This window comes from Rufibacter glacialis (assembly GCF_008271745.1).
In the GTDB taxonomy this organism is placed as follows: domain Bacteria; phylum Bacteroidota; class Bacteroidia; order Cytophagales; family Hymenobacteraceae; genus Nibribacter; species Nibribacter glacialis.
The window spans coordinates 1-230,686 of record NZ_VKKZ01000010.1 but is presented as its reverse complement, the minus strand read 5'-3'; the positions used below and the strand labels follow the sequence as shown (position 1 = coordinate 230,686).

Below are 230,686 nucleotides of genomic sequence, written 5' to 3'. Positions count from 1 at the left end.
TAGCCGAGGTTGAACGGTTCTAGAAGCGGCCTGGTCATCCCCCTACCCCCTTTGAAAGTAGGACCGTTAAGTTCTACTTTGAAGCCTTAAACTGGGGTGGAGTTCCATGCCATTCTTGCATAGTTTGAGGCTTTCGCCTCACTGAAGTTGAAACCTTCAGCTCCTTTTAGGTCCAAGTTAGAAACTTGAACCAGCTATATTTTTAGAACTTAACGGCCCTACCCCCTTCAAAGGGAGATGGAACGCGTGACTTCCAGCCGATTTTAAGAACTACAAGACAACATAGAGCAGCCGGCTTTCTGGCTGGCCCAGTCGGGGCGCTTGGCGAAGAACTCGTCATGGTTTCTAGAGTACGGGTCTTTCAGGGCGGCCTGAAGTTTCAGGAACAGCTGGTTCTCCCCTTTCTCCAGTTCCTCAATGGCCTGGTGTAACAGGTAGTTCCGGAGGATGAACCGGGGATTAGCTTTCCGCATCTTCTGGGCAGCTGCCTCGCGGGGCCCGGTGTTGGCAGACAGGCGCGCGGCATAGTCCGTGATCAGGCTCAACAGCATGGCACGTTCCCCTTTTTCCAGGTCCCGGTAAAAACTGGGTTGAAAATGGGCCACTACGTCCTCTTCGGTACCTACTTCCTGCGGCAGGTCTATGAGCAACTGGAAGAAGATGGTCATGTCCAGGTTAAGGGTGTAGAGGGTTTGGGTGAAACGAGTGATCAGTTCCTGATCGGTGGCCTGCACCTGGTCTAGCCCCAGCTTGTCGCCCATCATGGCGTAATACTTCCCATGGAAGAAATCCGGGTAGGTTTCCAGAATGGCTACCAACTCCTCGGTGCCCTCCAGTAAGGGCGCGATGGCGCTGGCCAGGCAGCCTAGGTTCCAGTAGGCAATGTTGGCCTGCTTCCCGAAGGCGTAGCGGCGCCCCGGCAAGTCGGTGGTGTTGGGCGTGAAGTCAGGATCGTAATCGTCTAGGAAGGAATAGGGGCCGTAGTCAATGGTAAGACCCAGGATAGACATGTTATCGGTGTTCATGACGCCGTGCACGAAACCTACGCGCATCCAGTCTACCATGAGCAGAGCCGTTTTCTCCATGATTTCCTTGAACCAGGCCAGAATCCGGCCTTCGCCCTGCAGGTGCGGGTAGTAGCGGTCAATAGTCCAGTCTACCAGTTTCCGCAGGTTCTCGTTCTCCCGGCGGGCCGCCGGCATCTCAAAGCTCCCGAACCGCAGGAAACTAGGCGCCACGCGCATCACAATGGCACCGGGTTCATACCCTGGGTTGCCGTTGTAGAACATATCGCGCAGCACCTGGTCACCGGTAGACACCAGGCTCAACGCTCTGGTGGTAGGTACGCCCAGATAGTGCATCGCCTCGCTCATGAGGTATTCCCGCACCGAGGACCGCAGCACGGCCCTTCCGTCGGCGCGGCGGCTGTACGGGGTCATGCCCGCCCCTTTGAGCTGCAGTTCCCAGGACTTCCCGTCTGGGGCTTCCCACTCGCCCAAAGTAATGGCGCGGCCATCGCCTAGCTGCCCGGCCCAGTTGCCGAACTGGTGCCCGGCGTAGCAGGCGGCGTAGGGGTACATAGACGGAGCCACGTGGTTTCCGCCCAGCACATCCACGTCTTTCTGGTCAGTGGGTTTCTCAATGCCCAATTCCTGCGCCAGTTCCTCAGACCAGGCCAACACCTCGGGCTTTTTGACCGGGGTGGGCACGGTTTTGCTGTACAGCACGCCGGGGGTTTGGCGCGGCTTCAGGTCTCCGCTGTCATCCCCGTCAAAGGCGCTGACGAACTCATTTTTATATTCTTTTTGGCTTAATGACTGCATGTTTTTCTGCTTAGTACAAACTGAATGGGACTGTCCGTGCCCGGAAAATAGGCTGGGGATTCCGCATCTTTTTCAACAAAGGCTACACCGAAAAAGTTGACATGACCCTACCTCTGGTTCTGTTTTTCGCCTTCTTTCTGCGGTTCAAATAGAAGAGAACCCCAGTGGATTGGCCAAAAGTAGCATATTCTTCTTCGCTTCGCAGGCAGGTTTACGTATCTTTAACCATACCAGCATACACTACTGGTTTGTTTTTTTTCACGCGCTTCGGCCTTCTGGCCTAAAACCTGTGTCTCCCATGGCTAAACACCTCTCCCCCACTTTTCTCCTTGGCTTTCTTCTTCTCCTTTTAGGCTGCAACAGCCCCGCGCCTCAGAAGGCTTCCCCCACGGTGGCCCTCCCGCAGAAAGAGAAGAAAGCGGATGACCGGTATGCCCCCAAACCCTACGTGGAACTGACGCACCCGGCCTGGAGCAAGAACGCCACCATCTATGAGGTAAATATCCGGCAGTATACTCCAGAAGGCACGTTCAAAGCCTTTGAGGCGCACCTGCCCCGGCTTAAGAAAATGGGGGTTGATATTCTGTGGCTCATGCCCATTCACCCCATCGGGGAAAAGAACCGGAAGGGCACGTTGGGCAGCTACTACTCGGTGAAGGATTACTACGGCGTTAACCCTGAATTTGGCACCAAGGAAGATTTCAAGGCCCTGGTACAGAAAATCCATACCCTTGGCATGTTCGTGATCCTGGACTGGGTAGCTAACCACTCGGCCTGGGACAACCCGCTCACCCAGCAGCACCCGGAATGGTACACCAAGACCGCTGAAGGCGACTTCCAGCCCACGCCCTGGTATGATTGGGAAGACATCATTGATTTTGACTATACCCAACCCGGCCTCCGGAAATACATGACCGAGGCGCTCACCTATTGGGTGCGGGAACTGGATGTGGACGGCTACCGCTGCGACGTGGCCGGTTTCATGCCCGTTGATTTCTGGGAGAACGCCCGCGCGGAGCTGGACGCCATAAAGCCCGTGTTCATGCTGGCCGAGTGGGAATCACGGGATCTGCACAAAAAAGCCTTTGACATGACCTACTCCTGGAGCCTGTGGGACCGGCTGCACGAGGTGACCACGGGCCAGAAGCCCATCCACGGCCTGGTGGAATACATGGCCCATGATGTGAGTTCGTTCCCCAGAGGCGGCTACCGCATGACCTTCACTGATAACCACGACAAGAATTCCTGGGCCGGAAACCAGTACGCCAACTTTGGTCCGGGCCTGGAAGCGGCCATGGTCATGACCTCGGTGGTGAACGGCATGCCTCTGGTCTACAGCGGGCAGGAAGCGGGCCTGAACCGTTCGCTCAGGTTTTTCGAAAAAGACACCATCACCTGGAAACCGCACCGGAACGCCGAAATCTACACCAAGCTGTTTGCCTTGAAGCACAAAAACCAGGCGCTCTGGAATGGGGAATGGGGCGGCGAGATGGTCAGGATCTACAACGACAAGCCAGACCAGGTGATTTCCTTCTACCGCGAGAAGAACGGCAACAAGGTCATTCCCATCATTAACTTCAGCAACCAGCGGGTAAAAGTGAAACTCAACTCAAAAAGCCAGGCTGGCCGTTACAAAGAACTGTTCACCAATGACAGCTACCAGCTGAAGGGCGATGACGAGATCACCCTGGGGCCCTGGAAATACCTGGTGCTGCACAGTGACCAGACAGCGCCCATCTAAACCGCTCCTGGTTTCTGCTCCCTTTCAGGAAAAACAGACGGAAAGAAGGTTTCATGGTAAGGCGTACGGGCAACAGTTTCAAGACAACCGCTTTACCAGGTAACACCAAAAACGGCTTTTTGTACCGATTAACTCCGCTCTTAGCGAGGGTTGTCGGTACAAAAAGCCGTTTTGCTTTCTTAGGTGAAGGTAAAAAGCGTTTCTGCGCCGTTTTATGAAGAATGCCCCGTTTTCTTTTTGCCCGAGGCCCAGGGCATCAACTTCCAGATTTCCATCAAGACCACAGCGCCCAAGGCTAAACCGGCGGCATATTGCCACTCAGCCCACCCAAACGTAGCCGGGATAGAGAAAATCTCCCTTACGCCCGGCAGTACCGTGAGACCATACAACCCGAAGCAAAGCAAGACCGCGCCCAGCACATATTTGTTCTCAAAGAAACCAGCCCCAAAGACGGTCTGCGTATTGGAACGGGCGGCAAACGTCTGCAACGTACGAGCCAGAATAAGGGTAGTAAAAGCCATGGCAATGCTCATCTCAGGGGAGTGCTGCAAGCCCAGGTACTGTGACACAATCACCGCTGCCCCAATAAGAATACCCCGCATGAGCACGGACTTTAACGTGCCGCCGGCAAAAATGCCTTCGTTGATGTCACGGGGTTTGCGCTGCATTACGTTGGGTTCCGCGTTTTCCATGCCCAGGGCAATGGCCGGCAGTGAGTCATTGAGCAGGTTGATGAAGAGCAATTGAATGGGTGTGAACGGATTGACCCAGTCCAGGGCCAGCGCAAACAGAATGGCAATGATAGCCCCCAGGTTCCCCGCAAACAGGTAGGCGATCGCTTTCTTGATGTTGTCCAGAACCGTGCGGCCCACCGACACGGCACTGATGATGGACACAAAATTATCGTCGGTGAGGATCATGGCCGAGGCGTCTTTGGCCACATCTGTCCCGCTGCCCATGGCTACGCCGATGTCGGCCTGCTTCAGGGCCGGGGCATCATTCACGCCGTCGCCGGTCATGGCGGTGATCTTGCCTTTGCGTTGCCAGGCCCGCACAATCCTGATCTTGTTTTCTGGCGAAACCCGTGCGTACACGGCAATGTCTTCCAGCTTCTGGTCCAGCTCTTCTTCTGAGAGCGCGTCCAGTTCCTGCCCGGTGACGGCAATGTCGTTTTCATCCATCAGGCCAATGTCACGGCCAATGGCCTGGGCAGTGGTTTTGTGGTCACCGGTGATCATCACGGTCCGGATGCCGGCTACCTTGGCTTCGGCAATGGAAGCGTAGACCTCTTCGCGCGGCGGGTCAATCATGGCGTAGAGGCCCACCAGCACCAGGTCATTCTCGGCCTCAAAGGTAATTTCTGCCCCGTCGGTCAAGGGTTTATAGGCGAACGCCAGCACGCGCAGCGCCCGGTCAGAGAACTCCTCGTTCTGGTTCTGGATGTTGTCCAGCAGGTCTGGCGTGAGGGGCAGTTCCTCGCCGTTGATCAGCACGTGGGTGCAGCGCGAGAACACCACGTCCGGACCGCCCTTGGTGAGCAGCAGGCGCTGGCCGTCCAGGGTATGGACCGTAGACATGAGTTTCCGGTCCGAGTCAAAAGGCAACTCGGCCTCGCGCCGGTACTTTTTTCTAATGTCACCGTACGGGAGCTGGTTCTGGTTGCTGAACGCGATGAGGGCGATCTCTGTGGGGTCACCTATCACGGTTCCGTCTTCATTGATGTGGGAGTCATTACAGAGTACGGCCACCTGCATCAGGCGCCGCGCCGAGGCATTCCACTGGCCCGGTTCCTGGGTTAACTCATCGCCGGTTTTACCGGGCACGAAGAAATCCACCACCGTCATCTTGTTCTGGGTAAGTGTGCCCGTCTTATCAGTACAGATGACACTGGTAGAGCCCAGGGTCTCCACGGCCGGCAATTTCCGGATGATGGCGTGGCGCTTGGCCATTTTATTCGTGCCCACGGCCAATACAATGGTTACAATGGAGGAAAGCGCCTCTGGGATAGCGGCCACCGCCACGGCCACGGCAAACATGAAGGCCTTGAGCAAGGCGCTGGTCATGTCCTGCCCTTCAGGATCAAACCAGACCCGACCCGCCTCCACCCCGAAGATCACAATACAAAGCGCCAGGATAACCCAGCCCAGTTTCTTGCTGAAATCTGCGAGCTTGCGTTGCAGGGGCGTTTGCTTGCTTTCGGCGCTGGCCAGTAAACCGGCTATTTTTCCTATTTCGGTTTTGGTGGCAGTACCGGTGACCACAAAGGCCCCTCGGCCATACACCACCAGCGCGCCGCTGTACACCATATTCTTACGGTCACCCAGGGCCACTTCTTCTGAAATGGTATCGGTGTGTTTCTCCACGGGCACTGACTCGCCGGTGAGCATTCCTTCGTCTATGCGCAAAGAGCTGCCCTGCACCAGTCGTCCGTCCGCTGAGACGTAGTCACCGGCCTCCAGCAGCACCACATCGCCGGGTACCAGTTCGCGGGCGGCCATGGTCTGGGTCACGCCATCGCGCAGGACCTTGGCTGAGGGCGCTGACATCTGCCGAAGCGCGTCTAAGGCTCCTTCGGCCTTTCTGGTCTGCACCACCCCCACCACGGCATTGAGCACCAGTACCGCAAAGATGATGACGGCCTCCATCACCTCGCCCAATACCAACTGCACCGCGGCGGCAATGAGTAGCACAATGACCATGGGATCTTTGAAGGATTCCAAAAAAAGCTTCCAGAGCGGGTCTTTGGTGGCTTCCTCTAATTCATTATACCCATGGGTCTGCAACCGCTCTTGTACTTCTGCTGTGGAGAGGCCTTTTGGGGAAGTTTGTAATTCCTCTAAGACGTGTTCTGCGGGACGTTGATAAAATTCCATGAACTATTAATTAACGAATCACCAGAAAGCCTTTGCCCTATGGCTGGCTCCAACGCCCTGCTTTTCAGGGCCATCATGTTACAGCTTCTACGAAGATTTTCCAGAAGCTTCTACCTTCTCAGGAAAAAATAAGCTGACCAGGCTTTTGGTCCTGCTCCTCAAAACGGTTGGCAGGAGCCCCAGCCGGAGTCTATCCGTTTCAGGTGTGTTTTCGCTTAAACTCCCTTTAAAGAAGGAATCAAGCTTCGGCCAGCCCGGCCATTTCGGGTATGGTTCTGGAGGTCACAAACTCCACTATTCGCACCTCTACCAGCGCCTGGTACACGAAGGGGTCAGCTTGCATGAGTTCCTCTACGGCTTGCCTGCTGCTTGCCCGGCAGAAGATGAAGCCGCCATCACGGGGCACTTTGCGGCCCGAGGCTAAGAAATGGCCGGCAGAGAAGCCTTGCTCCACAAAAGCCAGATGCTCGGCCATGAATGGTTCTATCTCTGCAAATGGTACGGCGTAGGTGAGTTCAATGAGGAACATAACGAAGGAGGTTGTGGGCAGCAGATGCGCGCAGTTGCTTTGTTTTAGGGTTATTTTCTAAAAAACGGGCTGAAACCGCTTTCATTGCCAAGTATAAACAGCCCGAACCTAATTATACACCAGAATCACCAGATGATGTTAAACTTCGGGCACCGCCGCCCGTTTTCTTTGTAGCACGAAAGGTTTAACTAACTCCTACCGTACGTAACCCTATGAAACTACTTTTCACCCTTGCCCTTGCCTTGACGTTTGGTCTCTTGGAGGCCCAGGCGCAGCATGAACATCATACCACGGCACCAGCTAAAAAGCAAACCAAGCCCGCTGTACCACCGGCACCCACCAAGCCGGCTTCGGCCCCTAAAAAGAAACCCGTGCCGGCCCCTGCCAAGAAAAAAGCGGCCGCTCCGGCAGCCCCTAAAAAATCCCCGGCCCCAGGTACAACCACCGGTGATCACTCAGGGCACCCTATGCCTGCCCCTGCCACCACCCAGCAGCACCAGGGCCATCCCATGCCGCAAGACACTGCGAAAAAGCATGAACATCACCCCGGCATGGTCATGGAGGAAGGCACTAAAACACAAGACACCACCCGCCACGGGGGCATGGACCACAGCATGGGCGGCATGAGCCACGCGTTCTCCCGCAACCTGCCCATGAACCGGAACGGCTCTGGCACGTCCTGGCACCCAGACGCCACGCCTATGTATGGGTACATGAAACACGCCGGCGACTGGATGCTCATGTTCCACGGCCAACTGTGGCTGCGCTACAACAAGCAGGATATCTTTGAGAAAGGCTCCCGGGGCGGCAGCCAACTGGACGCCCCCAACTGGTTCATGGGCATGGCGCAGCGCGAAGTGGGCAAACGCGGCCTCCTGCGCTTCAGCGTGATGATGAGCCTGGATGAACTTACCATGGGCGACCGCGGTTACCCCCTGCTGTTCCAGAGCGGCGAAACCTACGGCGGCGGGAAACGCCTGGTAGACCGCCAGCACCCGCATGACCTGTTCTCTGAGATCAGCGTAGGCTACACGCACATGCTGAACCAAGACATGGATCTGTACGGCTTCTTTGGCTACCCAGGGGAGCCGCCCGTGGGGCCACCCGTGTTCATGCACCGCATCTCAGCGTTCAACAACCCAGAATCACCGCTGGGCCACCATTGGCAAGACGCCACCCACATCACGTTTGGGGTAGCTACGGTAGGTTTCCGGTACAAGCAGTTCAAGATAGAAGGCTCCAACTTCACGGGCCGCGAACCCGATGAAAACCGCTATGACTTTGACAAACCCCGGTTTGACTCCTATGCCACGCGCCTTTCTTATAACCCCAACCAGAACTGGGCTCTGCAGGTATCGCGCGGCTGGATCACCAGCCCTGAGCCTCTGGAACCCGAGGAAGACGTAACCCGCACCACGGCCTCTGCCCTTTACAGCCGGCCTTTGGCGGGCGGGGGTGACCGGTTCTTCACCTCGGCTTTTATCTGGGGCTTTAACGGCGGCGGCCACCACCAGGAGCACTCGGCCATTGCCGAAGCCAACCTGCAGATGGACAAAACCGCGGTGTACGGCCGCTATGAGTACGTGCAGAAAACCCCGGGCGAGCTGGACCTGGCAGACCAATTTGACCACCATGATGTTTTTGACGTGCATGCCCTCACCTTGGGCACAAGCCAGCGGGTGGCGCATTTCGCCAATACGTATTTGACCCTGGGGGTACAAGCCAGCGTTTTCGCGCCAGATAAATTGCTGAAGCCGCTGTATGGTAAAACCCCGGTGTCTGGGGAGATTTACCTGAGGCTGAACCCGGGCCTGATGATGGGAGGAAGTAATGCTAAAAAACCTACGACCGGCAACAGCATGCAACACCAGCATTAAACCCTGTTATTGGCTCCGTTTCTGAAATTGAGCCTAAAAACAGATAATCGTAGACCTCACAGGTTTTAAAAACCTGTGAGGTCTTTTTATGTAGCAGGACTAGACCCTCGCAGTTCTTCCAGATGCAACTAGTTCTAGGGAAATGGCACGGTCTTTTACTTTACCCCCTGAGCCACAAACAAAAATCGGCTACCAGGTTCCACACCTGATAGCCGTTTTCTATAGTATGTACAGAAGGTTAAGACTTACTGTTGTCTTTCCCTTTCTTTTCACCGTCCTCTATACCATTGTAGCTGCTCCATTGGGCAACGCCTTTGGGCTCAGCAGAGGTGATTTCAGCGCTTTTGATTTTGCTGAGTTCCTTGTTCATCTTCTCGGTGAGCTTCATCTCCTTTTCAATGCCTTTCTCCCGGTCCTGAAGTCCTTGGGTTTCCTTCACGTGGGCCAGTGGATCTTCAATGTAGTTCCAAGGTTTGCCGGTGTTGGGCATCTCGCCTTCGTTCCAAGGGCCGCGGGCGCTTTCACCCTGTGACAGGTTGAAGTACTGATTCGTGAAACGTGGGTCGGCTTGCAAAACTCCCGGCGGGTAGTTGGGCTCAATGGTGGAAAGGGCTGCCTGGAACATCTCAAAGTGGGCCACCTCGCGGGTCATCAGGAAAGAGAGCGTCTCTTTTACATACGGGTCATCAGTGAACTGCATCAGGTACTCATAGACCAGTTTGGCCCGTGACTCAGAGGCGATGTTTGAGCGTAAATCCACGGTGAGGTCGCCGTTGGAGTGGATGTACGAGGCACACCAGGGAATGCCTTGGCTGTTGGTCAGGCGTGGACCGCCGGCGCTCAATACCCCAAACTGCGGGTTAGACAAGGCCTGGTGGATGATGTTCTCCTTGGCCGCTTTGCCGTTCATGACTTCCATGATCTCAGACTGGTCGGCAGCGTCTTTCAACTCCCCGTTCACGCCTTTCAGCAGCATCTGAATGGTAGCTCCTACAATCTCCAGGTGACTGAACTCCTCCGTGGCAATGTCCATGAGCATGTCATACTTCTCTGGATAGGGCTGTTTGGCGGCAAAGGCCTGGGTGAAATACTGCATGGCAGCGGCCAACTCTCCGTTTTCCCCACCAAACTGCTCTAAGAGCAAAGCGGCGAAACGAGGATCAGGTTTTGACACCCGGGCGTTAAATTGAAGGTCTTTTACGTGATGGAACATGTTATCTTAGGTTAGTAGGTGAGCCCATGCGTTCCTTTTTCCTTTATTAGAAAGGGCCGGTAGCAGCATGGGGTTGGTACTAGAAAGAAACGGGTTCCACAGGGGTTTGTTCAAAGAGATTGTGCGCTGTTTTCCCTAAAAAAGGACGAAACCAAAGCAAAAATCCACTACAACTGACTCACCTACAATATGGTATAAAATCCATAAGGCTCTAACGCAAAAAGACCTCTGTTTTCCACCTTAGAAGAATCCTATGTTAATCTTATAGAGTTGCAGTTGGCCTAGCTTCCTAAGAATGCCTCCTTTACAGGCTGTTTTCTATGCCTTTGCTGAACGCATTGATGAAGGCGTGCTTGATCACGTTGACGAAGGTTTCCCACCCGTCGGTTTTGGGGTTGTTGATGTTGCCGGTGATGGGGATGTGGGTGGCGATCTGGTCCCGCTTCTGGTTTTCAGCGGCTTCGGCAAAGACCCCGATCACGGCTTCTTTCACGGCACTGAGCACCCCGCCTTCCTTCTTGTCTTTCTTCCAGTTGAGCACCTTCACCTCCTCAAAGAACGGTTTGATATACCCTTTCAGCTGACCGTCCATGAGCTTTACCTCACTGTAGAGGTCCAGCTTGCCGCGCTCCACGTCAAACTTGGCGTACCTTTTAATGAAGCCGTTCAGGCTGGTGAGATTCACGCCTGTTATCTGGAAATCTGAGTCAAAGTCTGGAATGCGCTTGAGGGCATTCACCCGCATCTTGCCTTTCACTGTTCCGCCGCCAATAGACTTGCCGGTGACCTTCACCGAAGAGGGTAGCTTCCCCCCCGTGTTTTCCACGTTGGCCAGGTTCAGGGCCACCAGTTCCATGTTATGGATATCCAGTTTTGCGTCTGGCGAGGCGCTGAAATCAATAAAAGCCAGTTTACCGTTGTGCACCTCAAAGCGGTTAATCTTCATCGGCATCAGGTCTTTCACCACCTCGGTCCAGTGGTCAATAGTAGGGTCATCCTTGGCCGCTTTAGAGGACTGGGCGTTCCCGGTGACCAAGTTCATGACCGGATTTAGCATGGTGACCTCGCCTGCCAGCCGGCCTTTGAACAAGGCTTTCCACTCAATGGAAAGGTCCGTCTCCTGAATGGTCAGGAACGGATATTTCTCACTGCCTTTTTCTTCTTTCAGCACAAGCCCGTCTATCTGGTAGGCGCCCCTTAGCAAGGAGATGTCCACGTCCTCTACGTAGCCGGTATAGCCCGGCAGTTCTTCCAGCGTCTTGTTGACGTAGTTTTTCACCAGGTACGGAAGTGCGATCCTGAAGGCGAGCAGTAGCAGCACTACCACCAACCCAATTTTCAATGGTCTGGTAAGATGGATAGCCATGGTACTCAATTGTTTTCCTTATTTGTATACGAAAGCCAAAACGGGCAGTTCAGGGCGCACCCGTTAGTTCTCCGGCAGAAATTGCTGAACTCATCCACCTCCTTGGCTGTTTCTGTAGCACCCGCCTGGAGGCGTTTTCCCTGCCTTCTGCGGAAAACAGCCGGTAAACCGGCCTTTTAAACCCAGAACACCAGACTCAGCACTCGTTTCCGTACCTTTGCCCTAAATTTGATTCCTTGGCAACCGCTCCTAAAATTCTGCTCCTCACGCCGCCGCTCACTCAGCTCAACACGCCTTATCCGGCCACGGCCTATATCAAAGGTTTTCTGCGCGGCAGAGGGTTTGACGTCACGCAGGCAGATTTCGGGCTGGAGCTGGTGTTGCGCCTGTTCTCCCGGAAAGGCCTGCACCAGGTGTTCCAGGCCATTCTAGATGGCACCTATGACCTGTCTGACAATAGCCAGCGCATGGTGCGCCTGCGCAAGTCTTACCTGGACACCATTGAGCCGGTCATCCGCTTTCTGCAGGGCCGCGACAGCACCCTGGCCCACCCCATTGCCCTGGGCTCCTTTCTGCCGGAGGCCAGCAGGTTTCTGCAATTGGCTGATCTGGAGGAAGCTTTCGGCACCATGGGTATTTCAGACAAAGCCCGCCACCTGGCCACCCTGTACCTGGAGGATCTGGCAGATTTGATCAAGGAGACGGTTTGCCCGCACTTCGGCTTTAGCCGCTACGCGGATAAACTGGCTATGAGCGCCACCTCTTTTGACCCGCTGGAGGAAGAGCTGCAAACCACGCCCAACCTGGTAGACCAGATGCTGCTGGACATTCTGGACGAGCGCCTGCAGGAAGTACAGCCGGACGTGGTGGGGTTTACCGTGCCTTTCCCCGGCAACCTGTACGGTGCGTTGCGCCTAGCGCAGTTCATCAAGCAGAAGTACCCGCACCTCAAAACCCTCATGGGCGGTGGCTATCCCAATACTGAACTGCGAAGCCTGCGTGAGCCCCGCATTTTCCACTACCTTGACTTCATTACCTTAGATGACGGCGAAGGTCCGTGGCTCAAACTGCTGGAGCATTTCCAGGGCCAGCGTTCCATAGAGCAACTGCAACGCACGTTTATGTTGCTGAACGGCGAAGTCCAATACCTTAACGGCGCCCAGGATGCCGATATCCCACACCACGAGGTAGGTACGCCTGATTATAGTGACCTACGCCTGCATGAGTACCTGAGCGTGGTGGAAGTGCTCAACCCCATGCACCGCCTCTGGTCTGACGGGCGCTGGAACAAGCTCACCATCGCCCACGGTTGCTACTGGAAACGCTGCTCTTTCTGTGATATCACCTTAGATTACATCTCGCGCTACGAGACCGCGCCCGCCACCCTGCTGGTAGACCGCATTGAGCAGATCATTGCGCAGACCGGCCAAACTGGTTTCCACTTCGTGGATGAGGCCGCGCCGCCGCTGGCCCTGCGCGATTTAGCCATTGAGTTGCTGCGCCGGGGCGTGAAGATTACCTGGTGGGGCAACATCCGGTTTGAGAAAACGTTCTCCGCCGACCTTTGCCGCTTGCTGGCCGCCAGTGGCTGTATTGCCGTCTCGGGCGGCTTGGAAGTAGCGTCTGACCGCCTGTTGGCGAAGATGGAGAAGGGCGTGAGCATTGCGCAGGTAGCCCGCGTCACGCGGGATTTCACTGCGGCAGGCATCATGGTGCACGCTTACCTCATGTACGGTTTCCCCACGCAGACCGCCCAAGAGACCATTGACTCTTTGGAAGTAGTGCGGCAACTGTTTGCCCAGAACGTGATCCAGAGTGGCTACTGGCACCGGTTCTCCATGACGGCGCACAGCCCGGTGGGCAAGAACCCCGAGAAATACGGTGTGGTGAAAGTAGGTCCGGAACCCGGCCTCTTTGCAGATAATGACCTATGGCACGAAGACCCGCAAGGCGCCGACCACGAGCTTTTCGGGGCTGGTTTGGCGAAAGCGCTCTATAACTACATGCACGGCATAGGCCTGGAGGAGCCGCTTTCGTTCTGGTTTGACTTCAAGGTACCACGGGCCTCGCACCCCAAGACAATGATTGCCCAAGCCGTAGAGGCGATTGGCAAGCCGGATTCTGAGAAACAGAACCTGCGCGTGGTTTGGCTGGGAAATGCACCGGAGGTAGAAGTGGTCACCAAAACCAAAAAAGGCCGCACCTTCCATAATGCAGTGCTCACCTTCACGGAAAAAACCGAGGAATACGAAATCCGCACTTCGCCGGAAGTAGGCCACTGGCTGCATACCTGGCTCACCCGCCTTTCTGAGGATTACGGCACCAAGTATCTTTTAAAAGACCTAGCCACGGATTACCCCCAAGGCCAGATGTTCACCTTCCAGGAGTTCCTCATCACAGATACGTGGCTGGATCTGCGGGAGCGTGGGTTGTTGGTGGTGTAAGGTTGTTTTTGGTGCAGACGCTCGCAGGTCTTTCAGACGCTACGAGGTCTTTTGAATTGGCGGTATTACAATTCGTCTTCTTCTATGAAAGAAGTGATGACGCGAAAGTCTGCATTTTCTTGGTGGAACCTTTCCAAATGGGTCTTGCCTCCAAACCACTCAAGAACTGTGTGGCGCTCCAGGCTAGTTGGCTTTTTGGAAAGGAGGCTATGGTAAGAAGAGTGGGGCCAATCCTTGAAATCCTGAATTAAGCCGTGATGTTGTGGGTTGAAATGGATGTAGAAAATCAGGTTCGTAAAGTATGCCTCAGAGGTGACTTCTTTCCTTCTGAATCGCTTCTGAAACAGGCTGTCAACTCTCCCATAACGGGTGTTCATTGCTTTTGTAAAAGCATTTAGTAAATGCCCCCATTGCCTTTGGATGCGTATGGGTATCAGTTCTTGGTTTTGTTCGCTTCTTTTGAATAGATCTTCTTCCTCCCTTACCTGAATCAAGAAATGTATATGATTAGGCAACAGGCAGTAGCAGTAAGTATGCACAAACGGCGCTACATATTTGCGGTATAACTTCAGGAAGTAAAAGTAACTTTCCTGGTTCAGGAAAACCGTTTCAGTGTTATTGCCTCGTGTATAAATATGGTAGAACTTACAAGGCTCTAAATCCTTCGTCTTTTGCATTTAGCCATATACGAGATTCAAAAGCGTTTGTCAAAAGACCTCGTAGCGTCCGGAGGACCTGCGAGCGTCTCACCCTATACCTCCCGCTGCATATACAAATCCCGCTGCACGTCTGCGCCCAACACAAACGCCAACTCGCCTACTTCTTTGAACCCGTACTTTTGGTAAAACCGGATGGCGCGCTCGTTGCTTTCCCACACGGTGAGCCACACCACGTCATGGCCGTTTTGCTGCGCGCGTCCTAAGCTCGTTTTCATCAAAGTATCCCCTAAACCGCGGCCGGTCCAGGCTTTCAACAGATAGAGGCGGCTAATTTGGAAAGGTCTTTTCCCGGATATTTCAGCGGGGGCCGGGGCGGTGTTCCATTTCACATAGGCTACTGCCTCCCCTGCTGCTTCCACCAACAGGAATTCCGTGTGGGGATCGGCTAACTCGGCGGCCTGTATTTCTGGGGCATACATGGTGGGGCGAAAGACTTCCATGTCCTCGGGTTTGTTGTAGGCAGCAAAGGTCTCGTCAAAGGTGCGCCAGCCTAAATCGGCGAGCAAAGCCGCATCAGCGGAAGTTCCTGGACGGAAGGTGAAGGCATGGGAAAGGGGAGCGGACATACAACGATTTTCAGGCAAAGGTACGGAAGAAGGACTCGTGCAGACTGTGACAAAAGAAAAATCAGACCTCAGGCCCTCGTTTCAGGCCTTGTTTTCAGATTTTAGCCTGGAAACAACTATGCCCCGGAATTTCAGATGAACGGAAAAACGAGTGAATTTACCTGTTATTTATACACTTTCTAAGGGGTTGCCTGCGTATACTAGTAGTTGAATTCGTACCCCAACCTAGAGATATATGCCCCAAGATAAATTCCCCGACCAACATCTTCCGGAGGGCGAGGGTGGTCAAGCACAACATTCAGACGCGCGCCGAACCTTCCTGAAGCAATCATCCTTGCTCACGGCGCTGGCGTTGGCTCCCCCGGCGGCCCTCAAAGCCGCAGAACTGAAATTTGAAGAAAAGGTAGCCGCAGTATTTGAGCAGGTGAAAGTGACCCTGGGCATCAACGGCAAAAAGCAAAAACTTTCCATAGAACCGCGTACCACCCTGCTGGATTTGCTGCGCGAACAACTGCACCTCACCGGCACCAAGAAAGGCTGCGACTATGGGCAGTGCGGAGCCTGCACTGTGCACGTAGACGGGCAGCGCGTTTTGTCTTGCCTCACGTTGGCAGCCATGGCAGACGGCAAAGAAATCACCACCATTGAAGGCCTCGCCAACGGAGATAAGCTGCACCCCATGCAGGAGGCCTTCATCAAGCACGACGGGTTCCAGTGCGGGTACTGCACGCCGGGCCAGATCATGAGCGCGGTGGCGTGCATCAAAGAAGGCCACGCTGATTCTGATGACGAGATCAGGGAGTACATGAGCGGCAATATCTGCCGGTGCGGCGCCTACCCCAACATTGTGAACGCCATCAAAGAGGTTAAAAACGGAGGGCACAAAGTATGATTCCATTCCAATACGTGAAGCCCAGCAAACCCAAGGCGGCCATTGATACGGTAGCCAAAGACCAGACGGCCATGTTCATCGCCGGAGGCACCAACCTGGTAGACCTCATGAAACGCGACGTCCTGAACCCCGAAAAACTGGTAGACATCAATAAACTTCCCTTAAGAAAAATAGAGCGGGAAAACGGCACCGTCCGTATAGGGGCCTTGGCCTTGAACGGGGCCGTGGCCGAGGACAAATTGGTGCTGGAGAAGCATCCGTTGCTGTCTCAGGCCTTGAACGCAGGCGCCTCGGCGCAACTCCGGAACATGGCCACCGTGGGCGGCAACATGATGCAACGCGTGCGCTGCCCTTATTACTATGACACCGCCATGCCCTGCAACAAACGCGAACCCGGCACCGGGTGCAGCGCTATTGAAGGCTATAACCGCATGCACGCCATCTTCGGGCACAGTGACAAATGCATTGCCGTGAACCCCAGTGACATGAACGTGGCCTTGGTAGCGCTAGATGCCGTAGTGCTGGTGTCGGGCCCTAAAGGCGACAGGAAAATCCCGTTTGGGGAGTTCCATAGGCTGCCTGGTGATACACCCCACATCCACACAAACCTGCAGCAGGGCGAGTTGATCATGGCCGTGGATGTTCCGGAGAACCCGTACACCAAAAACGTCCATTACCTCAAAGTGCGCGACCGCAACTCCTATGCCTTTGCCTTGGTCTCGGTGGCAGCGGCACTGGATTTAGACGGCAGTAACATCAAATCAGCCAGGCTGGCCATGGGCGGCGTGGCGCACAAACCCTGGCGCTTGCAGGAAGCCGAGCAGTTCCTGGCCGGCAAACCCGCCAATGAGGCCACGTTCCGGCAGGCCGCCGAGGTGGCCATGCGCGGCGCGAAAGCGTTTGAGCACAACCAGTTCAAGTTGAAATTGGGTCCTAACACCATTGTGCAGGCCCTGAAAAACGCGGCAGGCGCCGTTTAACCCTCCTTCCTTATGAAAGATTATTTCTTCCAAGATACCGTTGGCAAGCCGATGGACCGGGTAGATGGCCGCCAGAAAGTGACGGGTGCCGCCAAATACTCCGCTGAATATGAGTTGCCCAACATGGCGCACGCCGTCTTGGTGGGCAGCACCATCGCCAGGGGCAGCATCAAAAGCATTGACACCAAAAGAGCTGAGAATGCGCCTGGGGTCCTGGCTGTGCTCCATTACCAGAACTCGATTAAAGTTCCCGGGTATGTCCAGGAGGCGCACCCCACCGAGCCTAAACCCGCGGGCAAGCCCCTACAGGTTTTCATTGATAACCAGATTCACTTCAACGACCAACCCATTGCGGTGGTAGTAGCAGACACCTTGGAGCGAGCCATGTACGCGGCCAAACTGGTAAAGGTGCAGTACAATGTAGAAAAACACGCCACTGATTTCCACCAAAACGTGTCCAAGGCGGTTTTGCCCACGGTGGCCAAACGCAACCCCAAGCATGGTCTCAATGACTACGTGCGGGGCAAGGAAGACGCCTACAAAACCGAGCCGCTGAAGATTGAGAGCGAATACGTGATTCCTACGGAATTCCACAACCCCATGGAGTTGCAGTCCATCATCGCGCACTGGGAGGCCGACAACAAACTCACCGTCTATGACAAAACCCAGGCGGTGATTGGCACCCAGAACGCTTTTGCCAAAGATTGGGGAATTCCGGTTCAAAACGTGAAAGTGATTGCCACCTATGTGGGCGGGGCTTTTGGGAACGGGCTACACACCTGGCCCCACGAAACCGCCGCTATCATTGCCGCCAAGAAAGTAAACCGCCCCGTAAAACTCATGCTCACCCGCGAGCAGATGTTCACCATGGTGGGTTACCGGCCGCATGCGTGGCAGAAAGTGGGCATGAGCGCCACCAAAGACGGAAAAATCACCGCCATCACGCACGAGGCCATTGGGCAGACGTCTTCTTACGAGGAGTTCACCGAGTCTACCTTGCAGCAGACGCGCATGATGTACACCAGCCCCAATGTGACCACCCGTTACCGCATCCTGCCCCTGAACGTAAGCACGCCCATCTGGATGCGTGGCCCCGGTGAGGCAACGGGCGCCTTCGCCCTGGAATGTGCGCTTGACGAGATGGCCTACGTGATTGGTATGGACCCGCTGGAATTCCGCTTGATCAACCACACCGACAAAGACCCCGAGAAGAACCTGCCCTGGTCTACCAAATACCTGAAGGAGGCCATGCAGATGGGGGCTGAGAAGATTGGCTGGAGAAAACGGCAGCTGCAACCCGGCATGGTGAAAAACGGCGAATGGCTGGTAGGCTACGGCATGGGCGTGGGCACCTTCGGGGCGAACCGCGGCCGCGCCAAAGTGAAAGCCACCTTACACAAAGACGGCACGCTGGTCATGCAAAGCGCCACCACGGATATTGGGCCGGGAACCGGAACGGCCATGGTCCAGATTGCGGCGCAAAACCTGGGCCTGCCGCCCGAGAAGATCGTGTTTGAGTTGGGTAGCTCCCTGTATCCGCCTTCGCCCAGCCAGGGTGGTTCTGCTACGGTGGCTACGGTGGGTTCTGCGGTGCATGCCGTGTGCCAGGTGCTGAAGAAGCGCTTAACCAGCATGGTAGCCGGCAATTCAGACACCAGCTTCAAAGGCGCCACCGTGGAAAACCTGACGTTCAAAGACGGCTACGTTTCCCTGACGGCCTCCCCTTCGGCCCGTCTTTCCTTTGGTGATATTCTGAAACAACAGAACCTACCGGAGCTGGAAGTGACGGAAGAATCAAGCCCAGACGCGAGTCTCCGGCAGAAATACTCCATGTACTCCTACTCCGTGCATTTTGCCGAGGTGCAGGTACACCCCCTGACGGGCCAGATTCGCGTGACCAACATGGTCTCCTGCGCTGATGCCGGCACCATCATCAACGCCAAGACCGCCGGCAACCAGATGATTGGCGGCGCGGTAGGCGGTATTGGTATGGCCTTGACCGAAGGCGCAATTATGGACCACCGGTTTGGGCGGTACGTGACCAAAGACCTGGCTGAGTACCACGTACCGGTGCACGCCGATGCGCCCAATATCTCCTCCCTGTTCGTGAACAAACCCGACCTGATCAATAACCCCAACGGCACCAAAGGCATCGGGGAAATCGCCATCATCGGCGTAGCCCCGGCTATTGCCAACGCCATCTTCAACGCCACGGGCAAGCGGATCAGAGAATTACCCATCACGCCGGACAAACTGATGATGGTATAAGTTGAAAAACAGCCTGAAAACGCCAGACCTCACAGGTTTTTGAAACCTGTGAGGTCTTTTTTTGTAAATATCAACGCTGTTGGCGGAGACACTCGTAGGAGCTGCGCACACTACGAGGTCTTTGGAGTAGGCGGTGTTGGCATTTTTTAATTGCTTCCTGAAACACTTTATATAGCCTAGCCTCAAAAGTTTTCCAGTACTTGGACATTCTTCTCTCCCTGTCATCCTGGAAGGATCTCGGTGGCAAACGGCAATGGCGATCATTTATAGCTTTCTTAGTTCGCTACCGAGATCCTTCCAGGATGACAAAATAAATATTTTAGTTTGTCCTGATTCTTAAGAAAAAAACCTCACAGGTTTTAAAAACCTGTGAGGTTTGAATCCGCAATAGCGGTAACTCACAAGACCTCGTAGTGTGCGCAGCTCCTACGAGTGTCTCCACCCTTTCCGTTTTTGGCTTCATTTCTGAAAATGAGCCCAAAATCAGAAACCACCTCGACTATTGAGAAATTAATCTTTCTTACTCTTGAGCAGTTTACGCAGCTCAGCCAGTTCGTCTCTGAACTTGGCGGCCTGCAGGAAGTCCAGCTCTTTGGCGGCGGCTTCCATCTGCTTCTCGGTTTTCTTGATCACTTTCTCCAGCTCGTCTTTCTTCATGTATTGCACCACTGGGTCAGCGGCAATAGACATGAGACTTTCATCTGGTCCGGCATACGCTTTTGGTTCCTTGGTGCGGTTAGAGTCGGCCACGGAGGTCTGTTCCATGATGGCTTCCTTGGACTTGAGAATGGTTTTGGGCGTAATGCCGTGCTCCAGGTTGTACTCTATCTGCGTGTTCCGGCGGCGGTTGGTCTCGTCAATGGCGCGTTGCATAGAACCCGTCATCCGGTCGGCGTACATGATTACTTTTCCGTTCTCGTTCCGGGCGGCACGGCCAATGGTCTGGATCAGGGAACGCTGGTCGCGCAGGAAGCCTTCTTTGTCGGTGTCCAGAATGGCCACCAAACTCACCTCGGGTAAGTCAAGACCCTCGCGCAGCAGGTTCACGCCAATGAGCACGTCAATGATACCCAGGCGCAGCTCGCGCAGAATCTCCACGCGGTCCAGGGTTTTCACCTCAGAGTGGATGTACTTCACCTTGATGTTGAGGCGCTCCATGTACTTGGTCAGTTCCTCGGCCATGCGCTTGGTGAGCGTGGTCACCAGAATCCGGTCACCGGACTTGATGCGGTTGTCCACCTCGTCCAGCAGGTCATCAATCTGGTTCTGGCTGGGCCTGATCTCAATCTCGGGGTCTAATAAGCCCGTCGGGCGGATGATTTGCTCTACCACCACGCCCTCCGATTTCTGGATCTCGTAGTCGCCGGGAGTGGCACTCACGAAGATAACCTGGTGCATGACGCTCTCAAACTCGTTGAACGTAAGCGGACGGTTGTCCATGGCAGCGGGTAACCGGAACCCATACTCTACAAGCGCCGTCTTGCGCGAGCGGTCACCGCCCCACATGGCGCGTACCTGCGGCAGGGTAGCGTGGCTCTCGTCAATCACCATCAGGAAATCATCTGGGAAATAGTCCAGCAGACAGAACGGACGGGCACCGGGCTCACGGCGGTCAAAGTAGCGGGAATAGTTCTCAATGCCTGAGCAGTAGCCCAGTTCCCGGATCATCTCCAGGTCAAACTCAGTCCGCTCCTTGATGCGTTTGGCTTCATTGTCGCGGCCTTCTTTGAGGAAGTACTCGTGCTGGGCCACCATGTCAAACTGGATCTCATTGATGGCCTGGTTCAGGGTGTCTTTGCCCGTCACGAAGAGATTGGCCGGGAACAGCGAGATTCCTTCCTCATCGGCAATCTTTCTTCCGGACTCAGGGTCTATGCGCTGGATGGACTCGATCTCATCGCCCCAGAAGTAGATGCGGTAGGCAAAATCGGCGTAAGCCGGATAAATGTCCACGGTATCGCCCTTCACCCGGAAGGTTCCACGTGTGAACTCCACCTCGGTGCGGCTATAGAGAATGGACACGAACTGGTAGAGCAGGTTGTTGCGGCTCACCTTCATGCCCGGGGCCAGCGGGATCACGTTCTTCCCGAATTCCTCTGGGTTGCCTATACCGTAGATGCAGGACACCGAGGCCACCACGATCACATCACGGCGGCCCGATAGCAGCGCCGAAGTAGCATGGAGCCGAAGCTTTTCAATCTCCTCGTTGATCTGCAGGTCTTTTTCTATGAAGACATCAGAGGAAGCGATGTAGGCCTCGGGCTGGTAGTAGTCATAGTAGGAGATGAAGTACTCCACCGCGTTGTTGGGGAAGAACTGCTTGAACTCGCCGTAGAGCTGTGCAGCCAGGGTTTTGTTGTGGCACAGCACCAGCGTAGGCTTCTTCACCTCCTGGATCACGTTGGCCACCGTAAAAGTTTTACCGGTACCGGTAGCTCCCAGCAACACCTGGGCATGCTCCCCTGTCTTGATGCCCTTCACCAGTTCCTTGATGGCTTTGGGCTGGTCTCCGGTTGGTTTGAATTCTGACGTTAATTGGAAATCCATAGAGGAAAAAATACGATCAAAGGTAACGTATTGTAACACCAAGCCGGCCAATAGAGTTTAGCTTGCTGCTAAATTTACTAGCGTTTGAGGCTTAGTTTACTAAAATAACGCAAAAAACGCCGCTTCTGCGAAACGGCGCCTTTGTAATGATGCTGCAAGAAAGAACTTCTACCCGTCAACCACAAGGTTCCTCGCTTACGGTGAGCACTTTCACGTGCGGGTACACCACCGGCACAAAACCTGGGCACGGCGGCGCCTCTTCTTTAGGGATAGGCCTGAGGGTGAGGTAGAGGTTTTTGCCCGGCACCTGGTAATAGGGGTGCAGGTCAAAGGTATTCACGTAAACGGAGTCGTTCTGGGGTTTGGTGCCTATGATACGGGCTGCGGCGGTATCCAAGATGGCCAGGACCGTACCACAGCCTTGGTCTACCACCACCGCCTGGAAACAGGGGCTAACCGGTTCCTCCTCCTCACAACCAGAGAGGGCCAACAGGCCGGCCATGACCCCTAAAGATCTGCAACTTTTCAGCATGGTCTCTTCCAGATGTTTACCGTGTAGGATTGTTTTGTGGCTATTTTCTTGAAATTAAGGTAAAAGTACGGTATTGCGCTTTTTGCCCTGGTCAACCAGGGCTTTCTGCATTTGCTTTTTCATGGCGGCCACCACATTCTTTTCTTTCTCGCCGACAACATTCTTTATTTCTTCTTTAAGCCAGAGCGCCGCCGTCACCATATACAAAGGAACAGAAAAAAGCAGTGCCCAGGTTCTTACTACCTTTAAGAGAGAGAAAGTCTTGTGCATTAGGGTAAAAAACTAGGTAAGTGTATGCTGAGTAAGGAAGACCTGCAAAAAAGGCCGAACCCCTACTCCTGTAAAAAAGATTAAACTACTTATTTGGCAAGGCGCCACCGGCCCCCTATGCTCACCCCCAGTTGGTACATGTTGCCCTGCCGTGGTTGATCCCGCACCATGGGGGTGAGGGAGTAGGTGAACTCCGGGGAAATCATGAAACTCATTTTCCTGGTCACGTCATATCCTAGGCCCACCGAGGTGGTGGTAGCCCACTGCACCGTTCTGAAGGGCGAGTTCTCATCACTGAGGCCAAACCGCACGGTCTCTACCTGATCTGTCTCTGGTACAATGGAATTCTGCACCAGAAAATTCATGTTCACTCCGCCGGAGATGAGTGCGTAGGCTTTTTTGTGCGAAATCCGGTAGGCTAGACGCACCGGTAGCCCTACCTTCTGGTACCGGTACCGGGTGGTGTATTGGTCTGTGCGGTTGATGGAAACCGGGTGCATGGCCGCTTCCGGCTGTAGGGCACTGGTGACCAGGGGCATCCCTTTCCCTGCTGTGGGACTGGCGGAAGTGTTGCCTGTAAACCCAAAGTCCATGGTTCCCCTGCTCCCGTACACCAGGTAGGATTGGGTGGTAGTGGCCTCATTCTGGGTATACAGCACCCCGCTTTCTACCTGCCACTTGTCATTGATCCTATAACTGGCCCCCACCAGGGCAGCGTAGGAGTAAGCAGGCGAATAGCTGTTGTTGTATTCCTCCACCGCTTCCTGGTACTGCCGGGACACTTGGGATTGCTGTATAGAAGATGCCTTACTACCCATAGAAGAACCATTTTCAAGTTTAACCGGACTATAGGCGTACTGCGGACTGTACGCCATGGTCAGGCTCCACTTGTAAACGCCCGTTGTTTCGGTTTCATTGCCTTTACCGCCGGCAGGCACAGTCTGCGCCACTACAGCTCCTTCCTCTTTCTTCTGCACCATGATGCTTTTCTGAGGCCCTGGCAGAAGCGAATCACCGGTAATGGAAAGTCCAGGGGTTAACGCTAGACTTTGGGTCATGGCCTTAGGGAAGCGTTCCAGGGCAGTTATTTCAGAAACAGCCGGTTCTGGGGAAGACGCTGCCGTTGACTCGGTCTTTTTATTTTCCAGGATAGGCAAACCTGCTGGGGCTTCTGGCTGCGCCTGGGACGTTGGCACAGTCTTATGCTGCGCCAATGCTTGTGGTCGGTTGTCAGCGGCTACGCCGAACCCGTCTTTCTTGACGGCCTCCGCAGTGGCCGCACGCCTGGTTCTGTTTAACGCCCGTTTTTCAGGAACAGCCCCAGAAACAGAGGCCAGCTGCTCAGGACGTTCCTTTGCCCCACCCTCCGATTGACCTGGCACTGCCAAAGGCTCGTTACCCTCAGCACCTTCTTTAGGACTGCCTTCGCTCCTGACTTCAGGAATGGAGCTACTTTGCTGGCTAGCCAATTTGCCTCCCTGGTTTAGCGTGGGGGCGGCTTCTTGCTGCCACAGGTAAAGGCCCACTGACACGAACAGCAAGAGGAACACCGCGGCTATGGACCGGTACCATTTCACCTGCTGCCTGTAGCCGTGCAGTTCATGGTTCTCCAGTTCCCGGTCAATATTTTCCCAGAGACGCGGGGACGGAGCGCTTTCTGCTCCAGCAAGACCATTCCGGAAGATGTCTTCCATAGACTGGCCTTGTTCTTTCTTAGCCGGTGACTCTTTCATGGTATTGCTTTTTTAACCGCAGCAACGCCTGCCGTAAGCTGGCGCGGGCGCGGGAGTATTGTGATTTAGAGGTACTTTCTGTGATGTCCAGCATCTCTCCTATTTCTTTGTGCGAAAAGCCTTCAATGGCGTACAGGTTGAACACTGCCTGGTAACGGGGCGGCAACTCACGCACCAGCTGCAATAGTTCTTCATAGGCAAACTGGTTGTCTATGTTGTCATGCTCAGAGACCTCCTCCCAATCCTCTTCCTGGTCTGTGACCATCAGGTGCCGGTTGGTGCGTTGGTGCTTGAGGGCAGTATTGATCACGATCCGCCTGATCCAGAATTCCAGCGGGCAGTCTCCTTTGAAGTTCTTCAGGTACAGGAACACTTTCACAAAGGAATCCTGTAAAATATCCTCGGCCTCAAAATCTGTGCGGGCATACCGTTTACTCACGGCCAGCATTCTGCCCGCGTACTGTTGGTACAGTGCCTGCTGGGCATCACGCTTGCCGCCCACAGCCCTTTTGATCAGGTCTGCCTCGGTAGGATCTTTGGGCTTGAAAATCTTCAACGGAGAGTCACTTAAATGATCTTCTACTGCTAAGAGCCTGCCGGCCCCTGAAAGGTTGCATCAGGCCTTGCCCGAAGAGGATAAATTTCTTACCCAACTTCGACGCACAAGAAAGATACATGGAAAATAGGCCAGATGCCAGATAGGAGGCGCCCCGTTTTAGGGAGAAATTTTAAAAAACAGGGGTAAACCAGAAACCCATCTTCCTATATGGAAAACACGCTCCTTGCCTTCAGACAAGTTTATCTTTTTAATTGGCAGCAGAAGAATCTTTTCTCCTGGTCTGCCGGGAGGCTAGCCATAAGAAAAGTGGGAACTATCCTTCTCCCGCCAAGTCTTAGTTTGGCGGCTGTTTTCAGAAAAATAGAGGAAAAACGGGGTTAGCTGTGCCAGATCTGCCAGGCTACCTCGGCCTGGAGGCAGAGCATTTCATAGCCGTTGATGGTTTTGGCGCCCATCTCTTTGCCGCGCTTCATGAAAAGCGTTTCTGCGGGGTTGTACACCAGATCATAGAGGTAGTGGTGGGCAGACAACAGCTCATAAGGAAGGTCGGGCGCCTGGTCGTGGTTAGGGAACGTTCCCATCGGCGAGGCATTGACAATAAGCGACACGGAGGAAAGGACGCTGGGCGTGAGGTCCTGGTAGGTGAGCATGCCTGGTCTTGGTTGCCGGGAGACCACCTTGTAGGCGATGTTCAGGTATTCCAAAGCTGCCATCACGGCCTTGGCCGCCCCTCCCGTTCCCAGCACCAACGCCTGCGAATGGGAGTAGCACGGATAGAAATTCTGCAGCGACTGCATGAAGCCCTGGTAATCTGAGTTGTGCCCAATGAGCTGTCCGTTCTCAAACTTCACCACGTTCACCGCTCCTATGCGCGCAGCGGCAGCCTCCATCCCGTCCAGGAAAGGGATGATGGTTTCTTTGTAGGGGATGGTCACGTTGAGCCCCTTCAGGTTCGGGTGCGCCCGCAGCAATTCTGGGAAGTCTGCGATCTGGTCTAACTCAAAGAGGTGGTAGACGCTGTCTTTGATTCCTTCGGCGCTGAACTTCTCAGTGAAATATTTCTGGGAGAAAGAGTGGGTTAGCTTGTATCCTACCAGCCCGTATTCATGTTCCATAAGGCTTTCTGGGAGTTAAGGTACTTCCTGGGCTACTGTTTTTTAGAACCCATCTTCTGCTTTACCAACTCAATGATGGGCGGCAGGATGGAGATAAGGATGATCCCAAAAATCACAAGCGTGAAGTTCTTCTTCACCACCGGGATGTTCCCGAAAACGAAGCCAGCCATCACAAAGCCCACTACCCAGATAAAGCCCCCAATGATGTTATAGGAAAGGAACTTGCTGTACTTCATGGTGCCTACGCCTGCCACAAACGGCGCAAACGTACGGATGATGGGAATGAAACGGGCGAAGATGATGGTCTTTCCGCCGTGTTTTTCATAAAACGCCTGCGTTTTGAGCAGGTATTCCCGCTTCAGGAACCTATAGTCCCGTTTGAACACCTTGGGTCCGAAATAGTCCCCTATGAGGTAATTGAGCGTGTCTCCCAGAAAAGCGGCTATAAACAGCAATGTCATCAAGATCCAGACATTCAATACTCCGGTGGCGGCAAAGGCCCCGGCGGCAAACAACAGGGAGTCGCCCGGCAGGAACGGCATGACCACCACGCCTGTCTCCACGAATATGATCATGAACAGAATAACATAGGTCCAGGTACCGTAGTCAGAGATGATCTGGCTCAGGTGCTGGTCCAGGTGCAGGAATAGATCGATGAACTGGCGGAGTAACTCCATGGCGGCGGACTAAATAAAGGGTGGGTTAGACGAGTTTGTCTAGAAAGCTTTTGTCAAGGAAATGGGTGAACGTATCGCCGCGCAGGCCTAACCGGATCGTTTCCAGCGGCACAATCTCGTTGGGTGCAATGTTGCCCAGGTTCACGTTGGCTCCCAGCAGCTTGATGAAGAACACCTGCTGGGCTTTCTGAGGCGCTTCCCAGATGATTCTCTCAGACGGGATCTTGGTCAGGATCTCTTCCACCAGACCGCTTCTCACTTCACCGGTAGACCGGAAAAGCCCCACGTTCCCAGCTTCCCTAGACTCGCCTATCACCTTCCAGGCCCCGGCATCCAGCTCGGCCTGCATGAGGCTGATCCATTTGTAAGGCGGAATGATCTTGGTGTCATCCTTTGACCCTACCTCTGACAGCACGGTGACCTGTTGAGCCAGGGTTCTGATGTATTCGCACTTCAGGTTGTGGTCCATCTCAATGGACCCGTCGGAGATCTCGGCAAAGGTTAACCCGTACTTGTCCAGCAAGCGGCGGTAATCCTCAAATTGGCCTCTCACAATAAAGGCTTCAAACAGGGTACCTCCCAGGTACACGGGTATTCCGGCCGCCTTATAAATCTCTAACTTCTTGTCTAAGTTGGGCGTCACGAAGGAGGTGGCCCAGCCCAATTTCACGATGTCTACGTACTCTCCGGCTACCTCTACAAAATTTTCAGTCTCTCTTAGGCTGAGGCCTTTGTCCATGGCCATGGTAAAACCGCTCTCTCTGGGTTTAGAGGTGCGTTGGGGTAAATGGGAAAGTTCGTAGTTCATGAAAAAGGTTATTTACGATACTGGTCTATCAGGCGGGCCAAGGCGCGCTGCGACTCCAGTTCAGGAAAGAAATCGAAAAGAAGCTTGTGCTTATCGAAATCCAAAATTAAGGCATTTTCTAAATAATTGTATGCCTGTTTATACTTTCCTGCCGCCAGGCTGTAGGCGCACAGCCGGTAATGCAGCTCTGCCTCATCTGGCTGCAACTCTAACGCGTTCAGGAGCAAGTCAATAGCCCCTTCAAAATTACCCTGCTCATACAGGATGATGGACCAATTCAGCCAGATATCTTTATTTTCCGGCGAAAGGGTGCTGGCTTGCTCATAGGCCTCCACACTGGAGATGATGTTACCCAGGTTGTACTCGGCCGCGGCCAGGGCCAGCCAGTAATCTGCGTTGTCTGCGTAGAAAGAGATGGCTTTGCGGTAATGGTGCACCGCTTCCATCCATTTGCCCTGCAAATCCAGGATCACGCCAATGCCAAACCAGGCTTCGTCCATCTCTGGAGAAAGGTCAATGGCCTTCTGGTAATACCTATGCGAAAGATCCCACTGCGACAGCTTTTCATAGCACTCGCCAATGTTACACAGGATGTCTGCGTTAGGCTCCGTGTGTTCCAGCGCCGCCTGAAAAGACTCTATGGCTTTTGTGAACTCTCCCAGATAGACGTAGTTATTGGCCAGATTCACATAAGCGGGCGCTAAATCAGGTTGAATAAGGGTGGCGTATTCATAGGCACCTACCGCCTTCTCATAGTTCCCTAAGCGGCTCTGCGCCAAGCCCAGGTTAAACCAGGCCATGGCAGAATACGGGTCTTCATCCACGAATTCCTGGAAGAAGGTGATGACACCTTCCCCTTCGCCGGTGATCTCTAAACAGTAGAGGAGTTCCTGCAGGGCCAACTCGTTCTCCATGTTCAACCGCAGGCTTTTCTTGTAATACTTCATGGCCGCCTTGAACTTACCCCAACTCTGGTAAGAAAGACCAATGTTGAAGTAGATGTCATCTTTCACCTCAGACTGCTCCACCGCCTGCTTGAAACAGTCAATGGCCAGGGCAAAATCGCCTTTCTGGTTAAAGATGATGCCTCTGGTCAGGGGAATGTCTTCGTTGCCGGGTTCAATCTGCGCCACTTCCTCTACCAGGTGGAGGGCTTCATCAAAAGCCCCCAACATTGCCAGAATCTGGGCTTTGTCAATCAGTAGTTCAGTAGAGTAAGGGTATTGGGTAATGCCTATGTCACAGGCCTTTAAGGCTTGGCTATAGTTAAAACTGTTGGCGTAATAATCTATGATACTCTCATAATCTGAGAGATCAAAGAAAACCGCGCTATTGGCATCCAGCATCGCTTCAAACCTTTTCACAAGGTCTAGGTCTTCGCTGGAAAAATCTTCAAAATTATCGTTCATCTACAAGTTAATCTCAACCAAGGACTGTTTTACCAGATCCCAATTCTATACAACACTCTCCCTTGCAGAAAGGGAGCTTCACGAGCTGCCTGCTTTCGCAAGTTGCCCGCAACTCCAGCGCAGGGTATCTTCCAACGAACGGAAGGTTAAACCAGTTGCCGCCTTTATTTTTTCATTGGAATAAAAGTGCTCCTCTTTGGCTATGCGGGCGGTCTCTTTGGTGATCAAAGGTTTAGTACCAGTGATTGCCCCTCTTACCCGCTCAACCCGCCAGAGCACCTCAGCGAGCCAATCCGGCACTTTCAGGAACGGAGCCTTCTTCCCCATCAAAGCAGCCACCTTCTGGAAGAACTGCAGATAAGACACCTGGTGCCCGTTGATGATAAAACGTTCTCCCCAATGGTTTCCGTTCATTAACCGCAGCATGGCTTCTGTCACATCGCGCACGTCTACGAAGTTAGCATACCCGTGGGTATAGAAAGCGCGCTCCTCAGAAATATATTTGAACAGTTGGGTGCTGCTGCGTTCCATGTCTCTGGGCCCCAGGATGACAGAAGGATTGACGATCACCGCCTTAAGTCCTTCTGAGATGCCGCGCCACACTTCCATCTCAGCGAAATGCTTAGAAGAAGCATACATAGACCTCTCCACCACTGGATCCCACTTTGCATCTTCCTGAATAGTTTTATCGCCCTTTTTCCGATTGATGGCGGCAATAGAACTTACGTGGCACAGCCGCACCCCGGTTTTCTCCAGGCAGGCATCCACGATATTGGTGGTGCCTTCTACATTGATTTGCCTTAACAAAGCGGCATCTTGGGGCGCATAAGACACAAACCCCGCACAATGGTACACCTCTTCTACCTGTTGAACAAGGGAGTTTATCAGCATTGGATCCAGAATGTCTCCTTGCACCCAATGCAGGTTAGGGTGGGTTAGTTCTGAACCTGTTTGCCTGTACAAAGCCGTGACCTTACAACCGGTTGCCAGCAAACGCTGCAACAGAAAGTGGCCTACCAGACCACTACCACCGGTAACCAGTACGTGTTTCAAAAGGAAGTAAGGTGTTAATTAAAGGCTAGAGTTTAGGAGCGGTAATTTTAGGGCTTCCTGGAGCAAAGGCTCGGTGAGTGCCCGCTCCAGCACATTGATATGTTTCATAGCATGCGTATCTGTACCTAAAAATTCAACCGCTTTCTTCTGGATAAGCTGCCGGGCAACCTCTTTGGCCTGTTTGGAATAATACCCAGTCAGGGAATTGATGTTTATTTGGAATAACACCCCAGTTTCTCTCAGAGAGAGAAGCGCCTCCATTCTATCAAAAAAATAAGTATACCGCTCTGGATGCGCCAGCACAGGTGTGTAGCCTGCCATCTGAACAGCAAAAATCACTTGCCGCAAATGGGAAGGCTCATTCATGTAAGAGGTTTCCATGAGCACATACTTGCGCTCGCCCCCAAAGGACAAAAGCTCCTCTCCATTTTGAACGGCAGCAAAAAACCATTCATCCACATAATATTCGGCAGCACAGGAAAGCTCCACCTGGATTCCCCGGGCAACTGCCGCTTCTTGCACCAACTGTAACTTAGCCCTTATAGAAGCTGGGGTATTCTTATAGAAATCTCCCATAATATGAGGAGTCATGCAAAGCTTCTTGAAGCCCATAGCCACTAGGCTTTCCAGCAGCTCCATTGAGTCTTCTAGGGTAGCAGCCCCATCATCCAGCCCAGGAAGCAGGTGCGAATGCATGTCTGCCCCCAATTCAGCAAAGGAAGAGGTTACGGGCTCCTTTGGCCCCCAAAGCTTCTTAAGGCTACCCCACATACCCTCTACTTAAACAAAGACTTCAGCTTACTGCCAACCGTTGGCTTTTCCTCCTCATCATAATAGCCTTGCCCGTACCCATAGCCGTAGCCATAGCCGTAGCCATAGCCATACATATTGGTGCTGCTCACATCATTCAAGATGGTGGCCATGTTGGACAAGTGGTTGTTGCGCACTAATTTATCTATCCCTTTCAGGAAGGTCTTCTTGGAATAGTTAGCCCGAATGATGTAAAGCGGAACATCTGCTTTCCGCATGATCAAGACGCCATCTGTCACCAGCCCTACCGGCGGACTATCCACTAAGATGATATCATAGATTTGGTGCAATTCCTCTAAAACATTATCAAAACGGCCGCCCATGATCAACTCAGAAGGGTTAGGGGGCGTAGGACCCGCCGAGATGAAGTCCAGATCTGGAACAGAAGTCTGCTGCAGGCATTCTTCCAGCGTGTGCTTGTCAATCAGGATGGTACTCATCCCCTTGCTGTTATCGCCATCTAAGGCAATATGCACCTTTGGTTTGCGCATGTCTAGATCAAGGATCACTACTTTCAAGCCAGACATGGCAATAATGCCCCCCAGGTTCACCGCTACAAAGGTCTTCCCTTCCCCACTGATAGTGGAGGTAATGGAGATAATCCGTTTTTTCTTGGTGGCACTCATGAATTCCAGGTTCGTTCTGATTGAACGGATGGATTCACTTAAAGCCGATTTTGGGTTCTGATTTACCACCAATTTAGAGAAGGGCATCTTCTGCTTATCATAGGAAGGCACCACCCCCAGCACAGGCACAGACGTATTGCGCTCCAATTCCCGCACGTTGGTAACGGTATCATGCATCAAGTACCGGGTCGCAATCAATCCAACCCCTAGAAACAAGCCGCCCGCGATGCCTATGGCATAAATGAGAAGAGGATTAGGCGAGATGGGATTTGATTCACTTGGTAGGTTGGCTGGAGATAAAATCTGAAAATCTGGGGTAGTCCCCGCCATAGCGATCCCATACTCCACCCTCTTGTTCAATATCTGGGTGAAAAAGCTTTCGTACAACCCAAAAATCCGCTCTAATCGGGCCCGCTCTGTTTCCTGCGCCGGCGCCTGAAGGATTTTCCCGGTTAGCTCTGACTGGTTCCTGTCAATGTTTTGGATTTTGGTCTGAACCAAGGCTCTGCTACTGCTAATGATACCAGCAATCCTGTTCTGGGCGAATCGCAGCTGCTCTTCCGCCAGCTTTTCAGCAGTAGTATTCCCTCTGCTGGTCATGCTCTGCGTTCTGATGCGAGCCTGCAAATCGCTGAGTTCCGTTAACTGCTCAGTCAGTTGAGGATCTTGGCCCTCCTGACCTTGTAGCCCACTTACCACCATACCAAGGTCTTCGTTTCGCTGAACTTTGGCTTGAATGGTGTTCAATAGTGACAACTGGAACCTGAGTTCTAGCTTCTCTTTCTCCAGTTCCTGCACCATACTCAAGGCTTCCTGGAGATTAGCCTTAATGTCATAAGACTTGTTCTGCCTAACAAACTGCTCTATATCGTTTTCGGCTTTCCTAAGGCTGTCTTCCGTTTCCTTTAATTGCTCATTCAAGAAGCTAAGCGTCTGCTTACTCGCTTGATTGCTACGCTCTAGTTTATGTTGTAGGTAAACGGCATCTATGTTATTGACAATGTCACGCGCCTTGAAACGATTGAAATCCTTGAACGAAATCTGAATTGTCTTTGACTCCGGGTTAAGAATGGCTGTGGTTAAATTGCCGTCTATGTACCCCTTCAGGCGTTGGTCACTGTTAATGACAAAATAATACTCCACCCCAACACTAGCAGAAGAAAATGATGGAGCTGTCTTGATGGTGACTCTGCTGCCAACTACGGAAACTGGCTCACCTACCGCGTGGGAAGATGGGGTACCGGTTTCCCCCACATATAAGTCAAACCGACTAGGTGACTGGAACTTGACATAAATCTTTTGGTCATATAAGTTGAAATCCACCGAGTCATAAAGAACTTCAAATGGACTATCTTTATACAACTCAGCATCCAAGACCCGCGCCTCCACAAAGTAACTCACCTGCAACGGCATGGTTTCTTTTAACCTTTCAAAGACGATGTTAGACTTGATAAGGTCTACCTCCCCCTGAAGCTTCCCAATCCCGGACTCCACCTTCAGGCCATTGTTCTCCAACCCAAGAACACCGGCCTCTGATTGCTCATCTAATTTAAGCGTGGAAGAGGACTCATATACCTTTTTCGTGTACCTCAAGTAAAGATAGGAACCTCCAGCACCTAAGAGTATTAGGAGAAGGACCCAAGGAATGCTTCGTTTAACTACATGTAAAAGAGTTACAAAATCAATGCTCGTTCCGCCATCATCTTCCTCATCTTCCCCACTACCCAAACGATGATCCAGTTCATCCAGATCATTGGCTGTTTTTACACTCATGAATTTATCTTGTACTGATGGTACTAATTGATTATATCTTTGATAACGATGTAGGAGGTGAGAACATTGGAAACAGCCCCAATCACCATCAACACGTCCCGAAGAGACTCATTGAAGACTCTTTTGACAGGCTCTACATAAATGACATCATTTGGTTGCACTTTAAGACTTGCTTTTTGCAACCCGGCAATAGTAGATAGGTCTATTACGTGCACAATTGGCTTATCTGAAGCTATATTTCTAACAAGTCTGATGTTCTGTGCTTTTCCGTTCTCAGGTATTCCACCGGCCAAAGCCAATATCTCTACTACATTTATGTTTTCCCTCTCCAACGGAATGACACTTCCGCCAGTAGCACCAAGTACAACTACCCTTCTACTTATTACCTCAGAATAAACATAGGTGTCTCTATAATAAGTTTCAAACCGGCTTTGGAACACACTATCGGCTTGGGCCAATGTAAATCCCTGCACAGGAACAAAACCTATCATAGGTACTTTTACTTCGCCATTTGGCAATACGGTATATTCCTGAGGTTTTTGCTGCTGGGGTCCAGATTGAACACCCATTGTATTTCGTCCCCCACTTTGGGCAAGCTCCTGACGCAGGAAGTTATTAGGGTCAACAAGAATCTCCCCTTTGTTGGTGTAAATCCGGATGTCTAATACATCATTAGGTTGAATTTTATAATTCCTCCCCGCCTCTATGATGGAAGCACGAAGAAGGTCTGTGTTCACGTCACCTTCTGTTCTGAACATTACGTTCTGCCTATAGACATTGCAGGAACTCAGTTGAAGTGTCCCTATCAAAAGAAAAAGAAAGAATACGTGCTTATATAAAGTGTTGGGCATATATAAAAAACATTCTCGTAAAAAAACATCTGTTCAGGCAGGAAACCTAAGTACAGACAAAGCCAATCACAAAGTAAGGCAAAAGTAACGGCTACGCCAAAACCTAATATCAGCCCTAAATATTACTTTTTCGCCTTTTTGCCTTATTCGAAAAACATGTTCTAGATGGTTCTTCTACAAAACAGCAGGAAAACGAATTTCAACAAGGCTAACATTACTTCACTGCTTGCAACCATTAAGATGTTGATTTAAGAAAAGATGATGTTCAAGCTTAATGCCGCCAACACAAAAGACTAACAAACGTTAGCAAGATTAAATTTCTTTAAGTACTTTTATAAGAATCTACCAGAATCAAACTGACTACCTACCTATATGCAACTTACCTATAATGAGAATCAGAAAATGATTGCGGAAATGATCCGTGATTTTGGCTCCAAATCCATTAAACCAGACATGATGAAATGGGATGAGTCTCAGGAATTCCCTATCCATGTCTTCAAACAACTGGGGGAATTGGGCTTGATGGGTGTGCTAGTTCCTCAGGAATATGGCGGTTCGGGCTTTGGCTACTTGGAATACGTCACAGCCATTGCTGAGCTTTCCAAAATTGATGGCTCCATTGGCCTCTCTATGGCGGCGCACAACTCCTTGTGCACCGGCCATATCCTGCAGTTCGGTAACGAAGAGCAGAAAAGGAAATGGCTACCAAAGCTGGCAACTGCAGAATGGATAGGCGCCTGGGGTCTTACAGAACCAAACACCGGGTCTGACGCCGGTAACATGCGCACAGTAGCTGTAAGAGATGGTGACCATTGGGTACTGAACGGCGCTAAGAACTTTATCACCCATGGCAAATCCAGCAATATAGCGGTGGTAATTGCCAGAACAGGCGAAGTAGGTGACTCGCATGGCATGACAGCGTTTGTGATTGAAAAGCCAACCGCAGGCTTCTCTGCCGGCAGAAAAGAAGACAAATTGGGCATGCGCGCCTCAGAGACTACCGAACTCATCTTTGAAGATTGCCGCGTACCGCATGAAAACATTCTGGGCGAAGTGGGTGCAGGATTTATCCAGTCCATGAAAGTATTGGACGGCGGCCGCATCTCTATTGCTGCCTTAAGCCTTGGCATTGCACAAGGAGCCTATGAAGCTGCCCTGGCCTATTCTAAGGAACGTCAGCAGTTCAACAAGCCTATTTCTCAGTTCCAGGGAATCGCGTTTAAGATAGCTGATATGGCCACGGAGATTGAGGCAGCGGCACTCCTTACCTATAGAGCCGCTGACATGAAAAACCGGGGAGAAAACGTAAACAAAGAGTCTGCCATGGCCAAACTGTATGCCTCTGAGGTGTGCGTGCGCGTAGCGAATGAAGGCGTTCAGATCTTTGGCGGTTATGGGTATACTAAAGATTATCCGGCAGAGAAATACTACCGTGATTCCAAGCTTTGCACCATAGGTGAAGGAACTTCAGAAATTCAGAAACTTGTTATTTCCAGAGCAGTATTAAAATAATTAGGAAAAAGGTATTGACAAGGAGCATATTTGTCAATACCTTTGCAATCCTTAAAACAACTGACTTTAAATCAAACTATAATATGATTATCATCAACGTAAAGGATAACGAGTCTGTAGACAAAGCCTTAAAGAGATTCAAAAAGAAATTTGAAAGAACAGGTGTGCTGAAGCAACTGCGTGCCAGAACGTTCTTCCAGAAGCCTTCTGTTACCAAAAGAAAGCAGAGAGAAAGAGCGGTCTACAAGCAACAATTGTTCGCTACAGACAACTACTAGTCTTTTATCCTTAGATTTTACGTGGTAATTCCATAAATTAGTGGGTACCGCTTATCAGCGGCTACTTTCTAATTTATGGAATTATTTTTTAAGTACCTCCAGTACGAGAAGCGCTTCAGTCCGCATACCATTACCTCGTACCAAACGGATCTTTGCCAGTTTCAGGAATACCTGAAGGAGGTATATGATCTGGAAGACATATCTCAGGCAGACCATGCCATTATCAGGTCTTGGGTAGTGACGCTGGTCCAAAAAGACTTGGATAGCCGTACCATCCACCGCAAGATTGCCTCGCTTCGCTCCTTCTTCCGCTTTCTGGTGCAGCAGGGAAAGCTAGAGCGTAACCCTACCTTACGCATAAAGGCTCCTAAACTAGCTAAAAAATTACCAGCCTTCATTGAAGAAGACGCCTTCACCCAACTGCTGGACCAGAGTGAATTCTCCGCAGATTATAAAGGTTTCAGGGAGCGACTTATTCTGGAATTACTGTATGGCACCGGCATGCGTCTGGCCGAGTTAACCAATCTCAAACTAGCGGATATCCACCTCGCCTCCAGTACGTTAAAGGTGCTGGGAAAGGGCAACAAGGAGCGGATACTGCCTCTGAACACCTCTTTGGCCACTTCTTTGTCCCAATACCTGGTAAAACGGCAGGAGGCTTTTCCTAATAACAATTCTCCTTTTCTCTTCGTTACGGATAAAGAGGCCCCCCTCTACCCAAAGTACGTTTACCGGGTGGTGAAGAAATACATGAGCTCTGTGTCAACGGCCGTAAAAAACAGTCCGCACGTGCTCAGGCACTCTTTTGCCACGCATTTACTTAACCGAGGGGCAGACCTAGGGGCTATCAAAGACCTGTTGGGGCACGCCAGCTTGGCCGCCACGCAGGTCTACACCCATAATTCCATTGAGAAGCTCAAAGCCGTCTTTGAGAAAGCTCATCCCAAAGCGTAATTCGTAACACCCTAAAGAAGTAAACTATGAAATTGCAAATCCAATCTGTACACTTCACCGCTGACCAAAGTCTCTTAGATTTCCTCCAGAGAAAACTTGACAAGCTAGATACTTTCTTTGACAGAATCGTGAGTGGTGAAGTGATCCTGCGTGTGCAAAAGCCAGAGTCCCATGACAATAAGTTGGTGGAAGTGAAACTCTTTGTGCCAGGTGCTACCTTGTTTTGCAAAGAAGAGGCGGGCACTTTTGAGACAGCCACTGACAAAGCCGTAGAGGACATGAAAAAGCAATTGATCAAATACAAGGAGAAGCTCATCTCTTATTAAGATAACTTCCCTTCGTCTACATAAAAAAAGAGCCCCAATTGGGGCTCTTTTCATAAAAAGAGGTTGGAAACAGGTTATCTAAAGCTGAAAAGCAGCCTTGATTTTTTCTACGTAATCTAATTTCTCCCAAGTGAAGGTCTCAAACTCTCTAGTTTCTTTCTGACCATTCACCTGATACTCTACTTTCTTGATGCCTGATTCCCGGCCCATATGTCCGTAGGCAGCCGTCTCAGAGAAGATAGGATTCTGCAACCCGAACCGCTGCACAATATCATACGGACGCATCTCAAACAGTTCGTTCACCTTGTTTGCAATCTCGCCATCGGTCATGGTTTCGCCATTGGCACCTTTCACTTTGGTGGTTCCGTAGGTGGTCACGTACAAGCCAACTGGCTCGGCTACCCCAATTGCATAGGCAACCTGCACCAGCACTTGGTCTGCTACCCCGGCAGCTACTAAGTTCTTGGCAATATGCCGGGCCGCATAGGCAGCGGAACGGTCTACTTTAGAAGAGTCTTTGCCTGAGAAAGCGCCTCCGCCGTGAGCGCCTTTGCCTCCGTAGGTATCTACAATGATTTTACGGCCTGTCAACCCGGTATCACCGTGTGGACCACCAATCACAAATTTACCGGTTGGGTTGATGTGATAGGTGATGTCATCAGCGAACAGGTCTGCGGTACGCTGGGGCAATTTGCTCTTTACGCGCGGTAACAGGATGTTCAGCACATCTTCCTTGATCTTAGCAACCATCTTCCCCTCCGCTTGCTTAGAGGCAGCACGGTCAGAAGAATCTGAGTTCTCGAACTCATCATGCTGGGTTGAGATCACTACGGTGTCAATCTTCTCAGGCACATGCGTATCAGAATACCGGATAGTAACCTGTGACTTCGCATCTGGCCGAAGATAAGTCATTTCCTTGCCTTCTTTCCGGATAGCCGCCAATTCCTTCAGCAACAGGTGGGAAATCTCCAGCGCCAAAGGCATGTAGCTGTCGGTTTCACTGGTAGCGTACCCAAACATCATTCCCTGGTCACCGGCCCCCTGGTCTTCTGGATTCTCGCGCTCTACACCTTGGTTGATATCATCTGACTGCTCATGGATGGTAGAGATAACCCCACATGCCTCGGCATCAAATTTATACTCAGACTTGGTATACCCAATGCGGCGGATTACCTCACGGGCTACTTTCTGAACATCAACATAGGCCTGTGACTTCACCTCGCCGCTCAAAACCACCAATCCGGTGGTCACCAAAGTCTCACATGCAACTTTTGATTGAGGATCCTGTTTCAGGAATTCATCTAACAAAGCGTCAGAAATTTGATCGGCTACTTTATCCGGATGTCCTTCAGACACCGACTCAGATGTAAAAAGATATGGCATTATCTAAATTGTTAATACAAACGCTAGGCGGCTCAGCAGTTGGACCGCAAGAGACAAAATTAGTCTAATTGCCGGAGATGCAAAAAATTATGGGGGAATTGATACCGGAATATTCCAGCCACCTATCAAAAGAGGATTTGCTGTCTCTCTGTTTTAGCTCTGATTTTTAAAAACATTGGCTAATACAACTGCCGCTGGCCCTTTTTGTCCTTACGCCAAACTCTAAGAGAGGTACAGAAACCTTTTATACCTCTGCCCGTTTCAAAAACATCTCAGAATCCATATTTAAAAATATTTTACGCACCTATGAAAAAATACCTTTATACCCTTGTCATTAGCTTTTTCACCTGCACCCAAACCTTTGCCCAATCAGAATCGCCTTATAAAACCTCCTTCAAGGTAGACGCCCCCATCACGGCCGCAGGGGTTGGATTGAGCGGGTTGGGGCTATATCTCATGCAGCAGAAAGAGCCTTTCACTCCGGAAGAGGCGCGGGCCTTGAAGAAGAGCGACGTAAACAGCTTTGACCGCTTCGCAGCTGGTAACCATAGTGAAAGCGCCAAGAAGGTGAGTGATGTCATGCTGTACAGCTCTTTGGCTGCCCCGGCTTTGCTGCTCTTTGACCCCGAGGTAAAAACGGGCCAGTTACTGGCGCTTTATGTAGAAACTATGTCTATTACGGGCACGCTTTTCACCATGGGGTCTGCCGCTTTCCCAAGAGCCCGCCCGCTTACCTATAGCCCTGACGTGGAAATTCGCGAAAAAACCAGGGCTAACTCTCAGAATTCCTTTTTTGCCGGGCATACCGCCGCCGTTTCCACGGTGTCATTCTTCACAGCCAAGGTTTTCCATGATTACAACCCAGATTCCCCGCTTCGTCCGTTTGTATGGGCTGGTGCCGCCATTGTTCCGGCTGCCGTAGGGTATCTGCGCCTGGAAGCAGGTAAACACTTCCTCAGCGACAACCTGATTGGTTACGGAGTAGGTGCCGCAGTAGGTATTCTGGTGCCCCAACTTCACAAGAAAGCCAACACCACCGGGTTTTCTCTTTCACCTAGTGTGATTCCGGTTTTGGGGCATAACCTGGACGGTGTCAGCCTTCAATATAAATTCTAATGAAAAGCCTGTCCAGACCATTCTGCAAGCTACTGGCCCTCATTGCGCTTTTCTACGGGGCCCTTACTCCCCTGCAGGCGCAAAGTCCTGCACCTTTGTACCATACAGATTTGCTGCGCGATGGCCTTATTACAGCGGGAGGAGTGTCTATGTCGGTGGCAGGCTCTTACCTCCTCACGAATAAAACCCGGCTTACCGAAGAAGATTTAAGGCACATCAGCAAGGACCAGGTCAATGGGTTTGACCGTTGGGCGGCCGGCAATTACAGCAAGAAGGCCAAAGATGCCAGTGATGTCTTCTTTTACTCTTCTTACGCGCTGCCTCTTCTGTTTCTAGCCGATAAAGACGCTATCCCCCATGCCAAAGACATTTTCTTCCTGTACGCCGAGACGGTCTCCCTCACCGGAGGCCTTTATGCCCTAACTGCCGGTTTAACCAACCGGAAAAGGCCCAATGTATACGCCACGCATGCTCCCTTGGAAGAGCGGCTTCACAAGTACGCCACCAATTCCTTCTTTGCGGGCCATACGGCGGCTACGGCAAGCGTCGCGTTCTTCACCGCTAAGGTCTTCCATGACCTACACCCAGATTCTCCCTGGCGGCCGGTGGTGTGGGGCGCCGCCGCCGCTGTTCCGGCCACAGTAGGTTATTTGCGGCTCAGGGCGGGCAAGCACTTTTTAAGCGATAATATTGTAGGCTACGCGGTAGGGGCTACTATTGGTATTTTAGTACCTGAACTGCACAAAAAGGAAAAGGAACTGGGCTGGAGGTTACTTCCGGCAACAGAACAGTTGCCGGCCGGCGAGCTTCTCCAAGGGGTAGCCTTACGCAAGCGTTTTTAAGCCGTTTTCCCAAAATTCCTACTAAAACAGAGAAGCCAGCTAAAGTAGCTGGCTTCTCTGTTTTAGTAGGAATAACTTGTTGTAGAGTGTTGGCCTCTGTAAGAGAGAAAGGGACGTTTACTTGCCGCCGCCCCTTTGAAGTAGGCTAACACTACATTCATGGGAAATAAGGGTGTGGCATGTTCCTATTTGTGAAACAGGGATAATTTCAACAGGTTATTTTGGGGCTGATTTATTCAAATTGGCCTCGAAAAGCTTCAAGATCCGCTTGTACTCATCGGTCCAGCTGCTAGGCTCTACAAACCCGTGGTCTTCTATGGGATAGACCGCCAGCTCCCAATTGTCTTTCCCCAATTCAATAAGCCGCTGAGACAACCGCACAATGTCCTGGAAATGCACGTTTGTGTCTACCATGCCATGGCACATCAGCAGGGCTCCCTTTAAGCCTTCGGCAAAATAAATGGGGGAGCTTCGCAAGTAAGCTAGGCTGTCGGCTTGTGGTTCATTTAAAATGTTAGACGTATAGCCGTGGTTATAATGGGACCAATCTGTGACGGAGCGAAGGGCTGCTCCCGCCGCGAAGACATCTGGCTGGGTGAACATGGCCATTAGGGTAATGAACCCACCGTATGATCCCCCGTAAATGCCGATGCTTTTAGGGTCTACTTTATATTTCTCAACGAGCAGCTTGGCACCATCTACGTGGTCGCTTAAGTCTTTGCCACCCATGTGCCGGTAAATGCCCGTTCGCCAGTCACGGCCATAGCCCGCACTGCCTCGGTAATCTATGTCCAACACCGTATAGCCTTTGTCTACCAAAAGGTTATGGAACATGTACTCTCTAAAATAAGTACTCCACCATTTATGGGCGTTCTGCAAATATCCTGCCCCATGCACGAAAATTACTGCCGGTCCGTTTCCAGCTGAACTTTCGGGCTTATATAGGCGAGCATGCACTTCGGCCCCATCAGCGGCCTTGTAGGTAATTACTTCCGGTTCGCGCCAAGGGTAGGCTTTGAATTCTGCCGTGGTGGATTGGGTGATCTGCACCGGCTTGGCCCCGACCTTGTTGTCCATCAGGTACAGCTCCCAAGGCTTATTGGAATAGGAGTAGCGTATGGCCAAGGTCTTCTCATCTGGTGACATGGTGACTTCGTGGGCACCCGTCATTTTGGTGATCTGCTCCATTTTCCCGCCGGCTAAGGGCATCCGGTAGAAATGCTGCTCCCCGGGGTGTACTTGATTGGTGGTGAGATACCAGTACTTTTTATCTTTAGACTGCTGAATGCTCTGCACCTCAAATTTACCGCTGGTGAGCGCTTTCTTCTGCCCAGAGGCCACCTGTACCGTGTAAAGGTGGGCATACCCGCTTTCCTCGGAGAGAAACCAAATGCTTTCGTTATCTGGCATCCAACCAACCTCCCCGGGGCCATATCCATTGATCCAGGCATCATCATGGAGCCGGTCTACAACTTTGGTGGTTCTGGTGGCAGGGTCAAAGCTCATAATCCAGCGGTCTTTGTTGTCATGGGAGCGCGCTACCAAAACTGCTTTCTTCCCATTTGGTGAATAGTAAGGCCCAAACATCATGATCTTCCTGGCTTCTGACGAAGTGCGTGAGGTATCAGCACCGGCAGATCTCTGGTTTCCTCTGAGGAAGGCTGGCTTCTCCTGTATGCCTGGCAAGCCTTTGAAAGAAACCATATAGGTAGTATCTGCCTGGAGGTCATACAAACCCAGCTCATAGGTTGGTTGCACGGCTCCTACCTTGGTTCTGGTAGGAATTTCTTCAGTGTACCCTGAGGAGGTAACGTAGTTAGGCACCTGGGCAAGCTTACTATTGGCTGGCCGTGATACTAACCTATAGGTGATGTAGCGTTCATCTGGACTCAGGATGATGTTATCTACCGTCTTGTCTTCCGTATAGATTTCTTTGGGACGGTTCTTTAGGATTTCTCTCTGCGCCTGGCGCTGCTGCTTTCTCTCCTCCTCCCTTTTCTGCACAATCTCCAGCAGTTCCATCTGCTGTTTCCTTAGAAATAGCTCCTGCCGATCTTTGGTCTGGTCCTGATCCGCGGGTTTGCGCCCCCTCCTGAAATCAGTCAGCTGCCGGGTCTGGCCACTGCCCATACTCCAGGCATAAAGATTCCCGTCCTTGAGATACGTTACCTCTTGCCCATCAAAGGTGAAGCTTGGTGAGGACTCCCGTTCCACCGTGTTGGTGACTTGCCGCCGCCTGCCCGATTTGGTCTCCACTAAAAACAGGTCCCCGTTCCGCTCATACACCCGCTGAGTTCTATCCTTGTTGTAGGTGCCACCGGGTGGGAGAAGGTTCTTCCGCGCAGCGGCCGAGACTTTCGTGATCTTTCTGCTGTTGGCGTTCACGGAATAGAGCGAGTCGCGTTTTGCCTTTTCGGGGTTCCACTGGAAAAAGACCTGCTTCCCATCCTCGGACCAGTAGAGGTTGGAGGGGGAAGTGCCGATCCATTGGGCTGGATCCTGCATTATTTTCTCTACCGTGAGGGTAGGCTTGGTTTGGGCGTGGCCCTGCCAGAAAGGAAACAATACGGTGCACCCTATCAGAAGGGCTTTTGTAATCACGTGCATTTTTAGCTTGTTTTCAGAAAAATAGACAAAAACAGAAAATGTGGGTTTAAACGGACGCCTATGAATAGGCGGTCTAAAATAGCTGTTTTTGCTGTCCTTTTTGAAAAACAGGTCAAAAACAACTGAGAGATTAATTAATATATAGTTATAAGATAGAATTTATCATGAACAAATTTTTCAAAAGCGACTTTGGCGGTTCTATGGGAAGCAAGCCTTCAATATACTTGGAAGAAAGCGGCTACTGATGTTAACCGTAAAAGCACTTTTCTTCTGCTCATGAAAAAAGGCTGCCTAAATCAGGCAGCCTTTTTTCATGAGCAGAAGAGGAAAATAATTATAGTGGATTTTGAACCAGTGCTTTATTGACATTCATCTCAGCCTGAGGAAACAGGAACTGCCACTCTTTAGCGCCGGGCTCTACTTTAAAATTACCGCCTGTAATTACCCATGACCATTGAGAGATGTGATTGGCACCTGTTCTGTCTAATGCACTGTTAGTGCGTTTTAAATCTAGGAAACGGAACCCTTCTCCCCATAGCTCAATTCTACGCTGGAATAGGATTTCGCTAATCAATGCTTGGCCTGTTTTGGTTGACTTTACAGCCTGAGGATCGCGCGCACTTACTAACCTATAGAGATGATCTGCGGCAGTAGCAAGCCCTTGTCTGGCCTCTGCTTCAGCTAAGATTAGATACATTTCAGCTAAACGCATGTGAGGCACATCTCCAATACTAAGATTGGTGTCTGCTACTAAAAACTTCTTATTCCCATAAGGTGCCTTTATTCCGCTTGGCGGCGCTGGAATACTTGCCCCAGTTGGATCCCACATTAGTTTACGCACATCAGTGGCAGGAATCTGATTGTAGATCACTGAATTGATTTTCTTCGGATTCTGTCTAATTACTGTGGAACTGTAGTTAGCAGACATATAAGCAAAGAACGAATAGAAGAAATTTGTTTGATCTGCTTGCATCTTGCTTCCCCACATCCACTCAGGATTATCTATATTATTGAACCCACTTGTATATTGGGTTCTGCTCATTAGAGTAGCTCCGCTTTCTTGGATTGCTTCCTGAGCCATTTTAGCGGCAACAGGCCAGTTTTGCATGGTTAATGCGACCCTTGCTTTTATACCTTTAGCTACTGCAGCATTGAAGTGGGACTTTGCCGGGCGGGTGGGCAGGCCTGTTAGCATTCCGATCGCCTTGTCCAGGTCTGTATTGATTTGCGCGTAGACCTCTTCTACCGTAGCCCTTGGCTTGCCTTCTGTGGTATTTTCAGTGATTAAAGGCACTCCAAGCTGGTTGTTGGTTTTGCCTGCATCATACCGCTCTCCAAATACCTGTACTAACTGAAAATGGCTCCAAGCTCTGTATACTAACGCTTCGCCAATCACCATCTTCTTCTCCGTCTCTGGCCCAGTGGCTTTTTCCAGTCCATTGATGAGCATGTTGGCATTGGCAATGATTCTGTAATAAAAGTAGTACCAGGCATGGTTGTAGGTGGTGGTGGAGGTTGCATTTCTGTGTGCTATCCAGTTGTGTTCCCCTGACCACCAGCTGGTTCCTATTGTTTGCACCCAGTCATCTCCCAAGGCATCCATCATGATTTTCATTGACCCCTCTCCCCCCTGGTTTTGTTGACCATTGTGCTGTGAGTACAGCATTCTGTGAATACCGTTTAAGGCTGCCATAGCATTCTTCGTACTGGAAACTACATCTGCCTCAGTAACGGCATTAGTTGGCGATGTTTCCAGGTAATCTTCTCCACAAGAAGAAAATACCAAAATGCACGCTAAAAATGCGCTATATATCTTCTTTTTCATTGCTACTTTTTTTTATAAAGAAAGATTGATTCCTAAAGACAAGTTCTTAGAAGGCACATACACCGCTGAAGTGGTACCATTGAAGTTTTGCGCTACGTTCATCCCCTTTCTTTTAGTGATGAACCCTAAGTTTTCACCAGTAGCAAATACATTCACATTGCGTAAGCGTAGCTTGCTCACAAAGCCTGCAGGAATATTATAATTTAAGCTTACAGATCTGAAATTCAGGTACGAGGCATCATTCAACCATCTGTCTGATGCGGCAGCCAGATTAGCGGTATTTCCTACTTCCAACCTTGGGACACGGGTGTTATCCCCTGGGTTCTGCCACCGCCCTAGCATATCTCTGTGCATGGCTGAACCATAAGTACCATGGTTCATGAGCCCTGCATATTCACTATCGTAGAATTTACCCCCAACAGAATAAGTGATCAGCGCAGACAAGGAAAATCCTTTGAAAGTGAAGGTATTAGTGATTCCACCCGAGAAATCAGGGATGGCAGAGCCTGCATAATGATATCTGGCGTTGTTGGCTAAGAAAGTAACGGTATCAGAACCTATGATCTTACTGTTGGTTTCATTGTAGTTGATGGCTCTGTATAAGGCATTTCCATTGTCTGGATCAACCCCATAAAATTCACGCAACCAAAAAGCCTGCATATCTTCCCCTACTTTGTATTTTTTAGTACCAGTCACTAATTCTACATATGGCAACTTGGTGAGTTCGTTTTTGAAGGTAGTCCAGTTTATATCTAAGTTCCAGGTGAAATCATTGGTTTTGATTACATCACCGGCTAATCTGAGTTCAATGCCCCGGTTATACATAGCCCCTATGTTTTCTATTCTGCTGTCTACCCCTGTTGAGAGCGGAAGCTTCACTTCAAACAATAAGTCTTCAGACTCTCTATTGAAGAACTCCACGGTGCCGTTCAATCTATTGCTAAATAGGGCAAATTCAACTCCTACATCAAAGCTGTTGTTCTTTTCCCACACCAAAGCTCTGTTTCCTAATGTAGCCTGCGAGAAGCCTGGCTCAGCTGCATTGTTTCTACCTAAGGTGTATAAGGCTTGCCATGCATAATAATCACCAATATTCTCATTGCCCACTTGGCCATAAGAGGCTCTCAACTTCACCATGTCAATCCAGGTTGGCATAGTGAAAAATGTTTCATTATCTAAACGCCAAGAAGCACCAACAGACCAGAAGCTTCCCCAACGAACATCTTTGTAAAACCTTGAGGAGCCATCTCTTCTATATGAGCCAGAAAGCGTATATTTTTCATCAAAAGTATAATTAGCCCTACCAAAATAAGACTCTATCTTATGTTCTTCTGAAAAGGTGTTGAAGCTATTGGTTGTTCCAAAATTCTGCAGTTCAGTATTATCAGGGACTATCTCCCCAGATTTCGACCCAGTTAGATTGTCGAACTTTCTACTAAAGTTCTCATGCCCTAATAGGGCATCAAATACGTGCACTCCTCCTACTGTTTTACTATAGTTCAGTAATTGGTTAGCAGTAAAACTGGTTAGGTTGTAAAGTTCTCGGCCTGCTCTACCAGCAGGAGCACCATCTCCCACTACTGTGTTCTCATAGGTCTGTTGCTCGTAGTTTGTTATGTCTACAGCAAAGTTCCCAGTTAATTTGAAATCCTTTAGGAAAGTAATCTCCCCATATGTTCTACCTCCAAGCACATTACGCCTATATAAAAAATCATTCCATTCTGTTTCAGCCACAATATGTCTACCCGGATACACTGGCCGGGTCATAGTTGGAGAAGAGCCACCTAAATCGTATACCCTCTGCCCATTTGCATCAAGCACATAGGCTCCCGTTACTGGGTCATGCTGATGAATGGGATAAATAGGACCAATACCACGGCTAAAGAAGAATGGATTGACGAAGCCTGTAGCACTTCCAGTACTTGCCTGGTTAGAATTGGAAAGGGTATAATTCATGTTCACACCAGCCTTGAACCAATTTGTCAAATTACTATTGACGTTCATACGGCCAGAAAAACGCTCAAAATCTGACCTTAGCAGGTACCCTTTATCATCAAGGTAGCCTAAAGAGACATAGTAGTCACTTTTTTCAGAACCACCATTAAAACTAACTGTGTAATCAGATCTAGAGGCGTCACGGGTTAAGGCTTTCTCCCAGTCCAAATCATCTGCCCATAGTAATTGCGCTGAAGGATTCAACGAGCCATCAGGAAGTACAATTTGACTATTAGGTACATTGAAAGGATTATAGCCCAGCAATCCTTTTATATCATTTGTGGCCTTTTGGCTAGCTTGTTCTTTGGTAGTAGTTCCTCTTATCAAACTGTTACGGTATGCTTCCCACATCAGAGGATAATACTCAAACGCACTTACACGGTCATATTCAGGAACTGCTCTGGAAGAAACCCCTTGAAGAGCCCTTACATTTACTTGAATACGATCCTTCTTTCCTCTTTTAGTGGTAATCATTACTACGCCGTTAGTGGCCCTGGATCCATAAAGAGCAGTGGAAGCTGCATCTTTCAAGATGGAAATACTCTCCACATCCTCCATATTGATATTTGACAGACCTGCAGTAAATGGGACGCCATCTACTACGTAAAGAGGATCATTGGAATAATTGACAGAACTAAACCCTCTGATGCGTATATCAGGCCCACTTCCGGGTTGTCCTGACCCTCCAGAGACCTGTACACCGGCAGCTTGCCCGGCAATGGCGTTCGTAATATTCGTAACTGGCCTTTGTGCGAGCTTTTCAGCACCTATCTGAGCAACAGATCCAGTAAAGGTGGCTGGATCTGCGGTACCATAGGCTACCACTACTACTTCATTCAAACTTTTTGCATCTCCTACTAACCGTACATTGACTGTTGACTCAGTTCCAATAACAACTTCTTTGTTGGTATAGCCAATAAAGGTAAAAATCAGTGTTCCGCCCGCATTGGGCACACCTATTGAGTAAGATCCATTTACATCAGTTGGAACAGCCGAAGTACTTTCTTTGAGTTGAACCGTCACGCCAGGCATTCCCTCTCCTGTTGCTGCGTCCGTCACTCGTCCTGTTACGGTCCGTGTCTGTGCCCATGCTTGGGTGAAAAGCACCAGCAACAACACGAAGCTAAATAGTAAAGCTTTCTTCATAAGATTGGTTGTTTGTGGTTTGGAAAGATTATCATTTGACACCCTAAAATATAAAATAAATTTAACTTTTTCTTAACATATTTATTTAAATTATCCGAAGCATATGCACCATCGCAATACTTTACGTAATTATAATTACTATCTATTATTATTTTATTTATATTTCTTTCTTCATAAATTTCTATTACTTGCATTAACTTTTACTTAAAGCATTTTCCTAACTTCTTTTGAAGAAGATGCTCTTTATTGTTGCATGAAATGAAAAAGGGAGGCGGCAATATTTAGAAGCTTCTCATTGATAGATACTTTGTCTAATATTTTTTATAATAAAATTCTAGTATCACCTTGAAATTCAATGTCTGGGTCTCCCCACTATTAGAGCTATTTTTTTCTGTTATTCATTAGGTATTGAAGAGGTCCGGCTAAAAGGAAATGAATTATCAGTCAAAATGTAAGAGGCCCCACTAGTTGCAGGGTTCTACATGAACTACTTCTAGGGCACTTTAGTAATACGAATTCTCCCAAACCTCCGTCCTTTCCTGAAAAGCGGCAGCCACGTCTACCCCAACGGTTGGGTTCAGGCAAAAGCAAGTCTTCCGTCACTACTTACGCCTCCAGCTAATCATTGAGGTGACCTGCCAAGATTTGTGTATCAGTATCAACCTAATTTAGTACACCAAATAGAACATAACAGGTAGCGGCCAGGCAGCTGTGGTCAAGCCATCTAGTTCATTATTCAAGTGTGGCCAAATTTTTATGCCTTTAAATAGTATAATGGTAGTTTTTTAAAATAGGGAAGAGCATGATGATGCTCTCCAGCGTCTTACTCTAGGCGTTAATTACTTTGGCCTGTTTTTAGGTTTCTTTATGCGCCAGGCGCTGCTGCCACTAGTTCCCCTCCTTTTATCTCCATTATCCTCTACAGCTCCACCTGTTGCTCAGTAAGAGAAGCTCCTGCCTGTCTTTAATTTAGTCTGGGACTTGCAACTTCTGCTGAAATTGGTCAGCTGCCCAGCCTAGCCGCTGCTGAAGCCTAAAGCATAAAATTTCTCTAAACACATACCTCCTGCTCAACGAAAGTGAAATCTGTAAGGACTCCCGCTCCACAGTATTGATGACTTGCAACTTCCTCTTAGTAACCCAACTCTAAAATCATTACAAACTTTCGAAACCAAGACATAGCTAATCTTTAACCAAGCTTATAATAAGAATATTGAGTTCTCTTAAACTCAAATATTCAAGTATTTTACTGTGTATTTAAAATATTTTATTGACCAAATCACACTTATTTTAAATATTTCTAATGAAATCTTAGCAGCATATTAAGTGCCTATAAAAACAAATGGCTGCTCATACGAGCAGCCATTTGTTTTTATAGGCACTTTTTAAAAGGCTTTGTCAAGAAACACAATAACCTTCTATAACGCTTTCTTGCAGATAATGCTTGTTACTATTGATTAAGCAGGGGATTATTCAACACTTCTGCTTGGGGGATTTCAAATGTAAGTTCATCAGAATTCCATGCGAAAGAGTTTCCTGCCTCAAACAAGTGATTACTACCTCTGGTGACGGTTCTCTTATTCCTCTTAAGAGATAAATAAGATTTTCCTTCACCCCAGAGTTCTATCCGGGTCTGAAGATGGATCTCATCTAGCAGGGCTTGTCCTCTTAAGGCATCAACATACAAATAATCCGCTGCTGAGGTCATTCTCCTAGCCAGTAAGGTCTTAAGCGCATCCTTGGCTGGACCCTCCTGACCTAATTTTGCTTTGGCTTCCGCATTCAGCAGCACGAATTCTTCCAAACGCATATAAACATAATCTGTCTCCACTTGACGCTGTTGACCAATTACCCTGTTTGGTGCAAAGAACTTATTTCTCGGTTGTAAATTTGAAGCAACAAACTGGCCTTTTCTTATATCATTAGGACGGATTGCGTCATACAAACTTTTATCAATAGCTTTTGGATCTCCTGCCCAAGCATAGCTATAGGTGAAAATATCTACCTGTCCCCACCAAGAAATAAGATTAAGTCCGTAGGCTGGTAAAAGGTCAACCCCCCAAATCCAGCTGGGAGACGCAATATTGTTAAACCCAGCTGTTGTACGGTTTGTAATTTGTCCTGCTGCATCAAATTGTGCGACCACTTCATTCGGATTCAATATCCGATAAGGCGTAGTAGCGACAATTTCATTGGTTAAAGTTACTACTCGTTGCAAATCTGCCGGTGTTCCACGTGCCGCAAGTGCGTAAGAAAGAAGGCCTTTCGCTACTGTCTGATCTACCTGTAGTTTAGCAGTCCTATTGAAGCCCTGCAAAGCAACAACAGCAGCATCCAAATCCTTTACTATAAACTCGTAAACCTCTGCTGTTGTACTCCTTGGCTGCGCTGGAACAGTAGTGGTATTATAGATAGGCAGTATTTTCTGTGACCCATCGCCATACCCAGTTGAGAAGAATTGAGTCAGGTAGAAATAAGCATAGGCCCTCAATGCCTTAGCTTGCCCCATTAGATGAGTTCTGCTAGCGTCTGTTTGCGTTGCGTCATTTCCGCCCAGAAGTTCTATAAGAGAATTGGCTCCAAAAATAATGCGATAGTAATACCGCCAAGGTTGATAAGTTGTATTTACTGTAAAGTCCTTTGTAGCTTGATACCTGGCGATGTCAGAATACCAACCATAAGTTGTACCTGCTAACACCATATCGGAAGCTAGCATATCAGCATAAATGTCATATCCTTTTTGCCCGAAATCTGTATGGTTAGTAGTACCACCTGTACCCGTTTGGTACATGGTTGAGTAAATTCCATCAGCGAACGCTGTTAGCAAAGAGGGATCTGTTTTAGCAGCCTCTCTAAGCTGCTCTAACGATAATTGTTGGTTAGGTTGTTCCTCCAGAAAGTCTTCCTGGCAACTGCTGGCAAAAACTGCAAGAACAGTTAATGCTATTGTATATAGACTCTTCTTCATAATAATTTAAATTTTGATTCTTAAACCAGCCGACACGGTTGACAAAGGACTATACAAATAGGTGTTAGATCCTCCTGTTTCTGCTGTGGAAGGGTTGAAACCCTTACGAGCACTATTCAACCATAGGTTATCACCAGATACCCAAACCGAAACGCCACCTACACCAATTCTACTAGTAAGGCTCACTGGAACAGTATAGGAAAGACGCACATTATTCAGAGCCAGATAATTTGCTTTTGTCAGGAATCGGGTTGAAGCGGAGGTCACGTTTGCGTCTCTAGCATTTGAAAGGCGTGGAACACTTCCATTACCAGGATTTTCTGCACTTTGCCATCTATTCAGAATGTCTACATGCCAGTTATTGCTGCCCACCACACCGCTGTGCATTAAGCTTGCATACGCAGCATCATAGGCATAACCACCAAAGCTATATAGCACCTGGGCCGTCAAATCAAAACCTTTGAAGCCTGCAGACAAGTTGAAGCCCCCTCTTACATCAGGTATAGGAGACTTGCCTACATATTTCTGGGTAGCTTCTGAATAAGTCTTAGTAGTTCCTACTAAAATATTACCTGCTTGGTCTGGGTTTTTAGCCAGGTAGTCTGTTAAGCTTGAAATTTGCTCACCTGTGTTGAAAGAACCATTTTTATTTGCATCAACATAATGAACAGTCCACATTCCTCTACCATCCAAAGGATCTACCCCTGCCCACTCACGCATATAGAAATCAAAGATGGAATGACCTTCTGACCAACCGTAGTTTCCTTGCACATCTATCACCTTAGGCTGACCTGTTGACGGATCAAGGGGCATTTCAGTGATTCCGTTTGTAAAGATCTCACCGTTCACACTCACATCTAATCGAAAATCCTTTGTCTGGAGGATATGGCCGGTTACATCAAATTCGAAACCTTTGTTTTGAAGTTTTCCTGCATTAGAAGTGAGGATCGCATAACCCAAAGACGGAGCAGTTCTTATATCAAAAATTAAGTTATCGGTATTTTTGACATAATAATCCAGGGAGGCAGACACATATTTACCAAGTTCGAACTCCACCCCTGTTTGGAACATCTTGGAAGTCTCCCAAGTCAAGTCAGGATTTCCTTTTGTCGCGAAAGAGAAACCTGGCTGGTTGTTCACGTTATCAACGTTATATAAGTCATAACCTGAATAGACACCAACACCTGCCTGATCTCCGATTAATCCATAGCTTGCCTTCAGTTTAAGGAAATCAATAAAACCTAAACTGCTCATGAAATCCTCACCAGAGACAAGCCATGCTGCTCCTACAGAGCCAAAGGTTCCCCACTTTTCATTGATGAATCTTGAAGAACCGTCTCTTCTGATGGTTGCGGACAAGAAGTACTTTTTAGAAAAGTCATAATTCAATTGCCCGAAATAACTTTCTAGGGTATATCTAGTAGTGTAAGAGTTCTGGGTTGGATTCTTCACAACGGCATTGCTTAACTCCAAAATATTTGGATCTACTAATCTATATCCAGAAGCTGAAAATACATTTTGATCATAATCGGTTGCTTCATGGGCAACCAACGCTTCTATACCATGCTGTCCAAAAGATTTTGTGTAGCGTAATAAATTCAGCAAGTTGTAAGAGAACCGTTCTGTTCTTGTTAAGCCCAAAGAACCTTGTTGCCCGGCTGCAGACCCGTAAAACTTGTTATTCAGGTAACCATATTTATTATGGGAATACTGTACTCCAATTCTATTCTCTAAGGTCAACCCTTCCATAATATTGAAATCCAGATTGGCATTACCATTAATCTCATCCCGGTTATGCCTTCTTGTATTATAGATTGCATCAGCAATTGAATTAGTTAATCCCCCGAAACCACGGGCAAAATTGCCTTCAGCACCATAATCATAGACATTAGCACCTTCAAAGAAAGGATCAGGGATCAAGCCGCCTGCAGCATCCCTTTTAAACAAAGGATAGATAGAAGGAATGTTATCTACAAACCAGAAAATACTCCCAGAGTCTGAGGTTTGTCCCCCTTCATTGGTTTCTGATTTAGCGTAATTAAAGTTAATGCCACCCGTGAGCCATTTTGTTACTTCTTGTCTTAAATTCAAACGGGCTGTTAAGCGCTCATAATCAGAAGCAATAGAATATCCTTTATCATCCAGATATCCAAAGGAAGTAAAATAGCTAGTCTTTCCAGAGGAACCACCTAATTTGATGTTGTACTCTCTCCGAGCAGCATCCTGAAAGGCATAGTCTTCCCAGTTCTCTGGGTCATATTTTCTGGTCACACCTTCTCTCACTGACCTAGTGGCAGGATCAATCAATGCCGCACCATTTGCGGCATTCCAAAGGTTGTAACCTGTTCTGACACCACTATTAGAAAACAGATTCGTGTTTGCATAGGCAATACGATCTGCAGCAGTACCTGTGTTAGGATAATTATAGAGCCCTTCCCAGCCTAATGCAATGTATTGCTCAGGAGACTTTATTGTCTCGTAACGAGGTAGCAACTGCATGTTAGTACCAAAATTAGCATCTGCTTCAATAAATGACTTTTTGCCTCGGCCAGATCTTGTTGTAATAACCACAACACCGTTGGCACCTCTTGAGCCATATATGGCGGTAGCTGCTGCGTCTTTTAGAACAGTAGTAGATTCAATATCAGATGGGTTTATTGAATTAATGCTTCCTAAAAAGGGAACACCATCAACTACGTAGAGAGGATCTCTGTTTCCGTTTACTGAACCTATCCCCCGAATTCGGATGGTAGCCACCGTACCTGGTTGTCCACTGGTGTTGATTACTCTTACACCTGCCACCTCACCTGCTAGTGCCTGTGAAACGTTTGCCACATTTTTCCTTTCCAAGGCCTCCCCACTCACCACTTTTGCAGAACCAGTGAAGGCTTGTTGTGTAGAAGTGGAGTATCCTGTCACCACTACCTCTTGCAGGGCTTCGGCATCAGTTGACAACCTTACATTCACAGTAGATTGGCTACCTACGGTAATTTCTTGGTTCGTAAATCCGATAAAGGTAAAAATCAGTGTTCCGCCCGCATTGGGCACGCCTATTGAGTAAGATCCGTTTACATCCGTTGGAACGGCTGTAGTACTTCCTTTGAGTTGAACCGTCACGCCAGGCATTCCCTCTCCTGTTGCTGCGTCCGTCACTCGTCCTGTTACAGTCCGTGTCTGAGCCCATGCTTGAGTAAAAAGCACAAGCAACAACACGAAGCTGAAAAGTAAAGCTCTCTTCATGAGGTTGGTTGGTTGTTTAAGAAAAGTTTGTTGTTTGATAATCTAAATTATAAAATAAATTTAACTTTTTCTTAACATTTTAACTATTTATTATTTTTAACTAAACTATTTACAGATTAATTTAAATTTATCTAATTCTTAAAAGTTAAAATATAATTGATTTTATCCAATAGCTTAATAGGTTTGTCTATATCATTGTAATAAATATAATTTTTTAAATATCTTATAAAGTTTTATAAAGCTCAATGTATTGTAAAAAATTTTATTCCATAAGCATATCAGAGCATATACTTTTTCTCAAGTGTGTTCCTGAGATTGAATGAGCAAGGCTGATTAAATAGTAATATTCAAATAGTTAATAAACTACAGAAAAGTGCTACAGGAGGATCTAAATTGTAACGTAAAGGAAAATGCTTCTATTTCTTATTATTATTTTTTAAAAGCTACCACTTCCTTATTCAATAAAAGACAACACAACTTAAAAACAGGTCTCAATGGTTATGAAGTACTTGGGTACCATGGTGACTTCATGCGATAAATTTGGCATAATGAAATTAAAATTCCCATATCGACAAAATCATTAGCTATGCATATAAGATTTACTTCCAGCAACTTGATGGCAAAACTGAAAGAAGGTAAGTAATTTAAGAAGTGAGGAAATTGCTCGACCACATATTCCAGTAGGCATAGCACTCTGTTTTTGCCTTCAAAAATGTTTATATAATCAAATAGATAATGTATAGGTTGTTGAAGTACTACCTTACTTTCCCATTCTTGGTGTGAATCTTTATGAATTGGTTCTTTAATGCTTCCATATGATCCAAGCGCTGCTGCCTGCGCCAGCTGCCGCCCCTCCTGAAATTATTCCGCTGACAGGTCAGTCCAATATTCCCGCATTCAACTAGGTAACCACCTGCCCATTAAAGATGAAGCTTGCTAAAGATTTTCGTTACAAGGACGCAGTAACCTGCCGCTGTCTACCCGTTTTGACTTCCACTGCAAAAGATACCAAACCCGCCCATACACCCTTCGGGTTCTTCTCCACGATGAGGGTGGGCTTATTCTAAGCATTGCCCAACCTATAGTTGGTAACAGAAAAACCACTAATGCTTTATGAAATAAGCTAATATCTAATTTAGATACAGTTAAAAAAGGATGGAGCGGATTCCCATGATATCTAAATAAACATCAGTGCTAATAAACATTGGTATGGGTAGACAAACGTACTGAGTTGTAATTGAACTCGCCGCAATCGATAACCACTTACAATAAGTTGAAAAGTGAAATTAATGGGACAAAAAAGAAAGGGCTATCCTGTGAGGATAGCCCTTTCTTTAATGAATTAAATGAATCAACTTATAATTGTTGCTCAGTGGTTGGTTGATAAATAGACAAATAGAAATTGTCATAGTTAGGTGAGGCGTGTAACTCCTGGTTACCCGTCAACTTAAGAATAATTCTTTTAGTTGTACCTGGGGCACTACCACCTGCAATTGGTCTGATTAAAATGTATCCTTGTGAGCTATTAGCCGGGATGGTTACAGTGTTGTTGGCATGTCTTGCATCAAACGTGTAGTCAGTTCCCTTAACAGCAGTACTAGTAGATACTACCTCAAAATTCACAACTGTTTCAGTACTTCTCTGCGGACCAACTAACTGCACCAGAACGCTGTCTACAGTTCTTGCACCAAGAGTAGTAGTGGCGTTAAGTCTATAAGCTCTAGGAGTTATAGTTCTAGATGAGTCTGTTTGTACAGTAGAAGCAGGAGATGTCAAAATACCTTTTGATTGAAGAACCGTGGATAATACACCAAGGTATTGGTTTTTGAATTCAACAACTTCTGGGCCTTTATATTTCAAAGCCTCTTCGCCTTCTTCTGGCAAGCAACCAGCCAAAAGAAAAGGTCCGGCTAAAAGCAAAAATGCGTAATTAAATAATTTTCTCATTGTTATCGTCTAATGGATTAATAACCTGGGTTCTGAGGAAAACTTGGATTTAGAGTTACTTCAGCTACTGGAATAGGAGCTAAGATTCTATAATCTGTGTGAGGAATTATACCAACCGCAGTAGCAGCAGGTTTGGTGATACCTTCTCCCCAACGTTTCAAATCAAACCATCTATGACCTTCAAAGAACAACTCTCTTCTTCTTTCATCTTTAATATATTGAAGTAAAGTTGCTTGAGCAGCAGGAATCAATGCCGCAGAATTTCTGCTTGTTTTCAGTGTGGTTAACAGAGCAACGGCATCACCTACTTCCCCCTGCATAACATGTGCTTCAGCAAGCATCAACAGCACATCAGCGTATCTGATGATCTTTACGTTGTCTGTATAAGCTCCATTGGCAGCGTTATATTTATTTGACCACGTATAAGTAACGTTACCGGAAGTAGAAGAAGCGCTTCTATAAAAGAAATTCTTTCTTACATCAAGAACTGTAGCTTGGTTGGTAAGGGTAGGAGTTAACCCAAATAACGCTAATAGTTCTTCAGAAGGAGTTTGTCCTCCATAGGTAGACACGTTGGCAGTTCCAGAAAGGGGTGCATTTTTCCCATTAGGCTGTGTATAGGTGAAAAGGCTTTCATTCACACCTGTTACACCAGCTACTTCTGTTGATTGAACAAAGTTAAGCTCAAACAGAGACTCAGGGTTTGGCACCGTGTTAAAGGCAGAAACAATATTAGGAGCGAGGGTAGCATTTGTGTTAGCCATTGCTAGTTTAAATTGCTCCTCTGCTTGTGCCCACTTCTCCCAGTATAAATATACTTTTCCTAATAGGGCATGAGCAGCTCCTTTGTTCATGACATATCTACCACCAGAGGTAGTAGCAGGATCCAATGCAGTAATGGCGGCTTTCAAATCCGTCTCTATCTGCGTGTATACCTCAGTTACAGTAGCCCGTGGAGTTAGAGCGGCATCTGCTGGTGTGTTGGTAGGCTGAAGCCGCAACACAACACTTTTGTTAAAATTGGCGCCTGTACCACTAGTTGGAATCTTATTTGGCTCATACCCATAGATCCTTGTCAAATCAAAATACACCATTGCTCTCAAGGCTTGTGCCTGGGCTTTTACTTGAGCCTTACCAGCTTGTTCAGAAGAACCAACCGTAAGGTTATCAATATTGGCAATGATGGTATTCAAATCGTTGATAGTACCATACGCAGTTCCCCAAATTCCAAAATGGTTGTTTCTGGTATTTCTATTTACCCCTGTATAACGACCACTTGCTTGAGAAACTTCAGTATAGATATTATCAGACAAAGCATCACCCAGAAGAGCCATGTCTCTTCCCCAATAAGTGAAAGTCTGGATTCTATCATAAGCCGAGGTTAAAACAGCTCTATAGCTCCCAAGGGTTGATAGAGCGGTAGAAGTAGCCAGCGAGGTTGCTGGCTCCACCTGTACAATGTCTTCACACGCTTGAAAAGACAAGCCTGCAAGGATAGAAAATGCTATTATTTTATTTTTCATTCTAAGTCAGAAATTAAAAGTCCAAGGTAATACCTCCCGTGATAGTTCTTGGGTTTGGATAAGCGTTCAGGTTATTACCAGCATTTTCTGGATCATCACCTCTGTAGTTTGTAAATGTAGCGAGGTTGACAGCCTGCACAAACACACTTGCTCCACTAAATTTAGCTCTTTGTACAAGAGTTGTAGGTAATTGGTAATTCAGAGTTATATTCTTTAACCGGATATAAGAGGCAGTTTCCACAAATCTTGAAGACAAGTTAGTCGGATCATATCCACCTGGCTCAGCACCATTACTGTAAGGACGAGGAACACTCGTTACCTGACCTGGAGTTGTCCATCTTTGAAACTGGCTTCTTACTTGGTTATCTGTTCCAGAACCTGAATATTCTAAAACCTGAGCAGCTTGCAAATAAGATTCATTTCCATATTGGTACTGGAAAAGAACATCTAAAGACAGGCCTTTGTAAGCGAAGTTATTGGAGAAACCACCAAACAAAGCAGCGTTTTGGTCACCAATCACTTTGCGGTCTGCCGTGGTAGGAGAATAGGTGATGTTCCCATTCTTATCATAGAACATTGGTCTGCCATCCGCTGGGTTTACTCCTGCCCATTGGTATGTATAGATCAAGTTTAGAGCCCTTCCTACTTCATATTGGTTTGTATTCAAAGTAGTTCTGCCAGCATTTAATTCAAGAAGCTCTGTTCTCTGCAAGCTAATATTGAAACCAGTCTTCCAAGTGAATCCTCCTTTATCAATATTTACTGAGGTCAACTGTACCTCAACGCCATCAGATTGAGCTGATCCTGCATTTTCAAGAATAGAACTAAATCCTGAGTTAGATGGAAGCTCTCTTGGCAAAATAAGGTTGGTGTTCTTTTTACGGAACACATCAAAAGCTCCGTAAAATCTGTTCCGGAAAATAGCAAAATCTAAACCCAGGTTAATTTGAGCAGACTCTTCCCATTTCAAATTCGGGTTCTCTAACTGAATTGGTCTAAGGCCAGGGTTATTGGCATACTGTCCGCCGTTTCCAAACAAGCCAAGTGCCCCAAAGTTGTCTGTAGGCTGTACCCCTACTACTCCGTAACTAGCTCTTAACTTCAAATCATCCAAGAAGGAGACACCTTGCATGAACTCCTCACCTGTTATTCTCCAACCACCAGATAAGCCATAGAATAGGCCATATTTGTTGTCTGCTCCAAATCTGGAAGAACCGTCATAACGCACAGTTACGCTAGCCAAGTACTTGGTTTTGTAGTCATACTTGAAATTACCAAAGTAACCAGCTTGTTTATAGCCAGCAAAGGAAGAAGAGGCAGTTGTTGGGGTAGCAGCACTTCCAACTAATTTAAGCAACGGGCTAGCAAATCCTTGGCCAGCAGCAGATATAGTAGTATTGTCTACTGAACGGTATTCAAAACCTAAAAGAGCACCAATATTATGCGACTCGGCGAAACGTTTATTATAGTTAACTGTTGCCTGACCTGTCCAGTTGATGTTTCTTCTGAATATTTCAGAGGCAGACCCACCCACACTGGCTCCAACCGGAATATCTCCCGGACGGTAGTTACGATCTTTCACATCAGAGAAATCAACCCCAGCTAAAACTCTAGCACGTAATCCAGGAAGGATATCATAATTGAAGGCCATATTACTTACCGTCTGAACAATATCACCCTGACGGTCTTCTCTCACAATATTCTGCACAATGTTTAAAGAAGTACCAGTCAATGATGTATTGAATGATCCATCTTCTTTATAAATAGGATTGATAGGAGCTGTAAATAATCCTCCAGTAAAGGCTCCGTTTGAAAAGAAACCAGCATTGGTGGATGGTCCTAAGGCTTGGGAAGCTGTCAAACCAATTGTCGACTCCAAAGAGAATTTATTATTCAATTTATGGTCAAGGTTAGCTCTAACTGTTCCTCTTTTGAAGGAAGAGTTCAACACCGTTCCTTCAGTACTATTAAATGAGCCCGACACAAAGAAACGAGTTCTTTCATCTCCGCCATTCAATGACAAGTCATACTGCTGCACCTTTCCTTTTTGCTGGATTGCTTTCACCCAGTTATAAGAAGGAAATTGTCCTGTAGCAGGAAGCTTTCCATTATAATATTCATTTATAGCGCTTTGGGCACCAGTAGCATAAGATCCACCTGTACGCTGAGCAGTATTCCCCAATGCCTCTGAACGAAGCATGAACCACTCTTCTGCATTAAGGATTTCATAAGGATTGTAAGCTTCTGAAATACCATGCTGTGCAGAAACTCTTACTTTAGTTGCACCAGATTTACCACGTTTGGTAGTTACAATCACTACCCCGTTACCCGCTTGTGAACCATAAATAGAAGCCGCAGCGGCATCTTTCAAGATCTCAATTGATTCAATATCCGCAGGGTTGATAGAAGACAGAACGTTAGCTGAGGTCTGGCCTGATAATCCACCTGGGCTTACTTGTACACCATCAATGATGTAAAGAGGCTGGGTGCTTCCGTTGATAGTAGCAGTACCGCGGATATTTACGGTAATACCACCACCAGGCTGACCTCCGGATGATACTACCTGCACACCAGCAGCGCGGCCTTGCAAGGCTTTATCAAAGGTTTGGGTAGGTAAGCTTGCAATCTCAGAGCCTTTAACGGTTGCAATTGCACCAGTCACCTCCCGCTTGTCTTGCACTGCACCATAGCCAGTCACTACTACTTCAGCAATTTGACGGGCATCTGTTGCTAATCGCACGTTAACCGTAGACTGATTTCCAATAGAGACTTCTTGGTTTGTATAACCGATAAAAGAGAACACCAATGTTCCGCCCGCATTGGGCACGCCTATTGAGTAAGAGCCGTTTACATCCGTTGGAGCGGCTGTAGTACTTCCTTTGAGTTGAACTGTCACACCAGGCATTCCCTCTCCTGTTGCTGCATCCGTCACTCGTCCTGTCACAGTTCGTGTCTGCGCCCATGCTTGATTAAAAAGCACCAGCAAAAACACGAAACTGAAAAGTAAAGCTTTCTTCATGTGTTTGTTGTTAGTAGTTAACTATTATTTGAATACCAAATTTAATCCCGAATAGCATATTAACAAACACTTAACATAAATTATATTTGTTTTATAAAACCCCTTCTTTAGCAAATCCGTCGCAGATGCTTTCTTAAGATTACTATTATATATAATTTTTAAAATATTTTTACAATTTGCAGGTATTTCACAACAATATTATCAATAAATAAGGGATAATATTTACAATTACATACTTCACACCTTATTTATAAAAGCTTTTATATGCGTATTTTTTTTACTAGCGCTCAATTATTTATTTACTTTAAATAAGTGTTAGAAAGCATATCAATAAAACATTCTCAATAAGCCAATTTAATCTTAATTTAATTACATATAATAACTTATTTGAGTTGTGACATTCAAGCCTTTAATAAAACCAAAAAGCCCCTGCCAATTAGATGGCAGAGGCTTTTTAAGAAAGAGGGCGAAAACTAATTAAATCCTATCCCAAGGCCAGCGGTAGCAGAAGGATATTTGGCCATGGTACCCTCCGCATACAAGGAGAAGATGAGGAGTTTCAGGCGCAGGCCACCTACCAGACCATATTGACTGTCTTCCACATTCACCATCACAGGGTCCACCACGTCTTCAATGTATCGGTTAGGAGGCGTAACCTGGAAAGAAGTAACGGGATAGCGTCCGTTTACATTCACATCGGTTGTCACGTGGCTATATTTAACCCCGCCATAGACGGTGAGCACCTTTAAGTTTTTGGAGGCTATCAAACTGGCGGTCCAGGCTTTGGTGGTAAAAACCAGTTGCTGGTTGTCATAGTAACCAGCTTGTTGCTGCTGGGCAGTTCTGGAAGCGGCCGGATCTGGGGCCAGATCCAAATCTGCAGTAGTTTCAAAATAGGTATATCCGCCCAGAGCAGCAATGTCAAACCCAGGAATGGCACTAATGCCCGGAAGGTATTGCTTCAGGCCATGCTTCAGGCCTACCCCCCAAAGGTTTGCCGAGTACTCTTCATAGGTAGTCTTTGGGAAAAACCGTACGGCTACCTCGGTATCCAGAACCAAACCAAAGCTGGCCTGTACCATAGGAACCGGCAAGTTCTTAAATCCAATGCCCCCAGGGGTATTGAATCTGGTTAGCTCTTCTTCCCGATTGGTCAGGGGGTTTCTTCCGTAGACGACCATCTCAGGGCCTTCCTCCTTTCCCCCGAAAACAGTGGGGGCAATAGAAGACTCTCCGCTGGCCAACCGGATTTTCTTCAGCTCCAGTTTGGAGATATCAAACGAAGTCTGCTCTTCAGGGGTAAAAACACCGGTAGCAAACACCCGTACGTCAAATTTACCCAATTCCATGGCCTTGCCTGAATTGAACCAATTCCCGTTGAGGCCGTGCCCCACCGCTTTTCCACCGGGTTCAATGTAAGCCCTGATCAGTTTGTTCGCATCTTCCTTGCCGGCCTTAATCACGTCGCCCACTGCTTGTTGCGCGTGTGCCGCAGGAGCAGCCAACAATATGCCCACCACGGGCAAAGCCACCAAGGAAAACTTACGGAGCGCGTGCTTCATCGTATTCTTAAATAAAACAGGTTCAGATTGGTCAAAAAGCCCGCTAACTTCTATATAAATCCGGGGATTTCAAAAAGGGAATTTCTTACTGTTACCAGGAGGGGCGTTTCCAGGCTGAATTGCCAGAAACAACCTAGAAACAGACCCTAGAAAAAAGTATCGTAAGCGAATTTGAGGATGATACCCGTCACCACCACCAGGAAAAGCTTCCGCACAAAGCCGGAGCCTTTCGCCAACGCGATACGGGTGCCTACCATAGAGCCCAGCACGCTACTGATGGCCATGGGAATTCCTATATGGTATAGAATATATCCCTTGTACCCAAAATACAGCAGCGCAGAAAGGTTGGTAGCCACGTTGACCACCTTCGCAGAGGCAGAGGCCGCCAGGAAGTTGAAGCCGAACACGCCTACAAAGATGAACATGAGGAAAGAACCCGTGCCCGGCCCAAAGAACCCGTCATAGAACCCGATCACCAGTCCCACGCCAATGCCATTCCAGATTTCCTTTGCTTGGGCCAGTTTAGGAGCATGGATGGCCCCAAAGTCTTTCCGAAAAAACGTGTACACCGCCACGGAGACCAGCAGCACCAGAATCAAGGGCCGCAGCAACGCGGCATCAAAATGACTCACGGCCCGGGCTCCTAGGAAAGAAAAGACAAAGGCGGCAAAAGCGGCCGGCAACAGGGCCCGCCAGTTAATCTCCACATTTCGGGCGTAGCGCCACATAGACACGGAGGTGCCCGCTATGCTGGAGAGTTTGCCGGTGCCAAAAATGGTAGGAATAGGAACCGTAGGCAGAAAAACAAACAAAGCCGGCAACTGTATAAGCCCTCCGCCGCCTACCACAGAATCAATCAAGCCCGCTAAGAACGCGAACAGGCACAGATATACAATTTCCAACGTTACAGGGTTTTGCCGCAGTTGCGGCGATTGAACCCGCAAATATTCTTAAAATGCTTGGGTTCACCAAAGGACCACCGAACCTGTTCCTATTTTTAGCCTCCTTTAGGAAAAACTGTTTAGAAACGCCCTCCTACCACGGCAGTCTCCTTCAGCACCTCCTTCTGTCCCTGCAGGTTAAAGAGCTCCACCAGCACCACGTAGTACCCAATGGCGGCCTTGGCGCCGGCATCGGTGAGGCCGTCCCACTGCAGCACACTCTCTGCGCCCAATAAGGTATTGGCCGACAGCTTGCGGACGTGGCGCCCCTGGGCATCATAAATGGTCACGGTGGCCACAAACCCCGCCTGCGGCAACTGGAACTGCAGCAGCAAGGCATCATCTGAACCATCGCCGTCCGGGGTAAAGGTTTTGGGCTGCAGGCTCAGTTTTCGAGTTGTGGCTAGCATCTCCTGGGCCTGCGAGTTCTCATAACCGGGCGTAGCGAAGACGTTGGTGGCCGCGGAGTGGAAATTAGCCGCCGTGGAGGGTCCGGCTAGGGTAATCCGCTCCAGCGACACCCCTTCGGCATCTGCTAATAGCTTGAAATGCTGTTCCTGATGGTAACTCAGCTCGTCCATGACCTCGCCGTTGGGTAAAAGCAGCACCGCGTTTCCGGCCTCATCTGGGAAAGAAGGCAACGAAACCAGTTCTACCAACTTCTCAGCCCTGGCCGCCGGATATTCCCGTTGCAGAATGCCGGCATCAGTGGTAAACACCAGATACCCGCCGGGCGGAAGCAGCAGGTTTTTGGTGCTCAGGCTCCGGGAGTTGGCCACCTTGCCCTGCTGCCGGTTCGCGATTTTCCAATCCTGGAGGTCCAGATACCGGGGCGACCGGTTCACAATCTCCACAAAATCAACGCCCCCTGGTCGGGGGTTGAACAGCAACTCATTAATCACTACATCTCCTGGCTGGGGCGGGGCGGGTAAAACCAGGGCAGCCGTCTGGGCCGAAGCAGAGGTGTTGCCTGCGCAGTCTTTGAGCCCCTGCGCGGTGATTACGTACCGTTCATTCTCCCGCAAGGGCGTTTCCAGCACCAGTTCCACTACCGTGAGGTCACGGGAGGTGATTTTCACCCGTTGCACCGCTCCCGCCGGAGAAACCAGGTACTTGGCCTCCTGCACTGCCGCCAGACTATCTAAAGGCTCATTGAAATACAGCATTACTCTGTTGGCAGAGATAGGTGCTGCCTGTTGTAAGACCGGAGCGGTCTGGTCTACCCGCTGCACGGAGTTGGGTTTGCCCGGGGTACCGCCCGCCGCACTCTCAGAGGCTTTCCACTGAGAGGCCCCGGCACACCTGCTGTTCACATCCAGAAGTTCCAGGCTCCACCCTCCTTCTTTCTTTGCGGCCTCCTGGTACCAGCTATTGGAGAAACGCACCAAGTCTATCAGGTGGCCCTGCGCATTGAAGAGTTCTACGTCATCGCCGCTGTCGTTCAAGGCGGGGAACGTGGCAAGGCCCAACACCGGGCCAAACGGACGGAACAGCGCCGTGTCTGCCGCCGCGCTGACAATGAGGTAGGCGCCGGGCCTCAGCAAGTAACCCGGGAAGACTCCTTCACTGGCCGTGGCATCTGAGTAGCGCCACCCTTGCAGGTCAAAGGTTTTCTGGCTTGAGTTGTAGAGCTCTATGAACTCAGCAGCCGGTAGCCCCTGCGACGGACTCACATCCGCAAAAATCTCCGTGACCCTCACCTCGCTCGGGGCTGCCACCGGGGAATAGGAGAATGTGCCTACCAGATTATGAGCCAGGTTGCCCTCTGCGTCTGCCACACGCATCACCTCCACCTGATGCGACCCGGTCTCCAACTCCTGCGGAAGCTGTAAATGCACCACGTGCGGGGTTGCGGCTTGCCATTGGGCGGCAATGGGTATCAGACTGCCGTTGATTCTATAATTAGAGGTGTTTTGGGCCTCTTTTTCCAGAACTGGCTCTGAAAACGTCAACGCTACTGTCTTCGGGCCAAGGGCTTTACTGCTGATAAGGCTGGGCACTCCGGTTTCTTGCACCGTGAAATCATCAAAATGGAACCGCTGAACATTGGTTTGGGTGTATCGGAACAGCACGCCGGTATAGGCTGAGGTAAGATAACGGGGATCCTGCACCGCTCCCTGCACCACGTACCTTTGCTTGGTAGCGTTCAGGTCCAGTTCCAACGTCCAGTCATGGGTGGCGGTACGCGTGACCCGCACCCAGAGCCTGTTGTCCGCGGCGGTCAGGGTTCGGTCTGGCCCATCTATGATCTTAGTCACCGTGGCGCCATCTTTCCTGAAAAGGCTTACCTCATCCTCCTGGCCACCTATCCGCACAAAGTACCCTTTCAAGGCGCCTTTCAGATCAGGTACGTCAGAGACAAGGTACACTTCGGCATAGTTACTGGAGGAGGTGGCAAAGTCCAGGCGAAGGAAAAATTCCCATTGGGCATTCACCGCCAAGGTGTTAGGCGTTGACAGATAGATAGTCCCTCCGGAAGAAGTGGCTGCTCCCTGGCTCTGCAACTGCCGGGTAACGTTCACGTGGAAAGAGACCGCATCTCCTGCCCAAGGCGGACGTTGGGTGAAGTCGCCGTCGGAGAAAGATTCCTGCACCTGCGCCTGAACGGTGAGCAAAGCCGCCCATCCTATAATTATTATAAGAAAGATTTTACCCATGTAAAGCCTGTACTTTATTTATCCTGAAAAGTTGGCTTTCTTTGCAGCAGCCCGGCGCGTTTTCTGCCTGATTCTCAGAAATAAAGGTTAAAATGCACCCGACTTTACCCTAGAAGCTATCTACCCGTTCTTCCTGGGTAATCATATTTAAATCATTTACATACCTTTACATGAAAGTAGCTGTAGTAGGCGCCACCGGCCTAGTGGGTGGCGAAATGCTGAAGGTCTTGGCGGAGCGTAACTTCCCGGTAGACGAATTATTGTTAGTAGCCTCTGAAAGATCAGTAGGCCAGAAGATGAATTTCCAGGGCAAGGAATACACCATCATTGGAATGGAGGAAGCCATTGCCCAGAAACCCCAGATCGCCATCTTCTCGGCGGGCGGCAGCATTAGCAAGGAAATGGCCCCCAAATTTGCCGAAGCGGGCACCACCGTAGTAGATAATTCCTCCGCCTGGCGCATGGACCCCTCCAAGAAATTGGTAGTCCCGGAGATCAACGCCTCTGAATTGACTCCCCAGGACAAGATCATTGCCAACCCCAACTGCTCCACTATTCAGATGGTGGTGGCCCTCAACAACCTGCACAAGGCCCTTAAAGTGAAACGGATTGTGGTGAGCACCTACCAGTCTGTGACAGGCACCGGCAAAAAAGCTGTGGACCAGCTCATGAACGAGCGCGCCGGCAAAGAAGGCGAGAAAGCCTACGCCTACCCTATTGACCTGAACGTGATTCCGCACATTGACGTGTTTGAGGCCAACGGATACACCAAAGAAGAGATGAAGATGGTGAACGAGACCAAGAAGATCATGGGCGATGACAGCATCAGGGTAACGGCCACTACGGTTCGTATTCCAGTGATGGGCGGCCACTCTGAGTCTCTGAACGTGGAGTTCGAGCAGGATTTCACCCTGGAGGAAGTGTACCGTCTGTTGCACGAAACCCCGGGCGTGGTAGTGGTAGACGACACCGCCAACCTGAAATACCCTATGCCCATGGATGCCCACGGCAAAGACGAGGTGCTGGTAGGCCGTATCAGAATAGATGAAACCCAAGACAGAACCCTGAACATGTGGGTAGTGGCTGATAACCTAAGAAAAGGAGCCGCCACCAACGCCGTTCAGATTGCAGAATACCTGGTAGCGCATAAGCTGGTTTAACTAGACTGCGCTTCTTCCCAGTAAAAAGAAAGGCCACCCATGCGGGCGGCCTTTCTTTTTTGTCCTTCTGGCTTTTAAATTCACCAAAGAAACGCTCTTGGTGCAGCGAGTTGTTTAGGGGCGGTTTCTTGAAAAACAGCCCCTAAACAACTGGTTTACTGCCTTACTGTCTTCTTAGGCTCTATCCGGTAGCTGGCCTTTTGGGTAAAGGTTCTGCCAAACATATCGGTGGCTTTCACCTCAATGGTATGCTGCCCAACAGGCAACTTGGTGGGGATACTGCCCCGCCATAGGTGGGTAGACGGAACTGCATTAGAGGGGCGTCTGCCCGGCACCAATTCCTCTGCATAATCCCACTCATGCAAGCTGTGCAAAAAGGTGGGGTCGTGCTCTTTCTGGTACTCCATCTTTTTCCACTCCCCGTTGTCTACCCGGTACATCACCGTATCCCGTCCACCGCCCATGAAGAAGTTGGCATAGATGCCAGCCGAGGTGTTTCTGCCGTGTTCTACCACTTTGGGGGCAAAAACCTCCACCTGGTACTCCTTGGGTTTGCCGGCTACCTTGTAGTCTGTCACATATTGGTTGCCTTTGAAGCGGAGGAAGGCATACCCCTTAGGCGTACCGTCGCGCATGGTGGATTCCGGCACCCCGTTCTTGTCCAGCTTGCCAGAGTACCAGTCCCCGGAGGTGGTGCCCACGTTGTAGTGGTGGTGCGGCTTGTCCTGGTGCCAGCCTTCTGCTTTGGAGAAGAAATCCTGCTTCTGCAAGTGCGTGTGCGCTGAGAGGGATAGCGTGTGCGGAAAATCCTTGAGCAGGTCAAAGAGGCGTTGGCGATCCTCGTCACGGAAAGCGTCGCCGTCTGGTTCACTGAGCGGGATGTGGAAGGCCAGCACCACCAGATGGTCTTTGGGCACGTGCTTCAGGTCATTCTCCACAAAGTCCAGCTGGTCTTTCCGGAACCCACCCCAATAGCTTTTCCCGTCCCGGGGGTCAGGATACAGCACATCGTCCAGCACAATGAAGTGCACCTTGCCGTAGTTGAAGGCATAGTTGGCCGGTCCGAAATGCGCCTCATACGTTTCGTCAGCCAGGGAATCGGCTTTCGCATCAAAGTTCATGTCATGGTTCCCCATCAGGTTGTACCACGGAATGCCCGCCTTCTGCACGGCTTTGATATAAGGGTTGAACAAGGTAAGGTTGTCGCCCACCAGATCACCCAGGCTTAACCCGAAGGGAACATTCTTGATGCTCTCCACCTCTGCCACAATGCCACGGGCGAAGAAATCCACCTCCTCTACGGTATAGGGCTGCGGGTCCCCGAAGAGCAGCGTCGTGAATTCATCGCTTTCCTTGGCCCGGGCCAGGGCAAAGTCTACGGACTTGGGCAGGGGCCCGGTAGGCGCCACGCCTTTAAACTTGAGCTCGGGGGAACCTTTGGGTTTGTGGATGTAATAGAACTGCGGCAGGTTGTTCTGGTTCAGGGGCATCTGGTAGCCGCTGGGTTTGATTACGGCAATAATGTTATCCTCCCCTACCGGCAGGGTGTACTTCCCTTTACCGTTAGTCAAGGCTACTTCCCGGCCATTGGTTACGGCTACCTTGCCAATGCCTTTTTCAGAGCGGTCCTTTTTGCCGTTGCCGTTCGCGTCTTCATACACATACCCGTTTACCATTGACTGGGCCTGTACCGCCCAAGCCATGAGCAGGCTTCCTGCTAATAAAACTGTTTTCTTCATATACTATTCTGCTAAGCTGTTTTTCTGGATAAGTGAATACGGGGTGTTGATGGGGTGATGTCAGTCCAGTGGTTGAAGAAGGCTGATGGTGCCATCGGCGCTGGTTACCACCACCTTTCCTTTGGGCAGCGGCCGCACGGTGTTCACCATGTCCTGGCTGAGTTGGTAGACCCACTTGGTCTTGCGCGTGTCCATGTCCACGGCGTACACCCGCCCAAAGGAAGTGCCAACGTACACATGGTGCCCCTCAAAGGCCGGCATGGAAGGGGAAAAATCCTTTCCGAAACCCGCGGCAAGGCGCATGACCACTTCTGGCACGGCGCCCTTGGTGCTCCAGGCCACCAGGGTATCCTGCATGGTTTTGGCCACCAGCCAATCGTGCTGCGGGCTGCCGCCCAGAGACTCCCTTACCCGGGAAGCACCCGTGACGAACGTCTGCCTGCCCGTGGCCAGGTCAAACTCCCGCAGCTTCTCATCAGGGGCTACCATGTACACCTTGCCGTTCTGCACCACCGGCACCGCCATGGCTGGCGAATAGTAATGGCTGCGCTCCTGGTTTTTCCATTCCCAGGCCAGCGTCCCATCAGCGCTATTGAGGGCATAGAGCGTTTTGCCCCACGTCCCGAACACCACCTTGCCCCCGGCCACGGTGGGTTGGCTGGGCGGGAACCCTGCCAGGCCGGCGTAGGTCCAGACGGACTTACCGGTAGCCAGGTCCAGCGCCCGGAAAGTAAGGTCGCTGCTCCCAATATAGACCCGGTTGCCTTGGATGGTAGGTGAAGCCACCACCGGCCCGCCGGTTTTCACCTTCCAGAGCAGTTTCCCGTTCCGGGCGTTCAGGCAGTAGATGCTGCTGTCTGCAGATGCGAAAACGACTCTGTCCCCAGCTACGGCCGGGGAGGAATAGATTGCCTGCCCGGCCTGGAACTGCCACTGCTCCTTGCCGCTCCTGAGGTCCAGAGAGGTAAACACCCCCAGCAGATTCCCGATCAGGACGCTGTTCTTCCAGACGGCCGGGGTAGACACCAGATTGCCCTGGTCCTGGCGGGTCCAAACCGCCCGCACACCTTTGTATTCCGGCGCAATGGGGGCACTGTCGCTTTTTGGAGGGGGAACTATTGCTTTCGCCTTCGTCTTGTTTAAAGGCAAAGCAGCCCATAGACTACTGCCCGGACGCCCGACTTCCACCATGCGCACAAAGAGGGAATCTTCGGTGAGGGAGACCACATTGTAGGCGAAAGTTCCTTCCCGCAACTGGGCGGTCCGGCTCATGATGCCGGTCATGCCCCCAAAGTTCAGGACCTTGTTGGCGTGGCCATGCCCGCAGAAGATGGCCAGAGTATTCAGCTTAGCCAGTTTGGCTAACACATCCTGGTGGTTGCTGAGGCCTTCCTCCAGAGGGTAGTGCGCCAGGAACAGCACGGGTTGCTGCGGAGGCGTCACTGCGACTAAACTGTCAAGCCAGCGCATCTGGTCCTTCGGCACGTACCCATTGGCCATGCGGCCGTAGGGCCCGGTGCTTACCCCTATCAGGCGCACCCCCTTTACGTCCGCTACAAACTTCTGCTCTTGCCACTGCTTGTCATAGGCCAGCCCGCCACTCCCGGACCAACCGGTATCATGGTTCCCGGGCACAATGTAGTAGGGCTTTTTCAGGCCTTCCATCAAGGCTTTTGCCTCCGCCAACTGTTCATCGTAGCCAAAGTCACTTACGTCACCGGCATGCAGCACAAAATCAAGGTCAGGATTCTTGTTGATGTCCTGGACAATGGCCGCCAGCCCCTGGCTATTGCCCGGCTTACCGATGTGCGTATCTGTGACTACCGCAAATTTAAGGGTATCCTGCCGCTGCGGCCCGGCTTGGGGATTTCCCAGGCACACGAGCGGAAGCAGCAGGCCCAGCAGCATTGTTTTCAGATAACCGTCCATCTTCCTCACTTCCGAATCTGGATTTGGGCTACCACGGGCAGATGGTCAGAAGCGTATGTCTCAGGGATAACCCTATGGCTGGCCACAGAAAACTTTCCGGCCGGGTGCCGGTACGCAATAAAATCAATGGCCTTGGTAGGCTTCAGAACCGGAATGGTAGGAGCACAGTTCTGACAGGTGCGGGTAAAGGCCTGGTCCAACAGATGAATGACCCCAGTCCCTGGAGTTGCGTTGAAGTCACCGGCCAGCAGAAACGGGAGCGGCTCGCCGGAGGCGATCCTCACAATCTCCCTTATTTGGAGTTCCCGGTTCACCGAGTCTCTTTGGGCATCTAAGTGGGTGCTGCCAAACCGAAGGGTAGTCCCGTCTGGGAGCGTTACCTTGGCGGTGGCCAATACCCTAGGCTCTCCCTTGGTCTCTGCCTTGGAAGGCAACCGGTGTACCACGGTTTCTGACAAAGGGTACTTGGAAAGGAGGGCCACTCCGTACTCGCCGCCCTGGTGATCAATTGCTTTGCCAAAGAAGTAGTGCATGTTCAGTCTCCTGGCGATCTCCTCCGCCTGGTTGAATGCCCCTGACCGCTCCGTGTGCACATCTACTTCCTGCAGCGCCACTAAATCCGGGGTCTGCTTTCTAATGGTGTTCACAATAGCCTCCAGGTCAATCAGCTCCGGCTTGGAAGGAGGGTTGCCATGGTGAATGTTGTAGGACATGACCCTGAGCGAGGAAGCGGCAGGCGCTACGCTGGGATTCACAGGTGATTTGCCGGTGTTAACACAGGAAGCCACCCAAAAGGTGGCTCCTGTCAATAAAAGAAGAAAGAAAGATTTCATAAATACTTACCAGCCAGGATTCTGACCAAGGTTAGGGTTTTGTTGCAACTGGTTGAAAGGCACAGGCCACAGGTAATTTCTACCAGCATCAAATCTCCTGCCGGTGTTAATGATCAGGTATCCTTTCTCATCCACCGGGAAACTGGCCACGAACTTCTGGGCAAAGCTGGGGATCAGGCTCTTTTTCATCCCTTTTACATCCTGGGCCAATAAATCGCCCTGCTTCCAGCGTAGGAGGTCAAAATACCGTTGTCCTTCCCGGGCCAGTTCCACCCTCCGCTCTCTCCGGATCTCTTCCCGCAGGTCCAGGCCTTTGGCAGCCAGGTCAGCTATGTTCATGTGCACCATGCCCACGCGGTCCCGCAGCTTATTGATAGTCATATCCAGGTCCTGCTGGGTTAGTTTACCTTGCTCCAAGCGGGCTTCGGCATAGGTGAGCAATACCTCGGCGTAACGCAGAAGGTGAATATCATTGTCATCTTTGTTGTAGGTATCCACGGCCGCCTGATCCACATATTTGGTAAAATAGTACCCAGTACCCGTTACGCTGCCTTTCTTGTCAGCATTGAACTTAGGCAGGTTGAAGATGGCGTTGGGCTTGTCATCCTGGTCTCCATCATCTTTCCCGGCCCACTCAGCACCTGGCGTCAGAATGGTCTGCGTCATGCGGGGATCACGGTTCTTGAAGATGTCTGAGTAGGTGGCTTCACTGTACAAAGGCGACTTCTCAATGGGCAGCCCGTCAATGACCAGGTAAGCATCCACCAATGATTTGGTAGGGCTAAAGCGGGAGGTCTGGTCTGGCACCAGTGTTTCCCGGCTCATGTTGTGCATGGAAACGTTCTCCAGGTATAGCCTAGCCAGGATCGTTTCCTTGTTCTTCCCGGCGGCCAGTTTACCGGCATCCGTGAACAGCTGGTGGTAGCTGGTGGCAGGGTTTCCGTTGGAGTACAGTTGGTATACCCCCAGATCCATCACTGCTTTTGCGGCAGCTTCCGCTACCTCATAACGGCCGTAGAACAACGCTACTCTTGCTTTCCAGCCCAGGGCAGCCCCTTTCGTGATTCTACCCAAGTTGGCTGCGTTGTAGGATACGGGCAGGCCTTGCGCCGCCTTATCCAACTCTGCCAGTATGAAATCTACCACCTGCGCACGCGGCGTTCTGGTGCCGTAAATCTCAGGATCTCCAATGTTCAGGGTTTTGGTAATCAGGGGCACATCGCCAAAGAAAAACGACAGGTAGCTATAAAGAAAAGCCCGCATGAAGCGTACCTCCCCCACATACTGGTTCAGGACTTCCGGGCTAACTGCCCCTTCGGCCTTTGTGTAATTCTCCAGGAAGTGGTTGCAGCGGCGGATGCCATCAAACTGAGCCGTCCACTCACTATTGAGGGTGCCAATGGTAAAATCAAAGTTTCCGCTGGAGATGGATTGGTAATCAGACCGGGGCGGATAAATGGTATTGTCGCCCAGGTTCTCCATGTCTGCGAAGTTCTTGCCTTTCAGAGACGCGTAAACCCCGTTTACTGCCTGCTCCAGTTGCTGCTGGGTTTTCCAGAAGGTCACATCTGTGATGGCATCCATGGGTTGCCGCTCCAGGAAGTCATCATCACAGCTGCTCAAAGAAAATCCAAAAACAATGGGTATAGCCAAGGATGCACATCCAAGGGAAGCCTGCCGCCACGTTGATTTCCGGAAGCTAAAAATGTTCATTTGTTTCATGATGAAATAGTATTCAGGTCTTTAAAGAAGATGCCCGGCATCTAAGGACACGATATCAAACTTGGTATTGGCTCTTAGGCACGCCTGAGGCATAAGGTATCAATGCTCAGGCGTGCCTAACAGATTCTGTTACTTAAACCTCAGGTTAAGGCCCACAATGAAGGTTTTCACCTGTGGGTACATACCGCCGTTGGTTGCGGCCCCGCCTAACCCTGCCGTCTCAGGATCATAGGCATAGAAGTAGTCTGTCTTGGTGAACAGGTTCTCCGCAGACATGTAAATCCGGAGATGATCCAGGCGGAATTTGCTGGTGAGGTGGTTAGGCAATGTATACCCCACCTGTACATTTTTCACGCGCAGGTAAGAGGCATCCTGCAACCAATAATCTGACAGGCGCATGGTAGAGTTGCGGGTATCAGCATACGTAAAGCGAGGATACCAGGCATCTGTGTTTTCAGGAGTCCAGCGGTCACGGTGCACCTCTTGCGGGAAGGCGCCGTTCACGTGGAAAGTATGAAGCCCGGAGCCGGTTAGGTAGCCGTTTGCTTTACCTACCCCCTGTAAAAAGATAGAGAAGTCAAACGCTTTGTAGGCGAAGTCTCCTCTGAGGGAGAAGGTATAGCGGGGGAACGCATGCCCAATGACCGTGCGGTCTTTGTCTGCCGTGATCTTACCGTCTCCATCTAAGTCCACAAACTTTATGTCGCCGGGAGCCACCCTGTTCTTATCCGCATCAAAAACGGGGAACAACGGAACCAAGACACCTTTCTCATTGACAGAGAAATCTTCTGCCTGGGCTAGACCCGCCGTTCTGTACCCATAGTAGGCATCAATGGGATATCCTACCTGCCGGATCGCGTTTCCTAGCGTAGGGGGTGCCCCACCCAGGTTCACTACTTCATTTTTCACGTCAGAAAGCTGGGCAGTAAACCCATACCGGAAATCTTTTTTCGCATCGCGCCATCCCAGGCTCACTTCCCAGCCTTTGTTAGACACTTCACCGGCATTCTGGTCCGGCACCTCCAGGCCCAGAATGTCTGGCTGGGGTACTTTAAGTTGGATGTTCTTGGTTCTCCGGTCAAACAGATCTCCGGTGAAGGTTAACCGGTTATTCAGGAAGCTCAGGTCAATCCCTAAGTTAGCCATACTGGCGGTCTCCCACTCCAGGTAAGGGTTGGCCAAAATCTGTTGCGCCAAGCTGGTGGTAAGCTGATTGCCAATAGGCATGGTAGCCAGGGCGTTAAGCACGCTAACGTAAGGATACCACTCTGAGTAACCGGGGCCGTTGGCGCCATATTGCCCTCCCAAATCACCATAAGAGGCTCTGATCTTTCCTTCGCTGAGCCAGGAAAGCGCATTGCTGTTCTGGATGAAGTTTTCCTGGGTGAACCTCCAACCCACAGAAGCGGAAGGGAAAAACCCATACCGTCTTGAAGAAAGGTACCGGGAAGAGCCGTCGTACCTGGCGTTTGCTTCTACCAGATACTTGTCTTTGTAGCTGTAATTGATTCGTCCAAAGTAAGACCTGAGTGCCCATTGGTACGCATCACCGGAGGCCCGTGGGTCATCGCTCCCCAGGTTGAGCACCGGCACTTCATCACTCACAAACCCCATTTTGGAGGCTGCCCAACTGTCATATCTGAATTCCTCTTGCTGATACCCCAACAGCACCTTGATCTTGTGGTCGCCAATGTTGGTGTCATAATTCAGCACGCCGGATAACAGTTCTTTGCGGTGCTTGTAGTCACGGTTTTCCAGCTGATTAGCAAGCATGTTGCTGTACCAGAATTTTCCGGACTCAGGATAGAAGTAATCTATCTTGCGGGAGAACGTGGAGCGTAACTGGTTGATGCTGTTCAGGCCATACTGCCCCCGCAGGCTCAGGTTCTTCAGCAGATGCACGGTACCGGCCAGGCTTCCGTAAAATTCCTGGGAAGTGAAGTTGTTGTAACCTCCGTCCGTAGCCACGGCAATGGGGTTGCTGGAACCTCCGCCGTACCCCCACTTCCCGTTGCTAAACCTAACCGGGTCAAGGGGAGACATGGTGAAGGTGGTGTAAATGGGTCCGGAATCATGGTCGGTGCCGCCGGCTGGTTGGTTTTGCTCCCTGTCTATGTAATTGACATTCACATCCAGGTCCAGTAGGCCTAAAAGCTTCTGGGAGTTCAAGCGGATTCTGGCATTGTTGCGGGCTCCCCAGTACTGGTCCCCTACCACTAGGCCTTTCTGATCCAAGCGGCCATAAGAAGCATAATAACTCAGGTCAGAGGTTCCACCGTTCAGGCTTACATTGTGGCTTTGCTGAAGGGCATAGTCTTTGAAGAGCTCCTCTGACCAGTTGGTGTTGGCAAAATAGTTGGGGTCTGTTCCTTCCCGTGCCACCCTGATCTGCTCCTCTGTATAGGTAGTAGGAAGTTTCACGTTTCGCTGAGATTCATTGAGCATTTCCATGTACTCAGCGGAGCCCAGCATTTTTGGCAAGGCGGTGGGGGTTTGTACCCCATAATAGCCACTGTAACCAAGCGTGGGCTTTTGGTTGGCCTTCCCGCTTTTGGTGGTGATCAGGATAACCCCATTGGCCGCACGCGATCCATAGATAGAGGCAGAGGCGGCATCTTTCAACACAGAGACACTCTCAATATCATCGGGGTTCAGGGAATTGATGTCTACGTCTGGAATACCGTCTACCACAATGAAAGGGTTGGCGTTGTTGAGTGTACCAATCCCCCGGATGCGGAGGGTAGTGCCAGAGGCACCGGGAAAGCCAGAGGAACTAACCGCCGTCAAACCCGGGGCCAGGCCCTGCAATGCCGAGGCGGCATTGGTCAAAGGCCGGTTTTCAAGTGCCTCGGCGTTGATCACTTCCACAGCGCCTGTTACGTTCACTTTCTCCTGGATGCCATACCCTACCACCACTACTTCATCAAGCGCCTGGGTATCTTCTGAGAGAGAAACAGACAAAAAGCTCTGGCTGCCCACCGCCACCTCTTTTTTGAGGTAGCCAATGTAAGAAATGACCAGTACGGGTTGCTCCACCCCGGCCGTGTTGAGCGAGAATCGGCCATCAGCATCAGTCAAGGTGCCGGTGGTGGTACCTTTCAGAGATACAGAAACACCAGGAAGCGGCTCCCTGGCCGAGTTCTTTACCTGCCCAGCAATAGCTCTGTTCTGTCTGGCACGATGCACGGCGTCAGAGAATTTAGAACTGGGCGCTGGAAACTCCGGACCTTTTGCGAAACCATTGAAAGGGGCTAAGCCAAGCATGGCCAGGAACAAGAGCGAATACCCTGTCCTGGAGCCTTCTTTGCTTTTAACTGGTAGTTTTGATTTCATCTCTAATCTTTGGTAATGGGTAAATGGTTTTGTTCATGAGACTGGCAAGGAGGCATCTTACTCCATGTGAAGGCTGGGGAGAGGAAGCTTTCTCAAGATGCTGGCGACCTGGAATAAATAGGGCCTGAGGACCGTGTTCTCTCAGAGGAGAGTGCCGCAGGGGCAGATACCTGCCTTTTTGGTGGGTATGGACAACTCCTGGGTTCCTTCTGATTCCGTTTCTCCAGCATTGGGGTCTTAGATTCTGGTGCAAAGCTAGGGTGCTGGGGTTACCCTAATGTTTAATCAACCTTATGAGAACATTAAGAAACGGAGAGACATCCTGAAAAAGCTTAACAAAAGATTAACCATCTCCGGGCAGTACCTAAAGCAAAACTTCTTAGAAGTTCTAAGGCATCTGAGGGCTGCTCTCTATCTCAGGTCTTTTTGCAAGGGCTAGGAAAATGAAATCAAACCATCGGAATGAGAACCTCCGCGTGGCGGAAATAAATAAAGAATACCCTTGGAAGAAAGGAAAAAGCATTAAAACCCGAACTGCGCTGGAATGCGATTTTGGAGTCCTTTTATAAAAGGAAGGCAAAAGATGATTGTCCATGCCCTAACAAGAAGCCTCATTTGCTGGCTATTCCTCTGCCGCTTGCTTGGGGTTGTTTCAGGATGTTCACGAGGGAAGGAGAAATAGAAACGGGGTTCGCCTCATCCAAAAATCAGGAAGGACGTTTGCTCAAATTCGGTCTCAACAGACCATGGACAGAATTGATATTGGCTACTGTTATAGATGGAATAGCGCGGCAAGGCTGGATAGGTAGAAATACACGGGCTTCTGCCACTAGCTTACTTTCCTCCTTCCATTTGCCCCTTCATTGGCATCACTTACTGGTCTTAAAATTTTGATTTGCTCCACTCCTTGAAAAGTAAGCACTGAAAGGTAAAGAGATCCACACCATTCCACACTGTTGAAATTCTTAATCCATATCTAAAGTGACAAGAGGGAATAACTTCGCCTTTTACCTTCCTATTCCTTCACAACTATTATTATTTTCATTTATCAAGTATAAGCTTAGCTCCAGCAAGTATAAGCTTAGCTCCAGTCAGTTAGGAGAATAATTCTTCTGGAACCAATAAATATTTTTTCAGGCCATATCTCCCCTTTTTTTAAAAATTCACTAGGAGTTTTCTCCAACGGTTGATTAAAATTTCAATTTCACTATCTAATCTCTATCAATTCCTAATAAAAGTAAGTTACATGTCTTGATGCCTTTATAAGGCGAAGAAAGTCAAACGCTTGTACGACATTTTTTTACATATATATTTAGGCATACAAATCTATCCACTAACCAACCAACAAACACATGATGAAATCTTTACTATTCAGCTTCGTGCTGATGCTGACGCTTGCCGGGCAAGCGTGGGCTCAAGGACGAACGGTAACAGGACGGGTGACAGACGCCGCCACAGGAGAGACAATGCCTGGGGTGACAGTTCAACTCAAAGGAACCAGTACTGCCACACCTACCGATGTGAACGGAAGTTACTCCCTTACGGTGCCTGCTTCTGGCGGAACTTTGGTTTTTACTTTTATTGGGTATTCAAACCAAGAAATCAACGTTGGGTCGCAGTCTACGATTAATGTAAGGTTGGCTACCGATGCTCGCCAACTAAATGAAGTAGTAGTAACTGCTATGGGTATCCAGCGGGAGAAAAAAGACTTGGGGTATTCCGTAGGAACCGTAAATGCGGAAGAACTGACTATTGGTAGACCAACCAACGTGGTAAACGCCTTGTCTGGTAAGGTAGCCGGGGTGAACGTTTCCAGCGCAAGTGGAATGGTGGGTGCTTCTTCTGGTATCTTTATTAGAGGTAACACCACTTTCACTGGTAGCAACCAGCCTCTCTTTGTCATTGATGGGGTTCCGGTTGACAATGGCGGTGGGGTGAACGCACTCCAAAATGGGGTTGCCAACTCTAACCGTGCTATTGACTTGAACCAGGATGATATTGAATCTATCAACATCCTGAAAGGCCCTGCAGCTGCGGCACTGTATGGTTCACGTGCCGCTTCCGGGGCTGTGATTATCACTACCAAAAAAGGAAAAACTGGGCAAAAGGCTGCTATTGAGTACAACACTTCTTACAACATGGTAGAAGTGAACCGCTTCCCGGACTGGCAAAATGAGTATGCTCAGGGTGCGGGAGACTATCGGGAGACTATAAATGGGGTTGCAAACCCCAACTATATGCGGTCAATTTTCACGCCCACTAGCAACGTATCTTGGGGCCCACGTATCACAGGCCAGACTGTCACCAACTTTAGAGGGGAGCAAGAGCAACTGGCAGCTTACCCTGACAATATCAAAGACATATTTAAAAGAGGAAGCAATTTCCAGAACACCATAGCCTTAAGCGGTGGTGGAGAATCCTCTAAATACCGTTTGTCTTATGGTAACACCAAAGAAACTGGAGTGTTAGACAACAATGAGCTGCAGAGACACAACTTCACGTTCAACGGCTCCGCTGACATTACGTCAAAGCTCACCTCAGGCGTAAGTGTGCAGTATATCAACTCCGAATCACAGCGCACACAGCAAGGAAACCAGTTATCTAACCCTTTCTTTAGAGGTTGGTTTATTCCTAGAAATATAAATCTGACCGGTTTTCCTACGGAGGATGCGGCCGGCAATCAGATTTACTTTGATGCGGTAGATAATCCATACTGGACGATTGCCAATAATACCTACAATGACGAAATAAACCGCGTGATTGGGAATGTGAACCTGAGTTACAAGCTTACCTCTTGGTTAGATGCCAATTATAGACTTGGGGTAGATACCTACAACCAGGTAGAACAAGGATATGACCAGATAGGTGCTCGTGGCGCCGCCAATACCAGTGCAAATGGCACAGGTGGTATCTATGACAGAAGCTATACCAATACCAACATCAACTCTAACTTTATCTTGGCGGGCCGGTATGATATCAACCCAGACTTTGACCTTAGCTTCAACCTAGGAAATGAAATAGTAATTGGCTCTTCTAATGATGTGAACACCATTGGTAAATCATTGGGCATCAGAAACTACAGAAACATTTCCAATGCATCTGTGCAGACTGGTTCTAATGCAAGGTTCCAAAACAGATTAGTGGGTGTTTTCGCTGATGTGACCTTTGGGTATAAAGGCTTTGTCACCTTGAACATGACCGGCAGAAACGACTTCTCTTCTACTTTCAGTGAGGCCGAGAACTCTTATTTCTATCCATCTGCAGCTTTGAGCTTTGTATTAACAGAGGCTTTCCCAGCCTTGAAAAATGACGTGGTAGAGTTTGCCAAAGTTAAAGGTAACTACGCCAAAGTAGGCAAGGAAGCTCCCGTGTATTCTCTAGACACCTATTTTGTGAATGCTGGCGCCTCAGATGGCTTTGGCCCTTCCATTGTTTTCCCCTATAGTAATTTGGGTGGCAGAACGCTCAGCAACGCAACTGTTGACCCTGCCCTACGCCCTGAGTTCACCACCTCAAAAGAGGTAGGTCTTGAGATGCAGTTCTTTAAAAACCGTTTAGGGTTTGAATTCAACTTATATGAGACCGAGTCTAAGGATCTAATCTTCGCTGTGCCGGTATCCTCTTCTTCTGGATTCACTACCCAAACCAGGAATGCAGGCTCACTTAGAAACAAAGGTATTGAGCTTCTATTGAATGTGACGCCCCTTAAAACCCCTAACTTCAGCTGGGACATGAGCTTCAACTTCAACAGAAACAGATCTGAAGTGTTAGAGCTAGCCCAGGGGGTGCCAAACATCATCTTAGCAGGTTTTACTACGCCAAACATTCGTCTTGAGGCTGGACAGCCGTATGGTGTCATGTATGGTTCTGTTTTCCTTAGAAATGACAAAGGTGAGTTGATTCTTAACCCAACTACTGGAGAGCCTTCCCTTGATCCATTGTCTAAGAAGATTGGTGACACCAACCCTGACTGGACGGGCGGTATCACCAACAACTTAAATTTCAAAGGCATCAACCTTAACTTCTTGATCTCTGTCAGGAAAGGTGGAGATGTGTATTCACGTAACCTTGGTGACTTGAGAAGAAGCGGCGTTCTGGCAGAATCAGCCAAATCTGACCGTTTCAATGCCGACGGGACTTTGGCCAAACCATACATGTACACCGGGGTGAAGTCTGATGGTGCTTCCGTTAACGTTCCCATCACCACAGAGCGTTACTTTACTTCTTTGCATACTGCAGGTGAAAGCTATGTCTACGATGCTACTGCTGTACGCTTAAGAGAAGCCTCATTGAGCTATGCCATTCCTTCTACATTGTTGGAGAAAACTCCATTTGGCAGATTAGAAGTAGGATTGAACGGAAGAAACCTGTTGCTGTGGGCTCCTAACTTCCCGCACTTAGATCCAGAGAACAATACGCTGGGGGCAAGTAACGCACAGGGTTTTGAGTTCAATGGTCTGCCTAACACCAGATCTTACGGAGCATTCTTAAGAATCACGCTTTAATTTAGACGAATATGAAGAGATTAAAACATATAACTGCGGGCATGATGGCGGCCGTTATGCTGTCACTTAGTTCATGTGAAGAATTTTTGGATGTCAACAAGAATCCAAATAGCCCAACAGAGGCTCCTATTGCTCAAGTATTGACCAATGCCACTGTGAACACTGGTTTTAGAAACGGCAGTGACTTACACCGCTTCACTTCTTTGATCATGCAACAGTTCTCTGGCCAGGCGGGCCCCACTATCCAGACCAGAGAGTATCAACGGTACCTGATCCAACCTTCTGACCTGAACAACCTGTACAATGCCTTTTATGCGGTAGCGTTACCGGATATCCAATATGTAATTGATAACAGCACAGGAAGCCCTCATTACTCAGGAGTAGCCAAAATCTTGAAAGCATACACGTTTGCCCAAGTGGTAGATGTCTGGGGAGATGTTCCTTTCACTGAAGCTTTGAAAGGCGTGAGTAATCTGACTCCTAAGGTTGATGATGATGCAGCCATCTACCCAGAGCTTTTCAAAATGATAAATGAAGGGATAGCAGAGATCAAGGCCCCAACCTCGGTATTCAAACCTAGCACAAATGAAACCATCTACCGTGGAGATTTGGCTAAGTGGGAGAAATTTGCCAACACTCTTAAGCTACGCTTGTACTTGAAGTACAGCGAGAAGGATCCTGCATTTGCGAAGGCTCAGATGGATGCGCTGATAGCAACTGGAGGGCCTTTCATGGCCTCAAACGCAGACAATTTTGAGATGGCATTTGGTATTGCAACAGCCGCTCAAAACCCGATCCATCAATTTGAGGTGAGCCGCCTTAACTATACCTTCCCAAACAAATACCTGGTAGATTTGATGAATAGCAACTCTGATCCACGCAGAGCTTCCTATTTTACTGAGTTTCCTTTGGGCTCTGGTAATTATAAAGGCGCTGCCGCGGGAGACCCAGAATCTATCAACTATTCACGTTTGCACACCTACTTACGTGGTAGTTTTACGGGAACCCCAACAGCCAATGCGGCAGGAGCAATTCCGGCTAACTCTGCTTATAACAACGGCTATTCTGGAAGTGCACCTATCAGAATGTTAACTTTTGCGGAGTACAACTTCATTAGAGCAGAACACGCTTTGCGCTTTGGAGCAGGAGTTGCCGCTGCACTTCCTTTCTACCAGGCCGGTATCAGAGCGTCTATGACGGCTGCCGGTGTGGCCACCGCTGCGCAAGAGGCTTATATTCTGGCTAATCCGTTGCCTGCTGTGAATCCCTTGCAGCAGATCATCAAGGAGAAATATATTGCCAACTACGGCGTAGCCCTGGAGCCATGGAATGACTGGAGAAGAACCGGATTCCCGGCAATTACCCCAGTTCCTACTACCGTTGCCGCTACAGATTATATTCCCAGATCATTGTACTACCCAGAAGCAGAGACCAACTCCAACCCTAGCTTCAAACAAAAGCCTGACATGAAGGTTCGTGTATTCTGGGATACCAGACAATAAGTCTTTTAACGCTACTATTTAGAAAAGAAGCCTTTCCTGCCTGGAGAGGCTTCTTTTTTTACCTATTCCCCAGGTTTTATCTTCAGGCGAACCGTTTGCTCCCAATCCTTACCTCAGGATAATCCTGCAATACTTTCACTGCTCCTCTTTTCCATATAGGGCTACTAAGGGTCTCCATACTTCGTTATCCGGTCCGGAGGCGTAAGGCCAAAGCACTTGCCTTGATCTTCAATAATTTACCACAAGAAGGAATTCTACTACTGAGCTTAAAACAAAAGGAGGCCCCAGCAGGTCCCCCTTTTGTTTTAGGCTTGATTATGCAAAAAAACGCTTAAAACGGAAATGTTTAAAGGTTCTACTCCTTCATAACCCGGTGAACGGTGCGGCCGTCTTTGGTAGTAACCACCACCAGATAAGTACCTGGCCGCTGCTGCGAGAGATCTAGTTCGGTTTTACCAGTAACATGCTCTTTCACCAGCAGAATCCTACCGAACATATCCATCACCTGGATAGAGGCGCCTTTCACCACAGAGGTTGGTAATTCTACATACACAATACCCGTGGTAGTGGGAACGGGGTACACCTTCACAGAAAGGGCATCTTTGTCGTTTTTGGGGCCTATTTCAGATTTGAACCGCAAAGGAACCAGGTAGTAGCCTGAGGTATACGGGGCAGACTCTTGGTACTGACGCACTACCGCTTCCAGTTTAAGCATACCGCTGGGGGCGGGCTGGTTATACAACGCTGACGTACTGGGAACGAACATCTTCACCACACCAGCGGTTGTCTCCAGCATAACCTCAAAGCCAAGATATCCTTGCCCGGTAGTCCACTGGCTTTTGTCTACCACAAAGGCCTGATGGATGGTTACCGGCTGAGACTCCAATTCCTCGCCTATGGAGGTCACCGTGGCCTGAAGCGGCAACGGACGGTTGGCCTGCAATAAGAACAGGGAATCTACCTCTACCCGAAGCAAACCGTTGTAGTCCCGCAGTACGCCAATGGCCGCAACGCTGTCCCCTAGTTGCGGGGCAAAAGTTCTGGTTCCTTTAAGAGTCCGGAACAACTGCACGGCCTTGCCCCCATCTACCAACGACACATCTAAGAAGGCCTTGGACAGCGCAGGGCTGGCTACCACTCCCCGGAGAAGCACAAATTCTCCCAAGTGAGCCTCTGTTCCATTGGAGTTCAGCTCTCTAGCCTGGGCGATGGTGTACTCCCGCAGTTCTCTTGGCTTCTCTTCGGTGCTTTTGCCAGAGGGCAACACATAGCGGTATACGTTCCCTACAGCAGAGGAAACAATGTAAGCCGTATCCAAACCGGGGCTTAGAGTGAGCCCGCGCAGGTCAGTGCCGTGGATCTCAGGCAACGGAAGCGTCCAGGAGAGCTTCTGAGCCGGGTTGCTGTCATCACGGAAGATAAGTTTGGCCGGTTGGTCTCCGCTGGCGTCTACCACGGCATACATGCGGTTATGGCTGGCGGCATAGATAGACTTGGAATTGGAAACAATCTTGATGCTTTCTTCCAGTTTCCAGGTAATGCCGTCGGTGCTGGTGTACTTGTCAATCTTGTTCCCCGAGATATACGGCACGTATATCTTGTCTCCTTCAGGGGAGATAGCCGACGCCCGGGCCACAGAACCGGAGGTACGGGCTGACAAGGCAGTCGCATTCACCAAAGTGGCCACGGTTTCAAAAGTGGCAGGATCCGTGGTGCTCTGCCGGAAGAGGTAGCTCTTGTTACCCGTCACGGAGGTCACAAAGATGTTCCCGTTGTCCGCCGCGGCAGGATTGGTAAGGGAAATATCGGTATCAATCCGAGCCAATGGCTCACCGGTGTTGGCGTCCAGTTTGTAGAGGATGGTGTTGAACGCAACCAGAATGTTGCCATCGTGCGCCAGGCCAAGGCCCGTCACCAACCGCACTTCGTCTCTGAACCCATTGAAGTTGATGAAGTGCAGATAGGATTTATCTCCCAGGTAGAATTCCAGTTTATTGCTGGTGAACTCCCACTTGGTGGCATCTGGGTTATGCACCCGCACACCCCGGCTATAACCAGCCGACCATACTTTACCTTTTCTGTCAACCGTAACACCATGAGCATTGGTGGTAGGGGCAGTGGCAAAAGCACCAATACAGTTCCCGTCTGGGTCTTTCACGCGGCAGTCATACACAAACCCAGGGGCCGGTATCTCAATTGGCCCGGTGATGGGGGCATCGCTTTTAGAAAGTTGCAAGGCTACCGGCGTGCTCATAGTCACGGTTTTGCCATCCGTGGAAATCACCCGATGGTAGAAGGTCATGGCCTGGCCCACCGGAGCGTTGCCCAGCAGGGCGAACCATTCTTCCTGCGGCACGCTGTATTCTGAATTGAGACCAACCGGCTTGTGCAGCAGCAACTGGGTGAACTGGGCATCTTTGGCTACCTGGTAGGTGTTGGTTACGGTGTTTCTTTCGGCATCTGCCTCTGCGTTCCATTTCACGGAGAAGAAGCCTTTGATGTCGCGCACTGGATACACCTTGCTGGCGTCATGTGACGTGATCAGGCCCGCCGCGGGGCCAGCGTTGGTAGGCTTGTAGAGTTGGGTGCGCACTTCGCCCCCTGGCAGAGAATCGGTTTTGATGAGCACATAGAAGGCTCCCATGCTCATAAGCTCTTTCACGGCGTAATTAGCGGGTAGGCTTCCGGTAAAGGTGCCGGAGCGGCCATCCGTAGACTCAACTTTCAAGGCGAGCTTCAGAGCACCTTCTTCCGGGTACAGCCCCTGGTACAAGGCTACGGCATTCCGCTCTGGCAGAACCGCGCCATTCAAGCCACTGAAAGAACCCACGATTCTGATGTCATTGCCTACTTCCACGGCCTCTACCGTACCAGTGGCCTGACCAACGGTAGTCTTTAGTTTGTTGTACGAAGAAAGGGTTCCTACCCCGGCTCCGCTGATGGGCACGTCACGTCTGATCAGGTGCCCGTTGGCGCCTACAATCACTTCCGGCAGGCTCTTCTCCTGGAACACCGGCATGGCATCCGCGTCTGGGTGCTTGATCTCAAAAGTGGTATACACAATGGTATCCTGCTCCAGGAACACGTCCATCAGGGTAACGGTATTGGGTGCCACGGCATCATACCCCAGGTATTTACGCGGACCGGAACCGGCAGCCCCGGCATTCATGAATTCCACGCCTCCGTGCTTGCCCGGGTAATAGGCGTGGTGGTGACCGCTGATGTAGGTATGCACCTTCAGCTCTTCCAGCATGGCCTGCAGGTTGGCGGCATTGTTCAGGATGTTTCCGGCGGAGTTATACTCCTGAGCCACGCCATACAAAGGCAAATGGCCTACCAGAAAACGGAACTTAGCGGCTTTGGCAGCCGGACTGCTGAACTGCGCCCGCACCCACTCCAGTTGGGAATTGCTGATAGTGGCGCTGCTGGCTTCCCATGACACAAAGAAGATGTCTGAGGTAGCCGTGGGTTTGTAAGAGAAGTAGAACGGATAGTTGGTCGTATCTACCGGATGCCAGTTAGGAAAATTACCGGGTTTCCGCCAGTAGTTGAGGGCTTCCTGGCGGTCTACGGGCATGCCCGCGGCAGCGTCATGGTTGCCCATGGTAAAGGCAAACGGAATACCCGCCTCCCGCAGGGGCTTGGCCACTTTGTTGTCAAACCCGTTCCACATGTTGGCTACCTGGGTGGCGTTCAAAGAGGCCGACTGCCCGGCAATCATGTCCCCTCCGGCTACCACCATGTCGGGTTGCCAGAGGCGCGGAATACGTTGCATGATGCTGTCTACCTGCCATTCATAGGTCACAGACCCGAAACCAGAGTTCAGATCACTGATCACCGCCAGACGGAAATCGCCGCGGGCGGGCATCACTTTCAGTTGGTAGGTGCGGCTGGCGCTGGTGTTGCGCTCATCGGTTACCTCAAACCGGAAATTCACCTTGCTATTGACCGCGTCTTCTAATTGGTGAGTGAAAGTATAATCTTGCTGCGGTTGGGCGTTCAGGGCCAGGGTGCTCCCTAATTGCTGTTCAGCACCGCCGTTTACCGCCTTGAATACTTTCAGCTCCTTTAGGTTGATGTTCGGTACGCGGGTTTCCAGGCTCAAATCCAGCGTAAACGGCTGCCCGATGGGGTGACGACCCGCTTCTTTGCCTTCTTTGAACACCACCTGGGTGGAAGACACCACCCGGTAGACAAAGTTCTTGGAGACAGTACGTCCGAAGCTGTCTTCCAGCTCAAACCGGAAATAAACGGGTCCTAAGGGATCAGACGCCAAATAGTTGAACTGATAGGTGTGGCTGTACCCACCGTTCAAGGCAATGTCTGCACCAACCTGCTGTTCCTGATTCTCGCCTATTTTCTTGAAAACACGCAGTTTTTGCACCGTGAACCCAGAGTTAGGGCTGGTAAGCAGCAAATCAAAGGAACTGCTGCGGTCTTGTACTACCTCCTCTCGTTCGGTTCCGGTGGAGATAGCTATGGCGGGCAGACTCTCCCCTACTTTTACCAATGAGAGGGCATCAGCGGTCACAAACTGCCCTGAGGCCTGGTTACTGATCACCACGGAGTCATTGGGGCCCAGGTCAAAAGTACCCAACAAGTTGAACTTACTGCCGTTCACGGTCTGATTCACCCGCACCGTGTCTGGCGTGCCACCGCCGGTTCTATATATAATATAAGGAGTGTTGGTGCTTCGGTTACTGGCGGCTACCCACCAGGCACTTACCTGGTACCGGCCCGCCGAGATTCCTTTCAATTTGTAAGACGCCATGGCGGAGCCATTCCCGGTGGCGATTATCCGGGCTTTGGAAGTCCCGTAGAAGCCGGTACTGGCAGACTCTGTCCAGGTACCGCCCCATTCCGCATACAAGGCAGAATTGTCGGTGTCATACAGGTGGGTGCGGCGCTTCAGGACTAAAGCCGTAGGCACGGGCCGCTGCAAGCCGGCATCAGAGGGCCTAATGGTCCATTTCCCGTTCACCGTCATGGCCGAAGAACCTCCCCCGTCCAGGTTCATGGCTTCCTGGGCCCCGATGCTGACCAGCACATCGGCCATCTGCGGCAAGGTGAGGCCGGCACTGATGCCATCATTGCGGCCTTCCACCACCATCAGAATCACTTTGTTGTCTGCGGTACGGCCAATGGCGGTGCGTGGCTCGCGGTTATCGCCGCTGGCCCACATGAGCTCCTCATCTTTGGTCATGCGTTTCACGCCGTTGTGCACCAGGACCGGTCCGGCCCCAATGGCGGTAGAGGCGGGCCACCGTTCGGCACCCGCGGGGTACGTAGCCGTGGGCCGGGTGGTAAGCTGGCTGACCGGGTTGGGGTTGGGGTATTGGTACATGGTATTCTCTGCCCCCACGTGGTAGATCCAGGCGATGTCTGCGATGTTACCGGGCAAAATCCCGAAGGCGCTGCGGGTTGGATAATTGCCGCCGCTGGATTTGGCGTTGATGGCCAGGATCTTTCCGTCCTGCACCGCTGCACCAAGCGCTTCATAGGTGGTGGTATTGAAGAACCCCCCATTGATGACTGCGTAAACCGGGTCTTTTTCTAAGGCCGCCCAGGCATCTGGGGTTTTGCCGGAACCGGCTCCGGTGCCGCCGCCATAGACAGACTTGAATTCCATGTTAGGGTCATTCAGGTCTACCAGGGCATAGTACATCTTGAGAGGCACCACCCCCGGGGCGGCAGGAGTCTCTGAGTAGAATACTTTTACGGAGGGGGGAAGCCCGGCATTGAGGTGGGCGGGCTGGGTCCAGGTGTATTGGGCATAGAGAGGCTGGGTCCATAGGAGGAGCAGCCCCGCCAAAAGCACCAACTGGACTTTCAGGGAAAGTACACGTTTTGTCATGGGCAATTTGGTTAAGTTATAGGGGGGTAAAGTTGAAACTCGTATATCACCTGTACTTCAACAGGTTCTTATCAAAGCATTAAACTTCTGTAACTAACCAGTCCCTTATCTTTCTGCGCGGCTTTCTCTCCTTTCTACTTCTCTTCTTTCTATCTTCTGTCTAAGAACTGATCCTGTAAAATAAAATATTTTTTAATATCAGGCAATAAAATTTAAATTATTTAATAACTAAGAAGCCGCCTGCAAAGTCAGGCCGCTCAAATCCAAGCCTTTGCTTTCCCCACCACCAAAGACGGGTTTTATATTTTTACTGTCCCCGGAAGCGGGGCTGAAGGCGTTAAGGAAAGTTGAAGACGGCATAAACCAGAAAAGAAGCCCGAAGGCTTCTTTTCAAAGGTAATTAGCACAAGGCTATATAGGCTTGTTGCTTATTGGTACTGAATATACAGGGGCTTGGGGCTTAACGCCAACACCCCTTCTGGGGTGTAGAGTTTAGAGCCTGGCTTCTTGGTGTCGTTGTGATAGAAAATCTTGAAACCGGTGTATTGCACAGGTTCGCGCTTGATATAGGCAAGGTACGTGCTCTTTTTCAAGACTCTGTCTCCCCAACCGTCCATGTGCATGACAAACTGCACGTTAGGGCGCAACTGGATGTCTTTGTAGTTGGTGACCATGCGTTGGGTGAAGCGGTGCACTACCAGAATCTTAGGCGGCAGGTCATACTTAACGGCAATGTCATTGAGGAAAGAGGTGGCGTAGTTGATTTCCTTCGCGTCCAGGGTGCCTATCTTGCGGCCGGGAATGGCGCCGTTTTTCATGGCAAACTCTGGGTCTATGCCCAGGTGCACCTGCGGAAGTTTAAGGTACTTCTCTAGTCTGGGTAATTCCTGCTCTACCGTGCTTTGCCCAATCTGAATATCTAGGAAGACAATGGCGTTGCGTTTGGCAGCCCAGGCAATGACCGTATCCGCCAGGTGGTCGCTCATGCGGAGGCGGTAGGTTCCGCCTTTGCCAGGCTTGCCTTGCGCGGTCACAAATACTAAATGAAGGGCAGGCTGTACAGGCGTACTGGGGTCAGCGGCGTTCCAGGCTTTCACCTCACTGTCTAGCTTGGCCAGCATTTTCTCCGGCGCAATCTCCCCCAGAATACCCATGCGTTTTGACAGCGGATTTCCGTAAAAGGCCACAATCCGTTTATGGGGCAGAATGGCACCGGGGTTGTCGGCGGCCTCATCTTTCACGGGCACCTCAGCCGGGGCCTTTGCCGCGGTGGAGTCGCCGGTAGCGGTAGAATCTTTGGGGGCGGTGGTAGCAACCGCATTTGTGGTGGTATCAGGGGCAGCGGCGGTAAGGCTGGTGGCGGCCACTGTGGCCGGAGTACTGGCGGCCTCTTTGCTTCCTCCTTCAGAAGTACATGCGGAAAATAGACCCAGGCCCAGGGCACACAGCATGGGTAGGCAGGCGCCTCCCCTCATCATTTTTAAATTCATGGAATTGTCAATAGTTAATCAAACGCGCGGTTTCCCGGTTTATCGTCTGGAAGATACTCCTTTTCGTTTGCTTCTCCACAGGGAAAATGCATTTATCGGGTTTTCTGTCCTTACACACGGCTAGGCGGCGCCTACGGTTACGTTTAGAGGCCAATTCCCTGAAAACCTGTTCAAAACATATTCGGGCTAGATCCAGATTTCAAACGGAAAGAGCCTGCACCGGGAAAATCTTCCCTAATGCTCACTATTTTGCGTATACTGTGATTTTACCGGAAACAACGTGCTTCGCCCATGGAAAAAATAAACCGTGTCTTGCTCATTGACGATGACGACATTACCAACTACATGAACAAACGCGTGCTCAACAAAGCCGAGATCACGCGCCAGATTGATGTGGTGACCGATGGACAGGCGGCTCTCACCTACCTGAGCAGCCCAGAACATCTGCAGGCAGATCTGCCCCTGGACCTGATTCTGGTAGACATCAAAATGTCTGTGATGGACGGCTTTGACTTTCTGGAGCGCTACCAGCACCTGGCGCCAGAGCGGAAGGCGAAGAAGTTGTTTGCCTTGTCGTCCTCGGCCAGTTTCTATGACCTGCACCGGCTCAAAGAATTCCCCGACGTGGACGGACACCTTTCCAAGCCCCTCACCCAGACAGATGCACTTCATTTGATCAAAGAGCATTTCCTGTCACCAGACGATTATCCAGCTTCTTCTGAAGAGTAGAACCGCTCCTGACGGCACCATACACGCCTTAAAGCAAAGACTCCCGTTCCAAGCCTGCTTTCTGAAAAACAGGCCTGAAACGGGAGTCTTGGTTCAAACTGGAAGAGGGTTATTCTCTCACCCGGCGTTCCGGGACCCGCAAGGTGAATTCCTGCGAGGTCTTGTTGCCGTTGGCCTCCACCTCAACCACGTATTTACCTGGGCGCAGGTACAACTGCTGGTTAGCGGCGGGGGTCACTTTCACGGGGTCACCGGCTTTGCGGCCCTCGTTCAAGGCCTGCTCATAGGCGCCGGTGTTCAGTGGATCTAAGGTAAGGTCATAGGCTACGTAGTTGAGGCCGCGTTCGCTCTGGTCTTTCAGCTCCTTCAGCACCTGCCCTTTGTCGGTTTTCACGCGTACGGTGGCCGTTCCTGCGGTATTCACGAAATAAGGAATGGTCAACGTTGGCGAGAAAGGCTCGTTCCAGGCGCCAAACCGCTGGCCCCAGCGCTCAGAATACTGAGGAGCGGAAATCTGGAAAGTGTGGAGGCTTTTCTTCTGCACCTCTGGCGTGAGTTGCTGCAAATGCGCCACGTTGCCAATGTAGATAGACCGGCCGTGGGTACCCACCACCAGGTCATTCTCCCGGGGATGGATGGCCAGGTCATGCACCGCCACCGACGGCAACACGTCACCACCCAACGCCTGGAAGGTCTGGCCTTTGTCTAACGACACATACAGCCCGTTATCTGAGCCTACATACAATATGCTCGTATTCTTGGGGTCTTCCCTCACCACGTTTAGCGGCTCTTTTGGCAAATCCTTGCCTATTTGCTTCCAGGTCTTGCCGTAGTCCTGCGACACATACAGGTAAGGCGTGAAATCATCCCAGCGGTAGCCGTTCAAGGTAGCGTAGACCGTGCCTTCGTTTTCCGCCGAGGCAGCCAGACCACTGATCCACATGTCCTGTGGCAGCTTGTCTGAGATCTTGGTCCAGGTGTAGCCTCCGTCACGGCTTACGTGGATGAGGCCATCGTCTGAACCGGTGTACAGCAGGCCAAACCTCTTAGGCGATTCCTCAATGGCGGTCAGCGTGCCGTAGCCCACGTCGCCTTTACGGCCCCCTTTGGTCAAATCTCCGGAAAGTGCCTCCATGTTCTCGCCTTTGTTCAGGGAACGGTGGAATTTGTTGGACCCGAAGTACAGCACGTCCTGGTTGTGGCGCGACAGCAGAATGGGGCTTTCCCAGTTGAACCGAAGCGGGTGCTCGCCCAACTGGTGCTTGGGTTGGATAGAGAGGCGCTGGCCGGTAGCTTTGTTCAGGCGGAAATACGCGCCGTACTGCGAGCCAGTGTACACGGTGTTGTTATCACGGTAGTCTACCTGCACCATCATGCCGTCTCCGCCGCCCAGGCGTTGGTACGGGTACCGTCCGTTGTCGGTCCAGGCGTAGCTGGCCTGGTAGGTGCTGGGTCCGCCCCACACGCCGTTGTCCTGCAGGCCACCATACACGTGGTAAGGCTGCGCCATGTCTACGGCCACGGAGTAGAACTGCCCCACCGCCGGGGTATTGGCTTTGAACCAGGTCTTGCCGTCGTCATAGGTGATGTTGATGCCCCCGTCGTTGCCGTTCACCAGGTGCCCGGGCTTGGAAGGACTCACCCACAGGTCTTGGTGGTCTGAGTGCACGTTATCGCCCCCGATCTCCTTCCAGGTCTTGCCGCCGTCCTCAGATTTAAGCAAAGGCACGCCCAACACGTACACGTGGTTCGGGTTCAGCGGTGACACCCGTATCACCCCGAAATAATAGCCATAGGTATAGTACAGGTCATCCAGGTAGCCTTCATGGGTTTTCTTCCAGGTCTTGCCGGCATCGTCTGAGCGGTAGACCTGCGCGCCCGTCACCGGGGTTTCGATCATCAGGGAATTGGCATCTACCAAAAAGTCTGACAACGCCACCGGCCTGATTTTCTCTGAGCTCACCATTTCCTTCACCGTCTTGGCCGTGTACTGGCGCGGGAAGTTGTTTTCCTCCAGAAACGTGTTGAGCGCGGCATCGTCCATCTTCAGTAGGTCTTCCTTGGTGAAATCCTTGAACTGTTCTTTGCGCAGCCTGTTGCCCGAAGCCACCGCCGGTTTCACGTCTTTGCGCAGGTCTTGGTTGTCAACGCTGGCATAGAGGATGTTGGGGTTCTGCGGGAAGATGCTCAGGCCAATCCGCCCGATGCCTTCACTGGCCGGAAACCCGCTGGTACCGCCCGTGACGCGCTGCCAGGTGTTGCCGCCATCGGTGCTTTTGAACACCCCAGAGGTGCTGCCGCCTTCCACAAAGTTCCAGGCCCTGCGCTCGCGGTGCCACATGCTGGCGTACAAGGTGTTGGGGTTAGAGGGGTCTACGACTAAGTCTACCGCCCCGGTATTGTCGTTGCCGCCTTTCAGGACATGCTTCCAGGTGGTGCCGCCATCAGTAGTTTTGTAGACGCCGCGTTCCGGGTTGGGCGAGTACAAATGCCCCAGCGCCGCCACCCAGGCGGTATTAGGGTCAGTGGGATGCTGGATGATCCGGCCGATGTGATGGCTTTCCGGCAGGCCTTTGTGCTGCCAGGTCTTACCACCATCAGTGCTTTTATAAATCCCTACCCCCGAGTAAGAAGAGCGGCTGGAGTTGGACTCCCCGGTGCCTACCCAGATGGTGTTCGTTTTCCAGTCTACGCTGATGTCCCCGATGGTGATAACGGTTTCGCGGTCAAAGAGAGGTTCAAAGGAGATGCCGTTGTTGGTGGTGCGCCACAATCCGCCGGAGGCGTAGGCCACGTAGAACTGGGTAGGGTCTGCCGGGTTCACGTCTACGTCTACCACGCGGCCGCTCATCACGGTGGGCCCCACATTACGGAAAGGCAGGTTGCTCACCAGTGAGTTCTTCTGCAACTGCAACCGCTGCTCATAGCCTTGCATGCGGGCTTTGGCCGAAGTAGCCGGGGGTTGTTTCTCTTTGTTTTTCTGGGCCACCGCCGGAAGGCTCAAAAGCCCCAGGAGCATGAGTGGGTACAAGGGTTTGCGTAGCATAAGGCGCACAGGAAGTAGTTTTGTTCTGGATTGGGTATGGTTTTGAACTCTGAAAATAGAGGAAAAACGGGAGTTAATGAAACAACCGTTCGGTTTTGTCTCACAGGTAAATGGAAATCTGTCTGCCTCTGAAACAGAAGCGCCGTTTAGGGGCTGTTTTGAGCAAAACAGCCCCTAAACGGCGCTTCCAAGTAGGATGGCAGTGGTGAATTAAAAGGAGCCGGCGTTCCGGTAGCGTTGGGTATTGGTCGGCACCAAAGTCTCCGCGAATTTAAGCAGAGCCTGGCGGGTGAGGGCGGGGTTCTCAAACATGCCCATGTGCCCCACGTGCCCCAGGAAATACGTCATGCTGTTCTCGGGTAGGTGGCACTGCTGCAGAATGGCCTCTAAGGGCACTGCCGGGTCTTCTTTGCCTGCCAGGAAGAAAACCGGAAGGACGGTAGTCTTCAACACTTCCGTTCTGTCTGGCCGGTCCCGCATGGCGCCCAGACAGCCCAGCACAGTTTCCACCGGGGTGGCTTTGCCGATTTCCTGCATTTTTTGGATGGCTTCCTTACTGGATTCCCGGTTGCTTTCGGCAAAGAGCGGGGAAACGAATGTCTCCATGAACTTATCTAGGCCGTGCTTCTGCACGAAGGCGGCGGTTTTGTCCCGGCTTTCCTGCTTCTCCTGGGTGTCTGGCAAAGCGCTGGAGTGGAACAGACACAGGCCATACAGCTGATCAGGAAACGACTCAGCCAGAGCCAAAGCCACGTATCCACCCATGGAGTGCCCCACCAAGAGGCATTTCTCTACCTTCAGGTCCTGCAAGGCTTCCTGCACCTGCCGGGCCTGGCTTTCCATGGAGAAGTCTGAAGGCAGGGGGCTTTCCCCGTGGCCTGGTAAGTCAAAGGCAATAATCCGGAACTGGTGCTCCAGCGGCTTGGTGAAATCAGTCCAGACGTCTTTGCTTTCGCAGAAACCATGGAGAAAGACAATCACGGGGCCGGAACCGGCCTCTGTATAGGCAAGGGCAGTAGAATTCATACGAGTAGGGTGATTTTTAGCTGTTTTACGGAAAAGAGCCCCAGAACAGCTAGGCCTGTTTCTCCGCTACCTGACTTGCCTCCTCCGGCCCCTGCCCTACTTGCTGACTTTCGGCTAGAGCCTTCGTCCGTTTTTTGATGGTGGTTCTGGCCATCAAGAAGGTGATCAAGGCAATGAAGGGAGCTTTCTTGTGCATTTGCACGTGGGCCAACAGTTCAGAAAACGACATGGCATTTCCGCTGAAAAACATTTTGGCGGGCACATACAGATCAATGATAAGGTAGATGGTGACCGTTAAAAGCAGGGAGCCGGCAAAAATCCTGAGTTTTTCCTGTAAGGGCAAAGTAGGTGTGATCATGAGAGGGAATGGGGTCTTAGGACTTGAAGATAGGCATTTATTCCCTAGGGGTTGGCTGCTTGGCTGGCAATGCGCTTGGAAGCAGGGGTACTAAGCTCTTCTGTTACGTCCCCCTTTGAAGGCTTAAACTGGGGTGAAGTTCATTACCATTCTTGTATAGGTTGAGGCTTTCGCCTCACTGATTAGCAAACTTCAGGTCATGGTAGGTCTAAGTTAGAAACTTGAACCACCTATATTTTTTAGAACTTAACGGCCTTGCCTTCAAAGGAGGACGGAATGCGTATTGCACATCTCCAACGACGGTCACTTTTCGTTTTCAGGCTACTTTCTTTGAAACGGGTTGAAAACGAAAAGACCTCACAGGTTTTAAAACCTGTGAGGTCTGCTCAATACTGGTTCCTGAAGAGGGCTTACACCCGCACGTGCACATCCATCAGCTCACGGACGGCTAGTTCAATGCCTGCTGTGTCAAAGCCGCAGAGGCGGTGCAGTTCTTTCTGCGAGCCGTGCTCTACAATGGTGTCTGGAATGCCAAGCCGTTTCACCTGGGCCTGGTAGCCGTGATCAGCCATGAACTCCAGCACCGCGCTCCCGAAACCGCCTTGCAGGCAGCCATCTTCTACGGTGAGCACCTTGTCATAGCGCTGGAAAATCTGGTGCAGCAATTGCTCGTCTAAGGGCTTAGCGAACCGCATGTCGTAGTGCCCGGGCCGCAGACCATCTAGTTTCAGGTTCTGGCATACCTCCACGGCATAGTTGCCAATGTGGCCAATAGTAAGGATTGCTACTTCTTCGCCCTCCTGCACGGTACGTCCTTTGCCTACTTCAATAAGCTCCAGGGGAGTGCGCCACTCCGGCATGACACCGGCACCCCGCGGATAGCGGATGGTGAAGGGCCCCATGCCGTCTTGGCTGGCCGTATACATGAGGTTGCGCAGTTCCTGCTCATTCATGGGGGCAGAGACCACCATGTTAGGCAGACAGCGCATGTAGGCCAGGTCATAAGATCCATGGTGGGTTTGTCCGTCTTCGCCCGCAAAACCAGCGCGGTCTAAGCAGAACACCACGTGCAGGTTCTGGAGGCACACATCATGCACTACCTGGTCATAGGCGCGCTGCATAAAACTGGAGTAGATGTTGCAGAACGGCACCAGCCCTTGCGTGGCCAAACCCGCCGAGAAGGTAACGGCGTGCTGTTCGGCGATTCCTACATCCAGCGCTCTGTCTGGCATGGCCGCCATCATGATGTTCATGGAAGAACCGCTCGGCATGGCCGGGGTCACGCCCATAATTTTCTCATTCTGCTGGGCCATTTCCAACAAGGTATGCCCAAAGACCTCCTGGTACTTAGGTGGCTGGGGAGTGGTATGGTGTACTTTGTAGATCTCACCGGTGACTTTGTCAAACAAGCCGGGAGCATGCCACTTGGTCTGTTCTTTCTCTGCCAACGCGAAGCCCTTGCCTTTCACCGTCACGCAGTGCAGAATTTTTGGGCCCGGGATCTTTTTAAGGTCTTTGAGCACCGAGGCCAGGTGGTTCACATCATGCCCGTCAATAGGCCCGAAATACCGGAAGTTCAGGCTCTCAAACAGGTTGCTCTGCTTCAGGAGCGTGGCTTTGATGCCGCTTTCCACCTTGGCCACGATCTGCTGGGCGTTGGGCCCAAACTTGCTGATCTTGCCCAGGATGTTCCAGATCTCATCACGCACTTTGTTATAGGTGCGGGAGGTGGTGATATCAGTTAAATATTCTTTGAGCGCACCCACGTTGGGGTCAATGCTCATGCAGTTGTCATTGAGTACCACCAGCAGGTCCGCATCGGTGGCGCCGCCGTGGTTCAAGGCCTCAAAGGCCATACCCGCGGTCATGGAACCATCCCCTATCACCGCTATATGGTGGCGGTCCAGCTCTTTTTTGTATTGCGAGGCCACGGCCATGCCCAGCGCCGCCGAGATAGACGTACTGGAATGCCCTACGCCAAAGGCATCATACTCGCTCTCTTTTCTTTTAGGGAAACCAGAGATGCCGTTGAGCTTGCGGTTGGTGTGAAACTGGTCGCGGCGGCCCGTCAGGATCTTATGGCCGTAGGCTTGGTGGCCTACGTCCCAGACCAATTGGTCATAGGGGGTGTTGAACACGTAATGCAGGGCCACGGTCATCTCCACTACCCCCAAACTCGCCCCAAAGTGCCCGCCGTATATAGAGACATTGTCAATGATGAATTGCCGCACTTCCTGGCATACCTGCAACAACTGATCTTCAGACAGTTGGCGCAAATCAGCTGGCGAGTTTATCTTGGCCAGCAGTTCTCCGGGTTCAATGATCATAGGGGTGCTCGTGGGTGGATACAGGTGCAACAGCGTTAAGCCATGAAAGTTTTCATCTTATACGCAGCCGCCTCTAGTCAAAAGGTAAAATTAAGGATTTTTTCTGAGTACTGGGTATTTGGTCACTTACCACCTCTGCAATCTTATACTTCATGTATTTAAAATGCAGAAAACGCTGTTTAGTAGGTCAACCATCCAAACAATCAGTATTTGTACTATCGGTTATCTTATAACCCTTCGTAAATACCTTTTATTTTATTCAAACCACGATTTAATGCCCGGTTATAGACCTGTTTTCTGGAAAAGACCTCAAAAACAGGTTCTTCCAGGCTAAACGTTGGCGGATGGCGTTACTTATGCGTAATTTTACCTTCCAAACCATTGCCGTACCGCCACCCGTGAGTTTCGAAATAAAGCTGTCGCTCTTTGAGGGTCCTTTTGACCTGTTGCTTTTCTTTATTGAGCGCGACGAGCTGGACATCCATGATATTCCCATCTTCAAGATCACCAATGATTTTGTAGGCTACATCCGGCAGTTGGAAACCATGAACATGGAGGTAGCCAGCGAGTTCATTCTCACGGCCGCCACCCTGATGCGGATTAAAGCCAAGATGCTGCTGCCCCGTTTTGAGAAAGATGAGGAAGGCAATGAGATTGACCCGCGGCAGGAACTGGTACAGCACCTGCTGGAGTACAAGCGGTACAAAGAAGTGCTGGGCGACCTCAGCCTGCTGGAAGACGTGCGCCTGCAACAGCAAAACCGCGGCAACATTGACACCGAACTAAGTAAGATCGCGGCCAAGCACCAGTTGGAGTACGAGCTCAAAGACCTGAACCTGTACCACCTCATGCAGTCTTTCCACAAGGCCATGCAGCGCTATGAAGACGAGCAGAACCGCCCCAGGCACACGGTCATTACCTATCCTTACACCATAGACCAGCAGCGCACCTACATCAAGAGCCGGGTAAGTGCCCAGGGAATACTGCAATTCTCTGACCTGGTAGAGGCTTTCCCTGACAAAATCGGGTTGATTTTTAACTTTTTGGCTATCTTAGACTTACTTCAGCTCAATGAGATTGGTTTGGAGATTGGCGACGGGTTTAATAATTTCCGCATTGTGCCCTATTCTGACACCCAGCACCTGACCCCCACTGCCCATGGATCTGAATCGTAAGAAACTGCTCTCCTACTTTACCCCGCAACGCATTCTCATTCCGGTAGTGATTGGATTGGGCGTGATTGGGTACATGTTCTACCGAGACAGTGCCGAGATGGATTTGACGCCGCTCTACAACGCCAAGCCGTTCTGGCTGGTGATGACGTTTCTGGTGCTGGTGATCCGAGACTTCGGGTATATCTACCGCATCAGGTACGTGACAGAGAAATTCCTGAGCTGGCGCAAAAGCCTGGACGTGATCATGCTGTGGGAATTCGCCTCCTGTGTGATGCCCAGCGTGGTGGGCGGCTCCACGGTGGCGGCCTTTATCCTGAACAAAGAAGGCATCAGCCTGGGAAAATCCTTGGCCTACGTAATGGTGACAGCCATGCTGGACAACCTGTACTTCATTATTGCGGTGCCGCTGGTGTTCCTGATCACGGCCGGCGACATCTTCCCGGAGGTATCTGCCATGGAGTTCTCGGTGACCCAAAGCCTGGAAATCGCTTTTATCATCAGTTATGTACTGATTGCCCTCTATGCCTTTATCATGGCGTACGGTCTCTTGATCAACCCCAACGCGGTGAAGCGCCTGTTCCTGCGGATTACGTCCTTTAAACTTACCCGCCGGTTCAGAGCCGGCGCCTATAAAAACGGAAACGAACTGGTGTGGGCCTCGCAGCAGCTGAAAGGCAGCACATTTTCCTATTGGGCCAATGCCGCGCTCAGCACCGCCTTTGTCTGGACCGCCCGCTACTTTGTGATCAACTGCCTTATTGCCGCTTTCACTGATATCAGCTTCCATGACCACGTGCTGATCTTCTCGCGCAACATGGTCTACAAGATTGTGCTGCTGGTAGCCGTGACGCCGGGCGGTGCCGGTATTGCCGAGGTGGCCTTCCCTACCTTCTTCGGGCAGTTCCTGGGCCGCTTTACCACGGTGATTGTGTTGCTTTACCGCGTGGTGACGTACTATCTGTATTTGATCCTGGGCTCGTTCTTCCTGCCCCGCTGGGTACTGCGCGTCTTTGGCGAGCATCCTGAGGAGGAAGAGGCTTTGGGTTTAGAGCCTGTTTCTGAGAAAAGAGATGGAAAACGGCAAGGGTAAGCCAACCTGCAGATAATCTCCCACCAAAAAGGGCCAGGCCACCTATGAAAGACGGCCTGGCCCTTTTCCGTTGAAGCTGGCTTCTTACCTGCCTCTCACCATGAAAGGCACTGTATACAGGATATTGACCGGTTTTCCGTTCTGGATACCGGGTTTCCAAAGGGGCATCTGCTTAGCGGCGTGTAGTACGGCCTCATCTACATCAGCCCGCAAAGACTGCACAATCTGAAAATCATCTGTAGTACCATCTGCCCTTACCACGAAGCTGAATTTCACGGTACCCGTCACGCCAGCTTTTTTGGCCAAGGCAGGCATGGCAAAGGCCTTGTTAAGAAACTGGAAGAGGGCCATGGTCCCGCCCGGAAACTCCGGCATGGACTCTTGAACGCCTACCCCACCCTGGGCTACTTTTCCGTGGGGTTTGACGTAGGTCTTCGCGCCCGCCTCTACCCTAATCGGCAATTTATTCTCTTTAGGCGGAATGGGGCAGGAATACCCTTCGCCATAGGCGCAAGATGGATTATAGGCTCTGTTGAAATCTACCCACACACTGTCTGTTCCCGCGGGAATAGCGAAGTCCAGGTAACGGCCGATTTCATACGTTTCCTGGCCGGTGGTGCCATCAGTGAAAGGAATGAACAGGTAGCTCATGTATTGGGGCTGCCTCATGAGCTCCTGGTTCTGGTACACGCTTAATGTAAGAGCCCGGCCCTGCAGCCTGAAATGGAGCTCGCCGTACTTCACGTATTCTGGGGTACGGGCACCAGTGGTGGGCATCCTGAAGATAACTTCCTGCGCGGTGCGCGTGAATTTGGCCTTTACCCGGTACGCGTCCTCCACCGGATAGTAGGCCAAGCCCTTGAAGCTTGCTTTATCTTTTGCTGAAAGTGGTGATTGCGCCCCAAACTTGAATAGGCTGTCTTCGTGAACTCGGTGGCGGGTTATTTCTTCTCTGTGTTGCGTTGGAGAAGGAGATTGAGCCACCATCAATAATGGGAAAATAAGCAGGAGCAAAGAGAGAAGCGTTTTCATAAGGGCAAGAATGTAAACCAAAGGTATGGATTTCTGAAGGTTCGGTTAAGGCCTTTTCTTTGTAGAGGGAAGCGGCCTCACCTCTTTTTAAACTCTAATAGAAAAAAGAGCAGACTTCTTTTTTGCATGAAACAAGGCCTTGACTGAAATCATGCATTCCTATTGTTAGCGCTTCCGGTTCTACTCTATCAATTCGGTTTACTTCTAGGTTGCATTCTTTCTCATGCCGGCAACTAATGCAACTTCCCTTCCCATTCTTGATTGCGGAAGAAGACGAATCATCCATACAAGCTAAACAATTGGGTTATAGTCCGGTTATGGCTGAAATGGCTTTCTCTGCACGGGATCTGCTTTTATATAGGGTCATACCCGAAACATAAAACTTCTCGTAATAAATAGAACTGTTTTACTAGTTGATACAGCAAGAAAGTGTATTTCAGGTAATGTGGTACAACTCAAATCTCAACCAATTATGGAAACCATGGCAACAACTTCTGTCCAAGGCATAGGTGTCCGGTACGGCATCCTCTCCGCGGTGGCAATGATCATCTACTTTTTGATTATCAACGCGCTTGGCTTCCAGAACAGCGAGATAATCCGTTTTGGGAGCAATATTTTCATCCTGATAGCCGTAGTGCTGGCCATTGGCACCCTCAAAAAAAGCCATGATGCCCTGCACAGGGAAACCCCTTACCTGCCGGGGCTCGCGATAGGCTTTCTGGTAGGCTTGTTGGGGTCAGGGCTATACGCCGGCTTTATTCTGTTTCACGCTATTTTCTTAGAACCTGGCTATGCCGGGGTCCTGCACAACCAGGACTACTTTGGCATTCGGTTGCCTCTCATGATGGTGCTGGGCTCTGTGGTGATTCTAGGCACCGCAGTGGGTGCCATGACAGGCTACATTCTCATGATGGCCTTTGACCATTCTGGGGGCCACCAGGGCAACGCCAACTACTAAGGCAAGGCCCCCCCCTTGAAAGCTGCATGTATTTTTTTTTGCGTTTAGGCCTCCTTTTCTGAAAAGGACCTGAAAAACCCGGCACAAAAAAAGCGTCTGGCCCTTTGGCCAGACGCTTTTGCTATTGTTTCTGTGAAAAGAGCTTAGAAACGCTCGTCAGCACCGAAGAAGAAGTCACCTTCAATCTGGGCGTTCTCATCTGAGTCAGAACCGTGCACGGCGTTGGCCTCTACAGACTTGGCGTAGATCTTCCGGATGGTTCCTTCCTCGGCTTGGGCTGGGTTGGTGGCGCCAATCAAAGTACGGAAATCAAGTACCGCGTTGTCTTTCTCCAGAATCATGGCCACAATAGGACCAGAGCTCATGTACTTTACCAGGTCACCGTAGAAAGGACGCTCTTTGTGCACCTCGTAGAACTGACCGGCACGCTCCTCAGAGAGACGGGTCTTCTTCATGGCCACTACTCTAAAGCCAGCCTCTTCCATCATTTTAGTGATACCGCCAATGTGGTTGTCCTGCACGGCATCTGGTTTGATCATGGTGAACGTTACGTTTCCAGCCATTTTTGTTATTTCGTTATCGGGTTAAATAGAAGTTGAGCCGGCAAAATTAGCATACTTTGGCCCAAAACCCATTTTGTACGGCAAAAATACCAACCCGTTGGGCAGTTCATTGATTTAATTTGGTTTGTACTTTAATTCTTCAGAATTTTGCAGCTTGTATCCGCTATTTTTTAAAGCGGACTGTGAGTATACAATGCAGCAAATCAACGCGCTAAAGGAGCTTTTAGAGTCTCCTAAGAAGATCATGATCACCACGCACCATAAACCGGATGCGGACGCTTTGGGATCTTCACTAGGATTGGCCGGCTACCTTAAGAAAAAAGGGCACCAGGTACAGGTCATTACCCCTTCAGACTACCCCTCTTTCCTGAACTGGATGAGTGGCAATGAAGAGGTATTGGTATACAGCCAGAAGACGGATGCCCAGGCCCAGCAGATCATCAGAGAAGCTGACGCCATCTTTTGCCTCGACTTCAGCGCCCTGAGCCGCATCAATGAGCTGGGGCAGTACATTGAGCAGGCCTCCGGTACTAAAGTACTGATTGACCACCACCTCCAGCCCGAAGACTTCGCTGACATCATGTTCTCAGACACCAACGCGGCCGCCACGGCGGAAATCGTGTACGAGGTGATCAGGGAACTAGGCGATGAGGCCTTGGTAGACGTGGCCATTGGCGAGTGCCTGTATGCCGGCATCATGACGGACACCGGCTCTTTCCGGCATTCCAGCACCACCCGCAACGTGCACATGATCATTGCAGACCTGCTCCACAACGGCATAGACATCTGCAAGGTACACCGCAACATCTATGACAGCTACTCAGAGTCGCGCCTGCGGTTCTTAGGGTACGTGCTCAAAGACAAGCTCACGGTGGTACGGGAATTCAACACCGCTTTCATTGCCGTGACCTCAGAGGAACTCAAGGCCTATGACTCCCAGACCGGCGACACCGAAGGTTTGGTGAACTTTGCCCTTTCCATTGAAGGGGTGCGGTTCGCGGCCTTGTTCATAGAGCGTCAGGAGGCCGTGAAGATCTCTTTCCGGTCAGTGGGAGACATCTCAGTGAATGAGTTTGCGCGGGCCCACTTCAACGGAGGTGGCCATAAAAACGCCGCCGGCGGAATCTCTTACATTCCGCTGAACGAAACGATAAATAAATTTGTGAGTCTATTACCGCAGTATGCGGAACAATTGGTAAACTAAACCCTTAATAAAGACGCTTTCATAACTAAAAAACAATGTTTAAAAGATCCCTTTACCTACTGCCAGCCTTGGCGGTTGCCTTCACTTCCTACTCTTGCAAGAACCTGGGCAAAGACGAATTTGTCAAAGCCCCTTCTGGGTTGGAGTACAAGCTGTATTCACAAAACAAAGAAGGTGAATATGAGATAAAAGAAGCGAAAGTTGATTCTGCCGCCTACAAAGCCAAACTTGACAAAGTGATGAGCTTTGAGATGGAGTACCGCAACAGCAAAGACTCTTTGTTGTTCAGCACCAAAGACAACGCCATGCCCATCCAGATCAAGATGGTGGCCTCTCCTAACAAAGGTAGCATTGAAGAAGCGTTCCTGATGCTGGACAAAGGCGACAGCGCCGTGTTCAGAATCAACGCAGACACCTTGTTTGCCAAAACGTTCAGAAGCCCGCTTCCTCCGTTCATTGAGAAAGGCAGCTTCCTGACCTTCTTCGTGAAAGCGATCAACCTGCAAACTGAGCAGGAAGCCATGGCCGACTACCCTAAGATGATGGAGCGCCAGCAGAAAGAGATGGAAGCCCGCGCCGCCAAACAAGGTCCGGTTGATGACAAGAAAATCCAGGAGTACGTGAAGAAAGAGAACCTGCAAATGCAGAAAACTCCTTCTGGCGTATACTACGCCATCACCCAGGCTGGTTCAGGCCCTAACGCCACTGACGGCAAAGTGGTGAGCGTGAAATACAAAGGCACCCTGTTGAACGGCAAAGAGTTTGACTCTTCAGACAAGTCTAACGGAGGCAACCCCATTGAATTCCCCTTGGGTCAGAACCAGGTGATCAAAGGCTGGGAAGACGGCATCAAGCAATTCAACAAAGGCAGCAAAGGCGTTTTGTTGATTCCTTCTCCGCTAGGCTACGGCTCAATGGCACGCGGCGCAGAGTTACCAGCTAACTCTATCCTGCGTTTTGACGTGGAATTAGTGGATATCAAAGATGCTCCAGCTGCTCCGGCTGGCCCAGCCGGTCCGGGTGCGCCTGGCATGTAAACCTTTCTTTTGTATGCAACAGTTTATGAAAAGAAGCGCATTGTGGCAAATGCTGTTAGCCGTATGTGTCCTTTTCGGGCTTCAAGCCTGCGGTGACCAAAAAGATCCTTATGATCCGTATGCGAACTATGACTATGAAGCCCAAGCCAAGTTTGATGATGAGATGATCCAGGCCTACATGAAGGCCCATAACATCAGAGACACGGTGAAGACCGCTACCGGCTTGTACTACAAGGTGCTTAAACCAGGAACTGGCCCTAAGCCCGTAGCAGGCAGCACGGTGAAAGTCCATTATATTGGAAAACTGGTGCAGAACGAATACATCTTTGATTCCTCCTGGAAGAGAAGCTACCCGTATGAATTCCAGGTGGGGGCTAACAAAGTCATCAAAGGCTGGGACCAAGGCCTGCCCATGATGCAAAAAGGGGAAAAGGCACTTTTGTTTATTCCCTCGCACCTAGGATATGGCCCTGTAGGAAGCTACCCTGCCATTCCCAGCGGTGCTCCGCTCCTGTTTGAGGTGGATTTGCTAGAGATTCTATAGCACCCGCTACTACCAAAAAAGAAAGGCTGCCCTGTTACAGGAGCAGCCTTTCTTTTTATATATAAACGTTCCTCCTCACAGTTCATTACTCACTTAACACCTCAGACAGCACGGGCAATGACCTGATTTCGCCTAACTGGTCTACGTGTAACTGGAAATAGCGCACCAATAGGTGCAGCAATTCCCGGCGCACCTTGCCATTGGGCAGGTTAGCATCCTCGGCATGCTGGATCACTTCTTTCAGGTACGGTTCCAGTTGCTGCAGTTGCATCAGGCTATTGCCCAAGGCCGTGGCACCCCCGGTTTCAAACGCCACCTGGGTAATTACCTCCTCCGCTGAGGAGACCCCAAACCCCAGGTACCCGGCCAATTGCAGCAGAAACGCTAAGTGGAAGTTCTCAAAGCCGGTTTCCAGTTCATCAAACAACACAATAGCGTTATAGAGGAACTCAAACAAAGGCCGGTTCTCCTCTTCTTCCCTCACGGTCCTTGACACCACTTCAGACAGGAACAACAGGATACTGCTCTTCCTGATATCATAGGCCGCCGAGGTGAACGGATGGCTGCATTTGTACTCTGAAATACGGGTCAGGCCACCTTTGCCCGAGGGGTACACCACCATGTCCAGCAAAGTGAACGGCTGGAACAAGGCAATCCGCGAAGCCGTCCCCTTCTTCCGGACGCTGTTCACGATATAGCTTTGCAGCCCCAGTTCTTCCGTGTAGATCCGGACAATGATGGAGGACTCTTTGAATTTGATGAAGCTCAGGACAATGCCCCGGGTTTTTACCAGCATGGCTTGGATGTAATGTAAAGTACCCTACGCAAGGGCACCCGTTCTTGGTTCTACAGAAAGAAGCGCCAATCTAACCGTCTCAGGGTAGGGCTTATTGAATGGCGACTTTAGTCATACAGGTCTGCGCGCCGTCTGCGGAGGAAGCCAGCACCAGGTACACCCCCGCCTTTGCTTTTTGGCCGTTGTAATCACGGCCGTGCCAGGCAAAGGTGCCTCCCGTGGCTTTCCCCTCAAAAACGAGAAAGCCGGCCGCATCTGTGATCTTCACCCACCCATTGTCAGGCAGCCCTGAAATCCCGATGCTCCCGGTAAAGCCTGCCCTTACCGGGTTAGGGAAGACCTGCAGGCAGTTCTTGGCCACTTTCTGGGTGCGGGTGGCGGTGCCCCGGTATACGGCTATGCCCCCCTCGGTCCCAATCAGCACTTCACCGGTGGAAGGGTCCACCGAGATATCCCTGATTTTATCGGAGGGCAAAGGGCTATTGCGGGTGGTGAAGTGCTGGATCATTTCCTCTCCCGTTTCATTGAAAAGCCACAGTCCGGTGTCGGTGCCTATCCATTTCTGGTTGGCGCCATCTACGGCAATGCTTCTAATCACTTGCCCCTGCAATAGCGGCCGCCGTTCAAAAATGGGGAGGTAAGCCCCTTGGTACCCTGAGGTGAAAATATCCGGCGTACTGGTGAATACCGCCACCCCGTTGTTCGTACCAGCCCAGACTTCGCCCTGCAGGTCTACCGCCAGGGTGAACACCTGCTTGCCCGGCAAGTTTCCCTGCCCGGGGCCACCCAAGTAGGAGAACCGCTGGTTCAGGTCATCATACACGATCAAGCCCGCATCTGCCCCATTGGTACTAATGGTCACCCATTTGAACCCGTTGTCGTCCACCACCACTTTGTCAAGGCCGCTGCTTAAGTTGTACCCTCTAAAAGGATGCGCCACCCAGGTGCCATCTAGTTTCAACTCAAACAGACCGGGGGCATTGGGCAATTGGTTCCGGTTGGTCACCCACACGCTACCGGCGGCATCAATGGCAATTCCCGGTACCCGGATGAAGTTCCGGTCGTTCGCGTCCAAGGCGCTGAGCAAGGGGCTGTTGGTGTTGTTATACAGTTTTATCTGATCTGGTCCGCCCCACTCCAGCAGTCCGGCGCCATAGCTGGCAATGTACAGTTTACCGTTCACGGGGTTTCGGCGGGCCATTACCAGGTCTCTGGCATTGCTTGGGAATTGCCCCCCGCTGGTATAGTTATAGTTGGTCCATTGGCCGTTCTGGTACTGGTAAAAGCCGGCTTCTGAAGAGCGTTGGAGATAACTCTGGCTGTATCCTCCGCCCAAAACCGTGAAGAGGCCAGGTTCCGCGTATACCCCAAATACATCCACAAAGGCGGGTCCGTTGGGTACAAAAGACTCGGCCCCCGTTCCCGAGGCACGCACCAACCCCTTGTCATAGCTTGCGGCCCAGACGCCGCTGCCGGCTGCCGGAAGCGCCATTCGCAGATTTTGCAGCAAGGGGTGCACCAGCCGGGAAACCTGCCCTTGGGCACTTACCTCCAGCACCTCTTCAAGACCCGTGACCGCCAACCGTTTCCCGTTTGTTTCCAGAGAACTGAACTGGTGGTTACGGGTGGAGAAAGAAGCTTTGCTCCAGGTGTTGCCGTTGAACCGGTAAATGCCGTGCTGGTCTATCCCAATATAGATGCCTCCTTCAAAAGCCGCAATGGTTTTGACCGCATCTGCCGGCAAGCCAAAGGGCAAGCCCTGCGCAGTTCCAAACCGGCGCCAGCTCCTGAAATCAAGTAGGTTGGCGTGGTTCAGGTGGGCGGCCATAACCCCACCGGAAGACGTCAGGTACAGACTGTCTTTCCACACGGCAGAGGCATAAACCTGCACGGCTTCCCCTTGTGCCCCCAGGTTGCTGTACGTGTCTTTGATCTCCCGCTTTACCAGGTCCACCACCACCAACCCGAAGGAAGTGGAGACGTAAGCCTTCTTGTTGTGCGTAAAAAGGTGGTGGATAGTTTTGGCCCCCGGCATTGACTTCCGAAGCAATTCGGTGAGGTTGTGCACCTTTCCGTCAGTCAACAGGTCAAGGTTGGTATTCTCATAGGCCACTACCAGCGTAGCCGAGGCAGAGTCATACCGGAGCGTGCTCACGTTCACGTCACTGAAGCCGTCTGTACGGGAAAGCGTTTGCAGGGTGTTTTCTGCTTTTATGTACCGAAAGAAGCCATCTTCTGTGGCGCAGTAGACTGAGGAAGGGGTTTCCGCTACGGCTTTGGCCCGGTGGTTGGGCACGTGCACCTGCCAGGTACCCAGCGGCAACCGCGAAGACTGCGCCGTTGCCGCTATAGACCAGCTCATGCTGTACAACAACAGTACGTACCTAAAAAGATGTGATGGCTTCATAGTCACTTTACGCAGCTCAATCTCGTTTTATGCCTCTTTTTCTTAAAACACGGGTAAAGCACTCGTGCTTCCCCGTAGTTCGTTCAATGCGGTCACTTAATGGAGTACCAGCATGGAACAAATTCCGGTCACCATGATGCCTTTGCAGATCCAGCTTAACTGGGCATAGTCTTTCTTGCGGTCGGCGCGCAGGATCTGCCGCACCAGCAGGCCTGTGGGCAAAACCACTCCCATGAACAGGTACAGCACAAACAAGGGTTCATGCAGGCGCTTGAGCATGACAAAGCCGGTGAAAATCAGGAACAGCCCAATGAGCAGGTACAGCACCCACTTGGTCTGCGGAAGCCCCAACACGATAGGCAAGGTTCGGCACCGGAACGAGGCATCGCCCTGCACATCTTCCATATCTTTGATGATCTCCCGCACCAGCGAGATGAAGAAAGCGAATACCCCATAGGCCCAGGCCGCCAAAGACGGTTGCCCGGCTTGCAGCGGCACCACCAGCACCATGACTGCGGCCAATAAGCCTATGGTCATATTGCCAATAAAAGGCCTTTTCTTGAACTGGGCCGAATACCCCCATAACAGCAAGGCGACTCCCAGCAATACCGCCCCAATGCGCCAGCCCAGCAGCAAGCCCAACAATACCCCGGTAGCCGACAGGTACAAGTGGATCATCATGGCTTTTCGGCGGGTCAGGAACTTGCCCACCACCACCCGGTTGGGTTTGTTGATCCGGTCTATCTTCACATCATAATAGTCATTGATGATGTACCCCGCCGCCGCAATGCATAAGGTGGCCATGACCAGAATGGCAAAAGGCCAGGACAACGCCCCCAGCAGGGAACGCTCCGGAAACACCAGGCACTTGCGCACCAACAGCTGTGCCAGCAGCATAATGACCAGATTGGGAAACCGTATAAGGGTAAGAAACTGCTTCACAGGAACAACAAAGGATAGGGGAAGTTACGGCTAAAATCTCACCAATGAAAAAAGCCCCTGGTGAAGGGGCTTTTTGAAGAATGTACAAAATGAGTATGATTCGTAGAAGTGTTAGATTTTCTTTACGTTAACCGCGTTGATGCCTTTTTTACCTTCTTTAGTGTCGAACTCTACTTTGTCGTGCTGTTGGATCTGGATACCATTGAGGCCTGTAATGTGTACAAAAAAATCCTCGTTGGTGGCTTCTTCTGTGATAAAGCCGTAGCCTTTGGATTCGTTGAAGAATTTAACAGTTCCTGTTTTCATAAAAATTTAAAAATTGAAATAATGAATGATTCTGTAAATATAGGATTATTATACAAAAACCAAACTTTCTTTATAAATATTTGAAAACAGGCGCGTTCGCCTACCAGCGTTTTTGCAATTTCATGACCATTTCAATCAATTCACGCACGGCGCCCTTGCCCCCTTCGGCCGTGGCCACGTACTGGGAGATGTCACAGATGTCAATGGCGGCATCTGCCGGGCAAGCCGAAATACCACAATGCTGCATCACCTCCAGGTCTGGGATGTCATCACCCATGAACACCACGGTCTCTGGGTCAATGCCGTAATAGTAGACATAGTTCTGGAAGGTGTCCAGCTTGTTTTCTGCCCCCAGGTAAATGTCTTTCACATCCAGCGACTCCAGCCGCTTGCGCACCCCAGGCTCGTTCCTTCCGGAGATGATGGCCACGCGGTAGCCTTTCTTGAGGGCGTGCCGGATAGCGTACCCGTCTTTGATGTTGAAGGCCCGCGCCTGCTCCCCGGTAGAGAAGCACAGCAGGCTGCCGTCGGTTAAAACGCCGTCCACATCAAAAATGAACGTGGTGATATTCTTGAAATCAGGAAGTGCTTGCATGGTGGTCAAAGGCTTAGCGGAAAGATTCAGAACTTCAAGAGAACCAGCGTCTATTGGTTGTCGCGCCACTCATACACCCACGCCGCCTGAATCTGCTCCAGGTGGCCTTCGGTGGCCTGTTCGCGGGTGCCCTCAAAATTAGGCAGGGTCAAGATCCACTCCAACAGGTCGGTGAACCGGATGCGGTAAATCTTGCTTTCGCCAAACTCGTCACCGAATTTCTCATATAGCGCCATGGCAATGTCTTCATGGTCGCTCCACTTTATAGGTGGTTCATATAGGTTGCTCATCTCTTTTTAGTATCTAGTATTTAGTTGTTAGTGATTAGTTTTTACTGGTTGCTGCTGGTGGTAAATCAGGAAAGGAGCCTAATGGAAAGGCTTCTTATTGGTTACTCCCACTGCTAACAACTAGTAACGAAATACGAACAACTAGTTTAAATTAATGGCCTAAGAAATCTTGCTTAGGAATGGTAATGACCAGGTCTTGCCCTCCTTGCACTACGCATTGGCAGGCAAGCCGGGAGTTGATACGGGGGTTCACCGCACGGTCAATATAATCTTCCTCTTTGTCGGTGATTTCAGGCAGGTCATCCATCCCGCTCTCTACATAGACGTGGCACGTACTGCACCCGCAAACGCCTCCGCAGTTGTGCTGCAGCTGGATTCCGTTGTTCAACGCAACGTCCAGCACAGACTCGCCCTCGGCGCCTAAATGCGTTTCGTCCGGTTTCCCGTCCATGAACTTGTATATAATATTAACGACTTTCATTCAGATACATCTTTAGAGGTGCAAAGGTAGGCATACAACTGCCCTAATCAAAACCGGAACCGAGGCAAGCGGTTCCCTCCAGTACACCCTTGTTTTACGCCTGTTTCCCAGAAACCGGCCCGTTTTCCGGTTGGCGTGCCTGAATGCTTTGGGTGAGCACCTGGTACAGGTGTTGGTATTGGGGCTCTGCTGCCAGCAATTGGAGGTGCGCCGCTATGGTGTTTTCATCCCGGCGCTGGGCTGGGCCCGTCTGCACCGTGAAAGGCGGAAACTGAAAGGCTTTCTGCACCGTCTCCTGTACCAGCGGCTCTAACAGGTTCACGGGCAACTGGGCTTTCTGCAGTACTTCCTGCGCAATGCCCCACAGGTGGTTCGTGAAATTGCAGGCGAATACCGCTGCCAGGTGTACGTGTCGCCTTGCTTCCCCGGGCATCAATACTACCTGGTCGCTCAGCTTTTCGCCCAGGTGCACCAGCGTTTCCTGGGCGTTTTGGGAAGAAGCCTCTATGCACACCGGAATCCGGCGCCAGTCTATCTCCTTTTCTTTGCTGAAGGTCTGCAAGGGGTAAAAGACGCCGGTTTCTACGCCCGGCAGAGAAGAGAGCAGTTCTAAAGCCTGCGTTCCTGAGGTATGCGCCACCACTGCCCTGGCGGGGAAAAGAGTGTGCGGGAGCAACTGGGGAAGCGCTTGGTCTGGAACAGCCAGAAGGTAGATGTCTGCGGGAGCCTGGGCCCTGAAATCTGGATGATCTGTTGTGATGGCTGCCGGGGCGTATGGGGCAAGCGCGGCGGCTGAAGCCTTGGTTCTGCTATAAATGACAGAGACCTCTATGCCTGCCTGGGTCAAGCCTTTCACCAGATGGGTGGCCACATGGCCAGCGCCCACTATTCCTACTTTCATTCCTTTTATGCTAGGTGATGGAGGGCCTAAGTTAGCAGCTTTCTCCTGATCTCTTCTCCCGGACGGCGGCTGGGTCTGGGAATGGGTGCTTTTACGGGCCGTTTCTAGAAAAACAGCGGTTAAACAGGACATAAAAAAAGCCGCGGAAGAAATCTCTTCCGCGGCTTTTTCAGATGTAATAGATTATGCCAGTTGCTTTTCGCGTTTTACGGCTACTTGCCCGGCTTGCCCTTTCACAGGAGGGGTCTTGCCGCCTTTGCCATCTTTGTAGTGCCTCACGATCGCCATCACAAAGCCAAGGCTCATGACCAGGGTACCAATCCAAAGCAGGCTGATGAAGGGTTTCTCCATGGCCTTCAGAATGATGTAATCTTTCTGGGTGGTGTTGATCCCGATGGTGAATTCGCCTTTCTCTGGGTCAATGTTGATGAGCATGATGCGGAGGCCCAGGTCTTCAATCTCTTCGGGCACGCGGCCTACCAGGCGGTCTCTGATGGCGTAGATGGGGTGGGCGTGGTAGGTGCGGCGCTCCCCTAACACCTGCATGTCTGCCTGCACCGCCAGGTCACCCGGTTTCAGATTCAGCAGCAGCGTGTCTTTGGCGGGCTCAATGCCCCGCAGCACAGCAATGTAATCGTTCAGGAAAAGGGTATCCCCTATTTTCACCTGGTATTCCTTCAGCTCACCCCACTCTTTCTCCTCATTAGGGTCAGGAATGGTAGACACGTGGGTGTACAGGTCTTTGGTACCGAACATCTTCACGTCAGGCGAGGCCAGCAAGCCCATATCGGGATTCACCTGGGCCCGTGGGTACAGCGTGAAAGCCTCTCCCGACTCGCGGTTCTTGAACTCTACCTCATAGTAGGTGTTCTCAGGCGAGATATCAACGGTGTCACCGGCCGTGTACAGCACTTTGTCTCCGTCTTTCAGCGGGCCCCGGGCAATGGCTTTGTATTCATCCGCGATCCGGAAAAGCTGCTGCTTGTTCACGTACTCCGGAATGTTGTCCACTTCCAGGAACTGGCCTTTGTAAGTCACTTTGTAAGGCCCCATGTCAGTGGCGGCGTTGCGCCATAACAGCACGTTGTCACGGTTAATGTCATCGCCAAACTCGCGGGCGTACACCATACCAGACATGTTTTTAGAGATGATATTGGAATAACCCGAAGAAAACAGAATCCCGATGAGCATCAACGCCACCCCAATGTGGGCCACGGCGCCGCCGGCGATAGATACGTTCCTGCGGAGCACACCCACCAAGATAGCCAGGTTACTGAACACCGCATACAGCGACGTGAACAGCAATATGATATAGACTGGGTTGTCAATGCGCTCAATGTAGTCCATTTTACTTACCAGCAGAATAAGGGCGGTGGTAAGGGCAGTCAGCATAAGCGGCACCATGAACAGCTCAGAGAACTTGTTGCCTTGGTTGCTCTTGCGCCACCACAGCAACTGACCGGTACCAGACAGCATGGCAATGGCAATCCCCATCCACATCTGGAACTTGGTGTAGTGGGCGATCTGGTCAGCAGGCAGGGCTACGTTGGTTTTGATGCCAATAAAGCCCATAAAAGCATTGTACACCGGAATGGAGGTGGTCACCAAAACCTGGAACGCGCCCAAACACAACACGGCGGCCCCAATGAAAACCCAGAACTCACCGGAATAGGTAGCTATCTCCTTGTCTGTGGCCGGGATCTTCTTCCAGCGGTACACCAGCAAACCAATGGCTAATACCACAAAGGCCGCCAGGTAGGTGAACAACTGGCCAGACAGGCCCAGGTCAGTGAAAGAGTGTACCGAGGCGTTGCCTAAAATACCACTTCTGGTCAGGAAGGTGGCATACAACACCAGCAGGAAAGAGACAATGAACAGGATAAAGGTAGCGCGCAGAGCGGTTCTGCTTTTGCGGTAGGCCAGCAAGGTATGGATACCCCCTACCAGCACCAGCCACGGAATGTAAACGGCGTTCTCTACCGGGTCCCAGTTCCAGTAACCGCCAAAGTTAAGGGTCTCATAGGCCCAGTAGGCACCCATCATGATCCCTATGCCCAACACCACGGCCGCGAAAAGCGCCCAAGGCAAGGCAGGCTTGGTCCAGGAAGAGAAATCTTTCTTCCAGAGACCGGCAATAGCAAAGGCAAACGGCACCAAGGTGGCGGCAAATCCTAAGAACAACACCGGCGGGTGAATCACCATCCAGTAGTTCTGCAGGAGCGGGTTCAGGCCTGTACCGTCTTTGGGCACAAAGTTAGGGTCCATCTGGAACACAGGCGCGTCGGTCATGAAGTCCCGCATCAGGATGAAGGGCGAAGAACCTATCTTCAGGTCACCGATCACCACCCCCAGGATCATGGAAGTCAGGAACAGCTGCACGAAAGAGAAAACCGCCATGACCGGGGTCTCCCATTTCTTACCGGCGTACTTGATCAGGACCAGACCCAGCAACGCGTGCCAGAAGATCCAAAGCAGGAACGACCCTTCCTGGCCTTCCCAGAAGCAGGAAATCATGTAATGCACCGCCAGGTGGTTAGAGGAGTGGCTCCATGCGTAATGGTACTCGTAGCGGTGTTCGTAAATGATATTGAAAAGGCAGAAGATAATGCTGAAAACCGCCAGCACGTGCACAAAGAAAGCACCCCTGGCTAGTTTGGTCCAAGACGCCTGCTCTGAGGTGAGTGCGTTGGCATTGGAGGCAATGGAAAAGGCAAAAGAAGAAACCAGCGCCGACACAAACGCGATGATGACACTGTAGTGCCCTAAGTCACCAATTAACGTATTAACCATTTCTGTTAGTTATGAGTCTTGAGTTCTGAGTCTTGAGTTTGTAACACCCAAAACCTACACCTGTACACTCTTAAAAGATATTTAAACCAAAGGAGAATTGGCTCTGCCCCAACCTTATTACTCAGGACTCAGAACTCAAGACTCAGAACTATGTTAAAGGCTTGCTGTTTTACCTTCTGCCTTCACTTCGTTCTCTGTGTATTTAGAAGGGCATTTCAGCAGAATCTTGTCGGCTACGAAGACGTTTTCTTTCATGTTGCCGGTAATCACCACCTGCTCAGAGCGGTCAAAGTCTTGGGGTTTGGGGCTGTAATACACCACGGTCTGCTCTACCCGGTTGGTATCTACCAGCACAAAAGAGAAGTAGTTGGGGTCCAGCACCGGGTCATACTTCATGCCTACTATGTGCCCTTTTTCGTCTTTCTTGAGCCGGCCTACCACGTGCACTTTGGTGTCATCACCATCTTTGGCCCGGGCCTGGGCTTCAGAGAACGGTACGTAAACGCTGGCGTCTGAAGCAGTTGACATGATGATCATGATAGCCATCGCAATGACCATAATCCCGATAATGTGTATTCTTTTCATAGGTTACTCAAGCATAGACGGGCTTGTCTGCCCCCTTTAACAACACTTATTTAAAATTAAATCCGGTGTCAGCTCTTTTTCTGCCAAGGGAAAAACCAGGTGCCGTTTCAGTCCTTTTTCCTCTAAAACAGCGCGTAAACGGTTTTATTGCCGAAGTTCGCGTTCTAACCGGCCAATTTTTTTATCCAGGCTGATGAGGTACAAAAGCACGCCCAGCAACACGCTTACCAAGACCGCCACCACAATGTAGATCTTACCGTCGCGGCGCATCATATCTGCCATCTCTATGGAGGAAGAGGCCGGAGCCTGCGAAGAATACTCCACCGTAGAGGTGGCTTCTGAGGTGGTTTGGGCCACCGCAGGGCCAGAGAATCCGGCTGCCCAGGTCAAGAGCAGCACCAAGAGCCATTTATGCATTTTCATAGAATCTTTGCTTTAAAACTTCTAAACGGGTGCGCAGGTGCACCATCCAAACCCCTAACAGGGTCCAGCCAAGCACGGCCGGGTAAAACACGGCCCGCAGCCGGCTATCCAGGTCATAGGCGTTGAAACCCGGGTTGCCGCCGTTGCCTGGGTGCAGGGAATCAGTGAGGCGGGGCAAGATGAACAAGAGCGGGATGAGCGCGGCGAAGGCGAAAATATTGTACACCGCACTGATGCGGGCCCGTTGCTGGTGGTCCTGGAAAGAACCCCGCAGAATGAGGTAGGCAAAGTAGATCAGGAGCCCAATGGCCGAGCCGTTCTGCTTGGGGTCATTGCTCCAGAATTCGCCCCACGTGAAACGTGCCCACTCCATGCCGGTGATAATGCCCAGCACCCCGAACAGAATGCCCACCTTGGCTGCCTCATGGGCAATGATGTCATGTCTGGAAAGCGGGTTACGCAGGTATTTAATGGAGTAGATAACAGAAACCAGCAGGATCAGGATCATCCCAAACCACATGGGCACGTGAAAGTACAGGTTCCGGATGGTCTCGTTTAGAATGGCCAGCCGGGGCACCTCCGTCAGCATGCCGCCCACCACTGTGTACAGCAGCAGGGCAATCGTCAGCCATTTCCACCAAGTAAGCTTCATTCGTTCTCGCTTATTTTAATCTATAGTTATTAACTGCGCCACAAGTACGGGAACAGGATATAAGACACCGTGACCACGATCATGTTGATGGCCAGCAGCACCAGGGCCTCGTCTACACTCACCGAGGGGTCTAACCCGTCAATGGCGTTCTTAGACATCTTCATGAGCATGAGCAGCATGGGCACCATCACGGGGAAACTCAGCACCGCCATGAGGGTACCGGTATTGGCCGCCTTGGCCGCAATGCCGGAGATCATGGTGAGCGAAGAGGCGAACCCTATGGCCCCCAGCACAATGGAGAGCAAGAACATACCCACGTCCTGCACCGGGTTGCCAATCACTACCGCATAAAACCCGAAGCACAACAAAGACAGCACCAGCATAAGCGCCGCGTTGTAGATCATCTTGGCCAGGATCACGCCCTGCGGACTCACAATGCTATAATAATAGAGCAACCGTCCACGGCTTTCCTGGGCAAAGCCCTTGGCAATGGCATTCACCGAGGTAAACAGCAGGATCACCCAAAACAGCGCGTTCCAGACCGGCACCTCCAACCCCCCAAAGCGAAGACTGAAGCTGAGGTAGCAGATGAAAACCGTGCTGCCTACGTACAGGAGCATGCCGTTAAAGGCATACTTCTGGCGCCATTCCAGCACAAAATCCTTTTGCATCAAGTAGATAACCTCTTTCAGCACTTCTTCTTTATTTTGCGCAAAGGTACAACACAAATGAATGCTGATGGATGATTTCAATCATTATTCCTGCCAAACCAGGCACGTTTTAGGGTTACTTTCAGGAAAGCACAGGAAAAACAAAAGAAAGTATCTGTTTTCTACTAAACCCCTGAAAACGCCCCAAGCCCACAGAGTCTGAAGGCTCCTCCCTTCGCCTTTCCTGCGTTTACCCATCGGCATTCAACCCTGGCAGCAAGGCCCACGGAAGCAGGTGCTAAATGCTAGCGGCAGACATCAAGCATATTGGCGATTGGATCTGTCGGCGGCGTTTGCTCATGTTCTTCCTTCCAGGTGATCTCTTCTTATTTCTAGATTCCCCTTCAGGCGATTGAGTTGCGCCCTGGGATGAAGGCTCCTGATACGTATCTCCCGGCCAAGGTAAGCTGCGCCCGGGGTGCTTGTCTTACCTTCTTTTTCGGCGGCGCCTCCTGTCTTCTCTTTTAAGCCTCTTTTTGAAAAAACACCCTAAAAAAGGCTTCCCCGCCATTATACATGGCCTTTTCTGTCAGGTGAAGCGCCAGGTAACCCAGGGGTAACACAGCCTTCCTCAACTTAACAATAGGATAATGACCGGTTAATCATGGGGTAAAGCCGTCCGCCTAGTTTTGCAGCGAGACTAATCATTACCCTATGAAAACGCTGTTACTCACCCTCTCTCTTCTTTGTACCACGCTGGCGGGCTTTGCGCAACAAGGCACCCTGGCCGGAAAAGTGAAAGACAAGAAAACCGGCGAGCCCATCATTGGCGCCGTGGTCTTCATCACCGGTTCGGGCACCGCGGCCTCCACTGACATGGACGGGGGCTATGATCTTAAAATACAGCCCGGCATTTATAAAATCACGGTGTCTTACGTGTCTTACAAGCCCGCTGTCTATGACAACATCAAGGTGGAGGCAGGGAAAACCACTACCATGGATTTCCTGATTGAAGAAACCGCCAGCACGGCACTGAATGCCGTTACCATTGTGGGTACCCGCCAAACCAACACAGATATTTCGCTCATCAAAGAATTAAAGCAGAGCGAAGTGGTGGTAAGCGGGGTTTCCGGGGAGCAGATCACCAAGTCATTGGACCGTGACGCCGCCGAGACCGTGAAACGGATTCCGGGGGTGACCATCATGAATGACAAATACATTGTGATCAGGGGCATGAACGAGCGCTACAACTCGGTGATGCTGAATGATGCCCTTACCCCCAGCACCGAGCCAGACAGCCGCGCTTTCTCCTTTGACATTCTGCCTACCAGCGTGATTGACCGCATTCTAATCTACAAGAACGGCTCCCCGGAACTGCCCGGTGACTTTGCCGGCGGGGTCATCAAAGTGTTCACCAAGAACTTCGCTGATGAGAACACCACTACCTTAGGGGCCTCTGTCTCTTACCGGGGCAACACCACCTTTGGCAACTTCTTAACCCCTCCTACCACCAAAACAGATTTTCTAGGTTTTGACAATGGCAAACGCAGCCTGCCTAGCTCCTTCCCCAGTGATATCCGGCAGATAGGAAGCGGCAGCGAGTTAACCTCCCTGGGCCGCCAGCTACCTAACACCTGGACTGGCAGCCGGGGCAACGCCCTGCCTGATATGCGCTTTTCCCTAGGCATGACCCGCCTGCTGGATGTGAAAGATGTTCAGATGAGCAACGTGACGGCCATCTCCTACAGCAACACCCGCTTGTTTACCCGCGGCAGCCGCATCAAGTACCAGGACTTTGACGCTTCCACTGGCAAAAGCCCCCAGGACTTCAATTACCAGGATGAAAACTCTACCCAGAGTTCCCGCCTAGGCGTTCTGCACAACTGGACCGCCCGCTTCAATAACCGCAACAAGATTGAGTTCAGCAACTTGTTCAATCAAATGGGGTCTAACTCCATTCTTTTCAGAAAAGGCACTGAAAACTTCAACGGCCTGGAGCAGCAGAACTACGCGTTACGGTATGAGAGCCGCACCATCTACACCGGTCAACTTCAGGGCACCCATGACTTCAATGACCTGCACACCACCGCCACCTGGACCGGCGGCTACTCGTACACCAACCGCAATGAACCTGACTACCGCCGGGTAAGAACACAACGGGCCATTGGCACCACAGATCCCTTTGAGGTAGCTTATAAGTTCACGCCATCGTTGAATGACGCCGGCCGGTTCTATTCAGATTTGAATGAGCACTTGTACACCGCCGCCGGGCAAGTAGAGCACCGTTTCAATATAGCTGACTCCCTTTCAGAGAATTCGCCTAAGATCAGGGCAGGCTTCTACGTGGAGCGCAAAAACCGTGACTTCAATGCCCGCTTCCTGTCTTACCGCCCGGCTGACCCAGGTTCTTTTGATGCCCGTCTGCCGTTCTTACCCTTAGATCAGGTGTTCGCGGAGCAGAACATCAACGCCACCACCGGCTGGGAGATAGTGGAAGGCACCAACCCTACTGACTCCTACACAGCCTTCAACACCTTGATAGCCGGGTACGTGGGCGGCGCCTTTCCCTTCACAGATAAACTCTCTATCTCCGGCGGCGCACGGTTTGAGTACAACCACCAGAACCTGGAAAGCCTGAACGCCCTGCGCGAGACCTACCAGTTTGACGACAAAGTAGCCCGGGTGCTTCCTTCCGCGAACCTTACCTATGAGTTCAGCAAACGGTCTATGCTACGGGCCGGCGCCAGCATTAGCCTGAACCGCCCGCAGTTCAGAGAAGTGGCCCCGTTCAGCTACTACAACTTCATGACTTTGTTTGAGGAAAAAGGCGCTCCCCTCAAAACGGCCACCATCTACAACGCTGACCTGCGTTACGAGTTTTACCCTTCCCCCACCGAATTGCTTTCTGTAGGAGTCTTTGGCAAGCACTTCAAAGACCCTATTGAGAAGTATTTTGAGATCACCAACATGGGGAACTCGCTTACCTATACCAATACCCCCACCGCCACCACCTACGGCGTGGAGGTGGAAGCCCGCAAATCACTGGCCGAGCTCACGCAGTCGCCCATCCTGCAGAAAGTATCTGTGCTGCTGAATGCCTCCCTGATCAAGAGCAAGGTAGACTTAACCGGTGATGCCGCCGCGGGACTTTCCTACACCTCGCGCCCTATGATGGGTCAGTCGCCTTACGTGGTGAACGCCGGCCTCTATTTCCAGGACGATGACCGCCAATTGCAAGTAAACATGCTGTACAACGTGGTAGGAAGCCGCATCTGGGCCGTGGGTTCTTATGCCAACCCCATGGTCTATGAAATGCCCCGCCACGTGCTGGACCTAGCCTTCACCAAGGGTTTCGGGCGTCATTTTGAAATAAAAGGCGGAATTCAGGACATCCTCAACCAGCAGGTTCGCCTGATCCAGGATTCTAATGATGATGCCAAGATCACCGGCATGGATGAGACCATCCAAGCGTACCAAAGAGGCTCCTACTCCACCCTGGGCCTTTCTTACAAATTTTAAGCACCCCTCCAAAGACAACCATTTTTAATAGAACAAGATGAAAAAATTACAAAAATTAGCCTTACTGTTTTCTGTGCTTTTCGCCACCTTCTCCTGCGGAGAGGATGATTCTGACGGCGGATCTGTAACCCCCAAAGAAACCTTCGCCACTTCTGAAGCCAATGGCGTAGTCACGGTGCAGGGTTCTACCTCAGGTAACGTGACCTTTTCTGAAAACAAGAAGTACCTGCTGAAGGGTTTTGTATATGTAAAATCTGGGGCTACGCTCACCATTGAGCCCGGCACGGTGATCAAAGGTGACAAAGCCTCCATGGCTACCCTTATCATTGAGCGCGGCGCCAAGATCATGGCCCAGGGCACTGCCCAAAAGCCAATTGTCTTTACCTCTAACCAGGCGGTAGGCAGCAGAGCCGCCGGTGACTGGGGCGGGGTCATTATCCTGGGGGCAGCCCCTACCAACCTGCCTAGTGACAATGCCAAGATTGAAGGTGGCGTGGACCGCCCCTACGGAGGCACCAATGCCACTGACAACTCTGGGGTGTTGAGCTACGTGCGGATTGAGTTCCCAGGCATTGCGTTCCAGCCAGACAATGAGATCAACGGCCTTACCCTGGGCGGCGTAGGAAGCGGCACCAAGCTTGACCACGTGCAGGTTTCTTTCTCCGGCGATGACTCCTTTGAGTTCTTCGGGGGTACCGTGAATGCCAAACACCTGATCGCCTACAAGACTGTAGATGACATGTTTGACACAGATAACGGCTATTCCGGCCATGTACAGTATGCCCTGGGGATTGCGGATCCTAACGTAGCAGACGCTTCAGGTTCCAATGGCTTTGAGTCTGACGGCGATGCCCAAGGCAGCGACAACACCCCTAAGACAGCGGCGGTTTTCTCTAACGTGAGCTTGTTTGGCCCCAGAGCCACGGGTAGCACCACTGTCAACGGAAACTTCAAAAGAGCCATGCACATTCGCCGGAACAGCAGCATCTCTGTATACAACTCCCTGTTTGCCGGCTGGCCAGTTGGTCTGCTCCTGGACGGCACCAAATCACAAGCCAACGCCACCGCTGGTACCTTGAAAATCCAGAACACCATTATCTCTGGCACTCCTTCTGCCGGTACCTTAACCGTGGAGTCTGGCAGCACTTATGACGTGGCTACCTGGTTCAATGCCGCCGGCAAAAACAACCTGGTAGTAGGGGACAACAACACCTTGGGCATAGCCGGTTCTTTCAACCAGACCGCGCGCCCAGACTTCTCCATAGGAACCCAACTACAGACGGGCGCCTCTTTCACGGGCATGAACAGCTTCTTCACCAATGGCACCTACCTTGGCGCTTTCGCCAATGGCCAGGACTGGACGGCTGGCTGGGCCAACTTTGACCCCAAAAACACTGCCTATTAAGCTCCTTCTCAAAGGCAAGGTTGTCTATCAATATGGGTGAGAAATAGAGATGGACAATCACTTTGCGCCCGGCTTAGTCTCCCGGGCGCAAAGGGCCCGCCAGCAATGGCGGGCTTCTTTTGTTTCTGGTCCTCTTTTCCAGGAACCGCCTTAAAGCAGAAGAGCAGCCCGGTCATGGCTGCTCTTCTGCTTTCTTCTTTGGGCTTGTTCCGGTGCTAGCTGATGGGCACCTTGCGCAGGATGGCTTCCACGAAGTCTTTGGTCTGCACGTTGTCGGCCTCGGCCTCATAGTTCAGGATCACACGGTGGTTCAGCACGTCTGAGGCAATCTCCTTGATGTCCTCGGGCAATACATAGTCCCGCTCATCAAAGAAGGCTACGGCTTTGGCGGCCAGGTTCAGCGCAATACTGGCCCGGGGCGAAACCCCATAGAGCACGTATTGGGCAAAGTCAGACAAGTCATAGTCCGCGGGGTGGCGCGTGGCAAAGACCAGTTCAATGATGTAGCGCTCCAGGGTCTCGGAGATCTGCACCTGGTTGATCTCGTTCCGGATGTCAAAGATGTCCTGCTTGGTGAGAATGGTGTTCACCGTGCTGCTGTAAGACAGGTTAGACATGCGGCGCATGACCTCCAGTTCATCGGCTTTGGAGAGGTAGTCAACGTACACCTTCATCATGAAACGGTCTACCTGGGCCTCTGGCAAAGGATAGGTTCCCTCCTGCTCTACCGGGTTTTGGGTGGCCATCACCAGAAACGGCAGGTCCAGCCGGTAGGTCTTCTCGCCAATGGTGACCTGCTTCTCCTGCATGGCTTCCAGCAGGGCAGACTGCACCTTGGCCGGCGACCGGTTCACCTCATCGGCCAGGATCAGGTTGGCGAAGATGGGGCCTTTCTTTACCTCAAACGCGGAGGAGCTCTGGTTATAGATCATAGTCCCAATCAAATCTGAGGGCAGTAGATCTGGGGTGAACTGGATTCTCTGGAAATCAAGGTGCAAGACTTTGGCCAGGGTATTGATGGTGAGGGTCTTGGCCAGACCGGGCACGCCTTCCAGCAAAATATGCCCGTTGGTGAAAAGCCCGATCAGCAGGCGGTTCACCATGTACTGCTGCCCTACCACCACCTTGCCCATCTCCCGGAACACCTGCTTTATCTTGAGCTGGTGTTCCCTTATTTTTTCTTCGTATGAGATTTCTTCGGTCTGCATGTACTCTTAAGATTACGAATGGGCTAAGGTAACCATTCTGGGGAATACTCTTTGCCTACCACTTCTTGAAGACAAAGAAAACCGCCAGTACTAACAGGGCGAATCCTACCAAATGGTTCCATGCCAGCTTCTCGGTCCTGAAAACATAGACGGTGACCAGCGTGAAAACGGACAAGGAAATGATTTCCTGCAGGGTCTTCAGTTCAAACAACGAAAACGGTCCGCCGTTCTGCTGGTACCCTATCCGGTTGGCCGGCACCTGAAAAATGTATTCAAAGAACGCCAAACCCCAGCTGAGCAGTATAACGCTCATGAGGCCCAGTTTCTGCAGCAGGGTGAAACGCTTAAAATACAGGTGCCCGTACCAGGCAAAGGTCATGAAGAGGTTAGAAAGGCAGAGGAGGAAAATGGTGTAGAAGGCTTTCATAGGGATCTAACAACAGAAAAGGTCTTGCGGCACTCAATGGCTTTCATAGTCGGGCTATGAAACAGGCAATAATCAGTTTACGGCCTGTTTTCATAGAAGTAAGCCTAAAAACAGGAAAGGAGAAGTCACGCGGGGTAACCTCTCCTTTTCTGTTCACCTATTGGTAGCGCCCGCATGAGTACAGGCTTATTCCTCGTCTTCCAGGTAGTAGTCGCCGGCGTGCCCCTCTGCCTTCTCATCACTGAAGCGGGTAATGTCTTTCATGAAATTGTCATGGATCTCCTTGATCTTGGGCGAGGCCGTCAGGTGGCGCTTGAGCACCTTGGCAATCTGGCTGGCCTCTTCCAGGTAGAACATGTCATCCGCAGCGGTGCCCACTTTGTCGGCGTCCACTTGCAGGAGTTCGGCCTGCAGGTCCATGAGGGCTGGGTCATCTTCGCCGTACATGATCAGGGTGCCGTGCAGCTTGCTGAGCATCTCATTGAACAGTTCCCCCTCATACGGAAGGTTCACTTCCTCGTCATCGTCTGGGCCAAAGCCTCCCCTGCCACCCAGAAGGTCATCATCGTCCTCGTCGTCTAAAGAAAATTCATCGTCAAAATGGCTGTTCTTGAGATCATCCTCGTCGTAGCCATATTCATCATCAAAATTGCCGCGTGGTGCCATACTGTTCTTTGTTAAGCTGTCAAAAATTGGAGTTTGCCTTTTCCCGTCGGTTTCCTTTTTACGAATCTGTTTCAAAAAGAGGCTGACAAATACCTAAATCTTTCTACGTGAATTCTGCTGGGGGAACGGGTTCGCAAAAATAGGCGAAAAAGGGTTTGGGCCGGCAAAATTAGCGGAAACAGCAGAGCCTGCCGCAAAAAATGTCCTTATTGCCCAACAGGTTCAGCCATTTCAAGAAGAACAGGTGTATACCCCAAGTACCAGCTAACCGTTTTACCCATGAGACCTTCAGAGTCATTGAACGCCCTTGTTCAACAGCAGAAAGCCTTTTTCAACACCGGCCAAACGCGTCCGCTCGCTTTCCGGCTCCAGATGCTGCGCCGCCTGGGGCAGGCCATTGCCCGGGAAGAAGAGGCCATCACCGCCGCCCTGGCCGCCGACTTCGGGAAACCGCCCTTTGAGACGTATGCCACGGAGATTGCCATTCTACTCTCTGAGATCAAGTTCATGGAGCGCCACCTGGCCAAATGGACCAAACTGAAGCGGGTGAAATCCAGCTTCCTGAACTTCCCCTCCTCAGACGCCATCTACGCCGAACCGTACGGGGTTTCTCTGGTGATAGGCGCCTGGAATTACCCATTCCAACTCACGTTGTCGCCTATGCTGGGGGCCATTGCCGCGGGATGCTGCGCTATTCTGAAGCCTTCTGAGCTCACCCCCGCCACAAGCCAATTGATTGCCCGGCTCATTCAGGAACACTTTCCGGCGGAGTATCTCGCCGTGGTACAGGGCGGGCCCGAGGTAAGCCAGGCGCTGCTGGAGCTGCCTTTTGACAAGATCTTTTTCACGGGAAGCGTACCGGTGGGCAGGATAGTGGCGCAGGCGGCAGCCAGGCAACTGATTCCGGTCACGCTGGAACTGGGAGGTAAAAGTCCTTGCCTGGTAGATGAAACCGCCAACCTGACCGTGGCCGCCCGGCGCATTGTGTGGGGCAAGTTCCTGAACGCGGGCCAAACCTGCGTGGCACCGGATTACATCCTGGTGCAGGAACAGGTAGCCGGGCCCTTGCTGGAAAAACTGGCCCAAACCCTCACCGACTTCTACGGCGCCAACCCCGCCCAAAGCCCCGACTTCGCCCGCATCATCAATGATCGGCACTTTCAGCGGCTGCAAGGCCTGATAGACAAAGAACGGGTGTATGCGGGCGGGGAAACAGACGCCAGCACCCGGTATATGGCTCCTACCCTGCTTTCTGGCATCACCTGGGACCACCCCCTCATGCAGGATGAGATTTTTGGGCCTTTGCTGCCGGTGCTCACGTATCAAGACCTACCCCAGGCCATTGCCCAGGTAAACGCCCGCCCCAAGCCCTTGGCCCTGTATTTCTTCTCTGAAGACAAGAAAGCCAAAGAAATGGTGCTGACCCAGACTTCCTCCGGCGGCATGTGCCTAAACGACACCGTTTCACACCTGGCCAACCCGCACCTGCCCTTTGGCGGCGTAGGCACCAGCGGCCACGGAAACTACCACGGAAAAGCCAGCTTTGAGGCCTTCTCGCACCAGAAAAGCGTGCTCATGAAACCGTCCACCCCAGATTTACCCCTGCGCTACCCGCCGTACCAGAAAAAGCTAGATTGGATGAAAAGGGCGTTTAAATGGCTGTAGCACCAGTTTATCCCTGAGGGCCTAGCAGGTAGGCGCCAGTGGTTTTAAGCGAGTTCCCAGAAAACGCCGCTGAAACTGGTCTTGTCTTGTCTTGTCTGCCATCTGGCGGAAGGTACCGTAGCCGGCACAAAAAAAGCGTCTGTTTTAGGGCTATTTAATTGGAAATGACCCTAAAACAGACGCTCTTATGTTCCCCAACGGGCTCACGCGTTGGTTGGTCTTATCATTTTGATGTGGTCAATGCCGTCTTCGTCGTACACATCACTGGACTGGGCAAACCCGAACCGCTCATAGAATTTCTTGGCGTAGAGCTGCGCCCCAATCTTAATGTCGCCCGGGCCGAACAACCGGTAGGTTTCCTCAATGGCTTTCTGCACCAACTGCTGGCCCACACCGGTACCCCGTACGGCGGCGCTGGTGATGATGCGGCCAATGGAGCGTTCTGGATAAGAAACCCCGGCAGGCACTAACCGGGCATAGGCTTCCAGGGTGCTGCCCCGGTAGAATAACAGATGGTGGCAAGGCGCGTCCAGGCCATCGGGGTCCAGGAAGACACAGTTCTGCTCCACTACAAACACCGCACTCCGCAGCTGCAGCACATCATAGAGTTCCTGGGGAGTCAAATCAGCAAACGCCTTGGATACAACCGTAAATTCCATCATGCCGCTAAACTAGGTTATCTGCGCAAAAGCACCAATTATTTCCTGGGCCACCCAGCATAACGGCTTCTTTTCAGATGCGCTCTGTCAGTACCGATAGGTGGCTCTTTTCTGGCCATTCCAGGAAGTTGGTGCCATTTACTACCGCGGCCATTCTATACCAAATCGACCCTTTGCGACAAGAGGCTAGAAGAAAGATTGGAATAAAAGAGGGGGCCTTACGGGTCCATTTTCGGGCCAGGCCCGTATTCCCTACTTGACCTTATTCTTTTTCTCCTATGCCTACCCCTTCTTACCAAGCCTTCTTGTTTGACATGAACGGCACCATGATTGACGACATGGATTTCCACACCGAAGCCTGGCACCAGATCCTGACCCAGGACCTGGAGGGCTCCTTCAGCCGGGAAGAGGTGAAGGCCCAGATGTACGGCAAGAACAGCGAGGTGCTGGCCCGGTTCTTCGGCGAGGGCCGCTTCACCCAGGAAGAAGCCGACCGCTTATCGGTGCAAAAAGAGAAAATCTACCAAAAAGAATACATCTCGCACCTGCGGCTGATCAAGGGTTTAGACGTGTTTTTGAAAAAAGCGGCCGAAAACAAGATCCAGATGGCCATTGCCACCGCCGCCATTACCTTCAACATTGACTTTGTAGTAGACAACCTGCACCTGCGTCCCTACTTCCAGGCCCTGATCAGCGCCGATGACGTAAACAAGAGCAAGCCCCACCCCGAGACCTTCCTGAAAGCCGCTGAACAACTGGGTGTGGACCCCAAGAATTGCCTGGTATTTGAAGACGCGCCCAAAGGCGTGGAAGCCGCCCTGAATGCCGGCATGGATTGCTTGGTCATTACCACCATGCACGGCCCAGAGGAATTCGCGGCCTATGACAACATCATCGGGTTTGTGCAGGATTACACGGATCCTTTGCTGGAAAAGCTTTTTCCTGGAGGGCAGAAGTAAGAAGCAATTGTTTTAAGGTTGATTTATCAAAAACAGGACTAAAACCTATTTTCCTCCTGAGCTAGCTTTCCATGGCGCGGATTTACTTCCGTGACTAACCATATAGTAAAGGAAGTCACAGAAGTAAATCCGCGCCATAGTTTCTAATGGGCCGATCCTCCCTCCCCCCTTGTCATCCTGAAAGGATCTTGTGGGCAAACTGAAAAGACGTTTAAGAAACGATTCTACCGTTCGCTCACAAGATCTTTCCAAGATGACAAAGGAGGGGTGATACATGGTAGAAGAATGATACATGGTAAAGGAAAGAGCACATGAATTCTCGCTTCACCTACCATCAAAACGGTCTGCATTAAGCCTATTTCCCGGAAAACAGCCTCTAAACGAGTACCTGCCTTCTATCCAACACTTCTACCCAAACAGGCTGTTGGTGAACTGCACCTTGATGCCCAGCTGGAAGTCACTGATGGTTCTGAAGATTTCCTTGAGCGTCACCTGCTCTATCTTGGTAAGGCTCTGGAGGTCCAGGTAATTGTCTGGCTCGCTTTTGTCTTGCATGATCTGGCTGGCCTGTTTGCGCAGCCGTAGCCCCATGAGGTAGTAGTACGACTGCATGAGTTCCTGGCATTGCTTCTCGGTGAAAACCCCAGCCTCGGCCAAAGCCTCTATGCGCTCGCCGGTATTGGTTTTGAAAATGCGGTTCTGCAGGGCGTGCACCCGCACCAGGTCTACAATGGGCGTCATGGCTTTCTTAATGTCAAACACCTGCTGCGAGCCCACCGTGAACGTTCTGATGTTGTTGAAGAACGTAAGGGGCGGCTCATACTGCAGGGCGTTCTTGGCCATGTGGAAGAAGAGGCGCGGCATAGGTTTCTGCAGTTCCTCGTCCAGGAAAGAGAGCAGTTCCTGCATGATGGCAGGGTCTCCGTAGATGTAGCGGCAGTCAAAGAAGGTGGAGAACTTGATGGCTGTCTCGGGCACGATCTCCTGCATCCAGCCGTGGTAATTGCGCTTCCAGTAAGAAAGCGAATGCGTCCAGTCGGGGTTCTTGGCCATATACCCGCCGGTGCAGTAACTAAACCCAATATAATCCAGCTTCTCAGAAACCATGTCAGCGAACTTCAGAAAATACGCCCGCACCAGTTCGCGCTGCTCGTTGGCCTTGTCTTCATAGATGATGGCATTGTCCTGGTCGGTCTTCAGGGTCTGCTCTTTGCGGCCCTCGCTGCCCAGCACCATGAACACGAACTTGGCCGGGGCCGGGCCGCAGATGGCGATCACCTCCTCAATCACCTTCTGGGCAATGGTATCAGCCACGGTGGTGACCACCTGGTTGATGATCTCAGACCGGGCGCCGCGCTGCAGCAGCTGCATCACAATCTCGGGCACCCGTTGCCACTTTTCCCGCAACTCATTCACGGTACGCGCCAGCTTCACCGACTGGATGAACACGAACGGCGACTGGGCCTGGTCGCTCAGCAGCTTGCTTCTACTGATCATGCCCACGTACTGGCCCTGATCCTCAATGAGCAGGTAACGGGTTTTGGTGCGGAACATGAGCAGGATGGCCTCATACACATAGGCGTCTTTGGAGATAGACACAATGGGGTTGTCCATGATCTCCTTCACCTGCCCGCGCACGTCTTCCTGGGCCGCCACCACATTGTCGCGCAGCGTGATATCCGTGATGTAACCAGCAATCTGCCCTACCTCGTTCTTCACGAAGATACAGCTGGTCTTATGCTCAGCCATGATGCGGGCTGCAGTATAGATGGGGGCGGTACTGGCGCAGGTGACAATATCGCGGTACTCCACGCTCTCAATGCGGCGGGAATAAAGTTGGTCGGTGGCAATGTAGTTCTCCTCAAAAGAGGTAGGCCGCTTCACGAAATGCGCAAACTCCTCGTTGAGCATGCGCACCCCAAACTCCTGGGTAAAATAATGCAGGAACCCTTCATGCGAGGCCGCCAAAGCCCTGAAGTCTCTGCGGTGCAGGAAGAACACCACCGTGCCTTTCTTGGCGATGACCGTGCGCAAAGATTTCTTGCGGTTGAGCAGCATGGAAATACCCCCAAAGCAGTAGCCTTTGCCGTGGTGCTCCAGCACCCGTTTGTTCTGGGCGCTGTCATAGAAGAAAGACTCGTATTCCCCTTCGGCGATGAGGTCTACGCCCCGCAGCTTGGTGGCCTGTTGGTGGTAGATGATGGTGTCTTTGCTGTAGCGTACTTCCTGCAGCAGGTCCAGCACACCCAGCAACACATCATCCGCCAGCAAATGGAATGGCTTTACGCTCTTCAGAAATTGCAGACGGTCGTTCATAGCCAGTAGAAAAGTAAGAAAACGAAAAGAGCCCCCAGGGCGGCAACCAGCCAAAGCGGAAACCGGCGCGGCGGGCTCATCTGCTTCTGGGTGGTGTAGGGGCGTTCCTGTTGCCGGTCAATGGACTGGGGCGTGATCATGCGGCGGTGCCGAAGCTCAAAAAAACTCTGGGCAGTGGCCCGGGCATCTACCACGGCGTTGTGCTGGTTTTCCAGGGAGGTGTGGAACAGGAGGCTGTACAGTTCGCCCAGGCGCAGGTATTTCTTGCGCGGCAGGTGCGTCACCTCTGAAGAAGCGATCATGGTACAGAATACCGGCAGTTTCTCAAAAGGAGCCGGTAAACCCGACCGGTAGAAATCGGCGCTCAAGACATGGTAATCAAACTGCATGAAATGCCCCACCACCATGGGTTGGTAGTGAAGCAGATCTGCCTGTAGTTGCTGCATGACCTCCAGCCGGGTTTCCCCCTGGGCCAAAAGGAATTCCGGCGTGAGCGAATGGACCTGGATGGAGGCGGGGCTGACCTCAAAATCGTCGGGCCGGATGTAGTGGTTCTCCCGTTTGACTTCCTCCCCGGCCTGGGTATAGACCAGCCAGGCCACCTGCACCGTGTGCGGCCAATTGCCTTCCTGAGCGTAGGGCACTTCCCACTCCAGCGGCAGCCCAGAGGCTTCTATGTCTATAAACAGCAGATAGTCTTTCACGTGCCAGGTCTTCTTCTCACCTCCATCTGCCGAAACAGACGCCTAAACTTACGGATTCTGCGCTGGAATCGTCTGCGAAGTTGTAATCAATGCCTTGAATGCAGGGGCAATCTCTTGTAGTTGCCCTTTTACATATTCCTACAGTATTGGCCCAGACACTCGCAGGACCTTCGGACACTGCGAGGTCTTTTGAGTGGGCGGTACCGTTGTGGTGCGCGTTATCGTTTTTAGGGCTCATTTCTGTAAAACAGGCTTAAAACCAAACGGCTCCCGTTGCCGGAAGCCGTTTAATGCGTGTTTTAGAAATTTCTTTGGTAAAACATCTCGCTCCAGCGGAGTTCGTTCTTTAGTTGGGGCAGTTTGGTGTCTCTGCCAATGACCACGCACTCAATACCGGCCATCTCGGCGAAGTCCTGCAGCTGCTCAGCGCTGATGTTCTGGCTGTAGCAGGTGTGGTGGGCCCCGCCGGCCAGAATCCAGGCGGCGCAACCGGTTTTCATGTCGGGCAGGGGTTTCCAGAGCACGCGGGCTACGGGTAGGTTGGGCAGATCATGCTGGGGGGCCACGGCTTCCACTTCGTTCACGATCAACCGGAACCGGTTGCCCATGTCCACCACCGAGGCGTTTAGGGCTGGCCCGGCACCCACGTTGAACACCAGGCGCACCGGATCAGCTTTGCCGCCAATACCCAAAGGGTGCACCTCACAGGAAGGTTTATCTGCGGCCAGGGCTGCGTCTACCTCCAGCATGTGTGACCCTAACACCAAGGAGTTGTCTGGGTCAAAGTGGTAGGTGTAGTCTTCCATGAAGGCGTTGGCGCCCGGCAGGCCGCTGCCCATCACTTTCATGGCCCGCACCAAGGCGGCGGTTTTCCAGTCGCCCTCGCCGGCAAAGCCGTAGCCGTCGGCCATGAGGCGCTGCACGGCAATGCCCGGCAACTGCACTATGCCGTGTAAATCCTCAAAGGTATCTGAGAAGCCTTTATAGCCTCCTTTTTCCAGAAAGGTGCGTAAACCGATCTCTATCTTAGCCGCCTCCCGCAACGAATCCCGCTGCGCGCCGCCTTCCAGCAGGTTTTCGGCTACGGTGTACTGGCTTTCATACTCCTGTACCAGTTGGTCAATGGCTTGCTCAGAGACGGCGTTGATCACCTGCACCAGGTCACCGATGCCGTGGGTGTTCACCGCAAAGCCGAATTTCAGTTCCGCCTCCACTTTGTCGCCTTCGGTCACGGCCACGTAGCGCATGTTATCCCCGAACCGCACGAACTTGGCGCCCTGCCAGTCAAACCACCCGGCAGCCACGCGGCACCAGTTGTTAATCTCCTGGATCACCTCGGGGTCTTGCCAGTGGCCCACCACCACTTTGCGGTCAATCCGCATACGGGACACCATAAACCCGAACTCGCGGTCACCGTGGGCGCTCTGGTTCAGGTTCATGAAATCCATGTCTATGGAGTTCCAGGGAATATCCTGGTTGAACTGAGTGTGCAAGTGCAGCAAGGGTTTCTTGAGGGCTTTCAAGCCCCTGATCCACATTTTGGCGGGCGAGAAGGTGTGCATCCAGGTGATCACGCCAATACAGTTTTCAGCTACGTTGGCCTCCTGACATACCTGAAAAATCTCTTCGGTGGTTTTCACCGTGGGTTTGAACACCACCCGCACCGGAATCTGGGCGGCACCGTCTAAGCCTTTCACGATCTCCTGGGAGTGGGCGGCTACCTGGTTCAGGGTTTCTTCGCCGTACAGGTGCTGGCTACCGGTAATGAACCAGACCTCAAATTGTTTTAGATCAATCATAGTATGCTAAAAAAGGCAAAGCAGGAAGCTTGCCGATGGTTCAAATGTTGGTTTAGGTATAGGTTACTGGCCGTAGTAGGAATCTGGGCCGTGCTTTCTTTCAAAGTGTTTCTTGATGAGCGAGTCTTGCAGGCGCGGCACCTGCGGTCTTATCTGCTCGGTGAGGAAAGCCATGCGGGCAATCTCCTCTACCACGGCGCTGTTGTACACCGCTTTCTGGGCGTCTTTGCCCCAGGTGAAGGGCGCGTGGTTTCCTACCAATACCATCTCCACCTCTTCATAGCTCATGCCTTTTGCCCGCAGGTAGTTCATGATCTGGAAACCCGTCTCGTGCTCGTAATTCCCCTGGATCAGAACATCATCCATAGGAGGCGCGCAGGGAACGTCTGTGGTGAGGTGGTCCGCGTGGGTGGTACCGTAGATGGGAATGTCCCGTTGGGCTTGGGCCCAGGCGGTAGCGTAGGTGGAATGCGTGTGCACAATGCCCCCTATCTTCTCCCAATGCTTGTACAACACCGCGTGGGTTTTGGTATCAGACGAAGGCCGCAGAAATCCTTCCACAGTGTTGCCGTCAAAGTCCACCACCACCATTTTCTCCGGCGACAGGTCTTCATAGGGCACCCCGCTGGGTTTGATGGCGAATACGCCCCGCGAACGGTCAACGGCGCTCACATTCCCGAAGGTGAATAACACCAGCCCCAGTTTGGGCAATTGCATGTTGGCTTGGTAGGCCTCTTCTTTTATGTGCTGGAAAGAACTCATGGATGCTTATCTGGCAGTGGTCTGGGAAATGCCTTGTAGCGCTTGCGGTGAGGTTGAGCTTCTGGTTTGCCCGTCCTGGGCGGGACTGCTTACCTCAGGAAGGTCAGCGAGCGAGGCAGGGTTGCCGGCGGTACTGTGGCGGTCCAGGAAACCGCCTAGCTCTGTGTAGTGCTGGTAGCGCTTGGCGTACAGGTCTACCTTTTCTGGGTTAGGGAAATACTCCAGATCAAACCCTTGGCCCATGGCGGCCATGGCGTCTTCTACCCGGGCATATAGGCCAGCTGCGGTGGCGGCGAACATGGCCGCGCCCAGGGCGCAGGTCTGCTCTGATTTATGGATCCGGATGGGCATGTTCATGACATCGGCCATCATCTGCATGATGAACGGCGATTTACGGGCCACGCCGCCCAACCCAATCAGGCCTTTCACCGGCACGCCCTGCTCATTGAACCGGTCTACAATCTTCTTGGCGCCAAAACAGGTGGCTTCTACCAAAGCTCTGAACACGCGCGGGGCATCACTTCCCAGGCTAAGACCCGAGAGAGCCCCTTTCAAGACCTGGTTCGCATCTGGCGTACGCCGGCCGTTGAACCAGTCAATGCCAAACTCGTTGTTCTCTGACAACGGAATCTGATCAGCGGCAAGGCTCAACTCTGGGATAATCCTGGCGGAAACCTCTTCTACCAAGGCCTGAGCGGTTGCGGCGTCAATCACCTTTGAATTGGCCAGCAGATTCTGCAAGGGCCACAGCAAGATCTTCTTGAACCAGGCATAGGTATCCCCAAAAGCAGATTGGCCCGCTTCCAGCCCCATCATGCCGGGAATCACGGAACCCGGCACCTGGCCGCAGATTCCATTCACCAAAGTGTCGCCTATTTCCTCTAGAGGAGTTACCAGCATGTCACAGGTAGAGGTGCCCATTACTTTGCTCAGGTGGTAAGGCTCAATCTGTCCGCCTACGGCGCCCATGTGGGCGTCAAAGGCCCCCACGCCCACCACTACCTGGGTAGACAAGCCCAGGCGTTTGGCCCATTCCGGACTTAGCTGACCAGCCGCCTGATCAGCGGTATAGGTTTCCTGGAACAGGCGGGAGGTGAAGCCGTTCAGCACGGGGTCCAGGGAAGAAAAGAACTCATTGGGCGGAAGCCCTCCAAACTCAGCGGCCCAGAGGGATTTATGGCCCGCGGAACAAACGCCCCGCTTCATGGCCTCCACCTGGGTACCGCCGGTGAGCAAAAATGGAATCCAATCACAGTGCTCCACCCAGGAATAGGTGGCCTCACGCACTTGGGCGTCTGCCCGAAGCACGTGCAGCAACTTGGCCCAGAACCATTCTGAGGAGTAGATCCCCCCCACGAATTGCAGGTAGTTCGGCTTGAACGTGGCGGCGTGGGCATTGATTTCAGCGGCTTCCTGTACGCCGGTGTGGTCTTTCCAGAGCACGAACATGGCGTTGGGGTTTTCCGCGAACTCAGGCAGCAGGGCTAGTGGCGTTCCTTGCTGGTTCACCGCCACCGGGGTGGAGCCGGTGGTATCCACGGAGATGCCTTTCACGTTCTCCGCCACCGCGGCACCCGCTTTCTGCAGGCACTCTTTGATGGTAAACTCCAGTCCTTCTATATAGTCCAGGGGGTGTTGCCTGAACTGGTTCTGCGTGGGGTCACAATAAGCCCCTTCGCGCCAGCGCGGATAGTAAAACACCGAAGAAGCAACTTCCTGGCCGTTTTGGGCATTGACTACCACTGACCGCACGGAGTCTGACCCGTAATCTACCCCAATCACAAAAACATCTTGTGCCATATCGTTTTCTATTGATGTCAAATTAACATTTATTTTAGAAAAGACAAAGCACCCCTATTTTTCTTGGCTGATTTTAAAAAATCACCGCCTAAACCGCTGTATTATTAGGAGTCCAGTAATCCTTCTCATAAAGCCAACATGTTCTTTTTCTTGAGGAGCCAATGGCTATCTGAGAACTGGAATGCTGTTGGGCCAGCTTATGCCCTGTAGCCTCTCTTAGAAATGCCAGAACTCCCGTTTAGAAGCTAATTTTAAAATTTAGCCCCTAAACGGGAGTTCTGGTGAAGGATCTTCAAAAGCGGCCGCGTGCTCATCGCCTCGGCCTTGTGCGTTAGATCAGGAACTTCTCGGGGTTGGGAATGAATTTCAGGAACGCCTCAAAGTTGTCATAGTATTTCTCTTTGTCTAGCTTGAAGTAGAAGGCACCTTTGCGCGAGCTTTCCTTGTCTTTGTCTTCCTGCCGCACCAAGAGCCCGGTAGACAAGACCTTCCGGCTGAAGTTCCGCTTGTCAAAGGTGGTCTCGTAGAGCTTCTCGTAGAGGGTCTGCAGTTTGGGGAGCGTGAATTTCTCAGGCAACAACTCAAACAGAATGGGGTGCAGGGCTGCTTTGTACCGGAGCCGCATCTTGGCTACCTCTACCATGCGGTTGTGGTCAAAGATCAGGTGGGGCATCTCATGCAGCAGGAACCACTCTGCCTGGTAATCAGAGCTGAGCTGGGCCTCGTATTGATGGATATCCACCAGGGCGAAATAGGGTACCGAAATAGTGCGTTCCACCGGGTCACGGTGGGGCTCGCTGAACGCCGGTATCTGCTCCAGGTAGACTCCCTCCAGGCCCGTGAGCTGCTTCAGCACGCGCTGGGCTCCTACTTCCAGGCTCTCCTCGGGCTGCACGAAGCCCCCCATGAGGCTCCACTTCTGCTGCTCCGGGGCAAAGCCCCGCTGAATCAGCAACAGCTTGAAGTTCTCCCCGTCAAACCCGAAAATTATACAATCAACCGCAACAAGAACTCTTGTCTGCCCTGAATACTTCATCATTGTTACCTCTATTTAATCGCGACTCGCCTGTCTGGAGCACCCAAATCTGAGTCTCCGACCACGCCGTCTTTGCCGGCCCGTGGCCGCATGGGCGCTCGGGAACGGCTTTAATTTCGGCTGCTCCCCAGGAACCGGGTGCCTAACCAGAAGGCAAGTAAAGGAATAGTCTCCGATTTTCAAGCATTCTATCAAAGGACCAGGCTTAATATTCATCAAGCACTATATTACCTGCAACGCCTCTGCTGGTCTGTTTCAAGGGAACTTTTCCTAAAACAGCCGGTAAATACCCCTTTTGCCAAAAAGAAATCCCCGGCAACCAGGCGCAAAGGCCGTTGCCGGGGATTTGATTCATCTTAGGCCAAAAAGCCTTATTTAGCCGAGAAGGTATGTACCGTGGTGGTAGAATAGGTTTGCCCGGGACGGAGCACCGTAGACGGGAAAGCCGGCTGGTTGGGTGAATCTGGGAAATGCTGGGTCTCTAAGCAGAAGGCGGTCCTGAAATCATCTTTGCTGCCCGTTTTGAGCGTATGCCCGCTTTCCATGAAGTTGCCGCTGTAGAGCTGGATGCCCGGCTCCTGGGTTCTGATCTCCATGGTGATGCCGCTTTTATCCCCGGTCACGGTAGCCGCCAGTTTCATGTCCTTGCCGTCTCCATTAAGCACGTAGTTGTGGTCATACCCGTTGCCGTAGGTAAGTTGCTGGTGCTGGTCTTTGATTCTGGCGCCAATGGCGGTAGACTGCCGAAAATCAAAAGGTGTATTGGCCACCGACTCAATACCGGTGGGGATCAAGGTGGCGTCTACGGGGTTGTAACGGTCGGCGTTGATCTGCAGTTGGTGGCCCAGCACGTCGCCGCTGCCCTCGCCGTTCAGGTTGAAGAACGTGTGGTTGGTGAGGTTCACCACGGTGGCTTTGTCGGTGGTGGCCTGGTAGCTGACCTTCAGCTCGTTCTCATCCGTGAGGGTATAGGTCACTTTCACGTTGAGGTTACCGGGGTAGCCTTCTTCCATGTCTTTGGCCAGATAGGTCAGTTCCAGGGTCTTGTCGTCTACCTGCTTGGCAGCCCATACTACGCGGGAAAACCCTTTGTTTCCGCCGTGCAGGTGGTTCTCATTGTTGTTGGTGGCCAGCGTGTATTCTTTGCCGTCCAGTGTGAATTTGCCCTTGGCGATGCGGTTGCCGTACCGGCCAATGGTGGCCCCAAAATAGGTATCGGCGCCTTCGGCATAATCTTCCACGTTATCAAAGCCAATGGACACATCCGTGAGCTCCCCGGTTTTATCCGGTACCAACAGGCTGACCACCCGGCCCCCGTAGTTGGTGATGGCCACTTGCAGGTTGTTCTTGTTTTTGAGCATGAAAAGATCGGTCTGTTTGCCGTCTATGGTTTTCTGGAAATTGGCGCGGGCGGGTAGTTTCACGTCTTTGGCAGTAGTTGTGGTTTGGGTGTCTGTTGGGGAGTTGTTGGTTTCCTGGTTTCCGGCTTTCTGGTTACAGGCGTTCATGAGCAGCACAGCAGAGGCCAGCAACGCAGAAACAGGTCTTAGTACGTATTTCATAGACTAGTCATAGGTTTTTAGGAGTACTTTTTTGAATATATGCTTTTTCTGAAGGTAGATAGGAGTAGGTTTACGCGCTTTCTACTGCGCCACGGCTACTACCGGCCACTGCTCCGGGTCCCAGGTCAGTTTCTCTATTCTTAGCTTAGCCCTCCCGTTTTGGGTGGCGTCATACCCGTGAAAGACGAGATAATCTATGTTGTCAAAGGTGTAGACGGCGTTGTGGCCCACGCCATGCCATTTCTCGTTTCCTTCCAGGAGCATGGTACCACCGCCGGCCTCCAGGGCAAGCCCATTTTTATCCACGTAAGGACCCTGCGCGTTTTTGGAGCGGCCCACTATCATTTTGTAATCGCTCTTAGCCCCTTTGCAGCAATAGTCTATGGAAGCAAACAAGTAATAATAGCCGTTTTTCCTGAAAACAAAAGGGGCTTCAATCGCATTTGCGCCCTGAGTCACGTTTTTTCTGCGGCTGGCAATGGTCGGGATTTCAGAGAGGTCCTGGGCCACGCGCAGGCGGTTTTGGTGCATCTTCACCAGCTTCAGGCCGCCCCAGAAAGACCCGAAGGCCAGCCAAGGGGTTCCTTTCTCATCAAGGAACAGGTTAGGGTCTATGGCGTTCCAATTGGTTTGCCCCGGAACAGATACAATGACTTTGCCGTGGTCTACCCATTTAAAATTCTTGTCCTGCGGGTTTAAGGTGGTGTTGGTGGCCAGGCCTATGGCCGACGTGTTTTTCCCGAAGGCTGAAATAGAGTAGTACAGGTAGTAGTTGCCTTTGTGAAAGCTGATGTCTGGGGCCCAGATGTGGTTGTCTTTGAAACCGGCCACGGCCTGGGTGGCCCATTCCGGGGCCGAGGCAAAAACCGGGGCTTCCTTCTTCCAGGTCTGCAGGTCAGGAGAAGACCACACCGAAATGCCCTGCCCGGTGCTGAACAGGTAATACGTGTTGCCCTGCCTGACCATGACCGGGTCGTGCACCGTCATGTTGTCCAAGGTCCGGAGGTCGCCTACCTGCGGCCCCTTCGTTTGCTGGGCGTGCACCGCCCCCAAACCCGCAAGCAAAAGCACGCTCAAGATGAAGTTCCTCACCATATTCTCTTTTCTGGTTTCTTTTGTTTTACCGCTGTTTTAGCCAAAAATAACCGGCAAACAGCCGACAGCCAAGACGGTACAAGCAAAGGATTTGCTTGTCAAATGGCTCTAAATAAGCGAGAACCATATTTCATGGATCAGCAGAACCTGCCCATCTCCTCTGAACTTTCTACCGCTTAAGAAGCCGGACATGGTAAATGCCTGCTGTAGATGAATTCTCATGGGCCTTGAAGGTTATTTTGAGCACGTTTTCCTTAGACTGGGCCAAAAACGCTGCCGGGAGCTCATAGTCCACGTCCACGAATTTGTTTCCGTCTGCGCCATTTCGCCGCACGGTCTGCAGCAACTTGCCATTCACCAAAATGTCAAAATTGCGGTCGCGGTCTGCCCCGAAGTACGTGAGCCGCAGGGTACGTGGGCCTGGCCCTTTGTTTTTCAGGTTGTAGCTGAACCACCCCTTGGCCAGGCGCCAGTGCCGGTCCCGGTGCACCCCGGTTTCGGTTTTCTCGCCTTCAAAGCCGTGGTCAGACTCGGGTTGCTGCTCGCCGGGCGCCACCTGGTCAATGGTTTGGGCCTCCAAGGCCAGTTTCTCTCTTTCTTTTTCTTTGATGGCGGCTTTTCTGGCCTCCAGGCCTTCTGGCGTAGTCACCGGCCAATACACCATGTACCGCGCATCATGGATCTGGTAAAAAGGTACCAACTCCAGCGCCTGCTCCTGGTTTTGGTTCACTACCCCAGAAAGGGTGAAGGTAAAGTGCTTGTTCACAACGGGCGAAAGGTGGGTGGCCAAATCCTTCTCCGAGGAAACCAGCAAGGGCGCGTCTTCCAGCGAATACAGGGGTCCGTTGGCCACATGGCCCATCCGGCTGCCATCGGCTTGCAGGCTTCCCATATCTGACTGGCCCGTCACGGCGGCCAGCACAATGGGGCCGTGCACAAAGGAAACCCAGGGAGATTGATCGGGCAGGTATTCGGCCTGGGTGTGCATGGGCAGCGAGATGGTCACCACATCGCCTGATTTCCACTTACGCGTGATGCCGGCGTAGCCCTTCTCTGTAGAAGTTGGCAGCGCCTCTTTGCCGTTCACCAGCAGTTTCACCTGTTTTCCCTTCACCCACCCGGGTTGCCTGATGTAAAAAGTGAACTTCTGCGGCTTTCTGAGCTTCAGGGTCACCTTTGATTTTTCCTCCAGAGGGAAGGTGGTGGTTTGGGTCACCGTCAGGCCTTTTTCCTGCCAGGTCAGTTCTGAGGGCAAGAACAGGTTCAGGTAAAGGTCTTGGTCTGAGTGCGCGTAAATCAGCTCGCCGTATTTGCCGTGGTTTTCCAAACCGGAGCCCACGCAGCACCAGAAGTCCAGCTGAGGGTTGGAATACACCCGGTAGTGCCTGGGCCGCATGGAGGTAAAATACACGAAACCGCCGCGGGTGGGGTGCTGGGTGGAAAGGATGTGGTTGTAGAGCGCCCGTTCGTAATAATCAAGGTAACCGCCTGCGCCACGGTTCAGATACAGTTGCCTGGTGAGCTTGAGCATGTTGTAGGTATTGCAGGTTTCGGGGCCTTCCTTGCTCTCCACCATAGAGGTGAAATCCTTGGCCGGGTGGAAGTGCTCGCTCACGCTGTTGCCGCCAATGGACACGGTGCGGTGGTCCACCACCGTTTTCCAGAAGAAATCCGCCGCCTTGGTCCAGGTGGTATCACCAGACACGTCGGCCACCCGCTGGTACCCGATCACCTTAGGGATCTGGGTATTGGCGTGCAGGCCGTTCAGTTGGTCTTTGCCCTGCAGCAAGGGGGTAAGCACAGAAATCTGGGAAAATCGCTTGGCGAGGGTCAGGTATTTCGGGTCACCGGTCATTTCCGCCACATCGGCGAAGACTTCATTCATGCCGCCGTGCTCGCTGCGCAGCATGTCCTGCAGCTGGGCATCTGAGAGGTTCTTGGTCAGGTCCAGGGCCCAATCCGTGAGCTGGATGAGCATGCCTTTGGCCTTGGTGTTGCCGGCAAACAGGTACGCATCACGCAGGCCCGCATACGTTTTGTGGATGTTGTACCAGGGCACCCATTTCTGGTTTAAATTAAAGCTCCCCGCGTTTATCCTGCCCGCTTTCACCTCCTGCCACATCTGCCTGCCACCGGGCGTACCGCCCAGGTAGCCATCCCCGCTTTTCTGCTGGCAAGCTTCCAGGGCGTCTACCAGGTAGTCCAGCCGCCGCTTCAGTTCCGGGTTTCCCGTGGAGGCGTACATCAAGGCCAAAGCCGAAAGGTAATGCCCGCCTATGTGCCCGTCCAGGCCGGTGTTTTCCCAGTTGCCGTAGTTTTCGGCCTTGGGCCGGATTCCAGCCTCTTTTTGGAAAGGAGCCAGTAAACGGTCCATGTCCAGCGCCAGCAGGTACGTAAGGTCGGTTTGCTGCGCCTGCAGGAACGGGCTTTCCAACAACCGCACCGAGGACAAGGGGAAAGGGTGCAGTTTCCCAGGCTGGGCCACTATGGCCGCGGGCATTAACCCCAAAAGTATCATCCACAGAATTTTCACCTTCATCAGCAGAATTTTAAGGTACTAGTTGGTCATCAAAGCTTAGGTACTTCAAAGCAAGGATAGAACTGCCGAAGCCGTTTTGGCTCCGCTTTTCTGGAAAGGGCCCCAAAACGGGGCATTAGGTGGGCTTGTCCCCAAGAGAATAAAGCAGCCGTAGGGACAGGGTAAGCCTCTGGTTCTTCCTCCGCCCTCGGCGAAGCTCACGCGCCAGACAGGAGAAAGATCCTTCTTTCCGGAATGGCCGCCTTGACAGCCGTCCGGTAGCCTCAACTTTTAAACAAGTGAAAATAATTTCATATAAATGTAACAAATACACTTATATTCATTGCTGATTTTCAGAATATTTTATCCTTCCTTTTAAAGAATAGCAGAAAACTACCGCAAAAACGCACTCTACGTATGAAGAACACAATCCTGAGTTTCCTCCTTCTCTTGAGCACCCTGGGCGCTTATGGTCAGACTACCGCCACGCTGCGGGTACCGGAAAAACCAACCCAAACCATTAGCCGGCATATCTATGGGCATTTCGCCGAGCATCTAGGCCGCTGCATCTACGGCGGCTTTTACGTGGGCGAGAGCAACACCAAGATACCGCATACCGCCGGCGTGCGGAATGACGTGGTAGATGCCCTGAAGAAACTGAAGATCCCCAACCTGCGGTGGCCGGGCGGGTGCTTCGCCGATACCTACCACTGGAAAGACGGCATTGGGCCCAAAGAGCAGCGCCCCACGATCGTGAACACCTGGTGGGGCGGCGTGACCGAGAACAACAGCTTCGGGACGCACGATTTCCTGAACATGTGCGAACTGTTAGGCACGGAGCCGTACCTAGCCGGCAACATGGGCAGCGGCGCGGTGCAGGAACTGGCCGACTGGGTGCAGTACGTGAACTTCGCGGGGGTGAGCCCGATGTCTAGCCTGCGTAAGCAAAATGGCCGCGAGAAGCCCTGGAAAGTGAATTACTGGGGAATTGGCAACGAGGCCTGGGGCTGCGGCGGCAACATGACCGCTGAATACTACGCGAACGAATACCGTAAATATGCCACCTTCGTCTCTGACTGGACCAACTCCGGCGGATTGTTCCGCATCGCCTCCGGCGCCAACTCCGGCGACTACCACTGGACCGAGACGCTGATGAAGAACGTGCCCAAGAACCTGATTGAAGGAATCGCGCTGCACCATTACGCCGTGATTGACTGGAACAAGAAAGGCCCTTCCACCAAATTTGAGGAGAAGACCTACTTTGGGACCATGAAAAGTGCCCTGCGCATGGAAGAACTGGTGCAGAAACACAGCGCCATCATGGACAAGTATGACCCGGGTAAAAAGATAGCCTTGGTGGTAGACGAGTGGGGCGGCTGGTATGAGGTGGAGCCCGGCACCAATCCCGGCTTTTTGTACCAGCAGAACACCATGCGCGATGCCATGATTGCCGGTGCCACCCTCAACATCTTCAACAACCACTCAGACCGCGTGCGCATGGCCAACCTGGCGCAAACCATCAACGTGCTGCAAGCCGTGATTCTCACCGAGGAGGAGAAGATGCTGCTAACGCCCACTTACCACGTGATGGAGATGTACAACGTGCACCAGGATGCCACCTACCTCCCGCTCTCTCTGCAAAGCGCCGCCTATACCCTGGGCAGCGAGAAACTGAACGCTGTGAGCGGTTCTGCCTCCCGTGACAAAAACGGCCTTACGCACGTGTCACTGGTGAATATTGACCCCAAGAACAAACAGGAGGTCACCATTGCCATTGAAGGCGCCAACTACAAATCGGTGACCGGCCGCATCTTGACGTCTAAAACGCTGCAAGACCACAACACCTTCGCCAAGCCCAACCTCATTACCCCAGCCGCTTTCAAGGGCGCCAACCTGAAGGGCAACAACCTGAAGGTGGAACTGCCTCCCTTTTCAGTAGTAGTGCTGGAGATGAAGTAGAAAGCAAAGCCTCTTTGTAGGGAAGCCTGGTCAAAACATTTTGTTTAGGCCAGGCTTTCTTCATCTCCAGCTATTAGATCAGCCGTTTAGTTGGGCTTTCTTCCCCGCGGCTTTCTCTTTCCACCAGGAGGCGCGCAGCTGCAGAAGGTTCTGCTTCATGTTCTTGCCCATGGGCTCTTCTATATAAAACGTGATAAGGGTAGCAACCACCAAGGCAACTGGCAAGGCTATGCCTAGCGCGGCCACCCAAAAAGAGAGGCCAAAACCCTCCATAACCCTTGGAATGATGCCGTTGGTCTCTTCCACGGTCATGTATTGGTGCGTCAAGTACAAGGCGAAGGATATTTTACCCAAAAAGAGGGTTACGCGATTGACCAGAAATTTCAGCCGATGGTTTACAAACAGGGCGAACACCCCGAAGTAGACCGTGAGCATCACCCCATACTCTACCTGGTTTATAAACTTGCTGGAGGTGCTTAACTTGAAAAGAAGCAATTGGCACATGAAACAGAAAACGAGAAGCAGGTAGTTTCTCTTTCTCTTTACCTTAGAGGTGTAGACCTTGTAAAACAAGATGCCCGCATAGAACAGGGGAAGAAACTTTAAAAGCGGGACCGCATTCATGAGGAAGGTCACAACCCCGTTCTCATACAGGAAGGTCACCGCCACCACTGAGGCCAAAGACAACCCAATAGCGATCAGGTTGATGTATTTCAGCCACTTGAAGTGAAACAGGAACAGAATGCCCAGGTAGAAGATCATCTCCAGGATCATGGTCCAGTAAGGTCCGTCCAGGTTGGGGATCTTGAGGTAATGCTGGAACATGGTCATGTTGCCCAGGTAATCCACCCATGGCACCTGCCCCAGCGACTTGTTCTTCTGGATGGAGTAGAAGGAAATCAGCAGAAAGGTAAACGTCACGGCCGCCCAATACGTGGGATACAATCTACTTACGCGGTTGATGACAAAGTCTGAGCTTCTTGACAGCTTGTTCACGCTCATGAAGATCACAAACCCGCTAATGATGAAGAAAAGGTCTACCCCCGTAACCCCTAACTTGAACCCTATTTCTGCTTCTGGCCTGTTTAACGTGAAATGGAAAAGAACCACCACCAATGCCGCTATTCCCCGTAACGCATCTAGTTCCTGGCATCTGTCAGTTGAAGGCATACAAATCTTATTAACACCCATGCTTCCCAGAAAACCTAGTCCTGCTTGCACTAAAACAGCACTTGGATTCCGACCACTACTCGTGGTTTATAAAACGAATATAAGAAAAACTAGGACACACTTAAGAAATATTGTGCTTTTTACAATTATACTCTAAAAGGATCGTGTCTGGCCCACAGAGGCCATTCTCAGGCAAGGAAGAGCAGCAGAAGCATCTAATTGGCCCAATACTACTGAATGAAGAGAAAAGTCCGTAACGGAGCAGTTTGTAGAGTCCAAGCCCTGAAGAGGAACTAAAAGCTGTATCTGGCCTAGAAGGATAAAACCTGGTACAAACAGAAAGCCCTGAATATCCAAAGGTATTCAGGGCTTTCTGTTTGTACCAGGAGCGGGAATCGAACCCGCACTTCCTAATGGAAACAAGATTTTAAGTCTTGCGTGTCTACCAGTTCCACCATCCCGGCAACCTCGCTCTCATCAGAAAACGAAATAGGCAGATAAAGAAAAGACGTTACCGGAGTAACGTCTTTTATCTGTGAGCGAAAGACGGGGTTCGAACCCGCGACCTCGACCTTGGCAAGGTCGCGCTCTACCAACTGAGCTACTTTCGCGTTTGCTAATCCGTTGTTCGAATTAGTGATACAAAGGTAAGCACAAAAATCACGAAGTCAAGTCTTGGGCCAAAAAAAATCTTCATAAACGGCTAATACTTCTGAAAATCAGGCAGAAAAATTTCCATCTATTTCTGGGCCTGCGCCTGTTTCAAGGCTGTTTCTGTCAAAATCACCTAGAAACAGGCACCTCTAGATTAACCAAAGCCTCTCGTCCCCTAACCAGGAGAGGCTCAACCCTTCTTCTGGCACCCTCCCCTGCTGAAATCTCTGATAAAAGGAACAAGCAAGCTGCCCCCAACAGTTCAGGAACCAGCCTCAGTCCTCTCCTACTGCTGAGAGCTCGGTCTTTTATCTAACCGCTAAGGCCTTTCAAATCTTTTGTGCTAGAATGGAAGTAGAACCCCGAAATCAAAAGCTGTTCTGGGGCTAGTTTAGACAAAACAGCTCCAAAACGGCTTTACTCACTCAATCTCAACTCAGGACTCAGAACTATAGACTCAGGACTCCCCTCTTACACCTTCTCCTTCTTGCCGTCTACCAGCATTTTCAGCTCATTCAGTTTCAGGAGGGCTTCTACGGGGGTAATGGTGTTGATGTCCAGCTTCTCGAAGATTTCCTTGATGCGCACCAACTGCGGGTCGTTCAGCTCAAACATGCTGAGCTGGTAGGGCTGTTTGGGCAGGCTCTTCAGGGTTTCCTGCGGGTCTTGGTGCGGATGGCTGATCTTCTCCTGCTCCAGGTGGTGCATGATCTCATTGGCCCTGATGACCACGCTGTTGGGCATACCGGCCATCTGGGCCACCTGTATCCCGAAGCTGTGGGCGCTGCCGCCTTCCACCAGCTTGCGCATGAACAGGATTTTGCCGTTGCTTTCCTTCACGCTCACGTTGAAGTTGCGCACCCGCGGAAAATCCTCGGCCAGTTGGTTCAGTTCATGGTAATGGGTGGCGAAAAGGGTTTTGGCTCTTCCTTTGGGCGCATTGTGCAGGTGCTCTACTATGGCCCAGGCAATGGAAACGCCGTCATAGGTGCTGGTACCGCGGCCAATCTCGTCCATGAGCACGAGGCTGCGGTCAGAGAGGTTGTTCAGGATACTGGCCGTCTCGGTCATCTCCACCATGAACGTACTTTCGCCCCGGCTCAAATTGTCTGAGGCGCCCACCCGGGTGAAGATCTTGTCAATGACTCCAATCTGCGCGGCCTCCGCGGGCACAAAGGAACCGATCTGCGCCATGAGCACTATCAGGGCCGTTTGCCGCAGAAGGGCGCTTTTACCGGCCATGTTTGGCCCCGTGATGATGATGACCTGCTGGTCGTCGTTGTCCAGCCGAATGTCATTGGGCACGTACCGCTCCCCGGGAGGCAATTGTTTTTCAATAACCGGGTGTCGCCCCTGGGCGATGTTCAGGAGCGTGCTTTCGTTTACCTCGGGCTTCACATAGTTGTTCTGGGTGGCCAGCTGCGCGAAGTTAGCCAGGCAATCCAGCATGCCCAGGGCTTTGGCGTTCTGCTGGATCTGCGGCACAAACTCAGCGGTACTCAGCACCAACTCATTGAAAATGCGTTGCTCTATGACGTACAGCCGATCCTCGGCGTGCAGAATCTTCTCCTCGTAGGTCTTTAGCTCCTCAGTGATGTAGCGCTCGGCGTTCACCAGGGTTTGCTTGCGCATCCAGGAACTGGGCACCTTGTCTTTGTGGGCGTGCGTCACTTCCAGGTAATACCCGAACACCTTGTTAAAGGCGATCTTCAACGAAGAAATACCTGTATTGGCAATCTCCCGCTGCTGGATCTGCAGCAGGTAGTCTTTGCCGGAGAAAGCAATGGCCCGCAACTCATCCAGTTCGGCATCTATGCCGGTCTGCACCATGTTGCCCTGGTTCGTGAGCATGGGGGCATCGGGTTTCAGGGTGCTTTGGATCTCGTCTCTGATGGCCTGGCAAGGCAACAATTGCTCTGACAGCTTCTGCAGGGCTGGTACCCCACTCACCGCCAGCAGTTCTTTGATAGGCAACGTAGCTTCCAGCGCCCGCGCCAACTGCAGCAACTCGCGCGGGTTCACCCGACGCACGGCTACCTTAGAGATAAGGCGTTCCAAGTCACTGATCTGCTTCAGGTAATACTGGATGTCCTGTAGCAATTCTGGGCGGGCCTGCAGGGCCTCCACCGTATCCAGGCGACGCCTGATCTGGGTCGCGTCTTTCAGGGGCAAGACCAGCCACTTGCGCAGCAGACGCCCGCCCATGGGCGTCACGGTGGAATCCAGGATATCAATCAAAGGCACGCCCTCAGGGTGCTGGGGATAAATAAGCTCTAGGTTACGCACCGTGAACCTATCCAGCCATACATACTTGTCTTCTTCCAGGCGGCCCAGGGCCGTGATGTGGCGCAGGTCGTGGTGCTGGGTCTCTGCCAGGTAATGGAGGATAGCGCCGGCGGCGGTAATGCCTTCGGTCAGGGCCTCTACCCCGAAGCCTTTCAAAGATTGCGTATTGAATTGCTTGGTAAGGGCTTCCTGCGCGAAATCATAGCTGTACACCCATTCATCCAGGGCGTAATGGCAGATATCGGACCCGAAGGTCTGGAAGAACACCTCCTTTTTGCCTTTGCAGAAAAGCACCTCAGCGGGGCTGAAGTTCTGCAGGAGCTTGGCGGCATACCCGGCATCGCCCTGAGCCAGCAGGAACTCCCCCGTAGAGGCGTCCAGCAGCGCAATCCCCATCTGCCCTTTGCCAAAATGCAGCGAGGCCAGGTAGTTGTTGCGTTTCTGTTCCAGCACCTGGTCGTTGAAAGAGACGCCCGGTGTGACCAGTTCCGTCACCCCGCGTTTTACAATGCCTTTCACGGTTTTGGGGTCTTCCAGTTGGTCGCAGATGGCCACCCGCTCCCCGGCCCGCACCAGCTTGGGCAGGTACGTGTCTAAGGAATGATGGGGAAAACCCGCCAGCGCCGTCTCAGAAGCTGAGCCGTTGCCCCGCTTGGTGAGCATGATGCCCAAAATCTTGCTGGCCTTGATGGCATCTTCCCCGAAGGTCTCATAAAAATCCCCCACCCGGAAGAGCAACAGCGCCCCGGGGTGTTTCGCCTTGATAGCGTTGTATTGTTTCATCAGCGGCGTGGCGCTGAATTCTGCGGTAGTCTTAGCCAAAGCGGTATAATGTGCTAATTTTTAATGGGCTGATGTGCTAATTTGAAAATAGTATCAGCATCTTTCCTTTTGGTAACCATGTTTTTCTGGCCTGTTTCCTAAAAAACGGATCTAAAACAGCGGTTCCTTCATCCTGCGTTTTCTTCCTGATCCAGGTTGTTGGCCTGAGATTTGTAAAAGAAGGCTCAAAACGCTCCTATTCCCGCTTTGTGTTACCTTTGCCAGACAATCCGGCCTGCGGCCGATTACCTTTCAATTATGCGCAAACTAAGCATGGATGAGCTCCAGCGTGATTCGGTGGAGGACTTCAAAAATAAGCAAAAAAATCCGTTGGTTCTGGTATTGGACAACGTGCGCAGCCTGCATAATGTGGGTTCCGCCTTTAGGACCGCCGATGCCTTTGCCGTGGAGAAGATCTACCTGTGCGGCATCACTGGCACGCCGCCCAACAAAGAGATCCACAAAACCGCCCTGGGAGCCACGGAGTCGGTGGAATGGTCACATACGGCCACTACGCTGGAGGCGGTGGAAGGCTTGAAGCAGCAAGGGTATCAGGTCTGGGCCGTGGAACAGGCCGAGGGTAGCACCTCTCTGGCAGACTTCGCCCCAATCCCGGAAGGCAAATTTGCCTTCGTGTTCGGGAATGAGGTGTTTGGCGTGGAGGAAGAAGTGATCAAGGCGGCCCATGGCGTGCTGGAGATCCCGCAGTTCGGCACCAAGCATTCTCTCAACATCTCAGTGACCGTGGGCGTGGTGGTGTGGGATGTGCTCAGCAAGCGCTTACATGGGTAGCACCAAGCATAAAAAGCGTTTTCACCTTCTTTTCAAGAAAGCCCATAAAAAAAGGAAGCCTGCTCTTTGGAGCAGGCTTCCTTTTTTTATGGGCTAGAGCAGATTAGTTTTTGCCGGTCTTGGTTACTTGCTGCACCATAGACAGGAAGTTGCCTTCTGGCTTGGTTTTGAACTCGCTATAGGCTTCTACCTGACGGCTGTTCAAGATCTTGAACAACTCTGCCTCAAAACCGCTTTCAATTTCACTTAGTCTGGCATCCCGCATCTCAGCGTCGCTACCGTACATTTTGGCTACTTCAGCAGCTTTTGTCAGACGCTCTTGGTTCAAGGCTTTCACCCGGATGTACTCACTCTCGTTTAACCCGATGGATTGCATCATTAAGCGGCTCACTGAGGAACTGGTTTTGTCAACTGCAGGATTTGCAGGACCAGTTTGGGCAGCGGCGTTCAACACTAATGCAACTACGAAACAAAGAGTAAAGAAAAAGTTTTTCATGATGTTTAAGATAGATTAGTTTGTTTGTTAACTGGTTTATTGAATTGTTTGACTGTTCTTGTGATAGGGCAGAATGGGCTAAGAGCACCATATCTGCGGCAATGGCTGGGCTTTTTCAGCGTCTGGCGTTCTGTTTCCGCAGCCGGTCAGTGGCTACCGCCAACGCATGCGCTGCCTCTGGGTGCTCCGGATAGTTGGTCAGGAAGAGCGAGAGATCAGTAACGGCCTCCTCTACCTTATTAAGCTCCAGCTTTACAATACCCCGGTTGCACAGCGCCGATGAATGCAGAGGAATCGCCTCTATTACCTCATCCAAATCCCGGATAGCTCCGAAATAATCATCCAGGTAATATCTGGCCACCGCCCGGCCGTACAAGGCCTCCATAGAAGCTTCCTCCAACAGCACCTTGTCAAAGTCTCTGAGCGCCTCTTGGTAGGCCCCAATTTCCAGGAACACATTACCTCTCCCTACCAAGGGCTGACTGGTGGGGATTTTGTCCTCACTGGCATTGGTCAAGGTAAGCGCAATGGAATAGTCCCTGATGGCACCATAAAAGTCCCTTGCTTCTTTTTTGACCTGGGCTCGCTCTACATACGCCTGCGCGTTGCCAGGTTCCTGCTTTATGCGCTGAGACAGGGCTTTGAGCTTTTCTTTAGACGAAACACCAGAAGAAGGAGTATCAGAATGCGCAAACGCTTGACTTACCGCCAAAAGCAAAACGACAAGCATGCACTTTACAACTTTAAAACGTTGCATCCTTCTTCTTAAATTTTATATTTTATAAATAGAGTTTTCCTTGGGGTTTTTCAGCCAAACAACAAAGGTTCTCAAAGAATTGAAATACTTCTATTGCTTAAAAGAATGTGACAAAATAAATGCTTTAAAACATATGATGCAAGTGTTTATATAAAATATTGAATTTATTTTGTAATAATTTTAAAAAACCTTTCCTAATTGCTGTAAATGGGCTTTTTAAGGTTAAACAGATTTGCTCCGATCAGGCAAAAAGAAAAGAAAAAGTAAGATAAAGGAACACCTTGACCCCAATTTATAATAAGCAAAACCATATCGCCGCCAACACTTGACAGGAATCTTCTATTTTTTAGGACTATACTCTATTAATCTCGATTACCTAAAGCGGATTCTGAGCAGAGTTTCAACACTGTACAGCATCCGCCCCTAATGGGTTCACCCCGCTATTCCACAGCAAAGCCTGATTTTAGAACATGGATTGATGGATTAATCAGAAAAACAGGTGGTCTAAGAGCAGCTTCACCTATCTGTTCGTACTGCTAACCCTCTGGCGAAGATTAGACTTTTTCCTACAGAATCATCAACCTTCGTTTTTGCCAGTTTTAGCCTTACGCATACCAATCACTTCCAGGAAAGCAGAAAGAAACGCGCTCTGCTGAGCAAGAGAGCTACCCCATAAAAAAAAACGCCTCTGCTCTTCCGGCAAATGGAAGGGCAGAGGCGTTCAGGAAATAAAGGAAGCCTATACGTACCGCACTTGGGGAACTGGCAGAATTCGTTTCAGGAAAGACTTTTTGCTTTTCTCCTTTACCTGCGGCGCTTTGGCTACCAGAGGCAGTACAGCAGGGTCGCCGGTAACATAGGTTAGGGTAAGGTCAAAGGCATGGTGCATCTCTACCCGGTTCCCCTGTCCATCACAGATTGGGAACAAGCCTTCCAATGAAGCTACCCCGGGTTCAGGCAGCAGACCATAGTTGGCAAGCTCCGCCTCCAAGACTGCTCTGCCCTTGGCTGGTTTGGTGGTTTTTATGTGGCTTTGCCCCATGATGAATTTACCGTGCAGAAAATGCAGGCACTGGGTTACTTTCATGGACCCAATGGGGGAGAAATAAAACAGGACTTCATGCCCTACCACATCCTGGTTATGGTTCACCTGGAATTCAGGTTTGCCTAAAAGGCGCTTTGCCTCTTTAAGGGAAGCCCCAAAAGGCAGTCCTCTGAAAGCCACTTCCCGTGCAGTGTTAGGCGCTACCTGCTTCGGTTTTGACAGCACGTTCCGAAGGCCTACCACCGTACGCACATAATTCACTCTATCAAAATAATCCTTTTTGGCTACCCCTACAAAGTCAAGCTTTCTTTTAGACTTTCCTGAGATGAGCCGTTTCCAGACAGAGGTTAACATTTTTCTTACTTTATTAATTAATAGCCCTTAGGTACAAGAAGTCAAGATTTAGCTTAGCTAAAACGTGGGTTTAACCTGATCTTGCTAAAATCCAGACTTTCACTTATCCTGAAGCTATTTACAGTATATTCCTGGAGCCTCAAAGGTATTCTTCAAAAGATATAACAACTTCCTCTTTAAACGTAAAACCTTTCTTTTGGAACAGAGTAGCCAGGGAATCAAATGTAAAACGGTCCTAACTAAACAGCGGGCTACCTTTTCTTCTTCAGTGAAAAATTCTTTCCCGGTAGCCGGTTCTGTTTCTCTGATTTGGCTGTCTACAGGACTTCCAACTTTCTGGGACTTGTAAACCACCCTCCAGACCATGCCCAGCTTGTAGCCAAAGCCATCGCCGGCTATTCCTTCCTTGATCCCTTTTTTCCTGGACGCAGGCCTATCTTACTTATGGGGCATTTTCAGCGTGAAATTCCAGAAACAGCTGCCAAACGGCTTTACCCAGATCACGCAACAATCACTACCTTTGCAGCTTCCTTTATAAAGAACAGATACAATGCTTCGTTCACACACCTGCGGCGAATTACGCCTCGAGAATGTTGGTCAGGAAGTGACCTTGACCGGTTGGGTACAGAAATCACGCGACAAAGGCGGTATGCTTTGGGTGGATCTCCGTGACCGCTACGGCATTACGCAGTTAATGCTGGAGGAAGGCGTTTCGCAGCCGGAGTCCCTGACCCTGGCCCGTACCCTGGGCCGCGAGTTCGTGATAAAGGCCACCGGCACCGTGATTGAGCGCGTGTCTAAAAACGACAAAATCGCCACCGGCGACATTGAGATAAAAGTGATGGCGCTGGAAATCCTGAACCCGGCCAAGCTGCCCCCTTTCCTCATTGAGGACGACACCGACGGCGGCGATGACCTGCGCATGAAATACCGCTACCTGGATTTGCGCCGCTCACCGGTGCGCAAAAGCCTGGAGCTGCGCCACCGCATCGGCCAGCAGACCCGTGCCTATCTGGACGGACAGGGCTTCATTGAGGTGGAAACGCCGGTGCTCATCAAATCAACGCCCGAGGGCGCCCGCGACTTTGTGGTGCCCAGCCGCATGAACCCGGGTGAGTTCTACGCCCTGCCGCAGTCGCCGCAGACCTTCAAGCAGCTGTTGATGGTGTCGGGCTTTGACAAGTATTTCCAGATTGTGAAATGCTTCAGAGACGAGGACTTGCGCGCCGACCGCCAGCCCGAGTTCACCCAGATAGACTGCGAAATGTCCTTCGTGACGCAGGAAGATATCCTGAACACCTTTGAAGGCCTGGTGAAGCACCTGTTCAAGGCCGTGAAAGGCATTGAGCTGACTGACTTCCCCCGCATGACCTACGCCGAGGCCATGCGCCTCTACGGCTCAGACAAACCGGACACTCGTTTCGGGATGCAGTTTGTGGAGTTGAACGAGGTGGTGAAAAACAAAGGCTTCAAGGTATTTGACGATGCCGAGCTGGTAGTAGGCATCAACGCCAGCGGCAGCGCCCATTTCACCCGCAAGCAGCTGGACGAACTCACCGACTTCGTGAAGCGCCCGCAGGTAGGCGCCACTGGTTTGGTGTACGCCCGCGTGCAGGAAGACGGCAGCGTGAAATCATCTGTTGACAAATTCTACTCGCCAGAAGATTTACAGCAATGGGCTCAAGCCTTCAACGCCCAACCCGGCGACTTGCTGCTGGTGTTAGCCGGCGGTGCCGATAAAACCCGCAAAGCCTTGAACGAGCTTCGTCTGGAAATGGGAACCCGCTTAGGCATGCGCGACAAAGACACATTCTCTACGCTGTGGGTATTGGATTTCCCGCTTCTGGAGTGGGACGAGGAAGCAGGCCGCTACCACGCCATGCACCACCCCTTCACCTCACCCAAGCCTGAGGACATGGACCTGATTGACACGAACCCCGGTGCTGTGCGCGCCAACGCCTATGACATGGTCATCAACGGCGTGGAAGTGGGCGGCGGCTCTATTCGTATCCATGACCGCGGCGTGCAGAGCCGCATGTTTGACTTGCTGGGCTTTACGCCCGCCGAAGCGCAGGCGCAGTTCGGGTTCCTGCTGGACGCCTTTGAATACGGCGCGCCTCCGCACGGCGGCATCGCCTTCGGGTTTGACCGCCTGTGCTCCCTTTTCGGAGGCGCCGATTCCATCCGGGACTTCATCGCCTTCCCTAAAAACAACTCAGGCCGTGACGTGATGATTGATGCGCCTTCGCCCATCGCGCAAGCACAGTTAGACGAGTTGCAAATTGACACCCGCTTGCGCGGATAGTTGTTCGTAATTAGTTATCCGAGTTTAGTAATTGAAACCTGTGAGGTCTTAAAGACCTCACAGGTTTTTTTGCTTCTGGGCCGTTTTCTGAAAAATGAGGGCAAAAACGACATCTTGTAACTAAGCGCAGATTCTCCCCTTGAGGGGAGCGAAGAGGGGTGTTTACACAGGAGAGTACACTTCTTGAAATCTTATTTGATTTCTATAGTGTCCAAGTGGTTTATCTATCATGGTTAGGAATGCAATTCCTAGCAAAAGAGGACACCCCTCTACGCTCCTCTCAAGGGGAGAGTCTGCGCTTGGAAAGCGACATTACAGTAAGCTAGAACAATCCGTAGCAATCGTCAATTAATAATCGGCACCCTCCGTTTTACCCCTATTTCCCAAAAAACAAGTTAAAAGCGGCTTCACCCATCAAGCAAAGCAGTAGCCTCTGCCGTTCATCCTTCCCCTGCAACCGCTCATCATATTTCCCTTCACAATCCTGCTTTCGGGTAGCACCTTTGTCTCAATCAATCACAAAAACTACCAAAACATATACTGCCATGAAAGCAAAAATTACCTCTCTCCTCCTTCTGCTGGTCCTTTCCGTGTTCAGCGCCCAGGCCAAAGCCCCCTCCTTTAAAGTAGTGAAGACCGGCAAGGGCCCGGCCATGATTCTCATTCCGGGGTTGAACTCGGCGGGCGAGGTCTGGGACGAGACCGTGAAGCACTACCAGAAAAACTACACCTGCTTCGTGCTGACCTTACCGGGCTTCGCGGGACAGCCGGCCATCAAAGCAGACCATTTCCTGAATACCGTGCGTGACGAGATTATCACTTACGTGCAGGAGAACAAGCTCAAGAAGCCGGTGTTAGTGGGCCATAGCCTGGGCGGGTACATGGTGCTTTCCCTGAGCGTCAAAGCGCCTGAGGTATTCGGGAAAGCGGTGGTGGTAGACGGTCTGCCGTATATTGGCGCCGCCCAAAACCCGGGTGCCACCGTGGAAAGCATCAAACCCATGGCCGACCAGATGAAGAACTCCATGACCAAGATGAGCCCTGAGATGCAGAAACAGCAGGAAGCCAGCTACGGTGTGACCATGGCCACGGACTCTGCGCACATCAGGAAAGTCATTGACTGGGGCAGAAAATCTGACTACCTCACTACCGGCCAGGCCATGTATGAAATGTATACCACCGACCTGCGCAAAGACATCGCCGCCATCAAATCACCGGTGCTGGTATTGGGTGCCTGGTACGGGTACAAAAACTATGGCGTGACCAAGGAGATAACCACCAACATGTATAAAGGGCAATTTGCTAACTTGCCTTCCGCCGAAGTCAAAATAGCCGACACCGCCCGCCACTTCATCATGTATGATGAGCCTTCCTGGATGTTTACGCAGATGGACGCCTTCTTGAAGAAATAAACCAATAAACGGTTCATGCCAAGCACACGTCAACAAAAATGGTATTGGGTCTGCCAGCTAACTGGCTGGGCCCTTTACTTTTTAATGGGCCTCTTCATCAGTTTCAGGTTTTACAAGGGTTCCTCTACCATGTACGGCATCCAGTTCACGGGCGCTTTCCTGTTTCTGGTGGTCACGCACGGGCAGCGCTTCCTTTCCAGAAAATACCATTGGCAGGAACTTCCCATTGGCCGGCTGGCGAGGGTGGTACTGCTCTACAATGCGGTTTGCTCGGTGCTGGTGCAGTTTATCACCTATGCCCAGATGGTTTTCACCGGGTCTTACACCTGGAAGCAGATGGAGTTCTCTATTCTGCTGCTGTATTCGGTCAACGGCATCATGGTGCTCTCGGCGTGGTCTGCTTTCTATTTCGCTTTTCAGGCCATCCAACGCTGGAAAGTGAAAGAAGTGGAAACCCTGAAACTGCAGCTGTCTTTGAAGGAGGCCGAACTGGAAGCCATCCGGTCGCAGCTCAACCCGCACTTCCTGTTCAACAGCCTCAACAACATCCGGTCATTGGTGCTGGAAGACCCGGCCAAGGCGCGGGAGATGATTACCCGCCTCTCGGCGATGCTGCGCTACGTGATTGGCTACAACCGGAACCACCTGGTGCCCGTGGCCCAGGAGCTGGAGTTCCTGGAGCATTACGTGGCCCTGGAGAAAATCCATTTCGAGGAAAAGCTGGCTTTCACGTCTGAGCTGGGCCCCGGGGTGATGGCGGCGGCCATTCCGCCGCTGGGCATCCAGCTGTTGGTGGAGAACGCCATCAAGCACGGCATCGGTACGCAGGTTAAAGGCGGGCAGATTCATCTGTCTCTGCACCGGCAGAACGGGCACCTGCAGGTGCAGGTGGAGAACACGGGCCTGTTGGGAAACCCCGCCTCCGGTCCCGGGGGCATCGGCATCCAACGGCTCCTGGAGCGGGTGGCCCACTCCTTAGACCAGACCGGCACTTTTTCCTTGGCCCAAACCACCGACCACGGCGTGACCGCCACCCTTACCCTTCCCTGGAAAGAACATGAAAATCTGCATCATTGAAGACTCCCGTCTGGCCCGGCTGGAACTGAAGCACCTGCTGGCCAAGTTCCCGGAACTGGAACTCATCGGCGAAGCCGAAAACGCGGAGGAGGGAATTTCCCTCGTAGAAGACCTGCGGCCTGATTTGCTCTTCCTGGACATCCACCTGCCCCAGAAGAACGGCTTTGAGCTGCTGGAAGCCCTGGAATACACCCCACAGGTCATCTTCACCACCGCGTATGACCAGTACGCCCTGCAGGCCTTTGAGCGCAACGCGCTGGATTACCTCATGAAGCCCATTGAGGAGAACCGCCTGCGGCAGGCCGTGGAGAAAGCCCTCGCCAAACAAGAGACAGCCAAACCTGCCCTGGCCCCAGCGCAACTGAGCGAAGAAGGCCGGGTCTTTGTGAAAGACGGCGAGCGCTGCTGGTTTGTGGCCCTCAAGCAGGTGCGCCTGATTGAATCCAACGGCAACTACGCCTTCCTGTACTTTGACCGGGAACGGCCCTGCATCCTGAAATCCCTGAACTACCTGGAAAACCGCCTGGACCCCAAAGTCTTCTTCCGGGCCAACCGGCAGCAACTCATCAACGTGAACTACATAGAGCAAATCAACCCGTGGTTCAGCGGCAGCATCAAAATCCAGCTGAAAGGCGGCGAGGAGGTGGAGGTTTCCAGAAGGCAAACTCAGGTATTCAAGGACTTGATGAGTCTGTAGCGAACTGTGTTTAGGTGCCGATTTCCGGAATCAGGCCGTTAAACGGTTATTTCCGTATCTTCCCTTTTTCTCTACTACCTCACCTATGAAATACCTATTCCCCTTTTTCCTGCTCTTCCTGGCCATTGAACTGCCCGCCCAAACGAAAAAACGTCCGGTAGAGGAACTGATTGACAAGCAGCAGCCCGGCTGGGTTTTGGTGACGAAATGGATAAAAGCCGCCAAAAACAAGGTAGAGGTATTACCGAAAACCCCGGCCCAGGCCAAGGCCGCCCTGGCCAGCGCCCAAGTCACCACCCGCTCACCTATGGGCGCGGTGGTATATGAGACTGGCGGCATTTTGGTAGACGACGGCTGGATACGGATATTAGGCTCCGGTTCTCCCCGCCTGCCCCGCCGCCTTATGCAGTGGAACAAAGGCAAATCCTATCTGCAGGAAGGGCAACAACCTTCTTTCCTGTTGATAGCCGATGATGCCCTGGGCGGTTTCTACGCCCTGAACGCGGGCGGCTTAGGCCAGGAAGGGATTGGGAAGGTGTTCTACTTCTCCCCGGATAATCTGCAGTGGGAAGCCTCGGGCTTAGGTTATTCTGAATTCCTCCAGTTCTGTTTCTCCGGTAACCTGGAGGCGTATTATGAAGGGTTGCGTTGGAAAGGCTGGCGCGAAGAGGTTAAGAAGCTGAAAGGAGACCAGGCCATGCATTTTTTCCCGTATCTGTGGACCAAAGAAGGAAAAGACATCAACAAGGTGAGCAGAAAACCGATTGCCCTGGATGAACTCTGGTTTCTTTACGCGGGCAAAAAGTAGAGACAAGGCATGCCTTGTCTCTACCACGTATTCCACTCTTTAACGTAGCAGTCCGGTATCGTTCCGGGCACATTTCCTGAAAACAACCCCAAAACAGCATAAATCAGAAGAGGCGCCCAAGGGCGCCTCTTCTGATTTATGACAAGTTATCTAAATGCTATAGCAGGTCACTGAACAGACCAGGCAGAATACCCATCAGCACCGTCAGCACCACCAGGGAAATCAAGGTAAAGGTAGCCAACGGATCAACCGCCACGCGCCCGCCTTCCGCGTCTCTCATGTACATGGCAATGATCACCCTGAAGTAGTAATAAATACCCACCGCAGACATGAGCACCGCAATGATCACCAACCAGATCAAGTCTTGCTCCAAGGCTGCTGAGAACAGGAACAGTTTCCCAAAGAAACCGCCCGTCAAAGGAATACCCGCCAGAGACAACATAGCCACGGTCATGACAAAAGCCAGCAATGGGTTGGTTTTTCCTAACCCGTTGAAAGAGGAATAGTCGTCAGAGCCACGGGCATCACCTACGTATTTCAGCACGCCAAAGGCCGCGATGGTAGCCACCGCGTAGGCCAGGGAATAGAACAGCAAGGCATTCTCTGAACGGTCATTGAAAGAAGTCAGGGCAATCAACAGGTAACCGGCGTGCGAGATACTGGAATAGGCCAGCATCCGTTTCATGCTGGATTGGGCTACGGCTCCAATATTGCCAATCAACAAGGTAAGTACGGTAATGGCCACCACCGTAGGGTACCACTGCTCATACACGCCGCCAAAGGCCGCCGACATCAACTTGTAAAAAGCTGCGATACCCGCCGTCTTCACCACCGTTGACATGTAGCTGGTGAAAACCGTAGGAGTACCATCATACACGTCTGGGGTCCAGAAATGGAAAGGGGCGGCCCCAATCTTAAAGCTAACGCCTACCAACACCAGCAGCAAGCCCATTAACAGCATAGGCGCAGTTTCAGGGTCCATGCGGGCAGCCGCGGCAGCGATGTCTGCCAAATAGAAGGCACCGGTAGCACCATATAGCAAGGCTACGCCAAACAAGATGATACCCGTAAAGAACGAGCCCATCAAGAAGTACTTCATAGAGGCCTCGTTAGACAGGATGTTGCGCTTGTCAGAGCCTGCCATGATGTACATGCTGATGGACATGATCTCAATGCCCAGGAACAGGATGAGCAGGTTCTCATAGGTCACCATCATGATGCCGCCTACCAACGCGAACAGCAATAGCGAATAATATTCTGCCAGGTTGGCGTTCTCCGCGTCCACATAGCTACGCGAAAAGGGCAGAATGAAAAAGGTGGAGAGCACCATCACCGCGGTAAACCCTACGGAGAAGTTGTCAGTGGCCAGCATGTTACTGAAATAGCTCTGCGGCTGGTTCCAGTCAAACAAGGTGGCTACCAGCGCTATTGCCAGAAACAGCAATACCACGGGCATGAGCACCTTTTTAGATTTCATGAACCCTACAAAGAGGTTCACAATACCGAATATGGAAAGTAGAATGATTGAGGTCATGAGCAGGTAATTTCTCCTGGGTTTTAAATAGCGTCTGGGGTTAGCGTTTGATCACGTCCAATAGTTTCAGAACGGCGGGCTCAGAAAGGTTCAGGAACGTGTTAGGGTGCAAGCCAATCCAGAACACCATCACCACCAAGGGAACCAGCACCGCTTTCTCCGTGAAGGTTAAGTCCGTGAAGCCTTGGGTAATCTCGTTTTTCTCGCCAAACATCACGCGCTGGAACATGCGCAGCATGTACACAGCCCCCAGAATAATGGTCAGACCGGCAATAGCCCCCATCCAGTTGTTGTATTGGTACACGCTCATCAAGAGCAGGAATTCCCCAATAAACCCATTGGTCAGCGGCAAGCCTACCGCCCCCAGCAAGAGCACCAAAAAGCAAACCGACAGGAAAGGAGTATTCTGCGTGATTCCGCCCAGCGCCGCAATATCACGGGTGCCGGTACGGCTCTGGATAATGTCAATGATGAAGAACAAGCCTACTACGTTCACACCGTGGCTCAGCATCTGAATCATAGCACCCTGCAAGCCCTGCTCGTTCAAGGTGAACAAACCAGCGGCAATCAAGCCCACGTGCGAGATAGAAGAGAACGCCACCAGGCGCTTCATGTCCTGTTGTCTGATGGCGATAATCGCGCCGTAGATAATCCCGATGATGGCTAATACGAGCACCACGTTCGCCCATTGGCTCACGCCCAAAGGCACTACCGGCAGTAACCAACGCAACGCTCCGTAAATACCCATTTTCAGCATGATCCCAGACAGCAACATGGTACCGGCGGCCGGCGCTGTGGTATAGGTGTCAGGCTGCCAGGTATGGAACGGAAACACAGGCATTTTAATGGCGAAGGCAATGAACAGGAACCAGAACAACCAGCTTTGGGTACCGGAATCCAGCACCAATTGGTAGAAGGCTACTTCCTCAGAGCTGTGCGTGCCCGGCGTCTGGAAATACAGATACACAAACGCCGCCAGCATAAACAAAGAGCCGAAGACGGTGTAGATAAAGAATTTGAAGGTGACGCGCACCCGGTTCTCCCCACCCCACATACCGGCAATGAAATAGATCGGGATCAAGGCTACCTCCCAGAAGAAGTAGAACACAAACGCATCTAATGCCGTGAACACGCCCAGCAGACCCGTTTGCATGAACAGGATAAGCGCGTAGAAAGAAGCAGGCTTCTCATACGTGTGCTTGAACGTGGATAAGATGATCAACGGCACCAGGAACACGGTCAAAAGCACCATGAGTAAGCTGATACCGTCAATGCCCACCTTGAACATGATGCCGGCTCCGGCTATCCAGGGTTCATTGAGCAGGAATTGGGTACTGGCATTGGGAACAAAGTTGATCCAGGTCCAGATGCCCAGCACCAGTTCCACCAATGCCGCCCCAAAGGCGACTTTCTTGGCGGCCTGGCCTTTTACCAACAGTACCAGCAGTGCGGCCAACGCGGGCCATAAGAGTAATAAAGCGGTTAACATGTGGTTGGCAGTATCAGATAATAAAGTTCAGCAATAAGATTAACGCGATGCCCAGCACCATCAGGAGCAGGTAAGAACCAGTGGCCCCGCTCTGCACAAAGCGCAGGGAGCGGCCGCCGCCTAATACCCCTTTTCCAAACCCATTCACAATGGGGTCAATGATGCCTCTCTCCACAAAACGGTACAAACCGGTAGACAAGCCCATCACGGGTTTTACAATCAACCCGTTGTAGAGTTCATCCACGTAGTATTTGTTGTAGACCAGCTTGTGCAATGGCGACAAGGCAGCGCCTTCCTCCGCGGGAACCGTTCTTTTCTTGCCGTAGATGAAGTAGGCCAGGATAATGGCAACCACTGCTACCGCCACTGAAATGGCCATCAAAATATATTCCGTCTCATGTGACAGATGATGGGCCTCAAACGCGCTAGGCACGGCTCTTCTGGCTAATTCATAGATAGGCGACAGGAAGTTGCCCAGCAGGTGGTTTTGGCTGAAAACGGCCGGTAAACCCATGAACCCGCCAATGGTGGAAAGGATAGCCAGGATGATCAACGGAATGGTCATGACCGCCGGAGACTCGTGCAGATGTTGCCGCTGCTCCTCAGTGCCCCTGAAGTTTCCGAAGAAGGCCAGGTACAACAACCGGAACATGTAGAAAGCCGTCATGAACGAGGTCAACAGACCAAACGCCCACATCACTTTGCTGTGCATGAACACGTGCGCCAGCAACTCGTCTTTAGAGAAGAAACCGGCGAATGGCGGAATACCGGAGATGGCTAAGGTTCCGATCAAGAAGGTAAGGAATGTGATGGGCAGGGCTTTCTTTAAACCGCCCATCTTCCGCAAATCCTGCTCGCCACTCATGGCATGGATCACGCTACCCGCACCTAAGAACAGAAGGGCTTTGAAGAACGCGTGCGTCAAAACGTGGAACAGCGAAGAAGAATACGCCATCACACCCAGCGCTAGGAACATATAGCCTAACTGACTTACGGTAGAGTAAGCCAATACTTTTTTGATGTCATTTTGGAAAAGCCCTATGGTAGCCGCAAACAAGGCCGTAGCCAGACCAATGATGGCCACAAACTCCAGCGTAACCGGAGCCAAGGTATACAGCACGTTTGACCGGATGACCATGTAGATACCAGCCGTCACCATGGTAGCCGCGTGAATCAAAGCAGAAACCGGGGTTGGACCCGCCATGGCATCTGGTAACCAGGTATAGAGCGGCAACTGCGCTGATTTACCCATGGCCCCTACAAATAGCAACAAGGTGATCGCAATCACTACGCCATCGTTCACCTCGCTCAGCTGAGAAGCCTGGTTGAATACTTCGCCATACACCACGCTACCGTAGGTCTGGAAAATAAGGAAGATGCCCAACAAAAAGCCCAGATCCCCAACGCGGTTCATGATAAAGGCTTTCTTGGCGGCGTTGTTATACGGCGTCACTTTGTTCCAGAACCCGATGAGCAGGTATGAGCAAAGCCCTACGCCTTCCCAGCCCACAAACATCATCACATAGTTAGACCCCATCACCAACAGGAGCATGGAGAACACGAACAGATTCAGAAAAGAGAAGAATTTACCGAAGTTCTCGTCGTGGCTCATGTAGCCTGCCGAGTAGATATGGATCACCGACCCCACGCCCGTTACCAACAGCAACATGATCAGCGACAGTTGGTCAATCTGGAAGGAGAACGGGATCTTAAGCGCCCCCACGGAGATCCAGTTGAAGATATCAGTGGTATAGGGGCGGTTGCCGTAGCCTTCAAACCCGAAGAACAGGTACAAAGACAACAGGAACGAACCGATTACGGTGGCACAACCCACCAATCCCGCCAGTCCTTTGGGCAATTTCCGGTTACCCAGCCCGTTAATCAGGAACCCGATCAGCGGCAGGAGCGGAATCAGCAAACACACCCAGGTCATCTCAGCGTTGTTTGCCGGCAAAATAAATTCTTGCATTTGTTAAAGCGTAAATGGAACGGTATTCTTTCAGGAAATGAGCGTGGCGGTGAATCGCCTTACCATTTCAGTTTGTTCAGGATGTTGATGTCAGTGGAGCGTACGTTCCGGTAGATCATCACAATGATGGCCAGGCCCACGGCTACTTCGGCGGCCGCCACCGCCATGATGAAGAACACGAAAATCTGCCCGTTGGGGTCTGAACGATAAGACGAGAAAGCCGTCAGCAACAGGTTCACTGAGTTCAACATTAACTCAATGCACATGAAAATAATGATGGCGTTGCGGCGGGTGAGTACCCCAATGATCCCGATACAGAAAAGAGCGGTGCTGAAGAACAGGTAATGATTCAGCGGGATGGTCCTAATGACCTCAGGAATCTCATTCATGTTAAATAGGTTGGTGAGATAAGCGTTTGAAGCGCTTGGCACAGCGCTCAAAGTTATTCCCATTTTTTGGTAAAACCATATTAAAAGCCACCCTCTGCCGGGTAGCTTGAATTCTAATGTCAACGTTTTGGCCAGTTTCTAAAGAAAAGCCTCTAAAACACTTGGCTTCTCTTTAGAACCGCAGGCGCTGTTAAGAGGCTGTTTCCTGAAAAGCAGGCTAAAACGGATCCTTAGCAGTGGTGGCATTAAAAAAGGACAACATGGATAGCTGTCCTTTTTAAGCCTCCCTAAGGAGCCTTAGAATCTGTTCTGCTCGCCCGGCTCGCGCTTGCCCAGCATCACCGCACCGGCCATTGCCGCCAGGAATAGAACCGAGGCAAGCTCAAATGGCAACAGGTAATCTCTGAAAAGCACTTTCCCCAGGTTCTCTACCATGCCTATCTGTGAGTCAAACACGGCAGGTTGCATCATTTGGGTGTTCACGTCTTTCAGGGCGGCAATCATCACCACAAACAGGATTCCCCCGGCAATGGCCGCGGCAAACTTGCTCAACATAGGCTTGTGCTTCTCCGTGTCTTCGCGCATGTTCAGGAACATGATCACGAAGAGGAACAGCACCATGATGGCACCCATGTACACAATGAAGTTTACCGCCGCCAGAAACTGGGCATTCAACAGAATGTAGTGGCCAGTCAAGGCGAAAAACGTCAAGATCATGAACAGAACGCTGTACACCGGGTTTTTAGAGGCAACAACCCCAATGGCCGCGAACAAGGTTACAAAAGTGAGAAAGTAAAAGAAATTACCCGTCATAATGGTTTAGGATAAGGCGCACGAAGCGGCGGATTATAGGTTTTGAATAGGCATGGGCTCTACCAGACGGTCTTTGCCGTAGATGAACTCATCGCGCTCGTAGCGGGCCGGGGCCACTTTGTCGTTCTGCAGGAAGATGGCCGCCTTAGGGCAGGCTTCTTCGCACAGGCCGCAGAAAATGCAACGCAGCATGTTGATCTCGTAGCTGATCGCATATTTCTCCTCGCGGTACAGATTCTCCTCGCCCCGTTTGCGCTCACCGGCTACCATGGTAATGGCCTCGGCCGGACAAGCCACGGCGCACAGCCCGCAGGCCGTGCAACGCTCTCTTCCTTTTTCATCGCGCTTGAGCACGTGCAAACCACGCCACACCGCACTCATGGGGCGGGTTTCCTCGGGGTATTTAATGGTGGCTTTCTTCTTGAAGAAGTGGCGCATGGTGATAGACAAACCCTGGAAGATGGCCGGGAGATACATTCTCTCGGAAAAATTCATGGGTTTCTTCTCCAGCTTTTTCGCTCTATTACTAAGTGATTGCATGTCTCTTATACTCTTTAAATGATTGGGCAGAGGAACGAAGTTTTCAAACCTGCTCCTCTCCTACTCATACTGTCTTAGAACAACTCCGCTTTCAACAGAATGGCTCCGCCGGTCACGATCACGTTCAGGATAGACAACGGAATCAGGATTTTCCAGCCCAGGTTCATCAACTGGTCATAGCGGAAACGCGGCAGTGTCCAGCGCACCCACATGAAGAAGAAGATAAAAAAGAAAATCTTGCCAAACAGCACTACCGTTCCCAGGATGGTCACTACGTTATGTGGTAATCCTAACTGGTGCATGAACGGGAAGTTGTACCCGCCAAAGTAAAGGGTAGCCATCACCGCGGAGGCCACGAAGATGTTCACGTACTCTGCGAACAGGTACAAGCCCATGCCCATAGAGCTATACTCGGTGTGGTACCCACCCACCAACTCGGTCTCGCACTCCGGTAAGTCGAAAGGAACTCGGTTGGTCTCGGCGAAGGCACAGATGATGAAAATCAAAAAGCCTACCGGCTGATAGAAGATGTTCCAGTTCAAACCAGACACCCCAAACAGCTCCTGTCCCTGCTGCGCAGCAATGTCCCGCATAGAAAGGGTACCGGTTACCAGCAACAACGCAATAATGGACATACCCATGGCCAGCTCGTAGCTGATGTTCTGCGAAGCCGCCCGAATGGCGCCTAACAAAGAGAACTTGTTGTTGGATGCCCAACCGCCGATCATGATGCCGTACACACCTAAGGCCACAATACCGAACACGTACAGAATACCGATGTTCACCTCAATGGCCTGCAAATGGATGTACTCACCGCCAATCAGCAATGTACCGCCAAACGGAATCACCGCACTGGACATACACGCCGTTAACATGGCTAGTGAAGGACCGGCAATAAAGAGGAACTTGTTCGCATTGGCTGGCACAAACTCTTCTTTGAAGAATAGTTTCACCGCATCTGCCAGGGGCTGCGCTAAACCAAACGGACCTGCACGGTTAGGACCTACGCGGTCCTGGATGAAAGCTGCCACTTTCCGCTCAGCGTAGGTGGAGTAAGTGGCAATCAGCAACGTAATACCGAAAACGGCAAAGATGATGAGCCCTTTGATTAATAGGATGTCTAACTCCATTATACGTGTCTTCCTAGGTTAAAAGGAGTGGATTCTAAATCTTCTTCTGTTGAGCCTGGCAGGTTCGGGATCACGTTCACGTTCAGCACCGGCAACTCATAATGGTTCGTAGAAATCACCGATGTACGGGCAATCTTGCGTGGTCCTTCAATGGTCCAGTCGTTCGGGTCTTTCTTGTCAAAGCGGCAGGTGTTACAGATGAACTCCTGCACCTCGTTGTACTCATCCTTGCGGGCAGTTACACGCAACACATCGTTGCCGCGCATCCACAACACCGTTTTACCGGAGCAAGTAGGGCAATCGCGGTGCGCATCAACGGGCTTGGTGAACCACACCCGGTTTTTGAAACGGAAAGTCTTATCCGTCAACGCTCCTACCGGACACACATCAATGATGTTTCCGGAGAACTCGTTGTCGATCACCTTCTCCACGTAGGTTCCAATCTCGGCGGCATCACCACGGCCTAACACGCCGTGCACGCGCTTCTCCGTTAACTGATCAGCGGTGTACACGCAGCGGTAGCATAGAATGCAACGCGTCATGTGCAGCTGCACCAACGGCCCAATGTCGATTTTGTCAAAGGTGCGGCGCTCTTCCTCATACCGGGTGCCGGAGGTACCGTGCTCGTAGGCGAAGTTCTGCAAATCACACTCCCCGGCCTGGTCGCAGATTGGGCAATCCAGGGGGTGGTTTATCAACAGCATCTCCACTACGCCTTTGCGAGCGGCCAATACATCTGGGTTGGTCGTGTTTTCCACCACCATTCCGTCTTGTACCGGAGTAATGCAGCTCGCCACCAGCTTAGGCATGGGGCGCGGGTCTTTCGCTGAGCCAGCTGCTACCCGAACCATACAGGCGCGGCATTTTCCGCCGGTTCCCTTTAAAGGGGTATAGTAGCACATGGCCGGGGGCACCACCTCGCCGCCGATTTTACGGGCAGCGTTGAGGATGGTAGTTCCTTCCTCTACCTCCACCTCTATGCCATCAAACGTTATTTTTACCATCTAAAATTATTGTTGATTGCTGATTGTCACGGGTGGTGACGCTTAGCAAATGGCTATTTAATTGTATTTCTGTTTAAGGCCACTTTTGGGGAAAGCAACCTCTAAACGGCAATTCACTTTTAGCTTCTTAGAAACCCCTTGAAAGGCTTTTCCTTTCAGTTAAACCCTTCTCCTTTTTGTCATCCTGAAAGGATCTTGGTAGCGAACGGCAAGGACGGTTCTCTTCGGCTTTTCTAGCTCACCCACAAGATCCTTTCAGGATGACAAGTGAGTGAGCTTGTTGATTATTCTGTTTCTAGCCTGATTTCTCTAAAACAGGCTAGAAACTTCTATTTACGCTAATACAGATTCAGCTTTGTTGAACACTGCGCCCGGAGCCGTAGCTGCCTGCGGGTGTTTCACGTGCCACTCAAACTCCTCACGGAAGTGACGAACAGCCGCTGCCACTGGCCAGGCAGCCGCATCACCCAACGGACAGATTGTATTTCCTTCTATCTGCTTGGCAACGCTCACTAGCAAGTCGATGTCATGCATGTGGCCGTGGCCGTGCTCAATGCGGTGCAATACTTTTTCCATCCAACCGGTTCCTTCACGGCATGGGCTGCACTGGCCGCACGACTCGTGGTGGTAGAAACGGGCCAGGGTCCAGGTATGGCGCACGATGCAGGTCTGGTCATCCATCACGAAGAAGCCGCCGGAACCCAACATGGTACCTGTAGCAAAGCCTCCGTCAGAAAGCGACTCGTAGGTCATCAATCTATCCTCACCGGCTGCGGTTTTCAGGATTAGCTCTTTCGGCAGAATGGGAACAGAGGAACCTCCGGCAATCACTGCTTTCATGTCGCGGCCTTTCCAGATACCACCGCAGTACTCATCTGAGTAGATGAATTCCTCTACGGTGATACCCAAATCAATCTCGTACACGCCTGGCTTGTTGATGTTACCACCCGCAGAGATCAGCTTGGTACCCGCGCTGCGTCCTACGCCTATTTTAGCGTATTCAGCGGCCGTGTTGGTGATAATCCATGGCACGGTGGCAATAGACTCCACGTTGTTTACCACGGTTGGGCAACCATAAAGACCCCAAACCGCCGGGAACGGAGGCTTGTTACGCGGGTTTCCGCGCTTGCCTTCCAGCGATTCCAGCAACGCGGTTTCCTCGCCGCAGATGTACGCGCCTCCGCCTGGGTGCACGTGCAAATCAAGAGAGTAACCGCTTCCTAAGATGTTCTCGCCCAGGAACCCGTTCGCATAGGCCTCGGCAATGGCTTTCTCCAGGATGCGCAGTACGTACAACAACTCACCTCTTATATAAATGTAAGAAGTGCGGGCACCCAGCGCGAAGGAAGACGTGATCATCCCTTCAATCAAGAGGTGCGGCAGTTTCTCCATCAGGTACCGGTCCTTGAAGGTGCCGGGCTCTGACTCATCGGCGTTGCAAACCAGGTAACGGGGTTTTCCTTCTGGTTTGGCCAAAAAGCTCCACTTCATCCCGGTAGGGAATCCGGCACCACCCCGGCCTCTTAAACCTGATGCTTTCACTTCTTCCACCACTTCCTCGGGGGTCATGGTTTTCAAAGCTTTCTCTACGGAGGCGTACCCGCCGTGCTTGCGATAGACGTCAAAGGTATGGATGCCTTCAACGTTGATATGTTCAGTTAATAATTTTCTTCCCATGGTTTCCTTACGGTTAAGGCTTTCAGGTCTTCCAGCAGCTGGTCGGCGCTGGCGGGGTCCAGGTCTTCGTAGAATTGTTCACGCACTTGCAGCATCGGTCCGGTGCCGCAGGAGGCCAGGCATTCCACCGTTTTTAAGGTGAAGTTTCCGTCAGCGGAGGTCTCGCCTACTTTGCAGCCCAAACGGTTCTCCAGGTGCTCAATGAGTTGGTCAGAGCCGCGCAGCATGCAAGGACCCGTGCGGCAAACTTCCAACACGTGCTTGCCTACCGGCTTCAGGTTGAACATGGTGTAGAAGGTGGCTACCTCGTACACTTCAATGGGCTGGATGTTCAGGATTTCCGCTACTAGGTCCATTGCCTCGGGGCTTACCCAACCACCGAACTCCGCTTGCGCGATGTGCAGGATAGGCAAAATCGCTGACTTCTGACGGTCAGCGGGGTAATGGGATAAGTAGCGCCGGATTTCGGCCATGGCCCCTTCCGAAAACTGTACTTGATTTACACTTGCTGTTTGCTCCATGTATTTTGTTGCTCCTAATGCTCTTCTAAGGGAACATTAATCGAGGTTTGTATTTAATGCGGCTATCGCCTTTGCGACCACCCGTTTGAGGTCCGGCAGGTTGCTTTCAATGATTTGCCACACCAACCGATCACTCACTTTAAAGTATTCATGTACCATCAGATTTCGGAACGCTTTCACGTTGCGCCAATCAATGGAGGTATATTCTGCCTTTGTCTCTTCTGAAAGATGGCCTGCTGCCTCCCCTATTATCTCAAAGCATTTCACACAGGCCAAGACCATCATGCGGTTACTCGAGAAAGAATCAAAGGTAACACCTTTTGTGAAGGCTTCTATGTCAGAAATGGCATCGGCGATGTGTTGCAGACGCTGAACATCACCCTGCTTATTTCGCATAGATAAGCTTCTTGTCTTTCTCTATGAAAGGCCGCAAATGGCGCGATACTCCGTCTGAAGGCACTACATCTACTTTGCGCTGCAATAGCCTCTGCAAGTCCTGATGCATTCCGAAGAACTTGTATCCAATCTGTGTAGAGTAATCCAAGTCAACTAATAAATCAATGTCACTGTCAGCATCTGCTTCTCCACGGGCATAAGACCCAAACAAGTAGGCATTCAAAACGGGTTGCTCTTTGAAGTACTCCCGAATCTTTTCCAGTTCCTGTTCTGTCAGTTCCATGGCCTTTTTAGTGTTTAGCAACTAGTTTTTAGTTGTTAGGCTTGTCGTTTTCCTCACTTGCTGTTCTAGTTCGCCCACAAGTTCCTTTCAGGATGACAAAGTGGGGAGAAAGTGAAGGTGCTCTAAGCTTAAGTCATTCCTTCTATTCAATAACAACTAAAAACGAACAACTATCAACTACGCCGCTAGGCGTCTAGCTCACCGGCAATCACGTTCATGCTGGACAGGATCACGATCGCATCTGATAACTGGGTGCCTACCACCATTTCTGGGTATGCCTGGTAATAGATGAAGCAGGGTCTTCTGAAGTGCAGACGGTACGGCGTGCGGCCTCCGTCAGACACCAGGTAGAAGCCAAGCTCTCCGTTACCGCCTTCCACGGCATGGTATACTTCACCAACCGGTGCGTCAATCTCGCCCATCACAATCTTGAAGTGATAGATCAAGGCTTCCATGTTGCGGTACACCTCTTGCTTTGGCGGCAGGTAGAATTCTGGGGCATCAGCGTGAAACGGACCTTCAGGAAGGTTGTCCATGGCTTGCTGAATGATGCGCAAGCTCTGCCAGATTTCCTCGTTTCTCACCATGAAGCGGTCGTAGGTGTCGCCCTTGGTACCTACCGGAATCTCGAAGTCGAAGTCTTGGTAAGAAGAGTACGGGTTCATGACGCGCACGTCATAATCTACGCCGGCGGCTCTCAGGTTAGGGCCGGTAAAGCCGTAGTTCAAGGCGCGTTCCGCAGTGATGGGTCCCACGTTCTCCACCCGGTCAATGAAGATCCGGTTACGGTTGAACATGGTCTCAAACTCAGTCATCACCTTGGGGAAGTTCTTCAGGAAATCCCTGATCTTCTCAATGGCAACCGGCGACAAATCACGCTCCATGCCGCCTACTCTCCCCATGTTGGTAGTTAAGCGGGCACCGCAGATCTCCTCATAGATTTCGTAGATTTTCTCTCTTTCCTGGAAAACGTACAAGAAACCGGTGAAGGCACCAGTATCCACGCCCAGAATAGAGTTACAGATCAGGTGATCGGCAATACGGGCCAGTTCCATTACAATCACCCGGATGTACTCGGCACGCTTGGGAACGGTCACACCCAACAGCTTCTCCACCGTCATCCACCAGCCCATGTTGTTGATGGGCGAGGAGCAGTAGTTCATGCGGTCGGTGAGCGGGGTGATCTGGTAAAAGTTGCGGCGCTCCGCGATTTTCTCGAAGGCGCGGTGAATGTACCCAATCGTAGGCACGCCGGACACAATCTTCTCGCCATCCATTTGCAGGATGTTCTGGAAGATACCGTGCGTAGCCGGGTGCGTAGGTCCTAAATTCAGGGTGGTGAGCTCCTGCATGTAGGAATCTGGGGTAACTATCTGGGTATTCTGTTTGGCTAACTCCATGTGGGAACTTAGTAGTAAGCAGAAACGCCGGCGGCCTTGTCTTGGGAACAAAGCCGTGGGCGTTTATGAAGTTTATCTTCCGAAGAAGGTATTGATCTTGTCTTCGCGGGTCTGGTCTTCCAGCGGAAACTCCTTGCGCATGGGAAACGCCTCCATCTCCTCCACATTTAGAATGCGGATCAGGTTGGGGTGCCCCTCAAACCGGATGCCGTAGAAGTCAAAAGTCTCGCGCTCCATCCAGTTGGCGGTGGCGTACAGGTTAGTAGCCGTTGGCACCACGGCATCATCTTCAGAGAAGAAGATCTTGATGCGGAGCCGCACGTTGTTTACCAGGCTGTGCAATAAATAAATCACGCCTAATTCCTGCCCTTTGTTATCTGGGTAATGGATACCGCACATAGTGGTCAGGAACTGAAATTGCAGGGAAGCATCATCATACAGCGTTTGCAGCATAGGAATGATGTTTTCCCGGGTGGTAGTCACGGTCACAAGCCCGTAAGGCTCATGGATATCGAACAACTGGTCGCCGAATTTCTCTTGCAGCGCTTGCACCAGCAGTTCGTTGGTTAGTTCGGCCATGCCTTATTTAATGTTGTAAGAAGCCAGTAATGCTTGATATTCCGGGGAGTTCCGGCGACGGAGCGACTCGTTCTCAGCTAAATCCTGAATCCGCATCAAGCCATCCAGAATCTGCTCAGGGCGTGGCGGGCAACCAGGCACGTACACGTCTACCGGTACAATGCGGTCAATGCCTTGCAGCACGCTGTACGAGTCAAAGATACCACCGCTGGTAGCGCAGGCGCCTACGGCGATCACCCAACGGGGCTCGGCCATCTGCTCGTACACCTGTTTCACCACCGGACCCATTTTCTTGGCAATGGTTCCCATCACCATCAGTAAGTCGGCCTGACGGGGCGAGAAGCTGGGGCGCTCAGACCCGAAGCGGGAAATATCATAGTGTGAGCCCATGGTAGCCATGTACTCAATACCGCAGCAGGAGGTAGCAAACGGCAAGGGCCACAAAGAGTGCTTACGGGCCAGGCCTACTACTTTCTCCAGGGAAGTGGCAAAAAAGCCGGTTCCTTCTACCCCCTCTGGGGCGTCTACCATGGTTAAATTGCTATTGTTATCGCTCATGAGTCTGTTTTCGCTTAGTTTTCAGAAGAACAGGCCTGAAACCGGCCTCTTCCTGAACACCTTATCGCTGGTAAAAGTTTGCTGCCTAGGCAGCGAATTCTTGGGCTATTCCCACTTAAGAACGCCTTTCTTGATCACGTAGAAGAAGCCGGTCAACAGCAGCCCCATGAACATGAGCATCCAGATAAATCCGTTGATCCCCAAGGCCTTGAAATTCACCGCCCACGGGTACAGGAAGATGATCTCCACGTCAAAAAGCACGAACAGGATGGCAATCAGGAAATATTTGATGGAAACAGGGGCCCGGGCATCTCCCTTAGACTCAATACCGCACTCCCAGGAGGCGTTTTTCACCGCGCTCTTGCGCTTGGGTCCAATGTTGTGCGTGACCACCATGGCGAACACCACAAAACCCAGGGCTGCCACAAATTGGATCAGGATAGGCAGATAGTCACCCGGTAAATATTGTATAGGAACAGTTGTTTCCATAGTATAAAACAGATTTAGCTGCGAAATTAGGCATCTCTGCCTGATATTCAAATTAAAAAGCAGATTGTGCGGCACTTTGCCACCACTCTTCTTTCTAACGAACGACCGTTCTTGTTATTTTACAAATCCATCACCTAAAAAACGGTTAAGTTTAAAAAATCAGGAATTATATAGGGATTCTTGTAATATTTTTTCAAATTAAGCCACTAATCATCTTGAGGAGTATCATTCTTCTCATGCTAAGTGGTCGGTTGTCCCTCCTTCTTTCCACTTGACCAGATTAAAAAGTAAGTTTTCTTCAACCTGATAAAAGCCTGGCTACCTTAGCCGGGCTTTTTCCTTGGGGTGCTTTTGGTTGCATTGCGTCGCTTCTGCCCTACCTTTGCGGTACGGGTGCCAGGGCACCCACAGGTCCTGGCCTAGTATTTGCATCTTGCCTGCATCCATAGCCCCTTTACTCAGAAACCTTTCCTTATGAACAGAAAATACCATTGGGCACTTCTACTGCCGCTTGCCTTGTTGCTGGCCTTCGTCCCCAAGTTGAAGAAGGTGACCGTGGCCAAGAACGTGAGCCTTTCCATTCCGCAGAACTTTGAGGTAATGCCCGATGACGGCATTGCCCGCGAGTACCCGGCCGCCCGAAAGCCCCTGGGCGTCTTCACCAGCCCAGACGGACAGATAGACATCAGCGTAAACCAACGTCCCAGCACGTTCCCGGCCGAAGACCTCACCATTCTGCTGCCCTTCTACAAGGCCTCTATCCAGCGCATGTTCACTGAGGTGCAGTTCCTGCGCGAGGAGAAGCAGACCATCAACGGCCGTGATTTCCTGGTCTATGAGTTTGTGTCTACCGTGCGCGATGAGCGCCGTACCCGCAACATGGCGCCCGTGCGCAAGTACACCCTCATCCAGTATGCGTTCCTGAAAGACCAGATGGTAATTTTCAGTTTCAACGCCCCGGCACAGCTTCAGAAAGAGTGGCAGGAAACAGCCCGCGCCGTGATGGCCAGCGCCCACGTGAAGTAATAGCTGCTTTTCCTTTCCCCCCGGGGGAAACTGCTTTTGTTTGGGGCCTGTTTTCTGCGAAACAGGCCCCAAACGGTTTATATACAACCAAAGAGCCCGTACGCAGTAAAAAGAGGTTACCGTTTTCCCTAGAAATTAAAGTTGTGCTTAGCATCCATTCAGACGAACATTTCATGCGCGAGGCCTATAAGCAAGCGCAATACGCCCTGGAAGAAGGCGAGATTCCCATTGGCGCCGTGGTGGTGTGCCAGAACAAGATCATTGCCCGCGCCTACAACCAAACCGAGAAACTCAATGACGTGACGGCCCATGCCGAGATGCTGGCCTTCACCGCCGCCGCCAATTACCTGGGCAACAAATACCTGCACGACTGCACCCTGTACGTGACCGTGGAACCCTGCGTCATGTGCGCCGGCGCCAGTTATTGGAGCCAGCTCAAGCGCATTGTGTACGCCACTTCAGACGAGAAACGCGGCTACCGAAGAACTGGCGTGAACCTGCTCCACCCCAAGACCGAGCTGGTCTCCGGCATCTTGGCCCACGAGTGCGGCCAATTGATGACCGACTTTTTTAGAGCCAAAAGAATTTAGTTTATCTTTGGCCCGTTCCGTATTAATAACAGAACAGTATATTTCTAACCTATAAAACATAAAACTATGGCATTTGAACTTCCGCAACTTCCGTATGCGTACGATGCGCTTGAACCGCACATTGACCGTCAGACCATGGAGATCCACCATACCAAGCACCACCAGGCCTACACGACCAACCTGAACAACGCCATTGCCGGCACTGAGAAGGAAGGTCAGTCTATTGAGGAGATCCTGCGTGATGCGGCCAAGACCCCAGCCATCCGTAACAACGGCGGCGGTTTCTACAACCACAATCTGTTCTGGACCATCCTGAGCCCGAACGGCGGTGGCAACCCTACCGGTCCGGTAGCCGAGGCCATTGACAAAGCCTTCGGGTCTTATGACGCGTTCAAAGAGGAATTTACCAAAGCCGCCACTACCCGTTTCGGTTCTGGCTGGGCCTGGCTCTGCGCCGTGGAAGGTGGTTCCGTACAGATCTGCTCTACCGCTAACCAAGACAACCCTTTGATGGAAGGTGTTGATTCATGCGGCGGCCTTCCTATCCTGGGCCTTGACGTGTGGGAGCACGCCTACTACCTCAAATACCAGAACCGCCGGCCAGAGTACATCACCGCGTTCTTCAACCTCATCAACTGGGACGAAGTAAACCGCCTGTACGCCCAAGCCAACGGCTAAGCGATTAGATTTTATCTTGCTGAAAGGCCTTCCTGGTTAGGAAGGCCTTTTTTTGTGGGCTACGTTTTTGGCCTGTTTTTCTGAAAAGAACCTGATAGGGGCAATAATCCCTTGTGGTTGCCCTTTTGTATCAAAAACGCGTAAAGGGCAACCACAAGGGATTGCCCCTACTCCCGCACCAAGAAAAACATCCCGGCAGGTTTTCATCAAAGAGCATAGATCAAAAAACATAGCTATTGAACCCTTTGGCTTTCGCTGGCGCGAGTTTCCGGCTCGTGTCCGCACGCATTCCAGATAATTCTTTCTCGCTTAACAGCGAGTTAGGTCTCTGGCATATGTAAAAGCCTTTCACCCCTTTTTCTGTCATCTTGGAAAGATCTTGTGGGCGAACTGAATAGAGGTTTCAGAAACGATTCTGCCGTTTGTGCCCAAGATCCTTTTAGGATGACAAAAGAGGGTATCCTATCTATCACCCAAGCAAGCGGACATGAGTTACCTGCGCCCGCCAATGGGTGCGCCAGCAGAACATCGCCTCTTCTACTACTTGGTTTCAGCCCTGATTTCTTGAAGACAGACAAAAACCACAGCCCCGCATTCCAACTTGGCAACCGCAGCTAAGCCGAAGCACCTATTTACCGGATAATATTGTAATATAGAGGCTAAGACTACAATTGGCTTTTATGGAATTGCTTCTGCTTTTGGGGTTGTTATTGGTAGCCATCTGGTTCGGGACCAAGATTTCGAGGCACTTGGTGGAGCACCGCCAAGAAATGGAGGCCGTACGGGAAGAGCTGGCCCGCCTGCGGGAGCAGATCAACCGCTCTCCGGTCCGTCCCCCCGGGGAGACCGCCAAGGCCGCTTCTTGGCGTGAAACGGCTTCCACAACCGCTTCCGCCCCACTTACTGCAGCCGCTGCCCCTCCTTTGCCGCCATCGGTTGTGCAACGCGCCCCGGTGAACCCACCGCCAATTCCTGCCCCGGTGGAAAGACCTTTGGAGGCACCAAAACTAACCGAAGTACCAGAACCCACTCCAATAGCGGCCTTCACCTCTGCTCAGGAGACCTCGGTTTTCCAGGACCTGGAACCCGCGCCGCCTTCCTTTTTTTCGCGCAAGCTGGATTGGGAGAAATTCATTGGCGAGAACCTCATCAACAAGCTGGGCATTGCCATTCTGGTGCTGGGCATCGGGTTCTTCGTGAAATATGCCGTTGACCAGGACTGGATCAACGAGGTAGGCCGGGTGGCCATTGGCTTGCTGGCCGGCGGTGTTCTGTTGGGCGTGGCGCATTGGCTGCGCCGGGAGTACAAGGCTTTCAGCTCCGTGCTGATTGGGGGTGGTATGGCGGTGCTGTACTTTACCATCGCCATTGCCTTCCATGAATACCAGATTTTCAGCCAGACGGTAGCTTTTGTGCTCATGATGGCGCTGACCGGGTTCACCATCTTCCTGTCTATGGCCTATGACCGCATGGAACTGGCGGTACTGGCCCTAATTGGCGGATTTGGCAGCCCGTTCATGGTGAGCACCGGCGAAGGCAACTATGTGGTGCTGTTCGTCTTCATCCTGCTGTTGAACCTGGGCATTCTGGTGCTGGCCTACTTCAAGAAATGGAACCTGCTCAACCTCATTGCCTATGGGTTCACTCTTATTTTGTACGGCGGGTGGTTCAGCACCAGAGTCGTAGAAGTACCCAATGCGCCTTACGCCGGGGCCTTGGTCTTCGCGACGCTGTTCTACCTGGTGTTCTTTTTGATGACCATGCTTTACAACGTGAAGGAGCGCCGCAAATTCACGGCCGCGGAGATCATGATGCTCCTGAGTAACACGTTTCTGTACTACGGCGTGGGCATGTACGTGATGACGCAGCTGGCCGGCGGCAGTTACCGGGGCTTGTTCACCATCTTGCTGGGCCTTTTCAACTTCGCGTTCGCCTACGGCCTCTACCGCAGTAACCGCGTAGACCGCAACCTGGTGTACCTGCTCATTGGGCTGGTGCTCACGTTCCTGAGTTTATCGGCGCCCATTCAACTGGAAGGCAATTACATCACGCTGTTTTGGGCGCTGGAGGCCGTGCTGTTGCTCTGGCTGTCGCAGCGCTCGGGCATTCAGTTGATCAAATACGCCTCTATGCTGGTACTGGGCCTGATGCTGGTGAGCCTGGCCATGGACTGGCTCGATTATTCCATTTCCCGCGAGGGTCTGCCGTTGCTGCTGAACAAGCTGTTTGTGACCGGCACGGTGGTGGTGGCTTCGTTGGCGGGCACCTGGGTTTTGCTGGGACGCGAGGATGCCGCCACTTTGAACGGGAAACTCTGGGCTTCTTATCGCACCGTAGTGGGCCTGCTGCTGGTGGCGTTCCTGTACCTGGTACTGCTGCTGGAACTTCAGCACCAGCTCACCCATTCCACGCTGAGCAATGATGTGCAGGTGCTGGTGCTGGGCTTCTTCCATTACCTGTTCCTGCTGGGCTTGCTGGCCTGGAGCGCCCGTTTAGCCAACCCGCTTTATGGCAGAATCCTTATGGGCTTATCAATATTGGCTTTGCTGGCATATGGGACCAACCTGCAACCCTCGGCGGCTTTTATCCGGAACGGCTACCTGTTCAACCAAACCGAAACCTTGCCTGCCTTTCTCACCCACTACCTCCCGCTGGTGACGCTAGTGCTTTTATTGGCAATGGTGCTCAGGAAAGTGCAGCGGGAATTCGGGTTCGAGGGCAAATTAGGGAAAGTGAGTCTGTGGCTGGCCAGTGCGGCGGGGGTGTATCTCCTGAGCACGGAACTGGAGCACCTCTGGCTGTTGAAATCGCACCCCACCTCTGCGGAGGTGTATGATTCTATGCGCCATATTAGGAAGATAGGCTTCCCTATTCTGTGGGGCGTGGTGTCGTTTGCTTTGATGATGGTGGGCATGTCCAAGAAAATCAAGACCCTGCGCATCATTTCCCTCACCTTGTTCTTCCTGACCCTTCTCAAGCTCTTCCTGTTTGACGTGCGCGACATGAGTGAAGGAGGCAAAATTGCGGCCTTTATCTGCCTGGGCGTGCTTTTGCTGGTGATCTCGTTTATGTACCAGAAACTGAAAAACCTTATTTTAGCAGGGGAAACCAAACCCGTAGACCCTACGCCGGCGCCTCATGAAACCTAAGCTGCTGTTCTTCCTGGCGGTCTCTGCCGCAAGCTGGCTTTCCGCGGCCGGGCAGGAGTTCGCGTGGCAGGCGCAGCTGGCTCCGGTCACGCAGCAGGGCTTTCACCGCATCCTGCTTCCGCCGCAGGTGACCGGCCGTTTACAGCCTGGTTTGGAGGATATCAGGGTAATGGGGCCTAACGGGCAACCCGTGCCCTACGTGTTGCGCGCCGAGGTTCCCGTACAGTACCGCACTTTGTTCAAGCCCTACCAAATCCTGCGCTACACCCGCCGGCCCGGGGGCGTGTCTGAGCTTTTGGTGCACAATCCCCAGAAACGGAGCATCAACAACATCAGCCTGCGCATCGGCAACGCCGAGGTTCGCAAACCGGTCTCCCTGAGCGGCAGCGATGATCAACAGGATTGGTATGTGCTCAAGGAACAGGACGTGCTGTACGCCATCAAAAATACCCGCAGCACCGCCGAGGTCAAGCTGCTGGACTTCCCGTTGAGCAACTACCGCTACTTCCGGCTCCAACTCCAGGATTCGCTCAGCGCCCCGCTCAACATCTTGCAGGCCGGGTACTATGACACGTATTCTGAGGCCGGCAAATACGCCACCATTCCCATTAAGGCAATCACCCGCCGTGACAGCGCAGAGAACCACACCACCTACCTGCGCCTGAAATTTGGGCAGCCGGTGTACCCGGAGCAGGTAGCGCTGTTTATCTCGGCTCCGGGTTTGTACCACCGTCCGGGTCAGGTAATAGTAGGCGAACAAAAAAGGCCTGAACGCCGCCGAAGGAAAAGGCGGCAGGCCCGCCTGGAAGAAACCTCGGTGCCGCTGCTGCTCTCTTCTAACGCGCCCGCCGTGCTGGACCTGCCGCGCCAGCGGGTAGAGGAACTGGTCATCCAGATTGAGAACGGGGATAATCCGCCGCTGTCCATTGACTCGGTGCGGGTGCGTCAACTCAACCGGTACCTGGTAGCCGCCCTAGAACGGGGCCAGGCGTACACATTGCGCTTCGGGAACGAGAAAGCTAAGGCCCCGGAATATGACCTGCAGTTCTTCCAGGACAGCATCCCCGCCCATGCTCCCGTGCTTCAGGTGCAGCACCTGCAGTCTGTTTCAGCCCCGAAAACCCAAAAACAGACCCAAAGCTCCAAAATCCTGGTCTGGGCCGCCATTGCCCTCCTGGCGATTGGCCTGGGTTTTATGACCGTCCGGCTCCTGCGCGATATGGAGAAGAAGTAATCTGTTAAAAACGTTTAGGGCCTGTTTCGCAGAAAACACGCCCTAAACGTTCCGTTTCAATTTTCTAGGCCGGCCCAGGGAAACAAGCAAAAATCAATCACTTATTTTCCGGCCATTTTCTGAAAAAAAGCTCCTAAACAGCTTACACAGTAAGTCTGGTTACCTGTTCTTCCTGCCGGGTGGGCAGCAGCGTAATTTGGAAGGCCAGCATTTCTTTCTTGAGCTGGAAACACTTCTCCCAGACGGTGTTCACAAAGATGTTCATTGCCTCGGTGAGACAAGAGATGGCTTCATTGTCAAAACCTGCCTCGGTAAAGTATGCCTGCTCCTTTTCACAATAGGCTTTTAATTTATGTTGCTGGTCGGCTGTAAGGCAGCGGGCATAGTCAGGCTCCTGCAGCAGGTTCCGCAGCCGCTCCTTCAAAGGCTTCTCCTGTTCATTTACTTCCGCGATGATGGCTTTCGCCTTTTCCACGGGCATGTCTGACCTGAAGATGGGGTGCAAGATTTCATAGATGCTTTGGTAGCGTTTGGTATCTTCCTCAGCCGCATCGGTGGCGGCAAACAGGTGGCGGTACGCTGTGGTGAGCGCGGTTTTCTGCTCCTCTGAGGCTGCCTGCTGCACAAAGAACTGGTACACTTCCTTATCCAAACGGTCTAGCTGCGCCTGCGCTTCCTCTAGTTCCTTCTCCAAGATTGCCTGTACCATGGAGGCTTCCTTGATGCTGAACTTCTGGCCATCAAAATCAAAGGTCTTGATGTCGTGCTCGCCCTGGAGGAGTTGTTTTGTGGTGTTCAGGTCTCTTTCCAGTTGGCTGATTTTCTCCGGAAGCTTGCAGTTCGCCTCGGTGAAAAGATCTTCAAAACTGAAATTGGGAAGCACACCGGCCAGGGACTCCGCCACCTCCAGTTCGAAGGCTTTGAGTATGCGGTCGTCATAGAAGCCCTGGTAGGTTTTGTCAAGGCTCCGTTTGTTTACCTCCGTAGCTATTCTCTGGGTGAAGGCGGCCAGGTTCAGGGTTTCGGGCGCCTGCTCAAACGTGGCGCGGTCGTAGATTTTATTCGTCATCTGCTGCTGCAGCCCCTCTGCGTCTTGGAACAGAACCCAAGCCGAATCATGTATCAACACGGTGGGTATATTCAAAGTCAGCAGATGCGCCTCCCGGTCATCAGTACTGGGGTGCGAGGCCCACTGGTCTTTGATCACCAGCCGGCTTTGGCTGAATCTGGCCAGGGATTGAGCGTTCACCTGCAACAGGCCGTGCGCCATGGGAATATTAAAATCCGTAGAGAAGCGGTGCATGAGCTCCCGGTGCTGCGGGTACATGTTATCAGCTTTGAGGTTCTCCTGAAGCCAGGCGTTGTACTGGTTGAAAAGCTGCGAATAGCAGATATCAGCAGCCTCAATGCGGCGCAGGCTGGAGATGAGCGGTTCTGACCCGGTCACGAATGCGGCTACCGAATCAGCGTGGAATTCCATCTGCCGCGACAGGCTCATGTAGGGTTTATTTATCACCACATAGGCTTTCTGCAGTACCCACTGAATGCCCTGCACAATCTTGACGGTAAGTGCCGAGAACAGCGCGAAGTAGCCACTGATCTCAGACCATTTCTGCAGTGTTTTGCCGTAGCCCTCGTTGTCATACAGCATATTGTGAATGGCCTTGTTCACGTTGTACACATAGGAACCCAGCTTCATGCTTCGTTGCGAAAAGTGCCCGAACTCGTGCGCCAGAATGGCCTTGAATTCCGTGATGTTCACCGAGTTCACCAGCCCCAACCCTATCACCAGGTTCTTCTTTACCGGCAGAAACATACTCCAGAAGCTGGAATCATAGAAAACGGCAGCATTGACCTCATCTGACAGGTAAATCTTCTTGGGGAAGGGCGTCTGCGTTTCCTGGGTGATCTTCCGCACAAAGGAAAACAGTTCCGGTTGCTCGGCCTCGGTGATTTCCAGCATGCCAGACCGGTCCGTTTTACTGCGTTTGAAGATGAACTTGAGCAGGAAGAACAATACCATCAGGCCCAGCCCCACTAATCCCAACCCCAGCATAAGCGTGAAAAAGCCCGGCTTCAAAAGCACCAGCGCCACCCCCGCGTACCCGCACAAAACCGCCAATCCCACGGCGGCGGCCATCAAGGTCACATACACCAGCCCAAAGAAGGCAATGGCGCCGGCTACCTTGACAACTTCTTTTTTAAACGCTGCCGAAGGGGCAATCACGTGCTCATCTACGCCCGGGGGCATAGGCGGGTAAGGGAAAGAAGAGTTCATGAGGTTAGATTTTTTTTGGAGACTTAATATATAAAAAAGCTATTATTCCGGTAGTATGACTGCTTTGTTTTCGATATAAAAATTTAAAGAACCACCGCTTGATCAGTTCATCCTCTCAGCAGGACCGTCACTCCAAAGCCAAATCGTTGTTCTTAGGCCGATTTTCAAAAAAGAGCCAGAAAACCAGATCATGCAAACGCTATCCCAGCGCAAGTCCGCCAATGACTAAGCCACCACTACCCGTTACATTAGTTTCATTCCTGATTTTCAGAAAACGCCTCAAAAACAGCCTGTTTCTTTCCCAATCCTTCCTTTTTTCAGTAGCTTTCTACCCTAATACCTTCCAACCTACCCGAACCAAACAAGCATGCAACACTCTTTACCCACCCGGTTTTTCCGGCAGTGCCTTCCCTTGCTGTTGGGCAGTCTTACCCTGCTGGCACCGCTCACGTCTGAGGCCCAGAAAAAGCCCAAAACCAGCACCGCTAAAAGTAAGAAAGCGGTCCAAGACCCCTATCCTGAAAAACTCTACAATGGCCTCACCTGGCGCTCCATCGGGCCGTACCGGGGCGGGCGTTCCGCTACCGTGACCGGCGTACCGGGCAAGCCGAACCTCTATTACTTTGGGGCTACCGGCGGGGGCGTGTGGCGCACTAAAGATGGCGGCTCCAGCTGGGAGAACATCTCTGACAAATACTTCGGGGGTTCCATTGGCGCGGTGGCGGTAAGCGAGGCCGACCCAAACGTGATCTACGTGGGCGAAGGCGAGAAAACGGTGCGTGGCAACGTGTCCTCGGGCTTCGGTATGTGGAAATCTGAGGATGCGGGCCTTACCTGGAAACACATCGGGCTGAAAGACGCCAAGCATATTCCGCGGGTGCGCATCCACCCCAAGAACCCTGATTTGGTGTACGCGGCGGCGCTGGGCAATATCTACGCCCCCAATGACATGCGCGGCGTGTACCGCTCCAAAGACGGCGGCAAGAACTGGGAGCGCGTGCTGTTCGTGAACAACGAAGTGGGCATTGTGGACCTCACCATTGACCCGGTCAACCCCCGTAACCTGTATGCCACCTCCTGGCGGGTACAACGCACGCCGTATAGCCTCTCCTCGGGCGGACCCGGCTCTGGCATCTGGAAAAGCACCGATGGCGGCGACACCTGGAAAGAGATCTCCCGCGCCACCGGCTTACCTAAGGGCACCTTGGGCATCATAGGCGTAACGGTTTCGCCGGTGAACAACCAGCGCGTGTGGGCTCTGGTGGAAGCCGAAGACGGCGGGTTGTTCCGCTCTGAGAACGGCGGCGATAGCTGGACCAAGGTAAACGAAGACCGAAGCCTGCGCCAACGGGCCTGGTACTACACCCGTCTCTACGCTGATCCGCAGAACGAGGAGGGCGTGTACGTCCTGAACGTGGGCCACCATTATTCCACCGATGGCGGCAAGACCTTCAGATCCATCCGAACCCCGCACTCTGACCACCATGATCTCTGGATTGCCCCCGAAGACCCCAAACGCATGGTCATTGCCGATGACGGCGGTGCCCAGGTGAGCTTTGACGGTGGCGAGAACTGGAGCACGATGGACAACCAGCCCACCGGCCAATTTTATCGGGTAGTGACGGACAACGCCTTCCCCTACCGCATTTACGGCGCTCAGCAAGACAACAGCGCCGTACGCATTGCCCATCGCAGCAGCGGCCGCAGCATTGGCATGCAGGACTGGCAGGAAACCGCGGGTTCTGAAAGCGCGCACATCGCCGTGAACCCCAAGGACCCAGAGATCGTGTACGGGGGAAACTATGGCGGCTTCATCGGGCGGTTGGACCATAAAACCGGCTTTGAGCGCACCATCAACGTGTGGCCAGACAACCCCATGGGCCACGGCGCGGAGGGCATGAAATACCGCTTCCAGTGGAACTTCCCCATCTTCTTCTCGCCGCATAACGCCAACCGGCTCTACACCACCTCTAACCACGTGCACGTGACCACCAATGAAGGCCAGAGCTGGGAAGTCATCAGCCCAGACTTAACGCGCAACGACAAGTCCAAACTGGGCCCCTCCGGCGGCCCCATCACCAAAGACAACACCAGCGTGGAGTACTACGGCACCATCTTCGCGGCTTTGGAATCTCCGGCGGAGGAAGGCGTGATCTGGACTGGTTCTGATGACGGCCTGGTGCACGTAACCCGTGACGCCGGCAAAACCTGGACGAACGTCACCCCCAAGGCGCTGCCCGAATGGAGCATGATCAACAGCGTGGACCCGCACCCCACCCAGAAAGGCGTCATGTACATGGCGGCTACGTTGTACAAAACCGGTGATTTCCAGCCCCTGCTCTTCAAAACGGCAGACTACGGCAAAACCTGGACCAAAATCACCTCCGGCATTCCGGCCACGCATTTTACCCGCGTGGTGCGCGTTGACCCTAAACGCGCTGGCCTGTTGTACGCCGGTACCGAATACGGTATGTACGTCTCCTTCAATGACGGCGCCTCCTGGAAGCCTTTCCGCCTGAACCTGCCGCTGGTGCCCATCACCGATTTGACCATCAAGAACGACAACCTCATTGCCGCCACCCAGGGCCGGGGCTTCTGGCTCATTGATGACCTCACGCTACTGCACCAACTCACCCCACAGCTAGCCGACAGCAAGTCGCACCTGTTCAAGCCCATGCCTACTTACAAAAACTTGGGCAGCAACTTCGCCAACACCAAGTTTGAAGGACAGAACCACCCCGGTGGCGTGATGGTGCATTTCTACCTGCCTACGGCCCCAGATACCGCTTCCAAAATCTCCCTGGAGCTTCTTGAGAAAGATGGCAAGCTGATCAAGAAATACACCTACGGCGCTAAGGAAGCCGCTGACAAGCTGGAAGCGAAAACCGGTTTGAACCGCTTTGTCTGGAACATGACCTACCCAGAGGCTTCGCGCTTTGAGGGCATGATTCTATGGGGCGGCGGCACGCAGGGACCTAAAGCCGTGCCGGGCACCTACAAAGCCCGCCTCACCGTGAATGGACAACCACAGGAAACGGAGTTTGTGATTCTACAGGACCCACGCAGTCAAACCCCGCTGGCTGATCTGCAGGCGCAACAAGCCTTCCTGCTGGCCGTGCGCGACAAGCTCACCGAAACACATGATGCCATCAGCAAAATCCGCGAAGCCCGCACCCAGATGAACGCTGTCACCGCCCGCTTCACCGGCCGGGCCGATATGAAAGACGTGCTAGATGCCGCCAAAGCCATGAACCAGAAAATGACCGAGGTGGAGGAAACGCTGTATCAGACCAAGAACCGCAGCGGCCAGGACCCGCTGAACTACCCTATCCGGCTGAACAACAAACTGGCCAACCTGGGCTCACAGGCCTCGGTGGGTGATTTTCGGCCTACTGACCAGATGTACGCGTTCCAGAAAGAGGTGACGGCGCAGATTGACGCCCAGCTACAAAAGCTGAACCAAGTCTTCACCACGGATCTGCCGGCCCTGAACCAACTCATCCGGAGCAAGAACGTAGACGCCATCATGCTCAAAGAAAAGAAAGAGACGAAGTAGTCGAGAAGTTTTCACTACTACCTTTCCTGAAGCAATTGATCCTTACATAATCCCGCCGCTACTCCAGCGGCGGGATTATTGTTTTAAGGCCATTTATAGCAAAACAACCTCAAAACACCTTCCCGCTGTCCCTTCTCCCTCAGGGAGAAGGTTAGGATGAGGGGGGAGTAGGTCTCCAATTAGAAAGGCAGTACCTATAAAACAAAAAATGTACGGACAGGTTGCGACCTGTCCGAAACGGTTCCTACTGGAAAAGCCTTTGCCTTGGAACTGCCGCTGCCCCTCACCCTAGCCCTCTCCCCGGGGGAGAGGGAATTCCGGTTTCTGTTTTCTAGGCTTTTTCTGAAAACCGGCTGAAAACCCACAAAGCAGCAGCGGAAGATTGGTAACCATATAGTAGAAGCGGTATATTGCCGGTCAGACCATTTTTCTCTATGAAATTCTTTCTCTCCCTCCTCTTTAGCTGCCTCTTCGGGCAGTTGGCCGTGGCCCAGACAGTGCCGGCAAAATCAACTCCCGTCACTAAGCCCACCAAACCCATTACGCCCGCCGCCGTGGATTCGCTGCAGGTGGAATACGTGCGCACCCAACCAGATGCTGAGCTCTGGCTCCAGCCCGGCGACCGGCTGCAGGTGCGGGTCAAAGCCAGAACCGGCCTGAAAGTGAGTCTCTGGAACCAGCACCCACTGCAGGAACTTCCCGCGGCGCAGAACAAGGGCCAGGCTGGCCTGTACGTAGGCAACTATGTCATTCAACCCGGCGACAAACTGGCCAACCTGAACGTGCCGGTTTTGGTAGATGACACCACTGATGTGTACCCTTATACCGTCTTCAGTACCAGCAGCAAGGTCACCCTCCTGAACCCCGCCCAAGCCCTGTATGGCTTTACCCAAAGCAAGAACGCGTACATGAACTACGGCCTGGGCGAAGACCGTCTGGGCGGCGCCAAGATGGGCTTCCTGGATTCGCTGGTGCGGGTGCAGATAAACGGCAAAGTGGGCCGCGATTACCGCATCAGGTTGTCTAACACGCTGAACGCCTACATACCGGTGCAGCAGGTGCGCCTGGAAGCGACCCCCAGCACGTATACCGGCGAAAGCCTCACCAGTTCCTGGAGCGTGAGCGGTGACAGTGCCCGGGGCAAATACGACTACGTGCGGGTGGCGGTGGGCCAGCGCCTGCCCTACACCTCGTACATGGACGTAGACCCGGCCCGCATCATTGTGGACATCTACGGTGCCGTCTCCAACACTAACTGGATGACCCTGCACCGCACCCTGCGCGAGGTAAAGAACGTGCAGTACCAGCAAATCGCCTCAGATGTGTACCGCGTCATCATTGACCTGAAACATCCGCAGGCCTGGGGGTACAGCGTGGGCTACCAGGGCACCTCTTTGGTGGTGAAAGTGAAACGGCAGCCCCCCAAACTGAAACTCAAGCACCTGACCATTGCCATAGACGCGGGCCACGGCGGCACCAGCACCGGCGCCACCGGTAAAACCGGAATCCCGGAGAAAGACATCACCCTGAAGATCTCGCTGTTGCTCCAGAAAGAACTGCAGAAAAAAGGCGCCACCGTGCTCATGACCCGCACAACCGATTCTACGTTTGACACCTCTGAACGCGTACGCATGCTCAAGAAAACCCTGCCAGACCTTCTGGTGAGCATCCACGTGAATTCAGCGGGACGGCCTGAGGTAAAAGGCACCAGCACCTATTACCGCCACCTGGCGTTCCGGCCCCTCTCACAGGCGCTGTATGAAGAGGTGCTCAAGCTGGATCTGAAGGAATTCGGGAACATTGGCGGGTTCAACTTCGCGCTGAATGCCCCCACCGAGTTCCCCAACGCGCTGGTGGAAACCGCCTTCGCCTCTAACCCCGAGGATGAGCAACGCTTGATTAACCCGCAGTTTCAGGAAGACATGGCCAAACAGATCAGGAAAGGGGTAGAACGCTTTTTGAAGGAGACCAGAAAACGGAAATAATTGATTTCAAGGGGATAGCGTATTGTCTTATGTAGAATAAAAACTATATTTAGTACACACTAAACCCTAACCCACAAACCTTTATGGAAAACACCTCTACCCCAGATTCTTTTTTCTCTGACATTTACGAAACCTCTCATAGAGTAGAGTATGCCGGCTTCTGGATACGGGTGGCAGCGTTAATCATTGACAGCTTCGCCCTTATGATCCCCAACTTCGTGCTGCAGATGCTGTTCATGGGCAGTGTGGTGCTGAACCAGGAAGAACTTGCGGAAAACCCAGCCATGATGTTTGCCGGCATGGGCACCTTTATTCTGGCTTCCATGATGTTGAGCGTGCTCTACAAAGCCATTCTGGAAAGCTCTTCTTGGCAGGCCACCTTGGGCAAGAAAGCCCTGAACCTGAAAGTGACCGATGAACATGGCCACCGTATTTCATTCATGCGTTCTTTGGGCCGCTCCCTGGCCTCTTACCTTTCTACCGCGGTCATGTTCATTGGCTATATTATGGTGGCTTTCTCTTCGCGCAAGCAGGGGTTACATGATAAAATCGCCAGCACGCTGGTAGTTAAAACGCACTAAGCCGTACTCTTTGCCGCTTTCTGTCAATTTGTTCAACCCTAACTCCCTCATACCATGTCCGTGACCAAAGAATTCAAAGAATTTGCCATGCGGGGCAATGTGGTAGACCTTGCCGTGGGTATTGTGATTGGCGCCGCCTTCGGTAAGATTGTCACCTCATTTGTAGAAGACATTCTCATGCCTCCTTTGGGCCTCCTGGTGGGCGGGGTTGATTTCAAAGACCTGAAGCTGATGTTGCGGCAAGGGGTGATGGGGGCAGACGGCAAATTGACAGACGTTACCCTGAACTACGGAAACTTCATTCAGTCTCTGGTGGACTTCATCATCATTGCCATCGCCATTTTCATGGTAGTGAAACTCATGAACACGCTCAAGCGCAAAAAGGCGGCTTCGCCCGATATTCCGCCCGCGCCTACCAAAGAAGAGGTACTGCTCACCGAGATCAGAGACGCCATCAGGACTAAACCCATGTAATCTCTGTTTAAAGGCCATCTTTCTACAAACAACCCTAAAACAGAAAGGGCCCCGCTCAATGCGGGGCCCTTTCTGTTTTATAAAGCCATGGTCGGCTTACGCTTCTTCTTCCTTCTTGTCTTTGAGAGCCAGCTGCCCGCAGGCGGCGTCAATGTCCTTGCCGCGGCTGCGGCGCACGTTCACCTGCACGCCCCGGTCTGCCAAGTAGCGCATGAACGGCTCCAGGCGGTCGTCTTCTGACTTCTGGAACATGCCGTCACCAATAGGGTTGTACTCAATGATGTTCACCTTGCAGGGGATGAGCTTGGAGAACTGCAGCAGTTCCTGGGCATCCTCTATGTTGTCGTTGAAGTGGCTCAGCAGGATGTATTCATAGGTCACCTTCCGGCCAGACTTATTGTGGTAGTACACCAGCGCCTCTTTCAGGGCCTCCAGGGAGTTGGTCTCGTTGATGGGCATGATCTCGTTGCGCTTCACGTCGTTGGCGGCGTGCAGCGAAAGGGCCAAGTTGGCTTTGATGCCGTCATCGGCCATTTTCTTGATCATCTTGGCAATGCCGGCGGTGCTCACCGTGATGCGGCGGGCGGCCATGTTCAAACCGTCAGGCGCGGTGATACGCTCAATGCTCTTCATCACGTTGGCGTAGTTCAGGAGCGGTTCGCCCATGCCCATGTACACAATGTTGGTCAACGGACGGTTGTAGTTGTTCTCGGTCTGCTCTTTGATGCGCACCACCTGGTCATAGATCTCATCGGCGTTCAGGTTCCTGATGCGGTCCATTTTGCCCGTGGCGCAGAAAGAGCAGGTCAGCGAGCAGCCTACCTGGCTGGAAACGCAGGCGGTCATGCGCTTGGGGTGCGGAATGAGCACGCCTTCCACGATGTTGCCGTCATAGAGCCGGAACGTGGATTTGATGGTATAGTCCTCGCTCAGCTGGCTGGTGTTCACTTCTACCGTGTTAATGGTGAAGAAGCGCTCCATTTTCTCGCGCAGCGGCAAGGCGATGTTGTTCATTTCTGAGAACGAGGTGGCCGTCAGCTTCCAAATCCACTCATAGACCTGCTTGGCGCGGAAGGGCTTTTCGCCCTGCTCCACCATCCATGCCTTAAGCTGGTCCAGGGAAAGCTTTCTTATGTCCTGCTTGTTCAGGATCTCTATATCTTGGATCAATGGGATACTCATACCACAAAGGTACAAAATATCTTACGCTTTAGTTTCCAGACGCTCCCGGGCTTCTGCCGGAATCGTTCTCAACTTGCGCTGCTGGTAATCAAAACAGAGCATGCCGGTCTTGGCCTGGGCTATCTCTTTGCCGTTTTGGTTCAACAGCAGGTACACCAGGTCAAAGCCGTACTTGCTGAACTCCGTGGCCTGCACCTGCACCGTGAGCACATCGCCGTAGAAGCCTTCGCCTTTGTACACAATGCCCACGTCTGACATGATGACCCCGGCTCCGGCCACATCCAATTCTGAATAACCGTGCTGTTTCAGGAACTGCACCCGCGCCTCGTGCAACAAGCTCAACAGGGCATCATTGCCTAAATGGCCGCCATAATTGAGATCAGTGATCCGGATGGGTAGTTCGGTCTGGTAAGAAAAATGCGCAGGGAGGTCTATTTTGATGCGGGCCACTTTTTATCAATTAAGAATTAGGAATGGGGAATTAGGAATCAGGAAATGAAGATAAGGTATACCTAGAAACCGAAAGCGTTTCAAGGCTGATTTCTCAAAAACAACCTTGAAATAGGCAGCAGTCAGGAAAATTGCCTACTTTGGAAGCCTGTATTTTAAACCCCATTCCCTGTGACCGTACCCGCCCTACAGCAAGGAGACACCGTTGGCATTGTTTGCCTGGCCCGAAAAGTCAGTTTAGAAGACATTCAGGAGGGCATCAACTTATTAGAAGCCTGGGGACTGAGCGTGGTGCTGGGCCAAAGCATAGGGGCCGAAGACGGCTATTTCGGAGGGCCTGATGAACTGCGGAAAACCGATTTCCAGCAGATGCTGGACAACCCTCAGATCAAAGCCATTTTCTCTGCGAGGGGCGGCTACGGCACTACCCGCATTCTAGATCAGCTCGACTTCAGCGGTTTGCAGCAAAACCCCAAGTGGATCATCGGGTTCAGTGACGTGACGGCCCTGCTCTGCCACCTGCACACGCTGGGCCTGCCCAGCGTGCACGGCACCATGCCCCTGCTCATGGGCAAGCCCGAAACCGCGGAGGCCGACGAGACTCTGCGCCGGCTCTTGTTCCAGGAACCGCTGTCTTACGCTGTTCCGGCCAATCCCCACAACATAATGGGCGAGGGCACTGGGCAATTGGTTGGCGGCAACCTCATTCTCTTAGACACCATTTCCGGTACCGCTTCTGACGTGGATTATTCGGGCAAGATTCTGTTCCTGGAAGACGTGGGCGAGTATTACTACAATGTTGACCGCGTGCTGGTGCACCTGCGCCGGTTGGGAAAACTGCAACAGTTGGCGGGCCTGGTAGTGGGCCAGTTCTCTGATATGAATGATACGCAAGTGCCGTTCGGGAGGGATGTGCCGCAGATCATCCTGGAACACTGCGGCGGCTACGGCTACCCCATCTGCTTTGACTTTCCGGTAGGGCACGTAGACCGCAACTTCGCCATGGCCGTGGGCCGCGAAGCCACGCTGCGCGTGGGAGTGGACGGTGTTAGCTTGGCCTACACCAACAGCTACTTTTAAGCTGATTTCCTAAAAACAGCCCCGCAAAGCAGTTCTAACGATCACTGCCTTTAGCAGCACCCGCCCCCGTCATAGAAAAAAGTAGACGGCGTGATAAGCAAGTCTTCCTTGCCCAAGGAAGCCAGCGCTGCGGCGGTTTTATCACACACGGCCAGCGGCTGGTTGTTTAGGAGCACGTGGCCGTTCTGGTCATCAAAATATGGGTGAGGGCCATAGTAAATGGCGGTTTTGCCGGTGAACACACAGGGGCCGTCGGCGGGCATGGGATCTTTGATGGCGCACACCTCCACGCTTTCAATGAAGATCACCTCTTGGATAGCGTATTGCGCCGGCGAGAGTACCCGGTAGGGCCTGCGGGCGCGTACCTCAATGGTACCGAAACCTTCGTCTGTCAAAGCTTTCAAATATTCTTCCAGCGATAGGGCTCCGCTTAGGCACAAGGCGCGGAGCTGCTCGTCTTCTCTCAGGTTCTGGGGCATGCCGCCGTCACAGATAGGGTCAGAGAGCACCAGGCGGCCGTGTGGTTTCAGAACCCGGTACATTTCACTCAGGGCCAGTTTCAGGTCTTCCTGCTTGAAGATGTTGAAGAGGCAGTTCTGGGCCGCCACGTCCACGCTTTCGCTCTCCACGGGTAAATCCAGGGCATCGCCGTGGCGCAAATCCACAAAGTCTGCTTTAAACCAAGGGTTCTGCGTTTCCGCGGTCTTAAAATTCTCTTCGCTGGCGCTGAGCATCTCATCTACCACGTCTACCCCAATGGTGCCGCCGGCTTGCCGGTTGAAGTACGAGAACTGCAACAGTTCCATGCCTCCGCCAACCCCCACGTACAGAATAGTAGGGTTGTTGGCTAAGTCACGGGGGTATACCGTGCTGCCGCACCCGTAGTTCATTTCCTGCATTCTTTTAGGGATAGACAACCCGGGCAATTGCCAGACAGGTGTGGTGGTGCAGCAAAGGCCCACGTCTGGGGTAAGGGCGGCGTTCCGGTAAAGGTCTTGCGTAGCGTTCAGGTAAGACATAGAACAGTTGATTTGGAATTCACTTTTTAACTCGAGATAAAACCAAGGCACCAGATGGGGTACCGTACCTCAAACACAGAAGACGCTTCTGTAGGGACTTCTCCCTTTCCCCACCATAGCTAGGCCCCTTTCCCGTAGACCGACCATCTACGGATTGTACAACCAATTCGGTTTGCCATTGTTTCAGGTATTTTGCCAATTCCGGAAAAAAAAGAGCCGTTTTCAGGGTCTTCCCTAAAAACGGCTCTGAAATAGCTTGTCTGTAAACGGCGGTTACTTTTCGGTCATGACCACATGCAAGACCGTCTGGCCTACGGCTTTGAGGGTGTTCCGGTCAATGATGTCCATGGTATCAGTGTGCCGGTGGTGGAACGGCCCAAAGAAGCCGTCTGGGCTGGCGGGGTAATAGGCAATGATGTCAGCCATTCTGATGTTGGCGTGCTGGATGACGTAGGTGTGGTCATCAGTGATGCCGGGGCTGTCCTGGAAAGGGAAATAATCTGAGTACCCAATCTGATGCGCGGTGCGCCAGACTTTCTCCACTACATCTCCGGCATAGGTGCGGCTGGTTTCTTCCTGCGCAAAACGCGAGCCCTTGGCTCCTACCATGTCCAGGAGAATGCCGTAGCTGGCGGTATAGCCCTGGGGCAGCAGGTTCTTAGACCAGTACTGGGAGCCCAGGCACCAAGTGTCTTCCTTGTATTCGCCGGCATTCTCTGGTTGGCCGTAATCTTCGCCGTCAAAGAGCATGAGGTCTACCCCCACGTCTCCGGTTAGCGGATTGGCCTGCAGTTGCCGGGCAATCTCCAGCAGCACCCCTACCCCGCTGGCCCCGTCGTTGGCGCCTTGTATGGGTTTGGTAGGGTTCTGCGTGTCTTTGTCGGCTACGTGGCGGGTGTCCCAGTGGGCCGCGAGCAGAATGCGCTTGCTGGCCTTAGGGTTGTACTGCGCCATGATGTTGCGCAAATCCAGGTTGGTGCCGTCATAGGCTTCGGCCGTAAAGGCCTGTATCTGCATGGTGGCACCGAAGCCGGTCAGGGTTTTGATGAGGTAATCGCCGCAGGCGCGGTGCGCGGGCGTATTGGGCACTCTTGGCCCGAAAGCCACCTGCCGGGCCACAAACTGATAGGCTGAGTCTGCGTTGAAGGCTGGCACGTTCACCGCCGCAGCCGCCGGTTCTTCAGCGGTAGCGGTTTCAGTCGTAGACTTTTTCTCGCAGGCGGGAAGGCTGGCGGCCAGGAGCAAGCCCAGCGCCAGCACTTTCGTGTTATTCTTCATAAGCCCAGTCAATACCGCTTTTCATGTCTTTTATCACAATGCCCTGTCCTTTCAGCTGCGCCCTGATGGCGTCTACCTTGGCGTAGTCTTTGGTTTCCTTCGCTTCTTTGTAAAATCCCAGTACTACCTCTAACAACGTGAGGGCATCAGTTGTCTGTTCTATCTTCAGGCCCAGCACGTCCAGCGCCAGGGTGCGGTACTGCTGGCGCATCTGCTCAAACGTCTCCTCAGAGAGGATTTCCAGCTTAAAGCCGCCGGTGTGCATGCTGTTGATCTTCTTGAGCAGGTTGAACAGCGCGGCAATGGATTTGGCGGTGTTCAGGTCATCGTTCAAGGGAACGAACAGTTCAGAAGTCAGTTTCTGGATCTCCTCGTCGGCTTTGGCGTCTACGGCGGCAGTCCCGGTCGGGTACTGCAGCTGATCCAGAATGCGCAGGCCATTCATCACCTTCAGGTAGCCTTTGCGGGCCGCCTGCAAGCCTTCGTTGCTGAAGTCAAGCGTGCTGCGGTAATGCGCCTGCAGGATGAAGAAACGCACCGTCATGGGCGAATACGCCTGCTGCAGCACCTCATGGCTTCCCGTAAACAACTCGCCCAGCGTGATAAAATTGTTCAGCGACTTGCCCATCTTCTTGCCGTTGATGGTGATCAGGTTGTTGTGCATCCAGAAACGGGCCGCGTCTGTGTGGTTATGACTGGCCTGGCTCTGCGCGATCTCGCACTCATGGTGCGGGAACATGAGGTCCAATCCGCCGCCGTGGATGTCAAACTGTTTCCCCAGGTATTTCCGGCTCATGGCCGAGCACTCCAGGTGCCAGCCTGGAAACCCTTCTGACCACGGCGAGTTCCACCGCATGATGTGGCTGGCCGAGGCTTTCTTCCACAGCGCAAAGTCCAGCGGCGAGCGTTTTTCCTCCTGCCCGTCCAATTCACGGGTGTTGTTGAGCAAATCCTCAATGACCCGCCCAGACAGTTTGCCGTAACGGTGGTCTTTGTTATAGGCCGGCACGTCAAAGTACACCGATCCATTCGATTCATAGGCCAGGCCGTTGTCCAGGATCTCCTGGATCATCTCAATCTGCTCAATGATGTGCCCCGAGGCCCGCGGCTCAATATCGGGGGGCAGGATGTTCAGCGAGGCCATGTCCAGGTGGAAGCTGTTGGTGTACTGCTGCACCACTTCCATGGGCTCCAGCTGGTGGGCCTTGGCGTATTTCTCAATCTTGTCTTCCCCGTCATCGGCGTCGTTCTGCAGGTGGCCTACATCAGTTATATTGCGCACGTAGCGCACTTTGTAGCCCAGGTACTGCATGTAGCGGCGCAGCACGTCAAAGGTGATGTAGGGCCGGGCATGACCCAGGTGGGCATGTCCGTAGACGGTGGGCCCGCAGACATACAAGCCCACGAGCGGGCTTTCCAGGGGGGTGAAGGGTTGCTTGGTCCGGGTGAGGGTATTATATAAAGACAATGGGTGGTTCATGGGGCAAAATTATAAAACTTACTGGTACTTGTGGTAAGGGTACGGCGTTAGTGGTGTTTAGCAGCCTTTTCTTTTGTTTTGCCTTAAGGGAGTTGGTGGTTTTGGGGTTACTTTCTGGAAAGGAGGTTTGAAACGGAAGACTTCTGACGGTGCAGGCCTTTTGTGCAGGCCTTATGCCGTTGCTGACAGAATTCGTGCATGCCTTTTGCCGTTGCTGGCGTAGTGGCGAGTATTGGCACAGGCCCTTATGCTCCCTTGTTCGCCGTTGTTGGTGTTCTCACCAACAACCAAAACTGCGTCTCCCAGCCGCTTGTTTCACATGGGGCTGTTCTATGCACGCCTTTTGCCGTTGCTGGCGTAGCGGGTGGATTCAGCGAGGCCCTTATGCTGGGTTGTTCCATGGCTGCCCTTCGTGCGCTCACGGCCGCGAGGCCCCGTCTTCCCCTCTCGCACTGCCCTTTCGGCCTGAAATGTCTGTTCCTATTAGTAATCGTCTATCCAGGGCCAAAAGCGAGGCGCGCTCGGGAAAGACTGGAACAGGGGAAAGTAGTCTAAATAGCAGGGAGAACCCTGTAGAGACAACGGCACCGCCTTGTCTCCTTACGCATTGCTATCTATCCTCTATTATCTATCTCCTTTCTATTGCTCCCACACATTCCAGATACTCCCCCTTTGAAGGGAGCGAAGGGGATGTTTACACTCTCCGATTACTCTTTCCCCAAACGCCTATCCCCTCACAAGCCAAACTTCCCTAGTGGCTGGCTGAGCCGCATTCCTTCCATCCTGTCAGGGGACAGGCCGAGGATTCGGATTACCCATCAACAAAAGAGACCTCGTAGTGTCTTCAGACCTACGACTGTCTTCCACCAACCCTGTTATCAGCCCATTTTCAACAAAAGAGGAGTTAAACGCTTAATCTCCCTCCTGGGCGGCAGTGGCAGTCTTCAGTTCATAAGTAGCTTCCAAGGGGAAATGGTCGGTGAACTGGATTTGGTTCAGGACGTCAAACTGGAGCAGTTTGAGGCGGTCACTGAAGAACTGGTTGTCTATCCTGATGGGCAGCCGGCCGTTGTAGGTAAACCCGAACCCGTTGCCGCCTTCCTCAAAGCCGTTCTGGAGAGAGCGCCGCAGCTGGTGATAGGTGTAGGAACTGGGCAGGTCATTGAGGTCGCCGCAGAGCAGCACCGGGTGGCGGCTGGCCTGAATGTGCTCCAACAGGCGCTCCACCTGGTGGCTGCGGGCAATAAAGCCTCCTTTCAGCCGGCGGGCAATGTTACGGCCACTGGTCTTGAGCCCGGCCTCGCTCTGCACGGCGGCGGCTACCTCTTTCTCCTCAATGGCCATTGACTCCAGGTGCATGTTGTACACCCGCAGCGTGTCTTTGGAAGGAAGTTTCACGTCTACGAAAATGACCTGGTTTTTAGTAGGTCGGTCAAACGTGACGGTGCCCTTGTCTATGATGGGGAACTTAGAGAAAATAGCCAGCCCAAACTCGGCGCCAATGTCGTTGGTGAGGGCCTTGCCTACGTAAATCTCGCGGTCTTGCTGCTTGCCAATGCGTTTGCGGCTGTTGTAGGTGTTCTCGGTTTTGTCATGGTAGAACTCCTGGAGGCAGAGAATGTCTGCGGGGTGCTCGGCCACCCATTGCATTTCCTTCTCTGGCACGCTGGGGTCTGCCGCATGCAGGTGCTGGTACACATTGAAGACCCGCACGTTGTAGCTCAATACCTTGATTTGCGCCTCTGCCGGGGCCAGGCTGGCTTCTGAGGTGTTGTAGGTAAGGTAGCGGGTATACTGCCCCCAGAAAAGGAAAATGAGCAGGGCCGGCCAGAATGCCCACAAAGGACGCTGCCAAACCCACAGCACCAACAGCACCGCATTGAGTACCAGGGCACCCGGCAACGACATGGCAATAAAACCGGCGGGCCAGAACACATGGGGCGGCACGTACTGGCACGCCACCCCCAGCAAAAGCCACAACGTAGACAAAGACGTAAGAAAAGAAAGAAGCTTCCGGAGCACAGAGAAAAATTTAAACGCCGAAGTAAACGTACGCAAAAAACCGCAAGCTGGTAAAAAAACGTAGGTCCTGGCTCTTGAATGGGTATCTTCAGGAACGCAGGCGCACCAGGAACCCTTGAAATAAACCGCGCCATTTGAAATAGGCGGCCGGCCCTTCCGTTTTAAACTTGACCTGGCGTGCCTTGTAATTGAAAATTATACCCTAATTTTACATCCTTAACACCTTATTTAGTACAGCTATGTTGTTATCCAGCTTATTATTCATCGGCAACTTAGGAACCGGCGAAATTATCGCTTTATTGGTGATTGTTCTGTTGCTATTTGGCGCCAAGCGTATTCCAGACCTGGCCCGTGGCTTAGGGAAAGGGATCCGGGAGTTCAAAGACGCCACCAAGGAGATCAAGAACGATATTGAGAACTCGGCCAATGATGACCGGTATTCCAATAACCAGAACAGAAACAATTCTTATAACCCCGGCCCAGGCTATAACAACCAGAACCAAGGTTATAACAACCCTACCCCAGGTTACAACAATGATGGTACGCCTTATACCAACGCACCTGGTAACCCTAACCCAACGCCCAACAACCCCAACGTTTAATACATGCGTTATACATCCCTTGACGCTATCCGCGAGGAGATAGGCCGAGGCTCGCTCTCTTGCCGTCAACTAGTGGAGCGGTACCTGCAAAACATCAATGCCAAACGCCATCTGAACGCGTTTCTGGAAGTGTTTGAAGAGGAAGCCCTTCGGCAAGCCGAAAAAGTGGATGCCAAATTACAAGCCGGGACCGCCGGCAAACTGGCCGGAATGGTGATTGGCATCAAAGACGTGCTGGCCTATGAGGGCCACACGCTCCAGGCCTCCAGCCAGATCCTGAACGGTTTCAAATCCCTTTACACCGCCACCGCCGTGCAGCGCCTGCTCGCAGAGGACGCCATCATCATTGGCCGCCAGAACTGCGACGAATTCGCCATGGGCGGTTCCAACGAGAACTCCTCCTTTGGCCCGGCCCTGAACGAAGTAGACAACTCCCGCGTGCCGGGCGGTTCTTCGGGCGGTTCTGCGGTAGCCGTACAAGCCGACCTTTGCCTGGCTTCTATCGGTTCAGACACCGGGGGTTCTGTACGCCAGCCTGCTGCCTACTGCGGCGTGGTAGGCATGAAACCCACCTATTCGCGCATCTCGCGCTACGGCCTTATCGCGTACGCTTCCTCTTTTGACCAGATTGGCGTGATCACGCAGAGCGTGGAAGACGCGGCCCTGCTGCTGGAAGTAATGGCGGGCGCCGATGAATTTGACGCCACCGTGAGCCAGCGCCCCGTACCCGCCTACAGCCAGAACCTTTCCTTTGACCGCCCCGCCCGCATCGGGTTCATCCGGGATTCTTTTGAGAGCCCAGGATTGAACGCGGAGGTGAAAAACGCCGTGCAAGGCGTGCTGGACCAGCTACAGGCCGACGGCCATACGGTGGAGCCCGTGGAATTCCACTTCCTGGACTACATTGTGCCTACCTACTACATTCTCACCACCGCCGAAGCCAGCTCCAACCTGGGCCGATACGACGGGGTGAAATACGGTTTCCGGAGTGAGAACGCCACGGACCTGGCCTCTATGTACAAGAAAACCCGTTCTGAAGGCTTCGGCAAAGAAGTACAGCGCCGCATCATCCTGGGCACCTTTGTGCTTTCAGCGGATTACTATGACGCGTATTACACCAAAGCGCAGCAGGTACGCCGCCTGATCAAAGAGAAAACCGACGAGCTCCTGAGCCAATACGATTTCCTGATCCTACCCACTACCCCTACCACCGCTTTCAAGATAGGGGAAAACACCAAAGACCCGCTGGCCATGTACCTGGAAGACATCTACACGGTACAGGCGAACCTGGCAGGCATTCCGGCTATTTCGTTACCAATTGGCAATGACGCCGCAGGGCTGCCCATTGGGGTGCAAGTGATGACCAAAGCATTTGGGGAAGAGCAACTGTTCGCTTTCTCTAAACTCCTGATGAACCATCAACCACAAGTAACTGCCTAATGCATAAAACTACCCTTCTTACTGGCCTTCTACTTACATTAGGCTTGGGCACTGCGGTGCAGGCCCGGCAAACTACGGTTCTGGATCTTCCAGTCGTGCAAGTAAAAGACACTACCAAGGTGCTCGTTGACTCTGTGGAGTTCATTCCGGTGGAAACCGATGAACTCATCCAGGACCGCCTCAGCTGTCTGGAACAGGAGATTCCGCTGGAGTTCAACAAGCAGGTAAGAGGGTTGATTGACTATTTCACCATCCGGAACCGGAAATACACCCGACGCGTGCTGGAGCGCAAGCCGCTGTACTTCCCTATGTTTGAGCAATATCTGGCCAAACACGGCATGCCAGATGAGCTGAAGTATCTGGCGGTGGTGGAATCTGCGTTACTGCCCAAGGCCGTTTCCTCGGCCAAGGCCGTGGGGCTGTGGCAGTTCATGACCCCTACGGCCAATGATTTCAGGTTGGTGCAGAACCATTACCTGGACGAGCGCATGGACCCCGAGAAATCAACCGAGGCCGCCTGCAAGTTCCTGAAACAACTGTACCGCATGTTCGGCAGCTGGGAGATGGCGCTGGCCGCCTATAACTGCGGTCCGGGCAACGTAAGAAAAGCCATTACCCGGTCGGGCGGCAAGAAGACGTTCTGGGAAATCTATCCGTATCTGCCTAAGGAAACGCGGGCCTACGTACCTTCTTTCACGGCCCTGGTCTACGCCCTGAACCACGCCGAGGACCATAACCTGTACCCGGCCAAGGTACAGATGCCCATTGCCGTAGACACCCTCCTCATCAGTCAGCCGCTGGACCTGAAACTGCTGGCCAAGCAACTCAACCTGCCCGAGGATCACATCGTGAACCTGAATCCGGCGCTGAAACTGAAGCACATTCCAGAGAACGTCTCAAATTTCCCGCTGCGCATTCCGGCTGATGTGCGCCCTTTCCTGGCCGATAACCGCATGGCCATTCTGGATTCTGCCCGCTACGTGGCGCCTTACAGAGCCCCGGCCAGAACCAAACTACCTGCCTTACAGGAAGTGCCCGCCACCATCCTGGCCAAGGCTGAACCGGCTTTACCAGACAGCAGCACCAAATCTTTCTACCACGTACGCCCCAACGACAACCTTTCTAAGATTGCCAAGGAGCAGAACGTGACGGTGGAACAACTCAAAGCCTGGAACAAGATCAAGGGCAATATGCTGGTTGCCAACCAGAAGCTGGTTCTGTTCAAGCCCGAAAGCAGCGTTTCCGGCGCCAATTCCAAAGAAGCCGCCAAAACAGAGACCACTTTGCTGGCCTCAGCGGAAGACCTGGGTACCCCGGCTGGCAAACACGCCGGCCCTGACGCGGAAGGCATGCCCAAAGAGAATGCGGCCAGCGTGGCCGTGACGTCTAAAAAAGCACCCGCCAAGAAACCCGAGGCTCCCAAGCTGCAGACGGTACACCATGTGCAGCCCGGTGACACCCTCTGGAACATCTCTAAACGCTACAACAACGTGAGCGTGGAGCAACTGAGAAAAGCAAACAAGCTGAAAGGCGACGAATTAAAACCTGGCATGAAGCTCATTGTGGGTTGATAGCGGGCTTACCGTACAAATGGCATCTCTGGTTTAGGCCCGGGATGCTTTTTGTTTTTCGGGCGTTTTGGCGGAAACAGGGCCTAAACAAGAAGACAGAAACCAAAGCACTCCTTTGGTGAACCTGTTAAATTTGCACTACTTTGAATTACTCCCTACCCGGCACGCGTTAGTTGGGCAGGGCACATAGACTACTACACACAATTGAAGGAACATGATTAAAATCAACAAGGAAGACGCGCTAAATTACCATAGCCAGGGGCAACCCGGCAAGATAGAGGTGGTGCCTACCAAAATGGTCAGCACCCAGATGGACTTAGCCTTGGCGTACTCACCGGGGGTGGCAGAACCTTGCAAGGAAATCGCCGCCAACAAAGATGATGTGTATAAATACACCGCCAAAGGCAACCTGGTGGGCGTGATCACCAACGGAACCGCCGTTCTGGGCCTGGGCAACATTGGGCCAGAGGCCTCTAAACCGGTCATGGAGGGAAAAGGCGTGCTTTTCAAGAAATTCGCCGGAATTGACGTGTTTGACATCGAGATTGATGAAACCGACCCCGACAAATTCATCCAGATCGTAAAGTCTTTGGAGCCTACGTTTGGCGGCATCAACCTGGAAGACATCAAAGCCCCTGAGAGCTTCAAGATAGAGAACGCCCTGCGGGAGCAGATGAACATCCCGCTCATGCACGATGACCAGCACGGCACGGCCATCATCTCCAGCGCCGCCTTGTTGAACGCCCTGGAAGTGGTGGGCAAAGACATTGACAAGATCAAGATGGTGGTAAACGGCGCCGGGGCCGCCGCCATTGCCTGTACCAAACTCTACCTGGAACTGGGTGTGAAGATTGACAACATTGTCATGTTTGACAAAGACGGCATCATCAGCCCAGAGCGCAACGACCTGGACATCTACCGCGCCCAGTTTGTGACCATGCGCAAAATCACCACCCTGGCCGAGGCCATGGAGGGCGCCGATGTGTTTGTGGGCCTGAGCGCCGGCAACGTTTTAGCGCCTGAATTGGTGAAACTGATGGCAAAAGACCCCATCATCTTCGCGCTGGCCAACCCAGACCCGGAGATCGCCTATGACACCGCCATGGCTACCCGCCCAGACCTGATCATGGCCACCGGCCGCTCAGACCATCCTAACCAGGTGAACAACGTGCTGGGTTTCCCTTACATTTTCCGGGGAGCCCTGGACGTGCGCGCCACTGAGATCAACGAAGCCATGAAACTGGCCGCCGTGTATGCCCTGGCAGAGTTAGCGAAAGAAGGCGTGCCGGACATCGTGCACAAAGCCTACGGCGACAATTCCATCGCTTTCGGCCGCACCTACCTGATCCCGAAACCCCTAGACCCCCGTTTGATCACCACCATCAGCCCGGCGGTGGCCAAAGCGGCCATGGACTCTGGCGTGGCGCGGTACCCTATCCAGAACTGGGACCGTTACCACCAGGAGCTGCAGGCGCGCATTGGAATTGACCAGAAACTGATGAACCGCGTGATTACCCAGGCCCGGCAGAACCCTAAAACAGTGGTCTTCGCCGAAGCTGACCATTACAAGATCCTGAAAGCGGCCCAGACGGTACTGGAGCAAAAACTGGCGTACCCTGTATTACTAGGTGAGCGGGCGCGCATTGAGGAGATGATCGCGGAGTTCAACATGGACCTGACCGGCAGCGTGATCGTTGACCCGCGCGAAGAGGATGCCAAGTGCGAGAAATTCGCGCACCTGCTGTATGAGAAGCGCAAGCGCAAAGGCCTTACCCTGTTTGACTGCCGCAAGCTGGTGCGTAACCGGAACTACTTTGGCTGTATGATGGTAGAAACCGGCGAAGCCGATGCCCTCATCTCTGGTCTTACCCGTGAGTACTCCTCTACCATTCTGCCCGCCCTACACGTGATTGGCGTGGAGGAAGGCGTGAACAAGGTGGCGGGCATGTACATCATCCAGAACAAGAAAGAGCCTTATTTCTTCGCAGATACCACTGTGAATTTGCAGCCAAGCGCAGAGGAACTGGTAGACATCATTGGTTTGACGGCGCGTTACGTGCGCTTCTTTGACCGCGAGCCCCGCATGGCGGTGCTTTCGTACTCCAACTTCGGGTCCAGCTCTGGGCAGGTGCCTACCAAAACCCGCGAGGCCACCCGCCTAGCCAAGCAGCGCTACCCAGACCTCATCATTGACGGCGAGATGCAAGCCAACACGGCGTTGAACCCAGAGTTGCTGCGCGAGCACTACCCCTTCAGTGAACTGGCGAACGTGGGGGCTAACACCCTCATCTTCCCGGGTCTGGCGGCCGGTAACATCGCCTACAAACTTTTGCAGGAAATCGGCGGTGCCGAAGCCATTGGCCCTATCTTGATGGGCATGCGTAAACCGGTGCATATCTTGCAGTTAGGCTCTTCTGTGCGCGAGATCATCAACATGGTGGCCATTGCAGTGGTAGACGCGCAAACGTGCAAGGCAAAACTCTAAATAGTACTAGTACGTACTGCCTGTATCTTCCTCTAATATAGGCGATTCACTATCTTAAATATGACATTCTGTTTTTAGCTTGTTTCTATAAAATAGGCTAAAAACAGAATGTTTTTATTACCTTAATTCTGATTTCACCTCCTACACCGCTGGTTGCATGATTGCTTATTTAGATGGCCGCCTGGCTCAGAAAGACCCTACCTTCGTGATCATTGACGTAGGAGGGGTTGGCTATGAGCTTCGGATCTCGCTGAACACCTTTGGGCAGCTCCCGGAAGGCGAACGGTGCCGCCTGTACACCCACCAACACATCAAAGAAGATGCCCACACTTTATACGGTTTTGCTACGCTGGCTGAGAAGAGCGCGTTCCTGAACCTGATCTCTATTTCTGGGGTAGGCCCAAACACAGGGCTTATGATTCTTTCCTCCCTCACGGTGCAGGAAGTACAGCAGGCCATTGTGCGGGAAGATGTGCGCACCATTCAGCAGGTAAAGGGGATTGGCGCCAAAACGGCCCAGCGGATCATACTGGAACTGCGGGACAAATTCAGGAAAGGACTGGGTCCGGATGCGGTCAGCGTCACCTTTGGGGCAGCGCACAATACCTCCAGAGAGGAGGCGTTATCTGCATTGGTCACCCTAGGCTTCGCTAAAAATGTGGCCGAGAAAACACTAGACAACATCATTAAACGGGAGGGCGCAGGCTTAACCGTAGAAGAAATGATCAAGTTTGCTTTGAAGTCATCTTAAGTAACTTCCCCATTATTTGTGTTTTACAAAAAGAAGCCTCACATTCTTTCAGCCGCGGTAGGGTTGGTGTCGTTGATGGCTTGGCTTTCTCAGGCCGAGCCAAGTGGAGTATCCATGGCAGGTGTAAGCGCGGCGCTGGCGGCGCTCACAGAGGCAGAAAAAGAACCGCAAGACACAACCAGGAACCAGGGCTACATTCCGTCCAGACGTCCTAAGCTCATCTTTGAAGACCGCCGGGGAGATCCTTTTTCCAATAGAACCACCTTGTCGCCGCTTTTGCTGCCGTTGCCCAAAAACGTGGAGGTAAACGTGGTGCCCGATGACAGCCTGAAGACCTTTGAGATCACTGAGCAGGTGGGCGGTTATAATTACCGTGACCCCAGCACCATGACCTTTGAGGAGTACTCGCGCTACCAGCAGCAAAAGTCCATCAGAGATTACTGGCGTACCAAATCAGCCGCCCTGGACGAGCAGAACCCTGCCGCCCCCAGCCGCCGCCTGGTGCCCACCATTGACATTGGGGGCCGTACGTTTGACCGACTGTTTGGCGGAAACACCATTGATATACGGCCTAATGGTCTGGCCACCCTCAAGTTTGGCGCCCTGTTCAATAAAAACGAGAACCCGGCTATTCCGCTGCGCCAGCAGAGCATAGGTGACTTTGAGTTTGACCAGAGCATTGCCCTCAACATTGACGGCCGCATTGGCGAGAAGATGCGCATCTCCGCTAACTGGGACACCAAAGCCAACTTTGACTTCGAGAACAACCTCAAGCTGGAGTATACCGGCTACCCAGAGGAGATCATTCAGAAAATAGAGGCCGGAAACGTAAGCCTGCCGCTGAACAACTCCCTTATCTCGGGAGGCCAGAACCTCTTCGGGTTAAAGGCGCAGTTACAGTTGGGCAAACTCTCGGTGACCGCCATTGCCGCAAACCAACGCGGCAGCATTGACGCCATTGACATCCAGAACGGTGCCCAGAACCGCCGCTTTGAGATCAGGGCAGATGAGTATGACCGGGACCGCCACTTCTTCCTGGCCCAATTCTTCCGCAACCGCTATGACCAGGCTTTGCGCAACCTGCCGCTGGTCAACTCGGGCATTGTGGTGCGCCGCCTGGAAGTGTACATCACCAATGACAACCGCTCCACTCAGAACCTCCGGAACGTAGTAGCCCTCATGGACTTGGGTGAGCCGGCCCCCTTCCGGTCCCGTTTCAGCAATAACCAACCGGCCGGTGCAGGCGCGGGCAACAACCAGAACAACCTGTACGGAAGCCTCACCAACCGGAATAACACCCAGGTAGACAACTTCCTGGAAGGCTTGGGCCTACAGAAAACCGTGGATTTTGAGCATGTGCGTGCCCGCCGCCTGGACCCCAACGAGTACAAATTCAACCCGCAGCTGGGCTATATCTCTTTGAACGCGGCCCTGTTACCGGAACAAGTGCTGGGCGTGGCGTTTGAATACACCCTGAACGGCCGTACCTACAAAGTGGGCGAACTGCAGGAAGACTACCAGAACGTACCCGAAGACCAGGTGATCTTCCTGAAGTTGCTGCGCGCCACCAACCCTGGCCTCAGAACCCCTACCTGGGACCTCATGATGAAGAACGTCTACGCGCTCAACGCGAACCAGATTGAGCGCCAGAACTTCCAACTCAACGTGGTCTACAAAGATGATGCAACCGGAGGCGACCTGACCAGCCTCCAGGATGAGTCTCGGTTAAAAGGGATTCCTCTCATCCAGGTCTTCAACCTGGACAACGTGAACACGAACAATGACCCACCGCGTGACGGCAACTTTGACTTCTTGTCGGGCATCACCATTGACCCGGAAAGCGGGCGTATCTTCTTCCCGCAGGTAGAGCCGTTTGGGTCTTACCTCCGCTCCCGCTTCATACCGGGGCAGGAAGACCAGTACATCAACAAGTACGTCTTCCAGGAGCTCTATGACTCCATCCAGACCGATGCCCAGCAGTTCGCGCACAAAAACAAGTTCTTCATTCAGGGTCGCTACCAAGCCTCCAGCACAGATGAGATCACCCTGCCCGGCATCCGAATCGCCGAAGGCTCAGTGGCTGTGTACTCCGGCGGAACGCGTTTGGTGGAGGGCCAGGACTACCAGGTGTTCTATGATCTGGGCCGGGTAAAGATCCTGAACCCTAGTTACCTCAACAGCGCCAGCAACCTGCGCGTGACGTATGAGAAAGCAGACATCCTGAGTGTGCAGCCCCGTACCCTCATGGGCGCCCGGTTTGACTACCGGGTAGACAATGACCTGATCTTAGGCGCTACGGTGTTGCACCAGGGGGAAAGGCCTTTTATCCAACGGGTGAACATAGGAGATGAGCCCAGCAACAACACGGTGTATGGGTTTGATGTGAACTACCGCCGTGATTCCCGCCTGCTCACCCTCCTCACCGACAAGCTGCCGTTCCTGGAAACCAAAGAACCCTCTTCCATTACCCTGGGGGCCGAGGTAGCCCAGCTGGTTCCGCAGAAGACCAAATTTGAGGGCGAAGACGGCGTCTCTTACATTGATGACTTTGAGAACGCCAAAACGCCTTACTCCTTAGGAGGCTTCAACACCAACGCCTGGCGTCTGGCCGCTACCCCGGCGCCCCTGGCAAACGGGGCCACCGGGTTGGCGTATGCCTACAACCGGGCCAAGCTGGCCTGGTACACCATTGACCAGATCTATTACTCCTCCAACAACCTGCGCCCTAACAACATTAGCCGCGAAGAGTTGGAGAACCACTACGTACGGGGTATCCAGCGGCGGGAAATCTTCCCTAACCGTGACCCGGAGACCAACAATACCTTTGAGTACACCTTTGACCTGGCTTATTACCCCAGAGAACGCGGGCAGTACAACTACAATCCCAGCGTAAGCGCTGATGGCCAGATTCTGGAAAATGACCCCAGAAACAACTGGGCCGGTATCAGCCGTGAGATCTCGTTTGACAACAACTTTGACAACGCCAACATTGAGTACCTGGAGTTCTGGATGATGGACCCCTTCATCAAAGGAGACCGCGGCCGGAGCATTATCACGGGCAAGCCCGATGCCCAGAACAGCCTGGATGAGAACGGGAAGCTGGTCTTCAACTTAGGTAACATCTCTGAAGACCTGCTCAAAGACCAACGCTACGCCTTTGAGAACGGCCTCCCCACCGACGGGAACACGCAAAACACAGAAACCACCCCTTGGGGCCGCGTGACCCGCACCCAGTTCCTCACCGATGCTTTTGACGCTGAAGCCGGATCGCGCCAGTACCAGGACATTGGTCTGGATGGCTTGAACGACAACGATGAGCGGGCTTTCTTTCAGGGTATTTACAGCACCTTGGCAGATCCCTCCGCTGATAACTTCCGCCACCACTTAGATCCTTCTTATGACGCTTCCAGAACCGGGGTGCTGGGCCGTTACAAGAACTTCAATGGCATGGAAGGCAACTCCCCGGTGAACAGCAACCTGTCGTCCAATGCGTTCCCAGACAAAGAAGACCTGAACAAAGACAACGTCATCAGTGACGTGGAGCAATACTATGAGTACAACATTGACCTGAACCCTAATCGGTTGGCCGTGGGCAGCAACTACATTGTAGACCGCGTTGACTCAGTAGACACCGGCAACAACCGGGTGCGCTGGTACCAGTTCCGTATTCCGGTGAGAAAACCCACCGGCAACGTGAACAACATGCAAGGCTTCAAGTCCATCAGGTTCATGCGGATGTACACCACTAAGTTTGCTGAGCCGGTGGTGCTGCGTTTTGTGCAGATGCAGTTTGTCTCTAACCAGTGGCGTACCTACAACACCATTCTCTCCAACGGCGCCCCTTGCGTGGGTGACTGTGACACAGATGCCTCCGCGTTTGAGGTGTCTACGGTCAGCATTGAGGAAAACGGCGAGGTAGACCCGGGCACTATTCCGTATGTGGTGCCACCGGGCGTATCCCGCCAGCGCGATTATTCCTCGGCCAACAACCGCCGCCAGAATGAGCAGTCGCTGCAACTGAACGTGGAGAACCTGAGAGACTCTTTCAGCAAGGCCGTGTACAAGAACGTGTCGCAGGACATGCTTATCTACAAGCGCCTGAAAATGTACGTGCATGCCCAGTCACCCAGCGGCACTAGAGACAATGAAGTCAACGCCTTCGTGCGGATTGGTACTGACTTCACCCAGAACTACTACGAGTTCTCTATTCCGTTGAAGATGACGCCGCAGGGCAGCCGTGACCCCTACCAGATCTGGAACGAGCAGAACTTTATTGACATCGCCTTTGATGAGTTTGTGCGCCTGAAATCACGGCGGAACCAGCAAAGCTTCCCGCTGAACCAGGTTTTTGCCGAGGTAAGGGAAGACGGCAAGGTCTTCAGAGTAGTGGGTAACCCCGACTTCAGTGACGTGCAAAGTCTCATGATTGGTCTGGAGAACCCGGCCACCCCAGACAGAGCAGCCCATTCCGTGACCCTTTGGGTGAATGAGCTGCGGGTGTCAGACTTTGACCGCACCGCCGGTTGGGCTGCTACTGCCCGGGCTAACGTGAAACTCGCTGATTTTGCCAACATCACCGCCACCGGGTCTTATACCACCGTGGGCTTTGGCGGCATTCAGCAGCGAGCAGCCCAGAGAGCCCGCGAAACCACCGGTCAGTTTGACATCACCGCCAACGTGGCCGCCGAGAAGCTGCTACCTTCGGGCTTAGGCCTGGTAGTGCCTTTGTCTGTGCAATACGGAACCACCATGAGTGAACCGCGCTTTGATCCGCTGGACCGTGACACGGAATTAGATCTCTCGCTGCAGAAGTTTGAGGAAGGAACGGAGCGGGAGAATTACCGCAAGGAAGTCGTGAGCCAGACCACTACCAAGAGCGTGAACCTGCTCAACGTCCGGAAAGAGAAAACCGACCCCGAAGCCAAGAGCCGCATCTATGACGTAGAGAACCTTTCGTTCTCCTATGCCTACACCGAGGTGCTGCACACTGATATCTCCACGGACCGGAACTACTCTAAGACCTACAACGGGGGCGTGGCCTACAACTACAACAACTCCCCTAAAAGCTATACCCCTTTTGCAGAGGTGAAGGCGTTCCAGTCGCCGTACCTGCGGTGGTTGAAGGAATTCAACTTTGCCCTGATGCCAAGCAGAATCTCCGTAAGGGCCGACCTGGACCGCCGCTACAACGAGACGTTCCTGCAGGGCCGTACCTCGCCGTACAGCCTGCCAGACACCGTTGGTTTCCTGCCTACTTTCCAGAAATCGTTCTTCTTCAACCGTATCTATGACGTGAAGTGGGACCTGACCAAGAGCCTCACCCTGGACTATACCGCCACCAACCGTGCGGTGGTAGACGAGCCCAACGGCCGTATCAATGAGGAAATAGATTCTTTGCGCTGGAAGAACAACGAGATCTGGCACAACCTGCGCCGTTTTGGCCGTAACACCAACTTCAACCAGGTGGTGGCCGCTACCTACCGGTTACCGCTAGACAAATTCCCGCTTACTGACTGGGTTTCCGCTGATGCCCGGTACCAAGCCGGTTTCACCTGGACTTCGGCCTCTACCGCCCTCAGCCGGAATGACACCTTGCAGTTAGGGAACACCATTGAGAACAGCACCGAGACCAGCCTAGGCGGAAAGCTGGACCTGGTACGGCTCTACAACAAGGTGCGGTTCCTGAAGGCGGCCAACGAAGCCTCCCCTAACCCGGGCGTGCGGCAGCAGTCGGTGAAGCCAGGGGAGGCGGCAACCCCAGACTCTACCAGAAGCGGTGGACGCCAGGTCATGAACGGGATCCTGCGGGCCTTGATGTCTGCCAGATCTTTGAACTTCACCTATGCCCGCACGGAAGGGACGCTGCTGCCCGGCTTCCTGCCTACGGCCCAGAACTTCGGTCTGGCCGATGGGTTTGGGGCCCCTGGCCTGGACTTCGTGCTAGGCAGGCAGTTCCCGCTCCACGACCTTTACAGTCGTGCCGATCGTGAGAACTGGTACACCGACAGCAGCCAGTACCTGAACACACCGCTCAGCTCACTTAAGTCTGTGAACTTTACGGCCCGGGCTACCATTGAACCGTTCCGGAACTTCATTATCACGGTAGACGGGGTCATGAACAAATCTGAGATTGATGAGGTGTACTACCGCCGTGACTCGGCGTTGGTGGTACAACGGCAGAACCCGTTCACCACCGGTTCTTACCGCGTTTCCTTTATCTCTCTGCAGACCATGTTTGAATCTGGTTCCGGCAATGCCTCTGAGGCGTTTGAGACCTTCATCAGGAACCGCGCCGCCATTGCCAGCCGCCTCAATGAGGCCAACGGAGGTCCCGGCCAGTACCAGTTAAATTCACAGGATGTCTTGATTCCGGCGTTCATGCGGGCCTACCAGGGCAAAGATGCTAACGGGTACAAAGCCAAGCCTTCGGGACCGTTTGACGCCATTCCGCTGCCTAACTGGAACGTGGTTTACAACGGACTGTCCACCTTACCGTTCTTCCAGCAGTATTTCAGCTCCTTTACCCTGAACCACGCCTACCAGTCTACGTACACGGTGGCCAACTTCAGCACCGCACTGGACTACAGCTTTAAGCCATCGGGTTTCCCAGACAAGGTAGATCCCCGCACCGGTGACGTGATTCCGTACTACATTGTGAGCCAGGTGGCCATCACAGAGAGCATGAACCCGCTGGTGGGGATCAATTTCAGGACCAAGGGCACGTTAACCGGCCGCTTGGAGTACAAGACCCAGCGGAACCTCCTGCTCAACATGACCAACGCCCAGGTAACGGAGAACGCCATCAAAGACATAGTGGTAGGCATGGGGTACACCACCACCAACTTCAAGATCCCGTTCCGGATCGGTGGCTCGCGTAAGACGTTGGAGAATGAACTGACCATGCGCCTGGACTTCACCATCAGAGACAATGAAACCATACAGCGCACTATTGCGGTAGACACCGATGGCAACGAGTACCAGAACAACCTGACCACCGCCGGCGCCTTGCAGGTGCAGATACGGCCTACCATTGACTATGTGGTAAGCCAGCGCCTGAACCTGCAGTTCTACTACACGCAGAACATCAATGAGCCTAAGGTGGCCAACGCGTTCCGCAATACCGTGACCGAAGGTGGGGTGCAGCTTCGGTTCAGTTTATCAGATTAAGAGAAGGGTTACCTTTCGCCCTTTGGGCGGCAAGTGGCCATAGCCAGAACCTGCGTTCGCCTTTTTTTCGCCTCGTAGTACCACTACGCGTCTCTGAAAAAGCTTCCGCAGAACCTTGCTCTGACCACTTTCGCTTCTAAAAGCGAACCTTAAACCTTCTCCGGGCTTGCGGCACGTGCTAAAAAGAACGTATTTTTGAATCAAACTTAATTATATCACTTATGAACTTCCCAGAGGAACTAAAATACACCAAAGACCACGAGTGGATCAGAATTGAAGGCGATGTAGCGTACATAGGCATCACAGATTTCGCGCAGCGCGAACTGGGTGACATTGTGTATGTAGACATTGACACTTTAGACAAAGACGTGGCCAGAGAAGAAGTATTTGGTACTGTTGAGGCGGTGAAAACTGTTTCTGATTTGTTCAGCCCGCTTTCTGGCCAGGTGCTGGAAATCAACGAGAAACTGGACGGCAACCCTGAGCTGGTGAACTCTGACCCGTACGGTGATGGCTGGATGATCAAGATGTCTATCTCTGACCAGGCGGAAGTGGCCGAGCTTCTTTCTGCCGGTGCATACCGTGAATTGGTAGGCGCTTAATATTTTACTGGTGCGTATCTCCTATTATGCACTGGCACTTGGGTGGGCAGTGGTGATCCTGATTGGGACGCTACTGCCCGCCCCTGTTTTACCCCCTGCCCCAAAGTGGGACATTCTCACCTTTGACTCCCTGGTGCACGCCATTCTGTTTGGGGTACAACTGCTGCTGTTGCTGTACGCCTTCCACCGCGACCCTGCCGTTCCACAGGTGACCAAGCGCCATATTACCGGCTCCTTCCTCTTCGTGGTTTTCTTCGGGATTCTGGTGGAAGTGCTGCAAGGCTCTATGAGCATGGGCCGGGAGGCAGACCCGGTAGATGCCCTCAGCAATACCATTGGCGGCGTGATTGGGTTGGGGCTGTGGTTCCTGTTGCCGCGCCGTTCCGCGGCTGGTTTCAAGAAATCAAGCTAAAAACACTTCATATGGCACGCAGGCGCTGGCTCTTGCTCAGTTTTTCTCTTCTTTCCTTCTGCTTTGCGGGAAAGGCCCAGGAAATGACGCGGGTGCGGCAGACCATTGCCCACCTGGCCTCACCAGCCCTGCACGGTCGCGGCTACGCGTTCAAAGGCGACAGCCTGGCGGCCGACTACCTGCAGCAACAATACAAGGCCATCGGTCTGCGGCCGTTTCCATCTGGCTATCTGCAGCCTTTCACGCTTCCCATCAACATCCTGGACAACCGCCTGCAGCTGACCATTGACGGCAAGGCGCTGGTACCCGGCGTTGATTTCCTGGCGCACGGCGCTACCGGCGCGGGAAAGGGCGAAGGCCGCGTGTATGACATAGATACCCTGGTCCTAGCCGATGTAGATGTAGCCCAGCAGTTCCTCACCAACAACCTGCGCAACAAAGTACTGGTGGTGCACCAGCGTCACTTCCAGCAACTGCTTTCCTTGCCAGACCCGTTCCAACCCCAGCTGCAAAGCGTGGCCGCCGTGATTGTGCGGCAGCCCGGCCCTAAGCTGATAGGCACCGTACTGGGCGAGCAACTCCCGTTCCCGGTGCTGGAGGTGCTGGAAAAAGCCTGGCCTAAAAAGGCGAAGAAAGTGACCTTTGCCGTAGATGCCCGCCTGGAACCGCAGTACCGCAGCCAGAACGTGATCGGGTTTGTGCCAGGTAAGATCAAGCCAGACTCTTTTGTGGTGGTGACGGCGCATTATGACCATTTAGGCCACCAGGGCAAAGACCTGTATTTCCCGGGGGCACATGACAACGGCAGCGGAACCGCCATGCTGCTGGAACTGGCCCACTATTACGCCCAACCGCAGAATACTCCGGCTTATTCCATCGCGTTCATGGCCTTCGCCGCGGAAGAGGCTGGCTTGGTGGGTTCAAAGTACTACACAGAGCACTCGCTTTTCCCGCTGGGCAAGATCAAGTTCCTTCTGAACCTTGACTTGGTGAGCACCGGCGAAGAAGGCCTCATGGTGGTGAACGGCAGTGTTTTCCCGAAGCAGTTTTCCCTCTTGCAGCAGTTGAACCAGCAGCACGGGTACCTTCCGCAGATCAAGAGCCGGGGCAAGGCGGCTAACTCAGACCATTATTTTTTCTCTGAACAGGGGGTTCCCTCCTTCTTCTTCTACACCCTGGGCGGCACTACCACTGAATACCACCACCCGCAAGACAAGCCAGAGACGCTCCCCCTCACCAAGTTCAAAGAGGTGATGGCCCTAATCCAGGAGTTTGTGAAGGCGTTGTAGCTTCTGTTTGGGGCTGCTTTTTGCAAAAACAGGGCTGAAAGCAGAATGCCGTATTAACGTGAATTGGGGATTATCTAGTTGATTAGCTCATCGCTCCAACGATCAGATTCTCCCCTTGAGGGGAGATAAAGAGGGGTGTTTACAAAAGAGAGCGGCATTCCAGAGTTAATTATAAAAGATATCTTCTTATCAAAGAAGCAAGCATTATCATCTATGCGTTGACCAGCAAGTGTAAACACCCCTCTTCGCTCCCCTCAAGGGGAGAATCCGCCATTTTAAACCAATTAAAACAGAAGAGCCTCTGCGCCTCCTTTTCAGGAAAGCGCAGAGGCTCTTTTTTTGATCCTTTACGAGGTCGCAACTTCTACCTCAGCAGCAACACCCTACGCACCACCACTCCTTTGTCGGTGACCATCTTGATCAGGTAAAGGCCATTGGTTTGGTAAGGCAATGAAATGGGCAGTGGCAGCCGCTTTACGTGCTTGGGCGACGTGATTTCCTGCACCACCTTGCCTACCGCGTCACAGACCTGGATGCTGGTGATGAGGGCTTCCGGTGACGTGATATACACTTGTCCCGTGGTGGGGTTAGGCGCTACCTGCAGGGCCTTTAGGGCCTGCTCTTCCTGGGCCCCCAGCGGGTCACCGTCTACTTTCACATCATCCAGGTAGAGGTTGTTCTCAAAATCAGTCACGTGCCGGAATTTGACCAACACTGTTTTGGCCGAGGCGAAAGCGCCCAGATCTACCGTTTCCTGGCGCCATTGGGCGGCGGTGGGCACAAACTCATCCTCGGTGAAATAAGGAGTGGCCGTGGTCAGGGCCTGGCCCGCTTTCTGATAGAGGCGCTGATAGGTGGTCCCGCAGTCAGCGGAGGCCCAGACTTCCAGGGTATCAGAGAAGCCGGATTCAGACAGAAGGGCGTAGGCCAACTGGAACGACAGCCGGGGCGTGCTGCGGGTTGAAAGGTCCAGCGGCGGCAGCACCAGTTCGTCTACCAAACCATTGGCTTCATAGTCTATGTTGCGCATGACCGCTGAGGCCACGCCGGTTTTGGCGGCCTTGGTGGTCCGTTCCCAGGTAAGGTCCCGGTTGGGGTTGATGATCCGCCAACCGGCCGGCGGGAACGTGGAACTCTCAAACCCTTCCTGCAAGGACAAGGTTCTACCAAGGGTCTGGAAAGAAGCGGTAATGGTGTTGTTACCCGCATCTGCGTCTGTGGCCGCGTTATTCCTTGATACAATGGAATAAGTAATGGTATGGGCCCCGGGGGTAGTGGTCAAAGCGGGAAGGGAAAGGATAGCGTTCTGGAAGGAGGCTAGGGACCCGGTCCAGGAATAGGTTTGGGTGGGGCCGTTGTCTACCCTGTACTGAATCTGGGCGGCGGTGAGCGTTTGGCTGCCTTTGTTGCGGAGTACCACTGTAGGGGTGAAAGACGGGGCACAAAGTACCTGCCCCGGCGAGGTGACCTCAATGAGCGCGGCATCCAGGTCTGGGACCTGCACGGCTTTGCACCCTGGCGAGGTAAGGAGCCCGGCCCGGAAGGTATTCAGCGTCTTTTGCATCACGTTCTTCTGCCCTATGGTAAAAAGGTTCATGCAGGCATCATTGGTGTAGTCCATGAAGTTCATGAACATATCACTGGTGTTGTTGCAGCTGGCCTTGGGAAACGTGGGGCAATCGGTGTTTTCTTCCTGCTGGGTAGGCGTATCGTCTACCTGGTCATTGCCGCACGGCTCGTCGCCCCAGATGTGGAAAAGGTTGAGCCAGTGGCCTACTTCATGGGTGGTGGTCCGGCCCAGGTTGAAAGGCCGCACCACGGTGCCGGTGGTCCCGAAGTAGCGGTAATCAATCACCACGCCGTCGGTCAAGGGAGAGCCTACGTTGGGGAACTGGGCAAACCCCAGCACCTTCTCGTCTTTGTGGAACCGCACCACCCAGATGTTCAGGTACTGGCTTGTGTTCCAGGCCTCTTTCCCGCCCAGGGCCGCGAACTTCATAGAGTCGCCTACCCCGAAATCTGGCTTGGTGGTAGCGGTTCTGGTAATGCCGTTGGTGGGTTCGCCGTCTGGGGTGCGCTGGGCCAGGCAGAACTCAATCTCGGCATCGGCGGCCACACCTTTGAAAAGATCCGGGGTATTGACGGCATCGGCGTTCAGCCGCCGAAAATCCCGGTTCAAGGCCTCTATCTGAGATTTAATCTGGGCATCTGAGATGTTTTGGGTAGAGGTATTGTAGACCACGTGCACCACCACCGGAATGGTGACCACGCCGCCCAGCAGTTTTTTCTCATTGGTCTGTTTCTGGCCTGTTGCCGCCATTCTGGCCTGTTGCTGCACCTGGGCCTTGAGCGCGGGGCGGCTTTTCTCCAGGTGTGCCAGGTGCTGCATGGTACCGCAGGCCCGCGTCTGGCCCCAGGCGGAAGTTACTCCCAGATACAGGAAAACAAGTGCGAAGAGTAACTTCTGAGCCATGGGCTTGAACGTGTTTCAGTTGGGATTTCCAGGAAACAGGCCAAAAACAGCCGGCTTACAGGATATTGTTCAGCTGTTCTTTGATTTTCTCCAGCTCTTCTTTCATCTCCACCACCAAGCGCTGGATGGTAGCATCATTGGCCTTGGACCCTATGGTGTTGATCTCACGGCCTATCTCCTGAGAGATGAACGCCAGTTTCTTACCGGTTGGTTCAGGCAGGTACACCGTCTCAGTGAAATAATGCAGGTGGTTCACCAGGCGTACTTTTTCTTCGGCAATGTCCAGTTTCTCAATGTAGTAGATCATCTCCTGCTCAAAGCGGTTCTGGTTGAACGACTCTGAGGAGCTGATCTCCTGCAAGTGTCCCTGAATGCGCTGCCTGATATGCTCTACCCGGCTGGGGTCGTGTTTGTCTACCTCGGCCAGCAGGATTCTGATGCGGTCTATGTACGAGACGATCTCATTGGTGAGGGCTTTGCCTTCATCTGCCCGGAACGTGTTGAAGTTCTCCATGGCCTCTTGCAGCACCGGCGCCACCTGCTCCCAGGAAACCTCTTCTCCTTTTTCATCTGTGCTCTCATTCTGCAGCACCTCTGGCATGTGCAAGGCTAACCGGAACAAGTCTGGTGATTTGGCGCCCAGGGCAATAGCCGCGGCCTCCAGTTCCCTGAAATAGCTCTGTAACAGCTCTAGGTTGATTCTACTGCGGGTAGCGCTGGTTTTGCCTCTGGAGACCTCAATGGTAAGATTTACCTTGCCGCGCACCAGGCTTTTGCTTATCAGGTTCCTGATCTCCAGCTCTTTGTCAGACAGGCTCCGGGGAATCCGCAGGCTTAGATCCATGGATTTGGAATTAAGCGACTTCAGCTCAACGGTGATGGTGGAGCCTTCGGTTTCTGAATGGGCAGACCCAAACCCGGTCATGGATAATAGCATACGTTGTACTATCAAAATGGAAAAAAGTAAATCTATGAAAAAAGCGTCACTCTCACGCTATCTAATGATTGTGGTTTCTGTGGCCTTCAAACAATGAAACTTGTGTATTTTCTTTATCTTTGGCCTATGAAATTTGGAGTTGTCGTTTTCCCAGGGTCCAACTGTGACCAGGATGTCATTGATGCTTTGCAGCAAACCACCCAGAAGGAAGTTGTGAGGCTGTGGCACAAAGACCATGATTTGCAGAACTGTGATTTCATAGTACTGCCCGGAGGTTTCTCCTATGGTGACTATTTGCGTTCAGGGGCCATTGCCCGGTTCTCCCCTATCATGCAGGAAGTGGTGAAGTTTGCCAACTCCGGTGGGTACGTGTGGGGCATCTGCAATGGCTTCCAGATCTTGACGGAGGCCGGCCTGTTGCCAGGCGCCTTGCTGCGCAACACCAGCCAGCAGTTCATCTGCCAGAACGTGTACATTACCCCAGAGAACACAGAGGCCCTGCCTACTGCCCTTCTGGAGCCCGGCAAAGCCTATAAAATTCCCATCGCCCACGGCGAAGGCCGCTTCCACGCGGATGCTGATACCTTGAAATCTTTGGAGGACAACGGCCAGATCATGTTCCGCTACTGTGACGCCAACGGCCAGGTAACGGAGGTGTGTAACTGCAACGGCAGCTTGCTCAACATTGCCGGCGTGAGCAACAAAAACAAGAACGTATTTGGCATGATGCCGCACCCGGAACGCGCTGTTGACACGGAGCTCAACAACACAGACGGCCGTCTGCTGTTTGAGTCTCTGTTGCAAGCGGTACAAGTGTAAGTACCGCTCTTCTCATAAGAGAACGCTTCTATTTGGAGCATAGTTAGGCAGGATTCCGCTGTTTTGTAAAAAGCAGGCGCGAAACTAACCGCTGCCGCTGATTATAAAGCAAAGGCTCCTTTTCCTTCGGGAAAGGAGCCTTTGCTTTTAAGGCGTTTTTGCAAATATTCGCTTAAAACAAAGGGCCGGTTTTTTCTGTGTCTTGGGATTAGGCTTATATTGAGTTCTTTGATAAAATTCCGGCTTGGACCGCCATTGGTGGGTGCATGCGGTATGTTATTCCCCTGGCTTGTCCGCTTGTTTCATGGGTGCAAGTGCGGCTCTTTGCATAGTTTCCGCTAAGCGCTCGGGGAAGACTGGAACAGGGAAAGTTAGTAAAGGCGGAAAGGAGAACCCCTGTAGAGACAACGGCACCGCCTTGTCTCTCACGCATTGCTATCTTTTGCCTTGTCTCTACCACGCATTGTTCTCCGCATTGTCCTCTCCGGCAAAGGTGCATACCCTTTCTTTTTGTATCCTTAAAAGCAGAAGACCTCCCTTGTTCAGGGAGGTCTTCTGCTTTTAAGGTGTTTTTACAGAATCAGGCGAAAAGCCGTCTTTGTTTCCTGTATTAGAAGTCATAGCCCATGGAGAAGTAGAACTTAGGGCCTTCGCGTTTCAGGTTTCTTTCTCCCCAGGCCATGTCAAACCGGCCATACACGCCCAGCAAGGTGGTGCGGGCGCCAAAGCCATACCCGTACATGAACGGGTTGCGGAAGTTGCGCACAATGACCTCAAACGGCGGCCTGGGCACCGGCTGCGTGTTCACTGAGTTATCTTCACTGAACGGGTTACCCCGGTTATAAGCCGTACCGGCATCAAAGAACCCTACCATCTGTAGGTTGCGGAAGAAGCCCGAGTTGATGGGGCCTTCAAACAGGTACTGGAACAGCGGCAGGCGAAGCTCAGAGTTCCAGAGCACGTACCTGCTTCCGTTACGGGCGTTGTAGTTGAAACCTCTTAACGGGGTGCTGAACTCCAGGTAGAAGAAGTCGGCCGGGGTAGAGGTATTGTCATAGATGGGAATACTGTCTTCATCTGCCCCAATCCAGTTGTCTACGCCACCCAGCAGGTATTTCTTAGGCGAGGGCCCGAAGGAATGGCCGTAGCTTAAGCGGTTGGCCCACACGAACTCGCGGTGTATTTTCTGGTAGTGCCTCAGGTCCAGGTAGAACTTACCAAACCCGATCTCCTTGTCTCCTATACCGTACATGCGGGACACGCCCATCTTCATACGGGTGCCTTCGCGCATGTTCATGCCCGTCACCACGGAGTTGTCATACACCAATTCTCCCCCAATTCCGGCAAAATCCATGACCACGTCTGGTTCAGAGAAGTTCTCCATGATGGTGTACCTGATGTTGGAGTAGCGGGGCAGAAGTTTCACGCTCAGGGCATTGGTCAATGGGTAGCTGAGCGCAGGCATTACCTCATGCTTGTGCAGCCGCCGTATCAAGCCGCCGTTGTTGTCCTGCAGCACGCTTTGCTTCTGGTAGCCTATCAGGAAATCATAGCGGTTCTTCAGGTTAGCGTATTCGGCGTAGAAATTGGTGGTCTGCAAGTCTGTGAGGGCGAAGACCCCGCCTTTGATGCGGTAGTCCTCAAACAGATCTGCCATGCCCACTTCCATCACAAACCCGAAACCCAGCAAGGGGTCGGCGTAGATAGAGGTGGTCAGGCTGTTCACGCTAAACCGCAGGTCATACGGCTTGGGGTAGTTCAGCACCAAGGAATCGGAAGAAGCCAGGGCCATGATGGTTCTGGGCTTGGGCTTAGGGGCGGTCACCGGAGGTTTGGCCGGGGCGGCAGTGCTGTCAGTGGCCAGGCTGTCTCCCGTTTGGGTTAACCGTAGGGCCGCAAGGGAATCGGCGGCGGCTTTGGCGGCCTGGGCTGCCGCTATGCGGGCGTTCTCCTGCTGGATTCTCCGCTGCATGTGGCCTTCCAGGGTCTGCTGGCGCTTGGTTTTAAAGCCGGCCTGCGCCACGGCGGGCAAGGCAGCATTGGGGTAATGGTACAAAAACTCCTTGGCGCGGTCATTGGCCACAAAGGTCAGGTTGCCCGTGCGCGGGTGGTAATCATACGCCTTGATGTTCTGCTGGAAATTAGTGACCCGGCTTATAGCCCCGGTCTTGATGTTGTGGCGGTACAAAGACCTGATGCCTGTTTCCTCACCCAGGTACATGATCTCGTCTTCGGCCAGGCCAATAGGCTTTACCTCATTAGAGGGCGTGTAGGTCAGCTGCCAGAAACGGCTTTGGGCGTTTTCCGGGTCAAACAGGTAAATGTCATAGTTGTTGGCCACCGCGTTGAAGGTACCCCGGCTAGACTGGAGCGAATCCGCGTAGCGGTTAGACGAGAAAACGATGCGGTTACCCGGCCCCGGTAGAAAAGCCGGATCCAGGTCATCAAAGATGTCATTGGTCAATTGGCGTACTAAACGCCCCCCGCGGTACAGGTATAAATCACTCTGCCCGTTTTTCACCGCACTCAGCACCATAAACTGGCCGTCTTCTGAGAAATCAAGCCCTACAATCTGGCTGTAGGCGTTGAGCGGCAGCACGTTGCTGGTTTTTCCCAACAGGTTTTTCACCGTGGTCACCCCCGGAATGTAGCGTTTGCCCGCATCCTGCAGTTTCAGCTGCAGTTTCCCCCTTCTAACGTCAGAAACCCCTAACTGCGACTCTGACCGCCAGGACAGCAGGGGCACCGAGCGGTCAATGGCTTGGTTAGGCATTTTATACCCGCCGCGGTACACGGTTTTCTGGTTATTGGAGCCTAGCTCACGCACGTGCACCTTGTAGGCTCCCCGGTCATAGGTCACAAACGCCAGTTTCTGGCCACTGGGGCTTACCACCGGTTCTGAATACAGCAGGTTATGGGCATTGGTCTTTTTGATCTTGTTTTCTTTGCTGGGCGCAGGCATGGCTCCCTCGGCAAAGGTGTTCATCTGGGTGTAGTACGCAAACCAGTCCCGCATGAACCGCTTGTACGGCATGTTCAGGCTACTAGCAATGCCCACCTCAATGTCACGGGTAATGCGGGTCAGGTTGAGGATGTTTTGGATAGCGGAGGTGCCGTGCCGTTCTGTGATGTAGTTCCAGATGGATTGCCCGGTCAGGCGCTGGTTGCGGGCAAACAGCGGATCAGGGCGTTTTCCACCCGTTTTCTGGATCATGTCCCGCATGTAGTCATCCATGTCCACGCTCCAGCCCTCAGAAAGGTACGCCGCAGCCCCGGAGACAAACCACTCGGGCAGGCGCAGCAGGTAGTTGCTCTGGATCACCTCCTTCAGGCTGCCGCCGTACATCATGTCAGAGAGCAGCAGTTCAGAGATTCGGTAGGTCATCTGCCGCTTCAACTCCGTCTGGGAACCTTCAAAGGCTACCTCAATCTTGCTTTTCACAAACAGGGCGTCATTGCCGCCTTTGTAGGGGTCATCAATCAAACCGATGTTGCTCTGCTTCAGGTCTGAGACAGAGTTGTACATGATGATGGTGATCTTGGAGTAAGGATAGTAACCAATGAGGGCGGTGATGCGCTTCAGTTCCCTTTCAGCGTGCTCCGCGGCGTGGCGGGCCAGTTCACGGCCGTCCTGCGAGTAGTAGATGTTGAAGTTCTGCGTGCTGTAGTACTGCCAGTTGAAGCGTTTGTACTGAATCCGGTTTTGCCCGAAATCGTCTGGGGCGGTTGCCTGGCCATACGTAAACACAGGTGCCACCAGCGCCAGTAGCACTACAAGTAACCGGCACACAGGTAAATAGCGAGTAGAGAGTGGACTCATGTGGTTGACGTAGATGCTAAATATAACGATAAATACCGGACAATATCCACCTCTGGCCAAAGGGCCGTTCCCTGCTCCAGCCTTGAGATAAACTGCTGCGCCAGCAAGGGCGCCATCAATACTCCTTTAGAGCCCATCCCGTTGAAAATACCTATGCGCGGGTGCTGGGGGTGCACGCCCACCAAGGGTTTCCGGTCTCGCACGGCGGGCCTTACCCCTACATACTGCTTTGTCACGGTAAACGGTTTTTTCAGAATGTCCTGTGCCTTGGCCGTCAGTTCTTCCCTGGCCTCCTGGGTTAGGTTTTCCTCCAGGTTCCGCCAGTTGTACGTGGCACCCACGCGGTAGTGGGTTTGTCCTAAAGGCACAACGTAAACGGCTTTATTATAGATATAGGAAGCCTCAAAATCAGGCATATTTATATCCAAAATTTCCCCTTTATTCAAAGAAAAAGGCAACCAACTGAAAAACGGGTTCTGGGCACCTTGCGCTCCCTCGCAGAAAACGATGTTTCGGGCCGTTATCTCCTTGTAACGCACTGTATCCGGAGACAATTCCAGCAGAGATAAATCCAAGGCCTCTAACCGGATCGCTCCCCGTTGCCTGAGGTCTTCAGCCCGCAGATCCAGGAACGACCGCAGGGCCACGTACCCACCCTGCTGAATGAGCAGACCGCCTAATTCCTGGTGAACGTATTCAGAGACTGGGAGTTGCAGGTGCGTGGTTTCAATGTAGCCGTCCCAGGCGGGGTCAGTGCTTTTGCCCATCCAGTTGTTCTGTTCCTCTGCGGTGGAGAAGAGTTTGAGAATGGGTTTGCGGTGGAACAAGCGGGTCTGGTAGCGTTCCTCCATCTCCTGGTAAAAGGCGGCGGCGGCGGGCAGAAAGGCGTCAATCTGCCAGCTTTTGGCAAACCGTTTCCCCGCCACCGGGTTGATCAGCCCGGCCGCCACGCGGGAGGCCGAGTTCTCTTTGGGGGCATCCACCACCAGCACCGTTTTACCGGCTTTTTCCAGAAAACAGGTTAAAATCGCGCCGGCCAGGCCGTGCCCTACTACCAGATAATCATAAATCATGCCCCAAGGTACGGCTTGTGCCGCTGAAATATGTAACTTAGAGCCTGCAAAAAAGATATCCTCCATGCCTGCCAATAGCCTGCAAGTAAAATTATTCACGTTCAATCCATTCTCAGAAAATACCTACGTGCTGTATGACGCCACCAAAGAATGCGTGGTCATTGACCCCGGCTGCGCCGATAAAGAGGAACAGCAGGAGTTACAGCGGTTCATCCAGGCCCAAGGCCTGAAGGTAGTGCGCCTTCTGAACACCCATTGCCACATTGACCATGTGCTGGGCAACAAGTTCATAGCAGATACCTATGGGGTGCCCCTGGAAATACACGAAGCGGATTTAGCCGTGCTGCGCGCGGTGCCTACCTATTCAGCGGCCTATGGCTTTCCCCAGTACCAAGAGGTTTTACCGGAGAAATTCCTGAAAGAGGGCGAAAACGTAACCTTCGGGGAAACCGAGCTGGAGGTATTGTTCACCCCAGGCCATGCGCCCGGCCACGTGGTGTTCTACCACCCCCAGAGCAAAAACCTGATTGGGGGCGATGTGCTGTTCCACCGCAGCATTGGCCGCACTGACTTACCCGGCGGCGACCATAACACCCTTCTGCAGAGCATCCGCACCAAATTATTCACACTCCCTGAAGAGGTGACCGTATACCCTGGCCATGGCCCCTCTACCACCATTGGGGAAGAAAAAGCCAGCAATCCGTTTTTGAGCTAATTATCAGAAAACAGGCTCAGAACAGACCATTCCAATTCTATGAAGAAACACCTTCCTAATTTCATCACTTGCCTTAACTTATTATGTGGTTGCCTTGCCCTGGTAGCCGTCTTTCAGCAGGAACTGGTCTCGGCCGCCGGCTGGGTAGTAGTGGCAGCAGCCCTGGATTTCCTGGATGGCTTGGTGGCCCGCCTGCTCAACACCTATTCTGATATTGGCAAGCAATTAGATTCCCTGGCAGACATGGTCTCCTTTGGCGTGGTGCCGGGCGCCGCCATGGTGCAGATGATCTCCCAGGCCAATGAAGCGGGAGGGTATGATTTGCCTGCCTTGCTGCCGTACGCTGGTTTCCTGATCACCATCTTCTCCTGCATCAGGCTGGCCAAGTTCAACATTGACACCCGGCAGATCTCTTCCTTCATTGGCGTGCCTACTCCGGCCTGTACCTTGTTCATCATGTCTTTGCCGCTTATCCTGGCCAATGATGACTTTGGGCTGTCACCTATTATCCTGAATCCGTTTGTGTTGCTGGGCATCACGGTACTGTTTTCTTACCTGCTCATTGCGGAACTGCCGCTTTTTGCGCTCAAATTCAAGAATACCGCCTGGAAAGGAAACGAAGTACGGTTTATTTTCATGGGTCTTTCCATTCTTTTCTTGGCAATCCTTAACTTTACCGCAGTTCCCCTGAACCTCGCGATTTATATTATCTTATCCTTTTTCAATAAATCTTCTTCCCTATGAAATTCACCGCCGAAATTGATATCATGCCGCATGCTGAACTGTTAGACCCCCAAGGAAAGGCGGTAATGTTAGGCTTGGAACATTTAGGCCTGGAGCAGGTTTCTGATGTAAGAATCGGTAAGCACATCCGTTTGCAGTTAGAAGCAGAAAATGAAACCGCTGCCGCCCAGAAAGTAGAAGAGGCCTGTAAGAAGTTACTGGCCAACATGATCATGGAATCATTCTCTTACCGTCTCACAGTCAACTAAGAACACCCATTCTGGTTCAGCTCTGGCCCCTTCCTGAGCTGAACCTATGAGAGCGGGGCTGTGTTGCGGAGTAGCTATTTTGCACCCGCGTCATGCATCTTGTAAGGAAGTTTCTTCTTGCCGCTGGCTTTTGGGTCACTGCCGTTTCAGCTTGGGCCCAGGTTCAGGAAACGCGCAGTGTGTCTTGGCGCGCCAATGCCGCTAGCTCTCCAACAACTCTAAAAGAATCTTTTCCCGCCTTTGCGGAAGCCGCCTTTGTGGGGCGGGAAGAGATTCCCTATTATCTCCTGTCTTTGCCCAATGCGGCGGTGACCTCTTTTGAATTCACTGACCTGACGTTTGCGCCCTTGACTGCCGCAGAAGCGGCCTCTTTTCCTAAAAAGGGCCTTAAAACCGAACTTCAGCCTTCTATCAGCGCCGGCACGGCCAACCGGGTACCGCACTCCGTGGTGGCTTTCCAGCCGTTCAGGCTACACCCGCAGACCGGGGCCGTGGAAAAGCTGGTCTCCTTCAGTTATCGTTACTCTTCCGGGAACAACCTCAAAAAAGCACCCGGCGGCGGGGCCGCTACCCGGCGCACGTATGCGAGCCGGTCAGTACTGGCTACTGGTGATTGGTTCAAGATTGGGGTACCGGCAAGCGGCATGTACAAGTTAGACCGGGCCGCGTTACAGGCCATGGGCGTCAACCTGCAGAACCTGAACCCGCGTCAATTAAGGCTGTTTGGTAACGGCGGCGGCATGCTCCCCCAGGCCAACAGCGCTCCCCGGCCCGATGACCTGGTCGAGAACGCCATTTGGGTACAGGGCGAGCAGGACGGATCTTTTGACGCGGACGATTACCTCCTGTTTTACGGCCAAGGCCCCCATACCTGGGCAGAGAATAAAGTCACCGGCCAATCCCCGTTTACCCATTCCCTTCATCTTTACAGTGACACCACTTACTACTACCTCACGGTGGGTCCCACTCCAGGGAAAAGAGTAGGACAGCAAGCTCCGTTTCCGGGCTCTTTTCCTGAAATCACCTCCTATGATGAGCGCTGGTTCCATGAAGTAGACCTCCGTAACATGGTCAACTCAGGCCGGGAATGGTACGGGGAAGAATTCAGTGCGTTTGCCCTGCAGCAGACTTTTCAGATCCCCGCCACCGACCTGGTTCCCAACAAGCCGGTATGGCTTACTTCGGCTGTGATGGCCAACTCCCCGGAGAACAGTTCTTTTGCCGTGCGGTTGAACGGCACGGCCTTAGGTTCCCATGCCGTGGGGGGCCGGGGAACCTATAATTACCACCCCGAAGGCGTCAACCACGTGCTGCACTTCTCCCCTTCCTTAGGGTCCCTGGCCTACACCAATGACCTGAGCGTTTCCTATACATATAACCCCGGCACTAGTTCCTCGGCCACGGGGTACCTCAACTATTTCACCCTTTCGGCGTTGCGGCAATTAAAGCTTTACGGCAACCAAACCAACTTCAGGTCTCTGGCCAGCCGGCAAAACCCGGTGAGTACATTCAGGGTGGGCGGAATGACAGTTGCGGGGGCCCAGGTATGGGACGTCACCGATCCACTTAGCCCTATAGCGCAAAATCTAAGCCTAGCCAACGGAACAGCCAGCTTTTCAGCGAATACCCAGCAGCTTCGGGAGTTTATCGCCTTCCAGGGGGCTGCTTTTCCGGCACCGGCTTTCCTGGGGAAGGTGGCCAACCAGAACCTGCACAGCCTTAACCTGGACGGGAAACTGGACCTAGTCATCCTGACCCCTGCGGCTTTTGCACCGCAGGCTCAGCGGCTGGCCAATCACCGGCGCATCGCCTCCGGCCTGCAGGTAGAAGTGGTGGTGCTGCCTTCGCTGTATCATGAATTCTCCTCTGGCAAACAAGACATTACCGCTATCCGTGATTTTCTAAAGATGCTTTATGAGCGCAGCCCCAAACGGGGAGATGCCCTGCTGCAGGTAGCCCTGCTGGGTGATGCCTCTTTTGACCCCAAGCGGAGGCTCCCGCAAAACACCAACTTTATCCCCATTTACCAATCGCGCCAGTCCCTGGACCCAGTGCTGTCTTACTCTTCAGATGATTATATTGGTTTTCTGGATGACGAGGAGGGAGAATGGTCTGAGGAGAATTTTTCCCTGGCGCACCACCTGGACGTGGGCATTGGGCGGCTACCGGCTAAAACCCCGTTTGAGGCCGATCTGATCATTGATAAGATCATTAGGTATGAGAGCGGGCAAACTCTGGGCAATTGGCGTAAACGGCTTATTTTCCTGGCAGATGACGGTGATTCAAATGAACACCTCAATGATGCTGATTACCTGGCCGAATTTGTGGAGAAGAACCACCCCACCTATCTGCCCCAGAAGATTTACCTGGATCTATACCCGCAGATCTCTGCCCCGAACGGGCAACGGTCTCCTGAGACAAACCAGGCCTTGCGGGAAGCCATTGAGAAGGGCGCCCTGGTCACCAACTATACCGGCCACGGCAACGCGGTGAGTTTAGCCGATGAACAGATCCTGACTACCAACGAGATCCAAAGCTGGAAAAACCAGAACCGGTTGACCTTCTTTTTGACCGCCACCTGTGAGATTGGCAGATACGATGACCCTAGACGATCCTCTGGAGCCGAAACGGCTTTGTTCCATCCGGAGGGCGGCGCCATTGGCCTGTTGACTACTACCCGGCCGGTCTACTCAGACGGGAACCGGGCCTTGAACACCAACTTCTTCCAATTCTTGTTTAAACCGTTGGCAGACGGATCAATGCCTACCCTGGGTGCTCTCACCCTCAAAACCAAGAATGCGAGTTTATTTGGGGTGAACAACCGCAATTTCGCTTTGCTGGGAGACCCTACCATGCGGCTAGCCTACCCCAATTTGGAAGTAGCACTTTCTAAGTTGAACGGCAAACCTTTCGCGGCCGCCGGAGCTGATACACTCAAGGCCTTGTCTACGGTACGGTTGGAAGGCTTGGTCAGGAATAACCAACAACAGGTAGTCACTGATTTTCAGGGCCAGGCCCACGTGACGGTGTATGATAAAAGAGCCACCCTGACTACCTTAGGTGACCAGAATGCCAGAAGGCAGGTGCTGAGCAGGAGCAATATTCTGTATGATGGGCTAGCCACGGTCAAAAACGGAACCTTTGAGGTGACGTTCGTGATTCCCAAAGACATCAACTATCAGGTGGGCGACGGGAGCATCCATGTATATGCCTCCTCCGCTTCTACAGATGGCGCCGGAGCTACGGCTGTTCCCGTGGGAGGAGCCAATGCCCAAGCTTCAACGGATACGACTCCTCCTCAGCTACAGCTTTTCCTGAATGATGTCTCCTTTGTCTCCGGCGGGCTTACCGGCCCAGAATCTACCTTGGTAGCGCATTTGTTTGATGACAATGGCATCAATACCGCTGGTGCCGGTATTGGGCACGAGATCACCGCTATTCTAGATGAGAAATCATCAGAGCCTATTATCCTCAATGACTTCTATACCGCTGATGTAGATTCTTACCAATCCGGCAAAGTACGGTATCCTTTGAAGAACATTGCCTTAGGCCCCCACACACTTACTTTGAAAGCCTGGGACACCCATAACAATTCCAGTACGGCCAAAATAGAGTTTATTGTGGCCGCTTCTGAGAAACTCGCCTTAGATCATGTCTATAATATTCCGAATCCTTTTTTAAGCCATACCACCTTTCATTTTGACCACAACCGCCCCGGCCAGGAACTGGATATACTTATTCAGATTTTTACCGTATCAGGAAGACTAGTAAAAACCCTACAGGGCTTTGGTGATGGAAGCACGCATTTTTCTGGCCTCACCTGGGACGGCCGAGATGACCATAATGATAATTTAGCCAAAGGGGTATACCTATATAAAGTGATTGTGCGTTCTCGTCAAGATGGTACTAGTACATCTCGCTTTGAAAAGTTAGTTTTACTTAAATAACATATACCAGATACAACAAATCTACCGCATGAACTGCACTTTCCTCAGATCCACCATTGTTGCTTTTTCCTTTGTCTCTTTGGTGTGTTTCACCGCCGAGGCACAGAATCAAATAGGTCAGGAATATAGACCCATCACCACGGCTGTCCCGTTTTTATCTGTCTCACCTGATGCCAGAGCGGCTGGTATGGGTGAAGCTGGCGTGGCCACCTCACCAGATGCCAATGCCATCTTCTGGAACCCGGCTAAACTAGGGTTCATAGAAACTGATTTGGGCATCTCCTTGTCATATACCCCCTGGCTTTCTAAGATTGTCCATGACATGTCGCTCAGCCAGCTTTCCGCGCATAAAAAACTTACCCCCACTTCTTCCATAGCGGCCTCGCTGGTATACTTTGATCTAGGTGAATTGAATTTCACTGACGGCTCTGGAAACCCGATCCAGAACTTCAACCCGAAAGAGTATGCCTTCAACCTGGCATATGGTCAGCAGCTAAGTGAGAACCTGAGTTTAGGTGTAGGTGCCAAGTTTATTCATTCCAATCTAGCCGGTAACGTGAATGTGGGCGGTAATAATGGGGTAGTGGGCGAGTCACAGCCCGGTAATTCCGTAGCGGTAGATTTAGGGATTTACTATAACAAAGATTTGGCCATTGGGGGTAAAAATTATAACCTTGCGTTAGGTGGTAATATCTCTAACATAGGCGGTAAAATCTCTTACACTACTGCTGGTAGAAAAGACTTTCTACCTACTAACCTAAGGTTAGGTACGGCCTTCACCATGGAGCTTGACCCCTATAACAAAATCACCTTGGCCATAGACGGCAACAAGCTTCTGGTGCCGTTCACAGAAGCAGATGATCCTGCCGCCCATGATGACACCAGTGTATTTTCAGGGATCTTCAAATCCTTTAATGATGCCCCCGGGGGTGCCAGTGAGGAATTGAAAGAAATTGCCCTTTCCAGTGGCCTAGAGTACTGGTATGATAATACCTTTGCGGCCCGCGCGGGGTATTTCTATGAAAACGAATTAAAAGGCGGCCGCCAATATTTTACCATGGGCTTAGGTCTGCGCTACCAGAAATTTGGATTAGACGCGGCTTACCTTATCCCCAATGAACAAAATAACCCATTAGCTCAAACCCTGCGTTTCTCCCTCCATTTCAAATTAGACGGAGCAGCTGAACAATAATCTATGTCCCTTACCCGTACCATTGCCCCTGCCATTGCAGACCTACCCACTGATTTATCTATTGTTCCTGAGGTAAAATACGCTTCTTCCGGAGCTAGAATGCATGTCTACAAAAACCACATTCAACCAGTGGTTAGAATTGAATTTGTGTTCAAAGCTGGCAAGTGGTACCAGCCCAAAGCGGGTGTGGCCTCCCTCACTGCAAAAATGCTAAAGGAAGGAACCGCCTTCCATACCGCGAAAGAAATAGCTGACACAGTTGATTATTACGGAGCTTCCCTGGAGATCACGCACGGGTTTGACCGCGCTACGGTGACCTTGTACTGCCTGTCTAAATTTTTACCGTTTCTGCTGCCCCTCACCTTTGAGATAATCCAACAACCTTCCTTCCCAGAAAAGGAGTTTGCCCTCATGAAGCAAAGGGTGATTCAGACCTTGACAGTAGATAAGCAGAAGAACGGATACTTAGCAACAGAGACTTTCACAGGAGCCCTTTACGGGAAGTACCATCCCTATACCACTTTTATATCTGAGGAGGAAATCTCTGCACTGAGGTTAACTGATCTACAGGATTTCCATAGCCAAGCCTATACCTTTCCTTCTTCAGAGATCTTCATCACCGGAGACATAACTGATGCAGCAGTGGAAGGGATTCTAACTCTTATCACTTCTCAAAAAGCTTCATCCTTACAAGAACCAGTCATTTCTCCGTTGAAAGGACATGCTGAGGATAGATTAATCATTGAGAAGACCTCTAATGACTTACAAGCTTCCATAAGGGCAGGTAAACCCATCATTCATCCTTCTCACCCAGACTATCCCGCTCTTTATCTCCTCAACCACGTTTTAGGGGGATATTTTGGATCAAGGTTGATGAAGAACATCAGAGAAGACAAAGGCTTTACTTATGGTATTTACTCTTCCCTATCCCATAAGGAACACAGTTCTTTATTTTCAATAGGTACAGATACCAAAGGAGACAAGATAGAGGAAACTCTAGCAGAGATTTTAAAGGAGATTGCTCTGTTACGAAATGAGCTGGTACCAGAAAATGAATTAGCCACCACCAAAAAACACTTGGCAGGAAAGTTCTTATCTGACCATGCCACCCTCTTTGATAAGATGGACAAGTATAAATCAAATACCATCTTAAACTTGGGCACAGACTTTTCTTCACAGTTATTAGAAAAAATAGCGGATCTAGAAGCTTCTCAGTTGCTGGAAGCAGCAAATAAGTATTTTCAGGAAGAGGATCTACTGCAAGTAGTAACCGGAGGAGCAACAAAGTAAACGCTCCCTCCCTCTTTAAAAGAAAAGGTCACCTGTTCAAGGTGACCTTTTCTTTTACCCTATTTGAAAAACTTAATTAGGCCATTAAGAGACGAATAGGCTAGATATCTCTCTATAAGCGAAGCAAAAGTTGTTTTGCCTAGTCCCCATATCCTCAACTATCGGAGCAGTTTTTACCCTTTCCTCAGTAGAGATCAATTCCCACTATTTTGGTGGCCAAAGACCTTCTGACTCCATTAAATGAAAGGGGAGAGATTGTCTGATGGAGTGGTATAAAAAATGGCTCTGTAGAAGGTATTAGCATCCCAAACATATAGAAGGAATTGGCCTGAAAGAAGGCTCTTTTACTAAAACTAATGCATAACTGTTGATGCACTTACCAAGCCCACAAGTGATAGCAACTGCTTAGTCAAAGACCACCAGGATTAATAGTTCAAGACTCCTTGGAGCCAGCCAGAGAGATAGTAATAATAGGCGCGGAGGGAGCTTTGTAGCAAGGTTGCTCAAGGATTTACCAAGGGAATACGCCCCTTCCCCCTTCTCCTAGGGGATAGACGCAAGAACCCCCTCCTGCACGGGCAGGAGGGGGTGTCTGGTGTAAGGGGGTTGGCGGCTACCTACTCTCCCGCGTGTGACCGCAGTACCATCGGCTCGGCGGGGCTTAACTTCTCTG

At 52.0% G+C, this 230,686-nt stretch carries 163 protein-coding genes and 2 tRNA genes; 59 read left to right on the top strand and 106 right to left on the bottom strand.

What is annotated here, in order from left to right; translation table 11 throughout:
* Positions 1–263: 263 nt before the first annotated feature.
* Complete coding sequence (locus FOE74_RS01775; RefSeq protein WP_149096891.1) at positions 264–1,823, bottom strand: protein adenylyltransferase SelO; 1,560 nt, start codon at positions 1,821–1,823, stop codon at positions 264–266.
* A gap of 298 nt (positions 1,824–2,121) precedes the next feature.
* Between FOE74_RS01775 and FOE74_RS01770 the strand changes: the two genes are divergently transcribed.
* Positions 2,122–3,564 (top strand): alpha-amylase family glycosyl hydrolase, encoded by a 1,443-nt coding sequence (locus FOE74_RS01770; RefSeq protein ID WP_149096890.1) that lies wholly within the window; start codon positions 2,122–2,124, stop codon positions 3,562–3,564.
* Between the two features lie 212 nt (positions 3,565–3,776).
* On the opposite strand, the gene FOE74_RS01765 is transcribed toward FOE74_RS01770, so the two are convergent.
* Together FOE74_RS01765 and FOE74_RS01760 are read right to left on the bottom strand one after the other, a co-directional pair.
* Positions 3,777–6,437, bottom strand: coding sequence for a cation-translocating P-type ATPase (locus FOE74_RS01765; RefSeq protein ID WP_149096889.1), 2,661 nt, complete (start codon positions 6,435–6,437; stop codon positions 3,777–3,779).
* Between the two features lie 238 nt (positions 6,438–6,675).
* Entirely contained in the window at positions 6,676–6,966 is a 291-nt protein-coding gene (locus FOE74_RS01760) for a YciI family protein (RefSeq protein ID WP_149096888.1), read from the bottom strand.
* Positions 6,967–7,178: 212 nt separating this feature from the next.
* Between FOE74_RS01760 and FOE74_RS01755 the strand changes: the two genes are divergently transcribed.
* Entirely contained in the window at positions 7,179–8,843 is a 1,665-nt protein-coding gene (locus FOE74_RS01755; RefSeq protein ID WP_225840595.1) for a hypothetical protein, read from the top strand.
* Between the two features lie 238 nt (positions 8,844–9,081).
* Here the strand turns inward: FOE74_RS01755 and FOE74_RS01750 are convergent, their stop codons facing one another.
* The gene (locus FOE74_RS01750; protein WP_149096887.1) at positions 9,082–10,056 is read right to left on the bottom strand and encodes a manganese catalase family protein; all 975 of its coding nucleotides are present in this window, start codon (positions 10,054–10,056) and stop codon (positions 9,082–9,084) included.
* A gap of 304 nt (positions 10,057–10,360) precedes the next feature.
* Positions 10,361–11,422 (bottom strand): DUF748 domain-containing protein, encoded by a 1,062-nt coding sequence (locus FOE74_RS01745; protein WP_149096886.1) that lies wholly within the window; start codon positions 11,420–11,422, stop codon positions 10,361–10,363.
* 236 nt (positions 11,423–11,658) lie between these two features.
* On the opposite strand from FOE74_RS01745, the gene FOE74_RS01740 reads away from it, so the two are divergent.
* Positions 11,659–13,866 carry a B12-binding domain-containing radical SAM protein gene (locus tag FOE74_RS01740; protein WP_149096885.1) on the top strand — a complete coding sequence of 736 codons (2,208 nt, stop codon included), beginning with the start codon at positions 11,659–11,661 and terminating at the stop codon, positions 13,864–13,866.
* Between the two features lie 65 nt (positions 13,867–13,931).
* Here FOE74_RS01740 and FOE74_RS01735 read toward each other — a convergent pair whose 3' ends face one another.
* Both FOE74_RS01735 and FOE74_RS01730 read right to left on the bottom strand, forming a co-directional pair.
* Complete coding sequence (locus FOE74_RS01735; protein WP_149096884.1) at positions 13,932–14,543, bottom strand: hypothetical protein; 612 nt, start codon at positions 14,541–14,543, stop codon at positions 13,932–13,934.
* A 74-nt stretch (positions 14,544–14,617) separates the two neighbouring features.
* Positions 14,618–15,151, bottom strand: a complete 534-nt coding sequence (locus FOE74_RS01730; protein WP_149096883.1) for a GNAT family N-acetyltransferase — start codon at positions 15,149–15,151, stop codon at positions 14,618–14,620.
* Between the two features lie 235 nt (positions 15,152–15,386).
* Here FOE74_RS01730 and FOE74_RS01725 point away from each other — a divergent pair, with 235 nt between their 5' ends.
* The 3 genes from FOE74_RS01725 to FOE74_RS01715 are packed head-to-tail and all read left to right on the top strand — an operon-like array spanning position 15,387 to position 19,291.
* On the top strand, positions 15,387–16,043 hold the full coding sequence (locus FOE74_RS01725; RefSeq protein ID WP_149096882.1) for a (2Fe-2S)-binding protein: 657 nt from the start codon (positions 15,387–15,389) through the stop codon (positions 16,041–16,043).
* Positions 16,040–17,023 (top strand): FAD binding domain-containing protein, encoded by a 984-nt coding sequence (locus tag FOE74_RS01720; RefSeq protein ID WP_149096881.1) that lies wholly within the window; start codon positions 16,040–16,042, stop codon positions 17,021–17,023. Before FOE74_RS01725 ends, FOE74_RS01720 begins: the two co-directional genes overlap by 4 nt.
* Before the next feature lie 12 nt (positions 17,024–17,035).
* A complete protein-coding gene (locus FOE74_RS01715; protein WP_149096880.1) occupies positions 17,036–19,291 on the top strand; it encodes a xanthine dehydrogenase family protein molybdopterin-binding subunit in 2,256 nt (751 codons plus the stop codon).
* A 510-nt stretch (positions 19,292–19,801) separates the two neighbouring features.
* Here FOE74_RS01715 and uvrB read toward each other — a convergent pair.
* The 13 genes from uvrB to FOE74_RS01650 form a co-directional block, all read right to left on the bottom strand.
* Positions 19,802–21,838 (bottom strand): excinuclease ABC subunit UvrB, encoded by a 2,037-nt coding sequence (uvrB, locus tag FOE74_RS01710; protein ID WP_149096879.1) that lies wholly within the window; start codon positions 21,836–21,838, stop codon positions 19,802–19,804.
* A 175-nt stretch (positions 21,839–22,013) separates the two neighbouring features.
* Positions 22,014–22,370 (bottom strand): hypothetical protein, encoded by a 357-nt coding sequence (locus tag FOE74_RS01705; RefSeq protein ID WP_149096878.1) that lies wholly within the window; start codon positions 22,368–22,370, stop codon positions 22,014–22,016.
* Positions 22,371–22,424: 54 nt separating this feature from the next.
* Entirely contained in the window at positions 22,425–22,640 is a 216-nt protein-coding gene (locus FOE74_RS01700; protein ID WP_149096877.1) for a hypothetical protein, read from the bottom strand.
* Between the two features lie 89 nt (positions 22,641–22,729).
* Positions 22,730–24,373, bottom strand: coding sequence for an outer membrane beta-barrel protein (locus tag FOE74_RS01695; protein WP_149096876.1), 1,644 nt, complete (start codon positions 24,371–24,373; stop codon positions 22,730–22,732).
* Positions 24,354–24,929: an RNA polymerase sigma factor gene (locus tag FOE74_RS01690; RefSeq protein ID WP_308422673.1), complete on the bottom strand. Its 576-nt coding sequence runs from the start codon at positions 24,927–24,929 to the stop codon at positions 24,354–24,356. The genes FOE74_RS01695 and FOE74_RS01690 overlap by 20 nt, the downstream gene beginning before the upstream one ends.
* Positions 24,930–25,309: 380 nt before the next feature.
* The gene (locus tag FOE74_RS01685; RefSeq protein ID WP_149096875.1) at positions 25,310–26,047 is read right to left on the bottom strand and encodes a shikimate dehydrogenase family protein; all 738 of its coding nucleotides are present in this window, start codon (positions 26,045–26,047) and stop codon (positions 25,310–25,312) included.
* Positions 26,048–26,079: 32 nt separating this feature from the next.
* Positions 26,080–26,724: a DedA family protein gene (locus FOE74_RS01680; RefSeq protein ID WP_149096874.1), complete on the bottom strand. Its 645-nt coding sequence runs from the start codon at positions 26,722–26,724 to the stop codon at positions 26,080–26,082.
* 25 nt (positions 26,725–26,749) lie between these two features.
* Positions 26,750–27,532 (bottom strand): phosphosulfolactate synthase, encoded by a 783-nt coding sequence (locus FOE74_RS01675; RefSeq protein WP_149096873.1) that lies wholly within the window; start codon positions 27,530–27,532, stop codon positions 26,750–26,752.
* An 8-nt stretch (positions 27,533–27,540) separates the two neighbouring features.
* The gene (locus FOE74_RS01670) at positions 27,541–28,941 is read right to left on the bottom strand and encodes a tetratricopeptide repeat protein (protein ID WP_149096872.1); all 1,401 of its coding nucleotides are present in this window, start codon (positions 28,939–28,941) and stop codon (positions 27,541–27,543) included.
* A 78-nt stretch (positions 28,942–29,019) separates the two neighbouring features.
* Positions 29,020–29,994: an NAD-dependent epimerase/dehydratase family protein gene (locus tag FOE74_RS01665; RefSeq protein WP_149096871.1), complete on the bottom strand. Its 975-nt coding sequence runs from the start codon at positions 29,992–29,994 to the stop codon at positions 29,020–29,022.
* Between the two features lie 18 nt (positions 29,995–30,012).
* On the bottom strand, positions 30,013–30,765 hold the full coding sequence (locus FOE74_RS01660; RefSeq protein ID WP_149096870.1) for a tyrosine-protein phosphatase: 753 nt from the start codon (positions 30,763–30,765) through the stop codon (positions 30,013–30,015).
* Positions 30,766–30,770: 5 nt separating this feature from the next.
* Positions 30,771–33,203, bottom strand: a complete 2,433-nt coding sequence (locus FOE74_RS01655) for a GumC family protein (RefSeq protein WP_149096869.1) — start codon at positions 33,201–33,203, stop codon at positions 30,771–30,773.
* 23 nt (positions 33,204–33,226) lie between these two features.
* A complete protein-coding gene (locus FOE74_RS01650) occupies positions 33,227–33,961 on the bottom strand; it encodes a polysaccharide biosynthesis/export family protein (RefSeq protein ID WP_188686351.1) in 735 nt (244 codons plus the stop codon).
* Between the two features lie 465 nt (positions 33,962–34,426).
* Between FOE74_RS01650 and FOE74_RS01645 the strand changes: the two genes are divergently transcribed.
* From FOE74_RS01645 to hpf, 4 genes are all read left to right on the top strand, one after another.
* Positions 34,427–35,566: an acyl-CoA dehydrogenase gene (locus tag FOE74_RS01645; RefSeq protein ID WP_149096867.1), complete on the top strand. Its 1,140-nt coding sequence runs from the start codon at positions 34,427–34,429 to the stop codon at positions 35,564–35,566.
* Positions 35,567–35,649: 83 nt separating this feature from the next.
* Entirely contained in the window at positions 35,650–35,844 is a 195-nt protein-coding gene (gene rpsU / locus FOE74_RS01640; protein ID WP_149096866.1) for a 30S ribosomal protein S21, read from the top strand.
* A 75-nt stretch (positions 35,845–35,919) separates the two neighbouring features.
* Positions 35,920–36,798, top strand: a complete 879-nt coding sequence (locus FOE74_RS01635) for a tyrosine-type recombinase/integrase (protein ID WP_149096865.1) — start codon at positions 35,920–35,922, stop codon at positions 36,796–36,798.
* A 26-nt stretch (positions 36,799–36,824) separates the two neighbouring features.
* Positions 36,825–37,124, top strand: a complete 300-nt coding sequence (hpf, locus tag FOE74_RS01630; protein ID WP_149096864.1) for a ribosome hibernation-promoting factor, HPF/YfiA family — start codon at positions 36,825–36,827, stop codon at positions 37,122–37,124.
* Positions 37,125–37,202: 78 nt separating this feature from the next.
* Here hpf and metK read toward each other — a convergent pair whose 3' ends face one another.
* Positions 37,203–38,507, bottom strand: a complete 1,305-nt coding sequence (metK, locus tag FOE74_RS01625; RefSeq protein ID WP_149096863.1) for a methionine adenosyltransferase — start codon at positions 38,505–38,507, stop codon at positions 37,203–37,205.
* Positions 38,508–38,813: 306 nt separating this feature from the next.
* On the opposite strand from metK, the gene FOE74_RS01620 reads away from it, so the two are divergent.
* Together FOE74_RS01620 and FOE74_RS01615 are read left to right on the top strand one after the other, a co-directional pair.
* The gene (locus FOE74_RS01620) at positions 38,814–39,623 is read left to right on the top strand and encodes a phosphatase PAP2 family protein (RefSeq protein ID WP_149096862.1); all 810 of its coding nucleotides are present in this window, start codon (positions 38,814–38,816) and stop codon (positions 39,621–39,623) included.
* Entirely contained in the window at positions 39,623–40,465 is an 843-nt protein-coding gene (locus FOE74_RS01615; protein WP_149096861.1) for a phosphatase PAP2 family protein, read from the top strand. Before FOE74_RS01620 ends, FOE74_RS01615 begins: the two co-directional genes overlap by 1 nt.
* Before the next feature lie 216 nt (positions 40,466–40,681).
* Here FOE74_RS01615 and FOE74_RS01610 read toward each other — a convergent pair whose 3' ends face one another.
* From FOE74_RS01610 to FOE74_RS01560, 11 genes are all read right to left on the bottom strand, one after another.
* Entirely contained in the window at positions 40,682–43,072 is a 2,391-nt protein-coding gene (locus FOE74_RS01610) for a prolyl oligopeptidase family serine peptidase (RefSeq protein ID WP_149096860.1), read from the bottom strand.
* 334 nt (positions 43,073–43,406) lie between these two features.
* Positions 43,407–44,897 (bottom strand): RagB/SusD family nutrient uptake outer membrane protein, encoded by a 1,491-nt coding sequence (locus tag FOE74_RS01605; protein WP_149096859.1) that lies wholly within the window; start codon positions 44,895–44,897, stop codon positions 43,407–43,409.
* 12 nt (positions 44,898–44,909) lie between these two features.
* Positions 44,910–48,038 (bottom strand): SusC/RagA family TonB-linked outer membrane protein, encoded by a 3,129-nt coding sequence (locus FOE74_RS01600; protein WP_149096858.1) that lies wholly within the window; start codon positions 48,036–48,038, stop codon positions 44,910–44,912.
* A gap of 1,450 nt (positions 48,039–49,488) precedes the next feature.
* Complete coding sequence (locus FOE74_RS01595) at positions 49,489–51,006, bottom strand: RagB/SusD family nutrient uptake outer membrane protein (protein ID WP_149096857.1); 1,518 nt, start codon at positions 51,004–51,006, stop codon at positions 49,489–49,491.
* Positions 51,007–51,012: 6 nt separating this feature from the next.
* Positions 51,013–54,246: a SusC/RagA family TonB-linked outer membrane protein gene (locus tag FOE74_RS01590; RefSeq protein WP_149096856.1), complete on the bottom strand. Its 3,234-nt coding sequence runs from the start codon at positions 54,244–54,246 to the stop codon at positions 51,013–51,015.
* A 1,356-nt stretch (positions 54,247–55,602) separates the two neighbouring features.
* A complete protein-coding gene (locus tag FOE74_RS01585; protein ID WP_149096855.1) occupies positions 55,603–56,193 on the bottom strand; it encodes a hypothetical protein in 591 nt (196 codons plus the stop codon).
* A 17-nt stretch (positions 56,194–56,210) separates the two neighbouring features.
* Positions 56,211–57,716 carry a RagB/SusD family nutrient uptake outer membrane protein gene (locus FOE74_RS01580; protein ID WP_149096854.1) on the bottom strand — a complete coding sequence of 502 codons (1,506 nt, stop codon included), beginning with the start codon at positions 57,714–57,716 and terminating at the stop codon, positions 56,211–56,213.
* 13 nt (positions 57,717–57,729) lie between these two features.
* Positions 57,730–60,735, bottom strand: coding sequence for a SusC/RagA family TonB-linked outer membrane protein (locus FOE74_RS01575; RefSeq protein ID WP_149096853.1), 3,006 nt, complete (start codon positions 60,733–60,735; stop codon positions 57,730–57,732).
* Between the two features lie 473 nt (positions 60,736–61,208).
* Positions 61,209–62,297, bottom strand: a complete 1,089-nt coding sequence (locus FOE74_RS01570; protein WP_149096852.1) for a DUF6588 family protein — start codon at positions 62,295–62,297, stop codon at positions 61,209–61,211.
* Positions 62,298–62,443: 146 nt separating this feature from the next.
* The gene (locus tag FOE74_RS01565) at positions 62,444–63,199 is read right to left on the bottom strand and encodes a sulfite exporter TauE/SafE family protein (protein ID WP_149096851.1); all 756 of its coding nucleotides are present in this window, start codon (positions 63,197–63,199) and stop codon (positions 62,444–62,446) included.
* A gap of 119 nt (positions 63,200–63,318) precedes the next feature.
* Positions 63,319–65,895: a lamin tail domain-containing protein gene (locus FOE74_RS01560; protein WP_149096850.1), complete on the bottom strand. Its 2,577-nt coding sequence runs from the start codon at positions 65,893–65,895 to the stop codon at positions 63,319–63,321.
* Between the two features lie 170 nt (positions 65,896–66,065).
* Here FOE74_RS01560 and FOE74_RS01555 point away from each other — a divergent pair, with 170 nt between their 5' ends.
* The gene (locus tag FOE74_RS01555; protein WP_149096849.1) at positions 66,066–67,055 is read left to right on the top strand and encodes an aspartate-semialdehyde dehydrogenase; all 990 of its coding nucleotides are present in this window, start codon (positions 66,066–66,068) and stop codon (positions 67,053–67,055) included.
* 155 nt (positions 67,056–67,210) lie between these two features.
* Here FOE74_RS01555 and FOE74_RS01550 read toward each other — a convergent pair whose 3' ends face one another.
* The 5 genes from FOE74_RS01550 to FOE74_RS01530 all read right to left on the bottom strand — a co-directional run bounded on the left by FOE74_RS01550 (position 67,211) and on the right by FOE74_RS01530 (position 76,611).
* A complete protein-coding gene (locus FOE74_RS01550) occupies positions 67,211–68,794 on the bottom strand; it encodes a calcineurin-like phosphoesterase C-terminal domain-containing protein (RefSeq protein WP_149096848.1) in 1,584 nt (527 codons plus the stop codon).
* A 60-nt stretch (positions 68,795–68,854) separates the two neighbouring features.
* Positions 68,855–70,723 (bottom strand): outer membrane protein assembly factor BamB family protein, encoded by a 1,869-nt coding sequence (locus FOE74_RS01545; RefSeq protein ID WP_149096847.1) that lies wholly within the window; start codon positions 70,721–70,723, stop codon positions 68,855–68,857.
* Between the two features lie 5 nt (positions 70,724–70,728).
* A complete protein-coding gene (locus FOE74_RS01540) occupies positions 70,729–71,478 on the bottom strand; it encodes an endonuclease/exonuclease/phosphatase family protein (protein ID WP_225840594.1) in 750 nt (249 codons plus the stop codon).
* A gap of 84 nt (positions 71,479–71,562) precedes the next feature.
* Positions 71,563–73,209: a RagB/SusD family nutrient uptake outer membrane protein gene (locus FOE74_RS01535; protein WP_225840592.1), complete on the bottom strand. Its 1,647-nt coding sequence runs from the start codon at positions 73,207–73,209 to the stop codon at positions 71,563–71,565.
* Positions 73,210–73,407: 198 nt separating this feature from the next.
* Positions 73,408–76,611: a SusC/RagA family TonB-linked outer membrane protein gene (locus FOE74_RS01530; protein ID WP_149096845.1), complete on the bottom strand. Its 3,204-nt coding sequence runs from the start codon at positions 76,609–76,611 to the stop codon at positions 73,408–73,410.
* A gap of 1,352 nt (positions 76,612–77,963) precedes the next feature.
* Between FOE74_RS01530 and FOE74_RS01525 the strand changes: the two genes are divergently transcribed.
* Both FOE74_RS01525 and FOE74_RS01520 read left to right on the top strand, forming a co-directional pair.
* The gene (locus tag FOE74_RS01525) at positions 77,964–81,116 is read left to right on the top strand and encodes a SusC/RagA family TonB-linked outer membrane protein (protein ID WP_149096844.1); all 3,153 of its coding nucleotides are present in this window, start codon (positions 77,964–77,966) and stop codon (positions 81,114–81,116) included.
* An 11-nt stretch (positions 81,117–81,127) separates the two neighbouring features.
* A complete protein-coding gene (locus tag FOE74_RS01520) occupies positions 81,128–82,618 on the top strand; it encodes a SusD/RagB family nutrient-binding outer membrane lipoprotein (RefSeq protein WP_149096843.1) in 1,491 nt (496 codons plus the stop codon).
* Between the two features lie 355 nt (positions 82,619–82,973).
* Here the strand turns inward: FOE74_RS01520 and FOE74_RS01515 are convergent, their stop codons facing one another.
* Both FOE74_RS01515 and FOE74_RS01510 read right to left on the bottom strand, forming a co-directional pair.
* Positions 82,974–88,472, bottom strand: coding sequence for a phosphodiester glycosidase family protein (locus FOE74_RS01515; protein ID WP_149096842.1), 5,499 nt, complete (start codon positions 88,470–88,472; stop codon positions 82,974–82,976).
* Between the two features lie 428 nt (positions 88,473–88,900).
* Positions 88,901–89,962, bottom strand: a complete 1,062-nt coding sequence (locus FOE74_RS01510; RefSeq protein WP_149096841.1) for a hypothetical protein — start codon at positions 89,960–89,962, stop codon at positions 88,901–88,903.
* 291 nt (positions 89,963–90,253) lie between these two features.
* Between FOE74_RS01510 and FOE74_RS01505 the strand changes: the two genes are divergently transcribed.
* Positions 90,254–90,691: a response regulator gene (locus FOE74_RS01505; protein WP_149096840.1), complete on the top strand. Its 438-nt coding sequence runs from the start codon at positions 90,254–90,256 to the stop codon at positions 90,689–90,691.
* Positions 90,692–90,800: 109 nt separating this feature from the next.
* Here the strand turns inward: FOE74_RS01505 and FOE74_RS01500 are convergent, their stop codons facing one another.
* The 4 genes from FOE74_RS01500 to dxs all read right to left on the bottom strand — a co-directional run bounded on the left by FOE74_RS01500 (position 90,801) and on the right by dxs (position 97,448).
* Positions 90,801–93,737: a WD40/YVTN/BNR-like repeat-containing protein gene (locus tag FOE74_RS01500; protein ID WP_149096839.1), complete on the bottom strand. Its 2,937-nt coding sequence runs from the start codon at positions 93,735–93,737 to the stop codon at positions 90,801–90,803.
* A gap of 210 nt (positions 93,738–93,947) precedes the next feature.
* Entirely contained in the window at positions 93,948–94,763 is an 816-nt protein-coding gene (locus FOE74_RS01495; RefSeq protein WP_149096838.1) for an alpha/beta fold hydrolase, read from the bottom strand.
* A 49-nt stretch (positions 94,764–94,812) separates the two neighbouring features.
* Complete coding sequence (locus FOE74_RS01490; protein ID WP_149096837.1) at positions 94,813–95,121, bottom strand: hypothetical protein; 309 nt, start codon at positions 95,119–95,121, stop codon at positions 94,813–94,815.
* A gap of 410 nt (positions 95,122–95,531) precedes the next feature.
* Positions 95,532–97,448: a 1-deoxy-D-xylulose-5-phosphate synthase gene (gene dxs, locus FOE74_RS01485; protein ID WP_149096836.1), complete on the bottom strand. Its 1,917-nt coding sequence runs from the start codon at positions 97,446–97,448 to the stop codon at positions 95,532–95,534.
* 398 nt (positions 97,449–97,846) lie between these two features.
* Here dxs and FOE74_RS01480 point away from each other — a divergent pair, with 398 nt between their 5' ends.
* The gene (locus FOE74_RS01480) at positions 97,847–98,623 is read left to right on the top strand and encodes a segregation and condensation protein A (RefSeq protein WP_188686357.1); all 777 of its coding nucleotides are present in this window, start codon (positions 97,847–97,849) and stop codon (positions 98,621–98,623) included.
* The gene (locus FOE74_RS01475; protein ID WP_149096834.1) at positions 98,607–99,713 is read left to right on the top strand and encodes a lysylphosphatidylglycerol synthase transmembrane domain-containing protein; all 1,107 of its coding nucleotides are present in this window, start codon (positions 98,607–98,609) and stop codon (positions 99,711–99,713) included. Before FOE74_RS01480 ends, FOE74_RS01475 begins: the two co-directional genes overlap by 17 nt.
* An 84-nt stretch (positions 99,714–99,797) precedes the next feature.
* On the opposite strand, the gene FOE74_RS01470 is transcribed toward FOE74_RS01475, so the two are convergent.
* Positions 99,798–100,568 (bottom strand): TonB family protein, encoded by a 771-nt coding sequence (locus FOE74_RS01470; RefSeq protein WP_188686359.1) that lies wholly within the window; start codon positions 100,566–100,568, stop codon positions 99,798–99,800.
* Positions 100,569–101,226: 658 nt separating this feature from the next.
* On the opposite strand from FOE74_RS01470, the gene FOE74_RS01465 reads away from it, so the two are divergent.
* Entirely contained in the window at positions 101,227–101,703 is a 477-nt protein-coding gene (locus FOE74_RS01465) for a hypothetical protein (protein WP_149096832.1), read from the top strand.
* A 143-nt stretch (positions 101,704–101,846) separates the two neighbouring features.
* Here the strand turns inward: FOE74_RS01465 and FOE74_RS01460 are convergent, their stop codons facing one another.
* The gene (locus FOE74_RS01460; RefSeq protein WP_149096831.1) at positions 101,847–102,266 is read right to left on the bottom strand and encodes a nucleoside-diphosphate kinase; all 420 of its coding nucleotides are present in this window, start codon (positions 102,264–102,266) and stop codon (positions 101,847–101,849) included.
* Between the two features lie 193 nt (positions 102,267–102,459).
* On the opposite strand from FOE74_RS01460, the gene FOE74_RS01455 reads away from it, so the two are divergent.
* From FOE74_RS01455 to FOE74_RS01445, 3 genes are read left to right on the top strand one after another with little or no spacing between them, the layout of a single operon-like run.
* Positions 102,460–103,470 (top strand): DHH family phosphoesterase, encoded by a 1,011-nt coding sequence (locus FOE74_RS01455; protein WP_149096830.1) that lies wholly within the window; start codon positions 102,460–102,462, stop codon positions 103,468–103,470.
* Between the two features lie 35 nt (positions 103,471–103,505).
* Entirely contained in the window at positions 103,506–104,507 is a 1,002-nt protein-coding gene (locus tag FOE74_RS01450) for an FKBP-type peptidyl-prolyl cis-trans isomerase (RefSeq protein WP_149096829.1), read from the top strand.
* Between the two features lie 25 nt (positions 104,508–104,532).
* Positions 104,533–105,051, top strand: coding sequence for an FKBP-type peptidyl-prolyl cis-trans isomerase (locus FOE74_RS01445; RefSeq protein WP_188686362.1), 519 nt, complete (start codon positions 104,533–104,535; stop codon positions 105,049–105,051).
* Positions 105,052–105,136: 85 nt separating this feature from the next.
* Here FOE74_RS01445 and recO read toward each other — a convergent pair whose 3' ends face one another.
* The 13 genes from recO to FOE74_RS01380 all read right to left on the bottom strand — a co-directional run bounded on the left by recO (position 105,137) and on the right by FOE74_RS01380 (position 116,890).
* Positions 105,137–105,847 (bottom strand): DNA repair protein RecO, encoded by a 711-nt coding sequence (recO, locus tag FOE74_RS01440; RefSeq protein WP_149096827.1) that lies wholly within the window; start codon positions 105,845–105,847, stop codon positions 105,137–105,139.
* 91 nt (positions 105,848–105,938) lie between these two features.
* On the bottom strand, positions 105,939–108,254 hold the full coding sequence (gene porZ / locus FOE74_RS01435; RefSeq protein WP_149096826.1) for a type IX secretion system anionic LPS delivery protein PorZ: 2,316 nt from the start codon (positions 108,252–108,254) through the stop codon (positions 105,939–105,941).
* A 96-nt stretch (positions 108,255–108,350) separates the two neighbouring features.
* Positions 108,351–109,196 (bottom strand): geranylgeranylglycerol-phosphate geranylgeranyltransferase, encoded by an 846-nt coding sequence (locus tag FOE74_RS01430; protein WP_149096825.1) that lies wholly within the window; start codon positions 109,194–109,196, stop codon positions 108,351–108,353.
* A gap of 111 nt (positions 109,197–109,307) precedes the next feature.
* Entirely contained in the window at positions 109,308–109,502 is a 195-nt protein-coding gene (locus FOE74_RS01425) for a cold-shock protein (protein ID WP_062543874.1), read from the bottom strand.
* Positions 109,503–109,602: 100 nt separating this feature from the next.
* Entirely contained in the window at positions 109,603–110,097 is a 495-nt protein-coding gene (locus FOE74_RS01420) for a KdsC family phosphatase (protein ID WP_149096824.1), read from the bottom strand.
* Positions 110,098–110,147: 50 nt separating this feature from the next.
* Complete coding sequence (iscX, locus tag FOE74_RS01415; protein ID WP_149096823.1) at positions 110,148–110,387, bottom strand: Fe-S cluster assembly protein IscX; 240 nt, start codon at positions 110,385–110,387, stop codon at positions 110,148–110,150.
* A gap of 151 nt (positions 110,388–110,538) precedes the next feature.
* Complete coding sequence (locus FOE74_RS01410) at positions 110,539–110,868, bottom strand: 2Fe-2S iron-sulfur cluster-binding protein (RefSeq protein ID WP_149096822.1); 330 nt, start codon at positions 110,866–110,868, stop codon at positions 110,539–110,541.
* A gap of 94 nt (positions 110,869–110,962) precedes the next feature.
* Positions 110,963–111,769, bottom strand: a complete 807-nt coding sequence (locus tag FOE74_RS01405) for a Rossmann-like and DUF2520 domain-containing protein (RefSeq protein WP_188686369.1) — start codon at positions 111,767–111,769, stop codon at positions 110,963–110,965.
* A 183-nt stretch (positions 111,770–111,952) separates the two neighbouring features.
* Positions 111,953–114,559, bottom strand: coding sequence for a cytochrome c biogenesis protein CcsA (ccsA, locus tag FOE74_RS01400; RefSeq protein ID WP_149096820.1), 2,607 nt, complete (start codon positions 114,557–114,559; stop codon positions 111,953–111,955).
* A gap of 153 nt (positions 114,560–114,712) precedes the next feature.
* A complete protein-coding gene (locus FOE74_RS01395) occupies positions 114,713–115,144 on the bottom strand; it encodes a cytochrome c maturation protein CcmE domain-containing protein (protein WP_149096819.1) in 432 nt (143 codons plus the stop codon).
* A 144-nt stretch (positions 115,145–115,288) separates the two neighbouring features.
* Positions 115,289–115,567 carry a CcmD family protein gene (locus FOE74_RS01390; RefSeq protein WP_149096818.1) on the bottom strand — a complete coding sequence of 93 codons (279 nt, stop codon included), beginning with the start codon at positions 115,565–115,567 and terminating at the stop codon, positions 115,289–115,291.
* Positions 115,554–116,219 carry a cytochrome c biogenesis protein CcsA gene (ccsA, locus tag FOE74_RS01385; protein WP_149096817.1) on the bottom strand — a complete coding sequence of 222 codons (666 nt, stop codon included), beginning with the start codon at positions 116,217–116,219 and terminating at the stop codon, positions 115,554–115,556. Before ccsA (FOE74_RS01385) ends, FOE74_RS01390 begins: the two co-directional genes overlap by 14 nt.
* 29 nt (positions 116,220–116,248) lie before the next feature.
* Positions 116,249–116,890 carry a heme exporter protein CcmB gene (locus FOE74_RS01380; protein WP_149096816.1) on the bottom strand — a complete coding sequence of 214 codons (642 nt, stop codon included), beginning with the start codon at positions 116,888–116,890 and terminating at the stop codon, positions 116,249–116,251.
* A 693-nt stretch (positions 116,891–117,583) separates the two neighbouring features.
* Here FOE74_RS01380 and FOE74_RS01375 point away from each other — a divergent pair.
* Positions 117,584–120,388: a TonB-dependent receptor gene (locus FOE74_RS01375; RefSeq protein ID WP_149096815.1), complete on the top strand. Its 2,805-nt coding sequence runs from the start codon at positions 117,584–117,586 to the stop codon at positions 120,386–120,388.
* A gap of 37 nt (positions 120,389–120,425) precedes the next feature.
* The gene (locus tag FOE74_RS01370) at positions 120,426–121,793 is read left to right on the top strand and encodes a T9SS C-terminal target domain-containing protein (RefSeq protein ID WP_149096814.1); all 1,368 of its coding nucleotides are present in this window, start codon (positions 120,426–120,428) and stop codon (positions 121,791–121,793) included.
* A gap of 215 nt (positions 121,794–122,008) precedes the next feature.
* On the opposite strand, the gene FOE74_RS01365 is transcribed toward FOE74_RS01370, so the two are convergent.
* The 3 genes from FOE74_RS01365 to FOE74_RS01355 all read right to left on the bottom strand — a co-directional run bounded on the left by FOE74_RS01365 (position 122,009) and on the right by FOE74_RS01355 (position 124,094).
* The gene (locus tag FOE74_RS01365; protein WP_149096813.1) at positions 122,009–123,001 is read right to left on the bottom strand and encodes an AAA family ATPase; all 993 of its coding nucleotides are present in this window, start codon (positions 122,999–123,001) and stop codon (positions 122,009–122,011) included.
* 55 nt (positions 123,002–123,056) lie between these two features.
* A complete protein-coding gene (locus FOE74_RS01360) occupies positions 123,057–123,428 on the bottom strand; it encodes a DMT family protein (RefSeq protein ID WP_149096812.1) in 372 nt (123 codons plus the stop codon).
* A 186-nt stretch (positions 123,429–123,614) separates the two neighbouring features.
* Positions 123,615–124,094: a hypothetical protein gene (locus FOE74_RS01355; RefSeq protein WP_149096811.1), complete on the bottom strand. Its 480-nt coding sequence runs from the start codon at positions 124,092–124,094 to the stop codon at positions 123,615–123,617.
* 279 nt (positions 124,095–124,373) lie between these two features.
* Between FOE74_RS01355 and FOE74_RS01350 the strand changes: the two genes are divergently transcribed.
* Entirely contained in the window at positions 124,374–125,759 is a 1,386-nt protein-coding gene (locus FOE74_RS01350) for an aldehyde dehydrogenase (RefSeq protein ID WP_149096810.1), read from the top strand.
* A 203-nt stretch (positions 125,760–125,962) separates the two neighbouring features.
* Here the strand turns inward: FOE74_RS01350 and FOE74_RS01345 are convergent, their stop codons facing one another.
* Positions 125,963–126,421: a GNAT family N-acetyltransferase gene (locus FOE74_RS01345; protein ID WP_308422675.1), complete on the bottom strand. Its 459-nt coding sequence runs from the start codon at positions 126,419–126,421 to the stop codon at positions 125,963–125,965.
* Between the two features lie 275 nt (positions 126,422–126,696).
* On the opposite strand from FOE74_RS01345, the gene FOE74_RS01340 reads away from it, so the two are divergent.
* Positions 126,697–127,377: an HAD family hydrolase gene (locus FOE74_RS01340; RefSeq protein ID WP_149096809.1), complete on the top strand. Its 681-nt coding sequence runs from the start codon at positions 126,697–126,699 to the stop codon at positions 127,375–127,377.
* Positions 127,378–127,785: 408 nt separating this feature from the next.
* Here the strand turns inward: FOE74_RS01340 and FOE74_RS01335 are convergent, their stop codons facing one another.
* From FOE74_RS01335 to FOE74_RS01295, 10 genes are all read right to left on the bottom strand, one after another.
* On the bottom strand, positions 127,786–129,693 hold the full coding sequence (locus FOE74_RS01335; protein ID WP_149096808.1) for a DUF294 nucleotidyltransferase-like domain-containing protein: 1,908 nt from the start codon (positions 129,691–129,693) through the stop codon (positions 127,786–127,788).
* Positions 129,690–130,397, bottom strand: coding sequence for a 3'-5' exonuclease (locus tag FOE74_RS01330; RefSeq protein ID WP_149096807.1), 708 nt, complete (start codon positions 130,395–130,397; stop codon positions 129,690–129,692). Before FOE74_RS01330 ends, FOE74_RS01335 begins: the two co-directional genes overlap by 4 nt.
* Before the next feature lie 299 nt (positions 130,398–130,696).
* Positions 130,697–132,196 (bottom strand): L-arabinose isomerase, encoded by a 1,500-nt coding sequence (gene araA, locus FOE74_RS01325; RefSeq protein WP_149096806.1) that lies wholly within the window; start codon positions 132,194–132,196, stop codon positions 130,697–130,699.
* Between the two features lie 63 nt (positions 132,197–132,259).
* Entirely contained in the window at positions 132,260–132,958 is a 699-nt protein-coding gene (locus FOE74_RS01320) for an L-ribulose-5-phosphate 4-epimerase (RefSeq protein ID WP_149096805.1), read from the bottom strand.
* Positions 132,959–132,964: 6 nt separating this feature from the next.
* Positions 132,965–134,758: a ribulokinase gene (locus tag FOE74_RS01315; protein ID WP_149096804.1), complete on the bottom strand. Its 1,794-nt coding sequence runs from the start codon at positions 134,756–134,758 to the stop codon at positions 132,965–132,967.
* 331 nt (positions 134,759–135,089) lie between these two features.
* Entirely contained in the window at positions 135,090–135,797 is a 708-nt protein-coding gene (locus tag FOE74_RS01310; RefSeq protein ID WP_149096803.1) for an NUDIX hydrolase, read from the bottom strand.
* Between the two features lie 202 nt (positions 135,798–135,999).
* Positions 136,000–136,149: a hypothetical protein gene (locus tag FOE74_RS21130; protein ID WP_188686372.1), complete on the bottom strand. Its 150-nt coding sequence runs from the start codon at positions 136,147–136,149 to the stop codon at positions 136,000–136,002.
* A 16-nt stretch (positions 136,150–136,165) separates the two neighbouring features.
* Positions 136,166–137,356: an aldose epimerase family protein gene (locus FOE74_RS01305; RefSeq protein ID WP_149096802.1), complete on the bottom strand. Its 1,191-nt coding sequence runs from the start codon at positions 137,354–137,356 to the stop codon at positions 136,166–136,168.
* Between the two features lie 81 nt (positions 137,357–137,437).
* Positions 137,438–138,451 carry an arabinan endo-1,5-alpha-L-arabinosidase gene (locus tag FOE74_RS01300; RefSeq protein ID WP_149096801.1) on the bottom strand — a complete coding sequence of 338 codons (1,014 nt, stop codon included), beginning with the start codon at positions 138,449–138,451 and terminating at the stop codon, positions 137,438–137,440.
* Positions 138,452–138,620: 169 nt separating this feature from the next.
* Complete coding sequence (locus FOE74_RS01295; RefSeq protein WP_225840591.1) at positions 138,621–140,969, bottom strand: glycoside hydrolase family 127 protein; 2,349 nt, start codon at positions 140,967–140,969, stop codon at positions 138,621–138,623.
* 417 nt (positions 140,970–141,386) lie between these two features.
* Between FOE74_RS01295 and FOE74_RS01290 the strand changes: the two genes are divergently transcribed.
* Entirely contained in the window at positions 141,387–142,928 is a 1,542-nt protein-coding gene (locus tag FOE74_RS01290; protein ID WP_149096799.1) for an alpha-N-arabinofuranosidase, read from the top strand.
* Between the two features lie 78 nt (positions 142,929–143,006).
* Here the strand turns inward: FOE74_RS01290 and FOE74_RS01285 are convergent, their stop codons facing one another.
* From FOE74_RS01285 to mutS, 4 genes are all read right to left on the bottom strand, one after another.
* Entirely contained in the window at positions 143,007–144,098 is a 1,092-nt protein-coding gene (locus FOE74_RS01285; RefSeq protein WP_188686375.1) for an acyltransferase family protein, read from the bottom strand.
* Between the two features lie 380 nt (positions 144,099–144,478).
* A tRNA-Leu gene (locus tag FOE74_RS01280) sits at positions 144,479–144,562 on the bottom strand.
* A gap of 74 nt (positions 144,563–144,636) precedes the next feature.
* A tRNA-Gly gene (locus FOE74_RS01275) sits at positions 144,637–144,709 on the bottom strand.
* A gap of 514 nt (positions 144,710–145,223) precedes the next feature.
* Entirely contained in the window at positions 145,224–147,821 is a 2,598-nt protein-coding gene (mutS, locus tag FOE74_RS01270) for a DNA mismatch repair protein MutS (protein WP_149097460.1), read from the bottom strand.
* Positions 147,822–148,118: 297 nt separating this feature from the next.
* Between mutS and FOE74_RS01265 the strand changes: the two genes are divergently transcribed.
* Positions 148,119–148,652, top strand: coding sequence for an RNA methyltransferase (locus FOE74_RS01265; RefSeq protein WP_149096797.1), 534 nt, complete (start codon positions 148,119–148,121; stop codon positions 148,650–148,652).
* A 103-nt stretch (positions 148,653–148,755) separates the two neighbouring features.
* Here FOE74_RS01265 and FOE74_RS01260 read toward each other — a convergent pair whose 3' ends face one another.
* The 3 genes from FOE74_RS01260 to FOE74_RS01250 all read right to left on the bottom strand — a co-directional run bounded on the left by FOE74_RS01260 (position 148,756) and on the right by FOE74_RS01250 (position 151,304).
* Positions 148,756–149,148, bottom strand: coding sequence for a hypothetical protein (locus tag FOE74_RS01260; protein ID WP_149096796.1), 393 nt, complete (start codon positions 149,146–149,148; stop codon positions 148,756–148,758).
* A gap of 115 nt (positions 149,149–149,263) precedes the next feature.
* Positions 149,264–149,878, bottom strand: coding sequence for a tetratricopeptide repeat protein (locus tag FOE74_RS01255; RefSeq protein WP_149096795.1), 615 nt, complete (start codon positions 149,876–149,878; stop codon positions 149,264–149,266).
* Between the two features lie 766 nt (positions 149,879–150,644).
* Positions 150,645–151,304 (bottom strand): hypothetical protein, encoded by a 660-nt coding sequence (locus FOE74_RS01250; RefSeq protein ID WP_149096794.1) that lies wholly within the window; start codon positions 151,302–151,304, stop codon positions 150,645–150,647.
* Positions 151,305–151,854: 550 nt separating this feature from the next.
* On the opposite strand from FOE74_RS01250, the gene aspS reads away from it, so the two are divergent.
* The 5 genes from aspS to FOE74_RS01225 all read left to right on the top strand — a co-directional run bounded on the left by aspS (position 151,855) and on the right by FOE74_RS01225 (position 157,603).
* The gene (gene aspS / locus FOE74_RS01245) at positions 151,855–153,609 is read left to right on the top strand and encodes an aspartate--tRNA ligase (protein ID WP_149096793.1); all 1,755 of its coding nucleotides are present in this window, start codon (positions 151,855–151,857) and stop codon (positions 153,607–153,609) included.
* A gap of 545 nt (positions 153,610–154,154) precedes the next feature.
* Positions 154,155–155,021: an alpha/beta fold hydrolase gene (locus FOE74_RS01240; RefSeq protein WP_149096792.1), complete on the top strand. Its 867-nt coding sequence runs from the start codon at positions 154,155–154,157 to the stop codon at positions 155,019–155,021.
* Between the two features lie 15 nt (positions 155,022–155,036).
* Positions 155,037–156,098: a sensor histidine kinase gene (locus FOE74_RS01235; protein WP_149096791.1), complete on the top strand. Its 1,062-nt coding sequence runs from the start codon at positions 155,037–155,039 to the stop codon at positions 156,096–156,098.
* Positions 156,079–156,795 carry a LytR/AlgR family response regulator transcription factor gene (locus tag FOE74_RS01230; RefSeq protein WP_149096790.1) on the top strand — a complete coding sequence of 239 codons (717 nt, stop codon included), beginning with the start codon at positions 156,079–156,081 and terminating at the stop codon, positions 156,793–156,795. The genes FOE74_RS01235 and FOE74_RS01230 overlap by 20 nt, the downstream gene beginning before the upstream one ends.
* Positions 156,796–156,880: 85 nt before the next feature.
* On the top strand, positions 156,881–157,603 hold the full coding sequence (locus FOE74_RS01225; protein ID WP_149096789.1) for a DUF2625 domain-containing protein: 723 nt from the start codon (positions 156,881–156,883) through the stop codon (positions 157,601–157,603).
* A gap of 157 nt (positions 157,604–157,760) precedes the next feature.
* On the opposite strand, the gene FOE74_RS01220 is transcribed toward FOE74_RS01225, so the two are convergent.
* From FOE74_RS01220 to FOE74_RS01145, 16 genes are all read right to left on the bottom strand, one after another.
* The gene (locus FOE74_RS01220) at positions 157,761–159,137 is read right to left on the bottom strand and encodes an NADH-quinone oxidoreductase subunit N (protein WP_149096788.1); all 1,377 of its coding nucleotides are present in this window, start codon (positions 159,135–159,137) and stop codon (positions 157,761–157,763) included.
* Positions 159,138–159,177: 40 nt separating this feature from the next.
* Positions 159,178–160,626, bottom strand: a complete 1,449-nt coding sequence (locus FOE74_RS01215; RefSeq protein WP_149096787.1) for a complex I subunit 4 family protein — start codon at positions 160,624–160,626, stop codon at positions 159,178–159,180.
* A gap of 13 nt (positions 160,627–160,639) precedes the next feature.
* Complete coding sequence (nuoL, locus tag FOE74_RS01210) at positions 160,640–162,595, bottom strand: NADH-quinone oxidoreductase subunit L (protein ID WP_149096786.1); 1,956 nt, start codon at positions 162,593–162,595, stop codon at positions 160,640–160,642.
* A 59-nt stretch (positions 162,596–162,654) separates the two neighbouring features.
* On the bottom strand, positions 162,655–162,984 hold the full coding sequence (nuoK, locus tag FOE74_RS01205) for an NADH-quinone oxidoreductase subunit NuoK (RefSeq protein ID WP_149096785.1): 330 nt from the start codon (positions 162,982–162,984) through the stop codon (positions 162,655–162,657).
* Between the two features lie 297 nt (positions 162,985–163,281).
* Positions 163,282–163,797, bottom strand: a complete 516-nt coding sequence (locus FOE74_RS01200) for an NADH-quinone oxidoreductase subunit J family protein (RefSeq protein ID WP_149096784.1) — start codon at positions 163,795–163,797, stop codon at positions 163,282–163,284.
* Between the two features lie 33 nt (positions 163,798–163,830).
* On the bottom strand, positions 163,831–164,292 hold the full coding sequence (locus FOE74_RS01195; RefSeq protein ID WP_206683954.1) for a NuoI/complex I 23 kDa subunit family protein: 462 nt from the start codon (positions 164,290–164,292) through the stop codon (positions 163,831–163,833).
* 119 nt (positions 164,293–164,411) lie between these two features.
* Positions 164,412–165,467, bottom strand: a complete 1,056-nt coding sequence (nuoH, locus tag FOE74_RS01190; RefSeq protein WP_149096783.1) for an NADH-quinone oxidoreductase subunit NuoH — start codon at positions 165,465–165,467, stop codon at positions 164,412–164,414.
* Positions 165,467–166,471 (bottom strand): 2Fe-2S iron-sulfur cluster-binding protein, encoded by a 1,005-nt coding sequence (locus tag FOE74_RS01185; protein ID WP_149096782.1) that lies wholly within the window; start codon positions 166,469–166,471, stop codon positions 165,467–165,469. Before FOE74_RS01185 ends, nuoH begins: the two co-directional genes overlap by 1 nt.
* A gap of 333 nt (positions 166,472–166,804) precedes the next feature.
* Positions 166,805–168,148, bottom strand: a complete 1,344-nt coding sequence (nuoF, locus tag FOE74_RS01180; RefSeq protein ID WP_149096781.1) for an NADH-quinone oxidoreductase subunit NuoF — start codon at positions 168,146–168,148, stop codon at positions 166,805–166,807.
* A complete protein-coding gene (locus FOE74_RS01175) occupies positions 168,130–168,621 on the bottom strand; it encodes an NADH-quinone oxidoreductase subunit NuoE family protein (RefSeq protein WP_225840590.1) in 492 nt (163 codons plus the stop codon). Before FOE74_RS01175 ends, nuoF begins: the two co-directional genes overlap by 19 nt.
* Positions 168,622–168,705: 84 nt before the next feature.
* The gene (locus FOE74_RS01170) at positions 168,706–169,065 is read right to left on the bottom strand and encodes a HepT-like ribonuclease domain-containing protein (protein WP_149096779.1); all 360 of its coding nucleotides are present in this window, start codon (positions 169,063–169,065) and stop codon (positions 168,706–168,708) included.
* Positions 169,055–169,348 carry a nucleotidyltransferase family protein gene (locus FOE74_RS01165; protein ID WP_149096778.1) on the bottom strand — a complete coding sequence of 98 codons (294 nt, stop codon included), beginning with the start codon at positions 169,346–169,348 and terminating at the stop codon, positions 169,055–169,057. The genes FOE74_RS01170 and FOE74_RS01165 overlap by 11 nt, the downstream gene beginning before the upstream one ends.
* Before the next feature lie 185 nt (positions 169,349–169,533).
* Positions 169,534–170,748, bottom strand: coding sequence for an NADH dehydrogenase (quinone) subunit D (gene nuoD, locus FOE74_RS01160; protein WP_149096777.1), 1,215 nt, complete (start codon positions 170,746–170,748; stop codon positions 169,534–169,536).
* A 72-nt stretch (positions 170,749–170,820) separates the two neighbouring features.
* Positions 170,821–171,327: an NADH-quinone oxidoreductase subunit C gene (locus FOE74_RS01155; RefSeq protein WP_149096776.1), complete on the bottom strand. Its 507-nt coding sequence runs from the start codon at positions 171,325–171,327 to the stop codon at positions 170,821–170,823.
* A 3-nt stretch (positions 171,328–171,330) separates the two neighbouring features.
* Positions 171,331–171,885, bottom strand: a complete 555-nt coding sequence (locus FOE74_RS01150) for an NADH-quinone oxidoreductase subunit B (protein ID WP_062543819.1) — start codon at positions 171,883–171,885, stop codon at positions 171,331–171,333.
* Positions 171,886–171,990: 105 nt separating this feature from the next.
* On the bottom strand, positions 171,991–172,374 hold the full coding sequence (locus FOE74_RS01145) for an NADH-quinone oxidoreductase subunit A (RefSeq protein WP_149096775.1): 384 nt from the start codon (positions 172,372–172,374) through the stop codon (positions 171,991–171,993).
* 474 nt (positions 172,375–172,848) lie between these two features.
* Between FOE74_RS01145 and FOE74_RS01140 the strand changes: the two genes are divergently transcribed.
* The 5 genes from FOE74_RS01140 to FOE74_RS01120 all read left to right on the top strand — a co-directional run bounded on the left by FOE74_RS01140 (position 172,849) and on the right by FOE74_RS01120 (position 179,051).
* The gene (locus FOE74_RS01140) at positions 172,849–173,400 is read left to right on the top strand and encodes a hypothetical protein (protein ID WP_149096774.1); all 552 of its coding nucleotides are present in this window, start codon (positions 172,849–172,851) and stop codon (positions 173,398–173,400) included.
* A gap of 143 nt (positions 173,401–173,543) precedes the next feature.
* Positions 173,544–173,990, top strand: a complete 447-nt coding sequence (locus FOE74_RS01135; protein ID WP_262713737.1) for a nucleoside deaminase — start codon at positions 173,544–173,546, stop codon at positions 173,988–173,990.
* 66 nt (positions 173,991–174,056) lie between these two features.
* Positions 174,057–174,668, top strand: a complete 612-nt coding sequence (locus FOE74_RS01130; protein WP_149096773.1) for a superoxide dismutase — start codon at positions 174,057–174,059, stop codon at positions 174,666–174,668.
* A 680-nt stretch (positions 174,669–175,348) separates the two neighbouring features.
* Positions 175,349–177,817: a DUF2339 domain-containing protein gene (locus FOE74_RS01125; RefSeq protein WP_149096772.1), complete on the top strand. Its 2,469-nt coding sequence runs from the start codon at positions 175,349–175,351 to the stop codon at positions 177,815–177,817.
* A complete protein-coding gene (locus FOE74_RS01120) occupies positions 177,807–179,051 on the top strand; it encodes a DUF3999 family protein (RefSeq protein WP_149096771.1) in 1,245 nt (414 codons plus the stop codon). The genes FOE74_RS01125 and FOE74_RS01120 overlap by 11 nt, the downstream gene beginning before the upstream one ends.
* 142 nt (positions 179,052–179,193) lie before the next feature.
* Here the strand turns inward: FOE74_RS01120 and FOE74_RS01115 are convergent, their stop codons facing one another.
* Positions 179,194–181,329, bottom strand: coding sequence for a M48 family metalloprotease (locus FOE74_RS01115; RefSeq protein WP_149096770.1), 2,136 nt, complete (start codon positions 181,327–181,329; stop codon positions 179,194–179,196).
* Between the two features lie 367 nt (positions 181,330–181,696).
* Here FOE74_RS01115 and FOE74_RS01110 point away from each other — a divergent pair, with 367 nt between their 5' ends.
* The 4 genes from FOE74_RS01110 to mscL all read left to right on the top strand — a co-directional run bounded on the left by FOE74_RS01110 (position 181,697) and on the right by mscL (position 187,925).
* Positions 181,697–184,885: a WD40/YVTN/BNR-like repeat-containing protein gene (locus FOE74_RS01110; RefSeq protein WP_149096769.1), complete on the top strand. Its 3,189-nt coding sequence runs from the start codon at positions 181,697–181,699 to the stop codon at positions 184,883–184,885.
* 434 nt (positions 184,886–185,319) lie between these two features.
* Entirely contained in the window at positions 185,320–186,870 is a 1,551-nt protein-coding gene (locus FOE74_RS01105; RefSeq protein ID WP_149096768.1) for an N-acetylmuramoyl-L-alanine amidase, read from the top strand.
* Between the two features lie 83 nt (positions 186,871–186,953).
* Positions 186,954–187,451, top strand: a complete 498-nt coding sequence (locus FOE74_RS01100; RefSeq protein WP_149096767.1) for an RDD family protein — start codon at positions 186,954–186,956, stop codon at positions 187,449–187,451.
* Positions 187,452–187,505: 54 nt separating this feature from the next.
* Positions 187,506–187,925 (top strand): large-conductance mechanosensitive channel protein MscL, encoded by a 420-nt coding sequence (gene mscL, locus FOE74_RS01095; RefSeq protein WP_149096766.1) that lies wholly within the window; start codon positions 187,506–187,508, stop codon positions 187,923–187,925.
* A gap of 96 nt (positions 187,926–188,021) precedes the next feature.
* Here the strand turns inward: mscL and rlmN are convergent, their stop codons facing one another.
* Both rlmN and FOE74_RS01085 read right to left on the bottom strand, forming a co-directional pair.
* Complete coding sequence (gene rlmN / locus FOE74_RS01090) at positions 188,022–189,107, bottom strand: 23S rRNA (adenine(2503)-C(2))-methyltransferase RlmN (RefSeq protein WP_149096765.1); 1,086 nt, start codon at positions 189,105–189,107, stop codon at positions 188,022–188,024.
* A gap of 21 nt (positions 189,108–189,128) precedes the next feature.
* A complete protein-coding gene (locus FOE74_RS01085) occupies positions 189,129–189,557 on the bottom strand; it encodes an acyl-CoA thioesterase (protein ID WP_149096764.1) in 429 nt (142 codons plus the stop codon).
* A gap of 171 nt (positions 189,558–189,728) precedes the next feature.
* Here FOE74_RS01085 and FOE74_RS01080 point away from each other — a divergent pair, with 171 nt between their 5' ends.
* The gene (locus tag FOE74_RS01080) at positions 189,729–190,637 is read left to right on the top strand and encodes a S66 peptidase family protein (protein ID WP_149096763.1); all 909 of its coding nucleotides are present in this window, start codon (positions 189,729–189,731) and stop codon (positions 190,635–190,637) included.
* A gap of 50 nt (positions 190,638–190,687) precedes the next feature.
* Here the strand turns inward: FOE74_RS01080 and arsM are convergent, their stop codons facing one another.
* The 4 genes from arsM to FOE74_RS01060 all read right to left on the bottom strand — a co-directional run bounded on the left by arsM (position 190,688) and on the right by FOE74_RS01060 (position 196,472).
* Positions 190,688–191,656, bottom strand: coding sequence for an arsenosugar biosynthesis arsenite methyltransferase ArsM (gene arsM / locus FOE74_RS01075; RefSeq protein ID WP_149096762.1), 969 nt, complete (start codon positions 191,654–191,656; stop codon positions 190,688–190,690).
* A 273-nt stretch (positions 191,657–191,929) separates the two neighbouring features.
* On the bottom strand, positions 191,930–192,934 hold the full coding sequence (locus FOE74_RS01070) for a M28 family peptidase (protein WP_149096761.1): 1,005 nt from the start codon (positions 192,932–192,934) through the stop codon (positions 191,930–191,932).
* Positions 192,924–194,414 (bottom strand): cysteine--tRNA ligase, encoded by a 1,491-nt coding sequence (cysS, locus tag FOE74_RS01065; protein WP_149096760.1) that lies wholly within the window; start codon positions 194,412–194,414, stop codon positions 192,924–192,926. The genes FOE74_RS01070 and cysS overlap by 11 nt, the downstream gene beginning before the upstream one ends.
* A 912-nt stretch (positions 194,415–195,326) precedes the next feature.
* The gene (locus FOE74_RS01060; protein WP_192576576.1) at positions 195,327–196,472 is read right to left on the bottom strand and encodes an endonuclease/exonuclease/phosphatase family protein; all 1,146 of its coding nucleotides are present in this window, start codon (positions 196,470–196,472) and stop codon (positions 195,327–195,329) included.
* 203 nt (positions 196,473–196,675) lie between these two features.
* Between FOE74_RS01060 and FOE74_RS21610 the strand changes: the two genes are divergently transcribed.
* The 9 genes from FOE74_RS21610 (at position 196,676) to FOE74_RS01015 (ending at position 212,755) form a co-directional block, all read left to right on the top strand.
* Positions 196,676–197,038 (top strand): Sec-independent protein translocase subunit TatA/TatB, encoded by a 363-nt coding sequence (locus FOE74_RS21610; protein WP_149096758.1) that lies wholly within the window; start codon positions 196,676–196,678, stop codon positions 197,036–197,038.
* Between the two features lie 3 nt (positions 197,039–197,041).
* On the top strand, positions 197,042–198,478 hold the full coding sequence (gatA, locus tag FOE74_RS01050; protein ID WP_149096757.1) for an Asp-tRNA(Asn)/Glu-tRNA(Gln) amidotransferase subunit GatA: 1,437 nt from the start codon (positions 197,042–197,044) through the stop codon (positions 198,476–198,478).
* Entirely contained in the window at positions 198,478–200,049 is a 1,572-nt protein-coding gene (locus tag FOE74_RS01045; protein ID WP_149096756.1) for a lytic transglycosylase domain-containing protein, read from the top strand. Before gatA ends, FOE74_RS01045 begins: the two co-directional genes overlap by 1 nt.
* A gap of 214 nt (positions 200,050–200,263) precedes the next feature.
* Positions 200,264–202,534, top strand: a complete 2,271-nt coding sequence (locus FOE74_RS01040; protein WP_188686377.1) for an NADP-dependent malic enzyme — start codon at positions 200,264–200,266, stop codon at positions 202,532–202,534.
* A 157-nt stretch (positions 202,535–202,691) separates the two neighbouring features.
* A complete protein-coding gene (gene ruvA, locus FOE74_RS01035) occupies positions 202,692–203,285 on the top strand; it encodes a Holliday junction branch migration protein RuvA (protein ID WP_149096755.1) in 594 nt (197 codons plus the stop codon).
* 114 nt (positions 203,286–203,399) lie between these two features.
* Positions 203,400–210,452 (top strand): T9SS outer membrane translocon Sov/SprA, encoded by a 7,053-nt coding sequence (sov, locus tag FOE74_RS01030; RefSeq protein WP_225840589.1) that lies wholly within the window; start codon positions 203,400–203,402, stop codon positions 210,450–210,452.
* Positions 210,453–210,673: 221 nt separating this feature from the next.
* A complete protein-coding gene (gene gcvH, locus FOE74_RS01025) occupies positions 210,674–211,054 on the top strand; it encodes a glycine cleavage system protein GcvH (RefSeq protein WP_149096754.1) in 381 nt (126 codons plus the stop codon).
* Between the two features lie 10 nt (positions 211,055–211,064).
* Positions 211,065–211,466, top strand: a complete 402-nt coding sequence (locus FOE74_RS01020; protein ID WP_188686380.1) for a VanZ family protein — start codon at positions 211,065–211,067, stop codon at positions 211,464–211,466.
* An 11-nt stretch (positions 211,467–211,477) separates the two neighbouring features.
* Positions 211,478–212,755, top strand: a complete 1,278-nt coding sequence (locus tag FOE74_RS01015) for a M28 family metallopeptidase (protein ID WP_149096752.1) — start codon at positions 211,478–211,480, stop codon at positions 212,753–212,755.
* Between the two features lie 364 nt (positions 212,756–213,119).
* Here the strand turns inward: FOE74_RS01015 and FOE74_RS21370 are convergent, their stop codons facing one another.
* Together FOE74_RS21370 and FOE74_RS01005 are read right to left on the bottom strand one after the other, a co-directional pair.
* Entirely contained in the window at positions 213,120–215,228 is a 2,109-nt protein-coding gene (locus tag FOE74_RS21370; protein ID WP_188686383.1) for a M43 family zinc metalloprotease, read from the bottom strand.
* A 55-nt stretch (positions 215,229–215,283) separates the two neighbouring features.
* A complete protein-coding gene (locus tag FOE74_RS01005) occupies positions 215,284–216,165 on the bottom strand; it encodes a YicC/YloC family endoribonuclease (RefSeq protein WP_149096751.1) in 882 nt (293 codons plus the stop codon).
* 126 nt (positions 216,166–216,291) lie between these two features.
* Between FOE74_RS01005 and purQ the strand changes: the two genes are divergently transcribed.
* The gene (purQ, locus tag FOE74_RS01000; RefSeq protein WP_149096750.1) at positions 216,292–216,984 is read left to right on the top strand and encodes a phosphoribosylformylglycinamidine synthase subunit PurQ; all 693 of its coding nucleotides are present in this window, start codon (positions 216,292–216,294) and stop codon (positions 216,982–216,984) included.
* 610 nt (positions 216,985–217,594) lie between these two features.
* On the opposite strand, the gene FOE74_RS00995 is transcribed toward purQ, so the two are convergent.
* Positions 217,595–220,804: a hypothetical protein gene (locus FOE74_RS00995; protein ID WP_149096749.1), complete on the bottom strand. Its 3,210-nt coding sequence runs from the start codon at positions 220,802–220,804 to the stop codon at positions 217,595–217,597.
* On the bottom strand, positions 220,801–221,877 hold the full coding sequence (locus FOE74_RS00990) for an NAD(P)/FAD-dependent oxidoreductase (RefSeq protein WP_149096748.1): 1,077 nt from the start codon (positions 221,875–221,877) through the stop codon (positions 220,801–220,803). Before FOE74_RS00990 ends, FOE74_RS00995 begins: the two co-directional genes overlap by 4 nt.
* 64 nt (positions 221,878–221,941) lie before the next feature.
* On the opposite strand from FOE74_RS00990, the gene FOE74_RS00985 reads away from it, so the two are divergent.
* From FOE74_RS00985 to FOE74_RS00960, 6 genes are all read left to right on the top strand, one after another.
* Positions 221,942–222,592 carry an MBL fold metallo-hydrolase gene (locus FOE74_RS00985; protein WP_149096747.1) on the top strand — a complete coding sequence of 217 codons (651 nt, stop codon included), beginning with the start codon at positions 221,942–221,944 and terminating at the stop codon, positions 222,590–222,592.
* A 39-nt stretch (positions 222,593–222,631) separates the two neighbouring features.
* Complete coding sequence (pssA, locus tag FOE74_RS00980; protein ID WP_149096746.1) at positions 222,632–223,336, top strand: CDP-diacylglycerol--serine O-phosphatidyltransferase; 705 nt, start codon at positions 222,632–222,634, stop codon at positions 223,334–223,336.
* Positions 223,333–223,584: a phosphoribosylformylglycinamidine synthase subunit PurS gene (gene purS / locus FOE74_RS00975; RefSeq protein WP_149096745.1), complete on the top strand. Its 252-nt coding sequence runs from the start codon at positions 223,333–223,335 to the stop codon at positions 223,582–223,584. The genes pssA and purS overlap by 4 nt, the downstream gene beginning before the upstream one ends.
* A gap of 92 nt (positions 223,585–223,676) precedes the next feature.
* Positions 223,677–227,531, top strand: a complete 3,855-nt coding sequence (gene porU / locus FOE74_RS00970) for a type IX secretion system sortase PorU (RefSeq protein ID WP_149096744.1) — start codon at positions 223,677–223,679, stop codon at positions 227,529–227,531.
* A gap of 28 nt (positions 227,532–227,559) precedes the next feature.
* Positions 227,560–228,723 (top strand): type IX secretion system outer membrane channel protein PorV, encoded by a 1,164-nt coding sequence (gene porV, locus FOE74_RS00965; RefSeq protein ID WP_149096743.1) that lies wholly within the window; start codon positions 227,560–227,562, stop codon positions 228,721–228,723.
* 3 nt (positions 228,724–228,726) lie between these two features.
* A complete protein-coding gene (locus FOE74_RS00960; protein WP_149096742.1) occupies positions 228,727–230,013 on the top strand; it encodes a M16 family metallopeptidase in 1,287 nt (428 codons plus the stop codon).
* Positions 230,014–230,686: the final 673 nt, after the last annotated feature.

Excerpts from the sequence above, each read along its gene's own strand:
- nuoK (WP_149096785.1), bottom strand. The coding sequence starts at position 162,984 with ATGAATGAGATTCCTGAGGTCATTAGGACCATCCCGCTGAATCATTAC.
- FOE74_RS01775 (WP_149096891.1), bottom strand. The coding sequence starts at position 1,823 with ATGCAGTCATTAAGCCAAAAAGAATATAAAAATGAGTTCGTCAGCGCC.
- FOE74_RS01335 (WP_149096808.1), bottom strand. The coding sequence starts at position 129,693 with ATGAACGACCGTCTGCAATTTCTGAAGAGCGTAAAGCCATTCCATTTG.
- FOE74_RS01255 (WP_149096795.1), bottom strand. The coding sequence starts at position 149,878 with ATGCTTGTCGTTTTGCTTTTGGCGGTAAGTCAAGCGTTTGCGCATTCT.
- porV (WP_149096743.1), top strand. The coding sequence starts at position 227,560 with ATGAACTGCACTTTCCTCAGATCCACCATTGTTGCTTTTTCCTTTGTC.
- nuoH (WP_149096783.1), bottom strand. The coding sequence starts at position 165,467 with ATGGAGTTAGACATCCTATTAATCAAAGGGCTCATCATCTTTGCCGTT.
- FOE74_RS01380 (WP_149096816.1), bottom strand. The coding sequence starts at position 116,890 with ATGCAAAAGGATTTTGTGCTGGAATGGCGCCAGAAGTATGCCTTTAAC.
- FOE74_RS00985 (WP_149096747.1), top strand. The coding sequence starts at position 221,942 with ATGCCTGCCAATAGCCTGCAAGTAAAATTATTCACGTTCAATCCATTC.
- FOE74_RS01715 (WP_149096880.1), top strand. The coding sequence starts at position 17,036 with ATGAAAGATTATTTCTTCCAAGATACCGTTGGCAAGCCGATGGACCGG.
- FOE74_RS01765 (WP_149096889.1), bottom strand. The coding sequence starts at position 6,437 with ATGGAATTTTATCAACGTCCCGCAGAACACGTCTTAGAGGAATTACAA.
- FOE74_RS01490 (WP_149096837.1), bottom strand. The coding sequence starts at position 95,121 with ATGATCACACCTACTTTGCCCTTACAGGAAAAACTCAGGATTTTTGCC.
- FOE74_RS00990 (WP_149096748.1), bottom strand. The coding sequence starts at position 221,877 with ATGATTTATGATTATCTGGTAGTAGGGCACGGCCTGGCCGGCGCGATT.
- aspS (WP_149096793.1), top strand. The coding sequence starts at position 151,855 with ATGCTTCGTTCACACACCTGCGGCGAATTACGCCTCGAGAATGTTGGT.
- FOE74_RS01310 (WP_149096803.1), bottom strand. The coding sequence starts at position 135,797 with ATGATGAAGTATTCAGGGCAGACAAGAGTTCTTGTTGCGGTTGATTGT.
- FOE74_RS01285 (WP_188686375.1), bottom strand. The coding sequence starts at position 144,098 with ATGCCTTCAACTGACAGATGCCAGGAACTAGATGCGTTACGGGGAATA.
- FOE74_RS21370 (WP_188686383.1), bottom strand. The coding sequence starts at position 215,228 with ATGGCTCAGAAGTTACTCTTCGCACTTGTTTTCCTGTATCTGGGAGTA.
- FOE74_RS01315 (WP_149096804.1), bottom strand. The coding sequence starts at position 134,758 with ATGGCACAAGATGTTTTTGTGATTGGGGTAGATTACGGGTCAGACTCC.
- gatA (WP_149096757.1), top strand. The coding sequence starts at position 197,042 with ATGCGTTATACATCCCTTGACGCTATCCGCGAGGAGATAGGCCGAGGC.
- hpf (WP_149096864.1), top strand. The coding sequence starts at position 36,825 with ATGAAATTGCAAATCCAATCTGTACACTTCACCGCTGACCAAAGTCTC.
- FOE74_RS01390 (WP_149096818.1), bottom strand. The coding sequence starts at position 115,567 with ATGAAAATGCATAAATGGCTCTTGGTGCTGCTCTTGACCTGGGCAGCC.
- FOE74_RS01670 (WP_149096872.1), bottom strand. The coding sequence starts at position 28,941 with ATGAACGATAATTTTGAAGATTTTTCCAGCGAAGACCTAGACCTTGTG.
- FOE74_RS01220 (WP_149096788.1), bottom strand. The coding sequence starts at position 159,137 with ATGACCTCAATCATTCTACTTTCCATATTCGGTATTGTGAACCTCTTT.
- FOE74_RS00995 (WP_149096749.1), bottom strand. The coding sequence starts at position 220,804 with ATGAGTCCACTCTCTACTCGCTATTTACCTGTGTGCCGGTTACTTGTA.
- FOE74_RS01655 (WP_149096869.1), bottom strand. The coding sequence starts at position 33,203 with ATGAGTGTAAAAACAGCCAATGATCTGGATGAACTGGATCATCGTTTG.
- mutS (WP_149097460.1), bottom strand. The coding sequence starts at position 147,821 with ATGAAACAATACAACGCTATCAAGGCGAAACACCCCGGGGCGCTGTTG.
- purQ (WP_149096750.1), top strand. The coding sequence starts at position 216,292 with ATGAAATTTGGAGTTGTCGTTTTCCCAGGGTCCAACTGTGACCAGGAT.
- purS (WP_149096745.1), top strand. The coding sequence starts at position 223,333 with ATGAAATTCACCGCCGAAATTGATATCATGCCGCATGCTGAACTGTTA.
- FOE74_RS01700 (WP_149096877.1), bottom strand. The coding sequence starts at position 22,640 with ATGCACAAGACTTTCTCTCTCTTAAAGGTAGTAAGAACCTGGGCACTG.
- FOE74_RS01105 (WP_149096768.1), top strand. The coding sequence starts at position 185,320 with ATGAAATTCTTTCTCTCCCTCCTCTTTAGCTGCCTCTTCGGGCAGTTG.
- FOE74_RS01115 (WP_149096770.1), bottom strand. The coding sequence starts at position 181,329 with ATGAACTCTTCTTTCCCTTACCCGCCTATGCCCCCGGGCGTAGATGAG.
- FOE74_RS01375 (WP_149096815.1), top strand. The coding sequence starts at position 117,584 with ATGAAAACGCTGTTACTCACCCTCTCTCTTCTTTGTACCACGCTGGCG.
- FOE74_RS01560 (WP_149096850.1), bottom strand. The coding sequence starts at position 65,895 with ATGGGTAAAATCTTTCTTATAATAATTATAGGATGGGCGGCTTTGCTC.
- FOE74_RS01145 (WP_149096775.1), bottom strand. The coding sequence starts at position 172,374 with ATGGAAACAACTGTTCCTATACAATATTTACCGGGTGACTATCTGCCT.
- FOE74_RS01675 (WP_149096873.1), bottom strand. The coding sequence starts at position 27,532 with ATGAACTACGAACTTTCCCATTTACCCCAACGCACCTCTAAACCCAGA.
- FOE74_RS00960 (WP_149096742.1), top strand. The coding sequence starts at position 228,727 with ATGTCCCTTACCCGTACCATTGCCCCTGCCATTGCAGACCTACCCACT.
- arsM (WP_149096762.1), bottom strand. The coding sequence starts at position 191,656 with ATGTCTTACCTGAACGCTACGCAAGACCTTTACCGGAACGCCGCCCTT.
- FOE74_RS01155 (WP_149096776.1), bottom strand. The coding sequence starts at position 171,327 with ATGGCCGAACTAACCAACGAACTGCTGGTGCAAGCGCTGCAAGAGAAA.
- recO (WP_149096827.1), bottom strand. The coding sequence starts at position 105,847 with ATGCTGGTAAAAACCCGGGGCATTGTCCTGAGCTTCATCAAATTCAAA.
- FOE74_RS01425 (WP_062543874.1), bottom strand. The coding sequence starts at position 109,502 with ATGAAAACAGGAACTGTTAAATTCTTCAACGAATCCAAAGGCTACGGC.
- FOE74_RS01140 (WP_149096774.1), top strand. The coding sequence starts at position 172,849 with ATGAACAGAAAATACCATTGGGCACTTCTACTGCCGCTTGCCTTGTTG.
- ruvA (WP_149096755.1), top strand. The coding sequence starts at position 202,692 with ATGATTGCTTATTTAGATGGCCGCCTGGCTCAGAAAGACCCTACCTTC.
- FOE74_RS01680 (WP_149096874.1), bottom strand. The coding sequence starts at position 26,724 with ATGGAGTTACTCCGCCAGTTCATCGATCTATTCCTGCACCTGGACCAG.
- FOE74_RS01635 (WP_149096865.1), top strand. The coding sequence starts at position 35,920 with ATGGAATTATTTTTTAAGTACCTCCAGTACGAGAAGCGCTTCAGTCCG.
- FOE74_RS01290 (WP_149096799.1), top strand. The coding sequence starts at position 141,387 with ATGAAGAACACAATCCTGAGTTTCCTCCTTCTCTTGAGCACCCTGGGC.
- FOE74_RS01495 (WP_149096838.1), bottom strand. The coding sequence starts at position 94,763 with ATGAATTCTACTGCCCTTGCCTATACAGAGGCCGGTTCCGGCCCCGTG.
- porU (WP_149096744.1), top strand. The coding sequence starts at position 223,677 with ATGCATCTTGTAAGGAAGTTTCTTCTTGCCGCTGGCTTTTGGGTCACT.
- FOE74_RS01215 (WP_149096787.1), bottom strand. The coding sequence starts at position 160,626 with ATGTTAACCGCTTTATTACTCTTATGGCCCGCGTTGGCCGCACTGCTG.
- FOE74_RS01420 (WP_149096824.1), bottom strand. The coding sequence starts at position 110,097 with ATGCAAGCACTTCCTGATTTCAAGAATATCACCACGTTCATTTTTGAT.
- gcvH (WP_149096754.1), top strand. The coding sequence starts at position 210,674 with ATGAACTTCCCAGAGGAACTAAAATACACCAAAGACCACGAGTGGATC.
- FOE74_RS01730 (WP_149096883.1), bottom strand. The coding sequence starts at position 15,151 with ATGTCCGCTCCCCTTTCCCATGCCTTCACCTTCCGTCCAGGAACTTCC.
- FOE74_RS01660 (WP_149096870.1), bottom strand. The coding sequence starts at position 30,765 with ATGTGGGGTAGCCTTAAGAAGCTTTGGGGGCCAAAGGAGCCCGTAACC.
- FOE74_RS01510 (WP_149096841.1), bottom strand. The coding sequence starts at position 89,962 with ATGAATTTAAAAATGATGAGGGGAGGCGCCTGCCTACCCATGCTGTGT.
- FOE74_RS01240 (WP_149096792.1), top strand. The coding sequence starts at position 154,155 with ATGAAAGCAAAAATTACCTCTCTCCTCCTTCTGCTGGTCCTTTCCGTG.
- nuoF (WP_149096781.1), bottom strand. The coding sequence starts at position 168,148 with ATGGGAAGAAAATTATTAACTGAACATATCAACGTTGAAGGCATCCAT.
- FOE74_RS01735 (WP_149096884.1), bottom strand. The coding sequence starts at position 14,543 with ATGCAAAAGACGAAGGATTTAGAGCCTTGTAAGTTCTACCATATTTAT.
- FOE74_RS01745 (WP_149096886.1), bottom strand. The coding sequence starts at position 11,422 with ATGGCTATCCATCTTACCAGACCATTGAAAATTGGGTTGGTGGTAGTG.
- FOE74_RS01360 (WP_149096812.1), bottom strand. The coding sequence starts at position 123,428 with ATGAAAGCCTTCTACACCATTTTCCTCCTCTGCCTTTCTAACCTCTTC.
- FOE74_RS01590 (WP_149096856.1), bottom strand. The coding sequence starts at position 54,246 with ATGAAGAGAGCTTTACTTTTCAGCTTCGTGTTGTTGCTTGTGCTTTTT.
- FOE74_RS01760 (WP_149096888.1), bottom strand. The coding sequence starts at position 6,966 with ATGTTCCTCATTGAACTCACCTACGCCGTACCATTTGCAGAGATAGAA.
- nuoL (WP_149096786.1), bottom strand. The coding sequence starts at position 162,595 with ATGCAAGAATTTATTTTGCCGGCAAACAACGCTGAGATGACCTGGGTG.
- FOE74_RS01755 (WP_225840595.1), top strand. The coding sequence starts at position 7,179 with ATGAAACTACTTTTCACCCTTGCCCTTGCCTTGACGTTTGGTCTCTTG.
- FOE74_RS01605 (WP_149096859.1), bottom strand. The coding sequence starts at position 44,897 with ATGAAAAAGAAGATATATAGCGCATTTTTAGCGTGCATTTTGGTATTT.
- FOE74_RS01705 (WP_149096878.1), bottom strand. The coding sequence starts at position 22,370 with ATGCTGAAAAGTTGCAGATCTTTAGGGGTCATGGCCGGCCTGTTGGCC.
- FOE74_RS01465 (WP_149096832.1), top strand. The coding sequence starts at position 101,227 with ATGGCAACAACTTCTGTCCAAGGCATAGGTGTCCGGTACGGCATCCTC.
- FOE74_RS01570 (WP_149096852.1), bottom strand. The coding sequence starts at position 62,297 with ATGAAGCACGCGCTCCGTAAGTTTTCCTTGGTGGCTTTGCCCGTGGTG.
- FOE74_RS01450 (WP_149096829.1), top strand. The coding sequence starts at position 103,506 with ATGTTTAAAAGATCCCTTTACCTACTGCCAGCCTTGGCGGTTGCCTTC.
- FOE74_RS01720 (WP_149096881.1), top strand. The coding sequence starts at position 16,040 with ATGATTCCATTCCAATACGTGAAGCCCAGCAAACCCAAGGCGGCCATT.
- FOE74_RS01355 (WP_149096811.1), bottom strand. The coding sequence starts at position 124,094 with ATGGCACCACGCGGCAATTTTGATGATGAATATGGCTACGACGAGGAT.
- rpsU (WP_149096866.1), top strand. The coding sequence starts at position 35,650 with ATGATTATCATCAACGTAAAGGATAACGAGTCTGTAGACAAAGCCTTA.
- FOE74_RS01530 (WP_149096845.1), bottom strand. The coding sequence starts at position 76,611 with ATGAAATCAAAACTACCAGTTAAAAGCAAAGAAGGCTCCAGGACAGGG.
- FOE74_RS01110 (WP_149096769.1), top strand. The coding sequence starts at position 181,697 with ATGCAACACTCTTTACCCACCCGGTTTTTCCGGCAGTGCCTTCCCTTG.
- FOE74_RS01005 (WP_149096751.1), bottom strand. The coding sequence starts at position 216,165 with ATGCTATTATCCATGACCGGGTTTGGGTCTGCCCATTCAGAAACCGAA.
- FOE74_RS01460 (WP_149096831.1), bottom strand. The coding sequence starts at position 102,266 with ATGGCTGGAAACGTAACGTTCACCATGATCAAACCAGATGCCGTGCAG.
- FOE74_RS01125 (WP_149096772.1), top strand. The coding sequence starts at position 175,349 with ATGGAATTGCTTCTGCTTTTGGGGTTGTTATTGGTAGCCATCTGGTTC.
- FOE74_RS01395 (WP_149096819.1), bottom strand. The coding sequence starts at position 115,144 with ATGAAAAGAATACACATTATCGGGATTATGGTCATTGCGATGGCTATC.
- FOE74_RS01580 (WP_149096854.1), bottom strand. The coding sequence starts at position 57,716 with ATGAAAAATAAAATAATAGCATTTTCTATCCTTGCAGGCTTGTCTTTT.
- FOE74_RS01600 (WP_149096858.1), bottom strand. The coding sequence starts at position 48,038 with ATGAAGAAAGCTTTACTATTTAGCTTCGTGTTGTTGCTGGTGCTTTTC.
- FOE74_RS01455 (WP_149096830.1), top strand. The coding sequence starts at position 102,460 with ATGCAGCAAATCAACGCGCTAAAGGAGCTTTTAGAGTCTCCTAAGAAG.
- FOE74_RS01170 (WP_149096779.1), bottom strand. The coding sequence starts at position 169,065 with ATGCGAAATAAGCAGGGTGATGTTCAGCGTCTGCAACACATCGCCGAT.
- metK (WP_149096863.1), bottom strand. The coding sequence starts at position 38,507 with ATGCCATATCTTTTTACATCTGAGTCGGTGTCTGAAGGACATCCGGAT.
- FOE74_RS01235 (WP_149096791.1), top strand. The coding sequence starts at position 155,037 with ATGCCAAGCACACGTCAACAAAAATGGTATTGGGTCTGCCAGCTAACT.
- rlmN (WP_149096765.1), bottom strand. The coding sequence starts at position 189,107 with ATGAGTATCCCATTGATCCAAGATATAGAGATCCTGAACAAGCAGGAC.
- pssA (WP_149096746.1), top strand. The coding sequence starts at position 222,632 with ATGAAGAAACACCTTCCTAATTTCATCACTTGCCTTAACTTATTATGT.
- FOE74_RS01405 (WP_188686369.1), bottom strand. The coding sequence starts at position 111,769 with ATGAAAGTAGGAATAGTGGGCGCTGGCCATGTGGCCACCCATCTGGTG.
- FOE74_RS01250 (WP_149096794.1), bottom strand. The coding sequence starts at position 151,304 with ATGTTAACCTCTGTCTGGAAACGGCTCATCTCAGGAAAGTCTAAAAGA.
- FOE74_RS01200 (WP_149096784.1), bottom strand. The coding sequence starts at position 163,797 with ATGACGGGTAATTTCTTTTACTTTCTCACTTTTGTAACCTTGTTCGCG.
- FOE74_RS01370 (WP_149096814.1), top strand. The coding sequence starts at position 120,426 with ATGAAAAAATTACAAAAATTAGCCTTACTGTTTTCTGTGCTTTTCGCC.
- FOE74_RS01410 (WP_149096822.1), bottom strand. The coding sequence starts at position 110,868 with ATGAAAGTCGTTAATATTATATACAAGTTCATGGACGGGAAACCGGAC.
- FOE74_RS01585 (WP_149096855.1), bottom strand. The coding sequence starts at position 56,193 with ATGAGAAAATTATTTAATTACGCATTTTTGCTTTTAGCCGGACCTTTT.
- FOE74_RS01260 (WP_149096796.1), bottom strand. The coding sequence starts at position 149,148 with ATGAAAAACTTTTTCTTTACTCTTTGTTTCGTAGTTGCATTAGTGTTG.
- FOE74_RS01620 (WP_149096862.1), top strand. The coding sequence starts at position 38,814 with ATGAAAAAATACCTTTATACCCTTGTCATTAGCTTTTTCACCTGCACC.
- FOE74_RS01505 (WP_149096840.1), top strand. The coding sequence starts at position 90,254 with ATGGAAAAAATAAACCGTGTCTTGCTCATTGACGATGACGACATTACC.
- FOE74_RS01500 (WP_149096839.1), bottom strand. The coding sequence starts at position 93,737 with ATGCTACGCAAACCCTTGTACCCACTCATGCTCCTGGGGCTTTTGAGC.
- FOE74_RS01185 (WP_149096782.1), bottom strand. The coding sequence starts at position 166,471 with ATGGTAAAAATAACGTTTGATGGCATAGAGGTGGAGGTAGAGGAAGGA.
- FOE74_RS01770 (WP_149096890.1), top strand. The coding sequence starts at position 2,122 with ATGGCTAAACACCTCTCCCCCACTTTTCTCCTTGGCTTTCTTCTTCTC.
- FOE74_RS01645 (WP_149096867.1), top strand. The coding sequence starts at position 34,427 with ATGCAACTTACCTATAATGAGAATCAGAAAATGATTGCGGAAATGATC.
- araA (WP_149096806.1), bottom strand. The coding sequence starts at position 132,196 with ATGATTGATCTAAAACAATTTGAGGTCTGGTTCATTACCGGTAGCCAG.
- FOE74_RS01365 (WP_149096813.1), bottom strand. The coding sequence starts at position 123,001 with ATGCAGACCGAAGAAATCTCATACGAAGAAAAAATAAGGGAACACCAG.
- FOE74_RS01345 (WP_308422675.1), bottom strand. The coding sequence starts at position 126,421 with ATGATGGAATTTACGGTTGTATCCAAGGCGTTTGCTGATTTGACTCCC.
- FOE74_RS01015 (WP_149096752.1), top strand. The coding sequence starts at position 211,478 with ATGGCACGCAGGCGCTGGCTCTTGCTCAGTTTTTCTCTTCTTTCCTTC.
- FOE74_RS01610 (WP_149096860.1), bottom strand. The coding sequence starts at position 43,072 with ATGCACGTGATTACAAAAGCCCTTCTGATAGGGTGCACCGTATTGTTT.
- FOE74_RS01685 (WP_149096875.1), bottom strand. The coding sequence starts at position 26,047 with ATGGAACATGAATACGGGCTGGTAGGATACAAGCTAACCCACTCTTTC.
- FOE74_RS01340 (WP_149096809.1), top strand. The coding sequence starts at position 126,697 with ATGCCTACCCCTTCTTACCAAGCCTTCTTGTTTGACATGAACGGCACC.
- FOE74_RS01165 (WP_149096778.1), bottom strand. The coding sequence starts at position 169,348 with ATGGAACTGACAGAACAGGAACTGGAAAAGATTCGGGAGTACTTCAAA.
- nuoD (WP_149096777.1), bottom strand. The coding sequence starts at position 170,748 with ATGGAGTTAGCCAAACAGAATACCCAGATAGTTACCCCAGATTCCTAC.
- FOE74_RS01615 (WP_149096861.1), top strand. The coding sequence starts at position 39,623 with ATGAAAAGCCTGTCCAGACCATTCTGCAAGCTACTGGCCCTCATTGCG.
- ccsA (WP_149096817.1), bottom strand. The coding sequence starts at position 116,219 with ATGAAGCTTACTTGGTGGAAATGGCTGACGATTGCCCTGCTGCTGTAC.
- FOE74_RS01475 (WP_149096834.1), top strand. The coding sequence starts at position 98,607 with ATGGATCTGAATCGTAAGAAACTGCTCTCCTACTTTACCCCGCAACGC.
- uvrB (WP_149096879.1), bottom strand. The coding sequence starts at position 21,838 with ATGGATTTCCAATTAACGTCAGAATTCAAACCAACCGGAGACCAGCCC.
- FOE74_RS01725 (WP_149096882.1), top strand. The coding sequence starts at position 15,387 with ATGCCCCAAGATAAATTCCCCGACCAACATCTTCCGGAGGGCGAGGGT.
- FOE74_RS01120 (WP_149096771.1), top strand. The coding sequence starts at position 177,807 with ATGAAACCTAAGCTGCTGTTCTTCCTGGCGGTCTCTGCCGCAAGCTGG.
- FOE74_RS01650 (WP_188686351.1), bottom strand. The coding sequence starts at position 33,961 with ATGTTCAGAACAGAAGGTGACGTGAACACAGACCTTCTTCGTGCTTCC.
- FOE74_RS01225 (WP_149096789.1), top strand. The coding sequence starts at position 156,881 with ATGAAATACCTATTCCCCTTTTTCCTGCTCTTCCTGGCCATTGAACTG.
- FOE74_RS01305 (WP_149096802.1), bottom strand. The coding sequence starts at position 137,356 with ATGAAATACGTACTAAGACCTGTTTCTGCGTTGCTGGCCTCTGCTGTG.
- mscL (WP_149096766.1), top strand. The coding sequence starts at position 187,506 with ATGTCCGTGACCAAAGAATTCAAAGAATTTGCCATGCGGGGCAATGTG.
- FOE74_RS01300 (WP_149096801.1), bottom strand. The coding sequence starts at position 138,451 with ATGGTGAGGAACTTCATCTTGAGCGTGCTTTTGCTTGCGGGTTTGGGG.
- FOE74_RS01195 (WP_206683954.1), bottom strand. The coding sequence starts at position 164,292 with ATGAATTTTTCCGAGAGAATGTATCTCCCGGCCATCTTCCAGGGTTTG.
- FOE74_RS01070 (WP_149096761.1), bottom strand. The coding sequence starts at position 192,934 with ATGAAGAATAACACGAAAGTGCTGGCGCTGGGCTTGCTCCTGGCCGCC.
- FOE74_RS01515 (WP_149096842.1), bottom strand. The coding sequence starts at position 88,472 with ATGACAAAACGTGTACTTTCCCTGAAAGTCCAGTTGGTGCTTTTGGCG.
- FOE74_RS01130 (WP_149096773.1), top strand. The coding sequence starts at position 174,057 with ATGGCATTTGAACTTCCGCAACTTCCGTATGCGTACGATGCGCTTGAA.
- FOE74_RS01550 (WP_149096848.1), bottom strand. The coding sequence starts at position 68,794 with ATGAAGAAAACAGTTTTATTAGCAGGAAGCCTGCTCATGGCTTGGGCG.
- FOE74_RS01545 (WP_149096847.1), bottom strand. The coding sequence starts at position 70,723 with ATGGACGGTTATCTGAAAACAATGCTGCTGGGCCTGCTGCTTCCGCTC.
- FOE74_RS01040 (WP_188686377.1), top strand. The coding sequence starts at position 200,264 with ATGATTAAAATCAACAAGGAAGACGCGCTAAATTACCATAGCCAGGGG.
- FOE74_RS01175 (WP_225840590.1), bottom strand. The coding sequence starts at position 168,621 with ATGGCCGAAATCCGGCGCTACTTATCCCATTACCCCGCTGACCGTCAG.
- cysS (WP_149096760.1), bottom strand. The coding sequence starts at position 194,414 with ATGAACCACCCATTGTCTTTATATAATACCCTCACCCGGACCAAGCAA.
- FOE74_RS01295 (WP_225840591.1), bottom strand. The coding sequence starts at position 140,969 with ATGATACTTTTGGGGTTAATGCCCGCGGCCATAGTGGCCCAGCCTGGG.
- FOE74_RS01150 (WP_062543819.1), bottom strand. The coding sequence starts at position 171,885 with ATGAGCGATAACAATAGCAATTTAACCATGGTAGACGCCCCAGAGGGG.
- FOE74_RS01350 (WP_149096810.1), top strand. The coding sequence starts at position 124,374 with ATGAGACCTTCAGAGTCATTGAACGCCCTTGTTCAACAGCAGAAAGCC.
- FOE74_RS01595 (WP_149096857.1), bottom strand. The coding sequence starts at position 51,006 with ATGAAGAAGAGTCTATATACAATAGCATTAACTGTTCTTGCAGTTTTT.
- FOE74_RS01100 (WP_149096767.1), top strand. The coding sequence starts at position 186,954 with ATGGAAAACACCTCTACCCCAGATTCTTTTTTCTCTGACATTTACGAA.
- porZ (WP_149096826.1), bottom strand. The coding sequence starts at position 108,254 with ATGAAGCCATCACATCTTTTTAGGTACGTACTGTTGTTGTACAGCATG.
- FOE74_RS01320 (WP_149096805.1), bottom strand. The coding sequence starts at position 132,958 with ATGAGTTCTTTCCAGCACATAAAAGAAGAGGCCTACCAAGCCAACATG.
- FOE74_RS21130 (WP_188686372.1), bottom strand. The coding sequence starts at position 136,149 with ATGAATCAAATCCCCGGCAACGGCCTTTGCGCCTGGTTGCCGGGGATT.
- ccsA (WP_149096820.1), bottom strand. The coding sequence starts at position 114,559 with ATGGTTAATACGTTAATTGGTGACTTAGGGCACTACAGTGTCATCATC.
- FOE74_RS01520 (WP_149096843.1), top strand. The coding sequence starts at position 81,128 with ATGAAGAGATTAAAACATATAACTGCGGGCATGATGGCGGCCGTTATG.
- FOE74_RS01445 (WP_188686362.1), top strand. The coding sequence starts at position 104,533 with ATGAAAAGAAGCGCATTGTGGCAAATGCTGTTAGCCGTATGTGTCCTT.
- dxs (WP_149096836.1), bottom strand. The coding sequence starts at position 97,448 with ATGATCATTGAACCCGGAGAACTGCTGGCCAAGATAAACTCGCCAGCT.
- FOE74_RS01695 (WP_149096876.1), bottom strand. The coding sequence starts at position 24,373 with ATGAAAGAGTCACCGGCTAAGAAAGAACAAGGCCAGTCTATGGAAGAC.
- FOE74_RS01045 (WP_149096756.1), top strand. The coding sequence starts at position 198,478 with ATGCATAAAACTACCCTTCTTACTGGCCTTCTACTTACATTAGGCTTG.
- FOE74_RS01555 (WP_149096849.1), top strand. The coding sequence starts at position 66,066 with ATGAAAGTAGCTGTAGTAGGCGCCACCGGCCTAGTGGGTGGCGAAATG.
- FOE74_RS01525 (WP_149096844.1), top strand. The coding sequence starts at position 77,964 with ATGATGAAATCTTTACTATTCAGCTTCGTGCTGATGCTGACGCTTGCC.
- FOE74_RS01575 (WP_149096853.1), bottom strand. The coding sequence starts at position 60,735 with ATGAAGAAAGCTTTACTTTTCAGTTTCGTGTTTTTGCTGGTGCTTTTT.
- FOE74_RS01265 (WP_149096797.1), top strand. The coding sequence starts at position 148,119 with ATGCGCAAACTAAGCATGGATGAGCTCCAGCGTGATTCGGTGGAGGAC.
- FOE74_RS01230 (WP_149096790.1), top strand. The coding sequence starts at position 156,079 with ATGAAAATCTGCATCATTGAAGACTCCCGTCTGGCCCGGCTGGAACTG.
- FOE74_RS21610 (WP_149096758.1), top strand. The coding sequence starts at position 196,676 with ATGTTGTTATCCAGCTTATTATTCATCGGCAACTTAGGAACCGGCGAA.
- sov (WP_225840589.1), top strand. The coding sequence starts at position 203,400 with ATGGCAGGTGTAAGCGCGGCGCTGGCGGCGCTCACAGAGGCAGAAAAA.
- iscX (WP_149096823.1), bottom strand. The coding sequence starts at position 110,387 with ATGAGCAACCTATATGAACCACCTATAAAGTGGAGCGACCATGAAGAC.
- FOE74_RS01750 (WP_149096887.1), bottom strand. The coding sequence starts at position 10,056 with ATGTTCCATCACGTAAAAGACCTTCAATTTAACGCCCGGGTGTCAAAA.